The 226,501-nt window shown below is 70.9% G+C and carries 205 protein-coding genes, 5 tRNA genes, 2 pseudogenes and 1 riboswitch (2 of these 213 only partly in view); of the genes and pseudogenes, 125 read left to right on the top strand and 87 right to left on the bottom strand.

From position 1 onward, the window contains the following. Window positions 1-197: the 5' portion of a helix-turn-helix domain-containing protein gene (locus ACFPQ9_RS03605; protein ID WP_380848378.1), read on the bottom strand. It extends 454 nt beyond the left edge of the window; 197 of the gene's 651 nt are visible here — the first part of the coding sequence; it begins with the start codon at window positions 195-197; its stop codon lies off the left edge, out of view. Window positions 198-420: 223 nt separating this feature from the next. Between ACFPQ9_RS03605 and ACFPQ9_RS03600 the strand changes: the two genes are divergently transcribed. The 13 genes from ACFPQ9_RS03600 to ACFPQ9_RS03540 all read left to right on the top strand — a co-directional run bounded on the left by ACFPQ9_RS03600 (window position 421) and on the right by ACFPQ9_RS03540 (window position 15,121). Then, window positions 421-1,083 (top strand): MmyB family transcriptional regulator, encoded by a 663-nt coding sequence (locus ACFPQ9_RS03600; RefSeq protein ID WP_380846328.1) that lies wholly within the window; start codon window positions 421-423, stop codon window positions 1,081-1,083. A gap of 119 nt (window positions 1,084-1,202) precedes the next feature. Then, window positions 1,203-2,354 carry an NAD(P)/FAD-dependent oxidoreductase gene (locus tag ACFPQ9_RS03595; RefSeq protein WP_380846325.1) on the top strand — a complete coding sequence of 384 codons (1,152 nt, stop codon included), beginning with the start codon at window positions 1,203-1,205 and terminating at the stop codon, window positions 2,352-2,354. After that, window positions 2,351-2,653: a (2Fe-2S)-binding protein gene (locus ACFPQ9_RS03590; RefSeq protein ID WP_380846322.1), complete on the top strand. Its 303-nt coding sequence runs from the start codon at window positions 2,351-2,353 to the stop codon at window positions 2,651-2,653. The genes ACFPQ9_RS03595 and ACFPQ9_RS03590 overlap by 4 nt, the downstream gene beginning before the upstream one ends. After that, window positions 2,646-4,064, top strand: coding sequence for an FAD-dependent oxidoreductase (locus ACFPQ9_RS03585; RefSeq protein ID WP_380846319.1), 1,419 nt, complete (start codon window positions 2,646-2,648; stop codon window positions 4,062-4,064). The genes ACFPQ9_RS03590 and ACFPQ9_RS03585 overlap by 8 nt, the downstream gene beginning before the upstream one ends. Before the next feature lie 97 nt (window positions 4,065-4,161). Continuing rightward, on the top strand, window positions 4,162-5,058 hold the full coding sequence (locus tag ACFPQ9_RS03580; protein WP_380846316.1) for a dihydrodipicolinate synthase family protein: 897 nt from the start codon (window positions 4,162-4,164) through the stop codon (window positions 5,056-5,058). Window positions 5,059-5,078: 20 nt separating this feature from the next. Continuing rightward, window positions 5,079-6,080 (top strand): proline racemase family protein, encoded by a 1,002-nt coding sequence (locus ACFPQ9_RS03575; protein ID WP_380846313.1) that lies wholly within the window; start codon window positions 5,079-5,081, stop codon window positions 6,078-6,080. A 91-nt stretch (window positions 6,081-6,171) separates the two neighbouring features. Next, the gene (locus tag ACFPQ9_RS03570; protein ID WP_380846310.1) at window positions 6,172-6,870 is read left to right on the top strand and encodes a GntR family transcriptional regulator; all 699 of its coding nucleotides are present in this window, start codon (window positions 6,172-6,174) and stop codon (window positions 6,868-6,870) included. Between the two features lie 69 nt (window positions 6,871-6,939). Continuing rightward, complete coding sequence (locus ACFPQ9_RS03565) at window positions 6,940-7,938, top strand: LacI family DNA-binding transcriptional regulator (protein WP_380846307.1); 999 nt, start codon at window positions 6,940-6,942, stop codon at window positions 7,936-7,938. Window positions 7,939-8,081: 143 nt separating this feature from the next. Continuing rightward, window positions 8,082-9,431 (top strand): ABC transporter substrate-binding protein, encoded by a 1,350-nt coding sequence (locus ACFPQ9_RS03560; protein ID WP_380846304.1) that lies wholly within the window; start codon window positions 8,082-8,084, stop codon window positions 9,429-9,431. Window positions 9,432-9,437: 6 nt separating this feature from the next. Next, a complete protein-coding gene (locus tag ACFPQ9_RS03555) occupies window positions 9,438-10,406 on the top strand; it encodes a carbohydrate ABC transporter permease (protein WP_380846301.1) in 969 nt (322 codons plus the stop codon). Then, on the top strand, window positions 10,403-11,263 hold the full coding sequence (locus ACFPQ9_RS03550) for a carbohydrate ABC transporter permease (protein ID WP_380846298.1): 861 nt from the start codon (window positions 10,403-10,405) through the stop codon (window positions 11,261-11,263). The genes ACFPQ9_RS03555 and ACFPQ9_RS03550 overlap by 4 nt, the downstream gene beginning before the upstream one ends. Window positions 11,264-11,302: 39 nt before the next feature. Then, the gene (locus ACFPQ9_RS03545; RefSeq protein WP_380846295.1) at window positions 11,303-12,904 is read left to right on the top strand and encodes a glycoside hydrolase family 13 protein; all 1,602 of its coding nucleotides are present in this window, start codon (window positions 11,303-11,305) and stop codon (window positions 12,902-12,904) included. A gap of 75 nt (window positions 12,905-12,979) precedes the next feature. Then, the gene (locus ACFPQ9_RS03540; RefSeq protein WP_380846292.1) at window positions 12,980-15,121 is read left to right on the top strand and encodes a discoidin domain-containing protein; all 2,142 of its coding nucleotides are present in this window, start codon (window positions 12,980-12,982) and stop codon (window positions 15,119-15,121) included. On the opposite strand, the gene ACFPQ9_RS03535 is transcribed toward ACFPQ9_RS03540, so the two are convergent. From ACFPQ9_RS03535 to ACFPQ9_RS03520, 4 genes are read right to left on the bottom strand one after another with little or no spacing between them, the layout of a single operon-like run. Further along, on the bottom strand, window positions 15,090-15,902 hold the full coding sequence (locus tag ACFPQ9_RS03535; protein WP_380846289.1) for an ABC transporter ATP-binding protein: 813 nt from the start codon (window positions 15,900-15,902) through the stop codon (window positions 15,090-15,092). The genes ACFPQ9_RS03540 and ACFPQ9_RS03535 overlap by 32 nt on opposite strands. A gap of 24 nt (window positions 15,903-15,926) precedes the next feature. Continuing rightward, the gene (locus ACFPQ9_RS03530; RefSeq protein WP_380848375.1) at window positions 15,927-16,703 is read right to left on the bottom strand and encodes an ABC transporter permease; all 777 of its coding nucleotides are present in this window, start codon (window positions 16,701-16,703) and stop codon (window positions 15,927-15,929) included. Continuing rightward, a complete protein-coding gene (locus ACFPQ9_RS03525; protein WP_380846286.1) occupies window positions 16,703-17,476 on the bottom strand; it encodes an ABC transporter permease in 774 nt (257 codons plus the stop codon). Before ACFPQ9_RS03525 ends, ACFPQ9_RS03530 begins: the two co-directional genes overlap by 1 nt. Further along, the gene (locus tag ACFPQ9_RS03520; protein WP_380846283.1) at window positions 17,473-18,441 is read right to left on the bottom strand and encodes an ABC transporter substrate-binding protein; all 969 of its coding nucleotides are present in this window, start codon (window positions 18,439-18,441) and stop codon (window positions 17,473-17,475) included. Before ACFPQ9_RS03520 ends, ACFPQ9_RS03525 begins: the two co-directional genes overlap by 4 nt. A 174-nt stretch (window positions 18,442-18,615) precedes the next feature. Between ACFPQ9_RS03520 and ACFPQ9_RS03515 the strand changes: the two genes are divergently transcribed. After that, window positions 18,616-19,467 (top strand): IclR family transcriptional regulator domain-containing protein, encoded by an 852-nt coding sequence (locus ACFPQ9_RS03515; RefSeq protein ID WP_380846280.1) that lies wholly within the window; start codon window positions 18,616-18,618, stop codon window positions 19,465-19,467. Here the strand turns inward: ACFPQ9_RS03515 and ACFPQ9_RS03510 are convergent. From ACFPQ9_RS03510 to ACFPQ9_RS03500, 3 genes are read right to left on the bottom strand one after another with little or no spacing between them, the layout of a single operon-like run. Next, the gene (locus ACFPQ9_RS03510; protein ID WP_380846277.1) at window positions 19,382-20,320 is read right to left on the bottom strand and encodes a PDR/VanB family oxidoreductase; all 939 of its coding nucleotides are present in this window, start codon (window positions 20,318-20,320) and stop codon (window positions 19,382-19,384) included. The genes ACFPQ9_RS03515 and ACFPQ9_RS03510 overlap by 86 nt on opposite strands. Then, on the bottom strand, window positions 20,317-20,490 hold the full coding sequence (locus tag ACFPQ9_RS03505; RefSeq protein WP_380846274.1) for a hypothetical protein: 174 nt from the start codon (window positions 20,488-20,490) through the stop codon (window positions 20,317-20,319). Before ACFPQ9_RS03505 ends, ACFPQ9_RS03510 begins: the two co-directional genes overlap by 4 nt. Then, window positions 20,487-21,557, bottom strand: a complete 1,071-nt coding sequence (locus tag ACFPQ9_RS03500) for an aromatic ring-hydroxylating dioxygenase subunit alpha (RefSeq protein ID WP_380846271.1) — start codon at window positions 21,555-21,557, stop codon at window positions 20,487-20,489. The genes ACFPQ9_RS03505 and ACFPQ9_RS03500 overlap by 4 nt, the downstream gene beginning before the upstream one ends. A gap of 508 nt (window positions 21,558-22,065) precedes the next feature. On the opposite strand from ACFPQ9_RS03500, the gene ACFPQ9_RS03495 reads away from it, so the two are divergent. Further along, on the top strand, window positions 22,066-22,359 hold the full coding sequence (locus tag ACFPQ9_RS03495) for a hypothetical protein (protein WP_380846268.1): 294 nt from the start codon (window positions 22,066-22,068) through the stop codon (window positions 22,357-22,359). A 373-nt stretch (window positions 22,360-22,732) separates the two neighbouring features. Here the strand turns inward: ACFPQ9_RS03495 and ACFPQ9_RS03490 are convergent, their stop codons facing one another. Continuing rightward, entirely contained in the window at window positions 22,733-23,554 is an 822-nt protein-coding gene (locus ACFPQ9_RS03490) for an SCO6745 family protein (protein WP_380846265.1), read from the bottom strand. A 51-nt stretch (window positions 23,555-23,605) separates the two neighbouring features. Further along, a complete protein-coding gene (locus ACFPQ9_RS03485; protein ID WP_380846262.1) occupies window positions 23,606-24,439 on the bottom strand; it encodes an alpha/beta fold hydrolase in 834 nt (277 codons plus the stop codon). Window positions 24,440-24,718: 279 nt separating this feature from the next. Here ACFPQ9_RS03485 and ACFPQ9_RS03480 point away from each other — a divergent pair, with 279 nt between their 5' ends. The 4 genes from ACFPQ9_RS03480 to ACFPQ9_RS03465 all read left to right on the top strand — a co-directional run bounded on the left by ACFPQ9_RS03480 (window position 24,719) and on the right by ACFPQ9_RS03465 (window position 28,964). Continuing rightward, entirely contained in the window at window positions 24,719-25,918 is a 1,200-nt protein-coding gene (locus ACFPQ9_RS03480) for an acetyl-CoA C-acyltransferase (protein ID WP_380846259.1), read from the top strand. Between the two features lie 63 nt (window positions 25,919-25,981). Next, on the top strand, window positions 25,982-26,608 hold the full coding sequence (locus ACFPQ9_RS03475; protein WP_380846257.1) for an HAD family hydrolase: 627 nt from the start codon (window positions 25,982-25,984) through the stop codon (window positions 26,606-26,608). A 77-nt stretch (window positions 26,609-26,685) separates the two neighbouring features. Further along, window positions 26,686-28,239 carry an AMP-binding protein gene (locus tag ACFPQ9_RS03470; protein WP_380846254.1) on the top strand — a complete coding sequence of 518 codons (1,554 nt, stop codon included), beginning with the start codon at window positions 26,686-26,688 and terminating at the stop codon, window positions 28,237-28,239. 32 nt (window positions 28,240-28,271) lie between these two features. Continuing rightward, window positions 28,272-28,964, top strand: coding sequence for a TetR/AcrR family transcriptional regulator (locus ACFPQ9_RS03465; RefSeq protein ID WP_380846251.1), 693 nt, complete (start codon window positions 28,272-28,274; stop codon window positions 28,962-28,964). A 140-nt stretch (window positions 28,965-29,104) separates the two neighbouring features. Here ACFPQ9_RS03465 and ACFPQ9_RS03460 read toward each other — a convergent pair whose 3' ends face one another. Beyond that, complete coding sequence (locus ACFPQ9_RS03460) at window positions 29,105-29,227, bottom strand: hypothetical protein (RefSeq protein ID WP_380846248.1); 123 nt, start codon at window positions 29,225-29,227, stop codon at window positions 29,105-29,107. 119 nt (window positions 29,228-29,346) lie between these two features. Next, the gene (locus ACFPQ9_RS03455) at window positions 29,347-29,472 is read right to left on the bottom strand and encodes a hypothetical protein (RefSeq protein ID WP_380846245.1); all 126 of its coding nucleotides are present in this window, start codon (window positions 29,470-29,472) and stop codon (window positions 29,347-29,349) included. A gap of 576 nt (window positions 29,473-30,048) precedes the next feature. On the opposite strand from ACFPQ9_RS03455, the gene ACFPQ9_RS03450 reads away from it, so the two are divergent. From ACFPQ9_RS03450 to ACFPQ9_RS03430, 5 genes are all read left to right on the top strand, one after another. Further along, window positions 30,049-30,867 carry an SDR family oxidoreductase gene (locus tag ACFPQ9_RS03450; protein ID WP_380846242.1) on the top strand — a complete coding sequence of 273 codons (819 nt, stop codon included), beginning with the start codon at window positions 30,049-30,051 and terminating at the stop codon, window positions 30,865-30,867. After that, window positions 30,864-31,688, top strand: coding sequence for an enoyl-CoA hydratase-related protein (locus ACFPQ9_RS03445; RefSeq protein WP_380846239.1), 825 nt, complete (start codon window positions 30,864-30,866; stop codon window positions 31,686-31,688). Before ACFPQ9_RS03450 ends, ACFPQ9_RS03445 begins: the two co-directional genes overlap by 4 nt. Beyond that, window positions 31,675-32,943 (top strand): acyl-CoA dehydrogenase family protein, encoded by a 1,269-nt coding sequence (locus ACFPQ9_RS03440; RefSeq protein WP_380846236.1) that lies wholly within the window; start codon window positions 31,675-31,677, stop codon window positions 32,941-32,943. Before ACFPQ9_RS03445 ends, ACFPQ9_RS03440 begins: the two co-directional genes overlap by 14 nt. A 1-nt stretch (window position 32,944) precedes the next feature. Then, window positions 32,945-33,706, top strand: coding sequence for an SDR family oxidoreductase (locus tag ACFPQ9_RS03435; protein ID WP_380846234.1), 762 nt, complete (start codon window positions 32,945-32,947; stop codon window positions 33,704-33,706). 310 nt (window positions 33,707-34,016) lie between these two features. After that, window positions 34,017-34,691 carry a hypothetical protein gene (locus ACFPQ9_RS03430; RefSeq protein ID WP_380846232.1) on the top strand — a complete coding sequence of 225 codons (675 nt, stop codon included), beginning with the start codon at window positions 34,017-34,019 and terminating at the stop codon, window positions 34,689-34,691. A 7-nt stretch (window positions 34,692-34,698) separates the two neighbouring features. On the opposite strand, the gene ACFPQ9_RS03425 is transcribed toward ACFPQ9_RS03430, so the two are convergent. The 4 genes and pseudogenes from ACFPQ9_RS03425 to ACFPQ9_RS03410 form a co-directional block, all read right to left on the bottom strand. Then, on the bottom strand, window positions 34,699-34,869 hold the full coding sequence (locus ACFPQ9_RS03425) for a hypothetical protein (protein ID WP_380846229.1): 171 nt from the start codon (window positions 34,867-34,869) through the stop codon (window positions 34,699-34,701). 27 nt (window positions 34,870-34,896) lie between these two features. After that, complete coding sequence (gene poxB, locus ACFPQ9_RS03420) at window positions 34,897-36,633, bottom strand: ubiquinone-dependent pyruvate dehydrogenase (RefSeq protein ID WP_380846226.1); 1,737 nt, start codon at window positions 36,631-36,633, stop codon at window positions 34,897-34,899. Between the two features lie 21 nt (window positions 36,634-36,654). Further along, window positions 36,655-37,143, bottom strand: a complete 489-nt coding sequence (locus ACFPQ9_RS03415) for a hypothetical protein (RefSeq protein ID WP_380846223.1) — start codon at window positions 37,141-37,143, stop codon at window positions 36,655-36,657. 899 nt (window positions 37,144-38,042) lie between these two features. Then, window positions 38,043-38,375 (bottom strand): annotated as a pseudogene (locus ACFPQ9_RS03410) (hypothetical protein); the annotation flags it as partial. A gap of 371 nt (window positions 38,376-38,746) precedes the next feature. On the opposite strand from ACFPQ9_RS03410, the gene ACFPQ9_RS03405 reads away from it, so the two are divergent. Then, the gene (locus tag ACFPQ9_RS03405) at window positions 38,747-40,798 is read left to right on the top strand and encodes a phosphocholine-specific phospholipase C (RefSeq protein ID WP_380846220.1); all 2,052 of its coding nucleotides are present in this window, start codon (window positions 38,747-38,749) and stop codon (window positions 40,796-40,798) included. 18 nt (window positions 40,799-40,816) lie between these two features. On the opposite strand, the gene ACFPQ9_RS03400 is transcribed toward ACFPQ9_RS03405, so the two are convergent. Then, window positions 40,817-41,845: a DMT family transporter gene (locus ACFPQ9_RS03400; protein WP_380846217.1), complete on the bottom strand. Its 1,029-nt coding sequence runs from the start codon at window positions 41,843-41,845 to the stop codon at window positions 40,817-40,819. Beyond that, window positions 41,842-42,672 carry a phosphatase PAP2 family protein gene (locus ACFPQ9_RS03395; RefSeq protein ID WP_380846214.1) on the bottom strand — a complete coding sequence of 277 codons (831 nt, stop codon included), beginning with the start codon at window positions 42,670-42,672 and terminating at the stop codon, window positions 41,842-41,844. Before ACFPQ9_RS03395 ends, ACFPQ9_RS03400 begins: the two co-directional genes overlap by 4 nt. 234 nt (window positions 42,673-42,906) lie before the next feature. Here ACFPQ9_RS03395 and ACFPQ9_RS03390 point away from each other — a divergent pair, with 234 nt between their 5' ends. Beyond that, window positions 42,907-43,521: a TetR/AcrR family transcriptional regulator gene (locus tag ACFPQ9_RS03390; RefSeq protein WP_380846211.1), complete on the top strand. Its 615-nt coding sequence runs from the start codon at window positions 42,907-42,909 to the stop codon at window positions 43,519-43,521. 174 nt (window positions 43,522-43,695) lie between these two features. Here ACFPQ9_RS03390 and ACFPQ9_RS03385 read toward each other — a convergent pair whose 3' ends face one another. The 3 genes from ACFPQ9_RS03385 to ACFPQ9_RS03375 all read right to left on the bottom strand — a co-directional run bounded on the left by ACFPQ9_RS03385 (window position 43,696) and on the right by ACFPQ9_RS03375 (window position 47,377). Continuing rightward, complete coding sequence (locus ACFPQ9_RS03385) at window positions 43,696-44,778, bottom strand: DUF2510 domain-containing protein (RefSeq protein WP_380846208.1); 1,083 nt, start codon at window positions 44,776-44,778, stop codon at window positions 43,696-43,698. A gap of 117 nt (window positions 44,779-44,895) precedes the next feature. Next, the gene (locus tag ACFPQ9_RS03380) at window positions 44,896-46,050 is read right to left on the bottom strand and encodes an anhydro-N-acetylmuramic acid kinase (RefSeq protein ID WP_380846205.1); all 1,155 of its coding nucleotides are present in this window, start codon (window positions 46,048-46,050) and stop codon (window positions 44,896-44,898) included. A gap of 4 nt (window positions 46,051-46,054) precedes the next feature. Beyond that, the gene (locus tag ACFPQ9_RS03375) at window positions 46,055-47,377 is read right to left on the bottom strand and encodes an MFS transporter (RefSeq protein WP_380846202.1); all 1,323 of its coding nucleotides are present in this window, start codon (window positions 47,375-47,377) and stop codon (window positions 46,055-46,057) included. A 252-nt stretch (window positions 47,378-47,629) separates the two neighbouring features. On the opposite strand from ACFPQ9_RS03375, the gene ACFPQ9_RS03370 reads away from it, so the two are divergent. Continuing rightward, window positions 47,630-50,296 carry an ATP-binding protein gene (locus ACFPQ9_RS03370; RefSeq protein ID WP_380846200.1) on the top strand — a complete coding sequence of 889 codons (2,667 nt, stop codon included), beginning with the start codon at window positions 47,630-47,632 and terminating at the stop codon, window positions 50,294-50,296. A gap of 74 nt (window positions 50,297-50,370) precedes the next feature. Here ACFPQ9_RS03370 and ACFPQ9_RS03365 read toward each other — a convergent pair whose 3' ends face one another. The 8 genes from ACFPQ9_RS03365 to ACFPQ9_RS03330 all read right to left on the bottom strand — a co-directional run bounded on the left by ACFPQ9_RS03365 (window position 50,371) and on the right by ACFPQ9_RS03330 (window position 57,670). Then, window positions 50,371-51,162, bottom strand: coding sequence for an SDR family NAD(P)-dependent oxidoreductase (locus ACFPQ9_RS03365; protein WP_380846197.1), 792 nt, complete (start codon window positions 51,160-51,162; stop codon window positions 50,371-50,373). A gap of 63 nt (window positions 51,163-51,225) precedes the next feature. After that, window positions 51,226-52,338, bottom strand: coding sequence for a bifunctional 3-oxoadipate enol-lactonase/4-carboxymuconolactone decarboxylase PcaDC (gene pcaDC / locus ACFPQ9_RS03360; RefSeq protein ID WP_380846194.1), 1,113 nt, complete (start codon window positions 52,336-52,338; stop codon window positions 51,226-51,228). Beyond that, window positions 52,335-53,645 (bottom strand): 3-carboxy-cis,cis-muconate cycloisomerase, encoded by a 1,311-nt coding sequence (pcaB, locus tag ACFPQ9_RS03355; RefSeq protein WP_380846191.1) that lies wholly within the window; start codon window positions 53,643-53,645, stop codon window positions 52,335-52,337. Before pcaB ends, pcaDC begins: the two co-directional genes overlap by 4 nt. Beyond that, window positions 53,642-54,247 (bottom strand): protocatechuate 3,4-dioxygenase subunit alpha, encoded by a 606-nt coding sequence (pcaG, locus tag ACFPQ9_RS03350; RefSeq protein ID WP_380846188.1) that lies wholly within the window; start codon window positions 54,245-54,247, stop codon window positions 53,642-53,644. The genes pcaB and pcaG overlap by 4 nt, the downstream gene beginning before the upstream one ends. 6 nt (window positions 54,248-54,253) lie before the next feature. Then, window positions 54,254-55,027, bottom strand: coding sequence for a protocatechuate 3,4-dioxygenase subunit beta (gene pcaH, locus ACFPQ9_RS03345; protein WP_380846185.1), 774 nt, complete (start codon window positions 55,025-55,027; stop codon window positions 54,254-54,256). 17 nt (window positions 55,028-55,044) lie between these two features. Then, window positions 55,045-56,247, bottom strand: coding sequence for a thiolase family protein (locus ACFPQ9_RS03340; RefSeq protein WP_380846182.1), 1,203 nt, complete (start codon window positions 56,245-56,247; stop codon window positions 55,045-55,047). Continuing rightward, window positions 56,244-56,888, bottom strand: a complete 645-nt coding sequence (locus tag ACFPQ9_RS03335) for a CoA transferase subunit B (protein ID WP_380846179.1) — start codon at window positions 56,886-56,888, stop codon at window positions 56,244-56,246. Before ACFPQ9_RS03335 ends, ACFPQ9_RS03340 begins: the two co-directional genes overlap by 4 nt. A gap of 2 nt (window positions 56,889-56,890) precedes the next feature. After that, window positions 56,891-57,670 carry a CoA transferase subunit A gene (locus ACFPQ9_RS03330; RefSeq protein WP_380846176.1) on the bottom strand — a complete coding sequence of 260 codons (780 nt, stop codon included), beginning with the start codon at window positions 57,668-57,670 and terminating at the stop codon, window positions 56,891-56,893. A 209-nt stretch (window positions 57,671-57,879) separates the two neighbouring features. On the opposite strand from ACFPQ9_RS03330, the gene ACFPQ9_RS03325 reads away from it, so the two are divergent. Continuing rightward, a complete protein-coding gene (locus ACFPQ9_RS03325; RefSeq protein ID WP_380846173.1) occupies window positions 57,880-58,344 on the top strand; it encodes a MarR family winged helix-turn-helix transcriptional regulator in 465 nt (154 codons plus the stop codon). A gap of 30 nt (window positions 58,345-58,374) precedes the next feature. On the opposite strand, the gene ACFPQ9_RS03320 is transcribed toward ACFPQ9_RS03325, so the two are convergent. Next, window positions 58,375-59,319 carry a DUF3048 domain-containing protein gene (locus ACFPQ9_RS03320; protein WP_380846170.1) on the bottom strand — a complete coding sequence of 315 codons (945 nt, stop codon included), beginning with the start codon at window positions 59,317-59,319 and terminating at the stop codon, window positions 58,375-58,377. Window positions 59,320-59,592: 273 nt separating this feature from the next. Here ACFPQ9_RS03320 and ACFPQ9_RS03315 point away from each other — a divergent pair, with 273 nt between their 5' ends. Continuing rightward, window positions 59,593-60,783, top strand: coding sequence for a zinc-dependent alcohol dehydrogenase (locus tag ACFPQ9_RS03315; protein WP_380846167.1), 1,191 nt, complete (start codon window positions 59,593-59,595; stop codon window positions 60,781-60,783). Between the two features lie 13 nt (window positions 60,784-60,796). Here the strand turns inward: ACFPQ9_RS03315 and ACFPQ9_RS03310 are convergent, their stop codons facing one another. After that, window positions 60,797-61,867, bottom strand: coding sequence for an ATP-dependent DNA ligase (locus ACFPQ9_RS03310; RefSeq protein WP_380846164.1), 1,071 nt, complete (start codon window positions 61,865-61,867; stop codon window positions 60,797-60,799). A gap of 75 nt (window positions 61,868-61,942) precedes the next feature. Here ACFPQ9_RS03310 and ligD point away from each other — a divergent pair, with 75 nt between their 5' ends. Then, entirely contained in the window at window positions 61,943-63,025 is a 1,083-nt protein-coding gene (ligD, locus tag ACFPQ9_RS03305; RefSeq protein ID WP_380846161.1) for a non-homologous end-joining DNA ligase, read from the top strand. Here the strand turns inward: ligD and ACFPQ9_RS03300 are convergent. Both ACFPQ9_RS03300 and ACFPQ9_RS03295 read right to left on the bottom strand, forming a co-directional pair. Next, on the bottom strand, window positions 63,012-65,204 hold the full coding sequence (locus ACFPQ9_RS03300; RefSeq protein WP_380848372.1) for an OmpL47-type beta-barrel domain-containing protein: 2,193 nt from the start codon (window positions 65,202-65,204) through the stop codon (window positions 63,012-63,014). The two genes, ligD and ACFPQ9_RS03300, sit on opposite strands and share 14 nt — an antisense overlap. A gap of 14 nt (window positions 65,205-65,218) precedes the next feature. After that, a complete protein-coding gene (locus ACFPQ9_RS03295; protein ID WP_380846158.1) occupies window positions 65,219-67,696 on the bottom strand; it encodes a ThuA domain-containing protein in 2,478 nt (825 codons plus the stop codon). A gap of 178 nt (window positions 67,697-67,874) precedes the next feature. Here ACFPQ9_RS03295 and ACFPQ9_RS03290 point away from each other — a divergent pair, with 178 nt between their 5' ends. The 3 genes from ACFPQ9_RS03290 (at window position 67,875) to ACFPQ9_RS03280 (ending at window position 71,001) form a co-directional block, all read left to right on the top strand. Next, window positions 67,875-68,876 (top strand): multicopper oxidase domain-containing protein, encoded by a 1,002-nt coding sequence (locus tag ACFPQ9_RS03290; protein ID WP_380846155.1) that lies wholly within the window; start codon window positions 67,875-67,877, stop codon window positions 68,874-68,876. 14 nt (window positions 68,877-68,890) lie between these two features. Continuing rightward, entirely contained in the window at window positions 68,891-69,826 is a 936-nt protein-coding gene (locus tag ACFPQ9_RS03285; protein ID WP_380846152.1) for an ornithine cyclodeaminase family protein, read from the top strand. 137 nt (window positions 69,827-69,963) lie between these two features. Beyond that, window positions 69,964-71,001, top strand: coding sequence for a LacI family DNA-binding transcriptional regulator (locus tag ACFPQ9_RS03280; protein ID WP_380846149.1), 1,038 nt, complete (start codon window positions 69,964-69,966; stop codon window positions 70,999-71,001). 226 nt (window positions 71,002-71,227) lie between these two features. Here ACFPQ9_RS03280 and ACFPQ9_RS03275 read toward each other — a convergent pair whose 3' ends face one another. Next, window positions 71,228-72,019 carry a VOC family protein gene (locus tag ACFPQ9_RS03275; protein ID WP_380846146.1) on the bottom strand — a complete coding sequence of 264 codons (792 nt, stop codon included), beginning with the start codon at window positions 72,017-72,019 and terminating at the stop codon, window positions 71,228-71,230. A 269-nt stretch (window positions 72,020-72,288) separates the two neighbouring features. Between ACFPQ9_RS03275 and ACFPQ9_RS03270 the strand changes: the two genes are divergently transcribed. The 5 genes from ACFPQ9_RS03270 (at window position 72,289) to ACFPQ9_RS03250 (ending at window position 75,515) form a co-directional block, all read left to right on the top strand. Next, window positions 72,289-72,543: a WhiB family transcriptional regulator gene (locus ACFPQ9_RS03270; protein WP_380846143.1), complete on the top strand. Its 255-nt coding sequence runs from the start codon at window positions 72,289-72,291 to the stop codon at window positions 72,541-72,543. Between the two features lie 103 nt (window positions 72,544-72,646). Beyond that, window positions 72,647-72,720, top strand: a tRNA-Gly gene (locus ACFPQ9_RS03265). A 10-nt stretch (window positions 72,721-72,730) separates the two neighbouring features. Then, window positions 72,731-72,802: transfer RNA gene (locus tag ACFPQ9_RS03260), tRNA-Glu, on the top strand. Window positions 72,803-72,840: 38 nt separating this feature from the next. After that, complete coding sequence (locus ACFPQ9_RS03255; RefSeq protein ID WP_380846140.1) at window positions 72,841-74,196, top strand: SDR family NAD(P)-dependent oxidoreductase; 1,356 nt, start codon at window positions 72,841-72,843, stop codon at window positions 74,194-74,196. 71 nt (window positions 74,197-74,267) lie between these two features. Next, a complete protein-coding gene (locus ACFPQ9_RS03250; RefSeq protein ID WP_380846137.1) occupies window positions 74,268-75,515 on the top strand; it encodes a leucine-rich repeat domain-containing protein in 1,248 nt (415 codons plus the stop codon). A 78-nt stretch (window positions 75,516-75,593) separates the two neighbouring features. Here the strand turns inward: ACFPQ9_RS03250 and ACFPQ9_RS03245 are convergent, their stop codons facing one another. Next, window positions 75,594-77,432, bottom strand: coding sequence for an AAA family ATPase (locus ACFPQ9_RS03245; RefSeq protein ID WP_380846134.1), 1,839 nt, complete (start codon window positions 77,430-77,432; stop codon window positions 75,594-75,596). After that, the gene (locus tag ACFPQ9_RS03240; RefSeq protein WP_380846131.1) at window positions 77,433-78,836 is read right to left on the bottom strand and encodes a DUF2201 family putative metallopeptidase; all 1,404 of its coding nucleotides are present in this window, start codon (window positions 78,834-78,836) and stop codon (window positions 77,433-77,435) included. 91 nt (window positions 78,837-78,927) lie between these two features. Between ACFPQ9_RS03240 and ACFPQ9_RS03235 the strand changes: the two genes are divergently transcribed. Further along, a tRNA-Trp gene (locus tag ACFPQ9_RS03235) sits at window positions 78,928-79,003 on the top strand. A 67-nt stretch (window positions 79,004-79,070) separates the two neighbouring features. On the opposite strand, the gene ACFPQ9_RS03230 is transcribed toward ACFPQ9_RS03235, so the two are convergent. The 6 genes from ACFPQ9_RS03230 to ssgD all read right to left on the bottom strand — a co-directional run bounded on the left by ACFPQ9_RS03230 (window position 79,071) and on the right by ssgD (window position 86,715). After that, window positions 79,071-79,910 carry a hypothetical protein gene (locus ACFPQ9_RS03230; RefSeq protein ID WP_380846128.1) on the bottom strand — a complete coding sequence of 280 codons (840 nt, stop codon included), beginning with the start codon at window positions 79,908-79,910 and terminating at the stop codon, window positions 79,071-79,073. 101 nt (window positions 79,911-80,011) lie between these two features. Then, a complete protein-coding gene (locus ACFPQ9_RS03225) occupies window positions 80,012-80,986 on the bottom strand; it encodes an acyl-ACP desaturase (RefSeq protein ID WP_380846125.1) in 975 nt (324 codons plus the stop codon). A gap of 218 nt (window positions 80,987-81,204) precedes the next feature. Next, window positions 81,205-81,981 carry a dimethylargininase gene (gene ddaH, locus ACFPQ9_RS03220; protein ID WP_380846122.1) on the bottom strand — a complete coding sequence of 259 codons (777 nt, stop codon included), beginning with the start codon at window positions 81,979-81,981 and terminating at the stop codon, window positions 81,205-81,207. A 102-nt stretch (window positions 81,982-82,083) separates the two neighbouring features. Continuing rightward, the gene (locus ACFPQ9_RS03215; RefSeq protein ID WP_380846119.1) at window positions 82,084-84,375 is read right to left on the bottom strand and encodes an ATP-binding cassette domain-containing protein; all 2,292 of its coding nucleotides are present in this window, start codon (window positions 84,373-84,375) and stop codon (window positions 82,084-82,086) included. 10 nt (window positions 84,376-84,385) lie between these two features. Further along, on the bottom strand, window positions 84,386-86,011 hold the full coding sequence (locus ACFPQ9_RS03210) for an ABC-F family ATP-binding cassette domain-containing protein (protein WP_380846116.1): 1,626 nt from the start codon (window positions 86,009-86,011) through the stop codon (window positions 84,386-84,388). 287 nt (window positions 86,012-86,298) lie between these two features. Continuing rightward, on the bottom strand, window positions 86,299-86,715 hold the full coding sequence (gene ssgD, locus ACFPQ9_RS03205) for a spore wall synthesis regulator SsgD (protein ID WP_380846113.1): 417 nt from the start codon (window positions 86,713-86,715) through the stop codon (window positions 86,299-86,301). Between the two features lie 223 nt (window positions 86,716-86,938). Between ssgD and ACFPQ9_RS03200 the strand changes: the two genes are divergently transcribed. Both ACFPQ9_RS03200 and ACFPQ9_RS03195 read left to right on the top strand, forming a co-directional pair. Next, window positions 86,939-88,042: a WD40/YVTN/BNR-like repeat-containing protein gene (locus ACFPQ9_RS03200; RefSeq protein ID WP_380846110.1), complete on the top strand. Its 1,104-nt coding sequence runs from the start codon at window positions 86,939-86,941 to the stop codon at window positions 88,040-88,042. A gap of 47 nt (window positions 88,043-88,089) precedes the next feature. Then, complete coding sequence (locus ACFPQ9_RS03195; protein ID WP_380846107.1) at window positions 88,090-88,413, top strand: plasmid stabilization protein; 324 nt, start codon at window positions 88,090-88,092, stop codon at window positions 88,411-88,413. A 12-nt stretch (window positions 88,414-88,425) separates the two neighbouring features. On the opposite strand, the gene ACFPQ9_RS03190 is transcribed toward ACFPQ9_RS03195, so the two are convergent. Continuing rightward, complete coding sequence (locus tag ACFPQ9_RS03190; RefSeq protein WP_380846104.1) at window positions 88,426-88,722, bottom strand: YciI family protein; 297 nt, start codon at window positions 88,720-88,722, stop codon at window positions 88,426-88,428. 41 nt (window positions 88,723-88,763) lie between these two features. Between ACFPQ9_RS03190 and ACFPQ9_RS03185 the strand changes: the two genes are divergently transcribed. Together ACFPQ9_RS03185 and mmpA are read left to right on the top strand one after the other, a co-directional pair. Next, the gene (locus ACFPQ9_RS03185; protein ID WP_380846101.1) at window positions 88,764-89,453 is read left to right on the top strand and encodes an endonuclease V; all 690 of its coding nucleotides are present in this window, start codon (window positions 88,764-88,766) and stop codon (window positions 89,451-89,453) included. 84 nt (window positions 89,454-89,537) lie between these two features. After that, complete coding sequence (mmpA, locus tag ACFPQ9_RS03180; protein WP_164905106.1) at window positions 89,538-89,684, top strand: morphogenic membrane protein MmpA; 147 nt, start codon at window positions 89,538-89,540, stop codon at window positions 89,682-89,684. 10 nt (window positions 89,685-89,694) lie between these two features. On the opposite strand, the gene ACFPQ9_RS03175 is transcribed toward mmpA, so the two are convergent. After that, window positions 89,695-90,873: a saccharopine dehydrogenase family protein gene (locus ACFPQ9_RS03175; protein ID WP_380846098.1), complete on the bottom strand. Its 1,179-nt coding sequence runs from the start codon at window positions 90,871-90,873 to the stop codon at window positions 89,695-89,697. A 91-nt stretch (window positions 90,874-90,964) separates the two neighbouring features. Here ACFPQ9_RS03175 and ACFPQ9_RS03170 point away from each other — a divergent pair, with 91 nt between their 5' ends. The 5 genes from ACFPQ9_RS03170 to ACFPQ9_RS03150 all read left to right on the top strand — a co-directional run bounded on the left by ACFPQ9_RS03170 (window position 90,965) and on the right by ACFPQ9_RS03150 (window position 97,215). Beyond that, window positions 90,965-91,345, top strand: coding sequence for an MmcQ/YjbR family DNA-binding protein (locus tag ACFPQ9_RS03170; protein ID WP_380846095.1), 381 nt, complete (start codon window positions 90,965-90,967; stop codon window positions 91,343-91,345). 128 nt (window positions 91,346-91,473) lie between these two features. Further along, on the top strand, window positions 91,474-92,622 hold the full coding sequence (locus ACFPQ9_RS03165; protein WP_380846092.1) for a CaiB/BaiF CoA transferase family protein: 1,149 nt from the start codon (window positions 91,474-91,476) through the stop codon (window positions 92,620-92,622). Next, window positions 92,619-93,761, top strand: a complete 1,143-nt coding sequence (locus tag ACFPQ9_RS03160; protein ID WP_380846089.1) for an acyl-CoA dehydrogenase family protein — start codon at window positions 92,619-92,621, stop codon at window positions 93,759-93,761. Before ACFPQ9_RS03165 ends, ACFPQ9_RS03160 begins: the two co-directional genes overlap by 4 nt. A 21-nt stretch (window positions 93,762-93,782) precedes the next feature. Beyond that, window positions 93,783-94,997 (top strand): acetyl-CoA C-acetyltransferase, encoded by a 1,215-nt coding sequence (locus ACFPQ9_RS03155; protein ID WP_380846086.1) that lies wholly within the window; start codon window positions 93,783-93,785, stop codon window positions 94,995-94,997. 43 nt (window positions 94,998-95,040) lie between these two features. Continuing rightward, entirely contained in the window at window positions 95,041-97,215 is a 2,175-nt protein-coding gene (locus tag ACFPQ9_RS03150) for a 3-hydroxyacyl-CoA dehydrogenase NAD-binding domain-containing protein (RefSeq protein WP_380846083.1), read from the top strand. A gap of 167 nt (window positions 97,216-97,382) precedes the next feature. Here ACFPQ9_RS03150 and ACFPQ9_RS03145 read toward each other — a convergent pair whose 3' ends face one another. After that, complete coding sequence (locus ACFPQ9_RS03145; RefSeq protein ID WP_380846080.1) at window positions 97,383-98,114, bottom strand: MerR family transcriptional regulator; 732 nt, start codon at window positions 98,112-98,114, stop codon at window positions 97,383-97,385. 222 nt (window positions 98,115-98,336) lie between these two features. On the opposite strand from ACFPQ9_RS03145, the gene ACFPQ9_RS03140 reads away from it, so the two are divergent. The 3 genes from ACFPQ9_RS03140 to ACFPQ9_RS03130 are packed head-to-tail and all read left to right on the top strand — an operon-like array spanning window position 98,337 to window position 101,267. Beyond that, entirely contained in the window at window positions 98,337-99,803 is a 1,467-nt protein-coding gene (locus ACFPQ9_RS03140; protein ID WP_380846077.1) for an amino acid permease, read from the top strand. A gap of 40 nt (window positions 99,804-99,843) precedes the next feature. Further along, window positions 99,844-100,368, top strand: a complete 525-nt coding sequence (locus tag ACFPQ9_RS03135; RefSeq protein ID WP_380846074.1) for a macro domain-containing protein — start codon at window positions 99,844-99,846, stop codon at window positions 100,366-100,368. Then, entirely contained in the window at window positions 100,365-101,267 is a 903-nt protein-coding gene (locus ACFPQ9_RS03130; protein ID WP_380846071.1) for a PfkB family carbohydrate kinase, read from the top strand. The genes ACFPQ9_RS03135 and ACFPQ9_RS03130 overlap by 4 nt, the downstream gene beginning before the upstream one ends. 80 nt (window positions 101,268-101,347) lie before the next feature. On the opposite strand, the gene ACFPQ9_RS03125 is transcribed toward ACFPQ9_RS03130, so the two are convergent. Beyond that, window positions 101,348-102,835 carry a M1 family metallopeptidase gene (locus tag ACFPQ9_RS03125; RefSeq protein ID WP_380846068.1) on the bottom strand — a complete coding sequence of 496 codons (1,488 nt, stop codon included), beginning with the start codon at window positions 102,833-102,835 and terminating at the stop codon, window positions 101,348-101,350. 207 nt (window positions 102,836-103,042) lie between these two features. On the opposite strand from ACFPQ9_RS03125, the gene ACFPQ9_RS03120 reads away from it, so the two are divergent. The 5 genes from ACFPQ9_RS03120 (at window position 103,043) to ACFPQ9_RS03100 (ending at window position 111,292) form a co-directional block, all read left to right on the top strand. Further along, window positions 103,043-105,016: a Xaa-Pro dipeptidyl-peptidase gene (locus tag ACFPQ9_RS03120; protein ID WP_380846065.1), complete on the top strand. Its 1,974-nt coding sequence runs from the start codon at window positions 103,043-103,045 to the stop codon at window positions 105,014-105,016. After that, window positions 105,013-106,272: a M14 family metallopeptidase gene (locus ACFPQ9_RS03115; protein WP_380846062.1), complete on the top strand. Its 1,260-nt coding sequence runs from the start codon at window positions 105,013-105,015 to the stop codon at window positions 106,270-106,272. Before ACFPQ9_RS03120 ends, ACFPQ9_RS03115 begins: the two co-directional genes overlap by 4 nt. 88 nt (window positions 106,273-106,360) lie before the next feature. Further along, window positions 106,361-108,064 (top strand): BCCT family transporter, encoded by a 1,704-nt coding sequence (locus ACFPQ9_RS03110; protein WP_380846060.1) that lies wholly within the window; start codon window positions 106,361-106,363, stop codon window positions 108,062-108,064. 169 nt (window positions 108,065-108,233) lie between these two features. Further along, window positions 108,234-109,256 (top strand): oxidoreductase, encoded by a 1,023-nt coding sequence (locus tag ACFPQ9_RS03105; RefSeq protein WP_380846057.1) that lies wholly within the window; start codon window positions 108,234-108,236, stop codon window positions 109,254-109,256. A gap of 395 nt (window positions 109,257-109,651) precedes the next feature. Then, the gene (locus tag ACFPQ9_RS03100) at window positions 109,652-111,292 is read left to right on the top strand and encodes an ABC-F family ATP-binding cassette domain-containing protein (RefSeq protein WP_380846054.1); all 1,641 of its coding nucleotides are present in this window, start codon (window positions 109,652-109,654) and stop codon (window positions 111,290-111,292) included. A gap of 87 nt (window positions 111,293-111,379) precedes the next feature. Here the strand turns inward: ACFPQ9_RS03100 and ACFPQ9_RS03095 are convergent, their stop codons facing one another. From ACFPQ9_RS03095 to ACFPQ9_RS03085, 3 genes are all read right to left on the bottom strand, one after another. After that, window positions 111,380-113,770 (bottom strand): Tex family protein, encoded by a 2,391-nt coding sequence (locus ACFPQ9_RS03095; protein WP_380846050.1) that lies wholly within the window; start codon window positions 113,768-113,770, stop codon window positions 111,380-111,382. A gap of 103 nt (window positions 113,771-113,873) precedes the next feature. Next, complete coding sequence (locus tag ACFPQ9_RS03090; protein WP_308402998.1) at window positions 113,874-114,005, bottom strand: LPFR motif small protein; 132 nt, start codon at window positions 114,003-114,005, stop codon at window positions 113,874-113,876. A 104-nt stretch (window positions 114,006-114,109) separates the two neighbouring features. Continuing rightward, the gene (locus ACFPQ9_RS03085) at window positions 114,110-114,979 is read right to left on the bottom strand and encodes an SCO6745 family protein (RefSeq protein WP_380846046.1); all 870 of its coding nucleotides are present in this window, start codon (window positions 114,977-114,979) and stop codon (window positions 114,110-114,112) included. 113 nt (window positions 114,980-115,092) lie between these two features. Here ACFPQ9_RS03085 and ACFPQ9_RS03080 point away from each other — a divergent pair, with 113 nt between their 5' ends. Together ACFPQ9_RS03080 and ACFPQ9_RS03075 are read left to right on the top strand one after the other, a co-directional pair. After that, window positions 115,093-116,052, top strand: a complete 960-nt coding sequence (locus ACFPQ9_RS03080) for a GlxA family transcriptional regulator (RefSeq protein WP_380846044.1) — start codon at window positions 115,093-115,095, stop codon at window positions 116,050-116,052. Between the two features lie 40 nt (window positions 116,053-116,092). Next, complete coding sequence (locus tag ACFPQ9_RS03075) at window positions 116,093-116,728, top strand: DJ-1/PfpI family protein (protein ID WP_380846041.1); 636 nt, start codon at window positions 116,093-116,095, stop codon at window positions 116,726-116,728. On the opposite strand, the gene ACFPQ9_RS03070 is transcribed toward ACFPQ9_RS03075, so the two are convergent. Next, window positions 116,715-117,470 (bottom strand): enoyl-CoA hydratase/isomerase family protein, encoded by a 756-nt coding sequence (locus tag ACFPQ9_RS03070; protein ID WP_380846038.1) that lies wholly within the window; start codon window positions 117,468-117,470, stop codon window positions 116,715-116,717. The two genes, ACFPQ9_RS03075 and ACFPQ9_RS03070, sit on opposite strands and share 14 nt — an antisense overlap. Before the next feature lie 113 nt (window positions 117,471-117,583). Here ACFPQ9_RS03070 and ACFPQ9_RS03065 point away from each other — a divergent pair, with 113 nt between their 5' ends. Continuing rightward, window positions 117,584-118,219: an HdeD family acid-resistance protein gene (locus ACFPQ9_RS03065; RefSeq protein WP_380846035.1), complete on the top strand. Its 636-nt coding sequence runs from the start codon at window positions 117,584-117,586 to the stop codon at window positions 118,217-118,219. Between the two features lie 174 nt (window positions 118,220-118,393). After that, window positions 118,394-118,903: an ATP-binding protein gene (locus tag ACFPQ9_RS03060; RefSeq protein ID WP_380848369.1), complete on the top strand. Its 510-nt coding sequence runs from the start codon at window positions 118,394-118,396 to the stop codon at window positions 118,901-118,903. Between the two features lie 58 nt (window positions 118,904-118,961). Here ACFPQ9_RS03060 and idi read toward each other — a convergent pair whose 3' ends face one another. The 3 genes from idi to galE form a co-directional block, all read right to left on the bottom strand. Continuing rightward, a complete protein-coding gene (gene idi / locus ACFPQ9_RS03055; RefSeq protein ID WP_380846032.1) occupies window positions 118,962-119,555 on the bottom strand; it encodes an isopentenyl-diphosphate Delta-isomerase in 594 nt (197 codons plus the stop codon). Between the two features lie 211 nt (window positions 119,556-119,766). Further along, window positions 119,767-120,702: a cation diffusion facilitator family transporter gene (locus tag ACFPQ9_RS03050; protein ID WP_380846029.1), complete on the bottom strand. Its 936-nt coding sequence runs from the start codon at window positions 120,700-120,702 to the stop codon at window positions 119,767-119,769. 157 nt (window positions 120,703-120,859) lie between these two features. Then, the gene (gene galE / locus ACFPQ9_RS03045) at window positions 120,860-121,831 is read right to left on the bottom strand and encodes a UDP-glucose 4-epimerase GalE (RefSeq protein WP_380846026.1); all 972 of its coding nucleotides are present in this window, start codon (window positions 121,829-121,831) and stop codon (window positions 120,860-120,862) included. Between the two features lie 279 nt (window positions 121,832-122,110). On the opposite strand from galE, the gene ACFPQ9_RS03040 reads away from it, so the two are divergent. From ACFPQ9_RS03040 to ACFPQ9_RS02945, 20 genes are all read left to right on the top strand, one after another. Continuing rightward, window positions 122,111-123,958, top strand: a complete 1,848-nt coding sequence (locus ACFPQ9_RS03040; protein ID WP_380846023.1) for a DUF5941 domain-containing protein — start codon at window positions 122,111-122,113, stop codon at window positions 123,956-123,958. Then, window positions 123,955-124,707 (top strand): phosphocholine cytidylyltransferase family protein, encoded by a 753-nt coding sequence (locus ACFPQ9_RS03035; protein ID WP_380846020.1) that lies wholly within the window; start codon window positions 123,955-123,957, stop codon window positions 124,705-124,707. Before ACFPQ9_RS03040 ends, ACFPQ9_RS03035 begins: the two co-directional genes overlap by 4 nt. Next, complete coding sequence (locus ACFPQ9_RS03030; RefSeq protein WP_380846017.1) at window positions 124,695-125,756, top strand: iron-containing alcohol dehydrogenase family protein; 1,062 nt, start codon at window positions 124,695-124,697, stop codon at window positions 125,754-125,756. Before ACFPQ9_RS03035 ends, ACFPQ9_RS03030 begins: the two co-directional genes overlap by 13 nt. Beyond that, complete coding sequence (locus tag ACFPQ9_RS03025; RefSeq protein WP_190067590.1) at window positions 125,734-126,513, top strand: CDP-alcohol phosphatidyltransferase family protein; 780 nt, start codon at window positions 125,734-125,736, stop codon at window positions 126,511-126,513. Before ACFPQ9_RS03030 ends, ACFPQ9_RS03025 begins: the two co-directional genes overlap by 23 nt. Window positions 126,514-126,518: 5 nt before the next feature. Beyond that, the gene (locus ACFPQ9_RS03020) at window positions 126,519-127,391 is read left to right on the top strand and encodes a glycosyltransferase family 2 protein (RefSeq protein ID WP_380846014.1); all 873 of its coding nucleotides are present in this window, start codon (window positions 126,519-126,521) and stop codon (window positions 127,389-127,391) included. A gap of 93 nt (window positions 127,392-127,484) precedes the next feature. Further along, window positions 127,485-128,414: an ABC transporter permease gene (locus ACFPQ9_RS03015; RefSeq protein ID WP_380846011.1), complete on the top strand. Its 930-nt coding sequence runs from the start codon at window positions 127,485-127,487 to the stop codon at window positions 128,412-128,414. Continuing rightward, complete coding sequence (locus tag ACFPQ9_RS03010; protein WP_380846008.1) at window positions 128,407-129,186, top strand: ABC transporter ATP-binding protein; 780 nt, start codon at window positions 128,407-128,409, stop codon at window positions 129,184-129,186. The genes ACFPQ9_RS03015 and ACFPQ9_RS03010 overlap by 8 nt, the downstream gene beginning before the upstream one ends. A gap of 390 nt (window positions 129,187-129,576) precedes the next feature. Continuing rightward, on the top strand, window positions 129,577-130,476 hold the full coding sequence (gene hpnC, locus ACFPQ9_RS03005; RefSeq protein WP_380846005.1) for a squalene synthase HpnC: 900 nt from the start codon (window positions 129,577-129,579) through the stop codon (window positions 130,474-130,476). Further along, a complete protein-coding gene (gene hpnD, locus ACFPQ9_RS03000) occupies window positions 130,473-131,420 on the top strand; it encodes a presqualene diphosphate synthase HpnD (RefSeq protein ID WP_380846002.1) in 948 nt (315 codons plus the stop codon). Before hpnC ends, hpnD begins: the two co-directional genes overlap by 4 nt. Next, window positions 131,420-131,563: a DUF6380 family protein gene (locus ACFPQ9_RS02995; protein ID WP_380845999.1), complete on the top strand. Its 144-nt coding sequence runs from the start codon at window positions 131,420-131,422 to the stop codon at window positions 131,561-131,563. The genes hpnD and ACFPQ9_RS02995 overlap by 1 nt, the downstream gene beginning before the upstream one ends. Then, window positions 131,560-132,987, top strand: coding sequence for a hydroxysqualene dehydroxylase HpnE (gene hpnE, locus ACFPQ9_RS02990; protein WP_380845996.1), 1,428 nt, complete (start codon window positions 131,560-131,562; stop codon window positions 132,985-132,987). The genes ACFPQ9_RS02995 and hpnE overlap by 4 nt, the downstream gene beginning before the upstream one ends. A gap of 2 nt (window positions 132,988-132,989) precedes the next feature. Next, window positions 132,990-134,123: a polyprenyl synthetase family protein gene (locus tag ACFPQ9_RS02985; RefSeq protein ID WP_380848367.1), complete on the top strand. Its 1,134-nt coding sequence runs from the start codon at window positions 132,990-132,992 to the stop codon at window positions 134,121-134,123. A gap of 143 nt (window positions 134,124-134,266) precedes the next feature. Next, a complete protein-coding gene (shc, locus tag ACFPQ9_RS02980) occupies window positions 134,267-136,300 on the top strand; it encodes a squalene--hopene cyclase (protein WP_380845993.1) in 2,034 nt (677 codons plus the stop codon). Beyond that, entirely contained in the window at window positions 136,300-136,941 is a 642-nt protein-coding gene (locus ACFPQ9_RS02975; protein WP_380845990.1) for a 5'-methylthioadenosine/S-adenosylhomocysteine nucleosidase family protein, read from the top strand. Before shc ends, ACFPQ9_RS02975 begins: the two co-directional genes overlap by 1 nt. A 5-nt stretch (window positions 136,942-136,946) precedes the next feature. Then, window positions 136,947-137,969: an adenosyl-hopene transferase HpnH gene (gene hpnH, locus ACFPQ9_RS02970; protein ID WP_380845987.1), complete on the top strand. Its 1,023-nt coding sequence runs from the start codon at window positions 136,947-136,949 to the stop codon at window positions 137,967-137,969. A 4-nt stretch (window positions 137,970-137,973) separates the two neighbouring features. Further along, window positions 137,974-139,149 carry a flavodoxin-dependent (E)-4-hydroxy-3-methylbut-2-enyl-diphosphate synthase gene (ispG, locus tag ACFPQ9_RS02965; RefSeq protein ID WP_380845984.1) on the top strand — a complete coding sequence of 392 codons (1,176 nt, stop codon included), beginning with the start codon at window positions 137,974-137,976 and terminating at the stop codon, window positions 139,147-139,149. Between the two features lie 31 nt (window positions 139,150-139,180). Next, window positions 139,181-141,139: a 1-deoxy-D-xylulose-5-phosphate synthase gene (dxs, locus tag ACFPQ9_RS02960; protein WP_380845981.1), complete on the top strand. Its 1,959-nt coding sequence runs from the start codon at window positions 139,181-139,183 to the stop codon at window positions 141,137-141,139. Beyond that, window positions 141,136-142,521, top strand: a complete 1,386-nt coding sequence (locus ACFPQ9_RS02955; protein ID WP_380845978.1) for an aspartate aminotransferase family protein — start codon at window positions 141,136-141,138, stop codon at window positions 142,519-142,521. Before dxs ends, ACFPQ9_RS02955 begins: the two co-directional genes overlap by 4 nt. A gap of 121 nt (window positions 142,522-142,642) precedes the next feature. Continuing rightward, window positions 142,643-143,275, top strand: coding sequence for a helix-turn-helix domain-containing protein (locus ACFPQ9_RS02950; RefSeq protein ID WP_380845975.1), 633 nt, complete (start codon window positions 142,643-142,645; stop codon window positions 143,273-143,275). After that, complete coding sequence (locus ACFPQ9_RS02945) at window positions 143,272-143,391, top strand: DUF6126 family protein (protein ID WP_380845972.1); 120 nt, start codon at window positions 143,272-143,274, stop codon at window positions 143,389-143,391. Before ACFPQ9_RS02950 ends, ACFPQ9_RS02945 begins: the two co-directional genes overlap by 4 nt. 28 nt (window positions 143,392-143,419) lie before the next feature. On the opposite strand, the gene ACFPQ9_RS02940 is transcribed toward ACFPQ9_RS02945, so the two are convergent. Further along, window positions 143,420-144,217, bottom strand: coding sequence for a tyrosine-protein phosphatase (locus tag ACFPQ9_RS02940; protein WP_380845969.1), 798 nt, complete (start codon window positions 144,215-144,217; stop codon window positions 143,420-143,422). A gap of 582 nt (window positions 144,218-144,799) precedes the next feature. Continuing rightward, window positions 144,800-144,965, top strand: a riboswitch (cyclic di-AMP (ydaO/yuaA leader). Window positions 144,966-144,969: 4 nt separating this feature from the next. Between ACFPQ9_RS02940 and ACFPQ9_RS02935 the strand changes: the two genes are divergently transcribed. Together ACFPQ9_RS02935 and ACFPQ9_RS02930 are read left to right on the top strand one after the other, a co-directional pair. Then, window positions 144,970-145,899, top strand: coding sequence for a LysM peptidoglycan-binding domain-containing M23 family metallopeptidase (locus ACFPQ9_RS02935; protein WP_380845966.1), 930 nt, complete (start codon window positions 144,970-144,972; stop codon window positions 145,897-145,899). Between the two features lie 246 nt (window positions 145,900-146,145). After that, the gene (locus tag ACFPQ9_RS02930; protein WP_380848364.1) at window positions 146,146-146,931 is read left to right on the top strand and encodes an SGNH/GDSL hydrolase family protein; all 786 of its coding nucleotides are present in this window, start codon (window positions 146,146-146,148) and stop codon (window positions 146,929-146,931) included. Window positions 146,932-147,033: 102 nt separating this feature from the next. Here the strand turns inward: ACFPQ9_RS02930 and ACFPQ9_RS02925 are convergent, their stop codons facing one another. Then, window positions 147,034-147,654, bottom strand: a complete 621-nt coding sequence (locus ACFPQ9_RS02925) for a TetR/AcrR family transcriptional regulator (RefSeq protein ID WP_380845963.1) — start codon at window positions 147,652-147,654, stop codon at window positions 147,034-147,036. Between the two features lie 53 nt (window positions 147,655-147,707). Then, entirely contained in the window at window positions 147,708-148,886 is a 1,179-nt protein-coding gene (locus ACFPQ9_RS02920) for a Glu/Leu/Phe/Val dehydrogenase dimerization domain-containing protein (RefSeq protein ID WP_380845960.1), read from the bottom strand. 206 nt (window positions 148,887-149,092) lie between these two features. Between ACFPQ9_RS02920 and ACFPQ9_RS02915 the strand changes: the two genes are divergently transcribed. From ACFPQ9_RS02915 to ACFPQ9_RS02890, 6 genes are all read left to right on the top strand, one after another. Further along, a complete protein-coding gene (locus ACFPQ9_RS02915; protein ID WP_380845957.1) occupies window positions 149,093-150,268 on the top strand; it encodes an MBL fold metallo-hydrolase in 1,176 nt (391 codons plus the stop codon). A gap of 552 nt (window positions 150,269-150,820) precedes the next feature. After that, a complete protein-coding gene (locus ACFPQ9_RS02910) occupies window positions 150,821-153,163 on the top strand; it encodes a sensor histidine kinase (protein ID WP_380845954.1) in 2,343 nt (780 codons plus the stop codon). Between the two features lie 92 nt (window positions 153,164-153,255). Then, on the top strand, window positions 153,256-153,690 hold the full coding sequence (locus ACFPQ9_RS02905) for a roadblock/LC7 domain-containing protein (protein ID WP_030956513.1): 435 nt from the start codon (window positions 153,256-153,258) through the stop codon (window positions 153,688-153,690). 2 nt (window positions 153,691-153,692) lie between these two features. Beyond that, the gene (locus ACFPQ9_RS02900) at window positions 153,693-154,064 is read left to right on the top strand and encodes a DUF742 domain-containing protein (protein ID WP_380845951.1); all 372 of its coding nucleotides are present in this window, start codon (window positions 153,693-153,695) and stop codon (window positions 154,062-154,064) included. Continuing rightward, the gene (locus tag ACFPQ9_RS02895; RefSeq protein ID WP_030956515.1) at window positions 154,042-154,641 is read left to right on the top strand and encodes a GTP-binding protein; all 600 of its coding nucleotides are present in this window, start codon (window positions 154,042-154,044) and stop codon (window positions 154,639-154,641) included. The genes ACFPQ9_RS02900 and ACFPQ9_RS02895 overlap by 23 nt, the downstream gene beginning before the upstream one ends. Before the next feature lie 61 nt (window positions 154,642-154,702). After that, the gene (locus tag ACFPQ9_RS02890) at window positions 154,703-155,281 is read left to right on the top strand and encodes a GAF domain-containing protein (protein ID WP_380845947.1); all 579 of its coding nucleotides are present in this window, start codon (window positions 154,703-154,705) and stop codon (window positions 155,279-155,281) included. Between the two features lie 167 nt (window positions 155,282-155,448). Here the strand turns inward: ACFPQ9_RS02890 and ACFPQ9_RS02885 are convergent, their stop codons facing one another. Next, the gene (locus ACFPQ9_RS02885; protein ID WP_380845944.1) at window positions 155,449-156,054 is read right to left on the bottom strand and encodes a GOLPH3/VPS74 family protein; all 606 of its coding nucleotides are present in this window, start codon (window positions 156,052-156,054) and stop codon (window positions 155,449-155,451) included. Between the two features lie 357 nt (window positions 156,055-156,411). Here ACFPQ9_RS02885 and tdh point away from each other — a divergent pair, with 357 nt between their 5' ends. The 11 genes from tdh (at window position 156,412) to ACFPQ9_RS02830 (ending at window position 166,008) form a co-directional block, all read left to right on the top strand. Next, window positions 156,412-157,440, top strand: coding sequence for an L-threonine 3-dehydrogenase (gene tdh, locus ACFPQ9_RS02880; protein ID WP_380845941.1), 1,029 nt, complete (start codon window positions 156,412-156,414; stop codon window positions 157,438-157,440). 44 nt (window positions 157,441-157,484) lie between these two features. Further along, on the top strand, window positions 157,485-158,678 hold the full coding sequence (locus tag ACFPQ9_RS02875; protein WP_380845938.1) for a glycine C-acetyltransferase: 1,194 nt from the start codon (window positions 157,485-157,487) through the stop codon (window positions 158,676-158,678). Between the two features lie 110 nt (window positions 158,679-158,788). Then, the gene (locus ACFPQ9_RS02870) at window positions 158,789-159,691 is read left to right on the top strand and encodes a LysR family transcriptional regulator (protein WP_380845935.1); all 903 of its coding nucleotides are present in this window, start codon (window positions 158,789-158,791) and stop codon (window positions 159,689-159,691) included. Between the two features lie 55 nt (window positions 159,692-159,746). Beyond that, on the top strand, window positions 159,747-160,358 hold the full coding sequence (locus ACFPQ9_RS02865) for a helix-turn-helix domain-containing protein (RefSeq protein WP_380845932.1): 612 nt from the start codon (window positions 159,747-159,749) through the stop codon (window positions 160,356-160,358). Beyond that, entirely contained in the window at window positions 160,355-160,867 is a 513-nt protein-coding gene (locus tag ACFPQ9_RS02860; RefSeq protein ID WP_380845929.1) for a GNAT family N-acetyltransferase, read from the top strand. Before ACFPQ9_RS02865 ends, ACFPQ9_RS02860 begins: the two co-directional genes overlap by 4 nt. A 123-nt stretch (window positions 160,868-160,990) precedes the next feature. Further along, window positions 160,991-161,473 carry a YfbM family protein gene (locus ACFPQ9_RS02855; protein ID WP_380845926.1) on the top strand — a complete coding sequence of 161 codons (483 nt, stop codon included), beginning with the start codon at window positions 160,991-160,993 and terminating at the stop codon, window positions 161,471-161,473. 80 nt (window positions 161,474-161,553) lie between these two features. Then, window positions 161,554-161,913, top strand: a complete 360-nt coding sequence (locus ACFPQ9_RS02850) for an MmcQ/YjbR family DNA-binding protein (RefSeq protein ID WP_380845923.1) — start codon at window positions 161,554-161,556, stop codon at window positions 161,911-161,913. A gap of 113 nt (window positions 161,914-162,026) precedes the next feature. Beyond that, window positions 162,027-163,325 (top strand): MFS transporter, encoded by a 1,299-nt coding sequence (locus ACFPQ9_RS02845; protein ID WP_380845920.1) that lies wholly within the window; start codon window positions 162,027-162,029, stop codon window positions 163,323-163,325. A gap of 100 nt (window positions 163,326-163,425) precedes the next feature. Further along, a tRNA-Pro gene (locus ACFPQ9_RS02840) sits at window positions 163,426-163,499 on the top strand. A gap of 149 nt (window positions 163,500-163,648) precedes the next feature. Continuing rightward, window positions 163,649-165,091 carry a hypothetical protein gene (locus ACFPQ9_RS02835; protein WP_380845917.1) on the top strand — a complete coding sequence of 481 codons (1,443 nt, stop codon included), beginning with the start codon at window positions 163,649-163,651 and terminating at the stop codon, window positions 165,089-165,091. A gap of 134 nt (window positions 165,092-165,225) precedes the next feature. Beyond that, window positions 165,226-166,008, top strand: a complete 783-nt coding sequence (locus ACFPQ9_RS02830) for an FHA domain-containing protein (RefSeq protein ID WP_380845914.1) — start codon at window positions 165,226-165,228, stop codon at window positions 166,006-166,008. Window positions 166,009-166,029: 21 nt separating this feature from the next. Here the strand turns inward: ACFPQ9_RS02830 and ACFPQ9_RS02825 are convergent, their stop codons facing one another. After that, window positions 166,030-167,985, bottom strand: a complete 1,956-nt coding sequence (locus ACFPQ9_RS02825; RefSeq protein WP_380845911.1) for a serine/threonine-protein kinase — start codon at window positions 167,983-167,985, stop codon at window positions 166,030-166,032. Between the two features lie 219 nt (window positions 167,986-168,204). Between ACFPQ9_RS02825 and ACFPQ9_RS02820 the strand changes: the two genes are divergently transcribed. The 6 genes from ACFPQ9_RS02820 (at window position 168,205) to ACFPQ9_RS02795 (ending at window position 175,675) form a co-directional block, all read left to right on the top strand. Beyond that, window positions 168,205-168,990: a polysaccharide lyase family 7 protein gene (locus ACFPQ9_RS02820; protein ID WP_380845908.1), complete on the top strand. Its 786-nt coding sequence runs from the start codon at window positions 168,205-168,207 to the stop codon at window positions 168,988-168,990. Between the two features lie 35 nt (window positions 168,991-169,025). After that, entirely contained in the window at window positions 169,026-170,156 is a 1,131-nt protein-coding gene (locus tag ACFPQ9_RS02815) for a serine/threonine-protein kinase (protein ID WP_380845905.1), read from the top strand. 82 nt (window positions 170,157-170,238) lie between these two features. Next, window positions 170,239-171,576, top strand: coding sequence for a hypothetical protein (locus ACFPQ9_RS02810; RefSeq protein WP_380845902.1), 1,338 nt, complete (start codon window positions 170,239-170,241; stop codon window positions 171,574-171,576). Continuing rightward, a complete protein-coding gene (locus ACFPQ9_RS02805; RefSeq protein ID WP_380845899.1) occupies window positions 171,573-172,100 on the top strand; it encodes a hypothetical protein in 528 nt (175 codons plus the stop codon). The genes ACFPQ9_RS02810 and ACFPQ9_RS02805 overlap by 4 nt, the downstream gene beginning before the upstream one ends. Before the next feature lie 21 nt (window positions 172,101-172,121). Continuing rightward, entirely contained in the window at window positions 172,122-174,620 is a 2,499-nt protein-coding gene (locus ACFPQ9_RS02800; RefSeq protein WP_380845896.1) for an Hsp70 family protein, read from the top strand. Between the two features lie 23 nt (window positions 174,621-174,643). Beyond that, window positions 174,644-175,675, top strand: a complete 1,032-nt coding sequence (locus tag ACFPQ9_RS02795; RefSeq protein ID WP_380845893.1) for a hypothetical protein — start codon at window positions 174,644-174,646, stop codon at window positions 175,673-175,675. 12 nt (window positions 175,676-175,687) lie between these two features. Here the strand turns inward: ACFPQ9_RS02795 and ACFPQ9_RS02790 are convergent, their stop codons facing one another. From ACFPQ9_RS02790 to fae, 5 genes are read right to left on the bottom strand one after another with little or no spacing between them, the layout of a single operon-like run. Further along, window positions 175,688-176,866: an iron-containing alcohol dehydrogenase family protein gene (locus tag ACFPQ9_RS02790; RefSeq protein WP_380845890.1), complete on the bottom strand. Its 1,179-nt coding sequence runs from the start codon at window positions 176,864-176,866 to the stop codon at window positions 175,688-175,690. 52 nt (window positions 176,867-176,918) lie between these two features. Then, window positions 176,919-177,845, bottom strand: a complete 927-nt coding sequence (locus ACFPQ9_RS02785) for an NAD(P)-dependent oxidoreductase (protein ID WP_380845888.1) — start codon at window positions 177,843-177,845, stop codon at window positions 176,919-176,921. A 42-nt stretch (window positions 177,846-177,887) separates the two neighbouring features. Then, window positions 177,888-179,408: an aldehyde dehydrogenase gene (locus ACFPQ9_RS02780; protein ID WP_380845885.1), complete on the bottom strand. Its 1,521-nt coding sequence runs from the start codon at window positions 179,406-179,408 to the stop codon at window positions 177,888-177,890. Beyond that, complete coding sequence (locus tag ACFPQ9_RS02775) at window positions 179,405-180,517, bottom strand: mandelate racemase/muconate lactonizing enzyme family protein (protein ID WP_380845882.1); 1,113 nt, start codon at window positions 180,515-180,517, stop codon at window positions 179,405-179,407. Before ACFPQ9_RS02775 ends, ACFPQ9_RS02780 begins: the two co-directional genes overlap by 4 nt. Beyond that, a complete protein-coding gene (fae, locus tag ACFPQ9_RS02770; RefSeq protein ID WP_380845879.1) occupies window positions 180,514-181,053 on the bottom strand; it encodes a formaldehyde-activating enzyme in 540 nt (179 codons plus the stop codon). Before fae ends, ACFPQ9_RS02775 begins: the two co-directional genes overlap by 4 nt. Before the next feature lie 229 nt (window positions 181,054-181,282). On the opposite strand from fae, the gene ACFPQ9_RS02765 reads away from it, so the two are divergent. From ACFPQ9_RS02765 to ACFPQ9_RS02755, 3 genes are all read left to right on the top strand, one after another. Next, window positions 181,283-182,071 (top strand): IclR family transcriptional regulator, encoded by a 789-nt coding sequence (locus tag ACFPQ9_RS02765; protein ID WP_380845876.1) that lies wholly within the window; start codon window positions 181,283-181,285, stop codon window positions 182,069-182,071. Between the two features lie 148 nt (window positions 182,072-182,219). Continuing rightward, entirely contained in the window at window positions 182,220-183,695 is a 1,476-nt protein-coding gene (locus ACFPQ9_RS02760; RefSeq protein ID WP_380845873.1) for an NAD-dependent succinate-semialdehyde dehydrogenase, read from the top strand. Between the two features lie 54 nt (window positions 183,696-183,749). Then, the gene (locus ACFPQ9_RS02755; protein ID WP_380845870.1) at window positions 183,750-185,105 is read left to right on the top strand and encodes an MFS transporter; all 1,356 of its coding nucleotides are present in this window, start codon (window positions 183,750-183,752) and stop codon (window positions 185,103-185,105) included. 66 nt (window positions 185,106-185,171) lie between these two features. Here the strand turns inward: ACFPQ9_RS02755 and ACFPQ9_RS02750 are convergent, their stop codons facing one another. The 4 genes and pseudogenes from ACFPQ9_RS02750 to ACFPQ9_RS02735 all read right to left on the bottom strand — a co-directional run. Then, a complete protein-coding gene (locus tag ACFPQ9_RS02750; protein WP_380845867.1) occupies window positions 185,172-185,930 on the bottom strand; it encodes an NPP1 family protein in 759 nt (252 codons plus the stop codon). A 13-nt stretch (window positions 185,931-185,943) separates the two neighbouring features. Continuing rightward, window positions 185,944-187,053, bottom strand: a complete 1,110-nt coding sequence (locus ACFPQ9_RS02745; RefSeq protein WP_380848361.1) for a glycoside hydrolase family 19 protein — start codon at window positions 187,051-187,053, stop codon at window positions 185,944-185,946. Between the two features lie 93 nt (window positions 187,054-187,146). Beyond that, window positions 187,147-189,351, bottom strand: a complete 2,205-nt coding sequence (locus ACFPQ9_RS02740) for an RICIN domain-containing protein (protein WP_380848358.1) — start codon at window positions 189,349-189,351, stop codon at window positions 187,147-187,149. Window positions 189,352-189,422: 71 nt separating this feature from the next. Next, window positions 189,423-190,292 (bottom strand): annotated as a pseudogene (locus ACFPQ9_RS02735) (chitinase); the annotation flags it as partial. Window positions 190,293-190,660: 368 nt separating this feature from the next. On the opposite strand from ACFPQ9_RS02735, the gene ACFPQ9_RS02730 reads away from it, so the two are divergent. Beyond that, entirely contained in the window at window positions 190,661-191,293 is a 633-nt protein-coding gene (locus ACFPQ9_RS02730) for a TMEM175 family protein (RefSeq protein ID WP_380845864.1), read from the top strand. On the opposite strand, the gene ACFPQ9_RS02725 is transcribed toward ACFPQ9_RS02730, so the two are convergent. The 6 genes from ACFPQ9_RS02725 to ACFPQ9_RS02700 form a co-directional block, all read right to left on the bottom strand. After that, entirely contained in the window at window positions 191,294-191,821 is a 528-nt protein-coding gene (locus ACFPQ9_RS02725) for an NUDIX hydrolase family protein (protein ID WP_380848355.1), read from the bottom strand. 42 nt (window positions 191,822-191,863) lie between these two features. Beyond that, window positions 191,864-193,018: an amidohydrolase family protein gene (locus ACFPQ9_RS02720; protein WP_380845861.1), complete on the bottom strand. Its 1,155-nt coding sequence runs from the start codon at window positions 193,016-193,018 to the stop codon at window positions 191,864-191,866. A 1-nt stretch (window position 193,019) separates the two neighbouring features. Beyond that, window positions 193,020-194,423, bottom strand: coding sequence for a type I glutamate--ammonia ligase (locus ACFPQ9_RS02715; protein ID WP_380845858.1), 1,404 nt, complete (start codon window positions 194,421-194,423; stop codon window positions 193,020-193,022). A gap of 57 nt (window positions 194,424-194,480) precedes the next feature. Then, entirely contained in the window at window positions 194,481-195,290 is an 810-nt protein-coding gene (locus ACFPQ9_RS02710; protein WP_380845855.1) for an SAM-dependent methyltransferase, read from the bottom strand. A 142-nt stretch (window positions 195,291-195,432) separates the two neighbouring features. Further along, a complete protein-coding gene (locus ACFPQ9_RS02705; RefSeq protein WP_380845852.1) occupies window positions 195,433-196,242 on the bottom strand; it encodes a hypothetical protein in 810 nt (269 codons plus the stop codon). A 110-nt stretch (window positions 196,243-196,352) separates the two neighbouring features. Continuing rightward, the gene (locus ACFPQ9_RS02700; RefSeq protein WP_380845849.1) at window positions 196,353-197,039 is read right to left on the bottom strand and encodes a response regulator; all 687 of its coding nucleotides are present in this window, start codon (window positions 197,037-197,039) and stop codon (window positions 196,353-196,355) included. A 187-nt stretch (window positions 197,040-197,226) separates the two neighbouring features. Here ACFPQ9_RS02700 and ACFPQ9_RS02695 point away from each other — a divergent pair, with 187 nt between their 5' ends. The 8 genes from ACFPQ9_RS02695 to ACFPQ9_RS02660 all read left to right on the top strand — a co-directional run bounded on the left by ACFPQ9_RS02695 (window position 197,227) and on the right by ACFPQ9_RS02660 (window position 205,437). After that, on the top strand, window positions 197,227-198,405 hold the full coding sequence (locus ACFPQ9_RS02695) for a sensor histidine kinase (protein WP_380845846.1): 1,179 nt from the start codon (window positions 197,227-197,229) through the stop codon (window positions 198,403-198,405). Between the two features lie 95 nt (window positions 198,406-198,500). After that, entirely contained in the window at window positions 198,501-199,166 is a 666-nt protein-coding gene (locus tag ACFPQ9_RS02690) for a helix-turn-helix domain-containing protein (RefSeq protein WP_380845843.1), read from the top strand. A 64-nt stretch (window positions 199,167-199,230) separates the two neighbouring features. Then, on the top strand, window positions 199,231-200,556 hold the full coding sequence (locus ACFPQ9_RS02685) for a M24 family metallopeptidase (protein ID WP_380845840.1): 1,326 nt from the start codon (window positions 199,231-199,233) through the stop codon (window positions 200,554-200,556). Then, window positions 200,556-201,533, top strand: a complete 978-nt coding sequence (locus ACFPQ9_RS02680; protein ID WP_380845837.1) for a thiamine pyrophosphate-dependent dehydrogenase E1 component subunit alpha — start codon at window positions 200,556-200,558, stop codon at window positions 201,531-201,533. The genes ACFPQ9_RS02685 and ACFPQ9_RS02680 overlap by 1 nt, the downstream gene beginning before the upstream one ends. Next, window positions 201,521-202,501, top strand: coding sequence for an alpha-ketoacid dehydrogenase subunit beta (locus ACFPQ9_RS02675; protein ID WP_380845834.1), 981 nt, complete (start codon window positions 201,521-201,523; stop codon window positions 202,499-202,501). Before ACFPQ9_RS02680 ends, ACFPQ9_RS02675 begins: the two co-directional genes overlap by 13 nt. Window positions 202,502-202,523: 22 nt before the next feature. Beyond that, complete coding sequence (locus tag ACFPQ9_RS02670; RefSeq protein WP_380845831.1) at window positions 202,524-203,876, top strand: amidohydrolase family protein; 1,353 nt, start codon at window positions 202,524-202,526, stop codon at window positions 203,874-203,876. After that, window positions 203,873-204,748, top strand: a complete 876-nt coding sequence (locus tag ACFPQ9_RS02665; protein WP_380845828.1) for a cupin domain-containing protein — start codon at window positions 203,873-203,875, stop codon at window positions 204,746-204,748. The genes ACFPQ9_RS02670 and ACFPQ9_RS02665 overlap by 4 nt, the downstream gene beginning before the upstream one ends. After that, complete coding sequence (locus ACFPQ9_RS02660) at window positions 204,745-205,437, top strand: SDR family oxidoreductase (protein WP_380845825.1); 693 nt, start codon at window positions 204,745-204,747, stop codon at window positions 205,435-205,437. Before ACFPQ9_RS02665 ends, ACFPQ9_RS02660 begins: the two co-directional genes overlap by 4 nt. A 12-nt stretch (window positions 205,438-205,449) precedes the next feature. On the opposite strand, the gene ACFPQ9_RS02655 is transcribed toward ACFPQ9_RS02660, so the two are convergent. The 5 genes from ACFPQ9_RS02655 to ACFPQ9_RS02635 all read right to left on the bottom strand — a co-directional run bounded on the left by ACFPQ9_RS02655 (window position 205,450) and on the right by ACFPQ9_RS02635 (window position 208,730). Further along, entirely contained in the window at window positions 205,450-206,259 is an 810-nt protein-coding gene (locus ACFPQ9_RS02655) for an SAM-dependent methyltransferase (protein ID WP_380845822.1), read from the bottom strand. Window positions 206,260-206,307: 48 nt separating this feature from the next. After that, window positions 206,308-206,955 (bottom strand): endonuclease, encoded by a 648-nt coding sequence (locus ACFPQ9_RS02650; protein ID WP_380845819.1) that lies wholly within the window; start codon window positions 206,953-206,955, stop codon window positions 206,308-206,310. Continuing rightward, window positions 206,952-207,284 (bottom strand): DUF3140 domain-containing protein, encoded by a 333-nt coding sequence (locus ACFPQ9_RS02645; protein WP_380845816.1) that lies wholly within the window; start codon window positions 207,282-207,284, stop codon window positions 206,952-206,954. The genes ACFPQ9_RS02650 and ACFPQ9_RS02645 overlap by 4 nt, the downstream gene beginning before the upstream one ends. Before the next feature lie 46 nt (window positions 207,285-207,330). Next, the gene (locus ACFPQ9_RS02640) at window positions 207,331-207,813 is read right to left on the bottom strand and encodes a Dps family protein (protein WP_380845813.1); all 483 of its coding nucleotides are present in this window, start codon (window positions 207,811-207,813) and stop codon (window positions 207,331-207,333) included. A gap of 107 nt (window positions 207,814-207,920) precedes the next feature. After that, entirely contained in the window at window positions 207,921-208,730 is an 810-nt protein-coding gene (locus tag ACFPQ9_RS02635) for an alpha/beta hydrolase (RefSeq protein ID WP_380845810.1), read from the bottom strand. Between the two features lie 171 nt (window positions 208,731-208,901). On the opposite strand from ACFPQ9_RS02635, the gene ACFPQ9_RS02630 reads away from it, so the two are divergent. Together ACFPQ9_RS02630 and ACFPQ9_RS02625 are read left to right on the top strand one after the other, a co-directional pair. Continuing rightward, on the top strand, window positions 208,902-210,089 hold the full coding sequence (locus tag ACFPQ9_RS02630) for a thiolase family protein (protein ID WP_380845807.1): 1,188 nt from the start codon (window positions 208,902-208,904) through the stop codon (window positions 210,087-210,089). A 66-nt stretch (window positions 210,090-210,155) separates the two neighbouring features. Then, on the top strand, window positions 210,156-210,929 hold the full coding sequence (locus ACFPQ9_RS02625; protein WP_380845804.1) for a sulfite exporter TauE/SafE family protein: 774 nt from the start codon (window positions 210,156-210,158) through the stop codon (window positions 210,927-210,929). Here the strand turns inward: ACFPQ9_RS02625 and ACFPQ9_RS02620 are convergent. Together ACFPQ9_RS02620 and ACFPQ9_RS02615 are read right to left on the bottom strand one after the other, a co-directional pair. Continuing rightward, entirely contained in the window at window positions 210,909-211,721 is an 813-nt protein-coding gene (locus ACFPQ9_RS02620; RefSeq protein ID WP_380845801.1) for an HAD-IIA family hydrolase, read from the bottom strand. The two genes, ACFPQ9_RS02625 and ACFPQ9_RS02620, sit on opposite strands and share 21 nt — an antisense overlap. 133 nt (window positions 211,722-211,854) lie before the next feature. Further along, the gene (locus ACFPQ9_RS02615; RefSeq protein WP_380845798.1) at window positions 211,855-213,324 is read right to left on the bottom strand and encodes an alpha/beta hydrolase; all 1,470 of its coding nucleotides are present in this window, start codon (window positions 213,322-213,324) and stop codon (window positions 211,855-211,857) included. Window positions 213,325-213,567: 243 nt separating this feature from the next. On the opposite strand from ACFPQ9_RS02615, the gene ACFPQ9_RS02610 reads away from it, so the two are divergent. After that, the gene (locus ACFPQ9_RS02610) at window positions 213,568-214,314 is read left to right on the top strand and encodes a cobalt-precorrin-6A reductase (protein ID WP_380845795.1); all 747 of its coding nucleotides are present in this window, start codon (window positions 213,568-213,570) and stop codon (window positions 214,312-214,314) included. Window positions 214,315-214,326: 12 nt separating this feature from the next. Here the strand turns inward: ACFPQ9_RS02610 and ACFPQ9_RS02605 are convergent, their stop codons facing one another. From ACFPQ9_RS02605 to ACFPQ9_RS02595, 3 genes are all read right to left on the bottom strand, one after another. Next, window positions 214,327-216,408 carry an MDR family MFS transporter gene (locus ACFPQ9_RS02605; RefSeq protein WP_380845792.1) on the bottom strand — a complete coding sequence of 694 codons (2,082 nt, stop codon included), beginning with the start codon at window positions 216,406-216,408 and terminating at the stop codon, window positions 214,327-214,329. 99 nt (window positions 216,409-216,507) lie between these two features. Then, on the bottom strand, window positions 216,508-217,284 hold the full coding sequence (gene cobF, locus ACFPQ9_RS02600; RefSeq protein WP_380845789.1) for a precorrin-6A synthase (deacetylating): 777 nt from the start codon (window positions 217,282-217,284) through the stop codon (window positions 216,508-216,510). Between the two features lie 85 nt (window positions 217,285-217,369). Next, window positions 217,370-217,891: a DUF309 domain-containing protein gene (locus tag ACFPQ9_RS02595; protein WP_380845786.1), complete on the bottom strand. Its 522-nt coding sequence runs from the start codon at window positions 217,889-217,891 to the stop codon at window positions 217,370-217,372. Between the two features lie 116 nt (window positions 217,892-218,007). On the opposite strand from ACFPQ9_RS02595, the gene ACFPQ9_RS02590 reads away from it, so the two are divergent. The 5 genes from ACFPQ9_RS02590 (at window position 218,008) to ACFPQ9_RS02570 (ending at window position 221,409) form a co-directional block, all read left to right on the top strand. Continuing rightward, a tRNA-Pro gene (locus tag ACFPQ9_RS02590) sits at window positions 218,008-218,081 on the top strand. A 127-nt stretch (window positions 218,082-218,208) separates the two neighbouring features. Next, window positions 218,209-218,643, top strand: coding sequence for an HIT family protein (locus ACFPQ9_RS02585; RefSeq protein WP_380845783.1), 435 nt, complete (start codon window positions 218,209-218,211; stop codon window positions 218,641-218,643). Between the two features lie 175 nt (window positions 218,644-218,818). After that, the gene (locus tag ACFPQ9_RS02580) at window positions 218,819-219,481 is read left to right on the top strand and encodes an NUDIX domain-containing protein (RefSeq protein WP_380845780.1); all 663 of its coding nucleotides are present in this window, start codon (window positions 218,819-218,821) and stop codon (window positions 219,479-219,481) included. A gap of 92 nt (window positions 219,482-219,573) precedes the next feature. Next, on the top strand, window positions 219,574-220,560 hold the full coding sequence (locus tag ACFPQ9_RS02575; protein ID WP_380845777.1) for an aldo/keto reductase: 987 nt from the start codon (window positions 219,574-219,576) through the stop codon (window positions 220,558-220,560). Window positions 220,561-220,605: 45 nt separating this feature from the next. After that, a complete protein-coding gene (locus ACFPQ9_RS02570; RefSeq protein ID WP_380845774.1) occupies window positions 220,606-221,409 on the top strand; it encodes a DUF427 domain-containing protein in 804 nt (267 codons plus the stop codon). A gap of 12 nt (window positions 221,410-221,421) precedes the next feature. Here ACFPQ9_RS02570 and ACFPQ9_RS02565 read toward each other — a convergent pair whose 3' ends face one another. The 4 genes in view from ACFPQ9_RS02565 to iolB are tightly spaced (at most 42 nt apart) and all read right to left on the bottom strand, a layout consistent with a single transcriptional unit that may run on beyond the window. Then, on the bottom strand, window positions 221,422-222,207 hold the full coding sequence (locus tag ACFPQ9_RS02565; protein ID WP_380845771.1) for a GntR family transcriptional regulator: 786 nt from the start codon (window positions 222,205-222,207) through the stop codon (window positions 221,422-221,424). Between the two features lie 34 nt (window positions 222,208-222,241). Beyond that, window positions 222,242-223,735: a CoA-acylating methylmalonate-semialdehyde dehydrogenase gene (locus ACFPQ9_RS02560; RefSeq protein ID WP_380845768.1), complete on the bottom strand. Its 1,494-nt coding sequence runs from the start codon at window positions 223,733-223,735 to the stop codon at window positions 222,242-222,244. 42 nt (window positions 223,736-223,777) lie between these two features. Beyond that, window positions 223,778-225,655 carry a 3D-(3,5/4)-trihydroxycyclohexane-1,2-dione acylhydrolase (decyclizing) gene (iolD, locus tag ACFPQ9_RS02555; RefSeq protein WP_380845765.1) on the bottom strand — a complete coding sequence of 626 codons (1,878 nt, stop codon included), beginning with the start codon at window positions 225,653-225,655 and terminating at the stop codon, window positions 223,778-223,780. A gap of 8 nt (window positions 225,656-225,663) precedes the next feature. Further along, on the bottom strand, window positions 225,664-226,501 hold the 3' portion of the coding sequence (iolB, locus tag ACFPQ9_RS02550) for a 5-deoxy-glucuronate isomerase (protein WP_380848352.1). 50 nt of this gene lie beyond the right edge of the window; only the last 838 of its 888 coding nucleotides appear in the window; its start codon lies off the right edge, out of view — the gene reads right to left on this strand; it ends in the stop codon at window positions 225,664-225,666.

Here is a 226,501-nt window from a genome sequence, read left to right as displayed (position 1 = left end):
GGCTCACCCGCGGGGCGGCCGCTCAGCAGGGCCTTCACGACCGGCTCGGGGACGCCGGAGGCGACGGACAGCCGCCCGGTGTCGCAGACCTCCGCGTGCGACACGCCGAGCCGGTCGGCGAGCGCGGTGACACGGGCGACGACGGCCGGCAGCGCTACCGTCGGCGTGGCGCCCGAACCCTCGAAGCCATCCGTCACCGGCAGATCTCCTACGTCTCTCACAGGCTCCTCACAAGCCCTTCCCGTGAACTCGACGGAGATTACCGGGTAGTTCGAACTCACATCCAGGTCTCGCCACAACTGTGGCCAATTTCAGCCGTCAACAGACATGAAATGCCACGATAGTTGACACGGCTCTGGCCCGGGCATCAGGATCGGGGCGCCGCGTGAAGGCCGCATAGGCAAGAGGGGTGACCTCCCGATGGCATACCAGGCAGGTGGGGAGCGGTCCGTGCCGCGCCCCGTCCTCGAGACGCCGGAGGCCCAGGCGTATCTGCGGGACTACGCCGCTCTCGTGGAGGCCGTGCCCTTTCCGTCCGTCGTGTTCGACCACCGCTGGGACGTCGTTCTGACGAACACCGCTTTCGCGTCACTTTTCCGCGGTGTGGGTCCGCATCCGACGGCGATGCCCGGTGAGAACTTCCTCAGATTCGTGCTCTTCCACCCGGACGCGAGCACGGTCCTCGGCGAGCACGAGTCCAGCTGGTGCCTGCCGATGCTGGCCCACTTCGCCGCCGCCGTGGAACGGCACGGCCATGACCACGGGTTACAGGCCATCCGCCGTGACATCGCCCAGGACCCGATCATGGAGGCCGCCTACCGGCAGGGTCTGCCGCACTGGATCCGCGCGGTCGGTGAGCAGGCCGTCGCCCGGGACGGTGCCGTACGGCCGCTGCTGCACCCGGACCCGCGCTGGGGCGCGACCGAGTGTCGGGTCGTGGACGAGACGCCCAGGACCCTTGAGGAGATGGGCTACACCCGGCTGACCCTGGTGCTGCGCGAGCTGCGCCGCGAGCGGACCCGGACGCGAGTGCCACGCCGCGGGGCGGCCCATCTGCGTGTCGTGCCCGCCACCGAGGACTGAACGGGGCACCGTCGGCGTTCAGGTCGCCGACGGCGCCCCGTCAGCACGCGGGGAGTTTGTTTCGTGGGACGAACGGGCGCACCATTCCGTCCTAGGGTGGTGTGTGACATAGTACTGCCGTGAGCGAGCGACTGACCTGCGACGTCGTGGTCGTCGGAGCCGGCATGGTGGGCGCGGCCTGCGCGCTGTACGCGGCCCGGGCGGGCCTGGACGTGATCCTCGTCGACCGCGGCCCGGTGGCCGGCGGCACCACCGGCGCCGGTGAGGGCAACCTCCTCGTCTCCGACAAGGAACCGGGACCCGAACTGGACCTCGCGCTGCTGTCCGGCCGGCTGTGGGGCGAACTGGCGGGGGAGTTCGGCACGGCCGTCGAGTACGAGGCGAAGGGCGGTGTCGTCGTCGCCTCGTCCCCGGACGGGCTCACGGCGCTGGAGCGGTTCGCCGACGACCAGCGCGCCGCCGGGGTCATCGCCGAACCGGTCGCGGTCGACGCCCTGTACGCCCTCGAACCCCACCTCGCACCGGGCCTGCCGGGCGGCGTCCACTACCCCCAGGACTGCCAGGTCATGCCCGCCCTGGCCGCAGCCCACCTCGCCCGCGGCTCGGGCGCCCAACTGTTCACCGGCCGTACGGTGACCGACGTACTGCGCACGCGGGCCGGCGTGGTGCGCGGGGTCCGCACCGACAGCGGCGACATCCACGCCCCGGCGGTCGTCAACGCCGCCGGCACCTGGGGCGGTGAACTCGCCGCGCTCGCGGGCGCCCCGCTCCCCGTCCTCCCGCGCCGGGGTTTCGTCCTGGTCACCGAACCCCTCCCGCGCAAGGTCCGCCACAAGGTCTACGCCGCCGACTACGTGGCCGACGTGGCCAGCGACTCGGCCGCGCTCCAGACCTCCCCGGTCGTCGAGGGCACCGCGGCGGGCCCGATCCTCATCGGCGCGAGCCGCGAACGCGTCGGCTTCGACCGGACCTTCTCGCTGCCCGTCCTGCGGGCGCTGGCGGCGGACGCCACGCGGCTGTTCCCGTTCCTGACGGACGTCCACGCGATGCGCGCCTACCTCGGCTTCCGCCCGTACATGCCGGACCACCTGCCCGCCATCGGCCCCGACCCCCGCGCGCCCGGTCTGCATCACGCCTGCGGTCACGAGGGCGCCGGCATCGGACTGGCCACCGGCACCGGCCACTTGATCGCACAGGCCCTGACCGAGAAGACGTCCGACCTGGATCTGACGCCGTTCCGCCCCGACCGCTTCGCCGAGGAGGCCGTATGAGCACCCCTGTGGAGCTCGCCGGCGCCGACCCGGGCCCGGCCTTCACGGTCACCCTGGACGGCCGTGAGATCCGGGCCCTGCCCGGCCAGACGGTCGCCGCCGCGCTGTGGGCGGCCGGGGTCACGTCCTGGCGTACCACCCGGGGCGGGGGCCGCAGCCGTGGTGTCTTCTGCGGCATCGGTGTCTGCTTCGACTGCCTGATCACCGTCAATGACCGCCCGAACCAGCGGGCCTGTCTGGTGCCATTGCACCCGGGCGACGCCATCCGGACGCAGGAGGGGACGGGGCACGATGAGTGAGCGCGACCTCGCACCGCGGGAGCCGCAGCTCGTCGTGATCGGCGCGGGGCCCGCCGGACTCGCCGCGACGATCGCCGCCGCGGCCCGAGGCGTTCGGGTCACCCTGATCGACTCGGCGACGGACGCGGGCGGTCAGTTCTACCGACAGCCGGCCGCCGGGCTGCGGGCCGGCAGCCCGCAGGCCCTGCACCACCAGTGGCGGGCGTGGCAACGGCTGCGGGACGGGTTGGCCGCACATGTGGAGGCGGACCGCGTACGGCATCTGACGGATCATCATGTCTGGTTCGTCCAGCGCCTGTCCGACGGCGGATTCACCGTCCACGCCCTGCTCGGCCCCGCACAGCAAGAGCCGGCCGAGGTGCGCGCCGACGCCGTGCTCCTCGCCACCGGCGGCTACGAGAAGGTGCTGCCCTTCCCGGGCTGGACCCTGCCCGGGGTCGTCACGGCGGGCGGGGCCCAGGCCATGCTCAAGGGCAGCCTCGCGATCTCCGGGCGCACCGCGGTCGTCGCCGGGACCGGGCCGCTGCTGCTCCCCGTGGCGACCGGGCTCGCCGCGGCCGGCGTCCAGGTGGCCGCGCTGGTGGAATCCGCCGATCCGAGGGCGTTCGTACGCCGTGCCCACGCGCTGGCGGCCCAGCCCCACAAGGTCGCCGAGGGCGCGCAGTACGGGCTTCGGCTGCTGCGTCACCGAGTGCGGCTGCTCGCACGGCACACCGTCGTCGAGGCGCACGGTGCCGACCGGTTGGAGGCCGTCACCGTCGCCGCACTCGACGCCGACGGGCGGGTCAGGCCCGGCACCGGGCGTCGTATCCCCTGCGAGACCCTCGCCGTCGGCCACGGCATGATCCCGCACACCGACCTCGCCGAGACCCTCGGCTGCGGCCTCGACGGACTCGCCGTACGGGTCGACGACGAGCAGCGCACCGATGTGCCCGGAGTCTGGGCCGCGGGGGAGACGACCGGCATCGGAGGGGCGGCGCTCTCGCTCGCCGAGGGGCACATCGCCGGGCGATCGGCTGCCGCCCGGCTGCGCGGTGCGCGGCCCGACCCGGCCCGGTGGGCGGCAGCCGCCAAGGCCCGTGGCCGGCTGCGCGCCTACTTCGCCGTACTTGACTCCGTGTACGCTCCGCCGGCGCGCTGGGCCGAGCGGATCACCGACGACACCGTCGTCTGCCGGTGCGAGGAGGTCACCGGCGGTGCGATCCGGGCGGCGGTGGTGGAGTTGGGTGCCGGGGACGCGAGGACCGTGAAGCTGCTGACCCGGGCCGGGATGGGATGGTGTCAGGGGCGGGTGTGCGGGCCGGCGGTCGCGGGTCTCGCCGGGTGCGAACTGACCCCTGCGCGCAGGCCCTTCGCCCGGCCCGTGCCGCTCGGCGTGCTGGCGCGGGCGGGGGAGAGCGAGGACGGCTGAGCGCGACGAGGTCGCCGGGTCGCGCCGGGCCGCCGGTCAGTCGGTCAGTCGGTACGAGAACAATGCAATGTCACACTCCACTGAGAGGGAATCCGAGATGGCCATCACCGAACACCGTCCCTGGCGTGGCGTCCTGGTCGCCACGGCGCTGCCGCTCGACGACAACCTCCGTGTCGACCACGGCAGGTACGCCGAGCACTGTTCCTGGCTCGTCGAGAACGGCTGCGACGGTGTCGTACCGAACGGGAGCCTCGGGGAGTATCAGGTCCTCACCCCCGAGGAGCGGGCGAAGGTCGTGGAGACGGCTGTCGCCGCGATCGGCGGGTCGCGGGTCATGCCCGGTGTGGCCGCGTACGGTTCGGCCGAGTCCCGGCGCTGGGCCGAGCAGGCCCGGGACGCGGGCTGCGCGTCCGTGATGCTGCTGCCGCCGAACGCCTACCGCGCCGACGAGCGCTCCGTCCTCGCCCACTACGAGGAGGTCGCCGGGGCGGGCATCCCGGTCGTGGCGTACAACAACCCCATCGACACCAAGGTCGACCTCGTCCCCGAACTGCTCGCCAGGCTGCACGGTGAGGGGTACATCCAGGCGGTGAAGGAGTTCTCCGGCGATGTCCGGCGCGCCTACCAGCTCGCCGAACTCGTCCCGGAACTGGACCTGTTGATCGGTGCCGACGACGTCCTGCTGGAGCTTGCGCTCGCGGGCGCGAAGGGCTGGGTGGCCGGCTACCCGAACGCGCTGCCCCGGTCCACCGTCGAGCTGTACGGCGCGGCCGTCGGCGGCGACCTCGACACCGCCAAGAAGCTCTACACGCAATTGCACCCGCTGCTGCGCTGGGACTCCAAGGTCGAGTTCGTACAGGCGATCAAGCTCTCCATGGACATCGTGGGCCGGCCCGGGGGACGCTGCCGTCCACCGCGGGTGCCGCTGCTGCCGGAGCAGGAGGCCGCGATCCGCGCCGCCACGGAGCAGGCCGTGGCCGCGGGACTCGCCTAGTCACCAGGGAGGCTGGACCCATGCGCAGCAAACTCGTCCTGCACGCCGTCGACTCGCACACCGAGGGCATGCCGACCCGCGTCATCACCGGCGGGATCGGGACCGTCCCCGGCGCGACCATGAACGAGCGGCGGCTGTACTTCCGTGAGCACCGCGACGACATCAAGCAGCTCCTGATGAACGAGCCGCGCGGCCACTCGGCCATGAGCGGTGCCATCCTCCAGCCGCCGACCCGCCCCGACTGCGACTGGGGTGTCCTCTACATCGAGGTCTCCGGCTATCTGCCGATGTGCGGGCACGGCACGATCGGGGTCGCGACCGTGCTGGTCGAGACCGGCATGGTCGAGGTCGTCGAGCCGGTCACCACGATCCGGCTGGACACCCCGGCGGGCCTGGTGGTCGCCGAGGTGGAGGTGGAGGACGGCGCCGCGAAGGCGGTCACCCTGCGGAATGTGCCGTCCTTCTCCGTCGCGCTCGACCGCAAGATCACACTCCCCGACGGGCGCACGGTGACATACGACATGGCATACGGCGGCAACTTCTATGCCATCCTGCCGCTGGAGCAGTTCGGACTGCCCTTCGACCGCTCCCGCAAGGACGACATCCTCAAGGCGGGGCTGTCGTTGATGGCGGCGATCAACGCCGACGAGGAGCCCGTCCACCCGGAGGACCCGTCCATCCGGGGCTGCCACCACGTCCACCTGATCGCCCCCGGCGCCACCGCCCGGCACTCCCGGCACGCGATGGCCATCCACCCCGGCTGGTTCGACCGCTCGCCCTGCGGCACCGGCACCAGCGCACGCATGGCACAGCTGCACGCGCGGGGTGAACTCCCGCTGCACACCGAGTTCGTGAACGAGTCCTTCATCGGCACCCGCTTCACAGGCCGCCTCCTCGGCACCACCGAGGTCGCGGGCCGCCCCGCCGTGCTGCCCAGCTTCACCGGGCGCGCGTGGATCACCGGGACCGCGCAGTACCTGCTCGACCCCTCGGACCCCTTCCCGGCCGGGTTCGTGCTGTAGGGAAGCGGCCCGGCTGAGCACGGGCGCCGGTCATAATGGCCGGTACCGCGTGACGGTAGCGCGTGACATTGCACCAGGTAGGAGACATCGCATGGCCGCCCAGCGCACCGGCGCCGCCCCGTCCACCGCAGCCGCCCCGGCGCTGCCCAGCCTGGGCGGCCGGAAGAGCAGCTACCGGGAGCGGGTCGCCGACGCCCTGCGGGCCGCGCTGATCGCCGGGGAACTGCTCCCGGGCGAGGTGTACTCGGCGCCCGCGCTCGCCGCCCGCTTCGGAGTCTCGGCGACCCCGGTGCGCGAGGCCATGCTGGACCTGGTCAAGGAGGGCCTGGTCGACACCGTCCCCAACAAGGGATTCCGGGTCACCGCGGTCTCCGAGAAGCAGCTCGACGAGTACACCCACGTCCGGGCGCTCATCGAGATCCCGACGGTGGTGGAGTTGGCCCGCACCGCCGACAAGGTCTCCCTGGAGGCGCTGCGCCCCGCCGCCCGGGAGATCGTCCAGGCCGCCGTCGCCGGTGACCTCATCGCGTACGTCGAGGCCGACACCCGCTTCCACCTCGGCCTGCTCGCCCTCGCCGGCAACGCCCACCTCGTCGAGGTCGTCGGCGATCTCCGCAAGCGCTCCCGCCTCTACGGCCTCACCGCCCTCGTCGAGGCCGGCCGTCTCCTGGCCTCGGCCGAGGAACACCTCGAACTCCTCGACGCACTGCTCGCCCGCGACGAGAAGTCCGTACGCGAGGTCATGACCCGCCATCTCGGGCATGTCCGGGGGCTGTGGGCGGCGAAGTAGCAGGGTCACGGAGTTCGATCGAAACCCCGAACGCAAGCCGTTTGCGTTTCTTGCGCTATTCTTGCGTTCATGACGCGACGACTTGCTGAAGTGGCGAAGAAGGTCGGGGTCAGCGAGGCCACGGTCAGCCGGGTGCTCAATGACAAACCCGGTGTCTCCGAGGCCACCCGGCAGGCGGTGCTGTCGGCGCTGGACGTCCTCGGCTACGAGCGGCCCACGCAGTTGCGCGGCGAACGTGCCCGGCTCGTCGGGCTGGTGCTGCCCGAGCTGCAGAACCCCATCTTCCCGGCGTTCGCCGAGGTGATCGGTGGCGCGCTCGCCCAGCTCGGGCTGACGCCGGTGCTGTGTACGCAGACCAAGGGCGGGGTGTCCGAGGCCGACTATGTCGCGCTGCTGCTGCAACAGCAGGTCTCCGGGGTGGTGTTCGCCGGCGGGCTGTACGCGCAGGCCGACGCGCCGCACGATCACTACAAGGAGCTCGCCGACCGCAACATCCCGGTCGTGCTCGTCAACGCGGCCATCGAGCACCTGGGCTTCCCGGCCGTGTCCTGCGACGACGCCGTGGCCGTCGAACAGGCCTGGCGGCATCTGGCCTCTCTCGGCCACGAGCGCATCGGGCTGGTGCTCGGGCCGGCCGACCACATGCCGTCGGCGCGCAAGCTGGCCGCCTCGCGAAGTGTCGCGGGGGAGTTGCCCGAGGAGCGCGTGGCGCGGGCCATCTTCTCGATCGAGGGCGGTCACGCCGCCGCCTCCCGGCTGATCGACCGGGGGGTCACCGGCATCATCTGCGCGAGCGACCCGCTGGCGCTCGGCGCGATCAGGGCCGCCCGCCGCAAGGGACTCGGCGTCCCGGCGCAGATCTCCGTCGTCGGCTACGACGACTCGGCGTTCATGAACTGCACGGAACCCCCGCTCACCACCGTCCGCCAGCCCATCGAGGCCATGGGCAGGGCGGCCGTGGAACTGCTGAGCGCGCAGATCGGCGGCAGTGCCGTACCTGCGGAAGAGCTGCTGTTCGAGCCGGAACTGGTGGTGCGCGGTTCCACGGCACAGGCGCCCCGCGTCTGACGCCCGATCCGCTCCTCGTCCCTTCGTCCCGGAGATCCATCCGACTGTTAAAAAATTTCAAATCTCGCGCGACATCTTGCGTTCAGATGTTGCCGGTGCTTGAGTGTGCGGCGCCCACCGCTCCTGCCCAAAGGGGTCCACCGATGAGAAGCACCGGGTTCCGCCGTTCCTTTGCCACGCTGAGCGTCTGCTCCCTCGCCCTGGCCGTCTCCGCCTGCGGGTCGGGCGACGACGACTCGGCGAGTGGCAAGACCCGCATCACGGTCAACTGCATGCCGCCCAAGAGCGCCAAGGTCGACCGCCAGTTCTTCGAGCAGGACATCGCGTCCTTCGAGAAGGCCAACCCGGACATCGACGTCGTGGCCCATGACGCGTTCCCCTGTCAGGACCCGAAGACCTTCGACGCCAAACTCGCCGGCGGGCAGATGGAGGACGTCTTCTACACGTACTTCACCGACGCCCGGCACGTCGTCGACATCAACCAGGCCGCCGATCTCACCCCGTACGTCAAGGAACTGAAGAGCTACGGCACCATCCAGCAGCAGCTGCGCGACATCTACACCGTCGACGGCAAGATCTACGGCATCCCGCGCACCGGCTACTCGATGGGTCTCATCTACAACAGGGCGCTCTTCGAGAAGGCCGGCCTCGACGCCGAGAAGCCCCCGGCCACCTGGGACGAACTGCGTGCCGCCGCCAAGAGGATCGCCGGCCTCGGCAACGGCACCATCGGCTACGCCGACTACAGCGCCCAGAACCAGGGCGGCTGGCACTTCACCGCCGAGCTGTACTCCCAGGGCGGGGACGTGGTGAGCGCGGACGGCAAGAAGGCCACCGTCGACACCCCCGAGGGCCACGCCGTGCTGCAGAACCTGCACGACATGCGCTGGACCGACAACTCCATGGGCAGCAAGCAGCTCCTGGTCATCAACGACGTCCAGCAGATGATGGGCTCGGGCAAGCTCGGCATGTACCTCTCCGCCCCCGACAACATCCCGATCCTGGTCAAGGAGAAGGGCGGCGACTACAAGGACCTCGCGCTCGCCCCCATGCCCGGCGGAGAGGGCACGCTCATCGGCGGCGACGGCTACATGTTCAACAAGAAGGCGAGCCCCGAGCAGATCCGCGCCGGCCTGAAGTGGCTGGACCACATGTTCCTCACGCCCGGCGACGGCTTCCTCGGCGACTACGCCCGCGCCAAGAAGAACGACGCCCCCGTCGGACTGCCCGAGCCCCGGCTGTTCACCGGCGCCGCCGACGCAAAGGACCAGCAGGTCAAGGAGGCCAACGCCAACGTCCCGGTGGAGAACTACCAGGCCTTCCTCGACGGCAACCAGAGCCTCGACATGAAGATCGAGCCGCCCAGCGCCCAGCAGATCTACTCCGTCCTCGACGGTGTGGTCTCCGCCGTCCTCACCAAGAAGGACGCCGACATCGACCAGCTTCTGAAGGACGCGTCCGGGAAGATCGACAGCATTCTGGCCCGGAGCTGACGGCCCATGACCAAGACGGCTCAGCGACGGACTGTCGCGAAGGTCGCGGCAACCCCGTCGGTCCACCCCATGCAGGCGCCGCCCCCGGCAGGGGACCGGAGGCGGCGCCGCCTCGCCGACCAGGCCCGCGCCTACGGCTTCCTCCTCGGCGGCCTCGTCTGCTTCGCCCTGTTCTCCTGGTACCCGGCGATCCGCGCCGTCGTGATCGCCTTCCAGAAGTACACGCCGGGCAGCGACCCCGAGTGGGTCGGCACCGCCAACTTCACCCGTGTCTTCTCCGACCCGGAGTTCGCGGCGGCCTGGCGCAACACCCTCACCTTCACGCTGCTCGCCCTGCTGATCGGCTTCGCGATCCCCTTCGTACTCGCCCTGGTGCTGAACGAGTTGCGGCACGCCAATGCCGTCTTCCGGGTGGTCGTCTACCTCCCGGTGATGATCCCGCCGGTCGTCAGCGCCCTGCTGTGGAAGTGGTTCTACGACCCCGGCACCGGTCTGGCCAACGAGGTGCTGCGCTTCCTGCACCTGCCCACCTCGAACTGGTCCAACGGCGCCGACACCGCACTCGTCTCCCTGGTCATCGTCGCCACCTGGGCCAACATGGGCGGCACGGTCCTCATCTACCTCGCCGCCCTCCAGTCCATCCCGGGCGAGCTGTACGAGGCGGCCGAGCTCGACGGGGCGAACCTGCTGCAGCGCATCCGGCACGTCACCGTCCCGCAGACCCGGTTCGTGATCCTGATGCTGATGCTCCTTCAGATCATCGCCACGATGCAGGTCTTCACCGAACCGTTCGTGATCACGGGCGGCGGCCCGGAGAACGCCACGGTCACCGTCCTGTACCTGATCTACAAGTACGCCTTCCTCTACAACGACTTCGGCGGCGCCTGCGCTCTCAGCGTCATGCTCCTCGTGCTCCTCGGCGCCTTCTCCGCCGTATATCTGCGTCTGACGCGCACCGAAGGGGAGGACGCATGACCACCCGGACCCTGCTCTCCCCGGCGGCCCTGGCCCGGCCGCGCGGCAAGGCCGTCTACTGGACCGTCTTCACCGGCACCGTCCTGCTGTTCACGCTCGCCTTCCTCTTCCCCGTGTACTGGATGGTGACCGGCGCGATGAAGTCGCCGGACGAGGTGGCACGCACCCCGCCCACCCTCGTGCCGGAGCAGTGGCACCTCAGCGGCTACACCGACGCCTGGGACCTGATGCAGCTGCCCAGCCACCTGGGGAACACGGTCGTCCAGGCCGCCGGCGCCTGGCTGTTCCAGATCGTGTTCTGCACGGCCGCCGCCTACGCCCTGTCCAAACTGCGGCCCGTCTTCGGCAAGGTGGTCCTCGGCGGCATCCTCGCCACGCTGATGGTCCCGGCCCAGGCGCTCGTCGTACCGAAGTACCTGACCGTGGCCGACCTCGGGCTGCTCAACGACCCGCTCGCCATCTGGCTGCCGGCCGTCGCCAACGCCTTCAACCTCTATCTGCTGAAGCGGTTCTTCGACCAGCTCCCGCGCGATGTCCTTCAGGCCGCCGAGATCGACGGCGCCGGGAAGCTTCGCACCCTGTGGTCGATCGTGCTGCCGATGTCCCGGCCGGTCCTCGGCGTGGTCTCGATCTTCGCCCTGGTGGCCGTCTGGCAGGACTTCCTCTGGCCGCTGATGGTCTTCTCCGACACCGACAAACAGCCGATCAGTGTGGCGCTCGTCCAGCTGTCGCAGAACATCCCGCTGACCGTGCTCATCGCCGCGATGGTGATCGCGAGCATCCCCATGGTCGCGATGTTCCTGGTCTTCCAGCGGCACATCATCGCGGGGATCGGTGCGGGCAGCACCAAGGGCTGACGTCCTACTCGTTCTCGTTCTCACAGAAGGGGCCACACCGTGGCAGAGCCCCGTCATGCCGCCGCACAGTGGTGGCGCTCCGCCGTCATCTACCAGGTCTACGTCCGCAGCTTCGCGGACGGCGACGGCGACGGCACCGGCGACCTCGCGGGCGTCCGCGCCCGGCTGCCGTATCTCGCCGAACTCGGCGTGGACGCCCTGTGGTTCACGCCCTGGTACGTCTCACCGCTCAAGGACGGCGGCTACGACGTCGCCGACTACCGCGCTATCGACCCGGCGTTCGGCACCCTCGCCGAGGCGGAGAAGCTCATCGCCGAGGCACGTGAGCTGGGCATCCGCACGATCGTAGACATCGTGCCCAACCACGTCTCCGACCAGCACCCGTGGTTCCGGGCCGCGCTGGCCGCCGGTCCCGGCAGCCCCGAGCGCGAGCTGTTCCACTTCCGGCCCGGACGCGGCCCGGACGGCGACCTCCCGCCCAACGACTGGCCGTCACAGTTCGTCGGCTCCACCGAGCCCGTGTGGACCCGGCTGCCGGACGGCGAGTGGTACCTCCATCTGTTCACCCCCGAGCAGCCCGACCTCAACTGGGCCCACCCCGCCGTCCGTCAGGAACACGAGGACATCCTGCGCTTCTGGTTCGAGCGGGGCGTGGCCGGCGTACGTATCGACTCGGCCGCGCTGCTCGCCAAGGACCCGGCGCTCACCGACCTCGCCGACACACCCGACCCGCACCCTTTCGTGGACCGCGACGAACTCCACGACATCTACCGCTCCTGGCGGACCGTCGCCGACGACTACGACGGTGTCTTCGTCGGCGAGGTCTGGCTCCCCGACCCCGAGCGCTTCGCCCGCTATCTGCGCCCGGACGAGCTGCACACCGCCTTCAACTTCGCCTTTCTGTCCTGCCCCTGGGACGCCGGGCGGCTGCGCGCGTCCATCGACACCACCCTCGCCGAGCACGCGCCCGTCGGCGCTCCCGCCACCTGGGTGCTGTGCAACCACGACGTCACTCGCACGGTCACCCGCTACGGCCGCGCCGACACCGGCTTCGACTTCGCCGCCAAGGCCTTCGGCACCCCGACCGACCTCGCCCTCGGCACCCGGCGGGCCCGCGCGGCCGCCCTGCTCTCGCTCGCGCTGCCCGGGGCCGTCTACCTCTACCAGGGCGAGGAACTCGGCCTGCCCGAGGCCGACATCCCCCTCGACCGCATCGAGGACCCGATGCACGCCCGCTCCGGCGGCACCGACCCGGGCCGGGACGGCTGCCGGGTGCCGTTGCCCTGGGCGGCCGAGGCGCCGTACGCCGGTTTCGGCGCGCACGAGGAGCCGTGGCTCCCGCAGCCCGCCGGCTGGGCCGCGTACGCCGCCGACCGGCAGGCCGCCGACCCGCACTCGATGCTCGCCCTGTATCGCCGGGCGATCGCGTTGCGCCCGGAGTTCGGCGACGGCCCGCTGACCTGGCTGCCGGCACCTGAAGGCGCGCTGGCCTTCACTCTCACGGCGGGTGTCACCTGCGTGGTGAACCTCGCCGACGCACCCGCCGACCTGCCCGACCACACCGAACTCCTCCTCACCAGCGGCCCCCTGGACCCCGACGGGCGGCTGCCGAAGGACACCGCGGCCTGGCTGCGCGCCTGACCGCGGACCGCTATCCCCGCACCCCCACCACGAAGGGATCAGCACATGCAGTACACGCGCAGATCTGTCAGGATCATGCCAACGGCAATCACCGTCGCCCTCGCCGCCGGCCTCCTCACCGCCACGGTCCCCGCCGCCCACGCGGCAGCCGGCGCCGACCTCCCCTTCACCTCGGTCGAGGCCGAGTCCGCGACCACGACCGGCGCGAAGATCGGCCCCGACTACACACAGGGCACCCTCGCCTCGGAGGCCTCCGGACGTCAGGCCGTACGCCTCACCTCCGGCCGGCGCGTCGAGTTCACCGCGCCGCGCGCGGCCAACGCCCTCAACGTTGCCTACAGCGTCCCGGACGGCCAGACCGGCTCGCTGAACGTGTACGTCAACGGCACCAAGCTCGCCAAGACCATCTCCGTCACCTCCAAGTACTCCTACGTCGACACCGGCTGGATCCCGGGCGCCAAGACCCACCACTTCTACGACAACGCCCGTCTCCTGCTCGGGCAGAACATCCAGGCCGGCGACAAGGTGGCCCTGGAGGCGGCGAACGCCCAGGTCACGGTCGACGTCGCCGACTTCGAGCAGGTCGCGGGCGCGGCGAGCCAGCCCGCCGGGTCGGTGTCGGTGACGTCCAAGGGCGCCGACCCCACCGGCCAGGGCGACTCCACGCAGGCCTTCCGGGACGCCATCGCCTCGGCGCAGGGCGGCGTCGTGTGGATCCCGCCGGGCGAGTACAAGCTGACGTCCTCCCTCAGCGGGGTCCAGAACGTCACCCTACAGGGCGCGGGCAGCTGGCACTCGGTCGTGCGTACCTCGCGGTTCATCGACCAGTCGAGCTCGTCCGGCGGCGTCCACATCAAGGACTTCGCGGTCATCGGCGAGGTCACCGAGCGGGTGGACTCCAATCCCGACAACTTCGTCAACGGCTCGCTGGGGCCGAACAGTTCCGTCTCCGGGATGTGGCTCCAGCACCTCAAGGTCGGCCTCTGGCTGATGGGCAACAACGACAACCTCGTCGTCGAGAACAACCGCTTCCTCGACATGACCGCCGACGGCCTCAACCTCAACGGCAACGCGCGCGGGGTGAAGGTCCGTCACAACTTCCTGCGCAACCAGGGCGACGACGCGCTCGCCATGTGGTCGCTGTACGCGCCGGACACGAACAGCAGCTTCGAGAACAACACCATCACCCAGCCGAACCTGGCCAACGGCATCGCGATCTACGGCGGCACCGACATCACCGTCAAGGACAACCTGATCTCCGACACCAACGCCCTCGGCAGCGGCATCGCCATCTCCAACCAGAAGTTCCTCGACCCCTTCCACCCGCTGTCCGGCACCATCACCGTCGACGGCAACACCCTGGTCCGCACCGGCGCGATGAACCCCAACTGGAACCACCCGATGGGCGCCCTGCGCGTCGACTCCTACGACAGCGCCATCGAGGCGCAGGTGAAGATCACCAACACGACGATCACCGACAGCCCCTACAGTGCCTTCGAGTTCGTCTCGGGCGGCGGGCGCGGCTACGCGGCCAAGAACATCACCGTCGACGGCGCCACCGTCCGCAACACCGGGACGGTCGTCGTGCAGGCCGAGGCCCAGGGTGCCGCCACCTTCCGCAACGTCACGGCCACCGGCGTGGGCGCCGCGGGTGTCTACAACTGCCCCTACCCCGCCAACTCCGGGACCTTCACCCTCACCGACGGCGGCGGCAACTCCGGATGGTCCAGCACCTGGTCCGACTGCTCGACCTGGCCGCAGCCCGGCCAGGGCAACCCCGACCCGGATCCGGACCGCAACCTCGCCAAGGGCCGCTCGGCCACCGCCACCGGCTCACAGGACGTCTACACGCCCGGCAAGGCGGTCGACGGTGACGCGAACACGTACTGGGAGTCCAGCAACAACGCCTTCCCGCAGTCCCTGACGGTCGACCTCGGCTCCCGCGAGGCGGTCCGCCGTCTGGTGCTCAAGCTGCCGCCGTCCTCGGCGTGGGGCGCCCGCACCCAGACCATCACGGTGCTGGGCAGCACCGACGGCTCGAACTACACCACGGTCGTCGGCGCCACCGGCTACCGCTTCGACCCGGCCACCGGCAACACGGCCACCGTCGCCCTGCCCGCCGGCACCGACCTGCGGTACCTGCGGCTGTCGGTCAGCGCCAACACCGGCTGGCCGGCGGGCCAGTTCAGTGAGGTGGAGGCGTATCTGACTTCGTGACCGCGTCCTGCGGAACCCCGCGCTTCGCCGCCTGTATCTGCTGGTACACATGGGTGCGCAGCTCGGCGAAGCGCGGGTCCACGCGGGTGTGCAACTGGTCCCGTTCGGCGGGCAGTTCGACCTTCAGCTGCTCCTGTACGACGGTGGGGGAGGCGGACAGCACGATCACCCGCTCGCCCAGGTACACGGCCTCGTCGATGTCATGGGTGACGAACAGGATGGTGATGCCGCGCTGCCGCCACAGCCCTCGAACCAGATCCTCCAGGTCGGCGCGGGTCTGCGCGTCCACCGCCGCGAACGGTTCGTCCATCAGCAGCACACTCGGCTCGTAGGCGAGTGCGCGGGCGATGGCGACGCGCTGCTGCATGCCGCCGGACAGCTGCCAGGGGTACGCCCCCGCGGCGTCCGCCAGCCCCACCGACTCCAGCGCGTCACGTACCAGCTCCCGACGCCGCGCCTTACCCAAGTTCTTTTGTTTCAGGGGGAGTTCGACGTTCTCCCCGACACGCATCCAGGGGAAGAGGCTGCGCCCGTACTCCTGGAAGACGAACGCCATGCCGGGCGGCGGACCGCTCACCCTCCGTCCCTCCAGGAGCACTTCGCCGCTCGTCGGCGTGAGCAGGCCGCCCATGCACTTCAGCAGCGTCGTCTTGCCGCAGCCCGAGGGCCCGACCAGACAGACCAGTTCCCCGGCGTCCACGGTGAAGGTGAGGTCGCGCACCGCCTCCACGCGCCGTCCGGAACCCTCGTAGACCTTCCGCAGGCCGCGTACGTCGAGCATGACCCTCCCCTTCATGGTGTTCACTCAGGACCGCCGGGTGGTCGCGCGCAGTCCGTGGTACCAGCCGAGCACCCGGCGCTCGACCAGCTGGAACACGACGGAGAGCAGGAAGCCGAGCAGACCGAGGACGAGGATCCCGGTCCACATGTCGGGGACGGCGAAACTGCGCTGGAACTGGACCACGGTGAAGCCGATGCCGTTGTTCGCGGCGAACATCTCGCTGATGACCATCAGGATGATGCCGATCGACAGCGCCTGGCGCAGCCCGGCGAAGATCTGCGGACCGGCGGAGGGCAGCACCAGATGGCGCAGCCGGGCCACGCCCGTGACTCCGTACGAACGGGCCGTCTCCAGCATCACCGAGTCGACCGCGCGCACACCCTCCACGGTGTTGAGCAGGATGGGCCACACGCAGCCGCTCGCGATCACGACGATCTTCATGGTGTCGCCGATGCCCGCGAACAGCATGATGACCGGCACCAGCACGGGCGGCGGCACCGCCCGCAGGAACTCGAGCACCGGCTCGCACACCGCGCGCACGGACCGGTAGGAGCCGATCACCGTGCCGAGCGCGACGCCGACCACGGCGGCGAGCGCATAGCCGGCCAGGAGGCGCAGCAGGCTCGGGACGACGTCCGTGCGCAGCCGGTCGGCGGTCCAGACGTCCGGGAAGGTGTCGAGGATCGTCCGCAGCGGAGGCCAGAAGGGGTCGGTGCTCCCGGCCGACGCCGCCCACCACACGGCGACCAGCACCAGGGGCAGCGCGACGACGAACAGCGCCCTGAGCAGCAGACGCCCGATCACACCGCCACCTCCCCACGCACCGACTGATGCCACGCAAGCGCCCACCGCTCCACCGTGCGCGCGCCGACGTTGATGATCAGCCCGAGCAGCCCCGCGACCACGATGAGGGCGTACATCTCCGGCACCGCCTGCGAGGTCTGCGCCACCGCGATCTGTCGGCCCAACCCCGGTGCGCCGATGACGAGTTCGGCGGTGATGGCGAGGATCAGCGCCACCGCGGCGGCCAGCCGCACACCGGTCATGACGTACGGCAGCGCGGTCGGCCACAGCACATGGCGGACGCGCGCCCAGGTGCCGAGGCCGTATGAGCGTGCCGTCTCCTCGGCGACCGGGTCGACGTCCTGGACGCCGTACAGGGTCTGGATCAGCACCTGCCAGAAGGAGGCGTAGACCACGAGGAGGAGGACCGAGCGCAGTTCGGTGCCGTACAGCAGCACTGCCAGGGGGATCAGCGCGACCGACGGGATCGGGCGCAGGAACTCGATCGTGGAAGCCGTCACCGCGCGGAGGTACGGCACGACGGAGACGAGGACCCCCGCGACGACGCCGGCGCACACCGCGATGGCGAGGCCCAGTGCCCAGCCGGTGAGGGTGTCGCCGAGGGCCTGCCAGAACGCGGTGTCGGAGAGTTCGTCGCCGAGGGCCGAGGCGATACGGCTGGTCGGCGGGAAGTACGCCTCCTTGACCAGACCGAGCCGCGGCACCGCCTCGCCCAGGGCGAGGAAGGCCGCGAGCCCGGCGGCACCGAGTGCGGCGTTCACGCCCTTCACGGCAGCAGCGCGTCCAGGTCGGGCGTCTTCTTGAAGAGGCCGTCCGTCTCGCCGAGCTTCATCAGGGCCTCGATGGAGGGGCGGTTCGGCTCGGCCGGCCACTTCGGCAGGGTGACCTTCGCCAGCACGTCCGCCGGGATCTTCGTGTAGGTCGTGATGATCTGCCGGGCCTCGTCGGGATGGGCCTCGGCGTAGGCGAGGGACTCGGCGGTGGCGTCCTGGAAATTCTTCACCACCTCCGGGTTCTGCTGCGCGTACTGCGTGGAGGCGAAGTACATCGCCACGGTGAGGTCCGGCGCGACCTCCACCAGGGGCGAGGAGATCTCCACGCCGCCCTGGCTCTTGATGGTGGCGGTCGCCGGCTCCACCACCATGGCGGCGTCGATCTGGCCCTGGTCGAGGGCGGCGGGCATCTGGTCGAAGGCCAGCTCGACGAAGTTCACCTTGTCCGGGTCGCCCCCGGCCTTGCGCACCGACTCGCGGACGGCGGTCTCGTTGATGTTCTTCAGCGTGTTGATGGCGACCTTCTTGCCCTCCAGAGCCTCGGGGGACTTGAGGGGGCTGCCCTTCTTGACCATGAGGGCGCCGAAGTCCTTGCCCGCCTCGCCGGTCGAGGCGATGCCGTTGGCGACCGCCTTCACGGGGACGCCGTTGGACTGGGCCACCATCAGGGACGTCACATTGCTGAACCCGAACTGGAACTGACCGCTCGCCACCCCGGGCACGATCGCCGCACCGCCCTGGGCGATGCTGAACTCCAGCTTCAGGCCCTGCTTCTCGAAGAAGCCCTTCTTCTGGCCGAGGTACAGCGGCGCGACATCGACGATCGGAATCAGCCCGACCTTGACGGTGGTGACCCCTCCGGACGACGCCTCCGCATCCGACGAACCGCTGTCGGACGAGCCACAGGCCGTCGCGGCGAGCAGCAGGGCGCCGGTGGCGAGACCGGCGGACAGACGACGCATGGCTCCTCCTGTACAGACAACGTGCAACGGTGTTCCGACAGGTTGTGCGCAAGGCGCACAGTAGTGCGCGAGGTTGCTCAGCGGGAAGGTAGAAGCCTCAAACGCATCCGGTCAATGGGTTCACCAAGGTTCGGTGACAACATTGTTGACACTTTTCTCTTTCTGGAGGTGGCGATGTCCGACGAAGCCCGCGCACCGCACTTCGTGAAGTCCTTCGAGCGTGGCCTCGCCGTCATCCGCTGCTTCGACGCCGACCATCCCGCGCGCACCCTCAGCGAGGTCGCCCACACCTGTGACCTGACCCGCGCCGCCGCGCGCCGACTGCTGCTGACCCTCGCGGACCTCGGCTATGTCCACCAGGACGGCCGCCTCTTCCGCCTCACCCCACGCGTGCTGGAACTCGGCTATTCCTACCTGGCCGGATACACCCTGCCCCAGATCGCCGAGCCGCATCTGGAACAACTCGTCGCACAGGTGAGGGAGTCGTCGTCGCTGTGCGTCCTCGACGGCGACGACATCGTGTACGTCGCCCGGGTGGCGACCCGCCGCATCATGACGGCGTCCATCACGGTCGGCACCCGCTTCCCGGCGTATGTGACCTCGGTGGGCCGGGTGATCCTGGCGCACCGGCCGGAGGAGGAGGTCGAAGTGCGGCTGGGGCGGGCCGAGTTGAAGCCGCTGACCGCGCGCACCCTCACCACGCCGGACGCCCTGCGGGCGGAGCTGCGCCGCGTCCGCCGGCAGGGCTACGCCCTCGTCGACCAGGAACTGGAGGAGGGACTGAGGTCGGTCGCCGCCCCGGTGCGGGACCGGGGCGGCGAGGTGGTCGCGGCCGTCAACATCGCGGTGCACGCCGGCCGCAACACGGTCGACTCCGTACGCCGTGACCTGCTGCCGCCGCTTCTGGAGACCGTCGCCCGCATCGAGGCCGACCTGCGGATCACAGATCCAGGACCAGCCGCTTCCCCCGGCAGCGGGACACGCAGATCATCATCGTCTCGCCCCTCTCCTGCTCCTCCCGCGTGAGCACGGAGTCCCGGTGGTCCGGGGTGCCGTCGAGCACGTCGGTCTCGCAGGTCCCGCAGGTGCCCTCGGTGCAGGAGTAGAGCACCTCGATGCCCGCCGCCCGCACGGTGTCCAGCACGGAGACCCCGGGCGCGACCGTGAGCGTGCGCCCGCTCTGGGTGAGCTCGACCTCGAACTCGGCCTGTTGGTCAGCGGGTCGACCCTTCGGCTGAAACCGTTCGACGTGCAGTATCCCGGCCGGGCAGCGCTCCTCGACGGCGTCGAGCAGCGGACCGGGACCGCAGCAGTAGACGAGCGTGCCGTCGGGGAGGTCGTCGAGCACCGGGGCGAGGTCCAGCAGCCCGGACTCGTCCTGCGGGACGACGGTGACCCGGTCGCCGTACCGCTCCAACTCCCCCCTGAACGCCATGGACCGGCGCGTTCGCCCGCCGTACAGCAGGGTCCATTCGGCGCGCGCCGCCTCGGCCGCCGCCAGCATCGGCAGGATCGGGGTGATGCCGATGCCGCCCGCGATGAAGCGGTAACGGGGAGCGGGCTCCAGCCGGAAGTGATTGCGCGGCCCGCGTACCCGCACCTTGTCGCCGTGCCCCAACTGCCCGTGCACGTGGGCGGATCCGCCGCGCCCGGCCGGCTCCCGCAGCACGGCGATCCGCCAGGCGCCGCGGTCCGCCGGGTCACCGCACAGCGAGTACTGCCGCTCCAGCTCCGGCCCGAGGACGACGTCGATGTGGGCGCCGGGCTCCCAGGCGGGGAGCTGCCCGCCGAGCGGGTGACGGAGGGTGAGGGCGAGGACGCCGTCGGCGGCGAACTCCCTGCTGCTGACGACGAGTTCGGCTTCGTACACGACATTCATGAGTCGGTTCCTCGCGGCTCGTGTCCTTGTGGGTGGGCGAGCATCCACTCCCACATCTCGACCGGGTCCTGCGCGGTGTGCTCACGACCGCAGTGGCAGGTGCCGTGCAGGATGTCGGTGCCCGGCAGCCAGTCGATGCGGTAGACCTCGCGGGTCGGTCCGGTGCTCACAGGACCTTCTCCACGGGCTTGTCGCCCTCCTCGACCAGCCGGGCGAGGATACGGCGGGCGGCCAGGCCGCCGGTGTCGATGTTGATGCTCAGCTCCTGGTAGCCGTGCCGCTCGGTGCCGAGGGTCCGCTGAAGCAGGTTCAGGGCGTTGACGTCCTGCATGACCACGGTGTGGTTGTTGGCGCGCAGGAACTCGGTGACCTCGTCGTCGTCCGTCGCCCAGTCCCTCGAGACCGCCCAGAAGTCGTACACCTTGCCGTCGCCGGAGGGCGTGATGGCGTAGGTGACCTCGGTGTGGAAGCCGCCCGGGTCGCTGCCGTCCGGCTCGGGCACCACACCGACCGGCGCGACACGGCTGTGCAGCAGATACAGACAGGGCGCGTGGTACTCGATGTCCTGCCAGCGGGTGATCCGGCCCTCGATACCGGTCGAACTGGCGTAGAACGGCGGGCACTCGGCGTCGTCCATGTGCCGGCTCACCCGCACGAGCCCGGCGCCCTCGTCGACCTCCGTGGTGATCGGTGTCTCGGCGACCTCGGGGGTGCCGATGTAGCCGCCGTGGAGATAGGTCTCGTGGGAGAGGTCGAGGAGGTTGTCGACGAGGAGGCCGTAGTCGCAGTCGATGGGCTCCATGCCGCGGACGGTGACCCAGCCGGGGGAGTCCAGGTGCCGGGCCCGCGGGATGGTCTGCGGGTCGGCGAGCGCCGGGTCGCCGATCCAGACCCAGATCAGGGAGTCCTGCTCGACGACCGGGTACGAGGCGACGCGCGCCGTGCGCGGAACACGCTTCTGCCCCGGCACGTACACGCACGTCCCCGTCGTGTCGTACGTGAACCCGTGATACCCGCACACGATCCGGTCACCGTCCAGCCGGGTCGGCGCCTCGGACAGCGGGTAGCGGCGGTGCACACACCGGTCGTGCAGCACGACCGGCGTCCCCTCCTCCTCGGTCCGATACAGCACGAGCGTCTCACCGAGAATCGTCCGACCGAGCAACTCCCGCCCGACCTCATGGCTGTAGGCGGCGACGTACCACTGGTTCCTGGCGAAGGCGGTGGTGTGAGGCATGGCGTTCCCGTCCCTGAGAGCGGGGCCTCGTCGCCCCGCGTGCCGTGGTTGCACCCAGCGTCCTGACGGCTGTGGCTGTCGCGCAAGGCGACTTCTGTCAGACGGAAGCGTCGCTGCGAAAGAGCTGGTCAGGGCCTTGTCGTGCGTCCTGCTTGTCACTGGCAGGGGCTGCGGACCACCCCGCTGTGTGGATCACTCCTGAGGCGTCCGCTGATGGATGCGGCGAACACGTGTGATCGCGGCGCCGCCACGAATGTCTGAATGGCAAGCATTTGTTGGTGAACGCTCCAATTCCTTGCCGGTTCATGGATCAGTCCGCGTGGGGAGAAGTGGACGCCTGCATGGAACGGCTGCTGGTGTCGTCTCAGAAGTGGGTGGGGCAGCGGGACAGGCAAGTTGAGGCGGTCAGGCCCTGGCACGCCTCAGGCTGGGTGCTGCGCCTCTATGACCCGCCGCGGTGCCTGTCTATGGCACATATGGAGATGGGATCGAGTGCAGCGTGGCCGGTATGGACTTCAAGCTGCACTCCTCGGGCGTCTCGATCTACGTCGAGCGGCTGTCCGCGTCCGACGTTGAACTGACCTCTTACGAGGCGCAGGACAGCCCCTGGCACGCTGAGGCGTCGCGTGAGATCTTCCTCAGCCGGCCAAGCCATACTTTGGGATCCCGAGGTCTGCGGATGCTCGTGCGCCTCGCCTCAGGCGTTACCTGCAGCCGGTTGGAAGTTCCCTTCGGCGGCTTGGCTTTCGTGGTCGATGGTGTCCCTCGTCGCGCACCCCCAAGGGTGAGTACCGCTCCCTGAACAGGAGGCGGGCCACCGCGTAGCTCTCTTTGGTGACGCCCAGTTCAACCACGAGTAGTGCACGATGGCCCTGTTGCCCGTTTGAGCGTTGTTGCCGCCGGGGGGTGGTCCCTCGCCCTGGATGGAGGTCCCGCCACCACCTGGCTTTCGGCGTCGGCCGCCACCGCTGCCCGGGTGCATCCCCGGCGCGCACGGAGGAGGCGGTGGCCTTGCGGGCCGCAGCACACAGACTTCCGGACATCCGACCGGTCGCCGAGATGGCGGATCCACCCATGCTCGGCCTGCTGTCCTTCAGAGCGCCATGAAAGTGCAAGTGGAACGGGCGTAGCCGGCGCGGCAGTGGCGACCTCCGCCGTAGGGACGGAGAGGCCGGTCAGTCGAGGGTGAGAAGGCCGGCTTCGACGACGGCTCGGCCGAAGGGGCCGGCGAGTTCGGCGAGGCGTTCGCAATCGGCGTCACCCAGGGCGGCGTAGGCGGGAAGGGCCAGGCGGTCGGTGCGGTCCTCGATGTGCCGACGCAGGAGTACGCCTTGCGGGCTGAGGGAGCCGCCGTCGAGGAGACCCCGCTTGGCCAGACGCTCCTGGGTGTCGGCCCACTCCTCCTCGGGCCACGCACGGCTCGCCTTGAGGAATTTGACGGGAACGTCACCGGTCGCGGCATGCAGAACCAGGGCCTCCAGGCCACCGACGCCCTCGCTCAGCAGGCACGCGACATGGCCGTCCCCACGGAACTCCCGGAGCAGTGTCTGGGCATGCCACAGCCGCAGTACCGGATCCTCCGGCCAAGGCAGTGCGGCATGCGCGGCGAACAGCGGGCGGCCCTGCGCGTGTTCGCAGGCCGCCTCGGCGGCCCGGCGGGTCAGCGCCAGTACCTCGTCCAGGTCGGGCAACTTGTGAATTCCCGCGCGCCGCAGGGCTTCGCCGACCGCGGCGTACCGCGCGTCCAGCACCTGCTGCGGCGTCGTCACGTCCCAGGCCCCGTCGAGCGCCTGCCGTACGAGATCGGGGTTGAAGTTGTAGAACGTGGCGATGACCAGCTCGGGGGATGCCTGGCCGAACGCGGCGCCACGGGAGGCGAAGTATCCGGCGCGTCCGCTCAGCCCGAGGTCCGCGTACCTCCGCCTCGCTTCGGGGACGAAGTAGATCATGCCGTGCAGGGGCTCAAGCCCGCGCCAGGCCGCGCGCGCTGCCTTCATGGGTCACCTCTTCGGAGAGTCGGCGAACGGGGTATGCGCTGCGGTTCCGCACTAGCCGTGCGCTCGCAGGTGTTCGAGCAGCAGGCGGCCCAGGGTTTCGGGCGCCTCGTCGGGGACCCAGTGGCTGACGTTCTGGAGGGTCTCGAAGCGGTACGGCCCGCTGACCCACCGCTCGGTCCCCTGCGCGGGCGCCGGGCCGAAGGCGCTGTCGTTCGTGCTCCAGATGTACAGCGTGGGCACGTCGATGCTTCCGATCTTGCCGTCGGGGCGGCCGGCCCGATACCAGTTCAGCGCGGCGGTGAGAGCGCCCGGCCGGGACAGGTGCCGTACATACGCCTCGGCGCTGTCCTTCGGGACCTTTCCGGCGTAGAGGGCGCGAAGGAGCTGGGCATCGTTGGCCAGCATGCGCTCCTCGGTCGCGGGTGTCTCGCGCCAGTCGATCATGTAGTGCGAGCGGCTGCGCTGGTCCTCGTCGGTGCGCAGGGCGGTGGCCAGAGCGGCGGGATGCGGTGTCGAGACAACCGTCAGGGTGCGTACGCGGCCGGGGTGGGCGTCAGCGGTCCACCAGGCCACCGCACCTCCCCAGTCGTGGCCGACCAGGTCGAACGCCGCCCAGCCCAGCTCCTCCGTGATCGCGACCACGTCGTCGACGAGAAGACTCATGCGATAGTCCTCGGGCCGCCGGGGGCGGGCGCCGGGGGAGTACCCACGCTGGTCGGGGGCCACCACTCGGTAGCCCTGCTCGGCCAATGCGGCGATCTGCCGTTGCCACACCAGTCCCGTCTGCGGGAAGCCGTGCAGCAGCAGCACCGGGCGGCCCTCGGGCGGACCCGCCACGATCGCGTCGAACACGCCCGTACCGGTGGAGATGCTCAGCTCGGTCACGATCCACCTCTCCATACCAACTGGTCGGTAGCCTTCAAGTGGGCGAACGCGATGTCAAGACCGCGAGCGAGCCGGCCCTCGCGTTGCCCCGGGCGTCCGGGAGAGAGATTGGTTGAACATGACGCCGGATTCAACTATAACCAGGGGTCCGGAGGACAGCGCCCGTACTCCCTGCGGCCGTGGCTCATGTCATCGGTCACAGGGGAGACGGCCAACGAGCCCTCACCGCGCCGTAGTTGGCCCGGGATGGACCGCACCAACAGGAGACAGTGAGGCGACATGAGGGAAGCAGTCATCGTTTCGACGGCACGCACGCCGATCGGGAAGGCCTACCGCGGCGCGTTCAACGACACCCAGACGCAGGAACTCGCCGCCCATGCCCTTTCTCACGCCGTACAGCGCGCCGGGCTGGAGGGAGGCGAGGTCGAGGACGTGATCTTCGGCTGCGCCGTGCAGCAGGGGGCGTCCGGTTTCAACGTCGCGCGTCAGGCCGCGCTCCGTGCCGGACTTCCGGACACCGTGTCGGGGATGACGATCGACCGGCAGTGCTCGTCGGGCCTGATGGCCATCGCGACGGCCGCCAAGCAGATCGTCGCGGACAGCATGCAGGTCGCGGTCGGCGGCGGCGTCGAGTCGATCTCCCTAGTGCAGAACGAACAGATGAACACCCACCGGATGACAGACCCCTGGCTGGTCGAGCACAAGCCGAGCATCTACCTGCCGATGCTGCAGACGGCGGAGATCGTCGCCGAACGCTATGGCGTGAGCCGGGAACGCCAGGATGAGTTCGCTCTGCTGTCACAGCAGCGCACCGCGGCGGCGCAGGAGGCCGGCCGGTTCGACCGGGAGATCGTCGCGCTCGACAGCGTCAAGAAGGTCCTCGACAAGCAGTCCGGGGAGGTCCGGGACGAGAAGGTCACGCTGACCCGGGACGAGGGCAACCGCGCCTCGACCACGCTCGAAGGCCTGGCCGGACTGGCGCCGGTGCTGCCCGACGGCCAGGTGAGCGCCCATTCCAGCGTGACGGCGGGCAACTCCTCTCAGCTGTCGGACGGGGCTTCGGCGTCGGTGTTGATGGAGTCGGGGGAGGCCGAGCGCCGCGGACTGGAACCGCTGGGCGTCTACCGGGGCATGGCGGTCGCCGGTTGCGGGCCCGACGAGATGGGCATCGGGCCGGTGTTCGCCATTCCGAAGCTGCTCAAGCAGCACAACCTCACCATCGACGACATCGGTCTGTGGGAACTCAACGAGGCGTTCGCCTCCCAAGCCTTGTACTGCCGCGACGAACTGCACATCGACCCGGAGCGGTTCAACGTCAACGGCGGCGCGATCTCGGTCGGTCATCCCTACGGAATGACCGGTGCCCGGCTGGTGGGACATGCCCTCATCGAGGGCAAGCGCCGGGGCGTGCGTTATGTGGTCATCTCGATGTGCGTCGGCGGCGGAATGGGCGCTGCCGGACTGTTCGAGGTCGCCTGAGCTCGGCGTCTCTTCCGGATTCAAGCCAACTACGAGAGAGGCGCGGACATCGTGTCGAACGCAGTGGAAAAGACCCGAACCGCCGTCCTGGTGGACTTCGGCGGGGTCATCACGTCGAGTGTGCTGCAGGCGTTCACCGACTTCGGCGCCTCCCTCGGCGGCGACCCGCGCCTGCCGCTGGACCTCCTCGGCCGGGACCAGCCGTCACGCACGCTCCTGGCCGACCACGAGTGCGGCCGGATCGACGCCGATGCCTTCGAGCGAGGATTCGCCGAGCGGCTCCGCGTCCATGGCGCCGACGTACCGGCCGAGGGGCTCACGGCGCGGATGCAGGCGGGCATGTCGATCGACAAGAACATGCTTGCCCTGCTCGGTGATCTTCGAGCCGCGGGCCATCCCGTCGCGCTGGTGTCCAATTCGTTCGGCACCGGCACCTACGACGGTGTCGATCTCGCCGCCCTCGCCGACGTGGTCGTCATCTCCTCCCTGGTAGGGATCCGCAAGCCCTCCCGACGGATCTACGCGATCGCATGCGAACGGCTCGGTGTCGCCCCCGAGGAGGCAGTCATGATCGACGACCTTCAGCAGAACCTCGACGGAGCGGCGCGCATCGGAATCGACGGCGTACTGCACACCAGCGCCGCCGACACCCGCCGCCAACTCGCCGAACGCTTCGGAATCAGCGCCTGACCGATCGACCGAGCCAACCGACCCGGCGAGGAGAACAACCGCACCGTCACCTGCACATATCCCGGAAGGTACCGCCCATGACCAGCGCTTTCGATCCAGTGTGCCGTCACGCGGCCACCACACCCGACCACCTCGCGCTGCGCGGCGCCGAGGATGAGTGGACCTACCTTCGGCTGCGCGAGGCGAGCGTGCGGTACGCGGGCGCCTTGGCCGCCGCGGGGCTCTCACCCGGGGACCGGGTGCTGCTCGCAGCGCCGTCGGTGCCCGAGTTCGTGGTGGCCTACCTCGGGATCCAGGCCGCGGGCTGCGTCGTGGTGCCGGTCAACACGATGTCCACCCGGGCCGAGGTCGAGTACGTACTCGGCGACGCCGGGTGCTCACTGGCGATCGCATGGCACACCCTCGGCCCGGCCGCCGCGGACGCGGCCGCGGCACTTGCCGTGCCCTTCTGGACGCTGACCCCGGGCGCGTCGGTCACCGATGCGGCCCCGGCCCGTGTGGTCGACCGGGACCGCGACGAGACCGCGGCCATCCTGTACACCTCGGGCACCACGGGGCGGCCGAAGGGGGCCCAACTCACCATCGGGAACCTGCTGTCCGCCGGGGAGATCGGCGCCCAGTGCAGTCGGGCGACGGGCGCCGACCGCATCGGCACCGGACTCCCGCTGTTCCATGTGTTCGGCCAGGCATCGGTCATGATGGCTGCCCTGACGGTGGGCGCCTCGATGTCGTTGCTGGCCCGCTTCGATCCGGCGTCGATGCTGGAGATGCTGCGCCGCGACAGGCTCACGATCATGGCCGGCGTACCGACCATGTGGAACGCGCTGCTGCACTCGGCGGGCGATGCGAACCCTGCGGACTTCGCCCAACTCCGTGTCGCCGTGTCCGGCGGCGCTTCGCTGCCCGGGGAGATCGCCCGGGCCTTCGAGGCCCGCTTCGGCTGCACGATCCTCGAAGGGTACGGGCTCACCGAGACCACCGCGTTCGGCACCTTCAACGACATCGAGTGCGGCGGCAAGACCGGGTACACCGGCAGGGCGGTCCCACTGGTACAGGTCCGGGTGCGTGACGACAACGGCGACGAGTGCCCGCCGGGTGCCGTGGGCGAGGTCCACATCAAGGGGCCCACAGTGATGCGCGGCTACTGGAACCGCCCCGCGGACACCGCCGCGGTCCTCTCCTCCGACGGCTGGTTCCGCACCGGCGACCTCGGTGAAACCGACACGGACGGCGACCTGCGCATCGTCGACCGCATCAAGGACCTGATCATCCGCGGCGGTTACAACGTCTATCCAGGTGAGGTCGAGGAAGTCCTCTACGAGCATCCGGACATCGTCGAGGCAGCCGTGATCGGCGTGCCCGACGAGCACTACGGCGAGGAGGTCGCCGCGCTCGTCGCCATCCGGCCCGGGGCCGAGCTCGCGGCAGCCGAGGTGTCGGGGTGGGCGCGAGAGCGGCTGTCCGCCTACAAGATCCCGCGCATCGTCCGGTTCGTCGACGCGTTGCCCAAGGGCCCGACCGGGAAGATCCTCAAGCGGTCCATCGACCGCACCGGTCTGACCCGCGACAGCACGTCCGGCGAGGTCGCACCCCCTGCTGAACAACCCTTCTCCGCCGGACGCAGTTTGTGACCATGGCGTCGGACTCAAGTACAGTTTCCGCGATGGACACCACCGCGCCCGAGGAGATCGACGGCGAGAAGGCACCCCCCATGGCGCCTCTCTCGCACCTTCGCGAGCCGCCCACGACGAAGCGCGGAGCGCGGACCCGGGCCGCTCTGGTGAAGGCCGCGCGAAAGGTGTTCGAACGGGACGGCTACCTCGACACCCGCCTGACCGACATCACCAAAGAGGCGCAGTGCGCGGCGGGATCGTTCTACACCTACTTCGCCAACAAGGAAGAGGTGCTTGCCGCCGTCCTCCTGGAGGCGCAGGAGGACATGCTGCATCCCGGCATGGCCCGGGTGGCGGGTACCGACGATCCGTATGCGGTGCTTGAGGCGAGCAATCGCGCGTATCTCCAGGCGTACAAGCGCAATGCGAAGCTGATGGCACTGCTTGAGCAGGTCGCGCAAGTGGAGCCGGAGTTCCGTGCGTTCCGAAGCCTGCGTGCCGACGCGTTCATCCGCCGCAATGCCCGCGGAATCGCCGACCTGCAGGCGAGGGGTGTCGCAGACCGTGCCGTCGATCCGATGCTGGCCTCACGTGCGCTGTCGGGCATGGTCAGCGTCATGGCCTACAACGCCTTCGTGCTCGGCGAGCAGCAGGAAGAAGGCACGCCGGTGGACTTCGAGGAACTCGTGTCCACGGTGACCCGTCTCTGGGCGAACGCCCTGCGGTTCCCCGGCCACGGCTGATTCGGCGGCCTGATCCGGCGGAGGGTGCCTTGTCCCAGTCCGACGTGATGCGGCTGCTTGAGTCTCAGGGTGCTGTGCGAGCGCATCCTGCAGAGCTCATTGAGGCCGACGCAGCAGATCTGGAGTGAGACGGGGATATGTCAGCCGGTCAGGAACCACAGTTGGGATGTGGTTGCGTGTCCGCCGGGCATCTCCCGTAGGGGCGCAACATTGTCGTCGCCGTAGGTGGCCGTGACGGCGAGGTCCTCGTTGAGGTAGGGCACCAGGGCCCAGGTGGACGAACGTGCCGGCGTCGCCTCGGACCTCCGCGCAGTTGCCGGTGGTGGTGATCGTCCACTCGTAGACCGTCTCGCCCTGCGCTGTACGGGTCCACCACGGGCCCTCAGGGAGCGGCGGGTGCTGCCTGGGCGGGAGTGCTGAGCGCGAGGCCGATCAGCGCCGCGAGTGCGGCGCAGAGGGCCAGGATGCGCTGTCCGACGAGGATGTGCTGTCGAATCGGCAGGGTCATCGAGAGGTGCCCCTTCCTCTGAAGGCCACGGGTTGTCGCCCGCAGCGTCTTTGATCCAACCGCGGCTCCTTCCTGTTGGGGATCCCTCGCCCGAGTAAGACAGGCCTCTGACGTGCAGAAACGACCCTTCTCAGGGATGGGCTTCACGGCTCCCGGGGGCGGATCTTGCCGTCGTACGGGGCCGGCGACGGCCGGTGCGGTGACGGATCTCCAGCGGCTTCGTGGACCAGATCATCTTCCAGTGCGCGGGCGGGAAGTCCGCGAGCGCGGTGATATCCGTTGCGGCGCCGAGCGGCATCGCTTGAAGCCGGCGCCTTCGCCGGGCCGCGCCAAGGACGACGGTGCGCTGTCGCCGTCCGTCAGCCCGAGGAGTCAGCGGCCGTCTGTAGTGTCCGAAGCGGCCACATCGGGTCGGGCCGAGACAAGGCCATCGTTCGCCGGGTACTTCTCGAATGCTCCGTCCGCTTCTCCGTCCGCAGTTCAGTACGGGCTCTGCGCCTCCAGATATTGAACTTGACGTCGGATTCAATTATACAGGCCGGAAGGAGCACGACCCCGCCGCAGAGAGGGTTCGCTGTGAACGTTGAACAACGAGTCGCCATCGTCACCGGCGGTGGTGGCGGCATCGGCAGCGCGCTGGTCGCGCGGCTCGCTCGCGAGGGTGCGCGGGTCGTCGTCGCGGACCTTGACGCGGACAGCGCGCGGGCGGTGTCGGAGAGGGGCAACGCCGACCATCCGGGCAGCACCGTCAGCGCCGGCGCGGACGTGTCCGACACCGTGCAGATCCAGCAGCTGATCGCCCTGGCGGAGAGCAGTTTCGGCCCCGTCGACCTCTACTTCGCAAACGCGGGTATCGCGGGTGCGCCCGCTCTCGACGCGAGCGAGCGGGACTGGGACCTCTCCATCGACGTCAACCTGCGTGCTCACATCCGTGCGGCAAGGCTGCTGCTGCCGCGGTGGCTCAAGCGCGGGGAGGGCTACTTCGTCAGCACCGCCTCGGCGGCCGGGCTGCTCACACAGATCGGCTCCGCCACGTACGCCGTCACCAAGCACGCCGCCGTCGGCTTCGCCGAATGGCTGAGTGTGACGTACGGCGATCGCGGGGTGCGGGTCAGCTGTCTGTGCCCGATGGGGGTGAACACCCCGATGCTGTCCGCCGGGAAGGATTCCGGGGACGCGCTGGGCCGAGCGGCCACGCAAGCCGTCATGAACGCGGGCGACGTCCTGGAGCCGGACGACGTCGCCGACGCCGTCCTCGCCGCGGTCGCGGACGAGCGCTTCCTGATCCTGCCGCACCGAGAGGTGCTGGACATGTACCGGCAGAAGGGCGCGGACTACGACCGGTGGCTGCGCGGGATGCGCCGCTACCAGAGCTCCTTGCTGGAGCAGGCATGACCGGCACACCGGACGAGCTCGTCGTCGCCGAACATCGTGGTCCTGTACTGGTGCTGACGTTCAACCGGCCCGCCAAGCTGAACGCCTGGACCGATGAACTCGAAGACCGCTACTTCGCGCTCCTCGACGACGCCGAGGACGACCCGGACGTACGCGCTGTCGTGGTCACCGGCGCGGGGCGCGGATTCTGCGCCGGCGCCGACCTCCAGCAGCTGAAGGCGGTCGGTGAGATGGACGAGGCCCTCGCGGCGGACCGGGCGCGCCGCCGCCCGCGCGACATGCCGCTGACCCTGCGTAAACCGCTGATCGGCGCGGTCAACGGCGTGGCCGCGGGCCTGGGCATGGTGGAGGCGCTCTACTGCGACGTCCGCTTCGGCTCCACCTCGGCCCGGTTCACCACGGCGTTGGCGCAGCGTGGGCTCATCGCCGAGTACGGGATCTCCTGGCTGTTGCCCCGGCTGGTGGGGCACAGCCGGGCCACGGACCTGCTGCTGTCGGGTCGCATGGTGGACGCCGAGGAGGCCCTCCGTATCGGACTTCTTGACCACCTGGTCCCCACCGGCAACGTGGTCGATGCCGCTGTCGCCTACGCCGCCGACCTGGCGACGCGCTGCTCTCCGGGGTCCATGGCCACCATCAAGGGCCAACTGCACACCGACGCGGGCGGCACCTACGCCGACTCCGTGGCCCGGGCGGAGAGCCTCATGCTCCAGGCCTTCCGTGGGGCCGATGTCGTGGAAGGCGTGGCCGCCCACCTCGAAAAACGACCACCGAATTTTCCCTCCCTACCCCCTGTCAGGAGTGCAGATGTCCCTGTTTGAGACATCGGACCGTGCCAAGAAGTACCAGGCGGATCTGCTGGAGTTCATGGACTCGCACATCTACCCCGCCGAGTCGGTGTACCACGAGCAGATGCTCGCGTCCGGTGACCCCCACTTCCAACCCCCGATCCTCGAAGAGCTCAAGGCGGAGGCGCGGCGGCGTGGACTGTGGAACCTCTTCCACCCGCACCCGGATTGGGGGCCGGGGCTGACCAACCTCGAATACGCGCCGCTGGCGGAGATCATGGGGCGCAGTCACATCGCCTCCGAAGCGTGCAACTGCAACGCTCCCGACACCGGCAACATGGAGGTGCTCACGCTGTTCGGCAGCGACGAGCACAAGGAGAAGTACCTCAAGCCCCTGCTCGACGGGACGATGGCCTCGGCCTTCGCGATGACCGAGCCGCGGGTCGCCAGCTCCGACGCCACCAACATCGAGTTGCGGATGGAGCGCGACGGCGACGAGTACGTGCTCAACGGCCGCAAGTGGTTCGCCTCCAATGCGCTGCACCGCAACTGCAAGGTGCTCATCGTCATGGGGAAGACGGACCCCACCGCTGCCCCGCACCGGCAGCAGTCGATGATGGTCGTCCCGATCGACGCCCCCGGGATCACGGTGATGCGCGGTCTGCCGGTCTTCGGCTACCAGGACCGTGAGGGGCACGCCGAGATCGACTTCACCGATGTGCGGGTGCCTGCCAAGGACGTCCTCAAGGGCGAGGGCGAGGGGTTCGCGATCAGCCAGGCCCGGCTCGGTCCCGGTCGTATCCACCACTGCATGCGGTCCATCGGTGCGGCTGAGCGGGCGCTGGAGCTGATGTGCCGTCGGGCGCAGTCACGGGTGACCTTCGGCAGTCCGGTTGCCGAACGGTCCAACATCCAGGACTGGATCGCGGAAGCGCGTATCGACATCGAGATGATCCGTCTGCTGACGCTCAAGGCCGCGTATCTGATGGACACGGTCGGGAACAAGGAAGCACGCACGGAGATCGCGGCCATCAAGGTGGCCGCCCCGAACATCGCGTTGAAAATCGTCGACCGCGCGATCCAGGTGCATGGGGCAGCAGGAGTGACCGAGGACTTCCCCTTGGCGATGATGTACGCGGGGCTGCGGACACTGCGGCTGGCGGACGGCCCCGACGAGGTCCACAAGCGGGCCATCGCCAGGCACGAACTGCGGCAGTACCGCGACGCGGACACCGCGACGGCGAGCGGCACGGGCACCCCCGGCGGCCACAAGGCGCAGGTGAACTGAGATGAAGGGGCTCGATCTCACCGGTCGCACCGCTGTCGTCACGGGTGCCTCGCGCGGTATCGGGCTGGCGATCGCCCAGGCCGTCGCCGCCGCAGGCGGAAACGTCGTCCTCACATCCCGGTCCCAGGAGGCGGCGGACGCCGCGGCCGCCCAGGTCGGGGGCGCGGCGGTCGGCGTCGGTGCGCACTCGGTCGACGAAGAAGCGGCCCAGCGCTGTGTCGATCTGACGCTCGATCGCTTCGGAAGCCTGGACATCCTCGTCAACAACGCGGGGACCAACCCGGCTTTCGGGCCCGTCATCGACCAGGACCACGGCCGGTTCGCCAAGACCTTCGACGTGAACCTGTGGGCTCCCGTCCTGTGGACGGGGCTCGCCACGCGGGCCTGGATGGGCGAGCACGGTGGCGCCGTCGTCAACACCGCGTCGGTCGGGGGCATGGCCTTCGAGGCGAACATCGGGTTGTACAACGCGTCGAAGGCCGCGCTGATCCACCTCACGAAGCAACTGGCCCTGGAACTCTCGCCCAAGGTTCGGGTCAACGCGGTGGCACCAGGTGTGGTGCGCACGAAACTGGCCGAGGCTCTGTGGAAGGAGCACGAGCAGGCCGTATCCGCCGCTACGGCACTCGGGCGCATCGGGGAGCCTGACGACATAGCCTCGGCGGTCGCCTTTCTCGTCTCGGACGCCGCGAGTTGGATCACCGGCGGGACGATGGTGATCGACGGCGGCCAACTCCTCGGTGACGCGCTCCCGTTCAGGTAGGGAGCCGGCGGCGGTGCCATAGGCCGGACATCGGCGGATTCGACGCGCTGGCGGTGAGGTGCGGCTCACCGCCTCCGCGTCGATCTCCCCGCTGGGCGTTGCCGTCAGATGGATCAGGACGCCACACAGCTGCGCACGCCGGGTCGGCCCTGCAAGTGCGGTTCCCCGACGTGCTCGCCGGGTGGGCAGGTCATCTATGTGACGCACTCGCAAATGAGCTCACGATCGTGTCTGCTGGATCGGCAGGCGCACCCCGTATTTGGTCTTCCTGGCCCGAGGGCGGGACGAAATCAAACCACCGTGCGTGGTCTTGCTGAACAGCGACAAGTCCGGCAACGATGCGTCGTCGCGACTCCGTAAGCGCTCGGTCGGTCGGCGGTCCTTCATCCACTCCAAGTTCGTCCTCTCCGTCGGCCCGTGGGCGCATGGCGTCCGCCTGGCCATCGAACCCAGTGTTGTCGTCGAGGAGCCGGAAGATCTCATTGCGCGGGGTGAGCTTGGCCGTGGTCTCGCATTCGAGGCCGATGACGTGCTCGGCGTAGTGGCGGGCGGCTGCCGCGGCGACCGGGACGCCCGGACCGTTGAGGACGACGCTCAGCAGCGAGACCGCGTCACCCGGCGCGTACGGGGCTTCCTGCGCCATCACGCCGATGGTGTCATCGGAGATCGGGCCCGCATTCTCTTCCGTGAGATCGAGAAGGCACTGGAAGACACAGACGAAGGCGACGTTCGTCGGATGCAGCTCGCCGCCTTGCGATATCAGGAACGGCTTGCACGTCAGGACCGGCCGCAGGAACCGGCGACACCCGTCGAATTGCCAGCGGAGGCGGAACGGCAGTTCATCCGTGCGGTGCTGCCGGTTCCAGCTTGGCTGAAGGGCCGGGACGGGCGGCCCGAGGGCCACGGCCACCGAGTGATGCTCGACGCAGCGCACAATGCAATCGACAACGAGGAGGCTGGTCGCAGACTCCCCGCAGCGTACTGAAGCCGCGTCAGCCGAGCGAGCACCGTTCCGCTGCCTTGGACGGGGCGAGGTCGGGCGGGTAGCCCTTGGTGCGCGGGAATGAGTCGAGCGCTATGGCGAGGTCGGTGAGGTCGGATTGTGCGTCGAGAGCGTCAGCGAGTTCACGCGGCTGACGGACGTGGCGCGAGAGATCGGGCATGGGCGTGCTCCAGTCCGGCCGGCGACCCTACTCAAGGCTGAGCTGACGCATGTTGGTCTTCGTGAGCTCGACGATCTCGTCACCTCGTCCGGAGAGGATGGTGCGGGTGGCGAACAGGGTGAAACCCTTGATCTGCTCAAGAGTGAGCTTGGGGGGCAGCGACAGTTCCTGGCGCTCGGTGTGTACGTCGACCAGTGCGGGCCCGTCGTGGGCGAAGGCCGCCTGCAGCGCGTCCTCCAGCTCGTCGGCGCGCCGGACGCGGGACGCGTGCAGGCCGGCCGCGCGGGCCTGGGCGCCGAAATCGGGATTCTCCAGGCCGGTGCCGTAGGTGACCACACCTGCGGCCTTCATCTCCAACTCGACGAAAGCCAATGCGGAGTTGTTGAAGACGACGACTTTCACGGGGAGGTCCAGCTGCCGCAGCGTGATCAGTTCGCCGAGCAGCATCGCGAGGCCGCCGTCGCCCGCCAACGCGATCACCTGGCGGCCGGGATGACTGGCCTGAATGCCGATCGCGTGCGGCAGGGCATTGGCCATCGAACCGTGGTTGAAGGAACCGATGAGTCGCCGCTCGCCGTTCATCCGCAGATAGCGCGCCGCCCACACGGTCGGTGTGCCGACGTCGGCGGTGAAGGCCGCGTCACGCGCCGCCAGCCGGTCGACGGTCGCCGCGACGTGCTGCGGGTGCAGCGGAGAGTCGGTGGGCCTGGCTTCGGCCAGCCGGTCCAGGCGGGTCCGCACCCGCGCGTAGTGACGGCGCATCGTCCCCAGGAAGCTGTCGTCGTCCCGACGGTCGAGGAGGGGGAGGAGCGCCTGGGCGGTGTCCTTGACGGTCCCGACCAGTGGGACCTCCACCGGCGTACGACGGCCGATGTGCTCACCGCGCACGTCGACCTGCACGACGGACGCCTTCGGCGGATAGAACGAGCGGTACGGGAAGTCGGTGCCCAGCATCAGCAGGGCGTCGCAGTGCTCCATCGCCCGGTAGCCGGAGCTGTGGCCGATCAGTCCGGTCAGCCCCACGTCGTAGGGGTTGTCGTGCTCCAGGAACTCCTTGCCGCGCAGCGAGTGCACCATGGGCGCCCGCAGCGCCTCGGCCAGTGCGACGGCCTCGTCGTGGGCGCCGTCGCAGCCGGCACCGGCCAGGATCGTCACCCGCCCGGCCGAGTTCAGGACCCGTGCGGCGCGGGCCAGCGCGGTGTCGTCCGGCCGGATGTGGGACGAGGTCTTGAGCACCGGGTGCTGTGCCGGCCTGTCGGGCGCCGGCGCCAGGAACAGTTCGCCGGGGACGACCAGCACCGCCACTCCGCTGCGCTCAAGCGCGGCGCGGACGGCCATCCCCAGGAGCCAGGGCACCTGCTCCGGCATGCTCGCCAGTTCGCAGTACACGCTGCACTCGCGGAACAGCAGCTCCGGATGAGTCTCCTGGAAGTACTCGCTGCCGATCTGCTCCTGCGGAATGTGCGCGGCCACCGCGAGCACCGGGACCCGGCTGCGCTGTGCGTCGAACAGTCCGTTGATCAGGTGCAGGTTTCCCGGCCCGCAACTGCCGGCCGCGACCGCGAGACGCCCCGTCACACCCGCCTCGGCAGCGGCGGCGAACGCTGCGGCCTCCTCGTGCCGGACATGCCCCCAGGCGAGACCGCCGTCACGGCGCAGAGCGTCGGTGAAGCCGTTGAGGGAGTCGCCGGGCAGGCCGTACACCCGTCGCACCCCGGACGCCTTGAGCATGGAAACGATGAGGTCGGAGACCGTTTCGGCCATGATGTGACGTCCTCCTGAGGGTCAGGGCCCGGCCGCTGCACCGCCGGGCATCCGGTTGAACACGCTCACCGTCACCACCGCGTACGCGAGGTGGGGAACGATGTCGGAGACCCAGTCGGAGGCGGCCCAGGTCCGGGGGTCGGTCACCCCCAGTACCGTCATGGGACCGTTCGTGGCGACCAGCGCCCCCACCACGGCCACCGCGTACTGACTGCATCGAGCCGGCCGCCAACCGGCCGCGTGGACCAGCCCCAGCAGCACGCCCATCCCGGTCCCGGCCGCCAGACCCGTCAGCGCGCCCAGCGCCTCCACACGACTCTCCTCGGCCTGGCCCTCGCCGGGGATGCGCAGGTGAAGCCGCTGCGCGAGCTTGCGCACGGTCGTCTCGGGGGTGGAACTGGCCGGCCGGCCGCGCACCACCATGTCGCCGTAGGAGACCCCGTTGAGCGCCGTCGTACCCGCGGCGCCGGCGGCGGCCCCGTAGAGCAGAGGGCCCGTGACACACCCCATGGCAATCCCTCCAACCGCCCGCACGGGCGCCGGGCAGGCCCTGCAGCACCGGGCACCGCGCGATTCCACCCGTGGCCGGCCGCACGGACCCGCTCCCACCCCTCAGAATGCGTCGCCCGCGCATCCTCCGCCACGGGACGGCACACGCCGGCCACGCGCGCCACCGCCGCCCGGTCAGGCGGGGCTCGGAGTGCCTCCGCGGCCGTCCGGTCAGGGCCGGCTCCCTCGCCCGGCCGCGCGAGGGCTGACCCGGGACCCGGGACGCACCACCGGTCGCCGCCGCGTCCGGCTCAGCCCAGAGGCGGCTCGAACGTGATGCCCAGGTGCCTAAGGAGACCTTCCCGCTGCTCGGCCGTGGCCAGGACCATGAAGTCGTCGTCGAAGTGCGGGCCTTCCTGCTCGACACAGCGGAAGTCCCGGGGGTCGTCGTCGGGGCTGAGCGACTCGATCGCCATCCGCGCCGCTCCCATGTCGAGATAGTCGTTCGACTCCTGCTCGACGTCGAAGGAGAGCGGCTTGCCGTTGCACGAGAAGTGCATCGTGCCCAGGCCGCAGTCCTCGTCGTCCGGATAGGACTTCTCGAAGCGGTAGTCGGAGACCGTGACCTTGCCGCCGGTGAGCCTCGCGGCCTCGGCCAGGAGCCAGTCGTAGTGCTCGTCGGCGAAGTCGACGTCCTTGGAGTGGATGGACACGGCGACACCGAACGATTCGAGGGCGTCGGCGACTTCGTGACGTCTCTTGATCGGCTCGGTCGCGTAGGAGGCGGCCCCCTCCAGGACGCTCCGGGCCGTGTCCGCGGTGATCATTCCGAGGTCGGTGAGGACTTCGGCCATCCGTACATAGGTAATCGCCTGGGTGTTCGCCACACGGGCATCCTGCCAGGCGCATCGCTCCAGCGGCGTGCCGCCGAACATCGCGACCGTCAGGGAGTACGGGAACCCGATGCCCGCCGTCCGCACCCGGGGCGGGAACACCCCGGCGTTGACGGCCGCGCTGATCGACGTGAAGCCGGTCAGCAGCACCACGCCCGCGCACTGCACCAGCAGCAGCACCGCGAACGGGTCGCGAAGGGAGTGCAGCAGCGGGACGGTGAGCAGGGCGAAGCCGAGGCCGAAGAAGACAAGCAGCGGGCGGCGGCCGGTGGGGTCCCCCCGCGCGAGCTCGATTCGAGAGTGGGGGAGGTCCGAGAGCAGACCGCCGAGCGGCTGGAGCAGACCGAAGAAGGCCGGCGAGCGCGAACTCGCCGCCCACGGGCCGGCCTTGGAGAAGGCGGGTGCTCTTGGGGGAAGACCTCGGCCGCGATGTAGGTGGCGAGGAAAGTGTAGGCGTACCCGTCGTACCACTCCACGGCGTTGCCGACCGAGGCGGCGAGGAGCTGGCGTACGGGCCGGGAGCTCGGCAGAGAATCCGTGCGCGTCATCTCTGTCATGATCGCGACCATCCCCGTGCCCCGGCTCCGGCACACCTCACGTACCCGCGACTTTCACACGAGCGCCACCGGACCCTTCCCTGACGTTTGGTGCTCCTGGAACACTCCTTCCGCGCGCATTCCGTCACATGCCGTTCGGTCACATCACCCTCTAGGGGAAGAGGTCCCTCACTCATGCCCGAAGTCAATCGCCGCAGTTTCCTTCAAATCGCGGGCGCGACCACGGCGTTCACGGCTCTGTCGAGCAGCATCCAGCGGGCCGCCGCCCTTCCGGCGAACCACCGCACCGGGTCCATCGAGGATGTCGAGCACATCGTCGTCCTGATGCAGGAGAACCGTTCCTTCGACCACTACTTCGGCGCGCTGCGCGGCGTCCGCGGCTTCGGCGACCCGCGCCCGGTGGCCCACGACAACGGCAAGTCGATCTGGCACCAGTCGAACGGCACCAAGGACATCCTGCCGTTCCACCCGGACGCCGACGACCTCGGGATGCAGTTCCTGGAGGGCCTCCCGCACGGCTGGAACGACGGCCAGCAGGCCTACAACCGCGGCAAGTACGACAAGTGGATCCCCGCCAAGGGCACCACGACCATGGCGTACCTGACCCGTGAGGACATCCCCTTCCACTACGCCCTCGCCGACGCCTTCACGGTCTGCGACGCCTACCACTGCTCGTTCATCGGCTCCACCGACCCGAACCGCTACTACATGTGGACGGGATACACGGGCAACGACGGCAGCGGCGGCGGCCCGGTCCTCGGCAACGACGAGCTCGGCTACGGCTGGACGACCTACCCCGAGCGTCTGGAGCAGGCCGGTATCTCCTGGAAGATCTACCAGGACATCGGCGACGGCCTGGACGCGGCCGGCTCCTGGGGCTGGATCGAGGACGCCTACCGCGGCAACTACGGCGACAACTCGCTGCTGTACTTCAACAAGTACCGGGACGCCAAGCCCGGGGACCCCTGGTTCGACAAGGCCCGCACCGGCACCGACGCCAAGAGCGGCGAAGGCTACTTCGACCGGCTGAAGGCCGACGTCAAGGCCGGCCAGCTGCCGAAGATCTCCTGGATCGCCGCGCCCGAGGCGTTCTCCGAGCACTCCAACTGGCCCTCGAACTACGGCGCCTGGTACATCGCCCAGGTCCTGGACGCCCTCACCGCCAACCCGGAGGTCTGGTCCAAGACGGCCCTGTTCATCACCTTCGACGAGAACGACGGCTTCTTCGACCACGTCGTGCCGCCGCTGCCGCCGAAGGACGCCTCCCAGGGCAGGTCCACCGTCGACGTCTCGCTCGACCTCTACAAGGGCGACAGCAAGCGCCCGGCCGGCCCCTACGGCCTCGGTCCGCGGGTGCCGATGCTGGTCGTCTCACCGTGGAGCAAGGGCGGTTACGTCTGCTCCGAGACGCTCGACCACACCTCCATCCTGCGCTTCATGGAGGCCCGCTTCGGCGTCAAGGAGACCAATATCTCCCCCTGGCGCCGGGCCATCTGCGGCGACCTGACCTCCGCCTTCGACTTCTCCCGCAAGGACAGCCGACCGGCCGCCCTGCCGGAGACGGACGAGTACGAGCCGCAGGACCGCGAGCGTCACCCCGACTACAAGCCGACTCCGCCGGCCGCCGGCGACATGCCGAAGCAGGAGCGCGGTCTGCGTCCCGCGCGCCCGCTGAAGTACGCCCCGTACGTCGACGGTTCGGTGGACGCGGCGGCCGGCAAGTTCACGCTGTCCTTCGCCTCCGGCGCCAAGGCCGGTGCCTCCTTCCACATCACCTCCGGCAACCGCACGGACGGCCCGTGGATGTACACCACCGAGGCCGGCAAGGGCATCGCGGACACCTGGAACTCGGCGTACTCGAACGGCTCGTACGACCTGACCGTGCACGGCCCGGCCGGGTTCGTGCGCTACTTCAAGGGCTCGAACAAGCTCGCAGGACCCGAGGTCACCGCCCGCCACCAGGGCGACGACATCGAGCTGACCTTCACCAACAAGGGCACGAGCAGCGTCCGCCTCAAGATCGCCAACGGGTACGGCGGCCGCCCCTCGACGGTGACCGTGCGCCCCGGCGCCAAGGTGTGCCGCACGGTCGACCTCGCGTCGAGCCGGCGCTGGTACGACCTGACCGTCACCTCCGAGTCCGACCCGGCGTTCCTGCGGCGCTTCGCCGGGCACGTCGAGAACGGGCGGCCGGGCGTGAGCGACCCGGCGATCATCTCGGAGTAGCCCGGAGCACGGCTCTGTTCATAGTGGTGTGAGGTGCCCCGGCTCCGGCTGCCGGGGCACCAACACCGGGTCCTGGGCGGGTGCGACCACGGGGGTGCCGCGTCGGATTGTTCGTCGTCCGCGGGTGCGTTGTGGTTGGTCGCGCCCACGCGGCGGTAGCCGCACATGCAGAACAGCCCCGCGCCCCTTGTGCTGCGCGGCCGTGCTCGGGGGTTGTGAGACACCGGGTTCGGGTGTCGCCCGGCTGAGCAGGACCACCCCCCATGACGCCAGCCCCGCTCCGGCCAGCGCGAGGAGCACGCCCTCCGCGCCGCCCTGCAACCGCTCGCCCAGCAGCACGAGCCCGATCACCGCGGCCGCCAGCGGGTTCGTCAGCGTCACCATCGCGAGCGGGGCGCCGAGGCCGCCCCGGTAGGCGGTCTGCGACAGCAGCAGCCCGCTCGCCGCGAGGGCCGCGACCAGCAGCGCCACCCCGGTCACCTGGAGGCTGAGCGGCGGGGCCGAGTGGTCCGTCGCCGCCACCGTCACGGTCTGCGTGAGTGCCGAGGCGACACCGGAGGCGAACCCGGACGCGGTCGCGTGCCGCAGTCCCGGGCGGGCGCCCGGCCGCGACAGCATGCCGATCAGGGCCACCGTCACCGCCGCCACGGCCAGCGCCTCCGAGGTGCTCAGCACCTCGTCGGGCGCGGGCCCGGACGCCGTGACGAGGATCGCGCCCAGGCCGGCCAGCGTCAGCGCCGTACCGCGCCATTCGACCCCGCTGACCCGCCGCCCCGCCAGGCGCGCGCCCAGCGGCACCGCGGCCACGAGTGTCAGCGCGCCGAGCGGCTGCACCACGGTCAGCGGACCGTACTTCAGGGCCACGACGTGCAGCAGCGCGCCCGAGCCGTTGAGCAGGACCGAGCCCCACCAGGCGCCGGAGCCCAGCAGGCGCAGCACGCCCGAGCCCGCGGCGCGGGAGGCCAGCCGCTCCTGGGCGACGGCCGCGGCGGCGTAGGCGACGGCGGAGAACAGGGACAGGACGATGGCGAGCACGGTGGCGTTCATCGGGCCGCTCCCACGAGTACGGAGTCCTCGTCGACGGTTTCCTTGTCGCGTTGCTTGTCAGGTTCCTTGTCACGGGCACCCGGGAGGGGCTTCCCTGCGGTCACCGGGGTGCGTGCGGGCAGGTGGATGACCGCGAGGGCGGCACCGAGCATGGCCGCCGCCACGATCGCGTCGAGCCAGTAGTGGTTCGCCGTGCCAACGATGACCACCAGGGTCAGCAGCGGATGCAGCAGCCACAGCCCGCGCCAGCGCGAGCGGGTCGCCACGATCAGGCCGATCGCGACCATCAGGGCCCAGCCGAAGTGCAGCGACGGCATCGCCGCGAACTGGTTTGAGAGGTGGTCGGTCTGCGGGGAGCCGTACACGGAGGGGCCGTAGATCTCCGCGGTGTCGAGCAGTCCGGTCGCGGCGAGCATGCGCGGCGGGGCGAGCGGGAACGTCAGATGCACCACCAGGGCGGCGGCGGTGACGGCTGCGAGGACGCGGCGCGCCCAGACGTAGTGCGCGGGGCGCCGCAGATACAGCCAGACCAGGAACGCCAGGGTGGCCGGGAAGTGCACGGTGGCGTAGTAGGTGTTCGCGAGGTGTATGAGCGTGTCGCCGTGCAGCAGCAGGTTCTGCACCGAGCCCTCGCCGGGCAGACGGACGGCCCGTTCCAGGTCCCACACACGGTCCGCGTTGCGGAAGGCCTCCGCGGTGTGGCCCGTGGCCAACTGGCGGCCGAACTTGTAGACGAGGAAGAGCCCTGCGACGAGCAGGAGCTCCCGGACGAGCGGAGGCCGCGCTATCGCGGTCTCCGCTTCTGAAGGCTCGGTGCGGGCATTCATTCCCCCGGCCCTTTCGCTGACGTGGGTGGTGCTGGCTGTGCTGTCGAGCTGATGACTCCGCGGGTTCGGCGAACTCATCGATACGGCCACGTACCGAAACGTGCCTGTACCGATACGACACTGTACCGATACGCCGACGTTCCGGTACAGTGACGTTTCGATAGACGTGCGACACACTGGAAGACAGGCCCCCGGACAGGGCGGGGCGTGGCACCCGAGCGAGGAGACGAGCAGATGACGTCGCAGGCCGCGGACGGACCGGAGACGGTCGCCGCCTCGCGCCGCTCCAAGATCACGCCCGAGCGTGAGCAGGAGTTCTTCGACGCCGTGCTCGAACAAGTCCGGGCCTGCGGCTACGACTCCGTCACCATGGAGGGTGTGGCAGCCAGCACGCGGTGCAGCAAGGCCACGCTCTACCGGCAGTGGAAGACGAAGCCGCAGTTCGTCGCGGCCGCCCTGCGCGCCAGCCGGCTGACCCGTTTCGACGGCATCGACACCGGCACGCTCGCGGACGACCTGCGGGAGGCCGCACGGGCCGCGGGGACCTGGTCGGCGAAGGACACCCGGCTGTTGCAGGCCCTCGGCCACGCGGTCATGGAGGATCCGGAGCTCAAGAAGGCGCTGCGGGAGGCGCTCATCGACCCGGAGATCGACGCACTGCGGCAGATCCTCAGGCGCGGCGTCGAGCGGGGAGAGGTCGCTGCCGACAATCCGGCGCTGGAGTACATCCCCGCCCAGATCTTCGGCGTGCTGCGTGCCCGGCCCGTACTGGAGGGCGAGGACGCCGACCCGGAGTACATCGTCCGATTCGTGGAAGCCGCCGTGCTGCCGACGCTCGGACTCACATAGGACCCAGGCCGCCGTCCACGGGATGACTGGACGGTGACCTGTTCCGCGCCGCACCGTGGGGACGGGGGCGGCGCGCACCCCCCGGCCGGGTGGGGTTCCTCTTGAGCGGAGAGGAGTCCCACCCGGCCGCCTCTTGTCCGGGGCCGCAGGGAGGCGGGGCGGGGCGATGGGGGATCAGACGTCCTGGCCGTTGCCCCCGCCGGTGGACACCTTGATGCCCTTGGTGATCTCGTCGATCACCGACTGCTTCTCGCCGACGTCGACGCCGAACCGGACCACGACCATCTGCCGCTCATTCGCGGGGGAGGGGAAGACGAGCGACTCGACGTAGCCGTCGGCGCCCTTGCTCGTGACCGCCTTCCAGCGGACCAGATAGCCCTTCTGCCCGGCCACGGTCACCGCCTTGGAGGCCAGCACCTCGTGCGAGGTGATCTCGCCGTACCCCTTGCCGTAGGAGTCCTCGGCATTCGCCGCGATGTCCGCCTTGGCGATCTCCTCGGCGGTCTCGCCCTTGGTGCCGAGCGCCAGCGCGGGGACCGAGTAGGCACCGCCCTTCATGCAGGTCTCGGAGGTGTCGGCGGGGCACTTGTACGTCTCCTTGGACGACACCTGGGCCCCCGCGGTGATCTCCTGGCCGTACCATCCCTCCGGCACGGGGATGCTGATCCCGTTCACCGGGTCGGACACCGAACCGCTCTCGATCCGCGGTGCCTCGGACCCCTCCGGCGCGGGCGACCGCCCACCGGAGCCGCCGCCGGAGTCCCCGAAGGGGCCGCCCTGCCCGCCACCGGGACCGCCACCGCCGTCCTGCCCGCCCTGTCCTCCCGGGCGCTGCTGGGAGTTGGAGCCGCCGCCCGAGCCGTCGTTCGCGGCCAGCGCGTACACACCGACGCCGATGCTCGCGAGAACGACCGCGGCCACCCCCACGGCTATGCCCGTGCGCAGACCACGCCGGCCGCCCGACTGCACCTGGCCGGGATAGCCGGGGTGCACGGGGTAGCCCGGGTACGCCGGATGGGCCGGCTGCTGCGGGTGGGCCGGATACGCCGAGGGCTCGCCCGCGGTCGGCGGCTGCTCCGGCTGCGCCGAGGGCACCGCGTCGGCCCGCGGCTGCTCCGGCGGACTCCAGCCGCCGGTCGACCCCGCGGGCCGGACCTGGTCCGTCCATGCCTTGCCGTCCCACCAGCGCTCGGTGGGCGGACCGTCACTTTTCCGGCCGGGGTCGGGGTACCAGCCGGGAGGAGTCACCTGCGTCATGTGCACACCGTATGAGGCGTCGGTGAAAGCGGGATGAGAGGACCCGGTCCGGATTCCGGAATGTCGGCCCGGTCGGTGCTGATTCCCGCCGGCGGGACCACGGCATATCGCCCGGCGTCACTCCACGACGAGCCGCACGGGCCGCTGCCCGGCCGGCGGTGGAAGCCGCAGTCCGTCCCGCCCCGGCGTGATCGAACCCAGCACGCGCGCGTGCCGGGCGCCGGTGGCCGACGGCACGGCGCCGGGCAGGCCGTGCGCGGTCAGGAAGCCCAGCACCGCGAAGGCGTACGCCTCCTTCGCGGCCGACGGCAGCCCCAGCTCGTCGGAGGTGCGCAGCGCCACCCCGGGCAGCCGCTGCCCGAGCATCCGCATCAGCACGGGGTTGCGCGTCCCGCCCCCCGAGACGACGACCTCGGTCGCGCCCAGCGAGCCCACGGCATCGGCGACCGTCCGCGCCGTAAGCATGGTCAGCGTGGCGACGACGTCCTCGGCGGGCAGGGTGCCGACACCGGACAGCGCGTCCCGCAGATGACCCAGGTGGAACAGCTCCTTGCCGGTCGTCTTCGGCGCGGGCAGCGCGTAGTACGGCTCTTCCAGCAGCCGGCGCAGCAGGGGCTCATGGACGGTGCCGCGACCGGCCAGCGCCCCGTCGACGTCGTACGACAGCCGTCCGCCGCTGAACCCCCGCGCCGCCGCGTCGATCAGCGCGCAGCCGGGCCCGGTGTCGAAGGCGGTGCCGTCGGGCGCGGTGAGGTTGGCGATGCCGCCGATGTTGAGCGCGACGGGCGTGCCCGGGCGGCCGCGCAGCCACAGCAGGTCGACCAGGCTGACCAGCGGTGCTCCCTGGCCGCCGGCGGCGATGTCGCGCGAGCGGAAGTCGGCGACCACCGGCAGCCCGGTCGCCTCGGCGATCCACGCGGGCCGTCCGAGCTGGAGCGTGCCGTGCACCCGGCCGTCCTCGGCCCAGTGGTACACGGTCTGCCCGTGCGAGGCGATCAACTCCGCCCGTCCGTCGCACAGTTCACGCACCGCGCGGACCGCCGTCGCGGCGAAGGCCTGCCCGATGCGGGTGTCGAGCCGGCACACCTCGGCCATCGAGGTCGCCCCCGGCGGCAGCGAAGCCGCGAGCGCGTCCCGCAGCGTCTCGTCGTACGCCTCGCTCACCAGACCCAGCGGCTTCAGGGCGAGGCTGTCGCCGTCGAGGCTCAGGTCGGCGGCGCCGGCGTCGATGGCGTCGTACGACGTGCCCGACATCAGGCCGATCACCCGCATCCGATCAACTCGCCTTTCCCTTCGTGTCCTCCGCCACCGGAACCTTCGCAGCCCCGGCCCCGGCGCCCGCCCTCGGCGTCCACGCCAGCGCCAGAGCGCTCACCGCGCACGTGGCCGCCGCGTAGTACGCGGGGATGTCCACGCTTCCCGTCCGTTCGATCGTCTCCGTGATGATGAGGCCGGCGCACCCCGAGAACACCGCATTGGACAAGGCGTAGGCGAGCCCCAGCCCCGTGTAGCGCACCTTCGTCGGGAACAGTTCCGCGAGCATCGCAGGTCCCGGTCCCGCCATCAGCCCCACCACGGCTCCCGCGCCCCACACTGCCGCACCCTTCACGGTGAGGGAAACGCCCGGGGCCTGAAGAAGGTTGAGCAGCGGTACCGCGAGCAGCACCACGAGCACCGCTCCCGTCAGCATCACCGGCCGCCGTCCGAGCCGGTCGCTGAGCCATCCCGCCGGCACGATCGTCACCGCGAAGCCGAAGTTCGCCAGCACCGTTGCGATCAGCGCCTGCTGGAAGGACGCGTCCAGCGTGGACTGGAGATACGACGGCAGCACCACCAGGAAGGTGTAGCCGGCCGCCGCCCACCCCATGATCCGCCCGGCCCCCAGCGCGATCGCCCCGGCGACCTCCCGCGCGGGCGGCCGTTCGGTCCGCCGCTCCTGCTGGAACGCCGGCGTCTCGTCCAGCCGCAGCCGCAACCACAGCGCACCGAGACCCAGCGGCAAGGTCAGCAGGAACGGCAACCGCCAGCCCCAGTCGCCCAGTTGCGCCTCGGTCAGCACGGTGGCGAGCAGCGCCGCCACCCCCGCGCCGCCCAGCAGCCCCAGCGCGACCGTGAACGACTGCCACGACCCGTACAGCCCGCGCCGCCCGGGTGGCGCGAATTCGGTCATCACCGACACCGCGCCACCGAACTCGCCGCCCGCCGAGAGCCCTTGCAGCACCCGCAGGAACGTCAGCAGCCACGGCGCGAGCGCGCCGACGGTGGCGTACGTCGGCAGGGCGCCGATCAGGGTCGTCGCCCCGGTCATCAGCGTGATCACCAGGATCAGCACCGGACGCCGCCCGATCCGGTCCCCGAGCCGGCCGAACAGCGCCGCTCCGACGGGCCGGAAGAAGAACGCGAGCGCGAACGAGGCGTACGTCTTGACCAGCGCCTCGACCTCACTGCCGCCCTCCGGGGTGAAGAAGCGCGCAGCGATGATCGTCGCGAAGTAGCCGTAGACACCGAACTCGTACCACTCGATGAAGTTGCCCACCGACCCCGCGACCAGGGCCTTGCGGGACCGGACCGTGCCTCGCTCGTGGAAAGCCAACGTCATCCCCGCGCCTTCGTAAGTCGCCCGAGGGTCGAACGCGGCGTCGAGCGGATGCCGACTGAACGCCGGTTCGGCCGTCGGTTTTTGACTGCCTTTTAGGTTTTCCGGGGCAGGTCGCGCGCCCTTCGCGTCGCCCGCCCGCACCCACCGTCACCCATCACGGCAACAGCTGCCCGGACCGGCCTCCACTCAGTCACCCGTACGGCTACGCTCGAGGTCGGTACGTCGTCAGGGCGACTTCGGGGAGGTAGCGGGATGACTCAGGTACGGCCCACGCCGGCCGCCTCGGCTCCCCTTTGGGAGCGCGACGAGGAACTCGCCGCGGTCGAGGAGGCCCTCGACACGCTGTGCGCGGACAACTCCTCGTCGGGCAGCCTCCTGGTGCTCCGGGGCGAGGCGGGACTCGGCAAGACGGCGCTGCTGGCCGAAACCCGTCGGATCGCCGAGACCCGCGGCTGTACGGTCTGGTCCGCCCGCGGCAGCGAGACCCTGAGCTCCGTCCCCTTCAACGTCGTACGGCAGCTGCTCCAGCCCGCGCTGCTGTCGCTGATGCCGGAGGAGGCGCGCGAGTACCTCGGCGACTGGTACGACATCGCCGGACCCGCCCTCGGGATAACGGACCCCGGCGACCGCCAGGCCGACCCGCAGGGCGTGTGCGACGGCCTGGTCGCCGCCGTACGCAGGCTGGCCCGGCGCGACTGGCCGCTGGTCCTGCTGATCGACGACGCGCACTGGGCCGACCAGGAGACCCTGCGCTGGCTCGCCGCGTTCGCCGAGCACGTCGGCGAACAGAACGTCCTGGTCGTCGTGGCCCGCCGCCCCGGCGAGACCAGCGGCGACAGCGCGCGCCACCTGGACACGATCGCCGCCGCGGGCTCGTCCGTCGCCACCCTGAGCGCCCTCACCCCGGACGCCACCACCGGCCTGACCCGCGCCACCCTGGGCGCGCACGCCGACGCCCCGTTCTGCCGCGAGGTCTGGGCGGTCACCGGCGGCAACCCGTACGAGACCGTCGAACTCCTCGCCAAGGTCCAGGACAGCGAACTCGAGCCGACCGAGTCCGCGGCCGACGAGCTGCGCGCCCTGAACCGCGCTGCCCGCGGCGGCGGCCTCGTCGCCCGTCTGGAGACCCTCGGCATCGAGTCCACCCGGTTCGCCTGGGCGGCCGCGATACTCGGCACCGGCATCTCCGTCGACCTGGTCGCCGAACTCGCCACCATGAACCTGGACGAGGCCGTGCGCTGCGCCGAGAAGCTGCGCACCGCCCGCATCCTCACCGAGGCCGACCCGGCGGGCGTCCAACCCGACGACGGCGACCTGCAGTTCGTGCATCCGCTGATCGCCACCGCCGTCTACAACTCCATCCCGGACGCCCTGCGCACCGCGATGCACGGCATCGCCGCCCGCGTCGTCACCGACAACGGCCAGGGCGCAGCCGTCGCCGCCCGCCACCTCCTCGAAGTCCACCCGGACGACGACGAGGAACTGGTCGAGCAGCTGCGCGAGGCCGCCCGCGAGCACCTCGCCGTCGGCGCCCCCGACGCGGCCCGCCGCCGTCTGGAGCGCGCCCTGCTGGAGCCGCCGCTGCCCGCGGTCCACGCGCGCGTGCTCCACGAACTCGGCTGCGCCACCCTGCTGACCGCGCCCGCCAAGACCATCGACCACCTCCAGACCGCCCTCGCCATGCCCGGCCTCGACGGCGACGAACGCGTCGACGCCGTCTACCGCCTCTCCCAGGCCCTCCTCCACAACGACCAGCTGGAGGAGGCCGTCCGCACGGTCGAGGCCGAGGCCGCCCGGCACCCGGCCGGACCGGCCAGGCTGCGCCTCCAGGCCGTGCAGTTCATGTGGGAGGGCATCCACGCGGGCGAGACGACCTCACCCGGGCGCTCCACCCGCCTCGCCGAACTCGCCCGGACCTGCACAGGCCGCGACAACCCCGAGCGCGCCCTGCTCATACTGCGCGGCTTCGACGCCATGGCCCGCGGCGAGAACGCCGAGGAGGTCGTCGAACTGTGCGACCGCGCCCTCGTCAACGGCCGTCTCGCCCCCGGACTCGGCTGGACCGACCCCGAATGGGGCATCGAACTGCCGATGATGCCGGCCAGCGCCTACGCCTACACGGACCGGCTCGACCGCGCGGAGGCCCTCTACAACGAGGCGCTGCGCGCCTACGAGTCCGCCGGCTGGAGCGGCGGCCACCTCTCCCTGGCCCACGCCTACGTCGGACTCGGGCTGCGCCGACGCGGCCGGCTGCGTGAGGCGGAGGCGTCCCTGCGCAAGTCGCTGGCGCTCGCCGAGCGCGTCGGCCGGCGGCTGCCCCTGCACTGGTCCGCCACCTGCAACCTCGTCGACACACTGCTCGCCCGCGGCCATGTCCAGGAGGCCTGGGACATCGCCGACCAGTACGGCTTCGCCCCGCCCTACCCGTCCACCATCGTCCTGCCGGACCCGCGCTCCGTCCGGGGCCGGCTGCTGCTGGCCGTCGGCCGCACCAAGGACGGCATCAACGAACTGGAGGCGGCGGAGAAAGCGGCCGAAGCACGCGGCCACCACAACCCGGTGCTCGCCCCCTGGGCCGTCGACCTCACCCGGGCCCTGGCGAGCGAGGACCCGGAGCGGGCCGCCCGCCTGGCCACCGAGGTCCGCCGCAGCGCCGAACGCCTGGGCACCGACACCGCCATCGGGGAGGCGCTGCGGTGCGCTGCCGCGCTGGAGACGGGGCAGCGTGCGGTGCGTCTGGCCGAGCAGGCGGTCACCTATCTGGAAGCCTCACCGTGTCAGTACGAACACGCCGCCGCCCGTGTCGAGTACGGCATCGCCGCGCGCTCCGCCACGGAGTTGCGGCGGGGGATCACGCTCGCGCAGTCGTGCGGGGCGGACGGGCTGGTGCTCCAGGGCGAGGCGGTGGCGCTCCGCTAGGGGGGCGGGGGCGGATTCGGCTGCGGCGCCGTTGGGGCTGGTCGCGCAGTTCCCCGCGCCCCTGTCGGGGCGCGTCAGAGCTTGAGGAGTTGATCTGTGACGGCGGTCAGTCGTCGCTGGACGCTCGCGTCGTAGGTCTTTTCGTGTGCCCGTGCCCGCGACGTGCCGTCGAAGTAGCCGCCCGTTCCCATGTCCCCGGTCGCCAGGGCTACGACGCCCGGCGCGCCGTCGGCGACCGTGGACCAGGGCGTGATGCCGCCCTCGCGGACCATGCCCGTGTCCATGAACGTCGCCGGGTGCAGCACGTTGACGGAGACGCCGGTGCCGGCCAGCTCCTCCGCGAGGGTGAACGTATGGGCCGCGAGCGCGAACTTGCTGCGCCCGTACGCCGAGCGGCCGTCGTAGCCGCGGGTCAGCTCCGGGTCGTCGAGGTCGATCGGCTCCTGGCCCGCCGAACCCACGTTGACGATCCGCGCGGGCGCGTTCGCGCGCAGCACGGGCAGCAGGGCGCGGGTCAGCGCGACCGGCGCCAAGTAGTTCACCGCCAGCCGCAGTTCATGCCCGTCGACGCTGAGTTCACGGCCCGAGCCGGGCGAGCCGAAACCCACCCCCGCGTTGTTGATCAGCACGTCGAGCTCGGGATGCTCCCCGGCGACATGCGCCGCCAGCTGCCGTACCTGATCCAGTGAGGCGAGGTCCGCCACGAATCCCTCGGCCTCGCCCTCGGCCCGCAGCTCCTCGGCGAGCCGCTCGACACGGCCCGCGTCCCGTCCGTGGGCCAGGACGCTGTGCCCGGAGCGGACCAGCTCGAAGGCCACGTAGCGGCCGAGACCGGAGGTGGCGCCGGTGATCAGAATCGTGGACATGCCCCCACCGTAGGCGCGGGCGGGGGCATGTGCGAGGTGCTGCTGAGGCTACGACCGGCAGGGTCACCCTTCCTCTTCCGCGAGCACCCGCTGGGCGGTCGCGAACGCCGAGTTCGCCGCCGGGACCCCGCAGTACACGGCCGTCTGGAGCAGTACGGCGCCGATCTCCTCCGGCGTCAGACCGTTCCGTCGGGCCGCCCGGACGTGCATGGCCAGCTCGTCGTAGTGGCCGTGCGCGACCAGCGCCGTCAGGGTGATCATGCTGCGTTCGCGGCGGGTGAGCGTCGGGTCGGTCCAGATCTCGCCCCAGGCGTAGCGCGAGATGAAGTCCTGGAAGCGTGCGGTGAACGGGGTCTGCCGGGCCTGCGCCCGGTCCACGTGGGTGTCGCCGAGCACCTCGCGCCGCACCTCCATGCCGCGCCCGGACGCCCCGTCGAAGTGCGCCCGCAGCGCGGTGAGCACGGCCTCCGGGCACTGGGCGGGCGCCAGGTGCGAGGCGCCCGGGATCTCGACGAGCGCGGCGTTCGGCACCGCGTCCGCGATCTCCCGCAGATGGACCGGCGGGGTCGCGGGGTCCTCGCGCCCGGCGATCAGCAGCGTCGGGGTGGAGATCTCGGCCAGCCGGTCGCGCAGGTCGAACGCGGCGAGGGCGTCACAGCAGGCGGCGTACGCGGCCGGATCGGCGTCCCGTTGGTCCCGCACCAGCTCCGGCACGGTGAACCCGGGGGTGAACCAGCGGGCGTTCGCGCTCTCGGCGAGCCCGGCGAGCCCCTCGCGGCGCACGAGTGCGGCCCGCTCCTCCCACGGCTTCGAGCCGTTGAAGTGCGCCGACGCACAGATCACGGCCAGCGAGTCGACCCGCTCGGGGTGGTGCACGGCGAGATGCAGTCCCACCGCACCGCCGAGCGACACGCCCGCGTACGCGAACCGCTCGATGCCGAGCGCGTCGGCGAGCGCCAGCACCAGTGCGGCGAGGTCACCGATCGTCGCGCCCGCCCCGATGAGATCGGCGGCCGAACCGCCGTGCCCCGGCAGTTCCCAGCGGACCACCCGATGGCTGATCGACAGCTCCGGCGCGACCTTGTCCCACAGGGCGGACGACGTGCCGAGCGAGGGTCCGAGCAGCAGCGGCGGTGCCGAGGTGGGCCCTTCGGCACGGTGGTCGAGGAGTTTCAACGTCGCTCCAGGGCGCGGTCGGTGAGGGCTCCGGCGGAGCCGGTGTAGTGGGTGGGGTCGAGGTCGACGTCCGCCAGCTCGGGTGCTTCGGCGAGCGGACGTCCCTCGGCGGCCAGCCGGGTGAGCAGTTCCTTGGCGCGGGCCCGGCCCAGCACCGGGGCCAGCTCGGCGGACAGCCGCTCGGAGACGATCAACCCCTGGGTGAGATCGAGGTGTTCGCGCATGGCCTCGGGCCTGGTCCGCAGTCCCTCGGCGAGTTCCACGGCGTCCCGGGCGGCCCCGCCGACCAGCCGAAGCAGATCCCTCAGCGGCTCCCACTCGGCGTGCCAGGCGCCGGCCGGCCGCTCGTCCTCCGCCGCCAGCGACCCGTACAGCGTGGCCGCGAGCTGCGGTGCCCGCCGGGCGGCGGAGGCGATGAGGGTGGACCGTACGGGGTTGGACTTGTGCGGCATCGCGGAGGAGCCGCCGCCGCTGCCCTCCGCGACCTCGGCGATCTCGGTGCGGGAGAGAGTGAGCACGTCCACGGCGACCTTGCCGAGGGCGCCCGCCGTGAAGGCCAGACATCCGGCCAGGTCGGCCACGGGCGTGCGCAGGGTGTGCCAGGGCAGGTCGGGCGCCCGGAGGCCGAGTTCACGGGCGTAGGCGGCCGGCAGCGCGGTCGGATCGCTCGCGCCGTACGCCCCGATCGCCGCCAACGTCCCCGCCGCGCCGCCGAGTTGGGCGGGCAGGGAGTCCCGCACCGCGCGTACCCGGTCCCGTGCGTCGAGCACCAGAGACCGCCACCCGGCCGCCTTCAGCCCGAACGTGGTCGGCACGGCGTGCTGGGTCAGCGTGCGCCCCGGCATCGCGGTGTCACGGTGCTCGGCGGACAGCCGGGCGAGCGCCGCCGCCGTGCGGTCCAGGTCGCCGAGGACCGGGTCGAGCGTGCGCGCGGCGACCAGCATCGTCGCCGTGTCCATGATGTCCTGGCTGGTCGCGCCCCGGTGGACGTAGGTGCCGTACTCCTCGCCGTACTCTTCGCCGACGGCCTTCGTCAGGTCGCCGGCCAGGGGGATGACCGGGTTGCCGCCGGCGCGGGCGCGCTCGGCGAGGGACCGTACGTCGAACCGCCCGGCGTCCGCCGCCCGCGTCACCGCCTGCGCGGCCCCCGCCGGGGCGAGGCCGAGGGCGGCCTGGGCCCGGGTTAGGGCGGCCTCCGCGTCGAGCAGGGCCTGCAGCCAGGCCGTGTCGCCGGTCGCGCAGGCCGCGGGGGAGCCTGCCCGCCCGGGGGCGAGCAGGCCGGTGTCGTCGCCGTCGGCAGAAGTCACTGGAACTCCAGGAAGACCGTCTCGCCCTCGCCCTGAAGGCGGATGTCGAAACGGTATGCGTCCCGGCCCTGCTCCTCGGCGATCAGCGTGTCGCGTCGGGCCTCCTCCAGCCCGGCGAGCAGCGGGTCGGCGGCCAGCGCCGCGGTGTCGCCCGGCAGATAGATGCGGGTGAACAGGTGCATCAGCAGCCCGCGTGCGAACACGCACACGCTGAGGTACGGCGCGCTCCGTCCACGCGCCCCCGGCCGCAGGGTACGGGCCGTCCAGTGGCCGGCCGCGTCCGTCTGCACGCGCCCCCAGCCGGTGAACTCCACGCCGTTGCGGCCCAGGAAGCCGCCGTTCGCCGGGTCCCGCCGCATCGAGCCGTCGACCTGCGAGATCCGGCCGTCCGGGTCGGCGCCCCACAGCTCCACGAAGGCGTCCGGGAGCGGCTTGCCCGCGCCGTCGAGGACGTACCCCTGGAGGGTGATCGTGGCCGGATGGCCTACGGGAGCGATGTCGCCGCCGCCGGGGAAGGGCAGCGCGTGGCCGTAGAAGGGGCCGACCGTGTGCGACGGAGTGGGGAGCACCGTCTCCGGGCGGCTCGTGTCGATCTTCGTCATGGCAGGTCAGCGCCCTTCTTCGATCCAGGTGGCGGCGGGCCCGTCGAGCACGATGTCCCAGTGGTAGCCCATCGAGAACTCCGGCACGGAAAGGCTGTGGTCGTACGTTGCCACCAGCCGCTGCCGGGCCGCGTCGTCCGTCACCGACTGGATGATCGGGTCGTACGGGAACAGCGGGTCGCTCGGGAAGTACATCTGGGTCACGAGCCGCTGCGTGAACGCCGTCCCGAACAGCGAGAAGTGGATGTGGGCCGGCCGCCAGGCGTTCTCGTGCTGCCGCCAGGGGTACGGGCCCGGCTGGACGGTCGTGAAGCGGTAGAAGCCGCTGTCGTCGGTCAGGGTGCGGCCGACGCCCGTGAAGTTGGGGTCCAGCGGGGCGTCGTGCTGCTCGCGCTGATGGGCGTAGCGGCCGGCCGAGTTCGCCTGCCAGATCTCGATCAGCTGGCCGCGGATCGGGCGGCCGTCGCGGTCGAGGAGGCGGCCCTCGACGGTGATGCGCTCGCCGATCGGCTCACCGGTGTGCTGCCGGGTGAGGTCGTTGTCGATCTCGGTGATGTCACGCTCGCCGAAGGCGGGGGAGTGCAGCTCCACCAGCTCCGGGTCCTTGCTTGTGTCGATGGAGATCGGCGGCTGCTTCGGGTGGCGCAGGGCGGAGGAGCGGTACGGGGCGTAGCCGCGCCGCGGATGGTGCTCGACGGGGGCGCCGTCGGCGACCCGCTTCTCGTACGCGGCGTGCTCGGCCGCGATCTCCTGGTCGATGTCGTGCTGGGTGAGAGTCATGGGAGTTCCTCGGGTTCCTAACGCTCCAGGACGAGGGCGAGGCCCTGGCCGACGCCGATGCAGAGGGTGGCGACGCCGACGCCGCCGCCCTTGCGGGCGAGTTGGTGGGCGACGGTGCCGGCGAGCCGGGCACCGGAGGCGCCGAGCGGGTGACCGAGGGCGATGGCGCCGCCCTGCGGGTTGAGGATCGCCGGGTCGAACTCGGGCCATTCGGCGACGCAGCCCAGGACCTGGGCGGCGAACGCCTCGTTCAGCTCCAGCACGTCCAGGTCGCCGAAGCCCTTGCCCGCCTTGGCGAGGGCACGGTTGACGGCCTCGACGGGGGCGAGGCCGAAGTAGTGCGGGTCGAGCGCGTTGACGCCGGTGGCGGAGATCCGGGCGAGCGGCTCGCGGCCGGTGGCCTTGAGGCCCTTTTCGTCGGTCAGCAGCAGGGCGGCGGCACCGTCGTTCAGCGGCGAGGCGTTGCCCGCGGTGACGGTCCCGTCGGGGGTACGGAACGACGGCTTCAGCTTGGCCATGGCGGCCAGGGAGGCGTCGGGCCGTACGCACTCGTCTGCCGCGAAGACGACGGGGTCGCCCTTGCGCTGCGGGATCGGCACGGGCGCGAGCTCGACGTCGAACAGACCGGCCCGCCGGGCCTGTGCGGCCTTCAGGTGCGAGGCCAGCGCGTACTCGTCCTGCTGCTCCCGTCCGATCTTGTGCTTGTCCGCGATCAGCTCGGCCGACTCGCCGAGCGGGATGGTCCACTGCGGTTCCATCCGCGGGTTGACCATGCGCCAGCCCAGGGTGGTGGAGTACAGCTCCGTGTGCCCGGCAGGGAAGGGCCGGTCGGACTTGGGCAGTACGTACGGCGCTCTCGTCATGGACTCCACGCCACCGGCGACGGCGATGGAGGCGTCCCCGGCGGCGATGGCGCGGGCGGCCTGGATGACCGCTTCTAGGCCGGAGGCGCACAGCCGGTTGACGGTGACGCCCGGCACGGAGGTGGGCAGCCCGGCGAGAAGGGCGGCCATACGGCCGACGTTGCGGTTCTCCTCGCCGGCGCCGTTGGCGTTGCCGAAGTAGACGTCCTCGACCCGGGAGGGGTCCAAGTCGGGCGTACGACCCATCAGTTCACGGATCGCGTGGGCGGCCAGGTCGTCCGGGCGCGCACTCGCCAGGCTCCCGTTGTAGCGGCCGATGGGGGTGCGGACCGCGTCCACGAGGTAGACGGTCTTCACAGCAGGCCCTCCGCGACGGTGAGCTTGGCGTCGGTCCTCGCGATGATCTCGTCGGCGCTCACGCCGGGTGCCGTCTCCACGAGCAGCAGCCCGTCCTCGGTGACGTCCAGGACCCCGAGGTCGGTGATGATCCGGTTCACACACGCCTTGCCGGTGAGCGGCAGCGCGCACTCGGTGAGGATCTTCGGTGAGCCGTCCTTGGCGGTGTGGGTCATCACCACGATGACCGTGCGGGCACCGTGCACCAGGTCCATCGCCCCGCCGATGCCGGTGATCAGCTTGCCGGGGATGGCCCAGTTCGCCAGGTCACCGTTCTGGGACACCTGCATGGCGCCGAGCACGGCGACATCGATGTGCCCGCCGCGGATCATCGAGAACGACAGTGCCGAGTCGAAGAAGGAGGCGCCGGGCAGGACCGTCACGGTCTCCTTGCCGGCGTTGATCAGGTCGGGGTCGACCTCGTCCTCGGTGGGGTAGGGGCCGGTGCCCAGGATGCCGTTCTCGGACTCCAGGACCACCTCCACGCCCTCCGGGAGGTAGTTCGGGATCAGGGTCGGCAGGCCGATGCCGAGATTGACGTACTGGCCGTCGGCCAGCTCGCGTGCGGCCCGCGCGGCCATCTCTTCCCGCGTCCACGCCATGATCAGTTCTCCGTTCCTCGTGCCTGGGGCACGGAAACCGTGCGCTGCTCGATGCCCTTGTCCGCGGCCTGCTCCGGGGTGAGCGCCACGACCCGCTGCACGAAGATCCCCGGCAGATGCACCGCGTCCGGATCGATCGCGCCCGGCTCCACGAGTTCCTCGACCTCGGCGATCGTCACCCGCCCGGCCATCGCGGCCAGCGGGTTGAAGTTGCGGGTGGACTTGTTGAAGACCAGGTTCCCGTGCCGGTCGCCCTTGGCGGCCCGCACCAGCGCGAAGTCGGTCCGGATGCCGCGCTCCAGCACGTACTCGGTACCGTCGAACTCCCGCACCTCCTTCGGCGGGGAGGCGAGCGCGACCCCGCCGGAACCGTCGTAGCGCCAGGGCAGCCCGCCCTCGGCGACCTGCGTGCCCACCCCGGCCGGTGTGTAGAACGCGGGGATGCCGGCCCCGCCCGCCCGCAGCCGCTCGGCCAGCGTGCCCTGGGGGATCATCTCGACCTCCAGCTCACCGGCCAGGTACTGCCGGGCGAACTCCTTGTTCGCGCCGATGTAGGAACCGGTCACGCGGGCGATCCGCCCGGCGGCCAGCAGCACCGCGAGGCCCGACTCCATCGCGCCGCAGTTGTTGGAGACCACCGACAGTCCGGACACACCTCGCTCGTGCAGGGCCTGGATCAGTACGTTCGGCACACCGCTCAGCCCGAAACCGCCCACCGCCAGCGACGCGCCGTCGCCGACATCGGCCACCGCCGCGACGGCCGTGGCGACCACCTTGTCCATCCGAGAAGCCCCATCTCTTCCGAGCTCCCAGCACCCGAATTAGTCAGGGCACTGATTATTTATTCAAGGTCGTCCCTCACGCTGCCATCGGAGCGGTAAGTCGTCAAGACCTTGGCAAACATGAAGCTCGCCGGGCGACTGAGCCGCAGACAGTGATGACTTGGCCGGGTATTGTTCAGTGCACCGACGAAAACGACCAGGGAGCGCGCATGGCCGCCGCGGACCTCACCACCCACCCCGGGCATCTGGCCCGGCGGCTCCAGCAGGCGCACTACCTGCTGTGGAACACGATGGTCTCCGAGGAGATCACCTCGCCCCAGTTCGCCGTGCTCAACACCCTCGTCGCCGAGCCGGGCCTGGACCAGCGGACGGTGGGGGAGCGGGTCGGGCTCGACCGGTCGACCATCGCCGAGGTGATCAGCCGGCTCGGCCGGCGCGGGCTGCTCGACAAGGTGCGCGATCCCCAGGACGGCCGCCGCTTCCTGTTGCGCCTCACGGACGAGGGCCTGCGTACCCACAAGAAGCTGACCTTGCGCACGGCCCGGATGAACCAGGTCTTCCTGGCCCCGCTCTCCGCCGAGGAGCAGACGCTGTTCTTCGATCTGATCCGGCGGGTGGCGGACGCGGCCGAGGGGCTGCGCCATCCGGCGGAGCCCCTCGTCGTCCAGCCCTGATCCCGGCCCCGGCGTGCGTGGGCCGGCCTCTCAGGACGCGTTCGCGAACACCACCCACACCTGGCCGTGCTGGAAGGTCATCCGCTTGCCGCTCTTCGTCGTGAACGTCGTGCCGTCCGACGCCTTGGGCCGCTTCCACTTGACGTCGTAGGCCCGCCCGTCACGCAGCACCCGCGCCTTCCCGGAGCCCACCGTCTCGGTGTACGGCGAGTGGTTGCCGAGCCGGTCGTGGAACGGCGACTTGTGCACCTTCACGTACTGGATGACCACCGTGCCGGCCATGACCCGCTTGCCGTCCGTCGTGCCGGCGGCCTTGCCGTCCATGCCGACCAGCCAGCGGTCCTGGCTCTTGGACCAGGTGAACGTGTACCGGGCGAGGTCGTAGCGCACCGTCTGGGAAGTGATGCGCTTGCCGCCCGCGGGGGCAGAGCCGAAGCGGAAGCCGGTGGTGAGCACGGACGTACCCGGTGGCTTGGCCATCAGCCGGTGGGGCCGGAGGTAGAGGTTGTGCGGGGAGGTCCGCATCTTGCTGCGGAAGTACGCGTCGGACGCCTTGCCGGGCGGCTCGGCCTTGAGCGGGGCCTGGTCGATCTTCGGCAGGAGCTTGCTCTGGGCGCCGGAGAAGGCGAGTGTCGGCCGGTCGAACTGGCGCAGCAGCTCCAGATCGGTCTCCCGGGCGCTGCGCACCGGCCCGATGGCCTTCGGCAGCTTCTGCGCGTACACCGCCATCAGACGGCTGAGTCCGCTCTCGACCTGCTCGACGTACACGATGTCCGCCTCGTTGAGGCCGGAGTGGGGCCGTGCCTTGACCGAGTTGTCGATCTTCACGGCCAGTACCGAGCGGCCCTTCGCCCGGCTCTCGCCGTCGCCTGCCGAGGAACGGCTCTGGCCGCGGCCGTCGTCGCGCGGGCCGTCGGACGTCGTGCAGCCCGCGGCCAGGGAGGCCGCCACGGCGGCGGCCAGCAGTCCGGTCATGGTCGTGGCACGTCTTGCGCGCGCCGGTCGTTGCCTGCCCACTGTCGTCACCCGAAGCCACCCGTCCGGTTCATGTCATTAATTGTGCGCTTTTCTGTCCATAGGTAGCCATACCCGGTTGGGGTCGTCGCTTCTCGCAATTCCGTCGATCGGGCCTGACGGCGACGGCCGGTCGGCCCACACGCCACACCAGATTCGGTTCGGGAGCGCGGGGGTACCCGGGTCGCCCACCGTACGAGCGCCGAGCGCGGACGACCGGAGGGAGCGCGGGCGATGAGGGCAGTGACCTGGCAGGGCAAGCGGGACGTGCGGGTGGAGACCGTGCCCGATCCCGGGATCCAGGAGCCGACGGACGCGATCGTCCGCATCACCTCCAGCGGGCTGTGCGGCTCCGATCTGCATCTGTACGAGGTGCTCACGCCGTTCATGACGCCGGGGGACATCCTCGGCCACGAACCCATGGGGGTCGTCGAGGAGGTCGGCGCCGCAGTACCGGACCTCCAGGCGGGGGACCGGGTCGTGGTGCCGTTCCAGATCGCCTGCGGCAACTGCTGGATGTGCCTGACCGGGCTGCCCACCCAGTGCGAGACCACCCAGGTCACCGGCGAGGGCATGGGCGCCGCCCTGTTCGGCTACACCCGCCTGTACGGCGCGGTGCCGGGCGCCCAGGCCGAGTACCTGCGGGTCCCGCAGGCGCAGTACGGCCCGATCAAGATCCCGGACGGGCCGCCCGACGACCGGTTCGTCTACCTCTCCGACGTGCTGCCCACCGCCTGGCAGGCGGTCCGGTACGCGGGCATCCCCAAGGGCGGAAGCGTCGCGGTGCTCGGCCTCGGCCCCATCGGCGACATGGCCTGCCGCGTCGCCCAGGTGATGGGCGCCGGGCAGGTGTTCGGCGTGGACCTGGTACCCGAGCGGCTACGGCGGGCGCGAGAGCGGGGCGCGGAGACGTTCGACCTCAGGAGCTTCGACGACGAGAAGGAACTCGTCGCGGCCATCCGCGACCGGACGGACGGCCGCGGGCCCGACGCCGTCATCGACGCGGTCGGCACCGAGGCCCACGGCAGCGCCGCGGCCCGGCTGGCCCAGCAGGCCTCGGCACTGCTGCCCCGCAAGCTGGGCGCACCGCTCGCCGAGCGCTTCAGCGTGGACCGGCTGGCCGCCCTGTACACCGCGATCGACCTGGTGCGGCGCGGCGGCACGATCTCGCTGTCCGGTGTGTACGGCGGCATGGCGGATCCGATTCCGCTGCTCACGCTGTTCGACAAGCAGATCCAGATGCGGATGGGCCAGGCCAACGTGCGCCGCTGGACCGACGACATCCTGCCGTACCTCACGGACGAGGACCCCCTCGGCGTGGACGACTTCGCCACCCACCGCGTACCGCTGAGCGAGGCACCGCACGCCTACGAGATGTTCCAGCAGAAGCAGGACGGCGCGGTGAAGGTGCTCATGAGGCCCTGACGGGTCCGCGCGGTCAGGCCTGCGGGCCGAAGATCGCCGCCAGGTCGTAGCGGACCGGCTCCTCCAGCTGGGCGTACGTGCAGCTCTCCGGTGTGCGGTCCGGGCGCCAGCGGCGGAATCGGGCCGTGTGCCGGAAGCGCACGCCGTTCTCCATGTGGTCGTACGCCACCTCGGCCACCCACTCCGGCCGCAGCGGGACCCAGGACAGGTCCTTCTTGCCCGACCAGCGGCTCGGCGCGCCCGGCAGCCGGGCCGACTCGTGCGCCGCCTCCTCGGCCCACGCCGCCCAGGGATGCCCCGCGGCGTCCGCCATCCGCAGCGGCTCCAGCTCCTCGATCAGCTCGGCCCGCCGCTTCATCGGGAACGCGGCCGACACGCCCACGTGCTGGAGGGCGCCGTGCTCGTCGTAGAGACCGAGCAGCAGGGAACCCACGATCGGTCCGCTCTTGTGCAGCCGGTAGCCCGCCACGACGACATCCGCCGTACGCTCGTGCTTGATCTTGAACATGGCCCGCTCGTCCGGCAGGTAGCGCAGTGTCAGCGGCTTGGCGATCACCCCGTCAAGACCCGCGCCCTCGTACTGCTCGAACCACCCCTTGGCCGTCTCGACGTCGGTCGTCGCCGGCGCCACATGAACCGGCGCCGCCACCCCTGACAACGCCATCGTCAGCAGCGCCCGCCGGTCCGCCAGCGGAGTCTGGAGCAGGGGCTCGTCCGCCAGCGCGAGCAGGTCGAAGGCCACGAACGACGCCGGGGTCCGCTCGGCCAGCATCCGCACCCGCGAGTCCGCCGGGTGGATGCGCTCGGTGAGGGCGTCGAAGTCCAGCCGCCCTTCCCGGGCGATCACGATCTCCCCGTCCAGCACGCACCGCTCCGGCAACTGCTCCTTCAGCCCTGCGACCAGCTCGGGAAAGTACCTGGTCAGCGACTTCGTGGTACGGCTGCCCAGCTCGACCTCGTCCCGGTCGCGGAACACGATCGCCCGGAACCCGTCCCACTTCGCCTCGTACTGCATGCCCGGCGGGATCTTCGCCACCGGCTTGGCGAGCATCGGCTTCACGGGCGGCATCACCGGCAGGTCCATGCCGTCGATTCTGCTCGCATCCGGCTGCCGCCGCCCGGTGTGCGAGCGATGCGCCGTGCGCCTACCGTGGCTCGCATGGGCGAAGCGGTGGAACTCGAGGCGGGTGGGCGGACCGTGCGCCTGTCCAACCCGGGAAAGATCTTCTTCCCGGACCGCGGCTACACCAAGCTGGACCTCGCCCGCTACTACATCGCCGTCGGCCCCGGCATCCTGCGCGCCCTGCGCAACCGTCCCACCACCCTGGAGCGCTATCCGGACGGCCTGAACGGTGAGTGGTTCTACCAGAAGCGGGCGCCCAAGAACATGCCCGACTGGATCCCCACCGCCCACATCACCTTCCCCAGCGGCCGCAGCGCCGACGAGATGTGCCCCACCGAGGAGGCCGCGGTCCTGTGGGCCGCCCAGTACGGCACCCTCACCTTCCACCCCTGGCCGGTCCGCCGCGACGACGTGGACCGCCCCGACGAACTGCGCATCGACCTCGATCCGCAGCCCGGCACCGACTTCGACGACGCCGTGCGTGCCGCCCATGAACTGCGCGCCGTCCTCGACGAGTTCGGCGGCCTGCGCGGCTTCCCCAAGACCTCCGGCGGCCGCGGCCTGCACGTCTTCGTGCCCATCGAGCCACGCTGGACCTTCACCCAGGTCCGGCGCGCCGCGATCGCCGTCGGCCGGGAGCTGGAGCGCCGGATGCCGGACCAGGTGACGATCAAGTGGTGGAAGGAGGAGCGCGGCGAGCGCATCTTCGTCGACTACAACCAGACGGCCCGCGACCGCACGATCGCCTCCGCCTACTCCGTACGGCCCCGCCCGCACGCCCCGGTCTCCGCACCGCTGCGCTGGGACGAGGTCGGCGATGCCCACCCCCAGGACTTCGACATCACCACCATGCCCGCCCGCTTCGCCGAACTCGGCGATGTGCACGCCGACATGGACGATCACCGCTACTCGTTGGAGGCCCTGCTCGACCTCGCGCGCCGCGACGAGGAGGAACACGGGCTGGGCGATCTGCCCTATCCGCCGGAGTACCCGAAGATGCCGGGCGAGCCGAAGCGGGTGCAGCCGAGCCGGGCGAAGAAGGCGGCGGCGAAGAAGGCGGCGCCGAAGAAGGAGGCGCCCCCGTCGGAGGCGCCTCCCTCGGAACCTACAGCTCCTTGATCCGCACGTCCCGGTACGAGACCACGTCCGTCGTGCCGTGCACCTGGAGCCCGACGTAGCCGGAGGCGAACCGCCGCCCGTCCGTGCCCGGGTCGTCCGAGCGCGGCGGGACGAAGTCCTGGCCACCGGTGTTGTCGAACTCGTTGATCAGCACACCGTTGCGGAAGACCGAGTAGTGCTGGTCGACCACCCGGATCTCGTAGTCGTTCCACGTGCCCTTCTGGGTGACGCCGGCACCGGCGAGCCCCACCCGGTCGAAGCCGTAGACCGAACCGGTCTTGTACATGTCGCCGTCGGGCCGGTCGAGCACCTGCACCTCGTGTCCGTACTTGATGGCGACCCACTCCGGCCGTGACTCCTCGGGGTGGTCATGGACCCACGGGAAGCGCACGAACACACCGGAGTTGGCGTTGCCGGTGCCCGGGGCGTCGTCACGCCACTGGAGCTTGAGCGAGAAGTCGCCGTACTTCCGCTCGGGGAACCACAGCATGCCGAGGCCCGCCTTCGTCGTCCCCGAGGTGATCGAGCCGTCGCCGTTCGGTGCGAACGAACCACCGCCCACCTGCTGCCACTTGGCGAACGACTCGGCGCTGCCGTCGAGGATCGTGCGATAGCCCTCGGTCTGCCCGGGCTTGCCGATCCCGGACTGGCGGGCCGCCTTGCGCACGGCGTTGTACTCGCGCTGGTCGACGACGCCTTCCTTGAGGAGCTTGTCCAGGACCGTCGTCACGTGCTTGAGGAACAGCGCGTGGGACGTCCACTCCTTCTCGTCCTCGATCAGCTCGTTGATGCGGCACCGGCTGTTGGTCAGCCGGTTCGGGACACCCGAGTCGACCGTGCCGACGATCACCGTCAACCGCTCGTCGAACTCCGGGCAGTTGGGCGCCGGCACCTGCCCGGACACCACGGTGAAGGTGACCGTACGGGCGGCGGAGGTGTTGCCCGCCTTGTCGGTGGCCCGGTAGGCCAGGGTGTGGGTGCCCACGCGGTCGACGACCACCGGGGCGCCGTACGCGAGATACGGCCCGCCGTCGATGGAGTACTCGATCCGGTCGACACCCGAACCGTGGTGCTCGTCGGTCGCCGTGACGGTCACCTTGGCGTTGCCGATGTACGCCCCGGACGAGTTCTTCGTGCCCTCGACGGTCACACCGGTCACCGGCGCGGTCGTGTCGGGCTGGGGCGCCGCCACGACCGTGAACTGCACGTTCTTCTCCGCCGCGACGTTCCCCGCCTTGTCGGTGGCACGGTAGCGCACCGTATGGCTGCCGACCTCGTGCACCATCACGGGCGCCGTGTACGGCTGCCAGGCGCCGGAACCGAGCGCGTACTCGATGGTGTTGACGCCGGTACCGGTGTCGGACGCGGAGACGGTGACGGTCGCCATGGCGACATACGTCCCGTCGGGGTTCTGCTCGCCGCTGACCGTCGCCGATGTCTCCGGCGGGGTCGTGTCGTCGCTCTGCGGAGCCACTACCGTGAAGGTGACGTTCTTCTCCGCCGAGACGTTCCCCGCCTTGTCGAGCGCGCGGTAGCGGATCTTGTGATCGCCGACCTGGTCGACCACGACCGGGGTGGTGTACGGCGTCCAGGCGCCCTCGTCCCCGACCGCGTACTCGACGCGGTCGACGCCGGAGCCGCCCTCGTTGTCGGTGGCGTGCAGCGCCACGCTCGCCGAACCGACGTACTGCCCCTGCGCGTTCTGCGTCCCGCTGACGTGCGCCGACGCCTCGGGTGCCGTCGTGTCCTCACCGCTGCCCTCGGTCACCACCAGGATGCCCTGCATCTGCCCGTGACCGGGGATCGTGCAGTAGTAGCGGTAGCGGCCGGGGGTGAGCGTGACCTCGGCGGTGTGCTTGCCGCCCTGGTCGTCGTTCGGGTTGGCGAGGATGTTCAACTGGACGTCGTTGTTGAACTCGGGGTCCGAGGTGTCGAACGTCAGCGTGTGCGGCATCCCGGTGGTGTTCCCGGTCGCCGCGCTGTTCTCGAAGACGATCGTCGTCGCACCCGCCACCGCCGTCGTCGGCGCCGAGCCGTACTTCGTGATGTCGTCACCGGCCGTCCAGGTGAGGACCTGTGCGGCGGCGGCCGCCTCGGGCTGCGGTTGCGGCGCTCCGGTCGCGGGCAGTGCCTGCAGTCCGAGCACCACCATCAATGCGGCCAACAGGGCCGCCCACATTCTTCGTTGCCGGGTCACTGCGCCCCCCTCGCCAGCCGGTCGGCGGCCGGCGTCGGCCCGCCGCCCGTGTAGGTGACCCGCCACAGCGCCGACTTGGCGTCCGAGGTGAAGAAGCCCCGGCCGTAGTCGAGCACGTAGAGCGCGCCGTCCGGACCGAACTTCCAGTCCATGAGGTTCTTGATGCCGTCGTTGCCGATCGGCACGATCTTCTTCAGCGACTCCGAGTGCACCGGCAGACCGCCGTCCCCGTGCGTCCTGGGGTCGGTGAGCACCGCGTTGCGCGGCTGGTCGGCGTCGTAGAAGTCACCGACGAACCACTTGCCGTCCCAGTAGGCCGGCCACTTGGTGTCGCTGGTGCTCGCCGTGTCGTACCGGTAGACCGGCCCGTTCATCGCGGCCTGGCCACCGCCCTTGAGCCACGGCAGCCCGTAGGTGGCCTCCTCCTGCTTGTACGACGGCACGCCGTTGGCGTTGCGCGGGAAGTCCGGGGCGCCGCCCTGGGGCGAGTACCAGATGTTGTTGCCGGTGACCGGCGGGAGGTTGACCAAGCCGTCGTTGTTGGGCGACTCGTTCTTCGGGGCGTTGCAGTCGTACCAGCCCAGCGGCTTGGTCGGATCGGGCAGATTGCGGTCCCGGTAGGGCTGCTTGTTGCCCATGCAGTACGGCCAGCCCCGGTTGCTCGCCTTGGTGATGACGGCGAACGTGTCGTACTTGGCCGGACCCCAGGTCGTCGAGGGCGCACCGGCGTCCGGGCCGACCCAGCCCGCGTACAGGGTGTCGGTCTGCTGGTCGACGAAGATGCGCGCCGGGTTCCGGACGCCCATCACGTAGATCTCGCCGCGCGTCTTCCCGCCGCCCTCGTCCGGCTCCTTGCCGGTGAAGAGATTGCCCGCCGGCAGTGTGTACGTGCCGTCCGGCTCCGGGTGGATGCGCAGGATCTTGCCGTTGAGGTTGTTGGTGTTGCCGGCGGTGCGGCGCGCGTCGGCGAAGGAGACGCCCTTGTAGTTGGGCTCGGGGTTGTTGCCCGAGTAACCGTCGCTGAAGCGGCTGGAGTTGTTGTCGCCGGTCGCGATGTACAGGTTGCCCTTGGAGTCCCAGGTCATCCCGCCGCCCGCGTGGCAGCAACTGTGGATCTGCACCGGCCACTTGAGCAGCACCTTCTCGCTGCTCAGGTCCAGCTTGTTGGTGGCGAGGTCCAGCGTGAAGCGGGAGACGCGCCGCTCGGCCATCCGCGTGTCGCGGTTGATCTGCGCGTGCGGGGTGTAGTGCAGATACACCCACCCGTTCTCCTCGAAGCGCGGGTCGAGCTCGATGCCGAGAAGTCCTTCCTCGACCTTGATCAGCTCATCTCCGCCGCCCTTGTTGCCGAACACCGTCAGCGCCCCGGCCAGGGTGACCTTCTTGGTCTTCGGGTCGTAGACGTGGATCTCGCCCTTGCCCTTGCCGATGTCCGGGTTGTTCCAGTCGGTGACCACCGGCTGGGAGGAGTCGGCGCCGCCCCGGCCGATGTACAGGACACGGCCGTCGGGGGCCGTGACCAGGCCGTGCGGTTCGCCGATCTGGTCGTTCTGGCCGGCCTGGTTGGGCTGGGTGAGACGCTCGGCCTTGTAGTTGCCCGTGATGGTGGCCTTGCAGTCGGCCTGGGAGAGCCGGGTGGTCCACTGCAGGGCGCCGCGCAGATGCGCGCGGAAGTCGGTCTCGTCGTACGACGACACCGTGCCGCCCATGCCCGTGTAGAAGGAGCGGCCGCCGTCGTAGTCACGGCACCAGCTCACCGGGTGGTCCCAGCCGTTGGCGCTCGACCCCGGCTGATAGCTGGACTCCCGCACCCGGGCGACCGTGTGTACCGAACCCGAGGGGTTCTTGGCCCAGTTCAGCCACTTGTCCGGCCGTTTCCACTGCACCGGCAGGTCCTTGGTGGCCGGATGCCGCCGGTCGCCGACCTCGACGACCGCGCGCTGCGCGTTCGTCGGGCCGCCGGCCGCCGGGCGGGCACCGACCAGGCCGGTGAACCAGTCCGAGTACGGCTCGGCGCGGGCCGCGTCATGAATGCCGACGAATCCGCCGCCCGCCTCCATGTAGGCCTCCAGGCCCGCCTCCTGCTCCGGGTCGAGGACGTCGCCGCCCCCGGTCAGGAACACGATGGAGTTGAAACGGCTCAGCCTGGTCCCATTGGTGAACACCGAGGCGTCGTTGGTGGCCTCGGTCTTGAAACGCTGCTCGGCCGGGCCCGACAGGCCGATCTTCTCGATCGCCTCGATGCCGGCGTTCACCAGGGGCGACTCCTCGCCGGCCGCCGCGGACCCGTAGAAGATGAGCACTCGTACATTGGCGCCGCCGGGAGGCGACTTGATGGACATCGTTGTCAGGGGCGGTTCCGGGGCAGGGCGCGCGTCCGCCGCCGGGGCTGCCATCAGCCCGGCGGCGGCGATCCCTGCCGTCACGGCGGCCACCCAGGTCTGTCTTCTCGTGCTCAACCCTCGTAAGTGCATGGGCACCTCCACGGTCACAGCAACAGCGAGAAGGAAGCTAGACCCCTTTGACCGACAGGCCAATACCTATGACCGCACTGAGACGAACTTTGTCCTGGGTGTGGATAAACGTGGGAGTGGCCGGTACCGTCTCACCGGTTCATCCCCGTAATTTCCGTACCGCCGTGGGGAGTTCGGCATGGACAGACGCAGCTTTGACCGACGTAGCTTCAACAGACGCGTACTGCTGGGCGGCGCCACCGTCGCGACATCGTTGTCGCTGGCATCGGTACCCGAGGCCGTCGGCGCTGACACACCCCCGAGGACCGCCCCGGCCGGAGGTGAGGTCAGACATCTGAAGCTGTACGCCGAGAAACTGGCCGACGGGCAGATGGGCTACGGCCTGGAGAAGGGCAAGGCGACCGTCCCCGGCCCGCTGATCGAGCTCAACGAGGGCGACACCCTGCACGTCGAGTTCGAGAACACGATGGACGTACCGGTGAGCCTGCATGTCCACGGCCTCGACTACGAGATCACCAGCGACGGAACCAAGCTGAACAAGAGCGACGTCGAGCCCGGCGGCACCCGCACCTACACCTGGCGCACCCACGCCCCCGGCCGCCGCAAGGACGGCACCTGGCGGGCGGGCAGCGCCGGTTACTGGCACTACCACGACCATGTCGTCGGCACCGAGCACGGCACCGTCGGCATCCGCAAGGGCCTGTACGGGCCGGTGATCGTGCGGCGCAAGGGCGACATCCTCCCGGACGCGACCCACACGATCGTCTTCAACGACATGCTCATCAACAACAAGCCCGCGCACAGCGGCCCCAACTTCGAGGCCACGGTGGGCGATCGCGTCGAGATCGTGATGATCACGCACGGCGAGTACTACCACACCTTCCACATGCACGGTCACCGCTGGGCGGACAACCGCACGGGCATGCTCACCGGCCCCGACGACCCAAGCCAGGTCATCGACAACAAGATCGTCGGCCCCGCGGACTCCTTCGGCTTCCAGGTGATCGCCGGCGAGGGGGTCGGAGCCGGCGCGTGGATGTATCACTGCCATGTGCAGAGCCACTCCGACATGGGGATGGTGGGGCTCTTCCTGGTCAAGAAGACGGACGGCACGATTCCCGGGTACGAGCCGCACGAACACGGTCACGAGGCGGCCTCCGGATCCACGCACGAGCACTGACGGATCATGGACGGGTGACTCTTGTTCTGACACGCGGTGATCTGGAAGCGGTGCTGGCACCCCGGACCTGTCTGGAGGCGCTGCGCGACGGCTTCCTGCGCGCACGGGACGCCACGGTCGCCGGGCAGCGGGTGCGCACCGACCTGCCGTTCCCCGGCACGGCCACCGCTCTGTTCCCCGGCGTCCTGCCGGGCATCGAGGCGTACACGGTGAAGGTCAACGCCAAGTTCCCCGGCGCCCGGCCCGCACTGCGCGGCGTGATCTGCCTGCACAGCGGACAGGACGGGGAACTGCTCGCGCTGCTGGACTCGGCCACGGTGACGGCCTGGCGCACGGGGCTCGCGGCAGCCCTGGGCACGCATGCGCTGGCCGGCCCGGGGGAGGTCCTCGGGGTGGTCGGCGCGGGGGCCCAGGCCGAGCTGACCCTGCGCGGGCTCGCGGAACTACGGCCCTGGGGCGATCTCGTCGTCCATGACACGGACCCCGGGCGGGCCGAGGAGTTCGCCGCACGGCACGCCGGCCGGACGGCGGCCTCGGCCCAGGAGGTCGCGGCGGTCGCCGACACCGTGCTGCTGGCCACCTGGTCCCGGGAGCCGCTGCTGCGGCTGTCGGACACCCGGGACGGTGGGCACTTCACCAGCCTGGGCGCGGACGAACCCGGCAAGCAGGAGCTCGCCGCCGATCTGCTGCGCGCCGCACTGCTCGTCGTGGACGACCGTGAACTCGCCGCGAGCACGGGCGCCTTGGCGGCGGCCGGCCTGCCGGCGACCGCCGCCGACGCCGAGCTGGGGGATGTCCTGCGGGGCGATCACCCGGGGCGTGTCAGCGCCGCGGGCCGTAGCGTCTACGCGCCGGTCGGGCTGCCCTGGCAGGACCTGGCGCTGGCGTGGCCGGCCTACCGGGCGGCGGAGCGGGAGGGTGTCGGGCGGCGGGTGGACCTGCTGGCGTGAACGCCGGTGCGCCGTCCTGGTTGCGAAGATCCACACCGGCACGGGGCGCAAAGGAACACCCTCGAGGCGAGAGCGCTCTCACGTGCAGCTCACGGCGGGGCTATCCTGATCCGCAACCGTCGATGAGGAGCCGCGCAGTGACCGACACAGCCCCGCGCCCCACCCTCGAGGCCGTCGCCGCGCGGGCCGGGGTCTCGCGGGCCACCGTGTCGCGCGTGGTCAACGGCGGGGACGGAGTCAGGGAGCCGCTCGTCGAGCGGGTCCGCAAGGCCGTGGAAGAGCTCGGCTACGTGCCGAACCAGGCCGCCCGCAGTCTGGTGACCCGGCGCCACGACGCCATCGCGGTCGTCGTCGCCGAACCCGAGACCCGCGTCTTCGCCGACCCCTTCTTCGCCCTGCAACTGCGGGGCATCAGCAAGGAGTTGACGGCCTACGACAACCAGCTCGTGCTGCTGCTCACGGAAGGGCGGGACGACCACGCCCGCGTCGGCCGCTACCTCGCCGGCGGCCATGTCGACGGGGCGCTCGTCTTTTCCCTGCACCTCGACGACCCCCTGCCCGAACTGATCCAGCGCGCCGGAGTGCCCACCGTGTTCGGCGGACGGCCCGGCTGGAGCGGCGACCGGCGCGGTGTCGTCTACGTCGACGTGGACAACCGCGGCGGCGCCCGCGACGCCGTACGGCACCTCGCCGGCCTGGGCCGCACCCGGATCGCGCACATCACCGGCGCCCTCGACCAGACCTCGGCGGTGGACCGGCTCGACGGATACCGCGACGTCATGGTCGACGCCGATCCGCAGCTGATCGTCGAGAGCGACTTCACGCCTGCCGGCGGGGAACGGGCGATGCGCGAGCTGCTGGCGCGCTGCCCCGACCTGGACGCCGTGTTCGCGGCCAACGACCTCACCGCGGCCGGCGCGCTGCGGGTGCTGCGGGAGTCGGGGCGGCGGGTGCCGGACGATGTCGCCGTCGTGGGCTTCGACGACATGCTGCCGGTGACGGAGCAGACCGATCCACCGCTCACGACGATCCGTCAGGACATCGAGGAGATGGGCCGGCTGATGGCCCGGCTGCTGCTGCGCGGCCTCGAACGCAACACCACCGACGAGGGCATCGCGGGGGCGCCGTCCAGTGTGGTGCTGCCGACCACACTGATACGGCGCGCGTCCGCGTAGGCCCCCGCCTGATACGGCGCGCGTCTGCCTAGGCCCCGGCCTGATACGGAGCGTCCGCGTAGGCCCGGCCTGATACGGCGCGCGTCCGCGTAGGCGTGGGCCGGGCTCCGGTGCACCGGCCGGCCGGGGTCGTCGTGCCCGATCCGGAGGGTCTGCCCGCGGGCAGCCTGCTGTCCTCCGCGGCGGTGCGGGCCCCGTCAGCTGTGCACGGGCCGGTGTGGCCCCGTCAGCTCTGCGCGGGCGCGCTCTTGATCACCGCGAAGCGGGCGCCGTAGGGGTCGGTGAGCTTGGCGATTCGGCCGACGTCCGGCAGGTCCGTGGCGGGCATACGGACCGTGCCGCCCAGCTCCTGGGCCTTGGCGACCGTGGCGTCCGTGTCGGTGACCTCGAAGTACGGCAGCCAGTACGGCGGGCCCTGCGCCTCCGCCGGGTCGTCCGCCTTGTCGACGACCCCGCCGAACATGGCGTCCTCCCCCTGACCGCCGGGGCTGAACGTCGTGTACGTGCCGCCGTAGAAGTCGAGGGCGAAGGTCTCCATGCCCAGCGTCGCGTTGTAGAAGCCCGCCGCGGCCGGCACGTCCGGCGTGTACAACTCCAACCAGCACAGCGAACCGGGCTCCTGGACGAGGTCGAGGCCCTTGTTGGTACCGGGCTGCCACAGGCCGAAGGACACACCCGCCTTGTCGGCGAGGATGACCATACGGCCCAGGTCCATCACGTCCATCGGCTGCACCAGCACCGAGCCGTGCGCCTGCTCCGCCGCCTTCGCGGTGGCATCCGCGTCCGGCGTCTGGAAATACACCGTCCAGGACGGCGGACCCTGCTCCTCGGTGGTCTGCATACCGCCGGCCACCGTCTTCCCGTCGAGCTGGAAGAGGCCGTAGCCGCCGGTCTCGGGCCCGCCCGGCTGGAATCGCCAGCCGAACAGCCCGCCGTAGAAGGAACCGGCGCCCTCGATGTCGGGTGTGCCGAGGTCGAGCCAGTTCGGCGCGCCGGTGACGAAACGGGTGGTGAGCATCATCGCCCTCCTCGGAAGGGTCCCGCTGTCTGCACTGCCGAGTCTTGCACCGCCCACTGACAATCGCTGCCGGAACACCGCCGTCTGCCGGGCCACCACGGCGATCACTGTCAGTGATGGTCAAGCATCTCCTTGTTCTTCTCCGGCTCCGCGCGCCGCCGTGCGCCGAGCCGCGCCGAAGGGCACCATCGAGTCGGCCGGGGGCCCTGCGACGCGGCGTTGATCCCGCGTTGATCGAACGTTTTTCGCCGCCCGGCACGATCCTGCGCATGCACATCGACACGATCGCGATGATCACCTCGCCCGACCTGGCCTGGCAGGAGGAGGCGTTGTGCGCACAGACCGGGGCGGACTTCTTCTTCCCCGAACCAGGAAGCTCCGTCCGGGAGGCGAAGCGGATCTGCGGCATGTGCCCGATCCGCTCCGCCTGTCTCGAATACGCCCTCGACAACGACGAACGCTTCGGCGTCTGGGGCGGCCTGTCCGAGAAGGAGCGCCTGGAGCTCAGGCGCACGTCTCGCTGACCGCCGGGTCCCGGCCGCCTTCCGGCGAAGTGCGCGTACGTCGTGTCGAGCGCGAAATCCGGTGTGGACGGGGGCCGGACGGCGGTTAGGATCCGGGGGCGCGCCCGGGGTAGCGCAGAGGCAGGCGCACTCGCCTTGCCCAGGCGAAAGACATCGGTTCGAATCCGATCCCCGGGCTGCGTGCGCGGGCCCTGTAGAGCAGAGGCAGACTCGCCGCCCTCTCAAGGCGGATACGCCGGTTCGAATCCGGCCGGGGCCCCACACGGACACACGGGGCTCACGGCACGGGCGGGGATGATGGGCGACGCGAGCGGCACCGGCATCGGTCAGGAGGAGCTCGACGCCTTTCACCGTGCGGTCGGACGGCTGCGGGCGCTGCCCGCCGACGACCCGGTACGGCTGCGCGCCGAGCAGGTCGCCGCCTCCTTCGCCCGCGACGGACGACTGCGGCGGCGCAAGGTGCGGGACGCACAGGCGTCGGCGGCGGACGCGGCGACGATGGCCGCGACCTCGACGGGCGCCGTGGACCGGCGCGAGGACGCGCCGCTGGCCCCCGCCCAGGACACGGCCGGTGCCGCGGCGGCTGTCTATCGCAAGCCGCGCGGCTGCTACATCTGCAAGTCGCCCTATCGACAGGTCGACTCCTTCTACCATCGGCTGTGCCCACGGTGCGCCGCCGACAACACTTCCCGGCGCGCTCTGAGCACCGACCTGAGCGGGCGCCGGGCGCTGCTCACCGGCGGCCGGGTGAAGATCGGGTTCCAACTGGCGCTGATGATGCTGCGGGACGGCGCCGAGCTGCTGGTGACCAGCCGCTTCCCGCACGACACCGTGCGCCGCTTCCGGGAGGCCCCCGGCAGCGAGAAGTGGCTGGACCGGCTCACCGTCGTCGCCGTCGACCTGCGCGACCCGCGCCAAGTACTCGGGTTCTGCGAGGAGTTGCGACAGGAGGGCGAGCCACTGGACATCCTCGTCAACAACGCCGCGCAGACGGTACGGCGGCCCGTGGAGTCCTACGCCCTGCTGGCGGCCGGCGAGTACGACGCGCTGCCCGAGGGCGCTCGGCGGGCGCCCGGATTCACGCCGATGCGGATGCTGGAGAGCGGTGCCGCGTCACTGCCGGTCGCCCTGCGCGAGGCCGACGAGGCCGGACTGCTGCCCGACCCGTCCCCGGAGAACTCCTGGTCGGCGCGGCTCGGCGACCTCGACCCGGCCGAGGTGCTGGAGACCCAACTGGTCAACGCCCTCGCGCCCGCGCTGCTGTGTGACCGGCTGCTGCCGCTGCTGCTGGCCGCACCGCACCCGCGGCGCTACGTCGTCAACGTGACCGCGGTGGAGGGCCGTTTCGCCGTACGCAACAAGATGGCGGGCCATCCGCACACCAATATGGCCAAGGCCGCCCTCAACATGCTCACCCGCACCAGCGCCGCCGAACTCGCCGAGCAGGGCGTGCACATGTGCGCCGTCGACACCGGCTGGATCACCGACGAGAACCCCGCACCGAAGAAGGCCCGCATGGCCGGGGCCGGTTTCCGTACGCCGCTGGACATCGTGGACGGGGCGGCGCGGGTGTACGACCCGATCGTGCGGGGCGAGGCGGGGGATCCGGTGTCCGGGGTGTTCCTGAAGGACTACCGGGAGGCGGCGTGGTGAACGGCGAGGGTCGTCGGGCGGCGGGGGGTGAAGTGGCGGACGGCGAGGGTCGTTGGACGGCGGGGGGTGAAGTGGCGGACGGCGAGGGTCGTTGGACGGCCGGGGGTGACGAGGCGGACGGCGAGGGTCGTCGGGCGGTCGCAGGAGAAGAGGCCGAGGGGCAGGCCGGCTTTGCCGGTGTGCCGTCCGTCGTGCCGCGCCCGACCGCGGAACTCGGGCCGCTGCTGGAGTGGCTGCGCGCCGGGCGCCCCGCCGGGGAACGGCTGGACTTCGCCACGGGCACCGCGCTGCCCGACGGGCGGCTCGACCTGTGCAAGCAGGGGCTGGGCGCGCAGGGTGCCGCGCTCGTCGCCGACGCGCTGGCCGAGGGGCCTTCCCCGGTACGGCATCTGCTGCTCGGCACCGACGGCCTGGGCGACGAAGGGGCCGCCGCGGTCGCCGGAACCGCCACGGACGTCGAGACGCTGTACCTCGGCTGCAACGGGATCACCGCGGGCGGAGCCTGCCGGATCGCCGACCAACTGCGGGCGTCGCCGCAGGTGGTGACCGGTGTCTGGCTCAAGCGGAATCCGCTGGGCGGCGGGGGAGGGTGGGCCGCCGCCGAACTCGTGGCATCCGCACGGTCGTTGCGCACGCTCGACCTCGTGCAGACCGGGCTCGACGCGGGCGCCGTCACCGTCCTGGCCGACGCGGTGCTGGCCGCCGCCGGGAACGGGCGGCGGATCGAGCGGCTCTTCGCCGGCGGAAATCCGCTGGGGGAGGGCGGAGCGCGGGCGCTGGCCGCGGTGGTGGAGGCGGGTGCGGTCGATGAACTGTACGTGTCCGCTGCGCGGCCGGGGGACGCGGGGGCGCTGTGCCTCGCCGAGGCCCTGGAGCGGGCGCCGCACGGCCGGCTCGCCCGGCTGTCCCTCGCCGGCAACGGCATCGGGCCGCAGTCCGCGGCCCGGCTGGTGACGGCCGCCGCCGCTGCCGGTGTGACGTTGCTGGATCTTGGGCGGGTGCGGGCCGCGGCGGTGCTCGGGGCGGTGGACAACCGGGTCGACCTCGCTGCCGCCGGGGCGATGGCGGAGGTGCTCGCGGGGCAGGAGCACCGGCTGTCCCACCTGGTGCTGACCCATACCGGTATGCGCAGCCGGGAGGCTCATCGGCTGCTCGACACCGCGCCGGGCGCCGTCTCGGCCACCCGGTTCGTGTTGGGGCAGGGGATCGCCGCGAGCATCAAGCGGCGGCTGGACGCGCTGAGCGCGCACATTCCCCTGCCGGTGGTTCCGGCCGACGTGGCCGCGGTGCGCAGCGTGCATCGGACGGCTCCGGCCTGAACGGCCTCGTCCTCGAACGCCGGACGGGCTGGCTGGGTGCGGACCGGCTCGTCCACAAACGCCGCACCGGCTGAAAGCTCACCGCCGCAACCCCACGAACACCTCCGTCCAGAAGCGCTGCTGTCGCTCCGACGCACCCACCAGATACGTGGCCCGCAGCTTCGGTGGCAGCAGGGTCACCAGGCGGGTCACGACCGCTCGGTGCTTCTTGAGTTGGGACAGCTCCGCGTTGGCCAGGATCTGGTGGACGACGTCCGTGTCGTCGGCTCCCTCGTCCGAGGCCTCGGCGGCGCGGCGCAGCCGGGACTCCCAGGCATCTGCCTCACGGGCCAGCTCGCGCAGGCCCGTGACCGGGCGGCCCTTGAGACGGTCCATGAGAGCCGTCAGTGGTACCGGGGCGTATTCGCCGTCGCCCAGGTAGACCGTGGCCATCTCCAGGGGGAGGCCGCGTCGGTGCAGCTTGATGAGTCGCTCCAGCGTGCGCTTGGTGATCCAGGCGCGGCCGTCGTCGTCGATGTCGTGCTTCCACCACTCCAGCACCGTCTCGGCGTCCCGGCCGTAGTGCGCGAGCAGCCACTCGTTCGCCGGGATGTCCTCGGGCCGCACCTCCAGGGACGCCGTGAACCGGGTCGCCTGGGCGATGTTGTTCCGGGAGACCAGCAGCTTGCGGCCGAGGTGATACGGCGGGTTCTGCACCGCGATCTGGGCCCGCAGGTTCGCTATGCGCCGGCCCGCCAGCGACCACTCCTGGGTGATCTCCATGAGCTTGGCGAACGCGGCCTTGTCCTTGGGGCGGTTGTACTCGTCCCACACGATCGCCTTGGGCTCCGGCCCGGTGAACTTCGCCGCCAGCAGGTTCTCCAGCGTCCCGTCGGCCGACGGGATCGGCGCGCACAGGTCCTCGACGTTCGTCACCGGCAGCGAGAAGTACAGCGCGTCCCGGCCCAGGCCCTCGCGCACCGTCTCCCGCACCACCTCCGTCTTGCCGCAGCCGGGAGGGCCCTGCAGCAGCACGGTCCAGCGGTTGCGCAGGGCCGCGCGGACCACTTGACGGACGGGGTCGGGGATTGTCGGCGGGTTGGGCACGCCCAGGGACGCGGCGATGCGGTCCAGGATCTCCGCCGTGCGGTTCTGGCCCGGTCTGCCGTCCGCGCCCGACTCCGTCAGCCGCAGCCGCTCGCCGTCCACCAGGGGCAGGCCCCAGCGCAGCGGGAAGCCCTCCTTGGCGTTGGCCAGGACGTGGTCCAGAGTGCGCGGGGACAGCAGTTCGCGCAGGGCCGGGGAGAGGGACGCCCAGAGCGAGAACACCGGGCGCAGGTCCCACGGGCGGTACTTGGCGGCCAGGTGCCGTCGCCAGGATGTGTCGTTCGCCGTGATCCGCATCGTGACCATGCGGTCAAGCAGCGCGAGGTCGCTGCGCCGTGCCGACGTCTCGGCCTGCGACTCGTTGTCGGTGAGGAAGACGCCCACGCAGCCCAGGGCCCGCAGATCGTGCTCGCCCAGCGTCCAGTTGCAGGCGATCTGCATCAGCTGCGACTGGATGGTGTCGCCCGCCTGCAGCGAGTCGTCGATCAGCAGCACGAACGGCCTGCCCGGCTTGAGCCGGCTCATCACCAGCTGGCGCAGCACGAGTTCACCGGTGTCCGCGTCACGCACCGGCGCGTTGACGAGCAGGTCGTCCGGCGTCAGGTTCGCCGCCGGGACGTACACCAGCTCGGTGTCCTCGTAGGCGCGGGCGATGTGCGTGAAGAACGTCGCCGTCTTGCCGATGCCGTGCTCACCGAAGATCTGCCCGGTCTGCCCCATGTCGATCATCGCGTCGATGAAGGACTCCAGGCGGGACAGGGTGGCTGGAGGGCCCCCACCCTGGGTGGGGTCCTGCCCGGACACGTCCGTCTGCCGTGCTTGCGTGGTCATCTACCGCGATCCTGTCGTGACGCGATGGCAGTCCATCGCCGGGTTGTGCGTCTCGGGCCACTCGCTGCCGCCCTCGGTGATCAGCCAGATCCATTTCTCCGGTTCGGCGGGTGTGATCGGCGGCGCGTATCCGTCGGTGAGGACGACGACCGCGTCCGGAACGACGTCCGACCGCCGTCCGTTCACCTCCGTGCGTCCCTCCACGTAGTCGGCGACGGCCTGGAAGCTCGTGCCGCCTCCGCCGTAGACGCGCTCGCCCGGTACGAAGGGCATCACCACGGCGTCGAAGGACAGCCAGTGCGCCTCCACGCCGTCGATACGGCCCACCAGTTCGGTGAGCCAGGTGATCACGCGGGCCGGCATCGAGCCCGAGGTGTCGTACGCGATGACGAGCACCTTGTCCCGCACCGGGCCGCGCCGCGCGAGCATCGGGTCCTGACCGAGCGCCGCGAGCAGGGCGCCGCGCTTCTTCGGATAGACCAGCCGCTCGCCGTCGCGCAGTTTCGAGCCGAGCACGTCGACCAGCCAGCGCTGCCACCAGTCGACCGTGCGGGTGCGCGTGGTCTCGCCGCGCAGGGCGCCCGCGCCCAGGTCCCCCCAGAGCTTGGCGGCCCGGGGATTGCCCTCCTCGCTGCGGCCCATCAGCTCCAGCAACTCCCGCTCCGCGCCCGCGTGTCCGCGCCGGGCGGCGAGCAGGGTGTTGAGCAGCGTCGAGGAAGCCGCCCCGTCCACAGTCTCCTGATCGGCCGGAACAGCTCCGTCCAGCAGGTGCACGCACAGCCGCCGTGCCGGCACCGGCGGGCGGTGCATGCGCTTCAGCTCGCCGTACACTCGCATGTCCGTCTCGGTGAACGTCTCGTACGGCACCGGCTCCAGGCCGTGCGCCGTCAGGTCCGCGCGATAGGCGGCGTACACCTCGCGCGGATCGACTCCCGTCGGACGGCCCTCCAGCAGCGGCAACTGCTCTCTGCCGAGCCGGATCAGGGCCACGTGGTTGATGGAGACCTCGCAGGCCAGCTCGAACACCGGGTCCGCGCGCAGCTCCGGGTCGGTGAACAGATGCCGGTGCACCAGATGGCGGGCCTCGTGGAACAGCACGAACTTCACGCCGTCCAGGCCGAGCCGGACGAAGAAGGAGGGGTTGTAGAGCAGCAGGCAGGTGCCGTCGCCGGAGGCCACCACGGCCGCCGTGTCCACCGCCGTCGTCGGGATCTGGTGGTGGCATTTCGCGTACAGCCAGGACGCCACCGCCGACTCCGTCAGACCGAAGTCCAGCAGCGCGGCCTCCTTGAGCCGGCGGGCCTCCTCGACGACGGCCGGGTCCGCCGGCCGGTACCGCTCCAGCGCCCGGCGGTCGGCGAGGTCGACCACCGGGGCACGCCGCCCCTGCTCTCCGTACGCCATGCCGAGCCCCCCCGTACCGAATTTCCCCCGGACCTCATTGGTAGCAGCGCCCACTGACAACGGGCCAACGCATTACGCTCGGGGATCAAGGGCGGGGTCGTAGCGCAGAGGCAGGCGCACCGGTCTCCAAAACCAGAGCACGCTGGTTCGAATCCAGCCGCCCCGCCCCCCTTCCAGCCGCCCCCGCCCTCCTCCAGGTGCCTCGCCCCCGCTCCTCGCGGGACCCGAGCGCCGTCAGGCGATCGCACCCGCCGTCATCACCAGCTCCGGCGTCCTCCCGTGGAACGTCTCCATGAGCTGCGCCAGCACCGCCCATGCCTCCTCGCGCTCGCCCAAGTGGTCCCGCACCAGCGGGCGCAGGGCGTCCCGCGCCTCGTGGACGCGGGTGGGGAACAGCGCGTGCCCCAACGCCAGGATCTCCAGGACGTCGACGGCGGGTCCGTGGGCCGTCGCGTACTCGGCCGGAGAGTCGATGACGCCGGCCTGCCGCAGGCGATGCGTGAACTTGGCGTGGGAGCCGAACCCTTCGCGCACCAGGGGCGGGCAGTCCGGGCGCACGGCGAGCGCCCAGCGGGCGTAGCCGGGCAGCGGGCGGTCGAGGTCCGCCTCCGCGACCGTCCACCAGTCGTCGGCCGTCAGCACCATGGACGCGGCGGCGCGTCCCTGGCCCATCGACGTGACGGCGCGCAGCGCGCCCACGAGACCGTGGCGGACGTAGCTGTCGGGGATCTCGGGCTCCTGCTCCCGCAGAACCCGGTCGACGGGCAGCGGGTCGGTGCGGCCCGCTCCGAAGGGCACGCCACGGGCGACCGCCCGGCGCAGTCCCGCGTCGGTGGCGATGTGGTGCCACACCATGCCGTTCAGACCCGGATCGTCGTTCTCCAGGATCCACAGCGCCACGGAGGACGGCATGCGCCGCGCCCACGTCCACGCGCGCGCCAGCCGGCGCCGGGTCGCCGCAGGGTCCTCGGGACCGGGCAGCCCGGTGCGCGCCCGGACCTTCTCGGCGGGCTCCGCTTCGACCAGGTCGAGCAGGAAGCCGACGGCCTGCTCCACCCTGCTGTTCTCACGCATGGCGTGCATGATGCCGCAGGCCAGGGCCGACGCGCACAGGAAAAAGCGACGGCCGGCCCGCGAGCGGCGGGCCGGCCGTCGGTGACCGTGCGAGGCGGCGGTCAGCCGGCCGCGCGGGCCGCCATACGGGCCTTGCGCGCGGCGAGCTTCTCGTCGAACTTCAGGGCCTCGGCGTTCAGTCCGCCCATGAACAGCCCCAGCTCCTCCTGGGCCTTCTGGCCCTCGGGGCCGAGGCCGTCGATCTCCATGATCTTCAGGAAGCGCAGGACCGGCTCGAGGACGTCGTCGTGGTGGATGCGCAGGTTGTAGACCTCGCCGATGGCCATCTGGGCGGCGGCGCGCTCGAAGCCCGGGATGCCGTGGCCGGGCATACGGAAGTTGACCACGACGTCGCGCACGGCCTGCATGGTGAGGTCGGGGGCGATCTCGAACGCGGCCTTCAACAGGTTCCGGTAGAAGACCATGTGGAGGTTCTCGTCGGTCGCGATACGCGCCAGCATGCGGTCGCAGACCGGGTCGCCGGACTGGTGCCCGGTGTTGCGGTGCGAGATGCGGGTCGCGAGCTCCTGGAAGGAGACGTAGGCGACCGAGTGCAGCATGGAGTGACTGTTGTCCGACTCGAAGCCCTCGCTCATGTGGGCCATGCGGAACTGCTCCAGCTTGTCCGGGTCCACCGCGCGCGAGGCGAGCAGGTAGTCGCGCATCACGATGCCGTGCCGGCCCTCCTCGGCCGTCCAGCGGTGCACCCAGGTGCCCCAGGCGCCGTCACGGCCGAAGAGCGAGGCGATCTCGTGGTGGTAGCTCGGCAGGTTGTCCTCGGTGAGCAGGTTCACCACCAGGGCGATCCGCCCGATCTCGGTGACCTTGGACTGCTCCTTGTCCCAGGCCTCGCCGTCCTCGAAGAGGCCCGGGAAGTTGCGGGCGTCCGACCACGGGACGTACTCGTGCGGCATCCAGTCCTTCGCGACCTTCAGATGCCGGTTGAGCTCCGTCTCGACCACTTCCTCCAGCGCGTACAGCAGGCGGGCATCGGTCCAGCCGGCAGAGCTGCCGAGGTGAGGGGAAGTGATCGTCACGGGAACTCCATGGGGACGCGCAACACAGGGAAGATGACCGGCGAGCGGTTGCCGGAACCTACGGGATCGTAGGCTACGAACCCGTAGGTTACGAAGCCGTAGGTTAAGAGCGATGTAAAGACCGCTGATCAGCTGCCCTGTCACCGGAAGTTCAAGGGGGCGCGCGCAGCCCCAGGACCCGCAGGTCCCAGGGTCGAAAGGGCGACCCGCTCAACCGGTCAGACGTACAGCTCCCGCAGGCGGACCGAGAGGCAAGTCACACATCCTTCGAGCTTCTCGAACTCGCTGATGTCGACCGGCACGGTCTCGTGGCCGAGGTCGGCCAGCAGCTCCGCGGTCTTCGGCGCGCTCGCGGCGATGAGCAGCTTGTCCCCGCCGAGCAGCACCACATGCGCCCCGGACTCCTCCGGCACCGGCAGGAAACGCGGGAACAGGGAGGGGGCGTCCAGCTGCGGGATGCGGCCCAGAATCGTTCCGTCGGGCAGTGCCGTGATCGCCGACTTCAGATGCAGCACCTTGCTCACGGGCACGGCGACCACCCGAGCCCCCAGCGGCTCGAACACGGCCCGCAGCTGCTGCACGCCGGCCGCGTTGGTGCGTCCGCCCCGGCCGACGTAGATCGTGTCGCCGACCTTCAGGACGTCGCCGCCGTCCAGCGTGCCCGGCTCCCAGATCCAGTTCACGGAGCAGCCGAGCGAGGCGACGGCCTCCTCGACGCCCTCGGTCTCGCCGCGCCGGGACTCGGCGCCGGGCCGGGCGATCAGCGCGACATTGCGGTACATGACAACGGTGTCCTCGACGAACACCGAGTCGGGGCAGTCGTCGGCCGGGTCCACCTCGATCGTCTCCCAGCCGTGCGTGCGCAGGGCCTCCGTGTACGCCTCCCACTGTTCGACCGCGAGGTCGACGTCGACCTTCTCCCGCTCGATGTGCGTGAGCAGCCCTTCGGCGAGGCGCGGGCTGGGGCGGCGGACGAGGGCCTTCTTGCTGGGCACGACGGGATCTCCGGATCGGTGGCAGGGGTTCGGCGCCCATGACGCACGGGGCACCGAACCGCCATGATGCAGGGCCTACCCGCCCGTACAAAACCCTCGGGGTCAGGCTGTAGCCCTCCTGAGATGCGCCGACGTGAAGGAGTCGCGGACTTCGAGGAGCTCTCGTGGCGTTCCCTCGAAGATCACCCGGCCGCCGTCACGGCCGCCGTCCGGACCCAGGTCGATGATCCGGTCGGCGTGCGCCACGACGTCCAGGTTGTGCTCGACGACCACCACCGTGTTGCCGGCGTCGACCAGCCGGTCCAGCAGACCGAGCAGTCCCTCGACGTCCGACATGTGCAGCCCGGTCGTCGGCTCGTCGAGGACGTACACCGCCCCGGTGCGGTGCAGCCGCGTCGCCAGCTTGATGCGCTGGCGCTCGCCGCCGGAGAGTGTGGACAGCGGCTGCCCGAGCGTGAGGTAGGTCAGCCCCACGTCCCGCAGCGCGCGCAGCCGGCGTCGGACGCCCTCGTCCTGGAATGCCTCCAGCGCCTGATCGGCCGTCATCGCCAGGACATCGGCGATGGAGTTGCCGTCCACGGTCAGCCGCAGCACCTCGTCCTTGAAACGCCGCCCCTCGCAGTCGTGGCAGGTCGTCGTCACCGGATCCATGAAGGCGAGGTCGGTGTAGATGATCCCGCGGCCCTCGCAGGTGCCGCAGGCGCCGGCGGAGTTGAAGCTGAACAGTCCCGCCTCGGCGCCCGTCCCGCGCGCGAAGATCTTCCGCACCGTGTCCATGATCCCCAGGTACGTCGCCGGGGTCGACCGCCCGGAGATCCCGATCGACGACTGGTCCACGACCACCGCGTCGGCGTGGGCGGCGGTGAACTCCCTGACCAGCGTGCTCTTTCCGGACCCGGCGACCCCGGTCACCACCGTGAGCACGCCGGTCGGGAACTCGACCGTCACATCGCGCAGGTTGTGCCGGTCGGCGCCTTTCACCCACAGCCCGCCCCGCGCCGGCCGCACCTTCTCCTTGAGCGTCGTACGGCGCCGCAGGCATCGCCCGGTCACCGTGCCGGATCCGGCGAGTCCGGCCGGCGTGCCCTCGAACACGACCCGTCCGCCGTCCGCGCCGGCCGCCGGCCCCATGTCGACGACGTGATCGGCGAGCGCGATGACGTCCGGGTCGTGCTCGACCACCAGCACGGTGTTGCCCTTTTCGCGCAGCCGCAGCAGCAGGTCGCCGAGCCGGCCGACGTCGCGGGGGTGCAGTCCGACGCTGGGCTCGTCGAAGATGTACGTCATGCCGGTGAGGCTGGAGCCCAGGTGCCGCACGGTCTTCAGACGCTGTCCCTCGCCGCCGGACAGGGTGGCCGTCTCACGGTCGAGGCTGAGATAGCCGAGGCCGATGGCGTCGATGCGTTCGAGGGCGGTGACGGCGGCGCGGGCGATGGGTCCGGCGACCGGGTCGTCGATGTGCGCGAGCGCGGTGATCAGGTCGGTGATCTGCATACGCGTGCAGTCGGCGATGCCGAGGCCGTTGATCCGGGTCGCCAGTGCCGCCGCGTTCAGCCGTGCCCCGTCGCAGGCCGGGCAGGCGCCCTCCACGAGGTACTCGCGCACCAGGTCACGGGTCTTCTGGCTCATCGCCGACAGGTCCCGCTTCAGATACAGCCGCTCGAAGCGGGTGGCGAGGCCCTCGTAGTCGGTGGTCCAGGTGCCGCCGCTGCCGTTGACGGTGACCTTGCTGCCGGGCCGGCCGCGCAGCAGGAACTCCCGCTCGGCCGCGGTGAAGTCGCCGACGGGCTTGTGCGGGTCCAGGTCGGTGCTGTTGGTGTACGCCTGCCCCTGCCAGGTGCCCGCGGCGAACGGGGGGAAGCGGACCGCGCCGTCGGCGAGCGAGCGGCCCGGGTCGAGGATGCGGTCCCAGTCGGGCCGTACCGTCCGGCCGAGACCGTCGCACTCGGGGCACATGCCGGAGGGGTCGTTGAACGAGTACGCGGTCGCCGGTCCGGCGCTCGGGGTGCCGTGCCGGGAGAACAGCACCCGCATCACCGAGTAGATGTCGGTCATCGTGCCGACCGTGGACCGGGAGTGGCCCCCGATCGGGCGCTGGTCGACGACGATCGCGGGGGAGAGGTCCTCCAGTGCCTCCGCGTGCGGGCGCTCGTACTTGGGCAGCCGGTTGCGGACGAACCAGGTGAAGGTCTCGTTCAGCTGGCGCTGCGACTCCACCGCGATCGTGTCGAAGACGACGGACGACTTCCCCGATCCCGAAACGCCGGTGAACACGGTCAGCCGGCCTTTCGGGATGCGGAGGGTGACGTCCTTGAGGTTGTTCTCGCTCGCTCCGGTGATGGTGATGAACCGGGGCGTGGACAGGGGCATGAGATCGCTCGCGAGATCGGGCATGCCCCCGAAGCTAGGCGGGATACCCGACAGCTTCTGGCGTGATTTCTTTCAGTTCTCCGTCCTCCACCATCAGCCAGCGCGTGATGCCGATCGACTCCAGGAACGGCAGGTCGTGGCTGGCCACGATCAGCGCCCCCTCGTAGGACTCCAGGGCCGTGGTGAGCTGCCGCACGCTCGCCATGTCCAGGTTGTTCGTCGGCTCGTCCAGCATCAGCAGCTGCGGCGCGGGCTCGGCCAGCATCAGCGCGGCCAGGGCCGCACGGAAGCGCTCGCCGCCCGAGAGCGTCGACGCCCGCTGGTCGGCGCGGGCACCCCGGAACAGGAAGCGGGCAAGCCGCGCCCGGATCCGGTTGTTCGTGGCGCCCGGCGCGAACCGGGCCACGTTCTCGGCGACCGTCAGCTCACCGTCAAGGACGTCCAGCCGCTGAGGCAGGAAACGGAGTGGAACATGCGCCGTCGCCTCGCCCGCCACCGGCGCCAGCTCACCGGCGATCGTCCGCAGCAGCGTCGTCTTGCCCGAGCCGTTGCGCCCGATCAGCGCGATCCGCTCCGGACCGTGCAGATCGAACCCACCGGCCACGCGCGCCCCGTACACGAGCTCCAGGTCGCGCAGCGTGAGCACGCCACGGCCCGGCGGTACCGCCGTGTACGGCAGGTCGACGCGGATCTCGTCGTCGTCCCGTACGGCGTCCACCGCGTCGTCGAGCCGTTCCTTGGCCTCGGCGAGCTTCTCCTCGTGCATGATCCGGTGCTTGCCGGCGGACTCCTGCGCCGCCCGCTTGCGCGCACCCATGACGATCTTCGGCTCGCGCTTCTGATCCCACATCTTCTGGCCGTACCGCTTGCGGCGGGCCAACTTGACCTGGGCATCGACCAGTTCGCGCTTCTGCTTCTTCAGGTCGGCCTCGGCGACCCGCACCATGCGCTCGGCTGCCTCCTGTTCGGTGGCGAGTGCCTCCTCGTACGCCGAGTAGTTGCCGCCGTACCAGGTGATCTCCCCGGAGCGCAGATCGGCGATCTGGTCGACCAGGTCCAGGAGTTCACGGTCGTGACTGACCACCACCATCACCCCCGGCCAGGACTCGACGGCCGCGTACAGCCGCCTGCGGGCGTACAGGTCGAGGTTGTTGGTGGGCTCGTCGAGCAGCAGGACGTCCGGGCGGCGCAGCAGCAGCGCGGCCAGCCGCAGCAGCACCGACTCGCCGCCCGACACCTCACCGATCGTGCGGTCCAACTCGACGTGACCGAGCCCGAGTTCGCCCAGCGTGGCGATCGCGCGCTCCTCCACGTCCCAGTCGTCGCCGATGGTCTCGAAGTGCTCCTCGGCCACGTCGCCCGCCTCGATGGCGTGCAGCGCGGCCCGCTTGGCGGCGATACCGAGGGCCTCGTCGACCCTCAACGCGGTGTCGAGCGTGACGTTCTGCGGGAGACAGCCGACCTCGCCCGCGACGCGCACGACTCCGTCGGCCGGGGTGAGCTCACCGGCGACGAGCTTCAACAGGGTCGATTTTCCCGATCCGTTGACGCCGACGAGCCCGGTCCGGCCGGGACCGAACGCGACGTCCAGGCCGTCGAAGACGGCGGTGCCGTCGGGCCAGGCGAAGGAGAGGGAGGTACAGCTGATGGAAGTAGGCATAAGGGCGCCTCCGCGGTTGCTCGCAGTGATCAAGGGGGCAAACGCGTATCGAGACACCGGCGACCAGCAGGCGGTGAGAAGCCCTGGGCATGAGAAAAGCCCTGTTCCGTGGAGACGGCTGGACGGCTCGAACGCCGAGGTCGCACGCGGCGTACACACACTTCAGGTGTGACGCGGTGTCTCAGACCTCAGACGAGCAACGTCCTTCTCCAATCGACGGCAACAGGACCTTTTACACCGTAGGAGGGAGCTCCGACGGTGTCAACGTGATTAATCGGGGAGGTGGCTCAGCACGCGTCCCGCATCAGTTCCGCCAGGTCGCGGTCCAGGTCGAGCTGGAGGTGCTCCAGGCCGAGCGGCACCAGGTCGCTCGTCGACTTGAGGAAGCGGCGCACCTCACCGCTGCGGATGTGCACGACCGCGGTGCCCTCGGGGGCGTGGAACTCCAGGACGGTCCGGTCGAAGCCGTACGGCCGCACCCGGACGTCGCCGTGGCCCTCGGGGCCTTCCAGGCCGGCCACCAGCAGCTCCCGGCTGAAGGTCCAGCAGACCTCGACACCCTCCAGGGTGGCCGGGGCGGGGAAGGTCATACGGACGGCGAACGGGTCGCGCCGGTCGTAGTGCAAAGTGGCTGGAATGCTCGGCATCCGCGGCGCGGCGGCGACGAGACGGGCCTCAACGGGCTGCTCGATTACGGTGGACAACGCCTTGCTCCCTTGTGACGGCTGGACGAACATCCGGGTGGACGAGACCGGGCATAGATAGAGACGACGGAATCGGCGAATCCGTGCACCCCGATGCCGAGTGACCTCTGTCACCGCCTTCATGCACGGGAGTGGGTCCTTCGTCCTCGCGTGACCGGAAGGTCGGCTGTGGCCGGTGTGGCCATCTGGACGGCGACGGGGCGGTCGACTAGCTTCGCCCGCCATGAGGCGTTCGGGGAGCACGCGACCGGTGGGGCGTACGTTTCGGACAGTGGCCGCGGGGGTGGCGTGCGGGGCGGCCCTCGCCGCGCTGACCGCCGGACCGGCGCAGGCGCACGAGCCGCGGCGGCACGCGCCGCACTGGGAGCTCAAGGACAGCGGAACGCCCGAGGTGCGCTACCGCGGCCTGTCCGCGGTGAGCCGGCACACGGCGTGGCTGGCCGGGACCGCGGGCACCGTGCTGCGCACCACCGACGGCGGCGCGAGCTGGCGGAACGTCTCGCCGCCCGGCGCGGCCGACCTCCAGTTCCGGGACATCGAGGCGTTCGACGCGCGGCGGGCCGTGGCGCTGGCCATCGGGGAGGGCGAGGCGTCCCGGGTGTACCGCACGGACGACGGCGGCGCGACCTGGACCGAGTCCTTCCGCAACACCGACCCGCGGGCCTTCTACGACTGCCTCACCTTCTTCGACCGCCGTCACGGCCTGGCGATGAGCGACCCGGTCGACGGCCGGTTCCGGCTTCTGTCGACCGGCGACGGCGGCCGTACCTGGAAGGTGCTCCCGAACGACGGGATGCCCGCCGCGCAGGAGGGGGAGGCCGGGTTCGCGGCGAGCGGGCAGTGTCTGGTCTCCTCCGGGCCGAAGGACGTCTGGCTCGCCACCGGCGGGGCGGCACGCGCGCGTGTGCTGCACTCCGCCGACCGGGGGCTGACGTGGACGGCCGCCGACACGCCGATCCCGGCGGGTGACCCGGCCCGCGGTGTCTTCGGGCTCGCCTTCCGCGACCGCACGCACGGCCTCGCGGTCGGCGGCGACTACCGCCCCGACCAGGCATCCGTGCAGGCCGCGGCCCGTACCGGCGACGGGGGCGCCGACTGGCGGCCCGCCGTGACGCCGGTGCCCGCCTACCGCTCCGGCGTGGCCTGGCTGCCGCACAGCCGACGCGCCGCCCTCGCGGTCGGTCCCACCGGCACTGACCTGACGACCGACGGCGGCCGGACCTGGCGGACCGTGGACGGCGGCTCGTACGACACCGTGGACTGCACACCCGACCTGGGCTGCTGGGCCGCGGGGGAGAAGGGGCGGGTCGCGCGGCTGGAGAGCTGATCCGGAATGTGGGTACTCGGACGCCGACGGCGAAAGGAGTGACCCCCATGCCGGCCGGTTCGAACTCGAAGCGGGAACGCCAGTACGAGCACATCAAGAAGAGCGCCCAGGACCGTGGCGAGAGCACCTCGCGCGCCGAGGAGATCGCCGCGCGGACGGTGAACAAGGAACGCGCCCGGTCCGGCGAGTCGAGGACCGCGAGCCGTACGTCCACCGAGGACATGTCCTCCGGCAGGCGCGGCGGGCAGCGGTCCGGGAAGGGCTCGCAGGGTCCCACCTACGACCAGCTGTACGAGGAGGCCAAGCAACGCAATATCCACGGGCGTTCGGACATGAACAAGGGCCAGCTCAAGCGGGCACTGGGGAAGTGACGGCTCCGTCCCTCAGTCGAGGGTCTCGCGGTACTGCTCCAGCGCCGGCGCGGTCTTCGTGGCGACGAACTCGGTGATGCGGTAGACGCACACCCCGGCGCCGACGAACGGGTCGGTCGCGGCGAGCTCCTCGATCCGCGCGCGGTCGGGTGCGACGGCGAGGATCACCCCACCGTCGCGGGGGTTCTTGCGCCCGGACGCGAGGAAGATCCCCTTCTCGTAGTGCTCGTCGAGCCACGCCCTGTGCGCCTCCAGTACGGCGTCGACGGCCTCGATCGGTGCGGTGTATTCCAGCTCCATCACGAACATGATCGCGAGCCTACAACCGGGCCCGTACGCTCGTGCCCACCATGACGACCGTACGTATTCCGGCGGGCTGGCCCGCGACCGAGGAGGAGGCCCGCGCCGTCCAGGACGAGCTGCGGGCGCGGGTGGTGCTCGACGAGCCGGGGCCGGCGCCCGGTTCCGGACACGTGACCGGCGTGGACGTGGCCTACGACGACGAGCACGACGTGGTCGCGGCGGCGGCGGTCGTCCTCGACGCGGCGACCCTCGACGTCGTCGCCGAGGCCACGGCCGTGGGCCGGATCTCGTTCCCCTACGTCCCCGGCCTGCTCGCCTTCCGCGAGATCCCCACGGTGCTGGCCGCCCTCGACGCCCTGCCCTGCCCGCCCGGCCTGGTCGTCTGCGACGGCTACGGTCGAGCCCACCCCCGCCGCTTCGGCCTCGCCAGCCACCTCGGCGTCCTCACCGACCTGCCCACGATCGGCGTCGCCAAGAACCCGTTCACCTTCACCTACGACGCCCCGGCCACGCCCCGCGGCTCCTGGACGCCCCTCCTGGCGGCCGACGAGGAACTCGGCCGAGCCCTACGCACCCGTGACAAGGTCAAACCGGTCTTCGTCTCGGTGGGCCACCGGGTGACCCTGGAGAACGCCTGCGCCCACACACTGGCGTTGACCCCCGAGTACCGCCTGCCGGAGACGACCCGCAGAGCGGACTCGCTGTGCCGCGAGGCACTGAAGGAGGCGGCCCTCTGACGGGGCGGCACCGCACGATCTGAGTACCGGGACTGAGTACCCGTACGGATGCCGGCGCCCGTCCCGATCGGCAGGCTGAACCCCATGACGACGCACCGCTCCCCGAAGCCCCTCGCCGACCCCGACCGTCCCGTTGAGCGTGCCGTGACGGCTGCTCTGGTGTTGGCCACGTTGGCCGGGCTGGGGTGGATCGTCGGGATGATCTACACCATCGCGGGGTGGCCGCTGTAGGGCTCGGGGGTCAGCGGGTGGCGGCCACTCTGAAGGTGATGCCTGCCGTGCGCAGGCGTTCGATCAGGGTGTTGCCCATCGCGACCGCCGTGGTGACCTGGCCGGCTGTCGGCGGCAGGTCGTCGAAGGCGAGGCAGAGGGCCGACTCGGCGAACATCTTCGCCGTCTCGCCGTAGCCGGGGTCGCCTCCGGAGACCTCGGTGAAGACGCGCAGGCCGCCGCCCTCGCCGACGAAGCGGACCGAGAACCAGCTCTTGGCGCGCTTCTCCGGATCCGGTCCCTCGCCGGGCTTGAGCCGGTCGGACAACCAGCGCCGGGCCGGCGGCAGCTGGGCGGCAGAAAAGAGCGCGCCCATCGCCGCGATCCCGCCGACCGCGACCGGAAGGTGCCGTACGGCGGCGTAGTGGCGGTAGCGGAAGTCGGGGCCGTAGCGGTCGAGGCCGCGCGCGGAGCGCTGCACGATCTGCGGGTCGATCGTCGGCAGCGGCAGCGCCCAGGCCCCGACCTCCCCCACGAACCGGGGCACCCCCGTCGGCGCCAGCGCCCGGCGCCCCATCAGCCGCGGCTCGTGCCGGGCCCGGTCACGAGCCGCGGCGATCATCTGGCGCCCGCGAGCGAACTGGTTGAGCGCCGAGGCGAACGTACCGCCCGAGAAGGTGGCGTCGACCGTCACGAACCCGTCCACCGCGAGCGGCACGTCCTGCGGCAGTTGCTGCACGGTGAAGTACGCGCCCAGGTCGTGCGGGATCGAGTCGAAGCCACAGGCGTGCACCAGCCGCGCCCCCGTCTCACGCGCGCGTGCGTCGTGCCGGACGTACGTCAGGTCCACGAACTCCGGCTCACCGCAGAGGTCGAGATAGTCGGCGCCGGTGTCCGCGCAGGCGGCGACGAGATCCTCGCCGTACTTCACGTAGGGGCCCACCGTCGAGGCCACCACGCGTGCGTGCTCGGCGAGCCGGCGCATCGAGGCCGGATCGGCGACGTCCGCCTCCAGCACCCCGACCCCCTCACCGCCCGGCAGCGAGTCGCGCAGCCGCTCCAGCTTCTCGGCGCTGCGCCCGGCGATCGCCCAGCGCAGGCCCTCGGGCGCGTTCTCCGCGAGGTACTCCGCGGTGAGTACCCCGACGAAGCCCGTCGCTCCGAAGAGCACGATGTCGTACGGACGATCCGTCCTGCTCAGCCTGCTCATGACACCCCTCGGTCCCGCACCACGCGCCGTTGTCGGTGGCCGAGGCTAGCGTGAGGTGTGCGGAGCCCGACGACGAGCCCGGAGGTATGCGGTGGCCGTGTCCAGGTCTGCCCTGAAGAAGTGGGAAAAAGTGCGTGAGTTCGCGCTCGGCATGCCCGGCGCCGTCGAGGAGTTCCCCTGGGGCGAGACGGTCGCGAAGGTCAACAAGAAGGTGTTCGTGTTCCTCGGCGTCTCCGACGGCGGCTATCCGATGGGCGTCACCGTGAAGCTCAAGGACGAGGCGGCCCACGCCCACGCCCTGACCTGCCCGGGCGCGGAGCCCGCCGGCTACGGCCTGGGCAAGGCCGGCTGGGTCAGCATCCCGCTGGAGCAGAAGGGCGCCCCGGCCGCGGAACTGCTGTGCGACTGGGTGGAGGAGAGCTACCGCACCATCGCGCCGAAGCGGCTGATAGCGGAGCTCGACGCGCGCTGATTGCGCGGGGTGGCTTCGCGGCCAGGCTTCCGGCGGGTAACTTCCTAAGCGCTTGCTCTTGTGTCCGCCGGGACACTTTCTTAGCATCGCTGGTGTTACAGCAGTAGTGTCAAACCCCTGGGGGCAGGATGGCGACGACGCCAGGACAGGGCCCGCTCACCGGCGTGCGCGTGGTCGAGCTGGCCGGCATCGGGCCGGGCCCGTTCGCCGCGATGCTCCTCGCCGACCTCGGCGCCGACGTCGTCCGCGTCGACCGGCCCGGCGGCACCGGGCTGGCCATCGACACCGAGTGCGACATCACCAACCGCAACAAGCGCTCGGTGATCGTCGACCTGAAGTCCCCCGACGGCCCCGCGCGCGTCCTGGACCTCGCCGCCCGCGCCGACATCCTCATCGAGGGCTACCGCCCCGGGGTCGCCGAGCGCCTCGGCGTCGGCCCCGAGGACTGCCACGCCCGCAACCCCGCCCTGGTCTACGGCCGGATGACCGGCTGGGGCCAGGACGGGCCCCTCGCCCAGCGCGCCGGCCACGACATCGCGTACATCGCCGTCACCGGCACCCTCGGCATGATCGGCAACCCCGACGAACCACCCGCCGTCCCCGCCAACCTCGTCGGCGACTACGCGGGCGGCTCCCTCTACCTCGTCGTCGGCGTCCTCGCCGCGCTGCACCACGCCCGCGCCACCGGCGCCGGACAGGTCGTGGACGCCGCGATCGTCGACGGCACCTCCCACCTCTCCGCGATGATCCACGGCATGCTCGCGGCCGGCGGCTGGCAGGACCGGCGCGGCGCCAACCTCCTGGACGGCGGCTGCCCGTACTACGGCACCTACGAGACCGCCGACGGCCGGTACATGGCGGTCGGCGCCCTGGAACCCCAGTTCTACGACGAGTTCCTCCACCTCCTCGGCGTCGCGGACTTCGCCGAAGCCCGCAAGGACTGGTCCCGCTGGAGCGAGCTGCGCGACGCGGTCGCCGCCCGCTTCAAGTCCCGTACGAGGGACGAGTGGACGGCCGTCTTCGAAGGCTCCGACGCCTGCGTCGCCCCCGTCCTGTCCCTGCGCGAGGCCCCGCACCATCCCCACCTCGCCGCCCGCGGCACCTTCACCGACCACGACGGCATCACCCAGCCCGCCCCGGCGCCCCGCTTCTCCGCGACCCCGACGGCCGTCCGGACGGGCCCGGCCCAGCCCGGCGCGGACACCGCGGACGTGGCGCGCGACTGGGACGTACCCGACCTTCTGAAGCACCAGGAACCCACGAAGGGCCTCGAATGAAGCGGCAGATCTTCGCCCCCGAGCACGACGCGTTCCGCGCGACCGTGCGCAGCTTCCTGGACCGGGAGGTGCTGCCGCACTACGAGCAGTGGGAGAAGGACGGCATCGTCTCCCGCGACGCCTGGCGCGCGGCCGGCAAGCAGGGCCTGCTCGGCTTCGCCGTCCCCGAGGAGTACGGAGGCGGCGGCACCGACGACTTCCGCTACAGCGCGGTCCTCGCCGAGGAGTTCACCCGCGCGGGCGCCCCGGGCCTCGCCCTCGGCCTGCACAACGACATCATCGGCCCGTACCTGACCTCCCTGGCCACCGAGGAACAGAAACGGCGCTGGCTGCCCGGCTTCTGCGACGGCTCGATCATCACCGCCATCGCCATGACCGAACCCGGCGCCGGCTCCGACCTCCAGGGCATCCGCACCCACGCCGAGGACCGCGGCGACCACTGGGTGCTCAGCGGCTCCAAGACGTTCATCTCCAACGGCATCCTCGCCGACCTGGTGATCGTCGTCGCGAAGACGACACCCGAGGGCGGTGCGCACGGACTTTCGCTGCTCGTCGTCGAACGGGGCATGGAAGGCTTCGAACGCGGCCGCAACCTCGACAAGATCGGCCAGAAGTCGCAGGACACGGCAGAGTTGTTCTTCAACGACGTCCGGGTGCCGAAGGAGAACCTCCTGGGCGACCTCAACGGCGCCTTCGTACACCTGATGACGAACCTCGCGCAGGAGCGCCTGAGCATCGCCGTCGCCGCGATCGCCGCCGCCGAGCACCTGCTGGAGATCACCACCGACTACGTCAAGGAACGCGAGGCGTTCGGCCGGCCGCTGGCGACCAAGCAGCACATCCGCTTCGAGGTGGCCGAGATGGCCACCGAGTGCGCCGTCACCCGCACCTTCCTCGACCGCTGCATCGAGGACCACGCGAACGGCGAGCTCGACGCCGTCCACGCCTCCATGGCCAAGTGGTGGGCGACCGAGCTCCAGAAGCGCGTCGCCGACCGCTGTCTGCAACTGCACGGCGGCTACGGCTACATGAGCGAGTACCCCGTCGCCCGGGCCTTCACCGACGGCCGCATCCAGACCATCTACGGCGGGACGACCGAGATCATGAAGGAGATCATCGGTCGTTCCCTGCTCGGCTAACCCTCGTTGAAAGGCTTTCCAGTGAGCACCGAAGCGTATGTGTACGACGCGATCCGCACCCCGCGCGGCCGCGGCAAGGCGAACGGCTCCTTGCACGGCACCAAGCCCATCGACCTGGTCGTAGGACTCATCCACGAGATCCGCGACCGCTTCCCCGGCCTGGACCCGGCGGACATCGACGACATCGTGCTCGGCGTCGTCGGCCCGGTCGGCGACCAGGGCTCCGACATCGCCCGTATCGCCGCCATCGCGGCCGGACTGCCGGACACGGTCGCGGGCGTCCAGGAGAACCGCTTCTGTGCCTCCGGTCTGGAGGCCGTCAACATGGCCGCCGCCAAGGTCCGTTCGGGCTTCGAGGACCTCGTCCTCGCGGGTGGCGTCGAGTCCATGTCCCGGGTGCCGATGGCCTCCGACGGCGGCGCCTGGTTCAACGACCCGATGACCAACCTCTCCGTCAACTTCGTGCCGCAGGGCATCGGCGCCGACCTCATCGCCACCATCGAGGGCTTCTCCCGCCGTGACGTCGACGAGTACGCGGCGCTCTCCCAGGAGCGGGCGGCCACTGCCTGGAAGGAGGGCCGCTTCGACCGTTCCGTCGTCCCGGTGAAGGACCGCAGCGGCCTGGTCGTCCTCGACCACGACGAGCACATGCGCCCCGGCACCACCGCCGACTCCCTCGCCAAGCTGAAGGCGTCCTTCGCGGACATCGGTGACCTCGGCGGCTTCGACGCCGTCGCGCTGCAGAAGTACCACTGGGTCGAGAAGATCGACCACGTCCACCACGCGGGCAACTCCTCCGGCATCGTCGACGGCGCCTCGCTGGTCGCCATCGGCAACAAGGAGGTCGGCGAGCGAGGCGGCCTCACGCCGCGCGCGCGGATCGTCTCCGCCGCCGTCTCCGGCTCCGAGCCCACCATCATGCTCACCGGCCCCGCGCCCGCCACCCGCAAGGCCCTGAAGAAGGCGGGCCTGACCATCGACGACATCGACCTCGTCGAGATCAACGAGGCGTTCGCGGCGGTCGTTCTGCGCTTCGTCAAGGACATGGGACTTTCCCTGGACAAGGTCAACGTCAACGGCGGCGCCATCGCCCTCGGCCACCCGCTCGGCGCGACCGGCGCCATGATCCTCGGCTCGCTCGTCGACGAACTGGAGCGCCAGGACAAGCGGTACGGCCTGGCCACGCTCTGCGTCGGCGGCGGCATGGGCATCGCCACCATCGTCGAGCGCATCTGACCCCCTCCCGACGGATACGACGGATCACACGGAGCACTTCCTCATGAGCACTGAATCCACCACCATCCGCTGGGAGCAGGACCGCGAGGGTGTCGTCACCCTCGTCCTGGACGACCCCAACCAGTCCGCGAACACGATGAACCAGGCGTTCCGCGACTCCCTCGCCGTCATCGTGGACCGCCTGGAGGCGGAGAAGGACACCATCCGCGGTGTCATCATCACCTCCGCCAAGAAGACCTTCTTCGCCGGCGGCGACCTGCGCGACCTCATCAGGGTCACCCCCGAGACCGCACAGGACCTCTTCGAGGGCGGCATGGCGATCAAGCGCCAGCTGCGCCGAATCGAGACCCTGGGCAAGCCGGTCGTCGCCGCGCTGAACGGCGCGGCCCTGGGCGGCGGCTACGAGATCGCCCTCGCCTGCCACCACCGCATCGCCCTCGACGCGCCCGGCTCCAAGATCGGCTGCCCCGAGGTCACCCTCGGCCTGCTGCCCGGCGGAGGGGGCGTGGTCCGCACCGTCCGGCTGCTCGGCATCGCCGACGCCCTGCTGAAGGTCCTCCTCCAGGGCACCCAGTACAACCCGCAGCGCGCCCTGCAGAACGGCCTGATCGACGACGTGGCCACCACGCAGGACGAACTGCTCGCCAAGGCCCGCGCGTTCATCGAGGCCCACCCCGAGTCGCAGCAGCCCTGGGACAAGCCGGGCTACCGCATCCCCGGCGGCACGCCCGCCAACCCCAAGTTCGCGGCGAACCTCCCCGCCTTCCCGGCCAATCTGCGCAAGCAGACGGGCGGCGCGCCCTACCCCGCCCCGCGCAACATCCTCGCGGCGGCCGTCGAGGGCTCCCAGGTCGACTTCGAGACCGCGCAGGTCATCGAGGCGCGCTACTTCGTGGAACTGGCGGCGGGCCAGACCTCCAAGAACATGATCCAGGCGTTCTTCTTCGACCTCCAGGCCGTCAACTCCGGCGCCAACCGGCCCAAGGGCATCGAGCCCCGCAAGGTCCGCAAGGTCGCCGTCCTGGGCGCCGGGATGATGGGCGCCGGCATCGCCTACTCCTGCGCCCGCGCGGGCATCGACGTCGTCCTGAAGGACGTGTCGCCGGAAGCCGCGGTCAAGGGCAAGGGGTACTCGGAGAAGCTGTGCGCCAAGGCGGTCTCACGGGGCCGTACGACGCAGGAGAAGGCCGACGCGCTGCTCGCCCGCATCACGCCCACCGGCGACCCGCAGGACGTGGCCGGCTGCGACGCGGTCATCGAGGCCGTCTTCGAGAACCCGGAGCTCAAGCACAAGGTCTTCCAGGAGATCCAGGGGATCGTCGAGCCGGACGCGCTGCTGTGCTCCAACACCTCGACGCTGCCGATCACCGTCCTCGCCGAAGGCGTCGAGCGCCAGGCGGACTTCATCGGACTCCACTTCTTCTCACCCGTCGACAAGATGCCGCTCGTCGAGATCATCAAGGGCGAGCGGACCGGCGACGAGGCGCTGGCCCGCGCGTTCGACCTGGTCCGGCAGATCAACAAGACGCCGATCGTCGTCAACGACTCCCGCGGCTTCTTCACCTCCCGGGTCATCGGCCACTTCATCAACGAGGGCGTGGCGATGGTCGGCGAGGGCATCGAGCCCGCGTCCGTCGAGCAGGCGGCGGCCCAGGTCGGCTACCCCGCCAAGGTCCTGTCCCTGATGGACGAACTGACGCTCACGCTGCCCCGCAAGATCCGCAACGAGTCCAAGCGGGCCGTGGAGGAGTCGGGCGGCACCTGGACCGCGCACCCCGCCGAGGCCGTCATCGACCGCATGGTCGACGAGTTCGAGCGCCCCGGGCGCAGCGGCGGAGCCGGCTTCTACGACTACGACGAGAACGGCAAGCGGGCCGCCCTGTGGCCGGGCCTGCGCGAGCACTTCACCCGCGACGGCGCTCGGATCCCCTTCCGGGACATGCAGGAACGCATGCTCTTCTCCGAGGCCCTGGACACGGTCCGGCTGCTGGAGGAGGGAGTGCTCACCTCCGTCGCCGACGCCAACATCGGCTCCATCTTCGGCATCGGCTTCCCCGGCTGGACGGGCGGTGTCCTGCAGTACATCAACGGCTACGAGGGTGGAGTCGCCGGCTTCACGGCACGCGCGCGTGAGCTGGCCCAGACGTACGGAGAGCGGTTCACGCCGCCCGCCCTGCTGGTGGAGAAGGCCGAGAAGGGGGAGACCTTCGGCGACTGACACCGCGATCGCCGCATACCGCTGAGCGATACGCCGACCTTGCTCCCGGGGAACGGGGCACCCAAGCCGGCGGACGAACCGTCCTCCCGCACCGGTCCCCTTCCCCGAGGAGCCCCCATGGGATTCCGCCCCGCAGCGGTTTCCTCACCGGGCAGACGCTGCACGTGTCAGGCGGATCCGCGTTTCTCCGAGTCGCCGCCCAGCCACTGCCGCAGCTCCTCGCGCAGGGATCGCTGAAAGGTCGTCAACAGGGCCTGCACGACCACGGGTTGCATATAGGCGGACAGCGACTTCACGTCCTGCGCGGTGCGTTCCGACACCTCGTCGCGGAAGAGCCGCGACAACTCGTGCGCCGCGGCCCGCGAGTGCTCGATGAGGACCGCGCGCGAGGCGAGGATCGCGTCCTGGGAGAGCGGTACGTCCAGCAGCCCGACGCCGAGCCGCAGCAGCCCCAGGTCGACACGGTAGTCACCGTCACCCTGACCGGCCTCGAGCACACCCATCGCGGCCAGCCGCTCCAGGTCGTCGTCGTCCAGATCGCGTCCGGCCCGCCGCACCAGCTCCTTCCGCGACACCGTCTCCACGGTCTCCGGCGCCCAGGAGGCCACCACGGACCGGTGCAGGGCGAGGTCGTGGGCGTCCAGGTCCGGTGGCAGCTGCTGGAGATACCGCTCGATCGCCGCCAGCGTCATGCCCTGCTGCTGAAGCTCCTCGATGAGCGCCAGCCGGGCCAGATGCTCGCGCCCGTAGTGGCCCACTCTGCGCGGACCGATCACCGGGGGCGGCAGCAGACCCTTGGTGCCGTAGAACCGCACCGTGCGGACCGTCATCCCGGCGCGCGCGGCCAGTTCGTCGATCGTGAGGGTGGGCTGGGTCGGTTCCTCGGTGCCGGTCGTCATGTGCAGCAGTATCGCTGTCTCACCACTGCTGTGACACCTGCCGGGACCATCGGGACGACCGTGTGAGAAGTAACGCTCTGTGACGTGCGCCACCGCATGAGGTGCGCTCGGTGGGGGAAGGTGAGCCCTTGGTCTGTGCCTTTTACGGAAGGGCGCAGGCCATACGTTCGTCCGGACACCCGAGCGCGACCCGCTCGGGCGCACCAGAGATTGGTACCACCCGTGAGCAAGGACGCCGTGAACACGGCAGTGGCCGCATCCCGCACCGACGCGGCCCAGGTGCCCGCGGACGCGGGCGACGCCGGTTACAGCAAGGACCTCAAGGCCCGCCACGTCAACATGATCGCCATCGGCGGGGCCATCGGCACCGGCCTCTTCCTCGGCGCCGGCGGTCGCCTCCACAACGCGGGCCCGGCGCTGGCGATCGCCTACCTGGTCTGCGGCATCTTCGCCTTCTTCGTGGTCAGGGCCCTCGGCGAGCTCGTGCTCTACCGCCCCTCGTCCGGCTCGTTCGTGTCGTACGCGCGTGAGTTCCTCGGGGAGAAGGGCGCCTACGTCGCCGGCTGGATGTACTTCCTGAACTGGTCGACCACCGGCATCGCCGACATCACCGCGATCGCGCTCTACACGCACTACTGGAGCCTGTTCACCGACATCCCGCAGTGGCTACTGGCCCTGATCGCGCTGGCGGTCGTGCTGGCGGTGAACCTGATCTCGGTGAAGATCTTCGGCGAGATGGAGTTCTGGTTCGCGATCATCAAGGTCGCCACGCTTGTCGGCTTCATGTTCGTCGGCATCTTCCTGCTCGCCACTCAGCACGAGGTGGGCGGCACGACGCCCGGTCTGAGCGTGATCTCCGACAACGGCGGCGTCTTCCCGCACGGCCTGATGCCCGTCGTCCTGGTCATGCAGGGCGTGATCTTCGCGTACGCCGCACTGGAGCTGGTCGGCGTCGCCGCGGGTGAGACCGCGGAGCCGGAGAAGATCGTCCCGCGCGCGGTGAACTCGATCATGTGGCGGGTCGGCCTGTTCTACGTCGGCTCGGTCGTCCTGCTCGCGCTGCTCCTCCCCGGCTCGGTCTACTCCGCCGACGAGAGCCCCTTCGTCACGGTCCTGTCGAAGATCGGCGTCCCCGCGGCCGGTGACGTGATGAACCTGGTGGTCCTCACGGCCGCCATGTCCTCCCTCAACTCCGGCCTCTACTCCACGGGCCGCATCCTGCGCTCCATGGCGATGGCCGGCTCGGCCCCGAAGTTCACGGCCCGGATGAACCGCAGCCAGGTGCCCTACGGCGGCATCCTGCTCACCTGCGCGGTGTGCGTGCTCGGCGTCGGCCTGAACTTCCTCATGCCCAGCCAGGCCTTCGAGATCGTGCTGAACGTCGCTTCCCTCGGTATCATCTCGACCTGGGTGATCATCATGGTCTGCCACCTGATCTTCGTCCGCCGGGCCAAGGCGGGATTGGTGGAGCGCCCCTCGTTCCGTCTCCCGGGCAGCCCGGTCACCGAGATCGCCACGGTCGTCTTCCTGCTCGCCTGCCTCGGCATGATGTGGAACGACCCCGAGGTCGGCCGCAAGACCCTGCTCCTCATCCCGGTGATCGCCGTGATGCTGGTCGGCGGCTGGTACGCCGTCCGTCGCCGCGTCGACCGCACGGAGGACCAGGAGCTGGCCGAGCTCACGAAGTAATCCCGAGGCCGTTGTCAGTGGCGGCCTCTACGGTGGCGTCATGTCGGAGATCACTTACGTCCGGGGTGACGCCACCGTTCCGTCGGTGAAGGGCGTCAAGGTGATCGCCCATGTCTGCAACGACATCGGGGGATGGGGGAAGGGCTTCGTCCTCGCCATATCGCGCCGCTGGCCGGAGCCGGAGAAGTCCTACCGGGCCTGGCACCGCGAGCGCTCGTCGAACGACTTCGGCTTGGGCGCGGTGCAACTCGTCCAGGTCGAGCCGTACGTCTGGGTGGCCAACATGGTCGGACAGCGCGGCATCATCCCCCACGCTCGAATTCGCTCGCGCGGGGGGACCCCCATGGGCAGCAAGGGCGTTCCCGTCCGCTACGAGGCGATCGACGCCGCCCTGGAGAGCCTGGCCCAGAAGGCCGCCGACCTCGGCGCGTCTGTCCACATGCCCCGGATAGGGTGCGGGTTGGCCGGCGGCAAGTGGTCCCGGGTCGAGCCGCTGATCGCCGATCGGCTGGTTCGGCGGGGGATCGCCGTGACGGTCTACGACCATGGGGAGGGCCGGAGTTGAGTCGTGACATCGATGTGCTCGTGCTGGGCGGGGCGGGCGTCGACACCATCGTGTACGTGCCGGAACTGCCGCTGCCGTACGCCGACAGCTACATGATCGATTCAGGTATCCGTACCCGCGCCGGGCAGACCGGCGACTTCGTCGTCCTGGGCCTCGCCGCCCTCGGCCTGCGGGTCCACCACCTGGACCTGCTCGGCGACGACCCCGAAGGCGACCTGGTCCGTGCCCTGCACCGCGAGAAGGGCATCGCGCTCACAGCGATCCCGCAGCCCGCGGGCACGAAGCGCGCCGTCAACCTCGTGGGCCCCGACGGCAGACGACTCTCGCTGTACGACACCAGCCGCGGCCACGCCGACGACCGCCTCCCCGAGGCCACGGTGCGTGCCCTCGCCGAGGCGAGCCGCCACGTCCACGTCGCCATCACCCCGCCCTGCGCCGAGGCCCTGCCCCTGCTGCGCGAGTCGGGCGCGACGCTCTCCACCGACCTGCACGACTGGGACGGCGAGAACCCGTACCACGAGCCGTTCGCGCACGCGGCGGACGTCGTCTTCCTGTCCGCCGCCGCCCTGGCCGACCCCGAGCGCACCATGCGCCGCATCGCCGACCGGGGCCGGGCCGAGGTGGTCGTGGCCACGGCAGGCGCCAAGGGTGCGTACGTACTGGCCGACGACGAGCTGACCCATGTACCCGCCGCGACGCCGCCCGCACTGGTGGTGGACTCCAACGGCGCGGGCGATGCCTTCGCCGCCGCGTTCCTCTACGCCTGGCTCAACCGAGAGACCCCGGCCCGCAGCGCCCAGTACGGCACGATCGCGGGAGCCCACGCCTGCACGATCCCGGCAACGGACACGACCGCAATAAGGCTGGACGAACTACTCCGGCTCACTGCAACCCCTTAAGGGGCGCGGGGAACTGCGCGACAAGCCACCGAGCACCAGCAGCCGCCCGACAACCCGACGCGGCACCCCCGGTGGCGAACTCAGTGCCCGTGCACCTCATTGGTCGCGGCGATCTTCTTCCACGACTTCGGCTGCTCCACGGCCGACTTGGCGATCGAGGCACTACGCGCCGCAGGCGCACCCGGCTTCGACGGCTGGAACAGCCACGTGTCGAACAGCGCAGCCAGCGGCTTGCCGGACACCTCCTCGGCGTACCGCACGAAGTCGGCCACCGAGGCGTTGCCATAGGCGTACTTGGCCGGCCACCCCTTCAGAATCGCGAAGAACGCGTCGTCCCCGATCTCGTTGCGCAGCGCCTGAAGGGCCAGCGCCCCTCGGTCGTAGACGGCGATGTGGAACTGGTTCTCCGGCCCCGGATCCCCGGGCTTCACCGTCCAGAACGCGTCGTCGGCGGACCGCGAGGCGTACACGTAGTCGGCGATCTCCTGCGCCGTCCCCTCGCCCTCGCGCTCCGACCACAGCCACTGCGCGTACCGCGCGAAGCCCTCGTTGATCCAGATGTCCTTCCACTTCTTCACGGACACCAGGTCGCCCCACCACTGATGGGCCAACTCATGCACGACGACGGAGGTGTTGGACCCGTTCGCGAAGTTGGAGGGGCTGTAGAACGGCCGGGTCTGTGTCTCCAGCGCGTACCCGGTGTTCGTGTTCGGCACATACCCGCCGAGCGCGTTGTACGGATACGGCCCGAAGTACTCGCTCAGCCAGTCGGCGATCTCCCCGGTCCGCTCGATGCTCGCCCGCGCCGCCCCCGCGCGGTCGCCGAGATCCTTGCTGTAGGCGTTGATGACCGGAATTCCACTCTCGGACGTCCCCGTGGTGACGTCGAAGCGGCCCGCCGCGAACGTGGCCAGATATGTGGCCTGCGGCTTGTTGGAACGCCAGTTGTAGCGGGTCCAGCCGGCCCGTGAACTCGTCGACTGGAGCGTCCCGTTGGAGATGAACTGCGTGCCGTCGGGCACCTGCACCGACACGTCGTAGGTCGCCTTGTCGAGCGGGTGGTCGTTGCTCGGGAACCACCACCAGGCCCCCTCGGGCTCACCTGCGGCGACACCGCCGTCCGAGGTGCGCAGCCAGGCGTTGAAGCCGTACGCCTCCTTCGTCGACGGCACCCCGCGGTAACGCACGACGACGGTGAGGGGCGTGCCCTTGGCCAGCGCCTTCTTCGGCGTGATCTCCAGCTCGTGCTCGCCGGAGGTCGCGAACGACGCCTTCGCGCCGTTCACCCGCACCTCGCTGACGTCCAGCAGGAAGTCCAGATTGAACCGGGACAGGTCCTGCGTGGTCTTCGCCAGCAGGGTCGCCGTGCCCGCCAGCTCGTCCGTGGCCGGCTGGTACTTCAGCCGGAGGTCGTAGTGGGAGACGTCGTAGCCGCCGTTGCCGTAGGCCGGGTAGTAGGGGTCGCCGATGCCCGGGGCTCCGGGGGAGAGGCTCGCCGCCGACGCCGGGATCGCCAGCATCAGCGAGGCAGCCGCCAGTGCGCCCGGCGCCATGATTCTGCGGTGCACGAAAGCTCCAAGTCGTAGGGGGTGGAGTCTGTCCGGAGCCTATTGAGTACCTGTGCCCCCTGCGTGTCCATGACCACCCGTGTCACACGATCGCCATTCGGCCGACATGAGCGGATCCGCCACAAGGGTGTTTATCGGCCATCCGTGGCCTCATACGACGTCAGCCGCCCTCTTCTGCACAGGAGTTGACCGATGTACCGTCCGCGCATGCCGAAACGCACGCGCTTCACGATCTGGAGAACGCTCGCGACGGCGGCCGCGGCCGCCCTGATGGCCATGTTCCTCGTGCCCACGACGGCACAAGCCGGGCCCGGGGCGAGCGGTCCGCGGGAGAGCACCCCCGTCTACTCCTACGACAACGCCATCCGCGAGGCCGTCTGGGTGGACACCCGACTCGACCTCGACCGCGACGGCAGGCACGACCGGGTCGCCGTCGACATCGTCCGGCCCCGCGAGGCGGCCGCCGAGGGCCGCAAGGTGCCCGTCATCATGGACGCCAGCCCCTACTACTCCTGCTGTGGGCGCGGCAACGAGAGCCAGAAGAAGACGTACGACGCGAGCGGCAACCTGGTCCAGGCGCCGCTGTTCTACGACAACTACTTCGTGCCCCGCAGCTACGCGTTCGTCGGCGTCGACCTCGCCGGCACCAACCGCTCCGACGGCTGCGTGGATGTCGGAGGCCGCTCCGACGTCCTCTCCGCGAAGGCCGTCGTCGACTGGCTGAACGGCCGCGCGAAGGCGTACACGACCCGTACCGGCGCCACCACCGCCAAGGCGACCTGGACCAACGGCCGTACCGGCATGATCGGCAAGAGCTGGGACGGCACCATCGCCAGCGGTGTCGCCGCGACCGGCGTCAAGGGCCTGAAGACCGTCGTCCCGATCAGCGCCATCTCCTCCTGGTACGACTACTACTTCCAGCAGGGCGCCCCGCTCTACGACTCCGGTCCCGACTGGCTCTCCGACTACGTCGAGAGCGCCGACGCCCGCGCCAAGTGCGCCGCCGTCCAGCAGACGCTCGTCGAAGGCGCCCCGCGCACCGGCGACTGGACGCCGCTGTGGAGCGAGCGCGACTACGTCAAGGACGCCCGAAAGGTGCGCGCCAGCGTCTTCGCGATCCACGGCATGCAGGACCTCAACGTCCGTATGAAGCACCTCGGCCAGTGGTGGGACGCCCTCGCCAAGAACGGGGTCGAGCGCAAGATCTGGCTCTCCCAGACCGGCCACGTCGACCCCTTCGACTTCCGCCGCGCCGACTGGGTGAAAACCCTGCACCGCTGGTTCGACCACGAACTCCTCGGCTACGACAACGGCGTCGACCGTGAGCCGATGGCCGACATCGAGCGCCACCCCGACCAGTGGGTCACCTCCAAGGTCTGGCCGCCGCGCGGCACCGACACCGCCACCCTGCGGCCCGCCAAGGGCACCGAGCCGGGCGTCGGCACCCTCGGCCTGCGCAAGGGCAGGGGCACCGAGACCTTCACCGACGACCCGCAGCACAGCGAGACCGACTGGGCCACGCACATCGACGTGTCCACCCCGGACAAGGCGGGCTTCACGACCGCCCCGCTCACCCGCGACCTGCGTCTGTCCGGCTCCTCCGAGGTCACCGTCACCGCCACCCCGAGCACCTCGACGGCCCACCTCTCCGCCGTCCTGGTCGACCTCGGACCCGACAGCATCCGGGACTACGCGGCGAGCGGCGAGGGCATCAGCACGCTCACCGACCGCACCTGCTGGGGCGCGAGCACCACGGGCGACAGCGCCTGCTTCAAGGAGACGAAGGCCAAGACCGCCGACGTCGACCACACCGTCGTCAGCCGCGGCTGGGCCGACCTCGGCAACCATGCCTCCGACCTGGAAGGCAGCCCGCTCACCCCGGGCAAGGCGTACACGATCACCCTCGACCTCGCCGCCACCGACCACGTCGTCCCGGCCGGCCACCGCCTGGCCCTGATCGTCGCGGGCACCGACAAGGACCTGATCGACCCTCCGTCGACCAGGCCGACCCTCACGCTCGACCTGCCCCGCACCAAGGCCCGTATCCCGCTGGTCGGTGGCGCCGGCGCCTTCGCCCGCGCCACCGCCGACGCGCCGTCAGCCGCCCCCGCGCCCAAGCTCCTTGACGGCGTGACGGGCGCGCCCCGCCCCACCCACCGCATCCCGGAGGGAGCCCGGTGAACCGCGTCCGAGCCCTGACCCTGACCGCGGCGGCCCTCGCCGCGTCCCTCGTGGCGGTGCCCGCCCAGGCCGCCGACTCCCCGCCCCGCACCGGATTCGAGCAGTCGGACGGGGCCCGCTGGACCAGCCAGCCCGAGGAACAGGACTTCCTCGCCGCCGTCGACCGGGCGAGCGAGAGGGTCTCCGTCGAACGTATCGGGACCACGAAGCAGGGCAGGCCGCTGCAGCTGGTACGGATCGGCGAACGCCCCGCGGCGAACAAGGTGCTGCTCGTGTGCAGCCAGCACGGCGACGAACCCTCCGGCCGCGAGGCGTGTCTGTCCACCATCCGTGACCTGGCCTACGCCAAGGACCGGCAGACCCGGCGCTTCCTGGAGCGCACCACCCTGCTCGTCGTGCCCACCGCCAACCCCGACGGCCGGGCCGCCGACACGCGCGGCAACAGCGACGGGGTGGACATCAACCGTGACCACCTGGCACTGGCGACGGCCGAGGGGCGTGCCATGGCCGCGGTCGTCCGCGACCGGCGCCCCGACGTCATCTACGACCTGCACGAGTACGGCGCCACACCCCCGTACTACGACAAGGACCTGTTCGACCTGTGGCCGCGCAACCTCAACACGGACGACGACGTCCACGACGCGGCGCGGACCCTGTCCGAGTCCTATGTGCGCCCGGCCGCGGGCGACGGCGGCTACTCGACGGGAACGTACGGCATCTGGACGGACCCCGAGACGGGCGAGCCGATCCGGCAGGTCGCCGGTGACGGTCAGGAACGCATCCTGCGGAACATGTCCGGCGTCAAGCACTCCGTCGGCCTGCTCATCGAGAGCCGCGTCGATCCGCTCACCGAGGCGGAGAAGGCCGACGAGGCCCTGAACAACCGGCGCCGGGTGCACTCCCAACTCGCCGCACTGGGCGGCCTGTTGGACTTCACCGACGACCGGCGCGGCCGGATCGAGGCGGCGACGGGCCTGGCCCGCCTGACCGGCTACGCCGACACCGGGCCCGTGTACGTGGGCGGAGCCGACAACGACCCACACGAGACCAGCGAGGTGATCCAGGACCCGCCCTGCGGCTACCGGCTCACCGACGACCAGTACGCCCAGGTGAAGGACGAACTGGCCCTGCACGGGGTGAGGACCCGCGGCACCTACGTCCCGCTCCGCCAGTCCCTGCGCGCCCTCGTCCCGCTGCTCCTCGACGAGCGCGCCCCGTATCACCTCACGGCCGGTGAGCCCGACACCGACTGCTGAGCTGCTGTGATCGGCGGGATCTGTGGTAGGTCCTGGGAAACGACGTGGAAACCGGCGTATCCACGGGTTCCAGGGGAAGGTGCCGCTGATGACTGACGATCTGAAGAAGAGGGGTGGCGGCCCGGAAGGTCATACCGACGCTTCCGGGCGCCACACCGATCAAGTGGTGTTCGGGGTCACGGCCGCCATCACGCTGGCGTTCGTGATCTGGGGCTGGGCAGGCACGGACTCGCTGGAGAGCGCGTCCACGAAGATGCTCGACGGCCTGATCCACAACGGCGGCTGGGCCTTCATGCTGGCCGCCTCCGGTTTCGTGGTCTTCGCACTGTGGCTCGCCATCAGCCGCTACGGCCGTATCCACCTGGGCGCAGAGGGGGAGGAACCCGAGTTCCGCACCGTGTCGTGGGTCGCGATGATGTTCAGCGCCGGCATGGGTATCGGCCTGATGTTCTACGGCGTCAGTGAGCCGCTCGCGCACTACACGACCCCGCCGCCGGGCACCGATCCCGCCAACTCCGGCGAACGCATGGAGACGGCGATGGCCACCACCCTCTTCCACTGGACGCTGCATCCCTGGGCGATCTACGCGGTGGTGGGACTGGCCATCGCCTACAGCACCTTCCGCAAACGCCGCCGCCAGACCATCAGCGCGGTGTTCACCCCGCTGATCGGTGAGAAGCACGCGAACGGCTCCGGGGGACGGGTGATCGACATCCTCGCGATCATCGCCACCGTCTTCGGCTCCGCGGCCTCGCTCGGCCTCGGCGCGCTCCAGATCGGCTCCGGCTTCCGGGAGCTGGACTGGATGGACGACGTGAGCACCGGACTGCTCGTCGCGATCATCGCCGTGCTCACCCTGGCGTTCGTCGCCTCGGCCATCTCCGGCATCGAGCGGGGCATCCAGTGGCTGTCCAACATCAACATGGTGCTGGCGCTGATCCTCGCGGTCTTCGTGTTCATCGCGGGCCCCACGATCATCGTGCTCGACCTGGTGCCGACGTCGATCTTCTCCTACCTCGGTGACCTGCCCCAGCTCGCCGGGCGCACCGAGGCCAGCGGCGGCGAGGGCGTGGCCGACTGGCTGGGCAGCTGGACCGTCTTCTACTGGGCCTGGTGGATCTCCTGGACGCCCTTCGTCGGCATGTTCATCGCCCGCATCAGCCGTGGCCGCACCATCCGCCAGTTCGTCGGCGGCGTGATCCTCGTGCCCAGCACCGTCAGCCTCATCTGGTTCGCGATCTTCGGCGGTACGGCCATGAAGGTGAAGGAGGGCGGCGGGCTCGGCGGCGAGAGCACGCCCGAAGGCCAACTCTTCGGCCTGCTCCAGGAGTTCCCCATCGCCACCGTCACCAGCCTGCTCGTGATGATCCTCGTCGGCATCTTCTTCGTCTCGGGGGCCGACGCCGCCTCCATCGTGATGGGCACGCTCTCCCAGAAGGGCGCTCTCGAACCCGGCCGGTTCGTCGTGGTGTTCTGGGGTGTGGTGACCGGTGCCGTCGCCGCCATCATGCTGCTCGTCGGCAGCGGCCAGGGCGACGCGCTCACCGGCCTGCAGAACCTCACCATCCTGGCCGCCGCGCCGTTCGTCCTCGTGATGATCGGCATGTGCTTCGCCCTCATGCGCGATCTGCGCCGGGACCCGGTCATCGTGCGCGGCGAGATGGGCTCCGAGGCCGTCGAACTCGCGGTGATCGCGGGTCACAAGGAGTACGACGGCGAGTTCGAGATCAAGATCGGCCCGGGCGCGGGCACCGGGGCGGAGGGCGACCCCCTGGGGCACGACCACGTCTGAGTGACGCGCACGCGCGGGGCGGAGGCGAGTGGGAACGCCTCCGCCCCCGCGCCTTCACGCCCCCTCTTTACTGGGACAACCTCGGCCACCTGTCTGTTTCGCATGCCGGGACGTAGCGGAATATGTCATGCCGCGCTCATACCGGTCTCGCTCTGGGGATACTCACAGCATGTCTGCCGAGTACGCGACCTTCGGCCTGGCACCGGCGATGCGTGCCGGTGGCGTCCTCGCCAACGGTGACTTCCAGGTGCACCGGGACTTCGTGGACTTCATCGTCGACGGACGCCCGCTGCTGTTCCAGCTCTCCGACCTAGACGCCGTCTCCCCGCTCGCCTCCGACGTCCCGCCCGCCATCTTCACCGCACACGTCCGCAGCCTGCTGCTGGAGGCGGAACCCCCGCTTCCGGGCGGGCGGTACGTCATCTACGGCTGCCCCGAATGCGCGGACCTCGCCTGCGGCGCCGTCACCGCGGCCATCGACAAGGAGGACGACGACTACATCTGGCAGGACTTCGCCTGGCAGACCGACGAACACGCAGACCTGGAGCTCAACGGCTACCACGGCATCGGGCCCTTCCGTTTCCAGGGCACCGAGTACCGTGCGGCCCTGGGTGCCCTGCTCGACCAGAGTGCCGAGTCACCCCGCCGCCGGGTGCTCCTGATCGGCGCCCGCGTCGCCGTCCTCGCCAAGCTCGCCGCCGCTCTGCGCACCATCGGTATCGGCGCCGACATCACCCATGACCTCGGCGGCGTCCCCGCCGACGAACTGCGCGCCTACGGTGCCGTCGCCTTCGGCCGCGGGATCGGCACGGAACAGCGCGCCGCGGTGCGCCGCGCCTTCGCCGACGCCGGGGTGGAGGTGGCGTACGTCGACGGTCTCGCGCCGATCGTGCCGCTGCTCGTCGCACAGATCGAACACGCCCTGGACCGCAGCCCCGTCGAACAGCGCCGCCTGACCCGCCTCGTGGCCGCCGACGGGGAGGCGGGGGTCGAGGTCACCTCGCCCTGCCGGGTCCGGCTGACGGCGTACCGGCTCGACCGCCTCTACCGCACCCACGCCCACGAGGTGTTCGACGGTGTCCTGGAGGCGGGTCGGCATCGGATCGCGCTGGATGCGAAGGCGGTGAAAGGCGAGTCGTTCGTGGTGGCCCGCACATCGGGCAGCGTACTGGTGGAACCGATGGCCCGCTGACGCTCAGCGACGGAGGCGGCTGCCGCTGCCACCGTCGGTCGTCCGCGGGCCCGTGGGGGCTGATCGCGCAGTTCCCCGCGCCCCTTACGGGGCGCCCTGGGACCGCCGCGACGACCAGTCCGCCTCGACACCAGCTCACCCAGGGGCGCGGGGAACTGCGCGACCAGCCACAGACTTCCCGCACCCGCCACACGGCATCAACCCACCCGCCCCTCAGGCGCACGGCCCACTGACGCCGCGGTAACGACCAACCCACCTGACCCTCACCCACCTAGGGGCGCGGGGAACTGCGCGACCAGCCACAGACTTCCCGCACCCGCCACACGACACCACCCCACCCACCCCCCAGGCGCCCCGACGCATCCCACCCGCTCCGCCCATTAGGATCGCCCCCTGTGACCGCCACTCTCGTCGCCAAGAACCTCGCCGCCGGCCACGGTGACCGTTCCCTGTTCAGCGGGCTCGACCTCGTCGTCGCGCCCGGAGACGTGATCGGCCTGGTCGGGGCCAACGGCGCGGGCAAGTCCACGCTGCTGCGCCTGCTCGCCGGGCTGACCGCGCCTGAGGAGGGCGAGCTGCGGCTCTCCCCGCCGACGGCGACCGTCGGTCACCTCCCGCAGGAGCCCGAGCGGCGCCCCGGCGAGACCGTACGGCAGTTCCTGGCCCGCCGCACCGGAGTCGCCGAGGCCCAGCGGACCATGGACGAGGCGACTCAGGCCCTCGTCGACGGGGCGCCGGGCGCGGACGACGCGTACGCGGCGAGCCTGGAGCGCTGGCTGGACCTGGGCGGCGCCGACCTCGACGAGCGGGCGGAGGAGACCGCCGACTCGCTGGGCCTCGCCGTGGACCTCGACCAGCCGATGACCTCCCTGTCCGGCGGCCAGGCGGCCCGCGCGGGACTGGCCTCGCTGCTCCTGTCCCGCTACGACGTCTTCCTCCTCGACGAGCCGACGAACGACCTCGACCTCGACGGCCTGGAGCGCCTGGAGGCGTTCGTCTCGGGCCTGCGCGCCGGCACGGTCGTCGTCAGCCACGACCGGGAGTTCCTCACCCGCACCGTCACCAAGGTCCTCGAACTCGACCTCGCCCAGCGGCAGATCAACCTCTACGGCGGCGGTTACGAGGCCTACCTGGAGGAGCGCGAGGTGGCCCGCCGGCACGCCCGCGACGACTACGAGGAGTACGCCGACAAGAAGGCCGCCCTCCAGGGCCGGGCGCAGATGCAGCGCTCCTGGATGGACAAGGGCGTCAAGAACGCCCGCCGCAAGGCGAGCAACGACAACGACAAGATCGGCCGCAAGTTCCGCAGCGAGGCCAGCGAGAAGCAGGCCGCCAAGGCCCGCCAGACCCAGCGCATGATCGAGCGCCTGGACGTCGTCGAGGAGCCGCGCAAGGAGTGGGAACTGCGCATGGAGATCGCCTCGGCTCCCCGCTCGGGCGCCGTGGTCGCGACCCTGCGCGACGCCGAGGTACGACGCGGCGGCTTCACCCTCGGCCCGGTGTACCTCCAGATCGACTGGGCGGACCGCGTGGCCGTCACCGGCGCCAACGGCGCGGGCAAGTCGACGCTGCTGGGCGCGCTGCTCGGCCGTGTCCCCCTCACGGCGGGCCAGGCGTCACTCGGCTCCGGCGTCCTGATCGGCGAGGTCGACCAGGCCCGCAAACTGTTCCACGGCGACGAGTCCCTGCTCGACGCATTCTGCGCGGCCGTCCCCGACACCGAACCGGTCGAAGTCCGCACCCTCCTGGCCAAGTTCGGCCTGAAAAGCGATCACGTCCTGCGCTCCGCCGGCACCCTCTCCCCGGGCGAGCGGACCCGCGCCGCCCTCGCCCTCCTCCAGGGCAGGGGCGTCAACCTCCTGGTCCTGGACGAGCCCACCAACCACCTCGACCTGCCGGCCATCGAGCAGCTGGAGTCGGCCCTGGACGCCTACGAGGGCACGCTGCTCCTGGTCACGCACGACCGACGCATGCTCGACGCGGTCCATGTCACCCGCCGTCTGGAGGTCGCGCACGGCAAGGTGACCGAGCGCTAGAGCATCCGAAGGGCCCGGACCCTCCGAGTCGTACCGGAGGGTCCGGGCCCTGTGTCGCGTCGGCGCCTGCCCTGTTCGGGGGTGGCGTCAGCGCTTGCCCTTCTTCGGGTCGAGCAGACCCGCGCGGCGCAGCGCGTCCGCCATGGCGCTGTTGGCCGGAGGCGGCGCCTGGCGGGAACCGCCACCGCCCTGACGGGAACCGCCCCCGCCGCCACGGCCCTGCCGCTGCTGCGGCGGACGCCCGCCGCGCTGCCGGCGCTCGCCGCCGCCCCCGCCCTGCTGGCCCTGCGCGGCAGCCTCGTCGTCGAGCCGGAGCGTCAGCGAGATCCGCTTGCGCGGAATGTCGACGTCGAGGACCTTCACCTTGACGATGTCACCGGGCTTCACGACGTCCCGCGGGTCCTTCACGAACGTTTTCGACAGCGCGGAGACGTGCGCGAGACCGTCCTGGTGGACACCGACGTCGATGAACGCCCCGAAGGCCGCCACGTTCGTCACGACGCCCTCAAGGACCATCCCGGACGCCAGGTCGGAGATCTTCTCCACGCCCTCCTTGAAGGTGGCCGTCTTGAAGGCGGGACGCGGGTCACGCCCGGGCTTCTCCAGCTCCTTGAGGATGTCCGTGACGGTCGGCAGACCGAACGTCTCGTCCACGAACTCGTTCGGCTTCAGCGAGCGCAGCACACCCGTGTTACCGATGAGCGCGGCCACCTCCTGGCCCGACGTCTTCACCATGCGCCGCACCACCGGGTAGGCCTCCGGGTGCACGCTGGAGGCGTCCAGCGGGTCGTCGCCGCCGCGGATGCGCAGGAAGCCCGCACACTGCTCGTACGCCTTCGGGCCGAGCCGCGCCACGTTCTTCAGCTGCGCGCGGGAGGTGAACGGACCGTTGGAGTCCCGGTGGGACACGATGTTCTCGGCGAGCCCGGAGGTGATGCCGGAGACACGGGCGAGCAGGGGGGCGGAGGCGGTGTTGACGTCGACGCCGACGCCGTTCACACAGTCCTCCACCACCGCGTCCAGCGAGCGCGACAGCTTCACCTCGGACAGGTCGTGCTGGTACTGGCCGACGCCGATCGACTTGGGGTCGATCTTCACCAGCTCGGCGAGCGGGTCCTGCAGCCGACGGGCGATCGACACGGCGCCGCGCAGCGACACGTCCATGTCGGGCAGCTCCTGCGAGGCGAACGCGGACGCCGAGTACACCGAGGCGCCGGCCTCGGACACCATCACCTTCGTGAGCTTCAACTCCGGGTGCTTACCGATGAGTTCACCGGCGAGCTTGTCGGTCTCGCGGGACGCCGTGCCGTTGCCGATCGCGACCAGCTCGACCGCGTGCTCCTTCGCAAGGCGCGCCAGCTTGGCGATCGCCTCGTCCCACTTGTTCGCCGGGACGTGCGGGTGGATGACGTCCGTCGCGACGACCTTGCCGGTGGCGTCGACGACGGCGACCTTGACGCCCGTGCGGAAGCCGGGGTCCAGGCCCAGTGTCGCGCGCGTGCCGGCCGGGGCGGCGAGCAGCAGATCGCGGAGGTTCTTGGCGAACACGTCGACCGCCTCGTCCTCGGCGGCGGTACGCAGCCGCAGCCTGAGGTCAATGCCGAGGTGGACGAGGATCCGGGTCCGCCAGGCCCAGCGGACCGTGTCCGCCAGCCACTTGTCGGCCGGACGTCCGCGGTCGGCGATCTGGAACTTGTGGGCGACGATCCCCTCGTACGACGACGGACCGTCGGTCGGCTCCTCGGGCTCCAGGACGAGGTCGAGGACCTCCTCCTTCTCGCCGCGCAGCATCGCCAGGATGCGGTGCGAGGGCAGCTCGGTGAACGGCTCGGCGAAGTCGAAGTAGTCGGCGAACTTCGCGCCCGCCTCCTCCTTGCCCTCGCGCACCTTCGCGGCAAGGCGCCCGCGCACCCACATGCGCTCACGCAGCTCGCCGATCAGGTCGGCGTCCTCCGAGAACCGCTCCGTCAGGATCGCCCGGGCGCCGTCCAGGGCGGCCTGCGGATCGGCCACGCCCTTGTCGGCGTCGACGAAGGCGGCGGCAGCGGCGAGCGGCTCGACGGCCGGATCACCGAGCAGCCCCTCGGCGAGCGGCTCCAGACCAGCCTCCCGGGCGATCTGGGCCTTGGTGGTCCTGCGCTTCGGCTTGAACGGCAGATAGATGTCCTCCAGCCGCGCCTTGGTCTCGGCGCCGCGGATCCGGCTCTCCAGCTCCTCGGTCAGCTTGCCCTGCTCGCGCACCGAGTCGAGGATCGCCGTCCGCCGCTCCTCCAGCTCACGCAGATAGCGCAGCCGCTCCTCGAGCGTGCGCAGCTGCGCGTCGTCGAGCATCTCGGTCGCTTCCTTGCGGTAGCGGGCGATGAAGGGCACCGTCGAACCGCCGTCGAGCAGCTCCACGGCAGCCTTCACCTGCCGCTCCCGTACGCCGAGCTCCGCGGCGATCCTGCCTTCGATGGACCCTACGAGGGGTGTCGTCACGATCCCGTCCCGCCTTCTCACTGAGGTTGCGCGGCAATTGTGGCAGGTGACACCGACAACCGGGGATCAGGGCGGCAACTCGGCCCGTCGCGGCGGGACGAAGTCAGACCCGGCGGCTGCGGGTGCTGCTCGAAGCACCGCCGAACAGCCGGGCCAGAGCCCGGAACGGCAGGGTCACGACGGTGGCGATGGCACCGCCGATCTGGCGTAGTACGTCTGCGATTGCGCGAAGCACGTGGTTCACCTTTCCTCTTCCGACGACTTGCGGCCGAGGACCGGGTACCGCGACCTGGGCCCGTCATGCAGCACGGGCCCCACGCGCGTCGATGGCCGCTCGGCTCACGCCTTGCCGAGCAGATCCGCCGGGAACGCCCCCGCGGTCACCGCGGCCCCCGCGAACCCGGCGCCGAGTTCGGTCAGCCGGGCGACACCCTCCGCCCCGAGGTGCTCGTACGGCGCCTGGTCCAGGCGGTCCGTCTCGGACTCGATCTCCTTGCGCAGGGCGACGCCCTCAGCCGTCAGCTCGCCGTCGGCGTCCAGCAGCCCTCGCCCACGCAGGCGCTCACACGCCGCGTCCCAGTCCTCCTGCGTCCAACCACGTGTGGAGAACACCCACCTCGGTGTCATGCCCTTACCGGTCGCGGTGTGGGTCACCACCGCCTCCAGCCCGTCGAGCCCGGCGGCCACCAGCACGGCGAGATGACCGTCTCCCCGGTGCTCACGCAGCAGCGTCGTGGCATGGAAGTACGCCAGGTGCGGCTCCTTGGGCACCGGCAGATCCGCGTGCGCCGAGTACAGCGGCCGGGCGCTGCGCGAACATGCCTCACTCGCCCGCAGCGCGAGCTCCGCGGCCTCCGCCATCCCGGCGGACGTCAGGGCCTCCTCGCCGAGCAGCCGCCGCAGTGAGGAGTCGACCGCACGCACGCGTGCCGCGAGCACGTCCTCGGGCGAGGCGATCGCCCAGACGGCGGGGACGTGCCGGGCGACCAGCTCGTGCTTGTAGTTGTAGAACGTGGCCGTCACCGCGCCCGCGCCGACGGGACCCAGCGCGGCGGCCCGCACCGCGAAGTTGACGGCCCTCGGGTGGGTGATCCCGAGAGCACCCAGTTCCTCGCCCAGCTCGGGAGCGAAGTACGACGTCGCGTGCAGGGAGTTGAGCATGGTGTGGCAGCGGCGGCCGGCGCGGGGCTCAAGGGCGGCAGTAGTCATGCCCGGCAGGTTACCAACCGCTTGGTACGTTGCCTCCGCCCGTGCGCACGATGGCAGGAAAGGTGGGGAGCTCGTCATTGCGGCCATCGCGCCGACTCCGAAGAATCGAAGGCATGGCGCAGCGAACCGTTCTCTTCGTCCTCTTCGACGCGGTGCAGAGCCTCGATGTCACCGGCCCGCTGGAGGTCTTCATGGGGGCCGAGCAGCACCGTCCGGGCACGTACCGCATCCGCACCGCCTCCCTGGACGGCGCTGCGGTCCGCACCTCCAGTGGCCTGACCCTCGTACCGGACCAGGCCCTCGACGAGCCGCCCGACGCGCACACCCTCGTCGTCCCCGGCGGCCAGGGCACCCGCACTCCGGAAGCCCGCCTGGTCGACTGGCTGCGCGAGCACGGCCCCCGAGCCGAGCGGCTGGTCTCCGTCTGCACCGGCGCGATCCTGCTCGCCGCCGCGGGCCTGCTGGACAGCCGCCGCGCCACGACCCACTGGGCGTACTGCGACAAGCTCGCCCGCGACCACCCGGGCGTCGAGGTCGACCCGGACCCGATCTATGTGCGCGACGGACATGTCGCCACTTCCGCCGGTGTGACCTCCGGCATCGACCTCGCCCTCGCCCTGGTCGAGGAGGACCTGGGCCGTGAGGTGGCCCTCGGTATCGCCCGCCATCTGGTCGTCTTCCTGCGCCGGCCCGGGAACCAGGCCCAGTTCAGTGCCCAGCTCGCCGCCCAGACCGCCCAGCGCGAGCCGCTGCGGGAGGTGCAGCGCTGGATCACCGAGCACCCCGACGCGGATCTCACGGTCGGGTCGCTCGCCACCCGCGCGAGCCTCTCACCGCGCCACTTCGCCCGCGCCTTCCAGACGGAGACGGGCATGACCCCCGGCCGGTACGTCGACCGCGTCCGCCTGGAACACGCCCGCCGACTGCTGGAGGACACCACCGACGGCATCGAGGAGATCTCCCGGGCCAGCGGCTACGGCACCCCGGAGGCCATGCGGCGCGCCTTCGTCAAGGCCCTCGGCGCGGCCCCGGCCGAGTACCGCCGCCGGTTCCGCCCGGCACCGGCCCGCTGACCCCACGAACCGACCGGAACCGCAACCGAAAGGCAGACCCATGCAGATCGCGATGGTCCTCTACGAACGCTTCACCGCCCTCGACATCGTCGGGCCCTACGAGGCGCTGAGCCGGCTCCCGGACGCGGAGGTGGTCTTCGTCGCCGAGACCGCGGGACCCGTCCGCGCCGACACCGGGTTCCTCGCCCTCACGGCCGACAAGGCGCTCGCCGACGTACCGAGTCCCGACATCGTCGTGGTGCCCGGCGGCCCCGGCACCTTCGACCAGATCGAGAACGAGACCATTCTGGACTGGTTGAGGACCGCCGACGGCACCAGCACCTGGACGACCTCCGTCTGCACCGGATCGCTGCTCCTCGCCGCCGCGGGCCTCCTCGACGGCCGCCGCGCCACGACCCACTGGCTCACCCTCGACTTCCTGACGCAGTACGGCGCCGAGCCCACCGGCGAGCGGGTCGTGCCCGACGGCAAGTACGTCACCGCGGCCGGCGTCTCCTCCGGCATCGACATGGGCCTGACCCTGGTCGGGAAGATCGCCGGCGACGAGCACGCGCAGGCCGTACAGCTGCTGACCGAGTACGACCCGCAGCCGCCCTACGACGCCGGCTCACCGCAGAAGGCGCCCGCGCACCTCGTCGAGGAGTTCCGCACCAACAGCCGGTTCAGCCTGGCGTAGGCACGTTCCAGGTGAAGTGCGGCTGCCTGCGCTCCAGGAACGCGGCGACCCCCTCCGCGGTGTCGCCGCTTCCGCGCGCCTGCCCGGCCCAGTGGGCGTCCCGGTCGGTGCGCCCGTTCGCGAACTCCTTCGCCGCGGCCTGCGTCAGCTGCGAGCGCGACGCCAGGATCCGGGTGAAGTCCGCCACCCGCTTGCCCAGTTCGCCCTCCGGCAGCACCTCGTCCACCAGACCCGTGCGCAGCGCCCGCGCCGCGTCGATCAACTCGCCCGAGAACAGCAGGTACTTGGCCGCGGCCGGTCCCACCAGCGACACCAGCCGCCGGGTGGAGGAGGCCGGGTAGACGATCCCGAGCTTGGCCGGCGTCACCCCGAACAGCGACCCTTCCTCGGCCAACCGCAGATCACAGGCGGCCGCCAGCTGAGACCCGCCGCCCACACAGTGCCCCCGGATCGCGGCCAGCGTCGGCTTCGGGAACGCGGCCAGCGCCTCCTCGGCGGCCACGGCCAGCTCCTGCGCCTCCTGCGGCGAGCCCTGCAGCGTCGAGATGTCGGCGCCCGCGCAGAACGTCCCGCCCTCACCGGTCAGCACCAGCACCCGTACGGCCGGGTCGGCGGCCAGCGTCTCGAGCAGCGGGGGCAGCGCGCGCCACATCGCGGCCGTCATCGCGTTGCGCTTGGCCGGATGGTGGATGACAACGGTGGCGACCGAGTCGGCGACGCCGTGCAGCAGCTGGGGCTCCATGCGGCGGATGCTATCCGCTTGCGCCGAACGGCCGATCACGAAGGGCCCCGCAATCGATCACGGCCCAGGGTTCGAAGAGGGGCAGAAGGAGACGAACGATCCAGGAGGCGCCGATGGCCAGGTCCCCCAAGCCCACGGGCGAGGCGGCGAAACTCCAGCGGGGCTTCGGCTGGCTCGCCGCCCTCGGGGTGCTGCTCGTCATCGGCGGCCTGATCGGGCTCCTCTACACCGCCTTCGCGACCCTGACCACGATGCTGCTGTTCGGCTGGCTGCTGCTGGTCGGCGGGCTCGTCGGCCTGCTGCACGCGGTCCAGGCGCGCGGCACCAACTTCTTCTGGCTCGGCGTGGTGGTCGCGGCCCTGAACATCGCGGCCGGCGTGGTGGTGATCCGCAGACCGGAGGCGACGGCCGAGGCGCTCGCCATGTTCGGCGCCCTGCTGTTCCTGACCGGCGGGCTGTTCCGGCTGGCCGGCAGCCTGGTGGTGCGCGGTCCGCAGATGGGCTGGACCCTGCTCCAGGGCGCCTTCGACCTGTTCCTCGGCATCCTGGTGCTGAGCGTGTGGCCCAGCAGCCGCTATGTGATGGGCACGCTCTTCTCGCTCGCCCTGCTCTTCGACGGGCTCGGCCTGCTCGCCACCGGCTTCGGCGGCCGCCGGGTCGTCGGTATGGTCTCCGAGCGCGTCGCGGGAGAAGGGGGCACCGGGCACGGACCGGGCAGGGGCGACAGCAAACCCGTACAACCCGAATAGTTCCCCAAGGTTGCACCAGCGGCACAGGAGCGGTCCCACAACTGACCGCGTCATACGCAGGCGGTCAGAAATGCTCGATACCTGCTGACTTCTGTTCAGTTCAACGGCCCGGACCTGCGCGTTACCAACACTCGAGTGGTGGTGACAATCGAGCGCGAGGGTGGCGACCGGACGATGGAGAACCACGGGCGCGGGTCCGGCCCACGCCCAGCAGGCGGCGCGAACGAGCCCGTCGGTCCGCAGCCGCCGAATTCCCTGCCCTACGAGGGCGTCTGGCGGTTCACCGCCCCCGCCGTGGACGCCTCGGTCCCGCAGGCCCGGCACGCCGTCCGGGATCTGCTGTACCGCCAGGGCGTGCCCGTCCCGGACGACCTCGTTCAGGGCGTGCTGCTGATCGTGTCGGAGCTGGTCACGAACGCCGTCCGGCACGCGGCACTGCTCTCGCCGATGCTCGCCGTGGAGGTCGCCGTCGGCGCCGAGTGGCTGCGGGTGTCGGTGGAGGACAACCACCCCTACCGCCCGACCGCCCTGGAGGCCGACCACGGCCAGACGGGCGGACGGGGGCTGCTCCTGGTGCGCGAGGTGGCCCGGGAGGCCGGCGGTGTGTGCGACGTCGAGCACACGGCGAGCGGCGGCAAGGTGATCTGGGCCGCCGTGCCGCTCAAGCCCGTGCACGTGCCCTAGCGTGCCCTGGGGGGTGTCCGCCGGACCGTCCCGCGTCCGCGGGACACCCCCGGGACGGTCACCAGCCGGCCGACGGGCCCGTCAGCTCGCGCATCGCGGGACGTGCCGAGTCCAGCACGGTCATGAACCAGGACGAGAAGGTGTCCTTCGCATGGCGCTCGGCCAGCTCGGCCGGCGTCACGAAGGCCGTCTCACCGACCTCCTCCGGGTCCGGGCGCGGCGCGGACTGCACCAGGCCGACGAAGAGGTGGTTGTACTCCTGCTCCACCAGGCCCGAGTCCGGGTCCGGGTGGTTGTAGCGGACCGTGCCCGCCTCGGCGAGGAGCGACGGGGAGACGCCCAGTTCCTCGAACGTCCGCCGGGCCGCGGCCGCGAAGGGCGCCTCGCCGGGGTACGGGTGGCCGCAGCAGGTGTTGGACCAGACGCCGGGGGAGTGGTACTTGCCGAGCGCGCGCTGCTGGAGCAGCAGCCGGCCCTGCTCGTCGAAGAGGAACACCGAGAAGGCGCGGTGCAGCTGTCCCGGTGGCTGATGGGCGGCGAGCTTCTCCGCGGTGCCGATCGTCACACCGTTCTCGTCGACGAGTTCCAGCAAAATCGCGTCAGCGGTGCCGTTCGACGGACTGTGCGTCGTGGTGGCAGGTGTGATCGGCATACCCATCCTTCACTCGGTCTTGCGCCCCAAGTGTGCCGTACGAGTACGACACTCCCGGCAGTTGATCGTGCCCGGCGCGGCGGGCACGGAACCGTCCGAGGAGGGGCTCTGAGCACTAGGACGCGACGGACCACCGGAAAGCTGCATTCCGCCCGTCCTGACGCCTTATAGGACCGTACGGTTGTTTTAGTGGTGACAGTGCGCACGCACGTCAGTGACAGAGCCGGGCCTCGTGTTCGGCGTGCCCGATCGGCTCCAGCTGGAAGGTGCAGTGCTCCACGTCGAAGTGGTCGCCGAGGCAGCCCTGGAGCTCGTGCAGCATCTTCTCGTGGCCGATCGCGTTCAGGACGTCGGAGCGCACCACCACATGGGCCGACAGCACCGGCATGCCGGACGTGATCGTCCAGGCGTGCAGGTCATGGACATCCTCGACTCCGTCCAGGGCCAGTATGTGGGCCCGCACCTGAGCCATGTCGACGTTCTTGGGGGCCGACTCCAGCAGGACGTCGAGGGTCTCGCGCAGCAGTTTCAGGGTGCGGGGCACGATCATCAGGCCGATGACCAGCGAGGCGATGGGGTCGGCGGCCTGCCAGCCGGTGGTCAGGATCACCGCGGCGGAGATCAGCACCGTGAGCGAGCCCAGGGTGTCGGCGGCGACCTCCAGGAACGCGCCGCGTACGTTCAGGCTCTCCTTCTGGCCCCGCATCAGCAGCGTGAGCGAGATCATGTTCGCGACCAGGCCGATCGCGCCGAACACGATCATCAGGCCGCCCTCGGTCTCGGCCGGCGTGAAGAAGCGCTGGATCGCCTCGAAGAGGACGTAACCGCCGACGCCCAGCAGGAGCAGGCAGTTGGCGAGGGCGGCGAGGATCTCCGCGCGGGCGTAGCCGAAGGTGCGCGTGGTGCTCGGCGGCCGGTTCGCGAAGTGGATCGCGAGCAGGGCCATGCCCAGCCCCACCGCGTCCGTCGCCATGTGCGCGGCGTCCGCGACCAGGGCGAGCGAGTCCGCGACGACACCGCCGACGATCTGGACCACCATGACGCCGAGCGTGATCGCCAGCGCGACGCGCAGCCTCCCGCGGTACGCGGCAGCCGCGGTACCGGTCGTGGGCGCGTGCGAATGCCCGTGGTCGTGCCCAGCCCCCATGAAAGCCGCCCCTTCCGTGTCCTTCGGACGATCGGAATTTCCGTCCCGGGATCACAGTGAACTACGGGTGGGGGGTATCGGGCAACGCGGCACTGAACACCGTTGTCATCTGCCCTGACCTGCGGAAACGATCCGCAGGTCAGGGTGGTGCGCATGATCAGAGGCCGTGGTGCAGCTGCCAGCCCGCCCACGCCGAATCGACCATCTCGCGTACCCCGCGCCGGGCCGTCCAGCCGAGCTGTTCGGCGGCGAGCGCGGCCGAGGCGACCGCGCGCGGGGCGTCGCCCGGGCGCCGCGGCTCGACGACGGCGGGGCGCCGGTCGCCGCTGACCTCGCCGATGACGGTGATCAGCTCACGTACGGAGACGCCCTCGCCGCTGCCGATGTTGACGGTCAGATCGCCGCCCGCATCCGGCTCGCCGAGCCTCCGGGCCGCCGCCAGATGCGCCTCGGCGAGATCGGCGACGTGAATGTAGTCACGGACGCAGGTGCCGTCCGGCGTCGGATAGTCGTCGCCGAAGATCCGCGGGGCCTCACCCCGGGTGAGCCGGTCGAAGACCATGGGGACGATGTTGAAGACGCCCGTGTCGGCCAGCTCGGGCGCGGCGGCGCCGGCGACGTTGAAATAGCGCAGACATACGGTGGAGATCCCGTGTGCCCGGCCGGCCGCGCGCACCAGCCACTCACCGGCGAGCTTGGTCTCGCCGTAGGGGTTCACCGGCGCGCACGGAGTGTCCTCCGTGATGAGATCCACATCCGGGTTTCCGTAGACGGCGGCGGACGACGAGAACACGAAACGCTCGATGCCCGACTCCGCGACCGCCTCCAGGAGTGTGGTGAGTCCACCCACGTTCTCCCGGTAGTAGCGCGCGGGCTGCGCCACGGACTCACCGACCTGCTTGCGCGCCGCGAGATGCACCACACCCGTCACGGCGTGCTCGGCGAACACCCGCTTCAGCAGGTCGCCGTCCAGCGACGAGCCCTCGACCAGCGTGACATCTCCCGGGAGCCGCGCGGGGTACCCGGCCGAGAGATCGTCCAGTACGAGCACATGTTCCCCGGCGCCGGTCATGGCGCGCGCCACATGTGCCCCGATGTAGCCCGCTCCGCCTGTGATCAGCCATGTCATGGTCGCCCACCCTATGCGCAGCCCTTCGCGCGCTACGCAATGTCGCCGATGCCCCGTTCTGTACGCACGAGTTTGTGGGCGGAGCCCGGGATCCCCGATGATGATCGCGGCCGAGTTTCGGCAAACCCCGCCGCTCGCTTCGCCGAACGGCTGGTGAACGTTGGCTTCCAATCATCCGATAGCCTCTGCCGACAAGCCGCCCGGCCGCACCGCCAACAGGCGCTGCCACCCACGTACACGACCGGCGCGGACATGCCGGCACCCAGGGAGTGAGTTCGGTTGTCGACCGCCATCCTCACCGGTCAGCCGGTCCCCGGATCGTCGATCGAGGACGATCTGCGGTCCCTCGGCTACGACGTGCGGGTCGCCGCCGACGCGGCCGAGGCCGAGACGCTCCTCGCCCAGGTGCCGGGTGACCGGCGCGTCGCCCTGGTCGACGCCCGCTTCGTCGGCCACCAGCACGCGCTGCGCCTCGGTCTGACCGACCCGCGCTTCCCGCTCGCCGCGATCCCGGGAGCCATGACCGCCCAGTCGGCCGGCCGGCAGGCCCTGACCCGTGCGATGGCCCGCGAGAACTCATCGGGCGGTTCCTCCGAGTTCTCCGCGTCGCCGGAGCAGGGCGGCGGCGCCGCCACCGTCGCCGTGGACAGCCTCGCCGACCGTATCGTCACCGCCCTCGACGACGACGGCACCGACGTCCACCGCCCCGAGCTCGGCAGTCTGGTCGCCGCCGTACCGGCCGACCCGCAGGCCCGCAACGAGGCACGGCAGGCGGTCGCGGCCGTCGACGACGAGGCCATACGCCTGAAGTCGGCCGTGAAGGCCCGCGACGGCTTCTTCACGACGTACTGCATCAGCCCGTACTCCCGCTACATCGCCCGCTGGTGCGCCCGCCGGGGCCTGACGCCCAACCAGGTCACCACCGCCTCCCTGATCACCGCGCTCATCGCGGCGGGCTGCGCGGCCACCGGCACCCGGGTCGGCTTCATAGCGGCCGGTCTGCTGCTGATCTTCTCGTTCGTGCTGGACTGCACGGACGGCCAGCTCGCCCGCTACTCCTTGCAGTACTCCACGCTCGGCGCCTGGCTCGACGCCACCTTCGACCGTGCGAAGGAGTACGCCTACTACGCGGGCCTGGCCCTCGGAGCGGCCCGCGGCGGCGACGACGTATGGGCCCTCGCCCTCGGCGCCATGGTCCTGCAGACCTGCCGGCACGTCGTGGACTTCTCCTTCAACGAGGCCAACCACGACGCCACCGCAAACACCAGTCCCACCGCCGCCCTCTCCGACAAGCTCGACAGCGTCGGCTGGACGGTCTGGGTGCGCCGGATGATCGTCCTGCCCATCGGCGAGCGCTGGGCGATGATCGCGATCCTGACGGCGGTCACCACCCCGCGCATCACCTTCTACGCGCTGCTCATCGGCTGCGCTTTCGCCGCGACCTACACGACGGCGGGCCGCGTGCTGCGCTCGCTGACCCGCAAGGCCCGCCGCACCGACCGTGCCGCCCAGGCACTGGCCGACCTCGCGGACTCCGGGCCGCTCGCGCTGAGCGTCGCGGGGGCGCTCAAGAACGCGGCGCGGCGACTGCCCGGCTTCGCCGTCCCCGCGGTGGCCCTGCTCGGCGGCGTCGCCGTCGTCGCCACGGCCGCGCTCACCGACTTCGGCGGGCCGTGGCCGCTCGTGGCCGCGCTGGTGTACGCGGCGACCTCGGCCCTCGCCGTCGCCCGCCCCCTCAAGGGCGCCCTCGACTGGCTGGTCCCGCCCTTCTTCAGGGCCGCCGAATACGGCACCGTCCTCGCGCTCGCGGTTAAAGCCGAGGTAAACGGAGCCCTTCCTGCGGCTTTCGGCCTGGTGGCTGCCGTCGCCTACCATCACTACGACACGGTGTACCGCATCCGCGGCAACGCCGGAGCGCCCCCGGCCTGGCTGGTGCGCGCCATCGGGGGGCACGAAGGACGGACGCTGCTCGTCACCGTCCTCGCCGCGGTGCTCTCCGCCTCGCAGTTCACGGTCGCGCTCACGGCCCTCGCCGTGGCCGTGGCCCTCGTGGTGCTCGTCGAGAGCATCCGCTTCTGGGTGTCCTCCGGGGCCCCCGCCGTACACGATGAAGGAGAACCCGCATGATCGGCCTCGTGCTGGCGGCCGGCGCCGGACGGCGTCTGCGCCCCTACACCGACAGCCTTCCCAAGGCTCTGGTGCCGGTGGGGCCCGCGGGCATAGAGGGCGAACCGACGGTTCTCGACCTGACCCTGGCGAACTTCGCCGAGATCGGTCTGACCGAGGTCGCGATCATCGTCGGCTACCGCAAGGAAGCGGTGTACGAGCGCAAGGCCGCGCTGGAGGCGAAGTACGGCCTCAAGCTCACCCTCATCGACAACGACAAGGCCGAGGAGTGGAACAACGCCTACTCCCTGTGGTGCGGACGTGACGCCCTCAAGGACGGCGTGATCCTCGCCAACGGCGACACCGTCCACCCGGTCTCCGTCGAGAAGACGCTGCTCGCCGCCCGCGGTGAGGGCCGTCGCATCATCCTCGCCCTGGACACGGTCAAGAGCCTCGCCGACGAGGAGATGAAGGTCGTCGTCGACCCCGCCAAGGGCATGACGAAGATCACCAAGCTGATGGACCCCGCCGAGGCCACCGGCGAGTACATCGGGGTCACCCTCATCGAGGGCGACGCCGCCACCGAGCTGGCCGACGCCCTCAAGGCCGTGTGGGAGACCGACCCGCAGCAGTTCTACGAGCACGGCTACCAGGAGCTCGTGAACCGCGGCTTCCGCATCGACGTGGCGCCGATCGGCGACGTCAAGTGGGTCGAGATCGACAACCACGACGATCTCGCCCGCGGACGGGAGATCGCATGCCAGTACTGACCCGGCTGATCCCTTCGCCGGTCGTCGTCGACATCCGCCCGGGTGCCCTGGACGACCTGGCCTGTGTGCTCGCCGACGAGCGCATCTCGCACTCCGGCAAGCTCGCCGTCGCCGTCAGCGGAGGCTCCGGCGCGGGACTCAGGGAGCGGCTCGCTCCAGCGCTGCCCGGTGCCACCTGGTACGAGGTGGGCGGCGGCACCCTGGACGACGCGGTCCGGCTGGCCAGTGACATAAAGGCCGGACGCTTCGACGCCGTCGTCGGGCTCGGCGGCGGCAAGATCATCGACTGTGCCAAGTTCGCCGCGGCGCGCGTCGGCCTTCCGCTGGTCGCCGTACCGACGAACCTCGCGCACGACGGCCTGTGCTCGCCGGTCGCCACCCTCGACAACGACGCCGGGCGCGGCTCCTACGGGGTGCCGAACCCGATCGCCGTCGTCATCGACCTCGATGTCATCCGCGAGGCGCCCGTGCGCTTCGTGCGGGCCGGCATCGGTGACGCCGTCTCCAACATCTCCGCCATCGCGGACTGGGAACTGGCCCACCGGGTCAAGGGCGAGAAGATCGACGGCCTCGCCGCCGCGATCGCCCGGCAGGCCGGTGAGGCGGTGCTGCGCCACCCCGGCGGCATCGGGAACACCGACTTCCTCCAGGTCCTGGCCGAGGCGCTGGTGCTCAGCGGTATCGCCATGTCGGTGTCGGGCGACTCCCGTCCGTCCTCCGGCGCGTGCCACGAGATCAACCACGCCTTCGACCTGCTGTACCCGAGGCGCGCCGCCGCCCACGGTGAGCAGTGCGGGCTCGGCGCGGCCTTCGCGATGTACCTGCGCGGAGCCCACGAGGAGTCGGCCTACATGGCCGAGGTGCTGCGTCGGCACGGGCTGCCGGTCCTGCCGGAGGAGATCGGCTTCACGGAGGACGAGTTCGTCCGCGCGGTGGAGTTCGCTCCGCAGACCCGGCCCGGCCGCTACACGATCCTCGAACACCTCGACCTGACAACCGACCAGATCAAGGACATCTACGCCGACTATGTCAAGGCCATCGGTAGCTGAACTCCGCCCCGTCGTTCACCCCGCGGGGGTGAAGGACCGGCGCAGCGGTGAGCACTGGATGGGACGCCTCTACATGCGCGAGGTGTCCCTGCGGGTCGACCGCTACCTGGTGAACACCAGGGTCACGCCCAACCAGCTCACGTACCTGATGACCGTCTTCGGTGTGCTCGCGGCCCCGGCGCTTCTGGTGCCGGGGATCACGGGCGCCGTGCTTGGCGTGGTGTGCGTCCAGATGTATCTGCTCCTCGACTGCGTCGACGGCGAGATCGCGCGCTGGAAGAAGCAGTACTCCCTCAACGGCGTCTACCTCGACCGGGTCGGTGCCTACCTCACCGACGCCGCCGTGCTGGTCGGCTTCGGCCTGCGTGCCGCCGACCTGTGGGGCAGCGGCCGTATCGACTGGCTGTGGGCCTTCCTCGGCACGCTGGCCGCGCTCGGCGCCATCCTGATCAAGGCCGAGACGGACCTGGTCGGGGTGGCCCGCCACCAGGCCGGCAAGCCGCCCGTCCAGGAGGCCGCGTCCGAGATGCGCTCCTCCGGCATGGCGATGGCCCGCAAGGCCGCCGCCCTGCTGAAGTTCCACCGCCTGATCCTCGGCATCGAGGCCTCGCTGCTGATCCTGGTCCTGGCGATCGCCGACCAGGTCCGCGGCGACCTCTTCTTCTCCCGGCTCGGCGTCGCCGTACTCGCCGGCATCGCGCTGCTCCAGACCCTGCTGCACCTCGTGTCCATCCTCGCCTCCAGCAGGCTGAAGTGAACGGCATGAAGGTCGGCGCGGTCATCATCACCATGGGCAACCGCCCCGACGAGCTGCGCGCCCTGCTCGACTCGGTCGCCAAGCAGGACGGCGACAAGGTCGAGGTGGTCGTCGTCGGCAACGGCTCACCCGTCCCGGACGTCCCCGAGGGCGTCCGCACGATCGAGCTGCCCGAGAACCTCGGCATCCCCGGCGGCCGCAACGTCGGCATCGAGGCCTTCGGGCCCAGTGGCCGCGACGTCGACATATTGCTCTTCCTCGACGACGACGGACTTCTCGCCCACCACGACACCGCCGAGCTCTGCCGCGAAGCCTTCGCGGCCGACCCGAGGCTCGGCATCGTCAGCTTCCGCATCGCCGACCCCGATACCGGGGTCACCCAGCGCCGCCACGTCCCCCGGCTGCGCGCCTCCGACCCGATGCGTTCCTCCCGGGTCACCACCTTCCTCGGCGGCGCCAACGCCGTCCGTACCCAGGTCTTCGCCGAAGTCGGCGGACTCCCGGACGAATTCTTCTACGCCCACGAGGAAACCGACCTGGCATGGCGGGCCCTCGACGCGGGCTGGATGATCGATTACCGGTCGGACATGGTGCTGTTCCACCCGACCACCGCGCCCTCGCGGCACGCGGTCTATCACCGCATGGTGGCTCGCAACCGCGTCTGGCTCGCCCGCCGCAACCTCCCCGGCCCCATTGTCCCGGTCTATCTGGGCGTATGGATGCTTCTCACCCTGGCCCGACGCCCCTCCCGCCCCGCCCTGCGTGCATGGTTCGGCGGATTCCGGGAAGGCTGGACCACTTCGTGCGGTCCCCGCAGGCCCATGAAGTGGCGTACGGTGTGGCGGCTGACTCGACTGGGCCGACCACCCGTCATCTGACAGGCTCGACCCTGAGGGCGACCGGGCCCGACGGCCCCAGGTTCATGCCAGACCCGCACAGTCTGCGCATCTCGAAGACGAAAGTTTCAACTGGTGAGTGAGACAACGCACGACGGCTCGGTCGCGGTGAGCGCGCCGCCGTCGCCCGACGAGGGACTCACGGCGTCCCAGCTGGCCGCCAAGTACGGGCTCGCTGTGAGCGGCGCCCGGCCCTCGCTGTTCGAGTACGTCCGCCAGCTCTGGGACCGGCGGCACTTCATCCTCGCGTTCTCGCGGGCGAAGCTGACCGCCCAGTACAGCCAGGCGAAGCTCGGCCAGCTCTGGCAGGTGGCCACCCCGCTGCTGAACGCGGCCGTGTACTTCTTCATCTTCGGCGTGATCCTCGAGGCCGACCGGGGCATGCCCCGCGAGGTCTACATCCCGTTCCTGGTCACGGGCGTCTTCGTGTTCACCTTCACGCAGAGCTCGGTGATGGCGGGCGTCCGCGCGATCTCGGGCAACCTGGGCCTGGTGCGCGCCCTGCACTTCCCGCGCGCGTCGCTCCCCATCTCCTTCGCGCTCCAGCAGCTCCAGCAGCTGCTGTACTCGATGATCGTGCTGTTCGTCGTGGCGATCGGCTTCGGCAGCTACCCGAAGCTGAGCTGGGTGCTGATCCTGCCGGTGCTGGCCCTTCAGTTCCTGTTCAACACCGGCCTCGCGCTGATCATGGCGCGCGCCGGTGCCAAGACCCCCGACCTGGCGCAGCTGATGCCGTTCGTGATGCGTACGTGGATGTACGCGTCCGGCGTGATGTTCTCCATCCCGGTCATGCTGAAGGACAAGCCGGACTGGATCGCCACCGTCCTGCAGTGGAACCCGGCCGCGGTCTACATGGACCTGATGCGCTTCGCCATGATCGACGGCTACGGCTCCTCGAACCTGCCCGACCACGTCTGGGCGGCCGCGGCCGGCTGGGCCGTGCTGTTCGCGGTCGGCGGGTTCGTGTACTTCTGGAAGGCGGAGGAGAGGTACGGCCGTGGCTGAGCAGAGGGCGGATGCGCACATCCCCACCGTCATCGCGGACGAGCTGCACATCGTCTACCGCGTCAATGGCGCCAAGTCCGGCAAGGGCAGCGCCACCGCGGCCCTCAGCCGCATCATGAAGCGCGGCGAGGAGCGGGGCGTGCGCAAGGTGCACGCCGTACGCGGTGTCTCGTTCGTCGCCTACCGGGGCGAGGCCATCGGCCTGATCGGCTCCAACGGCTCCGGCAAGTCCACCCTGCTGCGCGCCATCGCCGGTCTGCTCCCGCCGGAGAAGGGCAGGGTCTACACCGACGGCCAGCCCTCCCTGCTGGGTGTGAACGCGGCCCTGATGAACGACCTCACCGGCGAGCGCAACGTCATATTGGGCGGGCTCGCCATGGGCATGACCCGCGAGCAGATCAAGGAGCGCTACCAGGGGATCGTCGACTTCTCCGGCATCAACGAGAAGGGCGACTTCATCACCCTGCCCATGCGCACCTACTCGTCCGGCATGGCGGCCCGGCTGCGCTTCTCCATCGCGGCGGCCAAGGACCACGACGTCCTCATGATCGACGAGGCACTGGCCACCGGCGACCGCAAGTTCCAGAAGCGCTCCGAGGACCGCATCCGCGAGCTGCGCAAGGAAGCCGGCACGGTGTTCCTGGTCAGCCACAACAACAAGTCGATCCGCGACACCTGCAACCGCGTGCTGTGGCTGGAACGCGGCGAGCTGCGCATGGACGGACCGACGGACGAGGTCCTCAAGGAGTACGAGAAGTTCACGGGCAAGTAGTCCACCCGGACATGGGCCAAGCGGCCCAGCGCCTTTCGCGGAGCCCCGCCGGAACTGCCCCGGCGGGGCCCGCGTCTGCAAAGGAAACGTCAACTCCGGCTGGCTTGAGGAATCTTGACACCAATCGGTGTGTTGTTGTGATGTGCAGGACACCCCCACGGGCCACGCTGCGTTGTACAACGTAAGCTGTACCGGTACCGAAACGCGGCAAGTGGGGCGATAAGGCGCGACACCCCTCTCTCCGGGCTGCGGCGCGGACAGCCGGGCGGCGTGTCCGAAATAGTGTGCATTGGGTCTGCGGTGTAGAACGGGAGATGTGACGGCAATGGCTACGGAAACTCCCCAGCTCAACGCATCCGCCTGTGCCGTCCCCGCCCCGGGCAGTCCACGGTGACGGGAACCCGCCCGCGCCCGGACGACACGGGGCGCGGCACCCTCGACAAGGCCGCCGCGGAGAACTTCCCCGTGGCGCCGTTCTTCCTGCCCAGGGCCTGGCGCACCGACCTGATGGCCGTCTACGGCTTCGCCCGCCTCGTCGACGACATCGGCGACGGCGATCTCGCCCCCGGTGGCGCCGACGCCCGTTTGCTCGGCGTGTCGCCCGAGTCGGCCGTGGACCGTCTGGTTCTGCTCGACGCCTTCGAGGCCGATCTGCACCGCGTCTTCGACGGCGCCCCCCATCACCCTCTGCTGCGCCGGCTCCAGGCGACGGTCCGCCGCCGCTCGCTGACCCCCGAGCCCTTCCTCGGCCTGATCGCCGCCAACCGCCAGGACCAGCTCGTCGGGCGCTACGAGACCTACGACGATCTCCTTGCCTACTGCGAACTGTCCGCCAACCCCGTCGGCCGACTCGTCCTCGCCGTCACCGGCACGGCGACGCCCGAGCGGATCCGCCGCTCCGACGCGGTGTGCACGGCGCTGCAGATCGTCGAGCACCTTCAGGATGTCGCCGAGGACCTCGGCCGTGACCGGATCTATCTGCCCGTGGCGGACATGAAGCGCTTTCACGTCGAGGAAACCGATCTCGGGGCGAAAACGGCGGGCGCATCGGTGCGCGCACTGGTTGCATACGAAGCCGAACGTGCCCGGAACCTCCTGAATGAAGGCACCCCTTTGGTGGGTAGCGTCCACGGCAGGCTGAAGCTGCTGCTCGCGGGTTTCGTGGCGGGGGGAAGGGCGGCGATCCGTGCGATCGCCGCCGCCGAATACGACGTATTGCCCGGCCCGCCCAAGGCAAGCAGGCTCCGGCTGCTGCGCGAGGTGGGCGTGACTCTGCGAGGAGAGGGGTGATCCGGACCGTGGAGTCTGCACCACTCGCGTCCGCACCGGTACTCGCCGCCTACAGCTACTGCGAGGCTGTCACCGGACAGCAGGCACGCAATTTCGCCTACGGCATCAGACTGCTGCCCACACCCAAGCGCCGGGCGATGTCGGCGCTGTACGCGTTCTCGCGCCGCGTCGACGACATCGGCGACGGCGCCCTGAGCGGCGACGTCAAGATCGCCAGGCTCGAGGACACCCGGGAGCTGCTCACCCGGATCCGCGAACACGCGGTCGACGAGGACGACACCGACCCCGTGGCCCTCGCCCTCGCCCACGCCGCCGACGCCTTTCCGATCCCGCTCGGCGGACTGGACGAGCTGATCGACGGCGTCCTGATGGACGTGCGCGGCGAGACCTACGAGACCTGGGACGACCTGAAGGTCTACTGCCGCTGTGTGGCAGGCGCCATCGGCCGTCTGTCGCTCGGCGTGTTCGGTACCGAACGAGGGGCGCGCGGCGCCGAACGCGCGTCCGAGTACGCGGACACGCTCGGCCTGGCGCTGCAACTGACCAACATCCTGCGCGACGTCCGTGAGGACGCCGAAGGGGGGCGCACCTATCTGCCCTCCGACGACCTCGCCAAATTCGGCTGCTCGGCCGGCTTCAGCGGGCCGACACCACCGGAGGGCTCCGACTTCGCGGGCCTCGTGCACTTCGAAGTGCGACGGGCCCGCGCCCTTTTCGCCGAGGGCTACCGGCTGCTCCCCATGCTCGACCGGCGCAGCGGCGCCTGCGTCGCCGCCATGGCCGGCATCTACCGCCGCCTCCTGGACCGCATCGAGCGCGACCCGGAGGCCGTGCTGCGCGGCCGGGTCTCCCTGCCCGGGCGCGAGAAGGCGTACGTCGCCGTGCGCGGTCTGTCCGGTCTGGACGCCCGGCATGTCACCCGAACCGTCAGGAGGCGCGCCTGATGGACATTTCGGCCCAAGGTGATGCCGCCGGGGAAAAGCGGCAGGCAACCCTCCGCCGTCACGCGGCGTCCCTGACTGAGACGACCGGCCGTGCACCGTTGAACCATCGGCACGACGGCCGCGCAGGGGAGGGTGCACGATGACCGACGGCACGCGACCGGACGGGTCGCTCGCGGACATCCCGCCAGGCGCCGGGAGGGACGCCGTCGTGATCGGCGGTGGGCTCGCCGGCATCACCGCCGCACTCGCGCTCGCCGACGCGGGCGTCCGCGTCACCCTGATCGAGGGCAGGCCGAGACTGGGTGGCCTGGCCTTCTCCTTCCAACGCGGCGATCTGACCGTCGACAACGGCCAGCACGTCTACCTGCGTTGCTGCACCGCCTACCGCTGGTTCCTCGACCGGGTCGAGGGGACGGCGCTGGCTCCGCTGCAGGATCGTCTCGACGTGCCCGTGGTCGACCTCGACAAGCCCGAGGGCCGTCGGCTCGGCAGACTGCGGCGTGACGCGCTGCCCGTGCCCCTGCACCTGGGCCGGAGCCTGGCGACCTATCCGCATCTCTCGCTCGCCGAACGCGCCAAGGTCGGTCGTGCCGCGCTCGCGCTCAAGGGGCTCGACCTCGCCGATCCGACCCTGGACACCCAGGACTTCGGCAGCTGGCTGACCGCGCACGGTCAGTCGGCGCGTGCCGTCGAGGCCCTGTGGGACCTGGTCGGGGTCGCCACTCTCAACGCGGTCGCGGGCGACGCCTCGCTGGGGCTCGCCGCGATGGTGTTCAAGACCGGTCTGCTGTCCGACCCGGGCGCGGCCGACATCGGATGGGCGCGCGTCCCGCTGGGCGAACTGCATGACCGGCTGGCCCGCAAGGCGCTCGACACCGCGGGCGTCCGTACCGAGGTCCGTACACGCGTCACCTCCATCTCTACAGACGAGAACGGACGCCTACGCGTTCAGGTTCCCGGCGAGACGCTCCACACCGACGCGGTCGTACTCGCCGTGGCCCAGCGCGAGGCGCACGACCTGCTGCCCGGCGGTGCCCTCGACGCCCCCGGACAGCTCCTGGAGATCGGCACCGCGCCGATCCTCAACGTCCATGTCGTCTACGACCGCAAGGTGCTGAGCACGCCGTTCCTGACAGTCCTCGGCAGCCCCGTCCAGTGGGTGTTCGACCGCACCGAAGCATCCGGGCTCAAGGGCGGCCAGTACCTCGCCCTGTCCCAGTCGGCCGCGCAGGACGAGATCGACGAGCCCGTCGCCGCCCTGCGCGAGCGGTATCTGCCGGAGCTCGAACGGCTGTTGCCCAGGGCACGCGCCGCCCGGGTGAAGGACTTCTTCGTGACCAGGGAGCGCACGGCGACGTTCGCCCCCACCCCCGGCGTCGGGCGGCTGCGGCCCGGCGCCCGCACCAGAACCCCCGGCCTCTACCTGGCCGGAGCGTGGACCGCCACAGGGTGGCCCGCGACCATGGAGAGTGCGGTCCGCAGTGGCGTGAGTGCGGCCGAAGCCGCGCTGAGCGCGCTGGGCCGGCCTCGCCCCAGCCACCTCTTCGACGTCGAGGAGGCGGCGTGACGCTGAACGAGCAGCAGGCGGCAGGCCCCCGCACCCCCCGTAGCGCAACAAGAGGAGAGAACGTGCCCACTGTGCCCCCGGCCGAGAAGGCCGCACGAGAGACAGCGGTGGACGTGGCCGCGCTCCTGGAGCGCGGTAGGACCCTGGCCACACCGGTTCTGCGGGCGGCCGTCGACCGCCTGGCTTCTCCCATGGACACCGTTTCCGCCTACCACTTCGGCTGGATCGACGCCGACGGCAGGCCCACGGCCGGCGACGGCGGCAAGGCCGTACGCCCCGCCCTCGCGCTGCTCTCCGCCGAGGTCACCGGTGCCGCGCCCGAGACCGGCATCCCCGGTGCCGTCGCCGTCGAACTGGTCCACAACTTCTCGCTGCTGCACGACGACCTGATGGACGGCGACGAGCAGCGCCGCCACCGCGACACGGTCTGGAAGGTGCACGGCCCCGCCCAGGCCATCCTCGTCGGCGACGCCATGTTCGCGCTGGCCAACGAGGTGCTGCTGGAGCTCGGCACCGTCGAGGCCGGCCGCGCCGCCCGCCGCCTGGCCACCGCCACCCGCGCCCTGATCGACGGTCAGGCCCAGGACATCTCCTACGAGCACCGCGACCGCGTCAGCGTCGAGGAGTGTCTGGAGATGGAGGGCAACAAGACCGGCGCCCTGATCGCCGCCGCCAGCTCCATCGGCGCGGTGCTCGCCGGCGCGGGCGACCACACCGCCGACACCCTGGAGAAGTACGGCTACCACCTGGGGCTCGCCTTCCAGGCCATCGACGACCTCCTCGGCATCTGGGGCGACCCGGTCTCCACCGGCAAGCAGACCTGGAGCGACCTGCGCCAGCGCAAGAAGTCCCTGCCGGTCGTGGCCGCGCTCGCGGCGGGCGGCCCCGCCTCCGAGCGGCTCGGCGAGATCCTCGCCGCCGACGCCAAGAGCAGCGACTTCGAGAACTTCTCCGAGGAGGAGTTCGCCGCCCGCGCCGCCCTCATCGAGGAGGCGGGCGGCCGTGAGTGGACCGCCGACGAGGCGCGCCGCCAGCACGCGATCGCCGTCGAGGCCCTCGACGGCGTCGACATGCCCGACCGGGTGCGGGCACAGTTCACGGCGCTCGCCGACTTCGTCGTCGTACGGAAGAGATGATCACTACCGGGCGAAAAGAGATGATCAGTATCGGTCGAATAGCCCTCGCGTAGTCGCCGGCCGGTGCCGCTGGGAGAAGCGCACCGGCCGACGGCGGACCCACAGCAGACGCACTACCTGTAGCACTGCACGAAGGGGAAGCCATGACAGCGACGACCGACGGAAGCACCGGGGCGCGGCCGCCCCGGGCAGCCGCGGCCAGCGACACCGACAGCGAGAACCCCGTGGCGGCCGGGGTCCACGAAGCCGCCGCAGGCGCGGTCCGGCGCGCCACCGACTTCCTGCTGGCGAAGCAGGACGCCCAGGGCTGGTGGAAGGGCGACCTCGAGACGAACGTCACCATGGACGCCGAGGACCTGCTGCTCCGTCAGTTCCTGGGCATCCGCGACGAGAAGACCACACAGGCCGCCGCGCTCTTCATCCGCGGCGAGCAGCGCGAGGACGGCACCTGGGGCACCTTCTACGGCGCACCCGGCGAGCTCTCCACCACCATCGAGGCGTACGTCGCCCTGCGCCTGGCCGGCGACGCGCCGGACGCCCCGCACATGGCGCGGGCCTCCACCTGGATCCGTGAGCAGGGCGGCATCGCCGCGGCCCGGGTCTTCACGCGGATCTGGCTGGCCCTGTTCGGCTGGTGGAAGTGGGAGGACCTGCCCGAACTCCCGCCGGAGCTCATCTACTTCCCCAAGTGGGTCCCGCTCAACATCTACGACTTCGGCTGCTGGGCCCGGCAGACCATCGTCCCGCTGACGATCGTCTCCGCGAAGCGCCCCGTGCGGCCCGCGCCCTTCCCGCTCGACGAGCTGCACACCGACCCGGCGAACCCCAACCCGCCCAAGCCCCTTGCCCCGGCGGCGAGTTGGGACGGTGCCTTCCAGCGGCTCGACAAGGCGCTGCACCAGCTGCGCAAGGTCGCCCCGCGCAAGCTGCGCAGAGCCGCCATGAACAGCGCCGCACGCTGGATCATCGAGCGCCAGGAGAACGACGGCTGCTGGGGCGGCATCCAGCCCCCGGCGGTGTACTCGATCATCGCGCTGCACCTGCTCGGCTACGACCTTCAGCATCCCGTGATGCGCGAGGGGCTCGCCTCGCTGGACCGTTTCGCCGTCTGGCGCGAGGACGGGGCCCGGATGATCGAGGCCTGCCAGTCGCCGGTCTGGGACACCTGCCTCGCCACCATCGCTCTGGTGGACGCCGGCGTTCCCGCCGATCACCCGCAACTGGTCAGGGCCGCCGACTGGATGCTGGGCGAGGAGATCGTGCGACCCGGCGACTGGGCGGTCAAGCGCCCCGAACTGCCGCCGGGCGGCTGGGCGTTCGAGTTCCACAACGACAACTACCCCGACATCGACGACACCGCCGAGGTGGTCCTCGCGCTGCGCCGGGTCCGGCACCACGAGCCGGAGCGGCTGGAGAGGGCGATCGGGCGCGCGGTGCGGTGGAACCTCGGGATGCAGTCGCGCAACGGGGCGTGGGGCGCCTTCGACGTCGACAACACCAGCCCGTTCCCGAACCGGCTGCCGTTCTGCGACTTCGGCGAGGTCATCGACCCGCCGTCGGCGGACGTCACCGCGCATGTCGTCGAGATGCTCGCGGTCGAGGGCCTCGCCCACGACCCGCGCACCCGGCGCGGCATCCGCTGGCTGCTCGCCGAGCAGGAACCGGACGGCTCGTGGTTCGGCCGCTGGGGCGTGAATTACATCTACGGCACCGGATCCGTCGTACCCGCCCTGGTGGCCGCCGGAATCCCGGGCTCGCACCCGGCCATCCGCCGTGCCGTCACCTGGTTGGAGTCCGTCCAGAACGACGACGGCGGCTGGGGCGAGGACCTGCGCTCCTACAAGTACGTCAAGGAGTGGAGCGGCAGGGGCGCCTCGACGGCCTCGCAGACCGCGTGGGCGCTGATGGCGCTGCTGGCCGCGGGGGAGAGGGACTCCAAGGCCGTCGAGCGCGGCATCGAGTGGCTCGCAGCCACCCAGCTGGCGGACGGCTCCTGGGACGAGCCGTACTTCACCGGCACCGGGTTCCCCTGGGACTTCTCCATCAACTACCACCTCTACCGGCAGGTCTTCCCGCTGACCGCGCTCGGCCGGTACGTCAACGGAGAGCCGTTCACCGAGACGGTGGTCCGGGTGGTCGTCGACGACACGGCTGCCGTAGAGGCCAAGGGGAGCTGATGAGCCCACAGCCCGCCCCGGCCCCGCTGCTGATCGCCTGCGCGCTCGGCATCGAGCAGTTCGCCCTGCGCATCAGCGAGCGCGGCGGGGCCGGCGGGCCGGTCACCGTGCTCCGTACGGGCATGGGGCCCCGGGCAGCCGAACGCTCCGTCACCCGGGTGCTGGCCGACCCGGCCCTCGCCGGGGCCGCCGTCCTCGCCACCGGCTTCTGCGCGGGGCTCGCCCCCGGGATGCACCCCGGCGATCTGGTGGTCGCCGAGGAGACCCGGGATCCGGCGGGAACCGTTCCGTGCGTGGGGACCGACCTACTCGTCAAAGAACTCGTGCGGACCATCCCGGGCCGCACCGTCCACACCGGACCGCTCACCGGCTCCGATCATGTCGTCCGCGGTCAGGAACGGTCCGATCTGCTCACGACCGGCGCAATCGCGGTCGACATGGAGTCGGCGGCCACACTCCTGAGCGCCGTCCGTACGGGCGAGCGCCCGGTTGCGGCCGTCCGGGTGGTCGTGGACGCTCCAGAACATGAACTCGTCCGGATCGGCACGTTGCGCGGTGGAATATCGGCTTTCCGCGTTCTTCGTACCGTTCTACCCGCATTCTACGAATGGCACCGTTCTTTGCTGCTCCCCAGGAGGTGAGCCAGATGGCCATGCCGCTGCGTCAGTCCATCAAGGTCGCTACTTACTTGGCCGAACAGAAGCTCCGCAGGCGTGACAAGTTTCCGCTGATCGTCGAACTGGAGCCGTTGTTCGCCTGCAACCTCAAGTGCGAGGGCTGCGGAAAGATCCAGCACCCGGCCGGAGTACTGAAGCAGCGCATGCCGGTGGCCCAGGCCGTGGGCGCGGTGCTCGAGTCCGGTGCGCCCATGGTGTCCATCGCCGGCGGCGAGCCTCTCATGCATCCGCAGATCGACGAGATCGTGCGGCAGCTGGTGGCCAAGCGGAAGTACGTCTTCCTGTGCACCAACGCCATGCTGCTGCGCAAGAAGATGGACAAGTTCACGCCTTCGCCCTACTTCGCCTTCGCCGTGCACATCGACGGCCTGCGCGAGCGCCACGACGAGTCGGTGGCCAAGGAGGGCGTGTTCGACGAGGCGGTCGAGGCGATGAAGGAGGCCAAGCGGCGCGGCTTCCGGGTCACCACCAACTCGACCTTCTTCAACACCGACACCCCGCAGACCATCATCGAGGTGCTCAACTACCTCAACGACGACCTGAAGGTCGACGAGATGATGATCTCGCCCGCCTACGCCTACGAGAAGGCCCCCGACCAGGAGCACTTCCTCGGCGTCGAGCAGACCCGCGAGCTGTTCAAGAAGGCCTTCGCGGGCGGCAACCGCAGGAAATGGCGGCTCAACCACTCACCGCTCTTCCTCGACTTCCTCGAGGGCAAGGTCGACTTCCCGTGCACCGCGTGGGCGATCCCGAACTACTCGCTCTTCGGCTGGCAGCGCCCCTGCTACCTGATGAGCGACGGGTACGTCCCCACGTACCGCGAGCTGATCGAGGACACCGACTGGGACAAGTACGGCCGCGGCAAGGACCCGCGCTGCGCCAACTGCATGGCGCACTGCGGCTACGAGCCCACCGCCGTCCTCGCCACCATGGGCTCGCTGAAGGAGTCGCTGCGCGCCATGCGCGAGACGGTCTCCGGAAACCGGGAGTGACGCCATGACCGCCATTCCCTTGGGCGTCCCCGAGGTACCGGTCCGGCCGGTAGCCGAACGACGTGTGTCGCGGCAGATCCAGGTCGGCCCGGTGGCGGTCGGGGGCGATGCCCCGGTGTCGGTGCAGTCGATGACGACGACCCGTACGTCGGACATCGGTGCCACCTTGCAGCAGATCGCGGAGCTGACGGCGTCGGGCTGCCAGATCGTGCGGGTCGCCTGTCCGACGCAGGACGACGCCGATGCTCTGGCGACGATCGCCCGCAAGTCGCAGATCCCGGTGATCGCGGACATCCACTTCCAGCCCAAGTACGTGTTCGCGGCGATCGAGGCCGGCTGTGCGGCCGTACGCGTCAATCCCGGGAACATCAAGCAGTTCGACGACAAGGTCAAGGAGATCGCGCGGGCCGCCAAGGACCACGGCACTCCGATCCGGATCGGCGTCAACGCGGGGTCCCTCGACCGGCGGCTGCTCCAGAGGTACGGCAAGGCCACTCCGGAGGCGCTCGTGGAGAGCGCTCTGTGGGAGGCGTCGCTGTTCGAGGAGCACGACTTCCGGGACATCAAGATCTCGGTGAAGCACAACGACCCGGTGATCATGGTCGAGGCGTACAAGCAGCTCGCGGCGCAGTGCGACTATCCGCTGCACCTCGGGGTGACCGAGGCCGGGCCCGCCTTCCAGGGCACGATCAAGTCGGCCGTCGCCTTCGGCGCGCTGCTCTCGCAGGGGATCGGCGACACGATCCGGGTGTCGCTGAGCGCCCCGCCCGCCGAGGAGGTCAAGGTCGGCATCCAGATCCTTCAGTCCCTGAACCTCAGGCAGCGGCGCCTGGAGATCGTCTCCTGCCCGTCCTGCGGGCGGGCCCAGGTCGACGTCTACAAGCTGGCCGACGAGGTCACGGCCGGCCTGGAAGGCATGGAAGTGCCGTTGCGGGTGGCCGTCATGGGCTGTGTGGTCAACGGCCCCGGCGAGGCACGGGAGGCCGACCTCGGGGTCGCCTCCGGCAACGGCAAGGGGCAGATCTTCGTCAAGGGCGAGGTCATCAAGACCGTCCCCGAGTCGAAGATCGTCGAGACGCTGATCGACGAGGCGATGAAGATCGCCGAGCAGATGGAGCAGGACGGGGCCGCATCGGGCGCCCCCACCGTCACGGGGAAACCGGCAGTGACTGTGAGTTGAAGCAAGGCACGGACCGAGAGGGGGCCCGAGCGTGACGATTCTGGAGAGCATCCGGGGACCACGCGACCTGAAGGCGCTGTCCGAGGCGGAACTCGGTGAACTGTCCGACGAGATCAGGGAGTTCCTGGTGCACGCGGTCGCCAGGACCGGCGGACATCTCGGGCCCAACCTGGGCGTGGTGGAACTGACCATCGCGCTCCACCGGGTCTTCGAGTCGCCCGTCGACCGCATCGTCTGGGACACCGGTCACCAGAGCTACGTACACAAGCTGCTGACGGGGCGGCAGGACTTCTCCAAGCTGCGCGGCAAGGGCGGTCTGTCCGGCTACCCCTCGCGCGAGGAGTCCGAGCACGACATCGTCGAGAACAGCCACGCCTCCACCGCGCTCGGCTGGGCCGACGGGCTCGCCAAGGCCCATCGGGTGCAGGGGGAGAAGGGGCATGTCGTCGCGGTGATCGGCGACGGGGCGCTGACCGGCGGCATGGCCTGGGAGGCGCTGAACAACATCGCGGCGGCCAAGGACCGGCCGCTGATCATCGTCGTCAACGACAACGAGCGGTCGTACGCACCGACCATCGGGGGCCTGGCCAACCATCTGGCCACCCTGCGCACGACGGACAGCTACGAGCGGGTTCTGGCCTGGGGCAAGGACGTACTGCTGCGGACCCCGCTCGTGGGCAACACGATCTACGAGTCCCTGCATGGCGCGAAGAAGGGGTTCAAGGACGCCTTCGCGCCGCAGGGCATGTTCGAGGATCTGGGACTGAAGTACGTCGGCCCGATCGACGGGCACGACATCGGGGCCGTCGAGTCGGCGCTGAGGCGTGCGAAACGTTTCCACGGGCCGGTGCTGATCCACTGTCTGACGGAGAAGGGCCGCGGCTACGAACCCGCCCTCGCCCACGAGGAAGACCACTTCCACACCGTCGGCGTGATGGACCCGCTGACCTGCGAGCCCCTCGCCCCCTCGGGCGGGCCGTCCTGGACGTCGGTGTTCGGCGACGAGATCGTACGGATCGGCCAGGAGCGGGAGGACGTCGTCGCGATCACGGCGGCCATGCTGCACCCCGTCGGGCTCGGCAAGTTCGCCGAACGGTTCCCGGACCGGGTCTGGGACGTCGGGATCGCCGAGCAGCACGCGGCCGTGTCGGCGGCGGGCCTCGCCACGGGCGGGCTGCATCCGGTCGTCGCCGTCTACGCCACCTTCCTCAACCGTGCCTTCGACCAGCTCCTCATGGACGTCGCCCTGCACCGCTGCGGAGTGACGTTCGTGCTGGACCGGGCCGGTGTCACGGGCGCCGACGGCGCCTCCCACAACGGCATGTGGGACATGTCGATCCTCCAGGTCGTCCCCGGCCTCAGGATCGCCGCGCCGCGCGACGCCGATCAGCTGCGGGCGCAGCTGCGCGAGGCCGTGGCCTGCGACGACGCCCCGACACTCGTACGGTTCCCGAAGGAGTCCGTCGGCCCCTCGATCCCTGCGGTGGACCGGGTGGGCGGACTGGACGTGCTGCACCGGGACGCCGGTGAGCCGGACGTCCTGCTCGTCGCCGTCGGCGTGATGGCCCCGGTGTGCCTCCAGGCGGCCGAGCTGCTCCAGGCCCGCGGCATCAACTGCACCGTCGTCGACCCGCGGTGGGTGAAACCCGTCGACCCGGCGCTCGCCCCCCTGGCCGCGCAGCACCGGCTGGTGGCCGTCGTCGAGGACAACAGCCGCTCCTCCGGTGTCGGCTCCGCCGTGGCGCTGGCGCTGGGCGACGCCGATGTCGATGTGCCGGTACGGCGGTTCGGCATCCCGGAGCAGTTCCTCGCGCACGCCAAGCGCGGTGAGGTGCTCGCGGACATCGGGCTCACGCCGGTGGAGGTCGCGGGCCGGATCAGCGCGAGCCTTGCCCTCAAGGAGGCCGAGGAGAGCGTGGTCGGCGGGGAGCGGGCCGACGGCGGTCCCGGCGGTCGTACCGTCGTGCCAGTCAAGGAGAAAGCTGAATGACCAGCGAGTTCGACCTCGGCGCCCTCCTGGCCGAGCGTGGAGCCGAGCGCTACGAGCTGCACACGAAGTACCTGAACCACCAGCTCCCGCGCATGCTGCACACCATCGGCTTCGACAAGGTCTACGAGCGGGCCGAGGGCGCCCACTTCTGGGACGCGGACGGCGACGACTACCTGGACATGCTCGCCGGGTTCGGGGTGATGGGCCTGGGGCGCCATCACCCCGTCGTCCGCAAGGCGCTGCACGACGTCCTCGACGCCCAGCTCGCCGACCTGACCCGCTTCGACTGCCAGCCGCTGCCCGGGCTGCTGGCCGAGCGGCTCCTCACCCACAGCCCGCACCTGGACCGGGTGTTCTTCGGCAACAGCGGCACGGAGGCGGTGGAGACCGCGCTGAAGTTCGCGCGGTTCGTCACCGGGAAGCCGAGGGTGCTGTACTGCGACCACGCCTTCCACGGGCTGACCACGGGCTCCCTGTCGGTCAACGGCGAGTCCGGCTTCCGGGACGGCTTCGCCCCGCTGCTGCCGGACACGGCCGTCCCGCTCGGCGATCTCGACGCGCTCGCGCGGGAGCTGAAGAAGGGCGACGTCGCCGCCCTGATCGTCGAACCGATCCAGGGCAAGGGCGTCCACGAGGCCCCGTCCGGCTATCTGCGGGCCGCCCAGGAGCTGCTGCACAAGCACAAGGCGGTAATGATCGCCGACGAGGTGCAGACGGGCCTTGGCCGGACCGGTGACTTCTACGCCTACCAGCACGAGGAGGGCGTCGAGCCGGACCTGGTGTGCGTCGCCAAGGCGCTCTCCGGGGGCTATGTGCCGGTGGGGGCCACCCTCGGCAAGGACTGGATCTTCAAGAAGGTCTACTCGTCCATGGACCGGGTGCTCGTCCACTCGGCGAGCTTCGGGTCCAACGCGCAGGCCATGGCGGCCGGGCTCGCCGTGCTGTCCGTCATGGAGAACGAGCAGATCGTCGCCAACGCGCGGGCGACCGGGGAGCAGCTGCGGTCCCGGCTCGCGGCGCTGATCGACAAGTACGAGCTGCTCGCCGACGTCCGCGGCCGGGGCCTGATGATCGGAATCGAGTTCGGCCGTCCCGACTCGCTGAAGCTGCGGGGCCGGTGGACCATGCTGCAGGCCGCGCGCAAGGGACTCTTCGCGCAGATGGTCGTCGTCCCGCTGCTGCGCAGGCACCGGATCCTCACCCAGGTCTCCGGCGATCACCTGGAGGTGATCAAGCTGATCCCGCCGCTGATCATCGGCGAGCGGGACGTGGACCGATTCGTCGAGGCCTTCACCGATGTGATGGACGACGCGCACAGCGGGGGCGGGCTGATGTGGGACTTCGGCAAGACGTTGATCAAGCAGGCGGTGGCCAACCGGTGAGGGCCCGGCAGGCTCCGGCGGCGAGGGGTCGGTAGGCCGCTCCGCTCGCCTCCCCCCGCCAGGCTTTGCCTCTGAGGCAAGAAATTTGCCGCAGAGGCAAAGCTGCGGCTGAATGGAGAGCATGAGCTCTCCCGAGACCTCGCCCGAGGGCGATGAGGCGGTGCCGACCGAGGCGCTACCCGTCGTCGCGCCACAGCTGCGGGCCCTGCGTCGCCGAGCCGCCCTCACCCTGGAGGCCGCGGCCCGCTCCGCCGGGCTGTCGCCGGCCCATCTCTCCCGGCTGGAGACCGGGCAGCGCCAGCCCTCGCTGCCGATGCTGCTCGCGCTCGCGCGCATCTACGGTACGACGGTTTCCGAGCTGCTCGGCGAGTCGGTCGCCGACCGGGACGCCGTCGTGCGGGCGGCCGACATGGAACCCACCGCCGCCGGTGGCTGGACGTACTGGCAGGCGGGCGCGCCCGGACGCGGGATGCAGGCCCTGCGCGTCCATGTGCCGCACGGCTCGCAGGGCGACATCGTGCGGGTCCATCCCGGCGAGGAGTGGCTCTACGTCCTCGAAGGGCGGTTGCGGCTGCGCCTCGGGGACACCACACACCGGCTCGCGCCCGGTGACAGCGCGCACTTCGACTCGCTCACCCCGCACCGCATCGCCGCCCTGGACCCGGGCGGGGTCGAGCTGCTGTTCGTCCACACCCTGTTGCAGAGCCCCACGGCCACCCTGTGCCTGGGCCCCACCCCTGGAGTGACGCCATGAGCAACATCGAGGACAAGTTCCCGCGCGCCCTGTGGATCCGGTTGTTCATCTACATCGCGGTGGGGCACGTCTTCGCCGCCTTCATCTACTTCCTGTTCGAGGCGGGCGCGAAGTAGACGCGGACGCGCCCGCGCCGGGGCATCGTCAGTCGAGCAGCCGATCCCGCAGGCGCTCCCGTGTCTCGGGGGCCAGCCGCAGGCCCTGCTCCAGGTACGTGTCGACGCCGCCCCACGTCTCCTCGATCGTCTCGAAGGCCGCCGTCAGATACTCGGCGCGCGCGTCGAACAGCGGGCTGAGCAGCTCCATGACCTCGGGCGAGTAGGCGGAGGCGTCGCTGCTGCTGCGGCGCACCTTGTAGCGGCGGTGCTTGGCGTTGGACTCCAGGTAGTCGGCGACGATCGCCTCGCGCTCGACGCCGAGGGCCAGCAGCGTCACGGCGATGGACAGACCCGCGCGATCCTTGCCGGCCGCGCAGTGCATCAGGGCCGGGACGCTGTCCTCGGCGAGCGAGTGCAGTACCTGGGAGTGCTCGCCGGTGCGCTCCTTGATGATCGAGCGGTAGGAGACGATCATCCGGTTCGCGCCCTTGCCGTCCGCCAGTATCCCGCGCAGCTGGTCGAGGTCGCCGTCCCGGACCATCTTCCAGAACTCCGCGCCGTCCGCCGGGTCCGAAAGCGGCAGGTTGACGTTGCGCACGCCCGGCAGCTCGACGTCCGGTCCTTCGAGCTTCTGGTCGGCCGCGTTGCGGAAGTCGAAGATCGTGTGCAGCCCCAGGGAACCGAGGAAGTCGGCGTCCTCGACGGTCGCGTGCGCGAGGTGGCCGCTGCGGAAGAGCACTCCGTGCCGCACCCGTCGTCCGTCCACTGTGGGCAGGCCGCCGACATCACGGAAGTTGCGAACCCCGGCCAGTTCAGGCTCGGTCGACGGGATCTGCTGCGTCACGGGGGCTCCTCCCGGTCGGCCCCGGCGGCGCGGCTCGGCGATGCGGCCGACGGGGTGCGCTCTCGACCATACGACATGGATTCCTGAGGCAATGAGTTGTCCACAGGCGCTGTCACGGCGAGCCCTTCCGGTGCTCCGACTGTGGGACATGGATCCGACAGTGGCGTGCGAATGCCTTGAAACGGGCGAAATTCACTGAAGGGTCTTAATGGTGCATCACGGGCTTCACGTCGGCTTCGAGGGCGACCTTGATGTGCCAGTTATTCGACTCCGTCACATCTAGGTGTTCTGTCCGAATTGGCGCCTTCATTCCAACTCGCTCTGCAATAAAGAAAGCTGGAGCAGTGTCACGTGAGCAGCGTCATATCCGTGACAGTGAGTCGCCCGTCATGTCCACGTAATTCATGCCCTTTTCAAGGGACTTTGAGCCGTACGGCACTCACATATTTCACGGACCGTGACGGTTAATTCCCACAAGGGATCAACGGGAACGCATTCGGACGGAACCTCTCACTTGTTCCCATGCGTCTTCCTCGCTTACGTTCACGACCAATCCGGACGGACGCCCAATCCTGCCGCCGCTCGGATTCCGCGCAAACTCACCCGTGCACGGCAGGAGCGGGGGACCCACAGGTACAACCGCCTGTTCCGGTCTCCGGAACGGCTAGGGGTCAAGTCGCGCCACGGCGCGGCCGGGCATCTCCAGCCCGCACCCGACAGCTCACCTCGCAGGCGCCGGAGAGGAATTCGTCATGCCCGCGAAGGGTAAGCATCGCCGTCCGAAGTCCCTGCGCTTCACCCGCTCCATCGCCGTCGCCGGAACCGGTGGCGCCGCTCTCGCTCTTCCGCTCATGGGAGCCACCGGCGCCCACGCCGCTCCCTCGCACTCCGTTTCGGAAAAGGCCGTTCAGTCCCTTCCGGTCGCCGGCCAGAAGGCTGTCGAGAAGAAGGCCGCCCCGAAGAAGACGGACGTGCGGACCTATTCGGTGAAGGTCGGCGATTACCTTTCGAAGATCGCCGACGAGCAGAACGTCAGCGGTGGCTGGAAGCAGCTCTACGCCGACAACCGTGAGACCGTCGGCGCCGACCCGTCGCTGATCCACCCGGGTCTCAAGCTCACCATCGGTGGCAAGAAGGCCGCGACGACCGCCCCCAAGACGTCGTCCTCCAAGCCCTCTTCGGCGTCCAAGTCGTCCGCGAAGGACTCGTCCGCCGCGAAGCCCGCCGCGCCGAAGAAGGCGCAGAAGGCGACCACCGCCACCAGCACGGTCAACGGCTTCTCCGCTCCGCTGACCGGCGCCTCCCTCGGCACCGCCTACAAGGTCGCGGGCAGCATGTGGTCCAGCGGCTACCACACCGGCGTCGACTTCGCCGCCGCGACCGGCACTCCGCTGAAGGCGGTCGGCGCGGGCACCGTCGTCTCGGCCGGCTGGGGCGGCGCCTACGGCAACCAGGTCGTCATCCAGCTCGCCGACGGCCACTACGCCCAGTACGCCCACCTGTCCTCGCTCTCGGTCGCCGGCGGCCAGACGGTGACCGCGGGCCAGCAGATCGGCCTCTCCGGCGCGACCGGCAACGTCACCGGCCCGCACCTGCACTTCGAGATCCGCACCACGCCGGACTACGGCTCGGACGTGGACCCGATCGCCTACCTGCGCGCCAAGGGCGTCGCCATCGGCTGACGCGCGTCCCACGCGAGAACCACCTGCCTGACACGCGGCCGAAGGCCGGACCCCGATCCCCGGGTCCGGCCTTCGGCATGTTGCGCCCACAACACCCCTGTTCACAGGGTTATTCCACGTTTGGCGAACACTTTAGGAGTGGCTTATCTCACCGCTCGTCAACCTTTTCCTACGGTCGCGTAGGTCACATTCGAAAGGGAATCATGTGCCGATGTGGCAGACGATTCGAAGAGTGACAGCAGTGCAGTGATCGGGTCGTACGTTGCGGTGGGGGACAGCTTCACCGAGGGCGTCGGCGACCCCGGCCCCGACGGGGCATTCGTCGGCTGGGCGGACCGGTTCGCGGTCCTGCTGGCGGACCGGCGCCCCGAGGGCGACTTCAACTACACCAACCTCGCCGTGCGCGGCAAACTGCTCGACCAGATCATCGAGGACCAGCTTCCGAAGGCCGCCGAACTGGCCCCGGACCTGGTCTCGTTCTGTGCGGGCGGCAACGACATCATCCGACCCGGAACCGACCCCGACGAGGTCGCCGAGCGCTTCGAGCGGGCGATCGTCCGGCTCACCTCGGCCGTCGGCACCGTCATGGTGACGACCGGCTTCGACACCCGTGGCGTGCCCGTGCTGAAGCATCTGCGCGGCAAGATCGCCACGTACAACGGACATGTGCGGGCCATCGCCGACCGGTACGGCTGCCCGGTGCTCGACCTGTGGTCCCTGAAGACCGTTCAGGACCGCCGCGCCTGGGACGACGACCGGCTCCACCTCTCTCCCGAGGGACACACGCGCGTGGCGCTCCGCGCCGGTCAGGTCCTCGGCCTGGAGATCCCCGCCGACCCGGACCAGCCCTGGCCGCCGCTCCCGCCCCGCGGCACCCTCGAGGTTCGCCGGGACGACGTCCACTGGGCGCGTGAGTACCTGGTGCCATGGATCGGCCGGCGACTGCGCGGTGAGTCGTCGGGAGATCATGTGACGGCCAAGGGCGCCCTGTCCCCGGACGACATCAAGATGCGGATCCGATCGGTGGCTTGAGCGCGGTTCGCGAGCGACCGGTGCGTCCGGGCCGTACCGATGGCTGATCGGTGCGGCCCGGACGTATGTGGTCACACCTATGTGGTCACACCACATACGCCCTCACCGGTTCGACGCCGTCAACGCCTTTCGCTCCAGCCCGAGTTCCCGGGCGAGTGCCTCGTCCACCCACTCCTGGGCGCGCGCGCGTGAGACCGCGCCCGGGTACGACGTGAGCTGTACGGCGAGCCCGTCGAGCAGAGCCGTCAGCCGCAGGGCCGACCCGTGGGGGTCCGGGCAGTGGAACTCCTCGGCGGCGACGCCCTCGGCGATCACCTCGGTGATGGCCCCCTTCCACTGCCGGTCGAGGTCCCGGGTGACCTCCTGGAGCGCGGGTTCCCGCAGGGCGGCCGCCCAGCCCTCGATCCACAGCCGCCACCCCTTGGCCTGACCGGTCGGCGCGTACCAGCGCACGGCCGCCCGCAGCCGTCGCAGTGCCGTCGTGCGCCGCCCGAGGATCCGGCGCAGATGGGCCAGGTCGCCTTCGGCCGCATGGGTGAACGCGGCCGCGACGAGCTTTTCCTTGGTGTCGAAGTGATACAGCACCAACGCGTTGCTCACGCCGAGCACCGAGGCCACGTCGGCGATCCTCACCGCCGCCACGCCCCGCGCCTCTATCTGTTCGACGGCGGCCCGCAGCAACTCCTCACGCCGCTCCGCCACGCTCAACCGCACTCTTGCCACGTCGTCACCCTAGAGCGTCCTGGAGCGTCAGCACCGACCGGTCCCGGGGGGCGTCACCGGTGCCGACCGAACCGTTCGGCGATCAACGGCAGCCGCTCCGCCGCGATGGCGTGCGCGGCGGCCCGCGGAGCCGTCCCGTCCGCCTCGGCGCGGGCCAGGGTGAGGTCGGTCAGGGCCCGCATGGAGCGTCGTGTGTGGGCGAACGCCTGGTCCGCGTCCGGGCCGATGTCCCCGAACAGCGTCCACCACCACCAGGCGTTCGTGCCCGAGTTGACCACGACGTCCGGCAGTACGGTGATGCCGCGCGCGGCCAGCAGCTCCTCCGCCTCCGGTCGTACGGGCATGTTGGCGGCCTCCGCGATCCAACGCGCGGTGATGCGGCCCTGGTTCGCGGCGTCGATCACGTACGACACGGCCGCCGGCACCAGCACCTCCGCCTCGGCCGACAGCCAGGCGTCGCCCGGCAGTTCGCGGTCCCCGGGACGCAGTGCGGCCCGATCGACCGTGCCGTAGGCGTCGCGTGCCGCCAGCAGGCTCTCGACGTCGAGTCCGGCCGGGTTGGCGATCGTGCCCTTGATGTCGGCGACGGCCACGACGGTGAGCCCCGCGCGCGTGAGGAAGCGTGCCGTGGCCCCGCCCATGGTCCCCAGGCCCTGCACGGCGGCGCGCGTCCTCCAGTACGGCACACCGGCCCGGTCCAGCGCGGTCAGCACCGACTCCGCGACCCCGCAGCCGCCGACCAGCTCGTCGAGCCCGATGCCGTCGACCTCGACCGCGAACGCCTCCGCGAGCCGCCGCCGGGCACCCACCTCGTCGTCGAGCAGCGGGTACACGGCCTGGACGGACGAGACGAGCCCCGCCTCGGCCATGGCCCGGTCGACCACGTCCTGGGCGAGGCCGAGATCCTCGCCCGTGGTCCAGAAGTTCTCGATGTACGGCCGCATGCTCCGCAGGTAGCGCACCAGGAGCCCGTACGCCTCCGCGTCCCGGGGGTCGCAGTCGATGCCGCCCTTCGCGCCGCCCAGGGGGACGTAGCGCGCCTGGGGGTCGTAGTGCAGGGCCTCCTTCATGCTCATGCCCTGAGCCAGCCCGGTGACCTCGTCCAGCGTGCAGCCCGGCCGCATCCGCAGCCCGCCGCTGGCCACGCCGCGCACCAGTCGGTCGACGACCAGGAAGCCCTGACGGCCGGTGACGTGGTCGGTCCAGGTGAGGGACAGCAGGGGGGTGGTCATGGGTCCTCGGGGTGGTTCCAGGGCGATGCCGCGGGCCGGCTACTACTGAACGACGAGTCAGTATCGGAGGTCGGTGGGGACATGTCAATGTGATGGATGGATCTCTGTGGACGCGGGGCGCCGGACCTTCCCGACCAGGGGGGATCCGAAGGTGTCGGAGGGGCCGCCCATAATGGAATTCCTCACCGAATCCAGCTGGAGGTACCGTGGCCGGTTTCCGATTCCCGAGCTCCGGGCTGCGCGCCCTGCGGCCCGAGGCCTTCGGCGTGGATCCGAGCGGTGAGCGCATGGCGCGTATCCGCAGATCACCGCACTTCAAAGACGGTGTATTCCAGAATCCGGGGGGCGAGGCCAGGACCAGGCCGTCCGGGTCCATGCTGGAGTTCGCCAAGGTCTTCTTCGACAAGGACACCCGGCCCCGCCGGACCCCGAAGGGCACCGTGCCGGTGCACCCCACCACCTACGCGGACCTGGCCAAGCCGCCCGCCACGGGACTGCGTCTTACCTGGATGGGGCACTCCAGCATCCTCGCGGAGATCGACGGCCACCGGGTCCTCTTCGACCCCGTGTGGGGCGAGCGCTGCTCCCCGTTCCCCTTCGCGGGGCCGAAGCGGCTGCACCCCGTGCCGTTGCCGCTCGCCGCCCTCGGCCCGGTCGACGTGGTCGTCATCTCGCACGACCACTACGACCACCTCGACATGCCGACGATCAAGGCGCTGGCCGACACCGACACGGTCTTCGCCGTGCCGCTCGGCGTCGGAGGCCACCTCGAACACTGGGGCGTGTCCGCCGACCGGCTGCGCGAGCTGGACTGGCACGAGGCGACCAAGGTCGGCGGGCTCACCCTGACCGCCACCCCGGCCCGCCACTTCTGCGGCCGCGGACTGCGCAACACCCAGCACACGCTCTGGGCGTCGTGGACCGTCGCCTCCGACGAGCACCGGATCTACCACAGCGGGGACACCGGCTACTTCGACGGCTTCAAGGAGATCGGTGCCGAGCACGGCCCGTTCGACGCCACCATGATCCAGGTCGGCGCCTACTCGGACTTCTGGCCCGACATCCACATGACGCCGGACGAGGGCGTCCGGGCCCACCTCGACCTCCAAGGCGGCGATCCGACCGCGGGAGTCATGCTGCCGATCCACTGGGGGACGTTCAACCTGGCGCCGCATCCGTGGGCGGAGCCCGGGGAGTGGATGTTGCGAGCCACCCGCAAGGCCGGAGTCACGATGGCGGCTCCGCCCTGCGGCGAGCCCTTCGAGCCGGCCTCCCTGGCGCCCGTCACGCCGTGGTGGCGAGAGGTCACCGAGGCGCCCGCCGAGGGGTGGCCGGCGTGGCCGCCGGTGGCTCCGGCGCCGGACGGCACACCGGTCTCCTAGCGCGACCACCGGCGAGGAACGACCCATGGGGGCGCGAGGGGTGACCTTCGCGCCCCCATGTGGCATTTCACGCGGGGCGCGTGAAGGTGTGCCAGGGCACTCGCGCGGCACCGCGCGCCGCTACTGTCGGTGATGCTCTGGGGGTCGGAGCATCGGGTGTCCGAGGTGCTGAAACGTCCCCACCGGGGCGGTCGGGGGTCGGGAACGAGACGCCGTCCAGGGGTGGGGCTCGGAAAGTGCCCCGTCCCTCACCTTTTCCTCGTGACCACTTCTGACCAGGTCCGATCGTTCGATTGCTCCTTGTGGGCGAACGGTGTGACGGGTTATCGATCTGTCGTACGAGACCTCATACCAGAGCGGGACGCTGCCTGCGGGAGTTTGTCAACTGCCCACCGCACTTGATGCGAAGGCGACTACTGTCAGTGTCCGTCGGGCGACGCGGAGCCGAATTCGTCGACTCTGTCGACCGACATCGCGATGGCGCACGCCCCGGGCCGCGCAGACCGCGCGCACCCCCAGGCCCCCGACCGACGGACCAGTACGAGGACCCCGATGTCTCATCTACGCGCCCCGGCCGCACGCGCAGACCGCCGTGAGGGCGGGCGGCACGGGCGCCCGGCCGCCCGCACCGCACCCGCGCTGCCCGAGACCCATATACGGCCCCAACTGCTGCGGCTGGCCGTGCTGCCACCCGTCGCGGTGACCCTCAGCGCCTGCGCGGCCGTGCTGTTCGTGCTGCGCTCCACGGCCACCCGGCCGAGCCTCACCCTGTGGGCCGTGCTCGCCGGCGCCGTCTCGGTCACCCTCGCGGGCATCGTGATCGCCGCCGTGGCCGCCAACCGCACCGCCAGATCCGTGAACGACCGCATCCGCGCACTGCGCCGGAGCAGCGCACGTGGCGAGGCCGAACTGCGGACCCTGGTCGAGACAATGCGACGCGGCGAAGCACCGCCGAAGCGGAAGTCCCGCAGTGGCCCGCCCGAGGGCGCCGACGACTTCGAACTGCTCGCCGCCGACCTGGCCCGCGCCCACGACGGCGCCGTCACCGCCGTCGTCCAGGCCGCGCAGCTCTCCAGCCAGGCGGGCAGCGAACAGAAGCTGGAGGTCTTCGTCAATCTCGCCCGGCGCCTTCAGTCGCTGGTGCACCGGGAGATCTCCATCCTCGACGAGCTCGAGAACGAGATCGAGGACCCCGACCTGCTCAAGGGCCTCTTCCACGTCGACCACCTCGCCACCCGCATCCGGCGCCACGCGGAGAACCTCGCCGTCCTCGGCGGCGCCGTCTCCCGCCGGCAGTGGAGCAACCCGGTCTCCATGACCGAGGTGCTGCGCTCGGCCATCGCCGAGGTCGAGCAGTACTCACGGGTCAAGCTCGTGCCGCCCATCGACGGCACCCTGCGCGGCCACGCCGTCGCCGACGTCATCCACCTGCTCGCCGAACTGGTCGAGAACGCCACGGTGTTCTCCGCCCCGCACACCCAGGTGCTGCTCCGGGCCAACCTCGTCACCTCGGGGCTCGCCGTCGAGGTCGAGGACCGCGGGCTCGGCATGCCCGTCGGCGAGCAGAACCGCATGAACGCCCTGCTCGCCGACCCTGACCAGGTCAACGTCGCCAGCCTGCTGGCGGACGGACGCATCGGCCTGTTCGTCGTGTCGCAGCTCGCCAAGCGCCATGGCATCCATGTACGCCTCCAGACCAACATCTACGGCGGTGTGCAGGCCGTACTGGTCGTGCCGCAGGGGCTGTTGGGGAACGAGCCGGGCGCCCGAGCGGGCGTGGGACGGGCACAGGAGCCGCAGGGGCCGGCCGGTACGGCCATGCCGCCGCAGGCTTCCTCGCAGTCCTCGCCGCAGGCACGCCGGCAGCAGGTACCGGTGTCGCCTCAGCAGCGTCGGCACGCCGCGCCGACCGCGACGGCCGTAGTGGAGAGCGGTGGGCAACGGGGAGTGGCCGAGGCGCCCCAGGGACCGTCGGCACCGCACGGCACATCGCCTCGACCGGAGCCGCAGGCCCGTGCGAGGAGCGCGGCCCCGAGCACGAACGGAACCGGACCCGCACCGCTGCCCGTACGCGGCGCCCAGGAGGAACGGGCCAACCCGTCCGAGGCCGTGCCCGGTATCAGGCCCGATGAACGCCGCCGCGTCGAGGAGAACGCCGGCACCCCGCCGAACCCGCGTGTCAGCACCGTCCGCGGCACCATGGGCAAGCCCCAACTTCCGCGCCGCCGCGCCCAGGAACACATCGCACCCCAGCTCCGTGGTGGTCCCGCACCACGGCAGGAGTCCGACCATCTCGCCGGACACGACCCGGGGCTGATGGCCGCCTTCCAACGGGGGATCGGACTGGCGGAGACGCAGCAGCACATGGAGTCGGGGCGGGGGGACGCCGAACATATGGATGCGGGGTACATGGGCCCCGACCACATGAGTCCCGATCGCATGAGCCCCGACCACAGTGGTGCCGCCCTCAATAGCCCCGACCACATGGGCGCAGGCCACACGGACTCGGCGCACACTTCGACGGCGCACACCTCGACCACCCACGGGATCACTCCCGCCTACACCCCTTCACCCCACACCACGCCTGAGACCACGTCACTCGCCCCGGAGCCGGCTCACCCGGACCCCCTGGTCTCCCAGCCCACTCGCCTGGAATCCGTACGCCCCGCGCCCAGCCGTCCGGAGCCCACGAGCCTCGACACGGCTCGCCCACAGCCCACACGTCTGCGCCCGACGTCCCTGGATGCACTCCACATGGACGTGACCTCCATGACCAGCCGGCCCTCCATGGACGTGTCGCCCATGGACCCGGCCCATATGACCGAGCCGCACCCCGGGCCCACGCCCGGTCCCGACCACACCACTTGGCCTGACGGGAGCGCACCAGCCGGATGACCACGACCGTGACCAGCTCGAAGTCCGCCTGGTTGACCACCCCCAACCCCGGCGCTCCCGCAGACCTTCGTACCTCAAGGAGTCGATCCACCATGGCGAGCGAAGCGCCGACCGCCCATGTCTCCGATCTCGACTGGCTGATGAGCGGCCTCGTCCAGCGGGTACCGCACACGACCAGTGCGGTCCTCCTCTCCTGCGACGGGCTCGTGAAATCGGTTCACGGCCTCGACCCGGACAGCGCCGACCACATGGCCGCCCTGGCCTCCGGCCTGTACTCCCTGGGCCGCAGCGCCGGCGTCCGGTTCGGCGAGGGGGGAGAGGTACGCCAGGTCGTCGTGGAGCTCGACTCGACCCTGCTCTTCGTGACCACGGCCGGATCCGGCACCTGTCTCGCCGTGCTGGCGGGCCGTGAGGCCGACGCGGCGGTGCTGGGCTACGAGATGGCGATGCTGGTCAAGAGCGTCCGCCCGTACCTGGTCACCGCACCCCGGCAGCACTCCGTCGAACCCTCGGCGTTGAGGCCTTGAACATGACGGCGGCCGGCGACGGGCCCTGGCTCGACGAAGCGGCCGGACGGCTGGTGCGCCCTTTCACCGTCAGCAACGGCCGTACCAGGCCCACCGTCGCGCTCGACCTCATGTCGCAGGTGATGGCCACCGGGGCGACCCCCCTCGGCTACCTCGGCCCCGAGCACGAGCTGGCGCTCGACCTGTGCCGCGCTCCCGTCTCGGTCGCCGAGGCGGCCGCCCACCTGAAGCTGCCGGCGGCGGTCACCAAGGTGCTGCTGTCGGACCTCGTCGACTGCGGGGCGCTCACCACCAAGCCCCCCGAGTTCCACCACAACCCGACAGACCGGGCCCTTCTGGAGGCAGTGCTCGATGGACTACGACGACAGCTCTGACCCCTTCCCCACCGCACTGAAGATCTTGGTGGCGGGAGGGTTCGGGGTAGGCAAGACGACCTTCGTGGGCGCGGTCAGCGAGATCGCGCCGCTCAGCACGGAGGAACTGCTCACCACGGTCAGCGCGGCGACCGACAGCCTCGAAGGGGTCGAGAACAAGGTCGAGACGACGGTGGCCATGGACTTCGGCCGCATCACGCTCGATCCGGAACACGTCCTGTATCTGTTCGGCACGCCCGGACAGGAACGGTTCTGGTTCATGTGGGACGAACTCTCGGAGGGCGCGCTCGGCGCGGTGATCCTCGCCGACACCCGGCGCCTTGAGGACTGCTTCGCCGCCGTCGACTTCTTCGAGCAGCGGGGCCTCGGGTTCATCGTCGCGATCAATGAGTTCGACGGCGGCTACCGGTACGACCCGGAAGAGGTCCGGGCCGCCATCGACCTCGACCCGGAGATCCCCATCGTCCGGTGCGACGCCCGGATCTCCAGCTCCGGCGTGCAGACCCTGCTGACCCTGGTACGGCACCTCATCGCCCACACACCGGCCCCCGCGCCAAGCCATGGAGCCCACATGTGACAGCCACACACACCCGCACGGAGCCGCATATGACGTACGCCCACAGGGACGGAATCCGACCATGAGCCATGGCCCACCCCACCCGGTCGCTCGACTGCTGCTGACCCCCGAGGACAAGGAGGCCCCCGCCCGCGCCCAGCGGTTGCTCCGGCTGGGACTGGGGAACCATGCCGACCCGGCCCTCGACGTCTTCGCGGACCATCTCGCCGAGCTCACCGGGGCGCCGTACGCCATGGTCAACTTCATCGACGAGAACAGGCAGTTCTTCGCCGGGCTCCACGCACGGCACCGGGTGACCCTCACGCGGGCCGATGACGACAAGCCGGAGCTGGGGCGCCATATGGAGCGAGACCATGGGTTCTGCCCCCATGTGGTCGTGCGACGCAAGGCGCTGGTCCTGGAGGATGTCTGCGACTATCCGCGGTTCGCCGGGAATCCGATCGTCGACGAGTTCGGCATCCGCTCCTATATGGGCGCGCCACTCATCGACAGCACCGGGATGGCGCTCGGCACCGTGTGTGTCGTGGACGTGGAGCCGCGGGCATGGGGGAGGGCGGGCCTGGACACCATCAAGGCGACGGCGGTGGACCTGATGGCCCGGCTGGAACGACGGGAGGCCGACGGGCTCCCGCTGCTGTGACGGCGGCTGCGACGGCCGCGGTCGCACTGGACTTGGCGTGCCCCTGACTCCTCCGTTCGCGAAGTCGTACCCCAGCACGGAACGCCTGATCCGGCGGTGGAACAACTGCTGCGACGCTGCCCGGCGCTGCTGTGCGCCCGCCGACCACAGGGGCCCCGGATCAGCCCTCAGTAGCCCCGCCACACGTTGTCGAACGCGGCGTCCTCGATTGCTCGCCGCTGCCGCACGGCCTCCAGTTCCATCACGGCGTTGCCGAGGGCGGCCAGCACGGTCGTGACCGTCTCGTCGGTGGGTTCCTCGGCGACGTCGTCCGACTCGTCACGGATGCCGACGGCGGTGGCCAGGGCGGCGAGCACCGGCTCGCCCGAGGTCCAGCGCTCCTCGGCCTGGCGCCGGGCGGCCGAGTCGACCGGCACCGTCGGTGCGGCCCGCAGTCCGAACCGGGGGCCCCGGGCCCGGGCCGTGAGCCCCACGCGCTCCAGATCGTCGACGTAGGCCGAGGACAGGCCCCGGCCCCGGCGCCACAGCCAGTCCTCGACCGACTCGTACGGTTCCAGCCGTATGAGTGCCGAGGCGGCCTCGTCCAGCAGACGGTCGCCCGTGGGCGCCTGTGCGCTGGGGGCGATCAGGTCGCCGTCCAGGACGAGGGCCCGCGCGTCGAGGAGGTCGAACACCTCCGCCGCCGCGAGTGCGAGCGACAGATCGCCTTGTTCCACTGTGTGGTCCGACGCCATGTCCAGGGTGACGATCGCGAGATCCCTTGCGGTGTTCATGAGCGGCTCCTGGTCAGTCGGCCGTGTGCGGGGCACGGGCCACGAGGCTGTTCCTCGGCGGTCCGGACGTGCTACGCCGATTCTCGCCGTCCTTCGGGCGCCGTGTGCCCTACTACCACCATGTGGTGCGGGAACCGGATTCTCAGCCCGGGGGCGGCCGCTGATCGCGCACTTCGGAGGCGGCCGGTGTGCACTCGGGACGAGGGCGTGAAGGAAAGCTGTGGCGCCGCTTAAGAAATCCTCGATGGACCGGGGGCGCCGCGGTACGGCAGATTGCTACGCGATTCCACCCCCCTCCCCGGCCGCGGGCTCCCTCGGCATGCCCGCGGCCGGGACTCGAGCACAGGAGCCGTAGCGTTGAAGGCGCTGGTCAAGGAGAAGGCGGAGCCCGGGCTGTGGCTCGCGGACGTTCCGGAACCGGCCGTCGGACCGGGCGACGTACTGATCAAGGTGCTGCGCACGGGTATCTGCGGCACCGATCTGCACATCCGGTCCTGGGACGGCTGGGCGCAGCAGGCGATCAGCACCCCGCTGGTGGTCGGGCACGAGTTCGTCGGCGAGGTCGTCGAGACCGGCCGCGACGTCGCCGACATCAAGCCCGGTGACCGGGTCAGCGGCGAGGGCCACCTGGTGTGCGGCAAGTGCCGCAACTGTCTGGCCGGCCGTCGGCACCTGTGCCGCGCCACCGTCGGACTCGGTGTGGGCCGCGACGGTGCCTTCGCCGAGTATGTGGCGCTCCCTGCCGCCAATGTGTGGGTGCACCGGGTGCCCGTCGACCTCGATGTCGCCGCGATCTTCGACCCGTTCGGCAACGCCGTGCACACCGCGCTGTCGTTCCCGCTGGTCGGCGAGGACGTGCTGATCACCGGCGCCGGACCGATCGGCCTGATGGCGGCGGCCGTGGCCCGGCACGCGGGCGCCCGCCACGTCATGATCACCGATGTGAGCGAGGAGCGGCTGGAACTGGCCCGCAAGGTCGGCGTGAGCCTCGCCCTGAACGTGTCCGAGGCGAGCATCGCCGACGGACAGCGCACTCTCGGTCTGCGCGAGGGCTTCGACATCGGCCTGGAGATGTCCGGCCGCCCCGAGGCCATGCGCGACATGCTCGCCAACATGACGCACGGCGGCCGTATCGCCATGCTCGGCCTGCCCGCGCAGGAGTTCCCGGTCGACTGGGCCCGCATCGTCACCTCGATGATCACCGTCAAGGGCATCTACGGCCGGGAGATGTTCGAGACCTGGTACGCGATGTCCGTGCTGCTGGAGGGCGGTCTCGACCTCGCGCCCGTGATCACCGGCCGGTACGGCTACCGCGACTTCGAGGCGGCGTTCGCCGACGCGGCGAGCGGCCGCGGCGGCAAGGTCATCCTCGACTGGACCGCGTAACTCGCGTAACTCCCTTTCCGCGCAAGCACCTTAGGAGCTTCCCGATGTTCGACTCCGTGCGCGACGACCTGCGCGCCACCCTCGACGAGATCCGCGCCGCCGGCCTGTACAAGCCCGAGCGCGTCATCGACACCCCGCAGTCCGCGACCGTCAACGTCAGCGCGGGCGGCCGTCCCGGCGAGGTCCTCAACTTCTGCGCCAACAACTACCTCGGCCTCGCCGACCACCCCGACGTGATCGCCGCCGCCCACCAGGCGCTGGACCGCTGGGGCTACGGCATGGCCTCGGTCCGCTTCATCTGCGGCACCCAGGAAGTGCACAAGGAACTGGAGGGCAGGCTCTCGGCGTTCCTCGGGCAGGAGGACACGATCCTGTACTCCTCCTGCTTCGACGCCAACGGCGGTGTCTTCGAGACGCTCCTCGGCCCGGAGGACGCGGTGATCTCCGACGCCCTGAACCACGCGTCGATCATCGACGGCATCCGGCTGTCCAAGGCCCGCCGCTTCCGCTACGCCAACCGCGATCTGGCCGACCTGGAAGCCCAGTTGAAGGAGGCCCAGTCGGCGCGCCGCCGGCTGATCGTCACCGACGGCGTCTTCTCCATGGACGGCTATGTGGCGCCTTTGAAGGACATCTGCGACCTCGCCGACCGCTACGACGCGATGGTCATGGTCGACGACTCGCACGCCGTCGGCTTCGTCGGACCCGGCGGCCGCGGCACGCCCGAGCTGCACGGTGTCATGGACCGCGTAGACATCATCACCGGCACCCTCGGCAAGGCGCTCGGCGGCGCGTCCGGCGGCTATGTGGCGGCCCGCGCCGAGATCGTCGCCCTGCTGCGCCAGCGCTCCCGGCCGTACCTGTTCTCCAACACCCTGGCCCCGGTGATCGCGGCGGCCTCTCTCAAGGTCCTCGACCTGCTGGAGGCGGCGGACGATCTGCGCGTCCGGCTCGCCGAGAACACGAAGCTGTTCCGCCGCCGGATGACCGAGGAGGGCTTCGAGATCCTCCCCGGCGACCACGCCATCGCCCCCGTGATGATCGGCGACGCGTCCAAGGCCGGCCGACTGGCGGAGCTGCTCCTGGAGCGTGGCGTGTACGTGATCGGCTTCTCGTACCCGGTAGTGCCCCAGGGCCAGGCCCGCATCCGCGTCCAGCTGTCGGCCGCGCACTCGACGGACGACGTCAACCGTGCCGTGGACGCCTTCGTCGCGGCCCGGGCGGAACTGGACGGCTGAACGACCGCAAGATTGACGAACGACCGCAAGGCTGACGAACGGCTGCAAGGATGACGCCCGGTCGGACGGCTGACGTCCGGTCCGCTCCGGACCTTGCGATAATCGATCTCATGATCGAAGCGCGGCGGCTCCACATCCTCCGTGCGGTGGCCGACCACCGCACCGTGACGGCGGCTGCCGCCGCGCTGTACCTCACTCCCTCCGCGGTCTCCCAGCAGCTCGCGGCCCTGGAGCAGGAGACCGGTCACCGTCTGGTGGAGCGCGGTGCCAAGGGCGTACGGCTGACCCCGGCCGGTGAGATCCTGCTCAGCCACACCAATGCCGTGCTCGCCCAGCTGGAGCGGGCCGAGGCCGAGCTCGCGGCGTACAGCTCGGGCGCGGCCGGCACGGTCACCGTCGCCTCCTTCGCGACCGGTATCGCCCTGGTCGTCGCGCCCGCGGTGGCCCGCCTCGCCGAGACGGCCCCCGGCATCCGCATCCGCGTCCAGGACGCCGAGGGGGATGCCAGCCTGCCGATGGTGCTGGACCGGCAGGTCGACATCGCGGTCGCCGTCGAGTACCGGGGGGCGCCGCCCGCCGACGACCCCCGCCTGGCGCACGTACCGCTGTACGCCGAGCCCTTCGACGCGGTCGTCCCGGTCGGCCACCGGCTCGCCGACGCGGCCGAGGTCCCGCTCGCCGAGCTGGCCAAGGACACCTGGATCGGCCCCTACCCCGGCAACCCCTGCCATGACGTGGTCGTCCTGGCCTGCGAGAACGCCGGCTTCCAGCCCCGCCTCGACCACTCCTCGGACGACTTCCGCGCGGTCGTCGCCCTCGCCTCGGCCGGTGCGGGAGTGGCGCTCGTGCCGCGCTCGGCGCTGCGCGGCATGGACCTCGCCGGGGTCGTCGTACGGCCCGTGGACGGGGTGGCACCCACGCGCCGGGTCTTCGCGGCCGTGCGGCGGGGAGCCGAGGAGCATCCCCTGATCCGGCCGGTGCTGGAAGCGCTCGACGAGGCGGCGCAGGAGTGAGGCAAGTGAGGCTCCCGTAACACTGTCTTTTCATATTCGGGATATCGTCCCGAATATGAAACAGACGGTAGAAGGCGGCGAGGTCCCGGACGCGGCCGGCGCTCGGCTCGACACCCGCCTCGACACCCGCCTCGGCTCTCGCCTGGCCGAGCTGCGGGCCGAACGCGGCTGGTCCCTCGGGGAGTTGGCGGAGCGCAGCGGCATCAGCCGCTCGACCCTCTCCCGGGCCGAGCGAGCGGAGATCAGCCCCACCGCCTCCCTGCTCAACCGCCTCTGCCATGTCTACGGCCGCACGATGTCCCAGCTGCTCAGCGAGGTCGAGTCCGAGCCCGCGCTGCTGGTGCGAACGGCCGAGCAGCCGGTGTGGGAGGACCGTTCCGCCGGGTTCGTGCGGCGTTCCGTCTCCCCGCCGCACACCGGACTGCGTGCCGAACTCGTGGAGGGACGTCTCACCGCGGGCGCCGACATCGCGTACGACCGACCGCCCGTGCCGGGCCTGGAGCAGCACATCTGGGTCCTGGAAGGCACGCTCGACGTCACGGTCCAGGAGGTCGAGCACCGCCTCGGCGTCGGGGACTGTCTGCGGATGCGGGTGTGGGGGCCGACGCGGTTCCGGTGCGCGGGACCGGAGGCGGTGCGGTATGCGCTGGCGGTGGTGCTGCCGTGATCGTGAAGCGACTGGAAGAGGCTCAACTCCTGTACCACGCCCCCGACTTGGCTGACCTCCTGGTGGACACGGTGGACGACGGCGCATCCGTCGGATTCCTCGGTCCGCTCGACCGTACGGCGGCCCTGGCCTGGTGGAAGGAGCGCGCCGGCGCCGTCGGCGACGGGCGGCTGGCGGTGTGGGTGGCGTGCCGGGACGGGCGGACCGTCGGCACGGTCGGTCTCGCCTTCGCCGACAAACCCAACAGCCGCCACCGGGCCGAGCTGGTCAAGCTGATGGTGCACCGGGACGCCCGCGGACAGGGCCTCGGCCGCAGACTCCTGACAACCGCGGAGGAGGCGGCGATCGAGGCCGGCGTCACCCTCCTCCATCTGGACACCGAGACCGACAGCCCCGCCGAGCGCCTCTACGGCTCGGCCGGCTGGACCCGGGCCGGGATGATCCCGGACTACGCGGCGAGCCCGGCGGGAGTGCTGCGGCCGACGACGATCTACTTCAGGTGCGTCTGACCGGTCCGGTCCGCTTCGCGTCGGCCCGATGAGCCCTCCGATTGTCAGTGTCGCGTGGAACACTCCCCGGCATTGATCGGCCGAGCGGTCGAACAGGCGGCATACCAAGGGGGATTGCTTGTCATGGGAGTGACCATCTCGTTCATCAGCGCGACCACGGAGGAGCTGGACAGGGCGGCGAAGGACCCGAGTTGGGCGGGCCAGTTCGTCTCCGACCTGTACGGCGTCGACTATCCGTGGCCGGACCGGCACGACTGCGGCCCCGACAAGGCATTCGGCGGCCTCCAGTTCCTGTTCGACGAGGCCGAGGTGTCGCTCGAGTTCGTGATGGACGGATTCCAGATACTGGACAGCGGCACCCTGTTCGGGTGGACCGCGGAGCAGATCGACGGTGTGGCACGCGAGTTGCTGGCCACCCCGTGGGAGCGGTTGGCGGCGCACTACGACCCCGAGCGCATGGCGACGGAGGACGTGTACCCCAACATGTGGACGTTCGACCCCGACGGTGAGTTGGACTGGCTGAAGGACGCCTACGACGAGCTGGTCACGTTCTTCCGCACGGCGGCCGAGCACGGCCACGGGGCCTTCATGAACTTCAGCTTCTAGGGAGGTCCGGCGGCGGGCCCCGGGCCGGGCCGACCCCACTCACCAGGTGATTGTCAGTGGCGGGCGCTACCGTGCCTGTCATGCCGGATGCCGAAGACGTACGCCGTATCGCCCTCTCTCTGCCGGACACGACGGAGAAGATCGCCTGGAGCATGCCCACGTTCCGGGTCGCGGGCAAGATGTTCGCCACACTGCCCGAGGACGAGACCTCCATCGCGGTGCGCTGCCCGAAGGAGGAGCGCGACGAACTGGTGATGGCCGAGCCCGAAAAGTTCTGGATCGCCGACCACGAGGCACAGTTCGCCTGGGTGCGGGCCCGGCTCGCCGCCCTGGAGGACGAGGACGAACTGCGCGACATCCTTGCCGACTCCTGGCGCCAGGCCGCTCCGCCCCGGCTGCTGGACGCCTATCCGGAGCTGGGGCCTGCGACGGGGGACTGAAACCCCTGGGGCCGTTGTCAGTGCCCCATGTCATGATCCGAGGGCAGGTGTGGCAGCCGGGGCGGAGGGGGCCTCGGCTACCACGGGGGAACGGATCGAGGGGGATGCGGGGGATGAAGACGGGCAAGAAGGACGGAGCGCGGCCGGTGTGGTCGCGGGACTTCGCCCTGTTCTTCGTGGCCCGTGCCGTTGCCCAGCTCGGCGACACCATGCTGCCCGTGGCCCTCGCCGCCGGGCTCCTCCAGCACGGGTACGGCGCAGGCGCGGTCGGTCTCGCCCTGGCCTCGACATCAGCCGCCTTCGCCGGGCTCATCATCTTCGGCGGGGTCATCGCCGACCGCTTCAGCACCCGCAGGCTGATGATCGGGGCCGACCTGGTCCGGTTGTGCACCCAGTCCCTGGCCGCCGTGCTGTTCTTCTCCGGGCATGTGGTCCTGTGGCAGATCTGCGCGATCGGTTTCGTCAACGGTGTCGCGGGCGCCGTCTTCCAGCCCGGCGTCCCCGGCACGGTCCGCCGCCTCGCCACCGACGTCCAGGGCGCCAACGGCACCATGCGGATCGCCGAGGCCGTCGCCCAGCTCGCCGGACCGGCGTGCGCGGGCGTGCTCGTCGGCTTCGCGTCACCCGGCGGTGTGTTCACGGCCCACGCGACCACGTACGCCGTCAGCGCCCTGTGCCTCCTCCTGCTGCGCCTGCCCGCGCGGACCGGATCCCCGGGAGACGCCCGGGCCGATCGAGGAACCCGGGCCTTCCGCGCCGATCTGGTGGAGGGCTGGCGGGAGTTCAGAGCCCGTACCTGGCTCTGGGGCGTCATCGTCGTCTGGTGCGTCTACATGATCACCGTGTGGGGTCCGACCGTCCCGCTCGTGGCGACCGAGGTGGTCCAGCAGCACGGACCGCGCTCGTACGGCCTGATCAACTCCGCCCTCGGCGCGGGCACCGTCGCCGGCGGGCTGCTCGCCCTGCGGCTGCGTCCTCGCCGAATGCTCCGCGCCGGCGCGATAGGCCTCTTCGCCTTCGCCGGCTTCCCGGTGACCGTCGGCGCCGGTCTCGGCGTACCCGCCATGGCCGCCGGAGCGGCCGTCGCCGGTGCGGGCATGGCCTTCTGGAGCGTGATGTGGGCGACCAGTGTCCAGACACAGGTCCCCGCCGATGTCCTCAACCGCATCCACGCGTACGACGTCGCGGGCTCCCTGGCGATGATGCCGGTCGGCCAGGCCATCGCCGGACCGGCCGCCGCGACCCTCGGCGCCGGTCATGTGCTCCTGGTCGCCGGAGGGATGAGCCTCGTCGTCGTGGGTGCGCTGCTCTCGGTGCCGTCGATCCGGGGCCTGGTGCGGGCGGACGTCCCGACGACGGCCCGCTCGGCGCCGGTGACGGTGGACGAACGGGCGCGGCCCCAGCCGCGCTGAAGCGGACGGGTGCGCATAAACGGGTGCGCGACCACCGACCCGAGTGCGGTATTGTTTCCCTGCACGTTCGGCCGGGGGAAACCCCAGGTCAGACGGGCACCGGGACGTGGCGCAGCTTGGTAGCGCACTTGACTGGGGGTCAAGGGGTCGCAGGTTCAAATCCTGTCGTCCCGACTTGTGAAGCAGCAAGTCAGAGGCCGTATCGGAACTGCCGATACGGCCTTTTTCGTTCCCCTTTCGTTCTCCGGTCTCTCGGGACCGGTCCCGCGGGCGATGCGGACCATGGCGGGTACGGACCGTTCCGCGACCGGGGGAGTACAGGGATGAGTGACCCGTCGTACGCCGCACCCGCACCGCCGGGCTCCGCATCCGACCGTGAGCCCCCGGTACACGACCCGTTGGCCGTCGCGCTGGGCAATGCCTCGCTGCTCGGCGTGGGCTATCTGATGATGCGTCGGCGCGGGCTCGCCCTCGTCGCCGTGGTGGTCCCCATCACGCTGGTGACCAGGGCCGTCTCGACCGCCGAGGAGGCGTACGAGATCGGTTTGGTCGTGTGGTGGGCGGCCGCCGTCGGCCACGGGTGGTTCCTGGCGCGCAGAAGCGGCGACCGGGCCACAAGGCGTGGTCCGCGTCTGGCCGCGCTCGGTGTCACGCTGGCCGTGCTGGTGCCCCTCGGGCTGCTGCGCCACGACGCCTCCACGATCGCGCACCGTGTCACCGAAGCCCGTGAACGCGGTGACTGCGAGGGGGTGTCGAGCGCCCAGGACGAGGTGTGGCTCGGGCACCGGATCGCCGACGCGCCCCTGAGCGCCCGCGGCGACGAGGCGGTCCGGACGTGCGACCGGCTGCGGTCGGCACACGGCGAGCTGACCACCGCTCTGGACGGCGACACCCGGGCCCTGGCGGACGGGTTCGGCACGCTCGCCTCGGTCCTTTCTCGGCCCGGGAACGACAAGACGGTCGAAGCCACGCTCAACGGCTTCCTCGGCAGGCTCCGCACCAGGAATCCCTGCGGCACCGTGGCCGTCGTCGACTGGCTCCGCAGCCGCGGGCCCAGCCACGACCTCCTCGACCGCTCCGCCGCCGAGGCCGACCGGGCGGCACCGGCCGCGCTCGCCGGCTGCGGCGATGCGCTCATGGAGGACAGCAGCTGGGAGAACGCGCGGTCGCAGTACCGGCGGCTGCTCGCCCGGTACCCCGACGACGACCTCGCCGACAAGGCCCGCAGCGGAGTGCGGAAGGCCACCCGGAACATCGAACTGGCCGAGGTCCGCACCCTGTTGGCGCCCGGCACCGACGGCCCACCCGAATACTGCACCCACCCGGCGAAGTACAGCGGCGCCAAGCCCTATCGCAAGGGCACGAACCGCGCCCTGTTCTACACCCACGACGCATACGCCGAGGACTATGCGGACCGGCTCCCCGGGTCCTGGCGGGCCGACGGCCCCACCGACGCCGTCCTGATCGTCTGTATGGGCGAGGACGCCTACGGAAGCGCCGTAGAGACCTGCCCGTACGAGGGCACCGGCTCGGGATCCACATCGAGCGTGACCTTCTACCGCATCGAGCTGCCCGTGAAGGTCTACGAACTGCGCACCGGCAAGCTCCTGATGAACCGGAAGATCCAGATCGGCGGAACCAGCTGCCCGGGGATCCTCACCTACTACTCCTACGGCGACCACGACCCCGGCCCGCCGTCCAGCCAGTACGTCGACGAGGGCAAGTCCGATGTGAAGGACGCCTTCCGACCGTTGGTCGTACGGTGAACCAGGGCGCCGGTCGCCGGGGTGGCCGACCGGTTCGGGGAGGGGTCCCGCGCGAGGTGCGGACACTGGTCGCAACGCCGTACGCCGGCCGCACGGCTCCCGCACCGAGCAGCCCATCGACCGAGGAGACAGCGATGCCCCTCTCCGCCAGCCTCGCGCGTGGTGTCGCGCCCACCACGCCGGGGACACTGCACGCCCGCACGGTCACCGGTGAGCTCAGCGCGCCGCCCCGCCCGGGGCTGACGGTCCGCTTCGGGCGTGGTGAGAAGCCCGAAGTGGACCTCGGGGTCGGCGTGGACGACCTGCGGGTGAGCCGACGGCACGGAGAACTGACGTACCGGCAGGGCATGTGGTGGCTGCGCAACACCGGGCGGCAGCTCGTCCGGCTGCCGCGCGGCCGGATGATGCACCTGAGCACCGAGCCGGTCCCGCTCGCCACCGGGTACACCCCGCTGTTCGTGAAGGGCTCCGGCTACCGCGAGCACCTGGTCGAGCTGTATGTGGCGGGCCACGACGACCAGGGGCCGGTGTCGCGCCGACAGGCCGAGACGATCCGGCCGGAGACCTGGGCGCTCGACGACGACGAGCGGCTGCTGCTGGTCGTCCTCGGCCAGCGGTATCTGCTGTACGAGGAGGAGCCGCGCCCGCTGTCGTACGCCACGGCCGCGAAGCAGCTCGGCTATCTGCGCCCCGACGCCAACTGGACCGAGCGCAGGATCGAGCACCGCATCGAGGTGGTGCGCAAGCGTCTTGACCGCACCGGCTTCCGGTATCCCCTGCTGCACGACAAGGCGCAGGGCCGCCCCGGCGACAACAGCCTGCTGCACAACCTGATCAAGGGGCTGGTGGAGTCGACGACACTGGTGCCGCCGGACCTCGACCTGATGGAGGACGACGCGGACTGGCCGGATGCCTGACGAGCCCGCGGGTCCTGTGCGTCACCGTGCCGGGAGCTCGGCGGCGGCCGAGGCCGCGAGGTCCTTGGCCAGTCCGCAGAGCTTGTCGACGGGCCGTTTCCCGGCGATGTCCAGGCGCACCATCTCGGCGGCCGTCTCGGCGTCCCGGCCGCTGTATCTGCGGTACTCGACGAAGGCGGCGCAGGTGTCCCCGTCGTCGCCCGGCTCGACGACCGTGCGGCGGCCGCTCAGCGTGAGGGCCGTGCCGTCGGCCGCGGAACGGGGCTGGTCGCGGAAGAAGCCCACCTCGGCGTCGAGTTCGTCGATGTCGCTCGACCACTCGCAGCTCCAGTTCGCGACACCGACGTCCGGCACGTCCGCCTCGACACCGGGAACGACCGACAGCGCCTTGGCGTCGAGCAGTTCGCAGGCGTTCGACCAGGCCAGCGAGTCACGCGGGTAGGCGGGCGAACGACGCGGGAGCGGGCCCCGGTCGAGGACCTCGGCGGCGCCCTCGGCGGCCTGGTCGGCGACCGTGCACAGGGTCGCCGTGCCGCCGACCACGGAGCCCTTGCCCATGTTGACGCGGACCCCGACCAGTGTGCCCTCGGTGTCGTCGTCCGACGTCAGGAGCAGATTGCACTCGTCGTTCTCCGGCTCCTCCTGACGGATGCCGATCCGGCCGATGGTGCGGGAGGCCTTCGAACCCTCCGGCGGTGAGCCCTTGAGCAGGCGGAGGGACACATCGATCCGGGTCTTGTCGTCGACGTTCACCAGCATGTCGCAGCGGTCGAAGTTGCCGTAGTCCACGTCGACTTGAACACCGTCGGAGCCGAACCGGTCCAGCGCCCGCGGGTCGGCCAGGGCGCACACGTCGGCCGTGTGCGGATCCCCCACCAAGGCGTGGCTCCGGCCGTTCGAGGCGTTCCCGGCCTGTCGGCTCGTACCGGAATCTCCGTCTCCGCCGGTGCCGGGGATGAAGGCCGACCCCAATGCCAGGAGGGCGCTGACACCCAGGGCAGCCGCGATCAGCGGTCGGCGCCACCGCGGGCCTACGGGCGCGGTGCTGGTGGTGGCGGTGTCCCGAGGCGGCCGCGGTCCGGAACCGGCGACCTCCTCCAGCAGACGCCTGACCTCGGCGGCGTCGGGGCGTTGCCGAGGGTCGCGGCGGAGCATGGCCGTCAGCACGGGATACAGCGGTCCGACGGCGGTCGCGTCCAGCTCGACGACGCCCTGCTCGGCCTTCCAGTACCGCAGACGCTCGGCTTCCTCCCCCTCCCTCCCGGTCCCGGCGGGCGCGTCGTCGTCCTCGGCCGCGCCACCACGCGGCGGTGCTCCGGTGACCAGCGCGGAGAGGGTGGCGGCGAGGCAGAACACGTCCGAGGCGGGCCGGGGCACATTGCCTCGGGCCAGTTCGGGGGCGGCGTAGTCCGGGGTGAAGCTGTACGGGCCGTTGACGGTGATGGTGTCGGTGCCACCGACCCGGTAGGCGGCACCGAAGTCGAGTAACTTCGCGGCGCCCTGCCGGGTGAGACCGATGTTGGCGGGCTTGACGTCGCAGTGCACGATGCCCGCCTCGTGCAGCGCGGCCAGCGCGTCGGCGAGCTGCGCGCCGATGCGGGCCGCCCGCTCGGGGGAGACCGTCGGCTGCCGGTCCAGGCCGCCGCCGGGGACGTACTCCATGACGAACCAGTACGTCGCCGACCCGGGGCCGCCCTGTGGCGTGGCCCCGTCCGCCGCCTCGGACTCGTCCCGCGCCACGGTCACCACGTCGAACAAAGTCACGACATGCGGGTGGTCGCGGAACTTGGCCATCGCGCGCGGTTCCCCCAGCAGCCGCCGCACCGCGGTCTCGCTCCCGCCGTCCGTCCGCTCCGGTTTGAGGGCGACGTCCTGACCCACCACCGTGTCGTGCGCGAGCCACACGTCGCCGCCCCGGCCCGCGCCGACGACCTCCTTCAGGACATAACGGTCGGCGAACTCCTCCCCGGAACGCACGGAATTCTCCCCCTCGGTCGAGTCCGGAACGCCCACGGCCACGGTCGATGGCCGCGCGTATGCCGCGTATGCGTCGAACCTACTGCGTAGAGCTCGTCGTACGCAGGGTCTACCCAGAGCCTTCATCACTCGCACGCACGCTGCGGGAGGGGTCCCGCGCGAAGCGTCTACGGTACGCGGCGGCCCGTGTCCCACACCCCGACGGAAGGAGCCCCCACCATGCCCGGCACCCGGACCGCACTGCTCGCCGGCACCACCGCCGCCGTCTCGATCGCCGCCCTCACCCTGACCGCGCACCCCGGCACTCCGGCCCCGAACGACCGCGCGGCGCCCGCCCGTTGCGCACACCCCGCCGACGTACTCGATCTGACCGACTGGAAGCTGACCCTGCCCACCGGCGAGGACGAGGACCCCACCGAGATCACCCAGCCCGAGCTCGGCACCTTCTCCGCCGCCCCCTGGTTCCGGGCGGAGGCCGACTGCGGCGCGGTGAGATTCCGTGCCGCCGTCAACGGCGTGACGACCGCAGGGTCCAGCTATCCGCGCGCCGAACTGCGGGAGATGACCGACGGCGGCGCCGACGAGGCCGCCTGGTCCACCACGGACGGCGCCCACACCCTGGTGGTCAGGGAGGCGTTCACGGCGCTGCCCGAGGAACGGCCCTACCTGGTCGGCGCGCAGGTCCACGGCGGGGACGACGACGTCACCGTCTTCCGTCTCGAGGGCCGCAAGCTCTACGTCACCGACGGCGACGACCGGCACCACCACCTCGTCACCGACGACTACGAGCTCGGCACCGAGTTCGAGGCCGGGTTCGTGGCCGCGGACGGGCGGATCGCCGCGTACTACAACGGCCGGCTCCAGACCACGATCTCCCACGACGGCGACACCAACTACTTCAAGGCGGGGGCCTACACGCAGGCCAACTGCGACAACTCCACGCCGTGCGCCGACGGCAACCACGGCGAGGTCCGTATCTCCCGCATCGACGTCACCCACTCCTGACCTGTGCGCACGGCGTCCGGGAGGGGTCCCGGGACATGCGTGTCACGGTGTCGGCGACCGAGGGCACGGAAGGGGCGCGGCGGATGACGGGGGACACCACCGGCGTGGAGGGGAGACTGCTGACCCGCGCGCAGCGGATCAACTCGGCGCTCGTCGTGGACCGCAGGCTGGGGGAGGGCGCGTTCGCCGAGGTGTACCGGGTACGGCACCACATCCTCGGCTGGCAGGCGCTGAAGCTCTTCAAGCACGTGGCCTCGCTGGAGGCGACCTCGCGGCTGTTCGACGAGGCCCGCATCCTGTCCACCCTGGGCCACCCCAACATCATCCGGGTCTTCGACGCGGGCACCGTGCAGACCTCCGAGGGGATGCGCGGCTACATCACCATGGAGTACGTGGCCGGCGGCAGCCTCCAGCGGCTGGTCGCCTCCCACTCCGGCGCGGTGCCCGTCCACGAGGCCACGGCCGTGCTGCGGCAGGCCGCCGAGGGGCTCGCCGTCGCCCATGAGCGCCCGCACCCGATCGTGCACCGCGACCTGTCGCTGGCCAACGTGCTCATCACCTACGACGAGTCCGGACTGCGGGTGAAGGTGAGCGACTTCGGGCTGGCCAAGGAGACCGACCCGGGCACGATGGCGGCCAGCGCGCAGGGCACCGTCGCCTACATGCCGCCGGAGGTGCTGCGCCGGGGCACGGGCTACTCGTGCGCCGGGGACGTCTGGGCGCTGGGCACCATCGCGTACTTCCTGCTCACCGACCACTTCCCGTACAACGGCGGCGACCCGGTGCAGTCGTTCTCGCTGGAGCGTTTCAGCCGGCCGCTGCTGCCGCCGAGCTCCTTCAACGACGGCGTGGGGCCCGAACTGGACCTGCTGGTGGTCGACATGCTCCGCGTGGACCCGGCCGAGCGGCCCGCCTCCGCCCGCGAGGTCGCCGAACGGGCCGAGGCACTGCGTCCGGCGGCGGGGGTACGACCGCCGCCCGACGCGGCCGCGGCGGTGGAGCGGTCCGTGGCCGAGCAGGTGCGGGCGGCCATCGAGCTGTCCCGGACACCGGGACGGCTGGCCGATGCCGCCAACCAGCTGGAGGAGGCCGTCAGCCGCCATCCCCCGCTCCGGGAACGGCACATGGCACGGCTGATGACATGGCGCCGGGGGGTGGTCATGTGACCGGCCCGGCGCGCGAGCGACGGACGTACGCGCAATCGGCCACGGACGACCGGCGTACGGGCAGCGGACGTATGGAGAGCGGATGGACGACACCACCACCGGCGACCGACGGGGCGAGCCGTCCGGCGCCGCCCGACCCGGGACTTCCGGGAACCTGTCCCGCTTCACGGACCTGGGCGGGACGCGGCTGTACCGGGACAACGCCTTCGCCGTCACCGGGCTCCCGACGAACGCCGACGGGCGCGCCGTGCGCCGGCACCGGCAGCGGCTGGAGGCCAGGCTCGCGGTCGAGGAGTCCCTGCCCGCGGACCCGGAGTCCCCGCTCGCGGGCGGCTTCCGCAAGGACGAGGTGCGGGCCGCGTTCGAGGAGTTCCAGGACCCCCGGCGGCGGCTGGTCGACGAACTGCTGTGGCGATGGGGCGAGCCCGGCCCGGACTGCGGCTGCCCCGCCTCCGTCCACCAGGAGCACGACGACGCGGTGCGCTTCCACGCGATGGCCCTGGACGCGGAGACCGGACGGGGCCATGCCACCACCGACGGACGGGACATCCTCTGGCAGGGCGCCGCCGGCGGCTGGGGACTGCTGCTGGAGCGCCCCGAGTTCCGCCTGCACATCGCCCACCGGATCGGCGAACTGGACGATCCGCGGCTGGGCGAGCTCTGCGCGGACGACTTCCTCGCCGCCCTTCCCCGCCTCCTCGTCTCCCCATTCTCCGAACTCGCCGCCGACCCGGACTTCAGGCCGCGCCTGGCACAGGTCTGCGCCGGCTGGGCGGAACAGACGGTGTTCTCGGGGCTCTTCACCGAACTCTTCGAGGAGTCGGTGGAGGAGACGGTCCGGACCATCACCGACGGGCTGCGGTCCGTGAACGACAAGAAAGAGGCCGAGCTGTTCGCGGACGCCACCGAGACCGTACGGCGCGAGGTCCTGCCCGCGTTCGAACGGCTCGGGGCATTCCGGGCGTACGTCTCGGACTGGCGGTACGACGACGTGGCGCGCATCGTCGCCGTGGGCGTGGGCAACCTCGCCGTCGCGATGCTCGGCCACTACCAGTTCCGACGGCCGACCACCCCCGAGAAGGAAGCGGTCGTCGAACTCGCCGAGCGGGCGTACGAGATCGCCCCGGAGCGGGAGGTGAAGGCGTTCAAGGACAACTGGGACGTCATCTACGACTGGTCCGTGGGCGCCGTCCCCACCCGCCCCGCGTCGGGCACAGCCCCCTCCACCGACCGTGTGTGGCCCGGCTGTCTGCTGCTGGGCATGGCGCTCGGTGTGCTGGTCGCCCTGTGGGAGTCCTACGGGTGGGAAGGGGCCTGGGGCGGCTTCCTGTGCATGGGCCTGATCGCCCTCGCCGTCCAGAAGATCTCGCGCGGCTACGCGCGATTCCGGCTCCACAGGGGCAGAAGGAGGTACCGGTGAGGTCCCGAGTCCACCGCCGGGTACGTGAAGTGCGCGCCGCGCTGGGCCAGTTGCGGCACCCGCCCGAGTTCCGCGTCCCGCGCCCGCTGCTGGAGCCGGCCCAGGCCGAATGGGCCGCGGCCGTGCTCGCCGAGGTCGAGGCCGCCGAGGCGCTCGCGGAGCAGGCCCGCACCTTGCGGGGCGCCGGCACCGACGCGCTGCTCGGGGCCGCCGTCGGCATCTGGCGCGCCCTGCGCAAGCTCGACCAGGGGACCGGCCCCCTCTCGGCGGCCGATCTGCGGCAGGTGCGCCGCCAGGTCCACGCCAGCCGGCAGGCACTCGCCGACGACGGGCTTCGGATCCAGGAGCACGACGGGCAGCCGTTCGACTCCGGCCAGTCCCTGGAGGTCCTGGTGTTCCAGGACGAACCGGAACTGGACCGCGAGGTGGTGCTGGAGACCGTACGGCCGTCGGTCTACTTCCGCGGCGAGCGGATCCAGATGGGCCAGGTCATCGTCGGCCGGCCCGGTCCCCGGGCCAACTGAACGACCAAGGAGATCACGACCATGCGCGAGACCATCGACTTCGGCATCGACCTCGGCACCACCAACAGCGCCATCGCCATGGCCGAGGACGGCGGTGTACGGGTCATCAAGAACAACGACGGCTGGGACTTCACGCCCTCCGCCGTGTGGATCCCCAAGGAGGGGGTGATCCATGTGGGCAGGCGGGCCCGGGAGCGCACGGAGAGCGACCCGGACAACGCCTACGCCGAGTTCAAGCTGGAGATGGGGGCGGCGGGCGCCGGCCGGCTCTTCGGGCGCACGGGCCTCACCCTCACCCCCGAGGAGCTCTCCGCCGAGGTGCTCAAGTCCCTGCGGCAGGACGCCGCGCACGAGTACGGCGAGCAGCCGGCGGCGGCCGTGATCACCGTCCCGGCCTCCTTCGCGCTGAACCAGAACAACGCCACCAGCACCGCCGCCTCCCTCGCCGGGCTCGGCGAGCACTGCCCACTGGTGCAGGAACCGACCGCCGCCGCCATCGCCTACGGGGTGCAGGACGCCTCCGAGTCCGCGCACTGGATGGTGTTCGACCTGGGCGGCGGCACCTTCGACGCGGCCCTGATGAGCAAGCGCGACGGTGAACTCCAGCTCATCCAGCACGCCGGCGACCCCTACCTCGGCGGAAAGCTCATCGACTGGGCCCTCGTGGACGACCTGCTGGCGCCCGCGGCCCGCCGTGACCTCGGCCTCGCGGACTTCACCCGCAACAACCCCGACTGGCGCAAGAACTTCGCCAAGCTGAAGCTGGAGGCCGAGAACGCCAAGATCGCGCTGTCCCGCGCCGGTTCGGTGGAGATCTCCGTCGACCTCGACGACGGCAGCGGCGGCGTCGAACCGTTCGAGTACACCCTGACCCGGGGCGCCCTGGACGATCTGGCGCTGCCCTTCTACACCCGGGCCATCCGGCTGTGCCGCGACGCGCTGGCCCAGAGCTCGCTGCGCCCCGACCACATCGACCGGCTGCTCCTGGTCGGCGGCGCCACCCTCAGCCCCGGACTGCGCGAACTGCTCGCCGACCCCATCGAGGGCCCCGGCATCCCCCTGGACCACAGTCAGGACCCCACCACCGTGGTCGCGCGCGGAGCCGCCGTGTTCGCCCGCTCGGTCCGGCTGCCGAAGAAGCCGCAGAAGGCGGCACCGGGCGAGTTCGCGATCGAACTCCACTATCCGGCGCAGTCCGTCGACACCACCGGGATCCCCGTCTCCGGCAAGGTGAGCAGCGGCGGCGCGGTGGACTGGACCCGCTACACCGTCACCCTCAGCAACCCCGACGGCCACCCGCCGTTCCGCGGGCCGCGCACCGTACTCAGCACGGACGGCACCTTCTACACCGAGGTCGCCATCGACGCCGACACCAGGTCCCGCTTCACCGTGGAGCTCACCGACAACGCCGGCACCCGGCGGAACCTCGCGGGCGACACCTTCTCCATCAGCCACGCGGCCGTCGTCCCCGGCGACGCCGTACTCACCGGCACCCTCGGCATCGGCAAGGCCGACGGCACCTTCGACCCGCTGCTGCGCAAGGGCACCACCCTGCCCGCCCAGGTGACCAAGCCGTACCGGACGACCATCGCGCTGCGCCGCACCCAGCCCGACGCCGTCATCCGCATCCCGCTGCTGGAGGGCGAGCGCAGGCGCGCCGACCGCAACACGAGGGTCGGGCTGATCGAGATCCGGCCCCGGGACATCCGGATCGACCTGCCGACCCAGAGCGAGGTCGAGGTGACCTTCGAGATCCAGGCCAGCAACCGGGAGGTCCTCGTCACCGCCGACATTCCCCTGCTGGAGCAGCAGTTCGAGGCGACCATCAACCGTTCCGAGCTGCTCGCGCCCGAACACACCGAGCTGGTGGACCGGTTGCACGATCTGGAGCAGCGGATGCACCTCCTGCAGGACCAGGCCGAGGACGTGCACTCCGAGGACGCGCGGACGCGCCTGGTGGACATCTCGGAGCAGCGGACCATCCCCCAGCTGCGCAAGGAGGTCGACGCGGCGGCCGTCGACACGGGCGCCGCCGTCACCAGCGACCGCCGGATCCGCGACGTGGAGGCCCAGCTCGACGAGATCGAGGAGGCCATCGAGATCCCCGGCCTGCAGCGCGAGTTGTGGGATCTGCTCAGCGCCTGCGAGGACGTCGTCGAACAGGTCGGCGGCGGCCCGTCGGACCGGCGGGAGCTCCAGGCCATGCGGGACCGCGCCAGTTCGCTCGGCGAGGACGCCACTCCGGCGGATCTGCGCCGGCTCGTCAAACGGGCCGGGGAGTTCCACGTCGAGCTGTTGCGCCGTACCGACCAGTGGGAGTACGTCGTCTTCCACGCGCTGGTCGAGATGCGCGACGACATGTTCTCCCGCGCACAGGCGGACGCCGCGATCCTGGAGGGCCGCCGCGCCGTCGCCGCGGGCAACCGCCGCGCGCTCGCCGGGGTCAACGAGCGGCTGCGCAGGCTGCTGCCGCCGGGGGCCGCGGATGAGGCGGAGCGGTTGTCCGGCGGCGTCAACTAGTCGGCGGACAGGAGGAGTTGAAGGTGGCCACATCCCGCATCCCGACGGTCAGCCCCACAGGCATCCCGACGGGCCTCCCGTCAGGCGTCTTCCAGTCGGCCGGACGGGACGACACGACGGCGGACGGCACAGGGCAGGGCGCCACGGCCCCCGCCGACTCGCTCCGTGTCGCTCTCCTGGTCTCCCGTGCCAGTACGGCGGCCCGCTCCGGTGATCTGGACGGCGCCCTGCGGATGCTGCACGAGGTCGATGATCCGCTCGTCGCGGACCATCGGGACGTACTCGATCTGCTCGCCCGGGTGTACGCGCAGCGCGGCGAAATGGCGCGGGCCGCCGAGTGCTGGCGCGGGGTGCGGCAGCGGCAGCCGGCGGACGCCGCCGCGTCCGCCGGGCTGGCCCGCATCGACCGGCTCGGCGGCCGCGGCCCCCGTGCGGCGCTGGCCCGGCACCGCGCCCGTACGGCACTGGCCGCCGCTGTCTGTGCCGTGGCCGCGATCACCGCCTGCACGGTCGTCCTGATCGACACCGCCGACGGCCGGCCGGGGCAGCCCGGTCCTGCGCAGGCCGACCGGGCGCAGCGGATCGCCGAGCGACTGGACGCCGAACGCAGGGCGGAGCGGGACCGGGAGCGGGCGCTCGCGGCGGCGCGCCGGGCGGAGGCGGCGGAAGCACTGGCCGGCGAGCTGACCGCGCCCGGCATCAGCCCGGTGGCGCACGGGGACTCGGTGGAGGTCGCCTTCGCCGACGGGCTGTTCTCCGAGGGCGCCGAACTGACCCCGGTCGGCGCCGAGCGGCTCGCCGGGCTGGGCGAACGCCTCGCGGGACGGAAGGTACGCGTCGAGATCCACGGCCACACCGCCGTCGTGCCCGGTGCCCCGACCAGCGGCGGTTCCGTCCTCTCCCTGTGGCGTGCCCTCGTCGCGGCACGGGAGCTGAGCGCGGCCGCTGACAGACCGCTGACGGAGTTCACCACCGCCAGCGCCGATCAGCGTGACGCGCCGTTCGCGGGGGTCGCGCGGAACCGGACGGTGACGGTGGTGGTGACACCCGGCTAGGAGGGTGCCCTGCTAGAAGGCCGATTCGAGGATCCCGAGGACGTCCTGTTCGGTGGGTTGGCGTGGTGCGTTGCGTGTGACCGCGTCCGCGAGTGCGCCGGAGGCGATCGGCGCCAACAGGTCCGGGCGGACGCCGAGTTCGCGCAGGGGCTGCTTGATGCCGAGCGTGCCGGAGATCTCGCGGACCGCGTCGATCGCGGCGCGGGCCCAGTCGCCGTCGGCCGGCGGGTCGAGACGCAGCGCGCGGGCGGTCAGCTCGTAGGCCTCCTGAGCGTCCGGGGCGCTGAACTCCAGGACCTCCTCCAGGACGGCGGCGAGCGCGACGCCGTGCGGGGTGCCGGTGTGGGCGGTGAGGGCGTGCCCGATGCCGTGGACGAGGCCGAGCCCGGAAAGGGTCAGCGCCTGGCCCGCCAGGTGGGCGCCGAGCATCAACTGCGCACGGGCCTCCAGATCCGAACCGTCGTGGTGGGCGACCGGCAGCCAGCGCCCGACCATGGCCACCGCCTGCGTCGCGTACGCCACCGAGACCGGGTTCGCTCCGCGTGAGGCGAGGGACTCGATCCCGTGCACCAGGGCGTCGATGCCGGTGGCGGCGGTGATCCGGGCGGGCAGGCCGAGCGTCAGCTCCGGATCCAGGAGCGCGATCCGCGGCTTGACCGACGGGTGGCCGAGGTACACCTTGCGGCAGGCGGGGGTGTCCTCGATGACGCCGAAGCCGTTGGTCTCCGCACCCGTGCCCGAGGTGGTGGGGATCGCGATCAGCGGCAGTCCGTCCAGCGCGTCCCAGAGGGCGTCCGCGTCGGCCGCAGCCGCGTCGGCGTTGCCGACCAGCAGCGAGATGCCCTTCGCGGCGTCGAGGACCGACCCGCCGCCCAGGGCCACGACGACCGCCGGACCGAAGGCACGCGCCCGGGCGGCGCCCTCGTCGACGTTGCCCGTGGACGGATTGGCGCCGACCCCGTCGTACACCCCGTGCTGCACGCCCGCCGCGTCGAGGACCTTGAGCACCTGGTCGACGATGCCGGCGGCCCGCAGACCACGGTCGGTGACCACGAACGCGCGGTCCGTGCCGAGGGAGGAGATCAGCTCCGGCAGGTGGGCGAGGCGGCCGGGGCCGAACTCGATACGGCAGGTGGGATCGATGGTCAGCCCGTTGGTGCCGGCAGGCTGGCTGGTGAGGGACTCGCCCATGGCGTACGGCTCCTGGAAACGCGGTGGGAAGGGGGAGAGGGGTTCCGGGGGATCAGGCGGTGCCGATCAGGGCCTCCTCCGGGCGTGGGAGCCGGAACTCCCGTCCGGCCAGGGCCTCGTACAGCCGGACCGGGCTCATCTCCCCGGCCAGGTCCCCGTGTTGGGCCCGGGAGCGGCGGAAGATCTGCTCCACGAGGGCGGACAGCTCGACGGACACGCCCACGTCGCGGCCGAGGTCGACGGCGAGTCCGAGATCCTTGCAGGCCAGGGCCATGGCGAAGGAGTCGTCGTAGTCGCCCTCGACCAGCACGGACAGCACGTCGTGTTCCAGGAAGTGCGAGGCGGCCGGGCTCGCGAGCAGCGAGCTGCGCAGCACGCCCAGGTCGACGCCCGCCTTCGTGCCCATGGCCAGCACTTCGGAGGCGGCGACGAGATGGGTGAACCAGAGCAGGTTGATCATCAGCTTGACCGTGTAGCCGGCGCCGAGCGGGCCCACGTGCAGCACCTTGTCCGGGTCGCCGAGGGTCTCCAGGACGGGCAGGCACATCCGGAAGTCGTCCGCGGCTCCGCCGACGAATATCTGCAGCCGGCCCGCCTCGGCACCGTGCGCCATGCCGCTGACGGGGGCGTCCAGGCGGCGCACTCCGCGCCGGTCCAGCACCTCGGCCGCGATCCGGTCGGCGGCGGCCGGAGTGGAGGTCGACATGTCGATCCACAGGGCACCCTCGGGCAGTGCCCCGGCGGCGCCGCCGTGCAGCAGCACCTCCTCGACGATGCGCGGGTTCGGCAGCATCGTGATCAGCAGTTCGGCGTCGGCCGCGCACGCCGCCGGGGTCTCGGCCCAGCGGGCGCCGAGCGCCAGATGCTCGACGGCGGCCTCGGGCCGGGAGTCGTGCACGGTGACCAGGTGGCCCGCGTGGATGAGATGACGGGCCATGTGGCGTCCCATGTTGCCCAGGCCGATGAAACCGATCCTCATCGATGTCCTCGCTAAGTACAGGTGGGGTAGGGCGGTGGCCGTTCAGGCCAGGTCGATCCAGGTGGTCTTGAGCGCCGTGTACGCGTCGAGCGCGTGCAGGGACTTGTCGCGGCCCGCGCCGGTGGCCTTGAAGCCGCCGAAGGGGGTGATGACGTCGCTGGCGTCGAAGGTGTTGATCCACACCGTGCCGGCCCGCAGCCGCCGGGCGGTGCGATGGGCGACCTTCACGTCCCGGGTCCAGACGGAGGCGACCAGTCCGAAGTCGCTCTGGTTCGCCAGTCGTACACCTTCGTCCACGTCGCCGTCGTAGGACACGACGGCCAGCACCGGGCCGAAGATCTCCTCCTGCCCGACGACGGACGTGTTGTCCACACCGTCGAGCACGGTCGGTTCGACGAAGGTGCCGCCGGATTCGGTGAGCGTGCGCCCGCCCCCCAGCAGGACACGCGCCCCGTCGGCCAGCCCGCGCTCGATGTAGGCGAGGATCTTGGCGAGTTGGCCCTCGTCGACGATCGGCCCCATCACGGTCGCCGGGTCCAGCGGGTCGCCGACCCGGAAGGTCTCGGCGGTGATCCGCCGTACGGCGTCCAGGAGTCGGTCCTTCACCGACGCGTGCACGACGACACGGGAACCCGCGTTGCAGGTCTGCCCCGCGTTGTAGAAGATTCCCCACGCCACGGCGGACGCGGCGGCCTCCACGTCGGCGTCGGCCAGCACCAGCTGCGGCGACTTGCCGCCCGCCTCCACGGCGACCTGCTTGCCGTTGGACTCGCCCGCGTACACCTGGAAGAGCCGGGCCACCTCCGCCGAGCCCGTGAAGGCGATCTTGTCGACCTCGGGGTGCCGGCCGAGGGCCTGGCCGGCGATCTCACCCCGGCCCGGGACCACGTTGAGCACACCGTCGGGCAGCCCCGCCTCGGTGGCCAGCGCCGCGAGGCGCAGTGCGGCGAGCGAGGTCTGCTCGGCGGGCTTGAGGACGACGCTGTTGCCGGTGGCGAGCGCCGGGCCCAGCTTCCAACTGGCGATCAGCAGCGCGTAGTTCCACGGCACGACCGCGCCGATGACGCCCAGCGGCTCCCGCGTGATCAGCGCCAGCGCGTCACCGGGGGTCGGGGCCACCTCGTCGTAGGTCTTGTCGAGGGTCTCGGCGTACCAGGCGATGGTCTCGGCGGCCTTGTCCACGTCGATGCGCACCGACTCGGTGATGGGCTTGCCCATCTCCAGCGTGTCCAGCAGCGCCAGTTCCTCGGCGTTCGCCCGGATCAGTTCGGCCCAGCGCAGCAGGATCCGCTTGCGCTCCTTCGGCGCGAGGTCCCGCCAGCGCCCGTCCTCGAAGGCGGCGCGCGCGGACCGCACCGCACGGTCGACGTCCTCTGCGCCCGCGGCCTGCACCTCGGCCAACACCGCGCCGTCGCGCGGCGAGACGCTGGTGAAGCTGTCGCCGGAGGCGGCGTCGGTGAAGGCGCCGTCGATGAACAGGCGGGTCTCGAAGGACAGCTTGCCCGCCGCGGCCAGCCACTCGTCGTGGGAGCGCGCCAGCAACTCCTCGATCGTGTACGTCACTTGATCCTCCAGCGGTCGATCGCGTCCTCGTCCAGCTCGACGCCGAGGCCGGGCCGGTCGGGGATCTCCAGGTCGCCCTCGGCGTTCACGCGGACCGGCTCGGCGAGCATGAAGTCGCGGCGCTCGGGGGTCCAGCCGGGCGGGTCGTAGGGGAACTCGAAGAAGGGGCCGCCGCCGACGCCCGCCGCGACCTGCAGATTGGCGAGCACGCCGATGCCGTTGGTCCAGCTGTGCGGGGTGAACTGGCGGTGCTTGAGGTGCGCCAGCTCGGCCAGGGTGCGGGCGCGCTGCATGCCGATCGCGAGCACCACGTCCATCTGGTAGATGTCGAGCGCGTCCTCCTCGAGGTAGCGCAGCAGCTCGGTGGGGGAGTGGTGCATCTCCCCGGCGGCGATCCGCACCCCCGGGTTCTCGGCCCGCAGCCGCTTGAAGCCGTCCAGGTCGGCGTACGGCAGCGGCTCCTCGACCCAGAACACGTCGAGCTCGGCGAGGCGGGCGATGGTCTTGCGGGTCTTGGCGAGGTCGGAGGCGTTCGCCGTGTCGCCCGCCATCCGCCAGGACTGGTTGAGGTCGACCATGATCTCGAAGTCGGCCCCGAGTTCCTCACGCACGGCACGCACCGCGGCGATGCCCTCGTCGACCCGGCTGCGGTCGATCCGGATCTTCATCGCCCGGAAACCGGCCTCACGCACCTTCAGCGCGGTGGCGACCCGCTCCTCGGGGGACTTGAGCTCGCCGGAGGAGGCGTACGCGGGCAGCTTCTTCGCCGCGTTGCCGAACAGCTCCGACACCGGCCGGCCGTGGACCTTGCCGATGACGTCCCACAGCGCGGCCTCCAGGGGCCAGTAGTGCGCGCCGTGGAAGTTGGCGGTCTCGATGGCCCGGACGTGCCGGGTGATGTCGAGCGGGTCCTCACCGACGAACAGGTGCTTGTACGTCTCGAAGCCGTCCATGAGGTCGCCGGAGCCGATGCCGGTGACGCCCTCGTCGGTGTGGACCCGGACGATCGTCGCGTCGAAGGTCCGCCGCGGCTCCGGGTCCCATGCGGCCCGGAACGGCGGGTCCAGCTCCAGGCGCAGCCGGTCCAGGGTGATGTCGGTGATCTTCATCGGGTGAGCACCTCGGGGGTCGGCGTGTAGAACGGGTTGGCCGGGCCTTCCTTGGCGGCGGCCTGGATGTCGAGGAGGGCGGGCGTGCCGGTCACGGCGGCCCGCACCGCGCCGTACGCGGCGGCGCGCTGGTTGCGGAAGGAGACGTCCAGGTCACCGACCGCCGGATTGACCCAGACCGCGGCGATGATCAGCAGGTCGTCGGCGTCCTCGGCCGGGATCAGCCCGTCGTCGACGGCGTCCACGACCCCCTGCGCGAGACCGGCCTGCGCGGAACCCCAGGTGGCCCGCTGATGCAGCTCGCCCTGCGCGGCGGCCTTGGCCACGAACAGCGTCAGCGGCTTCACCGGCACGGACGGCCGTACGACCGTCATGAACGGCACGTGCCCGGCGCTCGGGGTGGCCAGCGCCGTCGTCCAGGCGGTCTCGACGGGGCCGCCCTTGCGTCCGATCACGATGTTCGTGTGCGCGGCGTCGGCGCCCTCACCGACGAAGGACTCGCCGATGAGCGCGGTCGGGGCAAAGGGCGAAGGCATGGGATCTCCTGGATCTCCGGGAGCGGGAAGGGCGGCGGACCGGGGGATCCGGCGAGGCGGGAGCAAAGCTCGCATACCGCGCAGTTCATCCGGCCCGATGCGGCGAATCTAGGTCCGCGGCCACCCCCTCGCAAGGCGCCCGTGGGAATCGAAATGCCGGTTGCTCTCCTGACAACCTCGGCCCTGACCTGGGGGTTCCTTCGCTGGCGAGCACGCATACGATGACCGGGTGACCGACTCCTCCTCGGCCTCCCGCGGACACGGCCTGCGCCGTGACATAGACCTGCTGGAGGCCCTCGCCTCCGACGAGGCGCAGAACGCCGGCGGCCTCGGCGTCGTACGCCTCGCGCAGCTCGTCGGCCGGGAGAAGACCCAGGTCTCCCGGGCGCTGAAGGCCCTCGCCGCCGAGGGCATCGTGGAGCGCGACCCCGACACCCTGGAGTACCGCCTCGGCTGGCGGCTGTTCTCCCTGGTGGCCCGGACCTCCGAGAGCCGGCTGGTGCGGGTCGCCGAACCCGTCATGCACACCCTGTCGGCGGACCTGGAGGAGACCAGCCATCTGTGCGTGCTCAGCGACCGTGACGTCCTCACCCTGCTGTCGGTCTCCGGGCACTCCTTCCGTGTCCACGGCTGGGAGGGCCGCGGCGTGCCCGCCTGGCGGCTGTCCGCCGGACGCGTCCTTCTCGCGGATGCCACGCCCGACGAGCTGTACGTCCGCTTCGGCACGACCGGTGAGATGCCCGTGCAGGACCTGTGGACCCTCATCCAGGACGCCCGACGGCAGGGTTATGCCCGCGTCAGCGAGGAGTTCGAGGAGGGCCTGGTCGGGGTGTCCGCGCCGGTGCGCGACTTCCGGGGCCGGGTCGTCGCGGCCATCAACATCTCCGCCCCCAAGGCCCGCCTCGGCGACCGCCTCGACGACGCCGGGCGTACGACGGCCCGGGCGGCGGCGCGGGTGTCGTCACTGCTGGGCTGGGAGCCCCGGCGCACTCCGTTGCTGCGGGCCCGGCTCACCTGACCCACGTACACCCGCCCATGATCGGCGAGTTGCCCTCAGAGCAACCCCCGTTTCGATCCGCCGGGGTTGCCTTGTCGGCCCCATGACGCGCTCGTAAATTCACCGCGCATCGGACGAGCCCCGTCCGAAACGGAGAAAAGAGCAGCTCATGAACCTCGCCGGCATCGACCTCCTGGCCAAGGCCCCGCTTGCGGAAGGCGATGTGTTCCTCGGCGGCCGATGGCTCCCGGCAGCCGACGGACGGACGTATCCGGTCCACGACCCGGCCACCGGCGACCTGATCCGCTGCGTCTCCTCGGCGGGCGAGGAGGACGCCCGCGCGGCGATCGACTCCGCCCACTCGGCCGCGGCCGGCTGGCGTGCGACCCCCTCCCGGCGCCGTTCGGAGATCCTGCACGACACCTTCGCGCTGATGCGCGAGCACACCGGCACCCTCGCCCGGCTCATCGTCCTGGAGAACGGCAAGGCATACCGGGACGCGGCGGCCGAGGTCGGCTACGCCGCCGAGTTCTTCCGCTGGTTCGCCGAGGAGGCCGTCCGCGTCGGCTCCTCCTTCGGGGACGCCCCGGCCGGCGGCTACCGCCACGTCGTACGCAAGCACCCCGTCGGCGTCACCGCCTTCGTCACCCCCTGGAACTTTCCGGCCGCCATGGCCACCCGCAAGATCGCCCCGGCGCTCGCGGCGGGCTGCCCGGTCCTGCTCAAGCCCGCCCCGGAGACCCCGCTCACCGCCCTCGCCATCGCCGCGCTGCTCACCGAAGCCGGCCTGCCCGACGGCCTGTTGAACGTCCTGCCCACCGACCGCGCCCCCGAGGTCGTCCCGGCCTGGCTCGGCGACGAACGGGTCCGCAAGTTCTCCTTCACCGGCTCCACCGCCACCGGCAAACTGCTTCTGGAGCAGGCCGCCGCGAACGTCGTCAACGTCACCATGGAACTCGGCGGCAACGCCCCGTTCGTCGTCTGCGCGGACGCCGACGTCGACGCGGCCGTACGCGGCGCGATGGACGCCAAGATGCGCGGCGGCGGCGAGGTCTGCATCGCCGCCAACCGGTTCTATGCCCACGCCGACGTCGCCGCCGAGTTCACCGAGAAGTTCGGCGCCGCGATGGCCGCCGTACGTGTCGGACCCGGCCTGGAGGACGGCGTCACCCTCGGACCGATGATCAACCGGGCGGCCGTCGACAAGATCCGCTCCCTCGTCGACGACGCCGTCGCCCGCGGCGCCCGGATCGCCGCACAGGGCGGCACACCCGACGGACCCGGCCACTTCCACCCGGCGACCGTCCTCGTCGACGTCCCCGAGGACGCCCGGATCCTGCACGAGGAGGTCTTCGGACCGGTCGCGCCGCTCACCACCTTCACCGACGAGGACGAGATGATCGCCCGCGCCAACGCCACGGTCCACGGCCTGGCCTCGTACGTCTACTCCCGCGACGTCGGCCGCGCACTGCGCCTCGCCGAACGCCTGGAGGCCGGCATGGTCGGCGTCAACCGCGGCCTGCTGTCCGACCCGGCCGCCCCCTTCGGCGGCGTCAAGCAGTCAGGGCTGGGCAGGGAAGGCGGCCGCGAAGGCATCGAAGCCTTCCTGGAGACGCAGTACATCGCCCTGGACTGGACCGACTGACTCCCCACCCCCGCGCCCCACCTCCCCTCCCTCCGCTCACGACAAGGACCGCCCATGGCAATGACGCCTGCGACCCAGCACCAGCCCGGCACACCCGAAGTCCCCGGCCGGGACCGCGAACGCCGCCGTCTGCACACCAAGTTGAAGCTCGCCACCCAGATCGGGCAGGGCATCGACGGCTACATCATCGGCGGCATCGGCATGGCCATGGCCGCGCTCACCACCGACCTGCACCTCTCCACCTTCATGCAGGGACTGGTCGGCGCCTCCCCGCTGATCGGCATCTTCATCGGCGGCCCCCTCTTCGGCCGGCTCGCCGACCGCTTCGGCCGCCGCCCGGTGTTCCTCGTCGACATGCTGATCTTCCTGATCGGCTCGGTCGTCCAGTTCTTCGTCACCGATGGAACCCAGCTCTTCCTCATCCGTCTGCTGATGGGAGTGGCGATCGGCGGCGAGTACGCCATCGGCGCCCCGCTGCTGTCCGAGTACGCGCCCCGCAAGGGCCGCGGCCGGCTGCTGGCCAGCCTGGAGATCAGCTGGTACGTCGGCTACGCGCTGGCCACTGTCGTCGGCGCGCTGTTCGCGGACGTCGACGGCGGCTGGCGGTGGTCCCTGGCCAGCAGCGCCGTCATCGCCGTGGTGTGCGTCGCGCTGCGCGGCGGCATCCCCGAGTCGGCGCGCTGGCTGCTGAGCAGAGGGCGCCGCGAGGAGGCCGAGGCGCTGATCGAGAAGTACGGCATCGAGGTGGACGTCGATGCCGAACTCGACGAGTCCGAGGCACCCGCGAGGGAGGGATTCCTGGCCCTGTTCAACCGCCGCCACCTGCGCAGCACCATATTCGCCAGCGTCTTCTGGGCGGCGCTCGTCCTGCCGTACTTCGCCATCGGCACCTTCTGGACGCAGGTCTTCGAGGCCCTGAACATGGGCGACAACGCGGTCGCGGCGCTGCTCGTCTACTCCTTCACCGCGGTGGCGGGCGTGACGGCGGGCTGCCTGGTCGTCGACCGGATCGGCCGGCGCAGGCTGCTCATCCCGCCGTTCTGGATCACCGCCGGCGCTCTGGCGCTGGTCGCGCTGTGGCCGACCTCCACCCCGGTCATCGTCGGCGGCTTCCTGTTCTTCATCTTCCTCAACGCCGCCTCCAGCGCGCTCACCGCCATCTACCCGCTGGAGGTCTTCCCGACCTCGCTGCGCACCACCGGCGTCGGCTTCGCCACCGCGATGAGCCGGGTGGGCGCGGCCATCGGCACCTTCCTGCTGCCGATGGGCCTGGACCGGTTCGGCGCGGAGTTCGTGCTCCTGGTCGGCGCCGGGGTGCTCGCGCTCGGCGGTCTGGTCTCGCAGTTCCTCGCTCCGGAGACGACGGACATGGACCTCGCCCGAGCGGCGCGCAAGGCACGCGGGGCCTAGCCATCGCACGCAGACGGGACGGCCCCGCAGGCGAGTGCCTGCGGGGCCGTGCTGCGCCGGCGAGCGTCAGGCGTAGGCGTCGAAGGGGATTCCCGACGGCTTCGCGTAGTTGAGCGCCCACTGGAAGTCGCCGTCGTCGATCTTGATCGTGGCGGACCCGAAGTCGGCGCTCATGAGCTTGTCGCGGTATCCGGCCGGATAGCCGTTCCAGCCGACGAGGCGCGGGAAGAACCAGTTGCCGGTGGCGTTCTCGGCCGGTTCGTCATTGCCGCCCGCGAACCGGAAGCAGTGACTCGATACGCCGTCCTTGTGGTAGACGATCTTCGGGTGGGTGCCGTCGAAGCGGATCGCCGAACGGGCCGCCAGCTGGTAGGTGTTGTGCTGCGACACCGACACGTACTCGGCCTGGTTGTCGCGGACCCACACGATGACGTGTTCCCAGTCGTGCGTGTGCCCGAGGGCCGCCGGACCGAGCGTGATCTGGTCCTTCTCGAAGTAGCTGGCGTACATCACCGCGCACCAGCCGTTGTTGCACTTCGCCCGCGAATAGGTGTTGGCGTTCGCCAGCTGGGCGTAGTCGTGGCACTTGCCGTTGACGTCGCCGCCGAGCTCGAGACCCGGGTTGAGGGTCCCGTCGGCACCGATGGCGGCCGTGGCGTAGCAGCCGTCGCCGTCGTAGTCGTAGGCCGGGGAGAACGTCTGCTCCAGACCGTCGGCGTTCTGGGGGAGCAGGGTCAGGACACTCGCGTGGGCACTCGCGGGGAGGCCCACGATGAGCGTCATCGCCCCAAGAAGGGCCATCGCGAGGGTGCTCAACTTACGCATCACGGCTCCCGGTTCAGCAGTAGAGGTTGCCGCCCGGCGAGACGCCGAGGATCGAGGTGAACCGGTTGTAGGCGTCGACGCGGCTCTGCACTTGGGCCGGGTTCTTGCCGTCGCACTCCAGGGAGCCGTTGATGGAGCGGATCGTCTGCCCGAAGCCGGCCTGGTTCACCATCGCGTTGTGCGGGGTCATGCTGCCGGGGCCGGACTGGGTGTTCCAGTACCAAAGACCCGTCTTCCAGGCGACCGCGGCCTCGTTCTGCACTCGCCAGGGGTTGTTCAGCAGGTCGATGCCGAGGGCGTCACCGGCGGCCTTGTAGTTGAAGTTCCACGACAGCTGGATCGGACCGCGGCCGTAGTAGGCGGCCTGACCGGCGGGGCAGCCGTAGGGCTGGTTCCAGTCGCAGTAGTGCGGGTAGTTGGCGGTGTTCTGCTCCACGATGTGGACGAGGCCGCCGGTCTCGTGGTTGACGTTGGCGAGGAAGGCCGCCGCCTCCTGCTTCCGCACGGTGTCGCTGCCGGTCTTGGCGAAGCCCGGGTAGGCGCTCAGCGCGGCCGTCAGGCCGCTGTACGTGTAGAACGAATTCCGGTTCGGGAACATCTGGTTGAACTGGGCCTCGCTGACCACGAAGCCGGACGGGGTGCCGCCGCCCCCGCTCGCGGGCGCGTTCCACTTTTGGTTCGCGGCGCCGGTGCAGGTCCAGATCTGCAGCCGGGTGCCGTTGGCGCTGTTGTTGTCCCGGACGTCCAGGCACTTGTTCGCCGCCGGGTTCACGATGTCGCGCGCCCCGCTGACCACCCACTGCTGGTTGGCGCCGCCCGAGCAGTCCCACAGCTGCACCGCGGCGCCGTCCGCCGTGCTGCGCTCGACGACGTCCAGACACTTGCCGAGCGCGCGCAGGGTGCCGTCGCCGGAGTTGGACCAGACTTGCGCGCCGGTCCCGTTGCAGTCGTAGAGCTGTACGGCGGTGCCGTTGGCGTTGCTCGCGCCCGCCACGTCGACACACTTGCCGGCGAGGCCCGTGATCGTGCCGTCGGCGGCCCGGGCGGGGGTCACCGTGAGCAGGGCGGTGAGGACGGCGGTGAGGACCGCGAAGATCGCGAGTCTGGGTCTGAGCTGGGTCATGGACATGGTCGAGGACGCTCCTTCGAGATGGCAGGGGTGGGCCGGCCGCCCCTCGTTCCCGAGGGGCGGCCGACGGCTGAGCTCAGGGAAGCGCTACGGATAGTTCGTCAGATTGGCCACGTTGGAGCCGGAGTTGGACGGACCGCCCGTGTTGTTGACGACGTGCCGGATGGTGCCTGTACCGCCGAGGGAGACGGTCACCATGCTGGTGAAGCGCACTCCCGCCTTGTTCGGTGCCTCGATGGCCCGCTCGGCGGTCACACTCGGGTTGACGTTGAAGAAGCAGTAGCTGCCGAGGCCGTAGGCCTGGTGGCTGGTCACGGAGTCGGCGACCTTGTAGGCCGCGTAGCCCTGGGTGGAGCCGTTCATCCACGCCGCCTGGTTCGGTGGGTCGTACGGCATCTCGTTCTGGTAGAAGTACGTCCGCCCGCCGTCGCCGTTCCAGATGGTCTGGTACTTCTGGTAGTGCTCGACGAACAGGCCGTACGCGGTGACGTTGTCACCGTTGACGATCAGGCCGGTGTCGCCGGTGTTGGTGTTCCAGCCGACGCCGCTGCCGTGGTCGGCGCGCCAGATCCACATGTGGTCGCCGATGACGTTGTCGCTGTTGATGACGAGGCTGGTGGTCGCCTTGCCGACGGCCGCGCCGCCGACACGGAAGTACACGTCGTGCAGCGAGGTCGGGTTCGCGGCGTGGGACGCGGAGGAACCGTTCGGGCCGACCTCCATCAGGGTGGGCGAGTTGGTGGTGCCCGCGTCGAAGAGGACGCCCGCGATCTTCACACCGTCGACGTCGGCCACCTTCATGGCGGTGACGCCGTTGTCCGGGATGAAGGTGGCGAGGCCCAGGCCGAGGACGACGGTGTCGGCGCGGTTCACCTGGAGGGTCTGGTTGAGGTGGTAGACCCCCGGCGTGACCAGCAGGTTCTTGCCCGCCGCCAGCGCCGCGTTGATGTCGGCGGCGGTCGAGCCCTGCTTCACGACGTAGAAGCTGTCCAGGGAGAGGGAGCTGCCGGACGGCGAACCCCCGGCCCAGCTCGTCGCGCTGGAGTTGGACCGCGTCGACGGCACGAACACCTTGTAGGTCCCGTCACCGTCGACGTACAGGAACGGCTTCTCCCGGCTGACCGGAGTCTGCGCGACCGTCGTGTACGGCGGGTTGGGGAAGCTGGTGCCCGGGACGCCCTGGCTGCCGACGAAGACCATGTTCCAGTTGGAGCCGGTCCAGCTGCCGAGCTGGGAGTTGCGGGTCAGCCACTGCTGCTGGCTGCCGGAGTTGACCTGGCCGTCGACCCTGGTGTCGGCGAGCAGACCGCCGCTGGACCAGCCGCCGTCGTCCAGGGCGAGGTTGCCGCGCAGATGCATCCGGCGGTAGGCCGACGCCTGCGAGACCGCCCAGCGGTCGGCGCCGCCCGTCGGGTTGACGGACAGGTTCTCGGCGCCGCGCCAGAAGTTCTGGGTGGCGTTCTGCGGCGGGAACCAGTCGGCCTCGGCGTGCACCGCGCCGTTGATGGTGACCGCGTCCGGGGACAGACCGAGTCCGGCGACCTGGGTGTAGAAGCCGACGTTGACGTTCGCGTTGTAGGAGCCCGGCTTGAACAGGACGGCGTAGCGCTGGGAGCCGAACTGGTTGGTCTCCTGCTGCTGGAAAATCGAGTTGAGGCGGTTCTGGATGGTCGAGGACGACATCGACGGGTCGAAGACGACCACGTTCGGACCGAGGTCCGGGTTGGCCGTCGACTGGTTCACCGGGACCACCTGGAAGCGCTGGGCCGCGCTGCCGTTGCACGTGTACTGCACGAACTGCACGCTGTCGGCGAGCGAGGCGCCCGGGTCGTCCAGGCACTTGCCGCTGTTGCGGTTGACGAAGCGGTAGACGCCGCCGCCCTCGTCGACGGGCTGCCACTGCTGGTTGGCGCCGCCGCCGTAGGCCCACAGATGGACCGGCGCGCCGTCGGCGGTGGACACCTCGGCGACATCCACGACCTGCCCGGTGTTGTTGCGGTTGTTGATGCGGACGTAGCCGTCACCGGTGGGTGTGAAGCTCCAGTTCTGGGCCGTCGAGCCGTTGCACGCGTACTGCTGCACGACCGTGCCGTTGGCGGTGGCGGCCGACCGGGCGTCCAGACACCTGCCGCTCGCTGCGTTCATGATCGTCGCGAAGTCGGCGGGCAGCGCGGCCGCCGCGCTCTGAGCGGCGCCGGCCGGTGTGGGCGCCGAGGTGAGCAGGGACGCGGCCGCCACGGTGACGACCGTGACGGCGGTGGATCTGCGCAGGCGCTTGAGCGCCGGTCGCAAGGTGAGCACGGATTCTCCTTGCCGAGCGAAGCGAGACGATCCCCGCTGAAGGCTGGTGGGGGTGGGCTGGATCAGCCGGTGTATCCGGCGAACACCCGGGTGAAGTCCCAGTCGGACTGGTTCACGCCGGAACAGCTGTCGGCGGGGCCGCCGGTGCAGGGGCGGTCCCGGTTGGCGGACCAGAAGGTCAGCCGCGCCAGGTGGTGTTGCTGGGCGTAGGCGAGCATCGTCTTGAAGTCGTTGACCGTGACGGTCTCGTTCTGGTCGGTGATGCCGTTCATCGACGAGATGCCCATGGACCGGTAGGCCTGGTCGTCGCTGTAGCCGTACGCCGACTTCAGCGACTTCTTGAGCCCCTCGGCGGCCCGCACGGACAACTCGCCCATGTTCTGGCCGTTGCCGCCGAAGTTGAACGGCATGATCGTCCAGGCGTCCACCGTCAGGCCCGCGTCCGCCGCGCGGTTGATCAGGCTGGTGTCGGGGCCGTTCTGGCCGGTGCCGATGGTGATGTACACCTTCAGGCCGGGGTTGTCGGCCTTGACCTTCTTCAGGGCGTCGACCGTACGCTGCTGTACGGTCGGGCTGTCGTAGGCGTCGGCCTCGAGGTCGATGTCGATGGCCTTCAGCCCGAAGGCAGTGATGACCTTCTGGTAGGCGGCGGCCAGCTCGCCCGAACTGGAGCAGGAGCTCTCCAACTTGTTGCCGCTCCAGCCGCCGAACGACGGGACGACATCCCCGCCGTTCGCCCGCACGGTCTCGATGGTGCGCTGGTCGACACCGCCGGTCAGCGCCCGGCCGCCGTCCCACTGGGGGTTGCAGTAGCCGTTGCTGAGGACGAAGGCGAGCGTGAAGTACTTGACGCCGGTGGCGTTGCTGACCGTGGTGGGGTTCGGCGGGCTGCCCCAGCCGTTGTAGAGGTACGGCGCCACGGCCGGCGACGCCAAGGTGGCCGCGGCCTGTGCGGGGGGAGTGGAGAGCAGGCCGGTGGTGAGCGAGAGCGCGGTGAGGGATATGGCCGCAGGGAGGATTTTGGACATGCGCGCGGAAGCCCTTCGTGGGGGTGAGCAACCGGGGCCGCGTTCACCTTCTGAACGGTGAGTGCGTCTCGTGGGTGTCTGGTTGACCCGTGAACCTAAAGGTCTGGACCACTTTCGTCAAGACGTGAAGTAAGCTTTGGCAACAATTAATTGCGGCCCGCTCGGAACGGGCCGACCGGCCTCCGCGAACCCCGCCGCGGTACGTGGTACTTCTTGCCTTCCCGGCCCCGCCGCCGTACCAGACCGTCGACGATCCGCCTGGTGGCACCGATATGACGAACCGCCCGATGGGCCTGCGCCGCCGTCCACCGGCCGTGGGCCCCGAACGACTGCTCGCCCTCGGTGACGCCGTGTTCTCCATCGCGATGACACTGCTCGCGCTCGACATCACCGTCCCGGACGGCCTGCCCGAGACCGAGGTCGCCGGCGCCGTGGCGGACGCCGTGCCCACCGTGGGCGCCTATCTGCTCAGCTTCTTCGTCATCGGCACGCTCTGGCTCGTCCAGCACGGCCTGTTCCGACTGATCGGGACGCTCGACCGCTGGCTGCTCCTGCTCTACTTCGCGCTCCTGGCGGCGGTTGCCGCACTGCCCTTCCCGACCCGGCTGATCAGCGAGTACGGCGAGACGACCACGGCGACCGCCTGCTACGCAGGGGCGATCGCCCTGGCCGTGGCCCTGATGTGCGGCATGTACGTGCGCCTGCTCGTGAACCCCGACTCGGCGGCGCCGCACACCTCTCGCACGTTGCTGAAGGTGGAGATCCGGCACGGCGTCCTGCTGGTCCTCGTCTTCGCCACGTCGATCCCGGTGGCCTTCGCCTCACCGACACTCGCCAAGTACTGGTGGCTGCTGGCCATCGGGACGCGGCTGCTGTACGGCAGGCCGGCCGACTCGGGGGAGTGATCAGATCACACAGCCCACATGCGCCAGCGCCTGCTTCAGCAGCACCCCGTGACCACCCGGCATCTCGCTCTGCACCGCGGGCGACAGGGCCTCCTGCGGGCTGAACCAGACCAGGTCCAGGGCGTCCTGGCGGGGCCGGCAGTCGCCGGTGACCGGGACGACGTACGCCAGGGACACGGCGTGCTGGCGCGGGTCGTGGTACGGCGTGACGCCGTGCGTCGGGAAGTACTCCGCGACCGTGAACGGCTGGAGGGACGTCGGCACCCGGGGGAGTGCCACCGGGCCGAGGTCCTTCTCCAGATGGCGCAGCAGCGCGTCGCGGACGCGCTCGTGGTGCAGCACGCGGCCGGAGACCAGGGTCCGGCTGACCGTACCGTCCGGTCCGATGCGCAGCAGGAGGCCGATGCTGGTGACCTCACCGCTGTCGTCGACGCGCACGGGCACTGCCTCGACGTACAGGATGGGCATGTTGGCGCGTGCCTGCTCCAGCTCGTCGCTGCTCAGCCAGCCGGGCGTGGTTTCGGTCATGTCAGACATTGCTTGATCATACTTTCCGGGAATTGCGAACGCTCAGTCGCGAGGGGGACGGGGGACGGGGTCGGGCAGTCCGTAGAGGCGGCGGGCGTTGTCACCGGCCGCCCACGCCGCGATCCGCAGCGCGTCCGGCAGGCCCAGCTCATCGGCGTCCACCAGGTCCTGGAGCAACTCGCCCAGGCCACGGCGGAACGCCAGAGCGCCGAGCCGGTACAACTCGGCCAGACCATACGCGTCCGAGCTGTACAGCAGCTTGCGGAACGGGGTGATCTCCAAGGTCTCCGCCAGGATCGCCCGGGAGCGGGCGGGGCCGACGTGGTGCAGGGTCAGGCCCACGTCCAGGTACACCTGCTCGAACACCGCCGCCAGATAGGCGGCCTGCCGCTGGTACGGCCAGCAGTGCAGCAGCAGGACCGGGATGGTGCCCCGGGTGAGATGCAGCCAGTCCGTGAGATGGGTCGGGTCCACCCGGTGCAGCCGGATGTCGCTGTCGCCGAAGCCGGTGTGCAGCTGGAGCGGGAGTCCCAGGTCGACCGCCGTCCACAGCAGATGGCGGACCAGGACCGGGTCGGCCAGCCGGCCGCCGTCCGCGAGCCACTGCCGGGCCGCCGCGACGACGAGCGCGTCCGGTGGGCGGGCCGGGTCCAGATCGAATCCGGTGCGATAGGCGGCCACCGACTTCACGGCCACCACCCCCGGCCGGGCCACGGCCTCCTCCGCGGCCGCGCGGAACGCGGCGGGGTACGCCTCCGGTTCGACTCCGGCGGCCGCGACCGCCTCGGCCACCGACTCCAGCCGTACGACTTCGTATGCCGTCGCGCCGACGGTGCGCGCCAGCTCTCCGGGTGTGGTGATCGGGTGGGGCGTGTACCCGGTGTCGACGCAGAACACCTCGGTTCCGGCGGCGGCCAGCAGACGCCGGTCGACCTCGTCCCTGCCCAGTTCCGCCCGCCGTGCCAGATATTCTTCGGCGGGCGCGTGGCGCGGCAGGTCCAGCAGCGGTGCGCAGTGGCGGCGTACGGCGATACCGAGCGGGGTGTCGAAGGGCGAGGTGCCCGGCCAGGGATCGCCCTCGGTGAGCAGGGACTCGAAGCCGGCCCGGTCCGGTGCGGCGGTGACGATCCCGTGGCAGTGATGGTCCACCAGCGGCAGCGCCGCGAGCGTCTCGTGGACCGGTCCTGTGGCGCCCATGTCAGTACTTCCAGCGGTACGCGGCGGCCACCCGGTCGTCGTCGAGCCCGGCGACGGCGTCGATCTCGCCCTGCCGTACGGCGATCACGGCGTCCGCGAGCACCGGGCCGAGCGCGGCCCGCAGCGGCCGGTCGGTGCGGAACTCCTCGACGGCCTCGCCCAGCGAGGTCGGCAGCCTGCGCACCCCGCGCGCGGCGGCCTCCTGTGCGCTGAGACGGGCCGGGTCGCCGGTGATCTCCTCGGGCAGCCGGGCGCCCGATTCCAAACCGTCCAGGCCGGCGGCGATCAGACAGCCCAGGGCGAGATACGGGTTGGCGGCCAGGTCCACCGGCTTGACCTCCAGATTGGCCGCCTGGTCGCGATGGCCGGCCGTGCCGGTGACCAGCCGCAGGCCCGCCTCCCGTGTCTCCCGGCCCCAGGCGGTGAACACCCCGGCCCACTGCGAGGGTCTGAGCCGCAGATAGCTCGCCGGGCTCGGCGCGGTCACCGCGGTCAGGGCGGGGAGGTGGGCGAGCACACCGGCGACGAACGACTCGGCCTCGGGCCGCATCCCGTGCCGCCGGTCACCGCCCGCGTGCAGGTTCACCCCGGCACGCCACGCGGAGAGATGGAGGTGGCCGCCGTTGCCGACGCCCTGCCCGAGGACCGCGGGCGCGAAGGACACCGCGAGGCCGTGCCGCTGCGCCACCGCGCGGATCGTCTGCCGCACGAGCACACTGCGGTCGGCCGCCGCCACCGGGTCCAGCGCAGCCACCGACAGCTCGAACTGCCCGGCCGCGTACTCCGGATGGAACTGGTCGACTTCGACACCCTGCCGGGCGAGCGCCGCCAGCAGATCGGCGGAGCAGTCGCTCAGCTCGACCTGACGGGTGGCGCCGTACGCCGGACCCATGACCGCCGGCACGAACGCGCCGTCGGCTCCGGGCGGCCGGCCGACGGCCCACTCGATCTCGACGGCGGCCCGGAAGGTGACGTCGTGGCGTTCGGCGGCCTCCTGGACCGTGCGCCGCAGGAAGGTGCGGCCGCACCCGGGATGCCGCTCGCCCTCCTGCGTGATCCGGTCGACCGGAGCCCACGCCCAGCCGGGCTGGCCGGCGAGCTCCACCAGGTGATCGAGGTCGGGGTAGAGACGCAGATCGCCGTCCGGGGAGCCGAGGACGTCGGTGGTGACGATGGAGTCGTTCGCGAGGAACGTGTCGAACACCGGCGACATCCCGACCCCCCAGGCCGCCGCCGGGCCCAGCTTCGCCGTCGGGATCGTCTTCACCCGGCCGATGCCCGCCGTGTCGACGTAGGCCAGGACGATCCCGTGCACGCCCCGCCCGGCCAGCTCGCCGCTGAGCGCGATGGCCCGCTCGACGTCACCGGGACGCCCGCCCGGGACGGGGTCGGCAAGGGTGGTCATACGGTCTCCTCGACGAGCTCGGCCGTTACGCGGCGGGCCGGGTGTACCCCGCGGCCGTCAGGGTTTCACGCCGACCGCTCCGTACTGCGGCACCGCGGCGGGAGAACCGGCGGCGCGCCACTGCGAGCAGGACACCAGCCCCGGCTCCAGCAGCTCAAGGCCCTCGAAGAAGGCGGCGATGTCGGTGCCGCTGCGGGCCGTGATCGGCGGCGTGGCGTTCTCGTTCCAGAACTTCATCGCGGGGATCTGGCCCTCGCCGCCGAGTTCGGGGTCGAACGTCGGGTGGGTCAGGACCAACAGGCTGCCGGAGGGGACCGCGGCAAGGACGCGCCGAACGATGTCGCGGGCCTTGTCGATGTCCAGGACGAAGTTGAGGATGCCGAGCATCATCACCGCGACCGGACGGGCGAAGTCCAGGGTCCGCGCGGCGCGTTCGACGATGGCGTCCGGGTCGTGCACATCGGCGTCGATGTACGCGGTGACGCCCTCACGGGTGCCCGTCAGCAGGGTGCGGGCGTGCACCAGCACGATCGGGTCGTTGTCGACGTACACGATCCGTGAGTCGGGCGCGATCCGCTGGGCTATCTCATGGGTGTTGTCCGCCGTCGGCAGTCCGGTGCCGATGTCGAGGAACTGCCGGATGCCCTGCTCCTCGGCCACGAAGCGCACGGCACGCCCGAGGAATTCGCGGTCGGCGCGGGCGATGTCCCGGATGATCGGGAACATCCCGGCGACATGCTCGCCGACCTGCTGGTCGACGTCGTAGTTGTCCTTGCCGCCGATCCAGTAGTTCCACACGCGCGCGTTGTGCGCCACACCGGTGTTCAGCCTCGCCGGCCCGCCCGACGGGGTGTGGCCATCACTCACGACTCGTCCTCTCCTCGTACGAACGACCGAAACCGGTCGTCGTCGCCATTGTGCCGTTCCGTTGATCACGCTGTCCGGGGAATCGGCAGAGCAGGCGGGGCCGTTGGCGTGCGCGCGGGGAGAGGACGGCGGGCGGGCCCAGCTACTCGATCTCGCTGGGGGTCGCGGCCGGCGACTTGCCCTCCAGGACGTCCTTCAGACGCTGCGTGCCGAGTGTCACCGCCTGGTTGACGGAGTCCTGCTGGCCCCCGTCGAGGCCGCCCGCCGTGACGGTGATCGCGTCGGTGCCGACGCGCACGGCGGCGACGTCCTCGGTGAGGGTGGTCGGTTCGCCGTCCGAGGTGCCCTTCATGGTGATGCGCAGGCCGACGCGGTCGTCGCCCTCGTTGGGCAGCGACGTCTCGATGACCTGGACCGTGCGTTCCCCGCCGCCGTTGCCGGTGACGGTGAACTGGTCGCACTCCTGCGGCAGGGTCTTCAGCCACTCCAGGGATTCCTGCGGGTCGGTCCGCTCGTAGGCGGCCACCTGGTAGAGCAGCCGCGAGTTGCCCTGCTGGAAGCCGCGCAGCGCGGACGCCCCGGACGGCTTGCCCAGCAACTGGTCGGTGTAGAGGCCGTCGAGGAGCCGCTGGCAGTCCGCGGCGTCCGTCTTCCCGGTGAGGAAGTCGTCGACGTCGACATCGCCGATGAGCAGGCTGTCGTGCCAGTTGGCGACCTCGGAGTCCTTGACCTGTGTCCAGTCGTCCTCGATGTCGGCGGCGGTGATCAGCGCGGTCTCGGCACCGGACTCGGAGAGGGTGGCGGTCGGGGAGGGGCTCGGTGTCTGCCGGGCGACGGCCCCGGCCTGGGAGACGTCGCCGCCGTCGTCCGAGCAGGCCGCGGTGGTCAGCAACGCACCGACGGCCAGGGCCGAGGAGAGTACACGGACAGGACGGGACGTGCGACGGATCATCTGGGGTGCCTCCTGTGGGACGCGACGGGTGTCCCCAGCGCACCACCGGTCCCGACGGCCCACCAGCGGCGCCGGACCGTTCGGGTGAGCGCCGCGGGAGGACCGGTCCGTCACCCTGCGGGCCGCCCGTGTCCGTGCTGCCAGGCCCAGGCGGCGATCTCGACGCGGTTCCGGGCGGAGAGCTTCGACTGGACGCTGGACAGATGCGTCTTCACCGTGGACAGGGAGACGTACAACTCGGCGGCGATCTCGGCGTTCGTCCGGCCGAGGGCGACCAGGCGGACGACGTCGAGTTCCCGGTCCGTGAGGGGCTCCGCGTGCCGTGCCGGGGCGGCGGTGGTTCGCAGGGCGGTGACGTGCTTGAGCAGCCGGACCGTGACCGACGGCGAGACCAGCGAGTCGCCGGCCGCGGCGGCCCGGACCGCCTCCGCGAGGAGGGCGGGCCCGGAGTCCTTGAGCAGGAACCCGCACGCGCCGCCGCGCAGGGCCCCGTACACGTACTCGTCGAGATCGAACGTGGTCACCACGACCACCCGCATCGGGTCGGCCACCTGCGGTCCCGCCAGCAGCCGGGTCGCCTCCAGGCCGTCCAGCCTCGGCATCCGGATGTCCAGCAGGCACACGTCCGGCCGCTCCCGCCGGGCCAGCGCCACCGCCTCCTCACCGTCTGCGGCCTCGGCGACCACGGTGATGTCCGGCTGCGCGTCGAGGAAGAAACGGAAGCCGGTGCGGACCATCTCCTGGTCGTCGGCGATGAGGACGCGGATGGGCGCCCCGGACGGAGGTGGGGTGGTCATGGCTCGATCATGCCTGAGAGGCGGGGGCTCCCGGTGGGCCGAACCTCGGCTCGCGCATCGGGGGTACGCGCGGCAGTTGAGCAAGTACGCCGGCGGTGCGCCTCGGCCAGAAGGCCGGTGCCGGCTGCGGACCCCTCGGCCGATCGGCCGATCCGCGGCCGGTGCGGGCTCCCCTACGGTCATCGGCATGAAGTCCGCTTCGCCCCGCGGCTGTGCCCGGGGACTCGCCGTCGGCGTCCTGCTCGCCGCCTGTGTCGTCGACGTCTTCTACGCGGGTTCCGACGGCACGAGCGTCCTGCCGACCGCGAGCCCCGTCCTGCCGGCATCGGCCGTGCTGCTGGTGGGCCTGGCCGCCGTGCTGTGGCCGCGTCGGCGGCGGCCCGAGTGGCTCACCCCGCAGATGCGCACCGGCGTTCCCGCGGCGGTCTCGGCCCTGTACTCGCTGGGCTCGCCGGTGACCATGAAGGCGAACGTCTTCGGCCTCGGCGAGGTCCTGATCCTGCTGTGTCTGCTGTTCGTCGCCGTACGGCGCTGCCCGCCGCGCTGGGCCTGGCGGTGCGGCGCCCTCGACGCGGCGGCACTTCTGCTGCTGCCGGTCCGCCATCTCGGACCGACGGACTCGACACTGGCGCTCCTGATGGCCGGCCTGGTCCTCATGGGTGTCGTCGGCGGACTGGCCGTGTACCTGCGCACCCTGGACTACCGGCGCGGCCTCGCCGTCAGCGAGACCCGGCGCACCGAACGCCTCGCCATCGCCGCCGACCTGCACGACTTCGTCGCCCACCACGTCACCGGGATCCTCGTGCAGACGCAGGTGGCCCGCATGATGGCGCAGTCCCGGCCGCGGGACCTCGACCCGGTGCTGGCCGGCATCGAACGCGCCGCCACCGAGGCCCTCGCCTCGATGCGCCGCACGGTCGGCGTGCTGCGCGACGCAGGGGACGAGGTGACCGACCGCCGCCCGGTGGGCGATCTGGCGGGGATCGCGGAGTTGACGGACGGCTTCGCGAGCCCGGTCCAGCGGGTCACCCTGCGCCGCGATCCCGCCGTCTCCGACGCTCTGCCCCACGAGGTGCAGGCCGCGGCCTTCCGGGTCGTGCAGGAGGCACTGACCAACATCCGCCGCCACGCCGCCGACGCCACGCACATAGAGGTCCGCCTGCGGGACGACGCCGGCCGCCTGGAGGTGTCGGTCGCGGACGACGGCCGCGGCGGGACCCAGCTGCCGGCGGCGGCCCACGGCGGCGGCTTCGGCCTCGTCGGCCTGAAGGAGCGGGTCACCGCGCTCGGCGGCGCACTGCACGCCGGGCCCCGGGGCGGCGCGGGCTGGGAGGTGCGGGCGGTGTTCCCTGAGGGGAAGACCTGACGCCCCCGATTTCCGGTACCGATACCTTTCGGGCCTCCTTCGCTGTTCAATGAGAGCGAACGGTGTCCTTCCCGGCACCCGAGAGGAGCCGCCCCATGTCACCCGCCGCCGTCCCGCCCGTCGGCGCGCGCATCCGGCAGGCGCGCCTCGCCCATGGGACGAGCCTTCGGGCGCTCGCCCGTGAGATCGGCGTGTCGGCGAGCCTCGTCTCGCAGATCGAGAACGGCAAGAGCCAGCCCTCGGTGAGCACCCTGTACGCCATCACGACCGCCCTCGGCATCTCGATCGAGATGCTGTTCGACGCGGGAGAGGACGAGGCTCGGCCCACGGTCGCGACGGCGTCCGGGACGGCTCCCGGCACCGTCCTGCACGCCCTCGCGGCCTTCGCCGCCGACCCCGGTCGCCGTATCGGACCGCTGGTCACGCCGGACGAGCGGGAGGTGCTGGAGCTGGACTCCGGTGTGGTGTGGGAGCGGCTCGGCCATGTGCCCGGCACACCCGTCGACTTCCTTCGGGTCACCTATCGGCCCGGCGGCGCCTCCTCCGGCTCCGGCGGCCTCATGCGCCACGCCGGCACCGAGTACGGGTGTCTGACCTCGGGCGAACTGATCCTCACCCTCGGTTTCGACGAATACACAATGCGTCCGGGGGACGCCGTCTGCTTCGAGTCGACGACCCCACACCGCTACCGCAACGATGGAGACGTACCGGCAGTCGGTACCTGGTTCGTGTCCACCGAGATGTTCAAAGAGGGCCAGTGAGATGTTCAGTGACACTTGACACCCGACCCGGACAGTCGTTGACTCCGACGTGGGGGTGGTCGCCATGGCGATCCGCACATTCGGACCCAATGCCGTCGACTGGGAAGAGCGCCTCGACCTGGACCGGCTGCGCAGACAGCGGCTGGCCCGCCTCGACGAAACCCTGAACCGCTCCGCGCTCGGCGCGGTGCTCAGCTTCGACTTCGCCAACATCCGCTACATGACCGCCACGCACATCGGCACCTGGGCGATGGACAAGCTGATCCGCTTCGCCCTGCTGGTCCGCGGCGGCGAACCGGTCGTCTGGGACTTCGGCTCCGCCGCCCGCCACCACCAGTTGTACAACCCGTGGCTCGACTACAGCGACGGCAAGGGCGGCCCGCCGACCGGCGCCCGCGCCGGCATCTCCACGCTCCGCGGCGCCTTCCACCCGGACGCGGGCATCGCCGAGGACGTCGCAGCGAAGATCGCCGCCGAGTTGCGCGAGCACGGCCTGGCCGGTGAGCCGCTGGGCATCGACGTCGCCGAGATGCCGATCCTCACCGCCCTGCGCGCCGAGGGCATCGACGTCGTCGACGGCCAGCAGGTGTTCCTGGAGGCCCGCCGCATCAAGACCCCGGACGAGATCGGCCTGCTCACGCAGGCCTGCGCGATGGTGGACGCCGCCTACGAGGAGCTGTACGGCTATCTGCGCCCCGGCGTGCGCGAGAACGAATGCGTCGGCGTCGTCAGCAAGGTCCTGTACGACCTCGGCAGCGAGTACGTCGAAGGCGTCAACGCGATCTCCGGCGAGCGCTGTTCACCGCATCCGCACGTCTACAGCGACCGTCTCATCCGCCCCGGCGACCCCGCCTTCTTCGACATCCTGCACAGCCACCTCGGCTACCGCACCTGCTACTACCGCACCTTCGCCGTCGGCAGCGCCTCCGGCGCCCAGCGCGACGCGTACGTCCGCTGCCGCGAGTACATGGACCGGGCCATCGCCCTCGTGCGCCCGGGCGCCACCACCGCCGACGTCGTGCAGGTCTGGCCGCGCGCCGAGGAGTTCGGCTTCGCCGACGAGACGGCCGCGTTCGCGTTGCAGTACGGCCATGGCGTGGGCCTGTCGATCTGGGAGAAGCCGATCTTCAGCCGACTGGTCTCCCTCGACCACCCCGAGGTCCTCGAAGAGGGCATGGTGTTCGCCCTGGAGACCTACTGGCCCGCCGCCGACGGCTGGTCCGCCGCCCGGATCGAGGAGGAAGTGGTCGTCACCGCAGACGGCTGCGAGGTGATCACCAAGTTCCCGGCGGAGGAACTGCTGGTCGCGGGCCGCAAGTACTGGACGGTCGGCGGCGAGCTCGACACCCGCCGCGAGGCGCAGTCCCACCTCAACACCGGGACGCCCTGATGGAACCGGCCGAACTCCTCGCCGCCTACGAGCAGATGACCGTCATCCGCCGTACGGAGAAGGCCGCCCACGACCTGTTCCTGAAGGGCCTGGTCAAGGGCACCACCCATCTCGCCGCCGGACACGAGGCCATCGCCGTCGGCGCGAGCGCCGCCCTGCGCCCCGACGACTACGTCTTCGCCACCTACCGCGGCCACCATCACGCGATGGCGCGGGGCGCCACCCCGGAGGAGTGCCTCGCCGAACTCATGAGCCGGGCCACGGGGTTGTGCGGGGCCAAGGGCGGCTCCATGCATCTGACCAAGGCGTCCACCGGCATGCTCGGCTCCTACGCCATCGTCGGCGCCCACCTCCCGATGGCGGCCGGCGCCGCCTGGTCGGCCCGGCTGCGCGGCACCGACCAGATCGCCGGCGCCTTCTTCGGCGACGGCGCCACCAACATCGGCGCCTTCCACGAGGCGCTCAACCTGGCCGCCGTATGGAAGCTGCCCGTGCTGTTCGTCTGCGAGAACAACCTGTACATGGAGTACACGCCGATCGCCGACGTCACCGCGGTGGCCCGGCCCGCCGCCGACCGGGCGCCCGCCTACGGCATCCCGGGCGAGGTCGTGGACGGCAACGACGTCGTCGCCGTCCAGGAGGCGGTGGCCCGGCTCGCGGCGCGGGCCCGGGCGGGAGACGGGCCCGCACTGCTGGAGGCACAGACATACCGGCACTTCGGGCACAGCCGCGCCGATCCGGCGGCCTACCGTCCGGCCGAGGAGGTCGAACGCTGGCTCAAGCACGACCCGCTGGACCTGGCGCGGGGCCGGCTGGTCGAGATGGGGGTGTCCGAGGCCGTCCTCAGCGAGGCGGACGAGCGCGCGACGACCGTCGTACAGGAGGCCGTCGAGGCAGCGAAGGCCGCCCCGCCGCCCGATCCGGACCAGGCGCTGACCGACGTATGGGCCGACGGAGGTGCGGCGTGGCGGACGTGATCAGCTACCGGGAGGCGGTTGCCGAGGGCATCGCGCGGGAGATGCGGCGCGATCCGTCCGTCGTGTGCCTGGGCGAGGACATCGGCGAGGCGGGCGGGGTGTTCAAGACGACCGCCGGGCTGTTCAAGGAGTTCGGGCCCCAGCGGGTGTGGGACACGCCCATCTCCGAACAGGCCATCGTGGGGGCCGCCATGGGCGCCGCGATGACCGGGATGCGGCCCGTCGCCGAGATCATGTTCTCCGACTTCCTGGCCTGCTGCTGGGACTACCTCGCCAACGAGATCCCGAAAGTCCGGTACATGACGGGCGGCCAGGTCACCGTCCCGCTCGTGGTGCGCACCGCCAACGGCGGCGGGCTCGGCTTCGGCGCCCAGCACTCCCAGGCCACCGAGAACTGGGCGCTCACCGTGCCCGGCCTGAAGATCGCAGCCCCGGCCACCCCCGCCGACGTGATCGGCATGATGGCGGCGGCCGTCCGCAGCGACGACCCGGTCGTCTTCTTCGAGCACAAGGGGCTGCTCGCTTCGAAAGGCGCGCCCCCGCCGCCCGACCACGTCATCGAGCTGGGCCGCGCCGCCGTCGTCCGCGAGGGCGCAGACGTCACCCTCGTCGCGCTCGCCTCGATGGTGCCGGTCGCGCTGAAGGCCGCCGAGCTGCTGTCCGGCGAGGGCGTCGAGACCGAGGTCGTCGACCTGCGCTGCCTGGTGCCGCTGGACGTCACCACCGTACTGACCTCGCTCGGGCGGACCTCGCGGCTCGTCACCGTCGAGGAGAACCCGTACCAGGGCGGCTGGGGCGCGACGCTCGTCTCCGTCGTCGCCGACGAGGGGTTCGCTCTGCTGGACGCGCCGGTCAGGCGGGTGGCGGGGGAGTGCGTCCCGCTGCCGTTCGCCGACGCGCTGGAGGAGCGGGTGATCCCCACCGTCGAGAAGGTCGTGGCGGCCGTGCGCGGGCTCGCCGCCTACTGAACACCCCATGGGAGGAAGGGCGATGACCAATCGAACAGTCCTGCGTGGCGGTCACGTGCTGTCGATGGACCCCGACATCGGGGACCTGCCCCAGGGGGACGTCCTCATCGAGGACGGGAAGATCGCGGCGGTGCGGCCCGAGATCAGCGCCGACGCCGAAGTGCTCGACATGACCGGCCGGATCGTGATCCCCGGCTTCGTGGACACCCACCGCCACACCTGGGAGGCGTCCATCCGCAACGTCGCCCCCGACGCCACCCTGGACGACTACTTCGTCGACATCCTCGACACCTTCGCCCCGCTGTACACACCCGAGGACGTGTACGCGGCCAACCTCGCGGGCGCCCTGGAGTGCCTGAATGCCGGCATCACCACGCTCGTCGACTGGTCCCACATCAACAACACACCCGAACACCCGGACGCGGCGATCCGGGGCCTCGCGGAGAGCGGCATCCGCGCCCAGTACGCCTATGGCAGCGCCAACACCTCCCTCGCCGACTACTGGTTCGAGAGCAAGATCGCGATACCGGGCGACGACGTACGGCGGATCCGCGGCAAGTACTTCGCCTCCGACGCCGGCCTGCTCACCATGGCGCTCGCCACCCGCGGCCCCGGCTTCTGCGTCAACGACGTCGTCACCGCCGAGTGGGCGCTCGCCCGTGAACTGGACATCCCGATCACCGTGCACGTGGCCATGGGCCGCCTCGCCGGCCGCTTCGGCATGGTCAAGCAGCTCAAGGACCTGGGACTCCTCGGCCCCGACACCACCTACATCCACTGCTGCTACCTCCACGAGGACGAGTGGCTGATGGTCGCCGACAGCGGCGGCACGGTGTCCGTCGCACCGCAGGTCGAGCTGCAGATGGGGCACGGCTGGCCGCCCGTGATGAAGGCCGTCGAGTACGGGCTGCGGCCCTCCCTGAGCATCGACGTCGTCACCACCGTGCCCGGCGACATGTTCACCCAGATGCGCGCCGCCTTCGGCGCCGAGCGCGCCCGCGTCAACGCCGACTGCTGGAAGGCCAACATGCCGGTGCCGGACACCATGTTGACGGCACGACAGATGCTGGAGATGGCCACGCGCAACGGCGCCCACGTCGCCGGCGTCGAGGACCGTACCGGCTCTCTCACCCCCGGCAAGCGCGCCGACGTCGTCGCCGTCGACGCCACCGCCCTGAACGTCGCCCCGGTGCACGACGCGGCCGCCGCGGTAGCCCTGTCGGCGGACGTCTCCAACGTCGACACGGTCATCGTGGACGGCGTGATCCGCAAGCGCGACGGCAGGCTCGTCGCCGACGTCGACCGCGCCCGGCGGCTGGTCCAGGAGTCCCGCGACCGGCTCCTGGCCGCGAAGGAGGCGAAGAGCGCCGCATGACCCGACACCTGGTGCGCCTCGCCGCCGCTGTCCCGGAGCCGCCGTACGACGAACTCGGCTACCGGCGAAGGGAGTTGGTGGGAGAGGCGGACGGCAGCGTGCACACCGGCTTCGGCCTGTGCGAGCTGCGGCCCGACGGCAGGGTCGCTGCCCATGTGCACTCCTACGAGGAGAGCTTCCACGTCCTCGACGGTGCCGTCGTCCTCGACACGGCAGAGGGCTCGTACCTCCTCGAAGAGGGCGACTACGGCCTCCTGCCGGCCGGCGTCCCGCACGCCTGGCGCGGCGCCGGGGACACCGGCGGACGCTGGGCCGACATGCTCGCGCCGGTGCCACGCGCCCGCTACGGACACGACACCCAGGCCGTGCCCGCGCTGCCCGAGCGCGACCCGGTCCGTATCGACGTCCGTGACCCGCGCACCCGGTCCTTCGGCCACTTCGAGCCGGCGCAGATGGACCCCGGCAAGCAGTCGCAGGACCTGCTCGCGGTGTCGGCGAGCATGCGGACCGCGCTGCTCGTGTACAGCGGCATCACCGTGAAGATGATGGTCGACAGCGACCTCGGCGCCGTCGCCTCGACCATGTTCATGGTGCAGTACGCCCCCGACGGCGTCGCGGGCAGCCACGACCACCCCTTCGAGGAGACGTACCTGATCGTCGAAGGGCTGGTCGACGCCACCTTCGACGGCGAGCGGTACCGGCTCGGGCCGGGGGACGTCGCGTGGGCGGGCGCCGGCTGTGTGCACGGCTTCACCAACGCGGGGGAGGGGCCGGTGCGCTGGCTGGAGACACAGGCGCCGCAGCCACCGCCGCGGCACTCGTACCGCTTCACGCGCGACTGGGACTATCTGAGGGAGGCCCTGGACCGATGAGCAGTGTCCTTGTCGTGGGCGGTACGTCCGGCATCGGCCGCGAGTTCGCCCGCGTGCGCGCGGGGCGGGGCGACGAGGTGGTCGTCACCGGCCGGGACGCCCACCGCGCCGGCACGGCCGCCAAGGAGACCGGGGCCGCCCGGGGCCTCGCCCTCGATCTCTCCCGGCCGAAGGAGATCGCCGCCGCGCTCGCCGGGGTCGGACGCGTGGACCATCTGGTGATCGCGGGCATCTCACGGGACGAGAACCGGGTCTCCGACTACGACATCGAGGCCGCCCTGCGTCTCGTCACGCTCAAACTCGTCGGCTACACGGAGGTGGTGCACGCCCTCGGCCCACGGCTGCACGACGACAGCGCCGTCGTGCTGTTCGGCGGCCAGGCCAAGGAACGCCCCTACCCGGGGGCCACGACCGTGGCGACCGTCAACGCGGGCGTGCACGGCCTGGTGAACACCCTCGCCGTCGAACTGGCGCCCGTGCGCGTCAACGCTGTGCACCCCGGGGTCGTGGGGGACAGCCCGTACTGGGCCGGCAAACCCGAGGAGGTACTGGCGGGGCTGCGCGCCAGGACGCCCGGCGGACGGCTCGCCACCATGTCCGACGTCGTGGACGCGGTGGACTTCCTGCTGCGCAACCGGTCGGTCAACGCGGTCGAACTCGCCGTGGACGGTGGGTGGTTGCTGGGCTGAAGCAGGTACGGCTCAGCGCTTGAGGCCGACCGCCCCGTACAGGGACACGGGCTCGCCGCGGTCCTCGGCCTCAGGCGCTGAGCCGGGCCGCCAGTCCGACAGGGAGACGACGCCCGGCTCCCACACCTCAAGTCCCTCGAAAAGACGGCTCATCTCGGCGTGCGAGCGGGCCACGAGGGTCACCCCGCTCGCCGTGTAGGCCGCGATACCCCGACGGACGTTCTCCGGATCGAAGTCCGCCGTCATCGCCGACAGCACCAGACAGCTGCCCGGCGCCAGCGCGCCGACCAGCGTGTCCACGAGCTCCTGGGCGCCGTCGTCGTCCGCGATGAAGTGCAGCAGCGCGATCAGCGACAGGGCGACGGGGCGGTCCAGGTCGAGAACGGCGCCCGCCGCTTCGAGGATCCGCTCCGGTTCCCGCGCGTCGGCCTGCACATACTCGGTCACGCCCTCCGGGGTGCCGCGCAGCAGCGCGTCCGCGTGCGCGAGGACGATCGGGTCGTTGTCGACGTACACCACGCGTGCGTCCGGTACGGCGGACTGGGCGATCTGGTGCAGATTGGGCTCGGTCGGGATGCCGGAGCCGATGTCCAGGAACTGGCGGATTCCGGCCTCCTGGACGATCGCCCGTGTGGCCCGCTCCATGAACCGGCGGTTGGCGCGCGCGTGCCGCGGAGCGTCGCCCTGCATCGCGGTGATCCGGCGGCCGAGTTCCTCGTCGACGGGGTAGTTGTCCTTGCCGCCGAGGAACCAGTCGTAGACCCGGGCCGGATGGGGCCGGCTCGTGTCGATCCTCGATATGGCCGGCTCGGACCCGGTCACGCGACACTCCTGTGCTCGACGGCGGTGTGTCCGAGCAGTCTGTCACGATCATGAGGCCCGGCGGAGACTGTCTTCGGCCACCTCCTTGTCGAGCGAGGCCCGCACCAACGCCGCGGCCAGCACGGCCGGTTCGGTGTCACCGGCGAGGTCGACCAGCCGGTCCGGGTCCTGTGTCAGGCCGAGCCGCCGGGCGCCGGAGAGGGCCTTGCCGTCCACGCGCGGCGCCACCTCGGGCCAGACCCGCTGGACCTCGCGCAGGAAGATGTCGGCTCCGGCCGGGCCCATGCCGGGGAACTCCTCCAGCAGCCGGTGCAGTTCGCCGACGTCGCCGTCCGCCTCCTCCCGCAGCCGACGCAGATCGCCGTGCCACCGGTCGTTCAACAGCTCCGCCTCGTCGCCGAGTTGGGTGGCGGTGCGCTCGTCGTAGCGCCGGTAGCCGCCCCGGCCCAGGGCGTCCACCCGCTCCTGCCAGTCGGCGTCGGCCATCCGGCGCGGGTCGCGCAGCCCCGCCTCGTACAGGGCGCGAGCGGTGTCCACGGCGATCGAGCCGCGGATACGGGCGCTGAGCAGATGCGCCAGGACCAGCAGCCGGTACAGCGGCTGCGGGGTGTCGCGCAGCCGGATGCCCGCCTCCTCGGCGAACGTCTGCCCGTGCGCCCGCACCAGCTCCCGTACGACGCTCCGGTCGTCGCTCATGGCTTCAGCGGATCGTGGCCGATCGTCATCAACTGATGGCGTCGGCGCGCCTGTTCGGGCTCGGGTTCGTTCTCCAGGTCGGCCTCATCGGTCACGGTGTCCACGACGTCGTACATCACTCGGATGTCGTCGTCCGTGAGGTCCGTGCGCCGCTTCTGGAGGATGGCGAGGACGTGCTGCCCGATCGGCGGACCGGCCCGGTCCGGCAGTGGCTCGCTCTCCTCGTCGGCGTCGGCGACCCGCAGCCAGCCGGCCAGCTCCTGCGAGGTCATGTTCACCACGCGGTGGAAGTCCTCCCACAGCGCGTCGAGTTCGAGGGCGTCGGTCACGGTGTGCCCCTTGTCTCCGTGTCGTCGTCCGGTACGGCGGGTCATGTCACTCGTTGCGCGGCCAGTTCTCGGCGTCGAACATCCAGCGCTGCTTCTCCAGCTCGCTGGTGATGCCGATCAGCAGGTCCTGGGTCACCGGGTCCGGCTCCGCGGTGGCGGCGATGCGTTCGCGCAGCCGCTCGATGGCGGCGCCCAGGGTGTCCACGACCAGCTGGACGACCTCCGTGTCACGGATCCAGCCCTCCTTCGGGCCGGGCAGCGTGTAGGCGGCGGCGATCGTCTCCGGCCGGCCGTCGGGCGGCAGACCGAGCGCCGAAGAGCGTTCGGCGACGGTGTCGGCGTACGAGCGGGCGGTGGAGACGACCTCGTCGAGCTGGAGATGGATCGACCTGAAGCGCGGGCCCACGATGTTCCAGTGCGCCTGCTTCCCGATCAGCGAGAGTCCGAGCAGATCGACGAGCGTGCTCTGAAGTGCGTCCCCGGCGATGCGGCGGGCCGGTTCGGGAAGCGTGCTGTTCACCCCAGTCATTCCGGGCTCCTCCTTATGGCTTGGTCCACACCGGTACGGAGCGATGCGATGTCCACTCCGTGTCGGCGCGGGTGCCCAGGCCCGAACCGGTACAAACGCGGCGCGTCTCAGCGTGCGAGCACGCTGTCCAGGAAGCGGATCAGGTCCGCGAAGACCTCCGCCTTGTTCGTCTCGTGAAACACCTCGTGCCGGGCCCCGGCGTAGACCCGCTCGGTCACGTCCTTCCCGCGCAGCTCCTCGATCCCGACGCGGCTGCCGGCGAGCGGGACGAGCCGGTCGTCGTCGCCGTGCAGCCACAGCAGCGGCAGACTCCCGACGGCACCGCTCCTGGACACGGTGTCCAACATCCGGGCGAACGCCTCCACCGTCGGCCGCTTCATCGGCCCGTGCCACACCAACGGATCCCCCGTGTACGCCGCGCCCACCTCGGGATCGCGGGACAGGGCGGCCGGGCTGATGGGCGTGTCGGGGATCTCCTCACGGGCGAGCAGCCGCCGCGGCAGCTCCCAGTCGCCGATCACCGGCCCGGACAGCACCAGGGCGGTCAGCTCGTCGCCGTGCAGCTGCGCGTACCGTGCCGCGACGAGTCCGCCCATCGAGTGCCCGACCAGGACGAGCGGTACGTCCGGATGGGCGGCGCGGGCCAGCGCGGCGACGGCGTGCAGATCGGCGACCACGTCCTCGAAGTCCTCGATCACCACGCGCTCGCCCGCCGACCTGCCGTGCCCGACGTGATCCGGCCCGAACACGGCCGCGCCCCGGCTGACCAGCACGTCGGCCACCTCGGCGTATCGGCCCACGTGCTCGCCGTAACCGTGGGCCACGAGCGCGACGAAACCCGGCCGGGGATTCGGCCATTCGCGTACGACGATCGATCCCCGGCGTCCGTCCAGGGCATGCTCGCGGGTGTCGGCCATGGCTCCTCCGGCTGCGATCCGCAGTGGTCGGCTGCGTGATCGGTCGTGTTCGGCTGGGTCGGTGAAGGTCACCGGGGATCTTCCCAGGGTGCCGCGGCTCGGTCTATAGTCCAAAACTAGCGGTGCTAATTAACAGAGTGCCGTCCATACTGCCCGGTCAGGAGTCCTGTCGTGCGTCCCGTCCACTTCGCGGCCGCCCGCCGCACCCCCCTCGGCAAACTGCGCGGAGCGCTGTCCTCGGTCCGGCCCGACGACCTCGCCGCAGCCGTGATCAAGGGTCTCGTCGCCGATGTCCCCGCACTCGATCCGGCGCGCATCGACGACGTCTACTGGGGCGCCGCCAACCAGGCCGGCGAGGACAACCGCAACGTCGCCCGCATGGCCGCGCTGCTCGCCGGCCTCCCGGAGTCCGTGCCGGGCGCCACGGTCAACCGCCTGTGCGCCTCCGGCCTGGAGGCGGTGACGACGGCCGCCCGCACCATCGCGGCCGGCGAGGCCGACATCGTGCTCGCCGGCGGCTCCGAGTCCATGAGCCGCGCCCCCTTCGTCCTGCCCCGCCCCGACGAGGCGCTGCCGCACCGCATCGAGACATACGACACCCGGCTCGGCTGGCGGCTGGTCAACCCGGCGATGAAGGAACTCCACGGCCTGCTGGCGATGGGCGAGACGGCCGAGGAGGTCGCCGGGCGCTACGGCGTCTCCCGCGAGCGGCAGGACGAGTTCGCGCTGCGCAGCCACCAACGGGCCGCCGACGCCCGCAAGAACGGCCACTTCGACGACGAACTCCTGCCCGTGACGCGCCCCGACGGCGTCCTCGTCGACAGCGACGAATGCATCCGCGAGGACACCTCGTACGAGAAGCTGTCCCGGCTGAAGCCGGCCTTCCGCGAGGGCGGCACCGTCACCGCGGGCAACGCCTCACCGATGAACGACGGCGCCGCCGGACTGCTCCTGGTCAGCGAGGAGTCCCTGAACGAACTGGGCCTCGAATCCCTGGGCCGCTATGTCGCAGGCGCCTCCGCGGGCGTCCACCCCGACCTCATGGGCATCGGCCCGGTCCCCGCCACCCGCAAGGCCCTGACCCGAGCCGAATGGGCGATCTCCGACGTCCAGGAGGCCGAGTTCAACGAGGCGTTCGCGGCGCAGGCACTCGCGTGCGTGGACCAGCTCGGGATCGATCCCGAGCTGGTCAACCCCAGCGGCGGCGCCATCGCGCTGGGCCATCCGCTCGGTTGCTCGGGCGCGCGGATCCTCACGACGCTGCTGCACCGGATGCGGCGGACGGGCGCGGAGCGAGGGCTTGCGACGATGTGTGTAGGTGTGGGGCAGGGGAGCGCGGTGCTGGTGGAGAGGCACTAGCAATCTCCCAACTGGCGAGACGGTCCTTACCTGTACCTGTTGTCTGCACATACCATCGGTCTCCGCATGGACACGATGACGCTTTGGCACATAACAGGCTGGGAGTTCGCCGCGCTCGCCTTCGCGGCCCTGCTCGTCGGCTTCTCGAAGACAGCGGTGAGCGGGGCCAACACGGTCAGCCTGGCGATCTTCGCCGCCGTCCTGCCCGCCCGTGCCTCCACCGGCATCCTGCTGCCGATCCTGATCGCCGGCGATGTGCTCGCCGTACTCACCTACCGGCGGCACGCCCACTGGCCCACCCTGTGGCGGCTGTTCCCCGCGGTCGCCGCCGGCGTGGTGTTCGGCACGCTGTTCCTGGTCTGGGCCGACGACGCGATCGTGAGGACGTCGATCGGCGCGATCCTGCTGCTGATGGCGGGCGTCACGGTGTGGCGCCGCCGTACGGCCGAGAAGGAGGCCGAGCCGGACTCGGTCGCCACCCGGGCCGGCCGGGTCAAGGCCCGTTCGTACGGCGTCCTCGGCGGCTTCACCACGATGGTCGCCAACGCGGGCGGCCCCGTGATGTCGATGTACCTGCTGTCGGCGGGCTTCCGCAAGCTCGGCTTCCTGGGGACGTCCGCCTTCTTCTTCCTGATCGTCAACGTCTCCAAGGTGCCCTTCAGCGCCGGGCTCGGCCTCATCGACGGGAACTCGCTCCTGCTGGACGCGGCGCTGGTGATCTTCGTCGTGCCCGGTGCGGTGCTCGGCAAATGGGCGGTGGACCGCATCAACCAGCGGCTGTTCGAGCAGCTCGTGATCGCGGCGACGGTGGTGGGCGGCCTACAACTGCTGCTGCGCTGATCCGCGCAGTTCCGTCAGCAGGGCGGGCAGATCGGCGAACGAGTCGATCACATGGTCCGGCGTACCGCTCGCGTCCCGATGCGTCTGAGGCAGATACTTGCCGGTCCGCACCAGCACGCCCGTGACACCGGCCCGCTGCGCCGCCAGGACATCGGACTCGATGTCGTCGCCCACCATCACCGCCTCGTCGGCACCGGCCCCGACATGCGCGAGCGCGGCCTCGAAGAACGCGGCCGACGGCTTCCCCGTGATCTCGGCCTCGACCCGCGCGGCCTTCTCCAGCCCGGCCAGGAACGCACCGGCGTCCAGCCGCAGTCCCTGGTCCGTACGCCAGTACAGATTCCGGTGCATGGCCACCAGCCGCGCCCCGCGCTGGAGATACCCGAAGGCCCGGTCGAGCGCCGCGTACCCGAACTCGGGCCCGGCACCGCCGACGACCACGACGTCGGGCACATCCGTCTCGTCCTCGCCGACGACCGTGATCCCCGCCAGGTCCTCCGCGATGTCGCCGCTGTTCAGCAGCGCGACTCGGGCGCCCGGGAAGTGCTCGGCGAGATGGGCGGCGGTGACGGCGGGCGCGGTGAGGATGTCGTCCGCGGACACCGGGAACCCGGCGTCCGCCAGTGTGCGGGCGATCGACGCCCGGGTCCGCGAGGTCGTGTTGGTGACCAGCGCGACGCCGAACCCCGCCTCACGGATCTCCCGCAACGCCTCGACCGTCTTGGGCAGCGGCCGCCACGAGACGGTGAGGACTCCGTCGATGTCGATGAGGACGGCCCGTACGGATCCCATACCAGGACGATAGCGGCCGGAACCCTGCAGGGCCCGGCCGACGTGACCGGCCCGGTCGTCGGCCCGGCCGGTCCGGTCGTCGCCCCGGGCCGGGCCGGTCGTCCTGCTCGGGGAGCGATGCCGACGCTCCTGCTCAGGGAGCGATGCCGACGCCCTCGATCCCGCTCCACGTCCGCTCCTGAGCGGCCGTCATGGCCGGCCAGCGCAGCCCGCCCGGCCGCGGCTCGACGCGCGAGGCGTACGGCGCCGGGCGGAACTCGGGGTCGTAGAGGCAGCCCGTGCCGTACTTCTCGTCGAAGGCGCCGCACGCCGCCGCGACCGACCGCTGGGTGGGCTTCTCGTCCTTGCGCACCCATGTGTCGAGGGCGGCGATGGACGTGGCGTACTCGGCGTCGCTCAGCTCACTGTGCTCGTGCTCGTTCGTGAACGTCTGCACCAGGTGCCCGTCGCGCCGGGCGCCCTGGAGCGTGGCCCGGTAGGCCGCCTCGTGCTCGACGAACGCCGTCGGGTCGTCGATGGCGTGCAGCGTGAGCACCGGGATCGAGACCTTGCCCGTGAGATCACTGTCGTACGACAGGTCCCGTACGGCCGTGGGGTCGGGGGCGAACCGTTCGACACCGGCGTTCAGCGCCTCGTCGTCGTGCGACCCGGAGTAGCGGACGCCCTCGTTGCCGAAGGGATTCCGGTCGCCGAGGCGCTCGTGCACGATGTCGCGGAACGTGAAGGTCGCGAAGCGCAGATGCGACTCCAGCGTGCGCTCGGGGATGTGCGTGACCGCGAGGATGTCGTCGAGATTGCGCTGCTGGAGGGCGGTCCGCTCGGCCGCGGGCGACGCGTACCCGGTGCACTCCTGGAGCCGGGCGCGCAGCCCGGCGGACGTCATGGTCGAACCGGCGCGCAGGCCCTGCCACAGCGGATACTGGGGCTCGGTCGGGCGGGGGTGGTTGCCGCAGTAGTACTGGTAGACGACGCGCAGGTCGACCCGGTAGTCGTAGCCGCGCGAGCCGCCGCCCAGGACGCCGTTGGTGAGCAGGGCTCCGTCGTAGGCCCCGTGCTGCCCGCCGTACGTCTCCACGACCTTCGCGGCGACGTTCCCGCCCCACGACTGGCCGTGCACATACGTCCGTCGCGGCTTGCCGAACTCCTCGACGAACAGCCGGCGCGCGCTCTCGGTGTCGGCGGCGGCCATCCGCGTGCCGTAGCCGCCCCGGCGGTACGACGAACCCACCCAGGCGTAGCCCTCCTTGACCATCACCGACCAGCGGCCCAGGTCGTCGATGCTGCGCGCGGGGTCGGACTCCGCGCCGAGGTCGGGGCCGCCGTGGGCGTGCACGACGAGCGACTTGTTCCAGTCGTCGGGTATGGCGACGGCGTAGTAGGCGCCGTTCGCGTCACGGCCGGTGTAGCAGTCGGCCCGGCCGGCGAGTTCGGCGGGGCACTCGGCGGGCGCCGGTCCCTGTGCCGTCTCGCCCCGGGCGTTGGAGGCGCCGACGAGGATACCGACGGCGAGGGCACCGGCCAGCACCGCGGCCAGCGTCGTGCGCCGCTGTGCGGGCGATGGGACAGACCTGCGGATCACTGAGGTCGTTCTTGTCCAGTCCAAGACGGTGCTCCTCGTCCTCGTCGGCGCGTCGTCAAGCCGTGCGCCGAGATGCTAGGGAGCGGCGGGCCCGAGGGACCACGGTCCGACCGTTGTGTTCATAGTGTTCGCCGGGTCGAACAGGAACGGGCGCGACCACGAGCCCCCGCGGGCACCGGAATTGACGAATCCGGGCATGCGGGGTGCCCGAGCGGGCAGCTGACCTCCGCCTCCCGCCCCTGCCACCCCACCTCGTACGCTCGCCCCATGCCCCCCTGCCACATCCTGATCCTCGGCGGCACCACCGAGGCCCGTGCACTGGCCGCCGTCCTCGCGGCGCGGCCCGGTGTCCGTGTCACCACCTCGCTCGCGGGGCGTGTGTCACGGCCGGGCGCGATCGAGGGGGAAGTGCGGATCGGGGGCTTCGGAGGTGCGGAAGGTCTGGCCGACTGGCTGCGCGCCGAGCACGTCGACTTCCTCGTCGACGCCACGCACCCCTTCGCCGAGTCGATCACGGCGAACGCGGTCCGCGCCGCCGGGTCGGCAGCCGTCCCGACGGTGGTCCTGCGCCGCCCCGGCTGGCACCCCGGCCCGGGCGACCGCTGGCACGACGCCGCCTCCCTCGACGAGGCCGCCGCCCTGCTGCCGAGCCTCGGGCACCGCGTGTTCCTCACCACCGGCCGTCTGGGCCTCGCGGCCTTCGCCCACCTGAGAGACCTGCACTTCGTCGTACGCTCCGTCGAACCGCCCGCGCCCCCCTTGCCCCCGCACACCGAGGTGCTGCTGGCCCGCGGCCCCTTCACCCCGGCCGACGAATCGGCGCTGCTGCGCGAGCACCGCATCGACGTCCTGGTGACCAAGGACAGCGGCGGAGACGCGACCTCCGCCAAACTCACCGCCGCCCGCAGCCTGGCCCTGCCGGTCGTGGTCGTACGCCGGCCCGCGCTCCCGGGGGGCGTGGAGACGGTGCCGGATGTGACGGGGGTGCTGGAGCGGCTCGGCCTCACCCCGTGACGAGGCCGCCGTTCAGCGGGACTCGCTCAGCGCCCGCTCCGGCACGCGCCCCGTCAGGCCCTCGGTGAGGTCCTCGACCAGGAGGCGTTTGGCGATGGTGTGGACGGCGGCGCGCAGGTCCGTGCCGGGTGGGCGGCCGATGTCCTCGTGAACGCGTTCCTCCAGCCAGGAGGCCCAGGCCGTGCCGATGGCGCGGGCCTCGCGGGCGCCTGCCGGGGTGTGGGAGAGCAGGGAGCCGTCGCGGGTGAGGTAGCCCTCGTCGACCATCCGGTCGAAGACGGGGAGGAGTACCTCCGGAGGGAGGTGGCGGCGGGCCGCGATCAGTCCGAGGCTCGCGTGGCCCACCAGGATGCCGAGGATCTCCACCTGCATCACCGCCCATGCGCCGGCCACGTCCAGACGAGTGTCGGAGGCGCTGACGACCCGGCGTGCGGCATCGGGCCCCGCGCTTCCGATGATCTTCCCGACAGCCGCCTCCAGTACCCGTTGGGCATTGGCGTCGTGCGGGGACGCGAACCCGTCGCCCAGGTCGGTGGAGGCCATGCGCGCGCTGTCGCGCAGCGGGACCTGCTTGAGGAACAGCGCCACCACGAAGCCGAGCGCCGCGACCGGCACTGTCCACAGGAACACCGTCTGGAGCGTGGCGGCGTACGCGTCGACGATCGGCGCGGCGACCGCCGGCGGCAGCCCGTCCAGGCCCTCCGGGCTGGTCGCGGCCCGGGAGATGGCGGCCGGATCGAGCCCGGAACCCACCCGCGCCGCGGCCTCGACCCCGTCGGCGAGGTTCGGCGTGAGCGTGTTGGTGTAGATCGTCCCGAAGACGGCCGTGCCGAACGAACTGCCCAGCGTACGGAAGAAGGTGACACCGGAGGTCGCGGTGTCGAGGTCGGCGTAGTCGACGGTGTTCTGCACGGCGATCGTCAGGACCTGCATGCACAACCCGATGCCGGTACCGAGCACGAACATGTACAGCGACGCCTGCCACGCGCCGGTCGACGGCCCCATGAGGGACATCAGGAACAGCCCGACGCCCATCACCAGCGAGCCGACGATCGGGAAGATCCGGTACGTCCCGGTCTTGCTGACGACGTTGCCGCTGAACACGGAGGCGATGAGCAGCCCGATCACCATCGGCAGGGTCCGCACCCCGGACACCGTGGCCGAGTCGCCGTCGACGTACTGCAGATACGTCGGCAGATACGTCAGCGCGCCGAGCATCGCGAAGCCGACGATGAAGCTGAGGACGGAGCAGACCCCGAAGACCGGGTCGGCGAACAGCCGCATCGGCAGCATCGGTTCCGCCGCCCGCGTCTCCGCCCAGCAGAACAGCCCGAGCGCGACCGCACCCCCGACGAACAGCCCGATGATGACGCCGGAGCCCCACGCGTACTCGTTGCCGCCCCAGCTCGTCGCCAGGATCAGCGCGCTCGCGCCGACCGCGACGAGCCCGATGCCCAGATAGTCGATCACCGGCCGGGACACCGACTTGACCACCGGAATCGTCCGGGCCGCCGCGAAGACGACGACGATCGCGATCGGGACGTTGACGTAGAACGCCCAGCGCCAGGTCAGATGGTCCGTGAACAGCCCGCCCAGCAGCGGCCCGATCACCGTCGCCACCCCGAACACCGCGCCGATCGCACCCTGGTACTTGCCGCGCTCGCGCAGCGGGATGACGTCCGCGATCAGCGCCATGGCCGTCACCATCAGCCCGCCGGCGCCGATGCCCTGCATGGCCCGCCACAGGATCAGCATCGTCATGTTCGACGCCAGACCGCACAGGAACGACCCGGTGATGAACACGATCGCGGAGATCTGGAAGACCAGCTTCCGACCGAACATGTCGCCGAACTTGCCGACCAGGACCGTCGCCACGGTCTCCGCGAGCAGATACGCCGTCACGACCCACGACATGTGCTCGGCGCCGCCCAGGTCCGAGACGATCGTCGGCAGTGCCGTGCCCACGATCGTCTGGTCGAGGGCCGCCAGCAGCATCCCCAGCATGATCGTCACGAAGACGACGTTCCGGCGGCGCGAGTCCAGCACGGGCGGCTGGGAGGCGGCGGGCGGCGCGGCTCCCTCGGCGAGCGTCACGGGGCCACGATCACAGCGAGGAACCGGGGCCGCATGCGGGAACGGTCCACTCGGGTGGCGTAAAACCGCAGGTCCGGCCGGTTCCCGGCCGGCCCCCGCCTACTGCTCCTTCGCGTGCCCGCGGCGCAGCAGATACGTGTCCATGATCCAGCCCTTGCGCTCCCGCGCCTCCGCACGCAACCGCTCGATACGGGGAGCGGCCTCGGCGATCGGGCCCGAGGCGAGGATCTCGTCCGGAGTGCCGATGTAGGCGCCCCAGTAGATCTCGATGTCCTGGTCGGCGTACTGCCGGAAGGTCTGGTGGGCGTCGAGCATCACGACCACGTCGTCCACACCCTCCGGGAAGCCCTCGGCCAGCCGCCGCCCCGTGGTGATCTGGACCGGCCGCGCGACCCGGTTGAGCCCTGTCCGATGCCGGGCGACCAGCGCGGAGACGCTGCTGATGCCGGGCACGACGTCGTACTCGAACTCCACGGCGCCTTTGTCCAGCACCTCTTCCAGGATCCCGAGCGTGCTGTCGTACAGCGCCGGATCCCCCCACACCAGGAACGCGCCGGTCTCGTCCTCGCGAAGCTCCTCGGCGATCAGCCGCTCGTAGATCCCGGCGCGGGCACTGCGCCAGTCCCCGACGGCGGGGGAGTAGGCCGAACCCCCGGCCGACCGGTCCCGCTCGGGATCCCGGGCCTCGACGACCCGGTACGTCCCCTCGGGTATGTGCGCGTCCAGCAGGTCCCGGCGCAGCCGCGTGAGGTCGGACTTCACCTCGCCCTTGTCGAGGATGAAGAACACATCCGTACCGCGCAGCGCCCTGACCGCCTGGAGCGTCAGCTGCTCGGGGTCGCCCGCCCCGATCCCGATGACATGAATCTTTCGCACGCCCCGAGTCTGCCGCACGCCACTGACAGAGCCGTCACCGAGTCCGGACACCGGACCGGCCGGCCCCTCTGTGCACCGGACCCGCCTACGCCCGCTCCCGCAGCCGAGGCGCCCGCTCCCGCGCGTCCACCGGCTGCCCGCCGTCCTCCACGTCCCCCGCCAGCTCCCGCGCCCACGCGGCCAGCCCCGCGAGATCCATCCCGTACGGCCGCGGCTCCCCGCCCTCGGCCGCCCACTCCTCCACGGCCCCGGCCCCGCGCCGCAGCAGCCTCGCGCCACCCGTCACGTTCCCCCGTGCCGAGTGCGTGAGCCCCACGGCCAGCTGCGCCAGCCCGCGCCACAGGGCCCGCTCCCGCTCCGGGCCGGTCTTCCACGCGTCCTCGAACACCTCGTGCGCATGGAACGGCTTCCCCGCGTCCAGCAGCTCCTGCGCCTCCGCGACCGACGCCCCCGGAGTGCGGACGACACCCTCCGGCTGGCGGGCGACGCCGTCCGCGCCGTACGGCAGAGGCCTCCCCAGACCGTCCCGGGGCCGGGCGTTGCGTGCCCGTCCCTCGCTGTCCCGGTCCCGTGCCGCGGTCTGTCGTCCTGACGATGTGCTGCCCATACCCCCGATTGTCCATCGCCCCGTCCCCGGGCGGATGGATGCCCGCTTCGGTGCGGTCGTCGGCGTGAGGTAAAGTGCTGTACGCGCGATCACGCGGTTCACCGCGCGAGAGGCACCGGGACGTGGCGCAGCTTGGTAGCGCACTTGACTGGGGGTCAAGGGGTCGCAGGTTCAAATCCTGTCGTCCCGACGGTGCGAAGGGTCTTCGTGGGCAGCAGCCCGCGGAGGCCCTTTTCGTGTGCCCGAATCCATGATCGAGCGCCCGCTCGACTGCGTAGGCTCGGCTCCGAGAGATCTTCCGCAGCGAAGGGGCACGCATGACCACCGTCTTCTCCCGGATCATGGACGGCGAACTTCCCGCCCGGTTCGTCTGGCAGGACACACACGCGACGGCGTTCCTGTCCCACGCTCCGCTGACGCCCGGCCACACCCTTGTGGTGCCCCGGCGTGAGGTCGACCAGTGGACACAGGTCGACGGTGAGCTGCTGGCCCACTGCATGCAGGTTGCGCAGGCGGTCGGCCAGGGGGTGCAGCGGGCCTGGGACGCGCCCCGCGCCGGACTGCTCATCGCGGGCTTCGAGGTGCCGCACCTGCACATCCACGTGGCGCCGATGTGGGGCATGGGCAACCTGAACTTCGACCACGCGAAGCCGGTGGAGGACACCGCGGTCCTGGACGAGGCGGCGGACAGGCTCCGCGTCGCCCTGCGCGAGCTCGGCTTCGAGCAGGCGGTGGCGCCGGGGGCGGCCTGACTCCGGCCCCGAAGACCGGCAGCCGTACGGCCCGGGCGTGCGGGTGGCGACGCCCGGACGCCCCCGCCCGTCACCCGGCCCTACCCGCCCGTCACCCGGACCGTACGACGCCCGCCGTGCCCGGATGGTAGAAGCGGGCCATGACCAACTCGCTCATCCTCCCGGCCGGTCTCCGATGACCGCCGGCATCGACACGCCCGACCGCCGCGGCCGCACCGGACTCGACCGGGCGGGCCGGGACCTGACCGGCAACCCCCGCGTCAAGGTGCGCGACGTGCAGCTCCTGTCCAGTCACTGGTACGTCGAGCGCGCCACCACCTTCGACTTCCAGCACGCCGACGGCACCTGGCGGACCCAGCAGCGCGAGACGCACGACCGCGGCAACGGCGCGACCATGCTGCTCTACGACGCCGAACGCGAAACCGTCCTGCTCACCCGCCAGTTCCGCTTCCCCGTCTACGTCAACGGCCACCCCGACGGCATGCTGATCGAGACCCCGGGCGGACTGCTCGACGACGATGACGAACACCCGGAGATCGCCGTGCGGCGCGAGGTCGTGGAGGAGACCGGGCACACCATCGGCGACGTCCAGCACGTCTTCGACATCTATATGAGCCCGGGGTCCGTCACCGAACGCGTCAGCTTCTACGCCGCCGCCTACGGCCCCTCCACCCGTACCCACGAGGGCGGCGGCCTCGACGAGGAGGGCGAGGACATCGAGATCCTCGAACTGCCCTTCCGCCGGGCCCTGGAGATGATCCGCACCGGGGAGATCGCCGACGCCAAGACCATCATGCTGCTGCAATGGGCGGCGCTGGAGGGCCCGTTCGCCAAGTGAGCGTGCACTCCCTTGACTTGGAGTGCGCTTCAGCATGAAGACTCCCGTTCGTGCCCCGAGAACCGGGCGCGCGAACGGGAGGGGACCCACCCATGAAGTACCGCACCATAGGCACCGGCCCGAACACCCGCCGCGAGGTCAGCGTCCTCGCGCTCGGCGCGATGCTCTTCGGCTCACGGACCGACGAGGAGACCTCCTTCGCCGTACTCGACCGCTATGTCGAGGCCGGCGGGACCTTCATCGACACGTCCGACAACTACGCCTTCTGGGAGGACGGCGGCCAGGGCGGACAGAGCGAGGAACTCCTCGGCCGGTGGCGGCGCAGCCGCGGCGTCGGCGACGAGATCGTCATCGCCACCAAGCTCGGCGCGCGTCCGCTCGCCCCGGGGACGAGCTATGTCGACAACCCGGAGGGCCTGTCGGCCAAGGTCATCCGCGAGTCCGCCGAGCGCAGCCGCGACCGGCTCGGTGTGGACAGGCTCGACCTGCTCTACGCCCACATCGAGGACCGGAAGGTTCCCCTCCAGGAGACCGTCGAGGGGTTCGCCGAACTGGTCGCCGAGAACGCGGTCGGCCTCCTCGGTGTCAGCAACCACGCGATCTGGCGGGTCGAGCGGGCCCGCGCGCTCGCCGTGGAGGCGGGACTGCCCGGGTACGAGGTGCTCCAGTACGCCCACAGCCATCTGCGGCCCCGCGTCGACGTCCCCGAGGGCCTCTTCCCCGACGGCAGCCTCGGCCACGCCGGCCCGGAGCTGCTGAGCTATCTGCGGGCCGAGCCCGCTCTGACCCTGGTCGCCTACTCACCGCTGCTCAAGGGCGCGTACACCCGACCGGACGTCGCCCTGCCCGGCGACTTCGACCACCCGGGCACCCCGGCCCGTCTGCGAGTGCTGCGCGAGGTCGCCGAAGAGACCGGCGCCACCCTCAACCAGGTCGTCCTGGCCTGGCAGATCGGGGCCGAGCTGCCGGTCATTCCCCTGGTCGGGGCGTCGTCCGTCGCCCAGCTGGAGGAGAGCCTCGCCGCAGTGGACCTGGAGCTCACCCAGGAGCAGCGGGCCCGGCTCGACGCGGCTCACTGACCACCCCGGGAGTACGCTCCGAAGAGGAACCGAAGGAGAGTGGCCATGCCTCTGTTCCCGAACGAGCGGAACGTCCGTACGACCCCCGAAGGCCTCCTGTGGGAGCCCAGCGAGCGCTGGGTGCGCGGCCTCAAGGGTGACGTCACCGTCGTCGACAGCCGGCACCCCGTCCTGGTCTGGGAACCCGATCTGCCCGTCCCGTGCTACGCCTTCCCGCGTGAGGAGGTCCGCACCGACCTCCTGCGCCCGGCCGGGAAGCCGACACCGGGCAAGCACACCGGCTCGCGGATCTTCTACGACCTCGAAGTCGACGGCGAGCTGGTGGAGAACGCGGCATGGACCTTCCCCGCCGCCGACCTCGCCGGACACATCGCCTTCGAGTGGTTCTGGCGCTGGAGCAGCGGCCTCGACCACTGGTTCGAGGAGGAGGAAGAGATCTTCATCCACCCGCGCGACCCGCACAAACGGGTGGACGCCATGCCCAGCAGCCGCCATGTCCAGGTCGAGATCGACGGCACGGTCGTCGCGGACACCCTGCGGCCCGTGCTGCTGTACGAGACCGGGCTGCCGACGCGGTACTACGTGCCCCGCGAGGACGTCCGGCTCGACCTGTTCGAGCCCACCGACCACCACACCGGGTGCCCGTACAAGGGCACGGCCCAGTACTGGACCTGGCGCGGCGAGGGCGACGTCCCGCGGAACATCGTCTGGAGCTACGCCGAACCGCTGCCCGCGGTGGGGCCGATCAAGGGGATGGTGGCCTTCTACAACGAGGCGGTGGACATCGTCGTGGACGGCGAACGCCTGCAGCGGCCCGTCACGCCCTTCACCGCGAGCCTCAAGTCCTGACCGGCCGCGGCCTCAAGTCCGTACCAGCAGCTGGAAGTCGAACGCGTACCGGGACGCGCGGTAGATGTGCGTCCCGTACTCGACCGGCCGGCCCGTGTCGTCGTACGCCGTGCGCTGCATGGTCAGCAGCGCGGCGCCCTCCTTCTCGTCCAGCCGCTCGGCCTCCTCGGCGGTGGCGCAGCGGGCGCCGATGGTCTGGCGGGCGCTGTGCAGGGTGATGCCGACGGCCCGCATCATCCGGTACAGGCCCGTCGACTCCAGCCGTGCGGTGTCGAGGTCGAGCAGGCTCGCGGGCAGGTAGTTGCAGAGGACGGCCACGGGCTGGCCGTGCGTGCAGCGCAGCCGCTCCAGGAGCGTGACCTCCGCGCCCTCCGCGATGCCGAGCGCGGCCGCCACGTCGGCGGTCGCCGGGACGTGCTCGTTGCGGACGACCCGCGTGGTCGGACCCTGTCCGGCCGCCTCCAGGTCGTCGTAGAGACTGCTGAGCTCCAGCGGGCGCTTGACCTGGCTGTGCACCACCTGGGTGCCCACCCCGCGCCGCCGCACCAGCAGCCCCTTGTCGACGAGCGACTGGATGGCCTGCCGGACGGTCGGCCGGGACAGGCCCAGCCGCACCGACAGGTCCACCTCGTTGCCCAGGAGGTTGCCCGGGGCGAGGACCCCGTGCTCGATCGCCGACTCCAGTTGCTGGGCGAGCTGGTAGTACAGCGGCACGGGACTGCCCCGGTCCAGGGCGAAGTCCAGCGCGTCCAGCGCGGAGGCGGACGCGGCGCGCGCGGAGCCGCGGGGCTTCGCCATGGGACGACCTCCCGGTCAGGGTGTCAGGAGTTGCTCAGGAGTTGCTGGGGAAACCGAGGTTGATGCCGCCGTCGGACGGGTCCGGCCAGCGCGTGGTGATGACCTTGCCCTGGGTGTAGAAGGCGATGCCGTCGTTGCCGTAGATGTGCAGATCGCCGAAGAGCGAGTCCTTCCAGCCACCGAAGGAGTGGTAGCCGACCGGCACCGGGATCGGCACGTTCACGCCGACCATGCCCGCCTTCACCTCCAGCTGGAAGCGGCGGGCGGCGCCACCGTCCCGGGTGAAGATCGCGGTGCCGTTGCCCCAGCGGGAGTCGTTGATCAGCCTGATGGCCTCCTCGTACGTCTCCGCACGCACCACCGCGAGGACCGGGCCGAAGATCTCGTCCCGGTAGGCGTCCGCCGCCGGCGGAACCCTGTCGAGGAGGGACACGCCGAGGAAGAAGCCGTCCTCGTGGCCGTCCACCGTGTAGCCGGTGCCGTCGACCACGACCTCCGCGCCCTGCTCGGCGGCGGAAGCCACATACGACGCCACCTTGTCGCGGTGCTCGCGCGTGATCAGCGGGCCCATCTCGGAGGCCGGGTCGTTGCCGGGGCCGATCCTCAGGTTCTTCGCCCGCTCGGCGATCTTCGCGACCAGGTCGTCGCCCGTGTCACCGACCGCGACCACGACCGACACGGCCATGCAGCGCTCGCCCGCCGAACCGTACGCGGCGTTGATCGCCTGGTCGGCGGCGAAGTCCAGGTCGGCGTCCGGCAGGACCAGCATGTGGTTCTTGGCGCCGCCGAGCGCCTGCACCCGCTTGCCGTGCTCGACCGCCTTGAGCTGGATGTACTTGGCGATCGGCGTCGAGCCGACGAAGGAGACCGCCTCGATGTCCGGGTGCTCGAGGAGCCGGTCCACGGCGACCTTGTCGCCCTGCACGACGTTCAGCACACCTTCCGGCAGTCCCGCCTCGGTGGCCAGCTCGGCCAGCCGGTACGACGCCGACGGGTCCTTCTCGGACGGCTTCAGCACGAAGGTGTTGCCGCACGCGATGGCCAGCGGGAACATCCACATCGGCACCATGGCGGGGAAGTTGAACGGCGTGATGCCGGCGACCACGCCCAGCGGCTGACGGATCGAGGCCACGTCCACCCGGGTCGACACCTGAGTCGACAGCTCGCCCTTGAGCTGCACGGAGATCCCGCAGGCCAGCTCCACGATCTCCAGCCCGCGGGCCACCTCACCGAGCGCGTCGGAGTGCACCTTGCCGTGCTCGGCGGTGATCAGCTCGGCGATCTCGTCGCGATGGGCGTCAAGGAGCTCGCGGTACTTGAACAGGATCGCGGTCCGCTTGGCGAGGGACGACTGCCCCCAGCTCTCGAACGCGGCCTTGGCGGAGGCGACGGCGGCGTCCACCTCGTCGACGGTCGCGAAGGCGACCTGCTTCTCCTGGGCACCGGTGGCCGGGTTGTAGACGGGGCTGAAGCGGCCGGAGGTGCCCTCGACCGGCTTGCCGTCGATCCAGTGGGTGATGGTCTTCATGGTGCGAAAGCGCCTTTCGAGTACGGGTCGTGTGCGGGGAGTTCAGAGGTGGCGACGGCGTCCGGCGACGTGCTGGTCGTAGCGTTCGCGGGCCTCGACGGCGGCCTCGCGGTCGGCGACCTCGGCCACGGGCACGTCCCACCACGCCTCGGGGCCCGGCGAGGTCGGGTTCAGGATGTCCGTCTCGACGTACACGCAGGTGGGCCGGTCGGAGGCGCGGGCGGTGGCCAGCGCCTCGCGCAGTTCGCCGACCGTCTTGGCGCGCAGCACGTCCATGCCGAGGCTGGCGGCGTTGGCGGCGAGGTCGACCGGGAGCGGGGCGCCGCTGAAGGTGCCGTCGGCGGTCCGGTAGCGGTAGTCGGTGCCGAAGCGCTCGCCGCCGACCTCGTTCGACAGCCCGCCGATGGAGGCGTAGCCGTGGTTCTGGATCAGGACGATGTTGACCGGCAGCCCCTCCTGGACGGCGGTCACGATCTCGGTGGGCATCATCAGATAGGTGCCGTCGCCGACCAGCGACCACACGGCGACGTCCGGTGCGGCCTGCTGGATGCCGATCCCGGCCGGGATCTCGTAGCCCATGCAGGAGTAGCCGTACTCCAGGTGGTACTGGCGCGGGGAGCGCGAACGCCAGAGCTTGTGCAGGTCGCCCGGGAGCGAACCGGCCGCGTTGATCACCACGTCGTGGTCGCCGACGACGGCGTCCAGCGCGCCGAGCACCTGGGTCTGCGTCGGCACGGCCGTCTCGTCGTCGGCACGGTAGGCCGCCTCGACCACCGCGTCCCAACGCTCCTTGCCGGCGCGGTACTCGGCCTCGTAAGCCGCCTCCACCCGATGGCCGGAAAGCGCCTCTGTCAGCTTCTCCAGCCCGGCCCGCGCGTCGCACACCAGCGTCCGCGCGGCCAGCTTGTGCGCGTCGAAGCCGGTGATGTTGAGGTTGACGAAGCGGACGTCCGGCCGCTGGAAGAGGGTGCCGGAGGCCGTGGTGAAGTCCGTGTACCTCGTGCCCACGCCGATCACCAGGTCGGCCGCGCGGGCGATGTCGTCGCTGACCGAGGTGCCGGTGTGGCCGATGCCGCCCAGGTCGGCGGGGTGGTCGTAACGCAGTGAACCCTTGCCGGCCTGGGTGGAGGCGACCGGGATGCCGGTGGCCTCGACGAACGCCTTCAACGCCGCCTCGGCCTCGCTGTGGTGGACACCGCCGCCCGCCACGATCAGCGGGCGCCGCGCGGAGCGGATCGCCTCGACGGCGGCCGCCAGTTCGACGGGGTCGGGCGCGGGGCGCCGTACGTACCAGACGCGGTCGGCGAAGAACTCCTGCGGCCAGTCGTACGCCTCCGCCTGCACGTCCTGCGGGAGGGCCAGCGTCACCGCGCCGGTCTCGGCCGGGTCGGCGAGCACGCGCATGGCGTTCAGCGCGGACGGGATCAGGGCCTCGGGGCGGGTGATCCGGTCGAAGTACCGGGACACGGGACGGAGCGTGTCGTTGACCGACACGTCCGCCTCGGTGGGGTGCTCCAGCTGCTGGAGCAGCGGGTCCGGGGCGTGCGAGGCGAAGTAGTCGCCGGGGAGGAGGAGAACCGGCAGCCGGTTGATGGTCGCCAGCGCCGCACCGGTCACCAGGTTCGTCGCGCCCGGGCCGATCGACGTCGTCACCGCCTGCGCGGAGAGGCGATCGAGCTGACGGGCGTGGCCGACGGCCGCGTGCACCATGGACTGCTCGTTGCGGCCCTGGTGGTACGGCATCACGTCCTCGCCCGCCTGGAGGAGGGCCTGCCCGAGGCCGGCCACATTGCCATGGCCGAAAATGCCCCAGGTGCCGGCGATCAGCCGGTGCCGTACGCCGTCGCGCTCGGTGTACTGGGCGGACAGGAACCGCACCAGCGCCTGGGCGACGGTGAGACGGACGGTGGATGGGCTCATCGGGGACCTCACTCGGACGGAGCGGTGTAGAGGGGCAGACGGGGGTCGACGGGCTGGTCCGGCCAGGTGCCGCGGATCCAGGCGTGATCGGGGTGGTCGCAGATCAGCCAGGCGCGCTCGGCCTCGGGACCCGCCATGACGTTGAGGTAGTACATGTGGTGACCGGGCACCGCCATCGAGGGCCCGTGCCAACCGTCCGGGATCAGTACGACGTCGCCGCCGCGCACTTCCGCCAGGACGTCGGTGCCCCGGCCGTGGCCGGACGGCGAGACACGCTGGTAACCGAGGCCGGGGGTGCCCTCGTGGTCGGCGAACTCGAAGTAGTAGATCTCCTCCAGCACCGACTCCTCGCCGGGCCGGTGCTCGTCGTGCTTGTGCGGCGGGAACGAGGACCAGTTGCCGCCCGGCGTGATGACCTCGACCGCGATGAGCTTGTCGCACTCGAAGACGCCGGCCGCGCCGAAGTTGTTCACCTGGCGGGAGGAGTTGCCGGTGCCGCGCAGCTCCACCGGCACCGAGGAGGCCGGTCCGTAGCGGGCGGGCAGTCGGCGCGAGCAGCGCGCGCCGGTGAGCGCGAACCGGCCGCCGCCGGTGGACGTCACGGTCGTACGGGCGTCCCGCGGCACATAGGCGAAGTCACTGACTCCGCTGAACACGGCCTCCCTGCCCGACAGTTGGAAGGTGTCATGGCCGAAGTCGTCGGTCGCCTCGACCGTGCAGCCGCCGTTCAGCGGCAGCACGATCCACTCGCTGTCACCGGTCTCGAAGGTGTGCGAGCCGCCGGGCGGCAGCTCCAGCACCTTCAGGGCGGAGTAGCCCCAGCCGGCCTTCTCGGGCGTGACGTCC

The sequence above is a fragment of the Streptomyces coerulescens genome (genome assembly GCF_042657965.1).
Lineage (GTDB): Bacteria > Actinomycetota > Actinomycetes > Streptomycetales > Streptomycetaceae > Streptomyces > Streptomyces coerulescens.
Note: the sequence above shows the minus strand (reverse complement) of the source record. Positions and strands in the feature narration are given on the sequence as shown.

Bases quoted from the DNA above. Each gene is read 5' to 3' on its own strand.
- ACFPQ9_RS03600 (WP_380846328.1), top strand. From the start codon at position 421: ATGGCATACCAGGCAGGTGGGGAGCGGTCCGTGCCGCGCCCCGTCCTC.
- ACFPQ9_RS03590 (WP_380846322.1), top strand. From the start codon at position 2,351: ATGAGCACCCCTGTGGAGCTCGCCGGCGCCGACCCGGGCCCGGCCTTC.
- ACFPQ9_RS03585 (WP_380846319.1), top strand. From the start codon at position 2,646: ATGAGTGAGCGCGACCTCGCACCGCGGGAGCCGCAGCTCGTCGTGATC.
- ACFPQ9_RS03580 (WP_380846316.1), top strand. From the start codon at position 4,162: ATGGCCATCACCGAACACCGTCCCTGGCGTGGCGTCCTGGTCGCCACG.
- ACFPQ9_RS03575 (WP_380846313.1), top strand. From the start codon at position 5,079: ATGCGCAGCAAACTCGTCCTGCACGCCGTCGACTCGCACACCGAGGGC.
- ACFPQ9_RS03570 (WP_380846310.1), top strand. From the start codon at position 6,172: ATGGCCGCCCAGCGCACCGGCGCCGCCCCGTCCACCGCAGCCGCCCCG.
- ACFPQ9_RS03565 (WP_380846307.1), top strand. From the start codon at position 6,940: ATGACGCGACGACTTGCTGAAGTGGCGAAGAAGGTCGGGGTCAGCGAG.
- ACFPQ9_RS03560 (WP_380846304.1), top strand. From the start codon at position 8,082: ATGAGAAGCACCGGGTTCCGCCGTTCCTTTGCCACGCTGAGCGTCTGC.
- ACFPQ9_RS03555 (WP_380846301.1), top strand. From the start codon at position 9,438: ATGACCAAGACGGCTCAGCGACGGACTGTCGCGAAGGTCGCGGCAACC.
- ACFPQ9_RS03550 (WP_380846298.1), top strand. From the start codon at position 10,403: ATGACCACCCGGACCCTGCTCTCCCCGGCGGCCCTGGCCCGGCCGCGC.
- ACFPQ9_RS03540 (WP_380846292.1), top strand. From the start codon at position 12,980: ATGCCAACGGCAATCACCGTCGCCCTCGCCGCCGGCCTCCTCACCGCC.
- ACFPQ9_RS03535 (WP_380846289.1), bottom strand. From the start codon at position 15,902: ATGCTCGACGTACGCGGCCTGCGGAAGGTCTACGAGGGTTCCGGACGG.
- ACFPQ9_RS03520 (WP_380846283.1), bottom strand. From the start codon at position 18,441: ATGCGTCGTCTGTCCGCCGGTCTCGCCACCGGCGCCCTGCTGCTCGCC.
- ACFPQ9_RS03515 (WP_380846280.1), top strand. From the start codon at position 18,616: ATGTCCGACGAAGCCCGCGCACCGCACTTCGTGAAGTCCTTCGAGCGT.
- ACFPQ9_RS03510 (WP_380846277.1), bottom strand. From the start codon at position 20,320: ATGAATGTCGTGTACGAAGCCGAACTCGTCGTCAGCAGCAGGGAGTTC.
- ACFPQ9_RS03500 (WP_380846271.1), bottom strand. From the start codon at position 21,557: ATGCCTCACACCACCGCCTTCGCCAGGAACCAGTGGTACGTCGCCGCC.
- ACFPQ9_RS03495 (WP_380846268.1), top strand. From the start codon at position 22,066: ATGGACTTCAAGCTGCACTCCTCGGGCGTCTCGATCTACGTCGAGCGG.
- ACFPQ9_RS03490 (WP_380846265.1), bottom strand. From the start codon at position 23,554: ATGAAGGCAGCGCGCGCGGCCTGGCGCGGGCTTGAGCCCCTGCACGGC.
- ACFPQ9_RS03480 (WP_380846259.1), top strand. From the start codon at position 24,719: ATGAGGGAAGCAGTCATCGTTTCGACGGCACGCACGCCGATCGGGAAG.
- ACFPQ9_RS03470 (WP_380846254.1), top strand. From the start codon at position 26,686: ATGACCAGCGCTTTCGATCCAGTGTGCCGTCACGCGGCCACCACACCC.
- ACFPQ9_RS03465 (WP_380846251.1), top strand. From the start codon at position 28,272: ATGGACACCACCGCGCCCGAGGAGATCGACGGCGAGAAGGCACCCCCC.
- ACFPQ9_RS03455 (WP_380846245.1), bottom strand. From the start codon at position 29,472: ATGACCCTGCCGATTCGACAGCACATCCTCGTCGGACAGCGCATCCTG.
- ACFPQ9_RS03445 (WP_380846239.1), top strand. From the start codon at position 30,864: ATGACCGGCACACCGGACGAGCTCGTCGTCGCCGAACATCGTGGTCCT.
- ACFPQ9_RS03440 (WP_380846236.1), top strand. From the start codon at position 31,675: ATGTCCCTGTTTGAGACATCGGACCGTGCCAAGAAGTACCAGGCGGAT.
- ACFPQ9_RS03435 (WP_380846234.1), top strand. From the start codon at position 32,945: ATGAAGGGGCTCGATCTCACCGGTCGCACCGCTGTCGTCACGGGTGCC.
- ACFPQ9_RS03425 (WP_380846229.1), bottom strand. From the start codon at position 34,869: ATGCCCGATCTCTCGCGCCACGTCCGTCAGCCGCGTGAACTCGCTGAC.
- poxB (WP_380846226.1), bottom strand. From the start codon at position 36,633: ATGGCCGAAACGGTCTCCGACCTCATCGTTTCCATGCTCAAGGCGTCC.
- ACFPQ9_RS03415 (WP_380846223.1), bottom strand. From the start codon at position 37,143: ATGGGGTGTGTCACGGGCCCTCTGCTCTACGGGGCCGCCGCCGGCGCC.
- ACFPQ9_RS03405 (WP_380846220.1), top strand. From the start codon at position 38,747: ATGCCCGAAGTCAATCGCCGCAGTTTCCTTCAAATCGCGGGCGCGACC.
- ACFPQ9_RS03400 (WP_380846217.1), bottom strand. From the start codon at position 41,845: ATGAACGCCACCGTGCTCGCCATCGTCCTGTCCCTGTTCTCCGCCGTC.
- ACFPQ9_RS03395 (WP_380846214.1), bottom strand. From the start codon at position 42,672: ATGAATGCCCGCACCGAGCCTTCAGAAGCGGAGACCGCGATAGCGCGG.
- ACFPQ9_RS03390 (WP_380846211.1), top strand. From the start codon at position 42,907: ATGACGTCGCAGGCCGCGGACGGACCGGAGACGGTCGCCGCCTCGCGC.
- ACFPQ9_RS03385 (WP_380846208.1), bottom strand. From the start codon at position 44,778: ATGACGCAGGTGACTCCTCCCGGCTGGTACCCCGACCCCGGCCGGAAA.
- ACFPQ9_RS03380 (WP_380846205.1), bottom strand. From the start codon at position 46,050: ATGCGGGTGATCGGCCTGATGTCGGGCACGTCGTACGACGCCATCGAC.
- ACFPQ9_RS03375 (WP_380846202.1), bottom strand. From the start codon at position 47,377: ATGACGTTGGCTTTCCACGAGCGAGGCACGGTCCGGTCCCGCAAGGCC.
- ACFPQ9_RS03370 (WP_380846200.1), top strand. From the start codon at position 47,630: ATGACTCAGGTACGGCCCACGCCGGCCGCCTCGGCTCCCCTTTGGGAG.
- ACFPQ9_RS03365 (WP_380846197.1), bottom strand. From the start codon at position 51,162: ATGTCCACGATTCTGATCACCGGCGCCACCTCCGGTCTCGGCCGCTAC.
- pcaG (WP_380846188.1), bottom strand. From the start codon at position 54,247: ATGACGAAGATCGACACGAGCCGCCCGGAGACGGTGCTCCCCACTCCG.
- pcaH (WP_380846185.1), bottom strand. From the start codon at position 55,027: ATGACTCTCACCCAGCACGACATCGACCAGGAGATCGCGGCCGAGCAC.
- ACFPQ9_RS03335 (WP_380846179.1), bottom strand. From the start codon at position 56,888: ATGGCGTGGACGCGGGAAGAGATGGCCGCGCGGGCCGCACGCGAGCTG.
- ACFPQ9_RS03330 (WP_380846176.1), bottom strand. From the start codon at position 57,670: ATGGACAAGGTGGTCGCCACGGCCGTCGCGGCGGTGGCCGATGTCGGC.
- ACFPQ9_RS03325 (WP_380846173.1), top strand. From the start codon at position 57,880: ATGGCCGCCGCGGACCTCACCACCCACCCCGGGCATCTGGCCCGGCGG.
- ACFPQ9_RS03320 (WP_380846170.1), bottom strand. From the start codon at position 59,319: ATGACCGGACTGCTGGCCGCCGCCGTGGCGGCCTCCCTGGCCGCGGGC.
- ACFPQ9_RS03315 (WP_380846167.1), top strand. From the start codon at position 59,593: ATGAGGGCAGTGACCTGGCAGGGCAAGCGGGACGTGCGGGTGGAGACC.
- ACFPQ9_RS03310 (WP_380846164.1), bottom strand. From the start codon at position 61,867: ATGGACCTGCCGGTGATGCCGCCCGTGAAGCCGATGCTCGCCAAGCCG.
- ligD (WP_380846161.1), top strand. From the start codon at position 61,943: ATGGGCGAAGCGGTGGAACTCGAGGCGGGTGGGCGGACCGTGCGCCTG.
- ACFPQ9_RS03300 (WP_380848372.1), bottom strand. From the start codon at position 65,204: ATGTGGGCGGCCCTGTTGGCCGCATTGATGGTGGTGCTCGGACTGCAG.
- ACFPQ9_RS03295 (WP_380846158.1), bottom strand. From the start codon at position 67,696: ATGCACTTACGAGGGTTGAGCACGAGAAGACAGACCTGGGTGGCCGCC.
- ACFPQ9_RS03290 (WP_380846155.1), top strand. From the start codon at position 67,875: ATGGACAGACGCAGCTTTGACCGACGTAGCTTCAACAGACGCGTACTG.
- ACFPQ9_RS03275 (WP_380846146.1), bottom strand. From the start codon at position 72,019: ATGCTCACCACCCGTTTCGTCACCGGCGCGCCGAACTGGCTCGACCTC.
- ACFPQ9_RS03270 (WP_380846143.1), top strand. From the start codon at position 72,289: ATGCACATCGACACGATCGCGATGATCACCTCGCCCGACCTGGCCTGG.
- ACFPQ9_RS03255 (WP_380846140.1), top strand. From the start codon at position 72,841: ATGGGCGACGCGAGCGGCACCGGCATCGGTCAGGAGGAGCTCGACGCC.
- ACFPQ9_RS03245 (WP_380846134.1), bottom strand. From the start codon at position 77,432: ATGACCACGCAAGCACGGCAGACGGACGTGTCCGGGCAGGACCCCACC.
- ACFPQ9_RS03240 (WP_380846131.1), bottom strand. From the start codon at position 78,836: ATGGCGTACGGAGAGCAGGGGCGGCGTGCCCCGGTGGTCGACCTCGCC.
- ACFPQ9_RS03230 (WP_380846128.1), bottom strand. From the start codon at position 79,910: ATGCGTGAGAACAGCAGGGTGGAGCAGGCCGTCGGCTTCCTGCTCGAC.
- ACFPQ9_RS03215 (WP_380846119.1), bottom strand. From the start codon at position 84,375: ATGCCCGATCTCGCGAGCGATCTCATGCCCCTGTCCACGCCCCGGTTC.
- ACFPQ9_RS03210 (WP_380846116.1), bottom strand. From the start codon at position 86,011: ATGCCTACTTCCATCAGCTGTACCTCCCTCTCCTTCGCCTGGCCCGAC.
- ACFPQ9_RS03200 (WP_380846110.1), top strand. From the start codon at position 86,939: ATGAGGCGTTCGGGGAGCACGCGACCGGTGGGGCGTACGTTTCGGACA.
- ACFPQ9_RS03195 (WP_380846107.1), top strand. From the start codon at position 88,090: ATGCCGGCCGGTTCGAACTCGAAGCGGGAACGCCAGTACGAGCACATC.
- ACFPQ9_RS03190 (WP_380846104.1), bottom strand. From the start codon at position 88,722: ATGTTCGTGATGGAGCTGGAATACACCGCACCGATCGAGGCCGTCGAC.
- ACFPQ9_RS03185 (WP_380846101.1), top strand. From the start codon at position 88,764: ATGACGACCGTACGTATTCCGGCGGGCTGGCCCGCGACCGAGGAGGAG.
- mmpA (WP_164905106.1), top strand. From the start codon at position 89,538: ATGACGACGCACCGCTCCCCGAAGCCCCTCGCCGACCCCGACCGTCCC.
- ACFPQ9_RS03175 (WP_380846098.1), bottom strand. From the start codon at position 90,873: ATGAGCAGGCTGAGCAGGACGGATCGTCCGTACGACATCGTGCTCTTC.
- ACFPQ9_RS03165 (WP_380846092.1), top strand. From the start codon at position 91,474: ATGGCGACGACGCCAGGACAGGGCCCGCTCACCGGCGTGCGCGTGGTC.
- ACFPQ9_RS03160 (WP_380846089.1), top strand. From the start codon at position 92,619: ATGAAGCGGCAGATCTTCGCCCCCGAGCACGACGCGTTCCGCGCGACC.
- ACFPQ9_RS03150 (WP_380846083.1), top strand. From the start codon at position 95,041: ATGAGCACTGAATCCACCACCATCCGCTGGGAGCAGGACCGCGAGGGT.
- ACFPQ9_RS03145 (WP_380846080.1), bottom strand. From the start codon at position 98,114: ATGACGACCGGCACCGAGGAACCGACCCAGCCCACCCTCACGATCGAC.
- ACFPQ9_RS03135 (WP_380846074.1), top strand. From the start codon at position 99,844: ATGTCGGAGATCACTTACGTCCGGGGTGACGCCACCGTTCCGTCGGTG.
- ACFPQ9_RS03120 (WP_380846065.1), top strand. From the start codon at position 103,043: ATGCCGAAACGCACGCGCTTCACGATCTGGAGAACGCTCGCGACGGCG.
- ACFPQ9_RS03110 (WP_380846060.1), top strand. From the start codon at position 106,361: ATGACTGACGATCTGAAGAAGAGGGGTGGCGGCCCGGAAGGTCATACC.
- ACFPQ9_RS03105 (WP_380846057.1), top strand. From the start codon at position 108,234: ATGTCTGCCGAGTACGCGACCTTCGGCCTGGCACCGGCGATGCGTGCC.
- ACFPQ9_RS03085 (WP_380846046.1), bottom strand. From the start codon at position 114,979: ATGACTACTGCCGCCCTTGAGCCCCGCGCCGGCCGCCGCTGCCACACC.
- ACFPQ9_RS03080 (WP_380846044.1), top strand. From the start codon at position 115,093: ATGGCGCAGCGAACCGTTCTCTTCGTCCTCTTCGACGCGGTGCAGAGC.
- ACFPQ9_RS03075 (WP_380846041.1), top strand. From the start codon at position 116,093: ATGCAGATCGCGATGGTCCTCTACGAACGCTTCACCGCCCTCGACATC.
- ACFPQ9_RS03070 (WP_380846038.1), bottom strand. From the start codon at position 117,470: ATGGAGCCCCAGCTGCTGCACGGCGTCGCCGACTCGGTCGCCACCGTT.
- ACFPQ9_RS03065 (WP_380846035.1), top strand. From the start codon at position 117,584: ATGGCCAGGTCCCCCAAGCCCACGGGCGAGGCGGCGAAACTCCAGCGG.
- ACFPQ9_RS03060 (WP_380848369.1), top strand. From the start codon at position 118,394: ATGGAGAACCACGGGCGCGGGTCCGGCCCACGCCCAGCAGGCGGCGCG.
- idi (WP_380846032.1), bottom strand. From the start codon at position 119,555: ATGCCGATCACACCTGCCACCACGACGCACAGTCCGTCGAACGGCACC.
- ACFPQ9_RS03050 (WP_380846029.1), bottom strand. From the start codon at position 120,702: ATGGGGGCTGGGCACGACCACGGGCATTCGCACGCGCCCACGACCGGT.
- galE (WP_380846026.1), bottom strand. From the start codon at position 121,831: ATGACATGGCTGATCACAGGCGGAGCGGGCTACATCGGGGCACATGTG.
- ACFPQ9_RS03035 (WP_380846020.1), top strand. From the start codon at position 123,955: ATGATCGGCCTCGTGCTGGCGGCCGGCGCCGGACGGCGTCTGCGCCCC.
- ACFPQ9_RS03030 (WP_380846017.1), top strand. From the start codon at position 124,695: ATGCCAGTACTGACCCGGCTGATCCCTTCGCCGGTCGTCGTCGACATC.
- ACFPQ9_RS03025 (WP_190067590.1), top strand. From the start codon at position 125,734: ATGTCAAGGCCATCGGTAGCTGAACTCCGCCCCGTCGTTCACCCCGCG.
- ACFPQ9_RS03020 (WP_380846014.1), top strand. From the start codon at position 126,519: ATGAAGGTCGGCGCGGTCATCATCACCATGGGCAACCGCCCCGACGAG.
- ACFPQ9_RS02995 (WP_380845999.1), top strand. From the start codon at position 131,420: ATGGACATTTCGGCCCAAGGTGATGCCGCCGGGGAAAAGCGGCAGGCA.
- hpnE (WP_380845996.1), top strand. From the start codon at position 131,560: ATGACCGACGGCACGCGACCGGACGGGTCGCTCGCGGACATCCCGCCA.
- shc (WP_380845993.1), top strand. From the start codon at position 134,267: ATGACAGCGACGACCGACGGAAGCACCGGGGCGCGGCCGCCCCGGGCA.
- ACFPQ9_RS02975 (WP_380845990.1), top strand. From the start codon at position 136,300: ATGAGCCCACAGCCCGCCCCGGCCCCGCTGCTGATCGCCTGCGCGCTC.
- hpnH (WP_380845987.1), top strand. From the start codon at position 136,947: ATGGCCATGCCGCTGCGTCAGTCCATCAAGGTCGCTACTTACTTGGCC.
- ispG (WP_380845984.1), top strand. From the start codon at position 137,974: ATGACCGCCATTCCCTTGGGCGTCCCCGAGGTACCGGTCCGGCCGGTA.
- ACFPQ9_RS02955 (WP_380845978.1), top strand. From the start codon at position 141,136: ATGACCAGCGAGTTCGACCTCGGCGCCCTCCTGGCCGAGCGTGGAGCC.
- ACFPQ9_RS02950 (WP_380845975.1), top strand. From the start codon at position 142,643: ATGAGCTCTCCCGAGACCTCGCCCGAGGGCGATGAGGCGGTGCCGACC.
- ACFPQ9_RS02945 (WP_380845972.1), top strand. From the start codon at position 143,272: ATGAGCAACATCGAGGACAAGTTCCCGCGCGCCCTGTGGATCCGGTTG.
- ACFPQ9_RS02935 (WP_380845966.1), top strand. From the start codon at position 144,970: ATGCCCGCGAAGGGTAAGCATCGCCGTCCGAAGTCCCTGCGCTTCACC.
- ACFPQ9_RS02920 (WP_380845960.1), bottom strand. From the start codon at position 148,886: ATGACCACCCCCCTGCTGTCCCTCACCTGGACCGACCACGTCACCGGC.
- ACFPQ9_RS02910 (WP_380845954.1), top strand. From the start codon at position 150,821: ATGTCTCATCTACGCGCCCCGGCCGCACGCGCAGACCGCCGTGAGGGC.
- ACFPQ9_RS02905 (WP_030956513.1), top strand. From the start codon at position 153,256: ATGGCGAGCGAAGCGCCGACCGCCCATGTCTCCGATCTCGACTGGCTG.
- ACFPQ9_RS02900 (WP_380845951.1), top strand. From the start codon at position 153,693: ATGACGGCGGCCGGCGACGGGCCCTGGCTCGACGAAGCGGCCGGACGG.
- ACFPQ9_RS02895 (WP_030956515.1), top strand. From the start codon at position 154,042: ATGGACTACGACGACAGCTCTGACCCCTTCCCCACCGCACTGAAGATC.
- ACFPQ9_RS02890 (WP_380845947.1), top strand. From the start codon at position 154,703: ATGAGCCATGGCCCACCCCACCCGGTCGCTCGACTGCTGCTGACCCCC.
- ACFPQ9_RS02885 (WP_380845944.1), bottom strand. From the start codon at position 156,054: ATGAACACCGCAAGGGATCTCGCGATCGTCACCCTGGACATGGCGTCG.
- ACFPQ9_RS02875 (WP_380845938.1), top strand. From the start codon at position 157,485: ATGTTCGACTCCGTGCGCGACGACCTGCGCGCCACCCTCGACGAGATC.
- ACFPQ9_RS02870 (WP_380845935.1), top strand. From the start codon at position 158,789: ATGATCGAAGCGCGGCGGCTCCACATCCTCCGTGCGGTGGCCGACCAC.
- ACFPQ9_RS02865 (WP_380845932.1), top strand. From the start codon at position 159,747: ATGAAACAGACGGTAGAAGGCGGCGAGGTCCCGGACGCGGCCGGCGCT.
- ACFPQ9_RS02855 (WP_380845926.1), top strand. From the start codon at position 160,991: ATGGGAGTGACCATCTCGTTCATCAGCGCGACCACGGAGGAGCTGGAC.
- ACFPQ9_RS02850 (WP_380845923.1), top strand. From the start codon at position 161,554: ATGCCGGATGCCGAAGACGTACGCCGTATCGCCCTCTCTCTGCCGGAC.
- ACFPQ9_RS02845 (WP_380845920.1), top strand. From the start codon at position 162,027: ATGAAGACGGGCAAGAAGGACGGAGCGCGGCCGGTGTGGTCGCGGGAC.
- ACFPQ9_RS02835 (WP_380845917.1), top strand. From the start codon at position 163,649: ATGAGTGACCCGTCGTACGCCGCACCCGCACCGCCGGGCTCCGCATCC.
- ACFPQ9_RS02830 (WP_380845914.1), top strand. From the start codon at position 165,226: ATGCCCCTCTCCGCCAGCCTCGCGCGTGGTGTCGCGCCCACCACGCCG.
- ACFPQ9_RS02820 (WP_380845908.1), top strand. From the start codon at position 168,205: ATGCCCGGCACCCGGACCGCACTGCTCGCCGGCACCACCGCCGCCGTC.
- ACFPQ9_RS02815 (WP_380845905.1), top strand. From the start codon at position 169,026: ATGCGTGTCACGGTGTCGGCGACCGAGGGCACGGAAGGGGCGCGGCGG.
- ACFPQ9_RS02810 (WP_380845902.1), top strand. From the start codon at position 170,239: ATGGACGACACCACCACCGGCGACCGACGGGGCGAGCCGTCCGGCGCC.
- ACFPQ9_RS02800 (WP_380845896.1), top strand. From the start codon at position 172,122: ATGCGCGAGACCATCGACTTCGGCATCGACCTCGGCACCACCAACAGC.
- ACFPQ9_RS02790 (WP_380845890.1), bottom strand. From the start codon at position 176,866: ATGGGCGAGTCCCTCACCAGCCAGCCTGCCGGCACCAACGGGCTGACC.
- ACFPQ9_RS02785 (WP_380845888.1), bottom strand. From the start codon at position 177,845: ATGAGGATCGGTTTCATCGGCCTGGGCAACATGGGACGCCACATGGCC.
- ACFPQ9_RS02775 (WP_380845882.1), bottom strand. From the start codon at position 180,517: ATGAAGATCACCGACATCACCCTGGACCGGCTGCGCCTGGAGCTGGAC.
- fae (WP_380845879.1), bottom strand. From the start codon at position 181,053: ATGCCTTCGCCCTTTGCCCCGACCGCGCTCATCGGCGAGTCCTTCGTC.
- ACFPQ9_RS02760 (WP_380845873.1), top strand. From the start codon at position 182,220: ATGAACCTCGCCGGCATCGACCTCCTGGCCAAGGCCCCGCTTGCGGAA.
- ACFPQ9_RS02755 (WP_380845870.1), top strand. From the start codon at position 183,750: ATGGCAATGACGCCTGCGACCCAGCACCAGCCCGGCACACCCGAAGTC.
- ACFPQ9_RS02750 (WP_380845867.1), bottom strand. From the start codon at position 185,930: ATGCGTAAGTTGAGCACCCTCGCGATGGCCCTTCTTGGGGCGATGACG.
- ACFPQ9_RS02745 (WP_380848361.1), bottom strand. From the start codon at position 187,053: ATGACCCAGCTCAGACCCAGACTCGCGATCTTCGCGGTCCTCACCGCC.
- ACFPQ9_RS02730 (WP_380845864.1), top strand. From the start codon at position 190,661: ATGACGAACCGCCCGATGGGCCTGCGCCGCCGTCCACCGGCCGTGGGC.
- ACFPQ9_RS02725 (WP_380848355.1), bottom strand. From the start codon at position 191,821: ATGACCGAAACCACGCCCGGCTGGCTGAGCAGCGACGAGCTGGAGCAG.
- ACFPQ9_RS02720 (WP_380845861.1), bottom strand. From the start codon at position 193,018: ATGGGCGCCACAGGACCGGTCCACGAGACGCTCGCGGCGCTGCCGCTG.
- ACFPQ9_RS02715 (WP_380845858.1), bottom strand. From the start codon at position 194,423: ATGACCACCCTTGCCGACCCCGTCCCGGGCGGGCGTCCCGGTGACGTC.
- ACFPQ9_RS02705 (WP_380845852.1), bottom strand. From the start codon at position 196,242: ATGATCCGTCGCACGTCCCGTCCTGTCCGTGTACTCTCCTCGGCCCTG.
- ACFPQ9_RS02700 (WP_380845849.1), bottom strand. From the start codon at position 197,039: ATGACCACCCCACCTCCGTCCGGGGCGCCCATCCGCGTCCTCATCGCC.
- ACFPQ9_RS02695 (WP_380845846.1), top strand. From the start codon at position 197,227: ATGAAGTCCGCTTCGCCCCGCGGCTGTGCCCGGGGACTCGCCGTCGGC.
- ACFPQ9_RS02690 (WP_380845843.1), top strand. From the start codon at position 198,501: ATGTCACCCGCCGCCGTCCCGCCCGTCGGCGCGCGCATCCGGCAGGCG.
- ACFPQ9_RS02685 (WP_380845840.1), top strand. From the start codon at position 199,231: ATGGCGATCCGCACATTCGGACCCAATGCCGTCGACTGGGAAGAGCGC.
- ACFPQ9_RS02680 (WP_380845837.1), top strand. From the start codon at position 200,556: ATGGAACCGGCCGAACTCCTCGCCGCCTACGAGCAGATGACCGTCATC.
- ACFPQ9_RS02670 (WP_380845831.1), top strand. From the start codon at position 202,524: ATGACCAATCGAACAGTCCTGCGTGGCGGTCACGTGCTGTCGATGGAC.
- ACFPQ9_RS02665 (WP_380845828.1), top strand. From the start codon at position 203,873: ATGACCCGACACCTGGTGCGCCTCGCCGCCGCTGTCCCGGAGCCGCCG.
- ACFPQ9_RS02660 (WP_380845825.1), top strand. From the start codon at position 204,745: ATGAGCAGTGTCCTTGTCGTGGGCGGTACGTCCGGCATCGGCCGCGAG.
- ACFPQ9_RS02650 (WP_380845819.1), bottom strand. From the start codon at position 206,955: ATGAGCGACGACCGGAGCGTCGTACGGGAGCTGGTGCGGGCGCACGGG.
- ACFPQ9_RS02640 (WP_380845813.1), bottom strand. From the start codon at position 207,813: ATGACTGGGGTGAACAGCACGCTTCCCGAACCGGCCCGCCGCATCGCC.
- ACFPQ9_RS02635 (WP_380845810.1), bottom strand. From the start codon at position 208,730: ATGGCCGACACCCGCGAGCATGCCCTGGACGGACGCCGGGGATCGATC.
- ACFPQ9_RS02625 (WP_380845804.1), top strand. From the start codon at position 210,156: ATGGACACGATGACGCTTTGGCACATAACAGGCTGGGAGTTCGCCGCG.
- ACFPQ9_RS02620 (WP_380845801.1), bottom strand. From the start codon at position 211,721: ATGGGATCCGTACGGGCCGTCCTCATCGACATCGACGGAGTCCTCACC.
- ACFPQ9_RS02610 (WP_380845795.1), top strand. From the start codon at position 213,568: ATGCCCCCCTGCCACATCCTGATCCTCGGCGGCACCACCGAGGCCCGT.
- ACFPQ9_RS02595 (WP_380845786.1), bottom strand. From the start codon at position 217,891: ATGGGCAGCACATCGTCAGGACGACAGACCGCGGCACGGGACCGGGAC.
- ACFPQ9_RS02585 (WP_380845783.1), top strand. From the start codon at position 218,209: ATGACCACCGTCTTCTCCCGGATCATGGACGGCGAACTTCCCGCCCGG.
- ACFPQ9_RS02580 (WP_380845780.1), top strand. From the start codon at position 218,819: ATGACCGCCGGCATCGACACGCCCGACCGCCGCGGCCGCACCGGACTC.
- ACFPQ9_RS02575 (WP_380845777.1), top strand. From the start codon at position 219,574: ATGAAGTACCGCACCATAGGCACCGGCCCGAACACCCGCCGCGAGGTC.
- ACFPQ9_RS02570 (WP_380845774.1), top strand. From the start codon at position 220,606: ATGCCTCTGTTCCCGAACGAGCGGAACGTCCGTACGACCCCCGAAGGC.
- ACFPQ9_RS02565 (WP_380845771.1), bottom strand. From the start codon at position 222,207: ATGGCGAAGCCCCGCGGCTCCGCGCGCGCCGCGTCCGCCTCCGCGCTG.
- ACFPQ9_RS02560 (WP_380845768.1), bottom strand. From the start codon at position 223,735: ATGAAGACCATCACCCACTGGATCGACGGCAAGCCGGTCGAGGGCACC.
- iolD (WP_380845765.1), bottom strand. From the start codon at position 225,655: ATGAGCCCATCCACCGTCCGTCTCACCGTCGCCCAGGCGCTGGTGCGG.